The following is a 165,156-nucleotide window of genomic DNA, read 5'->3' as shown; positions in this document are numbered from 1 at the left end:
GTCCTTAAAGGCTACATTTAAGTCTTGTTTTTGCACACCTCAAAATACATGTTTTGAGTTAAAACAGGAAAGGCTAGCCGAGAAATCGACTAGCCTTTTAAACTAGCTACTTTTGAGACAGCCTCTTGAAATAATATGATTTGTCGGCTACTTAAGCCATGCAAGTTTTACCTCTTCTGGAGCTTTCATTCGATCAGCTAATCTCATATACCTTTCAGATAACTTTGCCAGATAATCCTGGGCTTTGGCAGCCACATCATTTAAGCCGGTCAGGTTTTCGATTTTCCAGAGGCTTACCAAGTGATCAATGATCCTGGCATAATCCCATCCTGTATAGATCCCCACTTTCTGGGTTACTTCAGAGAATTGGGTAAATAGCGAAGGGTTGGATCCGCCTTTCCCCATCAGCACGGCAGGCATCACGATTTGCTTTCTCATTAGCTTTTCAAAAGCAATGATGGCTCCATTTGGGTCGATTTCAAATATTGCTGACATAAAGCTTTTATATGCTTTTTCATGCCTGGCTTCATCTCCTGCTATTTGTTTGCAGATTCTTCCCAGAACGGGATCTCCAGCGATATCCGCAAGCTTACCGGTATTGACATGGGAGATTTTAGTGGCTCTTTCCTGAAAAGAAGTATAGACGATAGCCTGATACGGATCATTCCCTGAATTAGGATCGAACCCATTCATCAATAACCTATGGATGGTCTGCTCTACTGCCTTCATGTCCACTCGTCCTGTCATATAGAGATACTTATTTAACAGGTCGCCGTGGCGGTTTTCCTCGGCAGTCCAGGATTTGGACCAGCGTACCCATCCGGATTCTGACAATAAGCTTCGCTCCGAATTGATGCCGGGAATTAAATTAAAGTAAGTTTGGTAACTAGGCAGGGCTTCTTCGGTGATCATGTTCCCGACCAAAGATGTCAATACCGTATCTGGAATCCCCTCGGATCTTTTTTGAAGAGATTTGATTTCATCATGAATATCGGGATCTCCGAAATCGGGTAGGAAATCCGAAGGTTGCCAACATTTGTCTGGATCTACCAGAATATTATCCACAGCCTCTCCAACAAGATCATCTAATTGAGAAATAACCTCGATGTTCTTTTCTAGTTCGTAATCTATTTCAGCTGACTTCATCTTTGATATATTTATGCCCGGATATGCTCCTTCTCGGGATGATTTTGAGTTTGGACAAATTTACTTACAATTGGGAGAATAAATGATAGAATTATACTATCTGTCGTGGGAAGATTTTAAACTTGTCCCAAGTTAGGATGAGAAATTAACCCTTTTACTAAAAAGAGTTCTTACTTTCCTAAACGGGGAAAATGACATCTTGGATTCCTAAGCGTGCCATTTGTAAGTATAAGGCTTATTTTGGCACTTGGGTTCAATATATTTAAAAAAGCCTCTGATCGGAGGCTCTTTCGTTTTAATGGAACAAAATTGAATTAATAGTCAAGCTTGTATGCGACTACCTTGTTTTTGAAGAAAGTAGGGACAAGGACTATGTTTTCTCCGGGGATAAATCCAATATCCGCTGTGTTTGACTCCTCAGCCTTGGTGTCTAAAAGAAGAGTTTCACCTTCGGCATTGATGAAATAAACCTCTCCTGCCCAGCGGGAAGCCAGGTAATTGCCATCTCCAAGAATAACAAGCCCATCTCCTCCTGTTACATTTTTATTGAGCAGCATGGCTGTCCCGTCCAGATTGATCATTTTAAAACCTTCTCCGTCAAGACCATACACTGATCCTTTTGGATCTACAGCAATGCCGTTGATAGAAGAATGCCCCTCCGCCACAATGGATATTTTTCCGTCTTCAAGCATATGGATTTTACCGGTATTCATGTCTGTAAAATACACTTTGCTCTCATAAGTAGCCACATCGTTTAAAAAAACAGCACCTTCTACAGGGTGTTTTTTAGTGATGTCACCCGACTCCAGATCTATTTCAATAAGTTGATCGATATCCGTTACGTAGAGATTCCCATTGGCAATGCCCATCCCTTTGGGAGCGTCCAAGCCGGTAACCCACTCCTGATCGACGATATTTCCTTCCTGGTCTAAAATTGATATTGACCCCTTTCCGTCTTTACCTGACGGTTCTCCCTCAATATTGGATACGTAGATTTTTCCTGTGGACTTGTCATATAGTACGGATTCATTCGTTATTAAAGTGGTGTCTGTTTCCCATATTTTTGTTAGAGAAGGAGTTTTGACCGCTTCCACAGTCCCTTCCTCAACGGTGGATTCTTCTGTTTTTTGAGGACTACATTGTGCAAAAAGCAAGGTGGATGTGATGCCGACGAGGGCGAATTTCAATTTAGTGTTCATGAGTTCGGATTTAAATATGTCAAAGGTTGGTTTAAAATACTGAATAGGTGAGCATTGCGTATGAAGGATTTAACGCCTGGTGAAAAGTTACGATAAAAGAACTTTCATGTCAAAGAAAAGGGAAATGTCTTAGGTTTTCATCTAATTAAGGGGATGGAATTTAAGTTGAAAGGGGGTTGGGTGAATTGCATGTTTGTTTTTTTTAAGGTGTGATTTTTGGTTTTTTTGCTGATTCAAGCGCATGATTTCTTAAAGTTGGGTATTGCTGAGACGGAATTGCACTAAAAGTCAGTATTTATTCCCGTTGATGGATAATTTAAAATTCAATTGGAAAAACCAATTATCTTACGCATAAATATAAACCACCAACTTATGAGAAGATATTTTACTTTAGTGATTGCTTCCAGTTTAGTGTTTGGGTGTTCATCCAGAGAAGCTGAAGTTACGGTCGATTACACGAAGATGTCAGATGAGCAACGCCTGGAAGTTGCCAAGGAAATCGCACATGAGACCATCATGGTAGATGGACATGTCGATTTGCCTTACCGTATGAAGGTAGGCGGATTTACACTGCAGAGAGAAGTGCTGGATGTGTCGGTACGTACGCCGGATGGCAATTTCGATTTTCCTAGGGCGAAGGAGGGAGGACTAGATGCGCCATTTATGTCCATATATATACCTGCAGGCCTTCAGCAGAAGGCGGGATCATCCAAGGGACTGGCAGACTCCCTGATACTCATGACGGAGCGATTGGCAGAGACTTTTCCGGATAAATTTGCCATGGCCTATAGTCCAGCTGACGTAGAGAGGAATTTTGCCGAAGGCAAAGTGTCCCTGCCTATGGGGATGGAAAATGGATCGGCGCTGGAAGATGATATTTCCAATGTGGAATATTTTCACGGACGTGGCATTCGATACATCACGCTTACACATGGTAAGGCCAATTTGATCGGAGATAGTAGTTATGATACAGTGAGGCTTTACAATGGTCTGAGCGAATACGGTGAGCAAGTCGTGGCAGAGATGAACAGAGTGGGGATTATGGTGGATGTGTCGCACGTGTCTGATGAGACTTTTAAGGATGCTCTGGCAATTACGAAAGCACCCGCTATAGCTTCCCATTCCTCAGTAAGGGCGTTTACTCCGGGTTTTGAGCGTAATATGAATGACGAATTGATTCAGGCATTGGCTAAAAACGGAGGAGTGATGATGATCAATTTTGGAGGGACATTTATTGATTCTGCCTATGCTGCGGGAAGCACTGCTGTTAGAGAACACCTAGTGAATTGGCTTGCAGAGAATAATCTTTCAAGAAGGGATTCTGCCGCCCAGGCATACATTTCTGAATATACAGCTGCCAACAATCCATTCCCTACAGTTCAGCGAGTAGCGGATCATATCGACTATGTGAAAAATCTGGTGGGAATTGATTATGTGGGTTTAGGGTCTGATTTTGATGGGGTAGGTGATACCTTGCCTACCGGCCTGAAGGATGTGTCCATGTATCCTAATCTGATTGCGGAACTTTTAAAGAGGGGATACTCAAGGGAGGAGATTGAGAAAATATGCTATAAAAATGTGTTCAGAGTTTGGCAGGCAGTGGAGGATTATGCTGCGGGCCAAAAGTGATTTCTTTTGATTAAAATAATGAACCCTGCTTTCATCTAGAAAGCAGGGTTCTACTTTTTAAATCCGATAGCTTTTCTTTCGCCTATGGCAGGCTTTAGAAGTTCCTCAATAATCTGATAGATTTTAGCAATGTGGTGATTTTGATCAGATTCAGATTGCTGCAGTTCATGGATTTTGTCCTGCAAATCAGAATAGTTCATGGCCCAATCTCTCATTTTTACAAAAATCCTCATAATAGAAATATTCACCTGGATTGCTTGAGCACTATTCAATACGGAAGATAACATCGCTACTCCCTGTTCGGTAAAGACATATGGTGGAGTTCGTCTGCCTCCCCATCTTGAGGTCGCAAATTGCGACTTCAAGTTTCTCCATTCGTCCTCCTTTAATTGAAACATAAAATCCTCGGGGAAACGATCAGAGTTTCTTTTTACTTGTTCATTGAGTCGTTTAGTAGGTACCCCATACATCTCCGCCAGATCAGAATCTAACATTACTTTTTGATTGCGGATTTTGAGGATCAGTTCTAGGATATTTTCTTCTGTAGTAAGTGAATTCATTTTGACAAAAATCAGTAGCGGAAATGACTAGTGGGAAAAAGAATTAACTACTATATAAAAAATCAGAATATTAGACGCACGTTATGTCGGGAAATCCTAATAATCAGAATATAATTCTGTCATTTTTTCCGTGTGTCAAGCGGTTTATGTGAGTTTTCCAGTCATTTTGACCGAAAAAAGTAATTGGAGGTGGTTTTGATCATAGAGGGTGTAATGAGGACGAATAGTTGAATCCCTTCGTCCTAGTTTGTAAATTAATACGCCACTAATGACCGGCTATACTATGGACTTCAAACAATTCACTATTAAATCCCAAGAGGCAATTCAAAAGGCTTTGGAAATCGCCTCTGGGGCAGGACAGCCTGCAATTGAACCTGCCCACCTCTTGAAGGGAATACTCTCAGAAGATGAGAATGTGACGGACTTTCTTTTTAAGAGGTTCGGAACAAGTAAGCAGCTGATTACTCAAAAAGTTGATGATCAACTAGCAAAATTACCCAAAGTAAGCGGTGGCCAGCAGCCTTACCTTTCCAATTATTCCAACCAGGTGCTTTCTAAAGCGAAGGATTATCTCAAGACCTTTGGAGATGAGTATGTGGCTGTAGAACATTTGTTGTTGGGAATATTAGCTGCAGGTGATGCTACCGCAAAAATTCTAAAAGATCAGGGGATTTCCGAGAAGCCTTTGATCGAAGCTATCAAAGAACTTAGAAAAGGAAATAAAGTGACCGATCCTAACGCAGAAAGCAAGTATCAGGCATTGGAAAAATACTCCAAAAACCTGAATGAAATGGCCAAGAAGGGAAAGATTGACCCTGTGATAGGCCGCGATGAAGAGATTAGGAGAGTGCTTCAGATCTTGGCCCGTAGAACCAAAAACAACCCGATTCTATTGGGTGAACCCGGTGTGGGTAAAACCGCAATCGTAGAAGGGTTGGCACAAAGAATCGTTTCTGGAGATGTTCCTGAAAATCTTAAATCCAAGACCTTGATTTCTCTGGATATGGGCTTGCTCGTTGCCGGGGCCAAGTACAAAGGTGAGTTTGAGGAGCGGTTAAAAGCTGTAATCAAGGAAGTCACTGACGCAGAAGGTGAGATTATTCTATTCATCGATGAGATCCATACCTTGATCGGAGCTGGTGGAGGAGGAGAAGGAGCCATGGATGCGGCTAACTTGTTGAAGCCGGCTTTAGCAAGAGGGGAACTCCATGCGATAGGAGCGACCACGCTGAAGGAATACCAGAAGTACATTGAGAAAGATAAGGCACTGGAACGTAGATTCCAGGCTGTGATAGTCGATGAACCGGATGCTGCGGATGCGATTTCTATTCTTCGGGGGATTAAGGATAAATACGAATTGCACCATGGTGTGCGGATCAAGGATGATGCAGTTATAGCGGCAGTGGAACTTTCGCAGCGGTACATTTCTGATCGTTTCTTACCGGATAAGGCAATTGACTTGATGGATGAAGCTGCTGCCAAATTGAGGATGGAGATTGATTCCTTACCGCAGGAACTGGATGAGCTGAATCGTAGAATCATGCAGTTGGAGATCGAGCGAGAGGCTATCCGTAGAGAAAAGAATAAAGACAAAGAAACAGTCCTAAGTAAAGAACTGGCTGAGCTGGCTGAAAAGCGGGACAGCGTAAAAGCCAAATGGGAAAGTGAAAAAGCCGTGATCACCGGAATACAGCGTGAGAAAGAGCGGATTGATAATTATAAGCTGGAAGCTGAGCAAGCCGAAAGAGCCGGGGATTTTGGTAAAGTAGCAGAGATCCGTTATGGTAAAATAGGTGAGGCTGAGCAGCGATTGGAGTCCTTCAAATCTCAGTTGGCAGAGATGCAGGCAGGTTCACCGCTTCTTAAAGAAGAGGTGGATCAGGAAGATATAGCTGCGGTAGTGTCCAAGTGGACAGGTATCCCGATGAATAAAATGATCCAATCCGAGCGGGAAAAGTTACTGCATCTCGAGGATGAGCTTGGAAGAAGAGTAGCTGGCCAAAAAGAGGCGATTACGGCCTTGTCCGATGCTGTCCGTAGAAGTCGCGCTGGGTTGCAAGATCCGAAGCGTCCTATCGGTAGCTTTATCTTTATGGGTACTACCGGCGTAGGTAAGACTGAGCTTGCTAAAGCCTTGGCGGAATATCTCTTCAATGATGAAAACGCAATGGTGCGGATCGATATGTCTGAATACCAAGAAAGACATGCCGTCAGCCGGCTGGTGGGAGCGCCTCCGGGCTACGTGGGCTACGATGAAGGAGGGCAATTGACTGAGGCGGTTCGAAGAAAACCCTATTCAGTGATCTTGCTGGATGAGATTGAAAAAGCACATCCTGATGTGTTCAACATTCTCTTACAGGTTTTGGATGATGGCCGCTTGACCGATAATAAAGGGCGTGTAGCGAATTTTAAGAATACCATCATCATTCTGACAACCAATATTGGTTCGCACCTGATCCAGGAGCGATTTGCTGAAATGGAAGAATGGAATAAAGAAGAGGTGCTTGAGAAAACGAAAGCGGAAGTGTATGAGCTCTTGAAAAAATCGGTTCGTCCTGAATTCCTGAATAGAATAGATGAAACGATCATGTTTGAGCCGCTCAATAAGGATGTCATTCGTAAGATAGTGGACATCCAATGGAGGGAAATTCAGCATAGGCTTTCCGAATCAGGTATAGAAATCGATGCTACTAAAGACGTGTTGGATTACTTGGGTGAGATTGGCTTTGACGCAAACTTCGGAGCAAGACCGCTGAAGAGAACCATGCAGCGATTGGTACTGAATGAGTTGTCCAAACAAATATTATCCGGCTATATCAAAAATGACTCTGCCGTGTTGGTGGATCTGGATGCGGATAATCAGGTGTATTTCAAAAATGTGGAAACTGCTGAGTTGTAAGCAGTAGTCTACTCAACTATTCAAAACCCTTGAGGCCGATAAGGCTTCAAGGGTTTTTTTATATTCTATAGTTTTCTCTCTGGAGTCTTTTAATTTTGACTATATGTGTCAATAAGTGTGTTTGGAAAGTTTATAGCGCTATCTTGATAGTACATCTACAAGGATTTTTTAGAACTGAATTGTGAAAAAAATGACATGAAAAATTCATCAAAATTTACAAAAACGGAGGCCTTTAAGGCTTGTCTGTTAGGAGGTGCAATTGGAGATGCTTTGGGAGCTCCCATAGAATTTTGGTCAATCGGGCAAATCAAAAGTAGATATGGCAACACAGGAATTTCTGACTTTGTCGAATTCAAAGATGGACGGGGCCGCTTCACGGATGATACTCAAATGAGCTTATTTACTGCGGAGGGTTTACTTAGGGCAAGACATCGGGCGATGCTGCGAGGCATAGGGGGAGCCCTGCATCAGATTACATTTTACTCATATAGGAGATGGCTTCTTACTCAATCAAATTCTTTTGGGGAAGTTCATAGTAGATTGCTTAATCCAGATATGCTTTATAGTGGATGGCTGCTTACTCAAGAAGAATTGTATTCTTGTAGAGCACCTGGGAATACATGCCTTCAAGCATTGAGAAATGGAAAAATGGGAAGTATGAAAAATCCAATTAATGACAGTAAGGGATGTGGTACAATTATGAGAATGGCACCTGTGGGGTTGATGTTTAGCGATAATCCTGATAGGGCATTCAGTGAAGGTTGTCATTTGTCTGCTCTTACTCATGGACATCCTACAGGTTACCTTAGTGGCGGGTTCTTTGCGGCTTTGATTGCTTTTTTGACGAATGGGGATAACCTCAGAACTGCAATCTGGAAATGTATGGAAATTCTAACCCAGCAACCTGATCATGATGAAGTTGAAGAAGCAGTTCTTAAGATGTTTTCGGTTTTGAAAGAGGCAGACCAAAGAGATCTGGAACCTGAAGATTTACAAAAACTGGGCGGAGCTTGGATTGCAGAGGAAGATCTTGCTATTAGTTTGCTATGTGCAATTCGTTATGAAAGTGATTTTGAAAAGGGTGTGATTGCTGCCATAAATCATTCGGGTGATTCTGATAGTACAGGAGCTATTACGGGGAATATTCTTGGACTTATCAATGGTAGAGACAGTATTCCTGACAAATGGCAAAGCAATTTGCATGGAGCGGCTATAGTCCTGGAAATAGCGGAGGATTTAGCCATTGGAGTGAAGGGAAATAGCTTTGAGCAGGATGAGGAATGGTGGGAGAAATATCCAGGGAATTAAATTTTAACTTAAACCATAAAAAGAATGAGAGAAAAAATCAAGCCGTCTAAGGCACTGTTCATAAAGCTGGGAGAAAAGGGCAGTTGGGCAAAGGAATGTTTTAAAAATAACGTTCTAAAATTAAGCTACAAAGAAGCCAGACATGAAGATATATTAGCGGATTTGACGGGGGCTGTTTCGAAAGTGTATAGTGATAAAGTACCTAAAACTATAACTTCTTACACAAATCAGATCAGACATTTTTATGATTCTGACGAGAGTGTGCTTTGGATTACTTTTCATGCACAGCATTTATATTGGTGTTTCGCTGAGAAGGATGTCTATGGAATTGATAATGGTGAGAAAGAGAAAAGAGTTATTGGTCAATGGTCAAATGAATCGATTGATAGAAAGACATTGTTGGTTGATAATCTGAGCGGTAACTTGCTCAAAACTCAGGGGTTTCAAGGGACAATATGTAATGTAGACGACTTTGATTATCTCGTAAAGAAAATTAATGGAGAGGAATTGCCTGAAGTGATTTCTGTAAAGAAGGATCTAGAAGCTCTGGAAAATAGCCTTGCTTTGTGTATTCAGAAATTGATGCCGAAGGACTTCGAGGTCTTTATTGATTTGATATTTAGACAGGCCGGGTATTTGAGAACAAATAGTATTGGCGGAGTGCAGAAAGAGAAAGATATTGAATTAAAAGCTCCGGTAACTGGTGAAAGAATTTTAGTTCAAGTTAAAAGTTCAACGACCTTAAGGCAATTTCAAGAATATGAGTCTCATTTTGCAAACATCAAAGGATCAGAATCATATAATAGATTTTATTATGTCTATCACTCTCCAAATGAATTAAAGCTTAATTCTGATATGGAAGGACTTGAAGTTTGGGATTTGGAAAAAATTGCTAAACTGGCTGTCAGCTCAGGGCTTGTTCCATGGATCTTAAATAAGATCAACTAATTGAAATTAACTCTTAGAATTTCAAAACCCTTGAAGTCAAACGACCTCAAGGGTTTTCTTTTTTTTCAGATGCCTAGGCTCCAATCCAGTCCAGATAATTCCCGGAATGAATAACCTCATAGCTCGCTTCCGGATAGGCCTTTGCCCAAGCGGCCGGGACTTTGGGAGGTTTATTGGGTTGGTATTTGAATTCAAAAGCCCGAAGCAAATCTCCCTCTTCTTCCACCCAGTCGATTTCTTGCTGATCGTATGTCCTCCAGAAATAGTTAGTGCAGTGCATGTGACTATAATTCTGAAATTTCCTGCGTTCTACTGCCAAGTAATTTTCCCATAAATCACCTACATCAGCCCGAAGGTCAAGTCGGTTGAAATTCCGGATTATGGCATTTCGCACTCCATTGTCAAAGAAGTACCATCGATTGCTTTTTACGATTTCTTTGCGGAGATTTCGGCTGTATCCGCCGATCTTGAACACTACGAATACTTTGGACAGCAGATCCAAATAGCGCTCTACCGTATTTTTTGACATTCCCAGTTGCTTGCCCAGTTCTTCCAGAGAGACCTCTTTTCCCACTTGAAAAGCTATCAGCCGAAGCAATGAGTAGAGTTTATCGGAATTCTTTACCCCATCGACCATCAGAATATCTTTCAAAAGATAGTCGTTCATGATCTGGTAGAGGTATTCTTCCTTGTCCTTCCAATCGGGATAATGCGTGAGTTCCGGATAGCCTCCGAAAATCAAGCGTTCTTCACGTTTTTCAAGTGTAGTTTTGAAATCTTCTATTTTCGCAAATTCCATCTGTGCCAGTGGATAAAGAAATAGGGTGTTCTTTCTGCCTACCAAAGGCTCCCCCACCTGCTGGTGCATATCAAATGAAGAGGAACCGGTAGCGATCACTTGTATCCCATCGATACTATCCACTATTAGTTTGAGAATGAGTCCGATGTCCGGAATATGCTGCGCCTCGTCGATGACCAGCAAGTTTTTGCCGGCCAGCAATCTGCTATAATTTGCCACTGACCTCTCCTGCAAAAGTGCTGCATCCAACACATCTTCTCCATTGAGGATCAGGCTTTTTTGCGGATCGACATCCTTGGTAAATTGCCGTACAAGCGCAGTTTTCCCAGACCTTCTCGGGCCAAGGATCATCAATACCTTGTTTGGCTTGAGTTTACGATGGAAATTGGCTTGTAAAGCTCTCGGGATATTTTGCACTTTCTATCGAGTTGAAATACAGTGCAATGTATGATTTTCTACTTGATTCTAATGTACAACTGACTCAATTAATACAAATTCAGTCATCTTACTGACGTAATTAATGTAAATACCGTCAGTTTATTGACTCAATTAATGTAAATATCGTCAGTTTTTGTTTTTATTAAATCTGATCCGTCCAAGATCTTTCATGAGTCTTGGCTGTTTTGACATCAACCTCAATACTTGTAGAATCATATTATGTGATCACTAGAATGATGGTTTTTGGTAAACATAGAGAGATTCAATTCAAAGAAACCATTCATATCAGCGGCAATTCCAGTGCCCGTTCTCTTAACTAAAATCACAGCTCTCAGAATTGGTTTTTTGATTTGCTAACTGCTCGCCCTCTTCCTATTGGTTCGTTAGATAAAGAGTTGCAGAATGGAATAAAAGTTTTGGGGTAAACTGGAGATCGAAATGGCCAAAGAAAAAGCAGTCAGAGCGATCACTCCAACTGCTTTTGTAATATAGGAGCCAGTTAACTGGGGTGGTTGTAAATGCAATCTTTAGTCAGTTTCTTTTTGAAGTGTGATTTTACCCAGATCTTTTGGCAATTTGCTTGTCCTTACTACCACTTCAGTGGATTCGTAGTCAACCATAGAGATTTTTAGGGTTACATTTTCTTCTTTGAAGTATTGCAAGTCCATGGAAAAAACTCCATTTATATCTGCTACGGTTCCAGTAGTTGTATCCTTGACAGTAATTACCGCACCTGGAATTGGTTTCTTTTCTGGGCTAAGGATAAGTCCTTTTGCGGTTTTTTCAGCTATAAGGTGTTCTGCGTCAGGAGCAGCGGCGAGCTTTGAAATGGAAAATGCTATTCCTCCAATAAACAAGCAAATGGCTGTAAGAAAACCAACTCTTAGCTTTCTTTGGTAGCGTTTGTGGGAATTATTAAATGTATTTTTCATAGATCTACTAATTTTTAATAGTAAGAAAAATAAAATAGTTTACTATTCCTAATCTATTGATAATTAATTCACTGGGGTGTGCTTCATCAGATAATTTGTCAACAAAGTATACAAATGCAAGCTCGTTCCAGTCCCTTCATAAATCCCATGGGAGCGGTTGGGATAAGGCATCATCTGGAATTGCTTATTGTGTTTGATCAGCTCATTCATCAGCATTTCCGCACCTTGGTAGTGGACATTGTCATCTCCGGTGCCATGGACGATCAATAGATTGCCTTCTAGGTTTTTAGCATAGGTAATGGGCGATCCTTTGACAAAATCCTCCATGTTTTCCTGTGGCAGTCCCATGTATCGCTCTTGATAAATGTTATCGTAAATCAGCTGATTGGAAACGGCAGCTACGGACATTCCTGTGTGATATACTTCCGGGAATTTAAACATCAGGTTCAGCGTCATGGATCCGCCACCGCTCCATCCCCATACTGCGACACGGCTTTCATCCAAATAGGGAAGTTTTAACAATTCTTTGGCAGCGAGACCTTGATCTTGGGCATTGATCACTCCGATTTTTCTATAGATGCTTTTCCTCCAATCGCTCCCTTTCAGAGTAGGTGTGCCCCGATTGTCCATGTCGATGATGAAGTAGCCTTTTTGTGCCAGCATAATATTGTAGAGTCCAACTTGAGTATCCGTGGCAACAGTGCTCCAAGGCTCACCATACACATGGAATAGGACAGGATATTTTTTTGATTCATCGAAATCAACCGGGTAAATTATCCGTGCATCCATAGTAACTCCCTCGGAAGTGGTCACTGTCGTGAATTTGATGTCAGGAGTTTTGAGGGAAGCTAATTGGGCTTTGTAGACCTCGTTTTCTACCAGCGTTTTTACTGTTTCGTGTTTCGGCAGGGAAACCAGTCTTGTGGTCAATGGCTCTGTTGTGCTTTGATTATTATGTACAGCAAATTGCCCGTTTGGAGCAATGTCATAGGTGTTTACTCCTTCGAAAGCCTCCGGTGTTACTCGTCTCATCTTTCCCTTTCCAGCCAAATCAGTCGCATATAGATAGCGTTGGGTAGCATTGTCAGGAGAAGCAATAAAAAATACTTCTTTGGCAGAAAGCCCTCCAAAAGAGGCCACATCAAATTCTCCGGGCGTGATCAAGGTTTTCTTTCCTGTAGCTATCTCAATTTTGTAAATATGCCTCCAACCGTCATTTTCGGTCATTCGTAGAAAAGATTTTCCATTATCGACCAGCGGCAAGCTATTATCACTCCATCCATATCTGGACAAATCAGGATAGGCCAGATCCACCCAGGTTTCTTCCGTCTCCACGTAAATCTTTTTCAATTCCTCATTCGAAGGCTTGTAAGTCCAGATACTCAGTTGGTTTTGTTTGCGGTTCATCTGCTGGATTAAAAGCATATCTTCATTGATCCACTGCATGCCAGGCAGATAATTTTCTTTTTCACCACCTGGAACCGGTATCCACTTGGTCTTTTGGGAAGCCAAATCGATCAGTCCGATTTTGGCTCCTGCCGGCTCCTGTCCGACTTTGGGGTATTGCAATGGAATAGGTTTGGAATAGACCGAATCCGTATTGTTGATCATGTAAAATGTGCCAATCTCCGCAGCATCGATCTGCCAAAAAGCAATGTACGCGGCATCGGGACTCCAATCAAACCCATCTCTTTTCCCAAACTCTTCTTCATAAGCCCAGTCAAAGGTTCCATTTATGATTTTGTCTGTGCCATCGCTGGTCAATTGAGTGACCTTGCCTGTATTGAAGTCCTCTACATACAGATTGAACTTCTGTACATAAGCGACTTTGGAATTGTCTGCCGAAAACTTGGCGAACATAAGAGAAGAGGGTTCAAACTCTTTACCCAATTGCTTCAATGCTTTACTATTCAAATCATAGACATAATAATCACCCTTGGTATTGGATCTCCAGACCCGGCTTGAGTTGGTGAAAATCAATACTTTGGTGCCGTCATCAGAAAGGCTGAAGGATTCGATCTGAAGTGGTTTTCCATTGCTTTGCAAAGCAATGCCGGGGACAAAAGAGCTTTTCTCCAAATTTTTACTGTCCCATCTCACCAGCTCATTTTCATTTTCTACGGTGACATAAGCCGCTCCATTCTCTATCCATTGGATGGGTTGTAGTCTTTCCTGTCGGAATTCATTGGAAGCATAGATCCGTTCTAAGGTTAAAAGATCATTTTGCTGGGCAAGAACAGAGCTTCCGACTATCGAGAAAAGAAAAATTATAGAAAGAATTCGGATAGGATAACGCATGAACTATTAGGTTTAAACTGAAGTCTTCAAAAATAAGGGAATATCCCAAGACTTTTTGTTAGAGGTCAATACAAAAGAAAAACAGGTCAATTTGACCTGTTTCGGAAGCTGGCTTAAAACATTATTGTTTTAGCCTATAGCTCAAAGTGAGGATAAGCTGACGTCGCTGATATTGGGAGTCTCCCACAGTATAGAAATTCTCTCCTTCGCTTATAAATCTGTTCCTTCTTGTGTTAAAGATATCCGTAGCATTGAACACTAAAGTGCCTCTATCCTGGAACACACTTTTGCTGGCTGAAAGATCCATAAAGAAAATGCCTTTTCTTACTCCCTGCACGGTTTTCTGCCTAGCATCATAATTTGCACGAACCTGAATATCCAATCCGCTTGCGACAGTGAATCTCGAAGTCTGCCGGAAAAGCCAGGAGTATGTCTTGGTCTCGTAACCATTTTGGATATTAGTTCCATCTATGTTCGCATGAAAGAAGTTGGCGTTAAAATCCAATTTCCACCAATCATACAGCTGGTAGTCACTGCTAAGCTCCACTCCAAAAGAGTTCTCACCATTCAGATTATAAGGTAATGTAGTGGAATTGCCATCTGAATCGACTGAACGAAGCCTCTCGATTTTATCATCAGTGCTTCTATAATAAACCGTGGTGAATAATGTGCCCCGGTCAAAATACTTAATATGTCCCAGTTCAAATGCATTGGTATATTCCGGGTTCAAATCGGGGTTACCGCTGAAAAAATTTCTTGAGTCTGATAGTGTGACATAGGGACTGAGGTCATTGTAAACAGGACGTCTTATACGACGGCTGTACGAAAGCTGAAATGCGTTCTCTTGCGTAAGATTATAGGTCAGATGGGCACTTGGGAAGAAATTGGTATATTTTCTTGGATTCACTTCGTTAGTTTCTTCCAATGTGGTTTTGACATCGGTATATTCTACCCTAAGACCTCCTTGGTAGCTCCATTTATTTGTGGTGTTTCCCAAAATACTGTAAGCCGCAAGAATGTTTTCATCATACAGGAAAATATTGTCCAAGCCAGGAATAGGCTCAAAATCACCGTTTTCACCTTCCTGCTCTACCAGGTAATCATTCTTCATTTCCCGGAAACTCGTTCTGAAGCCAGTTTCAAATTTCCCCTCTTTTGCAAAGGGCTGTACGTAGTCCAACATGGCCAAATATTGGTTCTCATATTCGTCGTTTAAAGACGTTTGTAGCACTGAAGAACCTGCTATGGGTTTCCCCTCAGGAGTAAAAGAATTCTGCGTGAAAACCTGATCCGAATTTTCCCAATAGTTCAAATAAGTCAAGGTTCCCGTCAGTTCATGTCCTTTACGTTCGAAACTCTTCTTGTAATTCATGGAAATTTCAGAATTGGGTTCTGCTTCCGTTTCGTCCTGATTTCTCAAGGTGTAGCTCTGAAGATTGTTTACTGAATTCCAAGAATCTTCATAACGGATATCGGTATTTCTATGTGCGTCAGATCTCCTCCACAAATAGGATAAAGTCAGGATGCTGTTTTCGCTGAAATAATAGTCTAATCCGCCGCGTATATTGTTATTCATACTTTTGACCACCCCTTCGCTGTTTTGATTCAGGATAAAAGTAGTGTCGGTGCCATAGGTTTCCTGATAGAGCTCTCCTACATTTGGAGAATGTCTATAAGTAAGGCCGTAATTGATAAACCAATTGATGCGCTTGTGACGATAATTCAAATTGGCTGTAAATCCAAGGTTGGTAGGAGTACCCCCCACCAGTTCAAATGAGCCGTTAAATCCCTGGTTATTGTCTTTTTTCAATATGATGTTGATTACACCCGCCATTCCTTCAGCCTCATAGCGTGCAGAAGGGTTGGTGATGACTTCCACCCGCTCGATCATATTTGCTGGTAGCTGCCGGAGGCCAGCACTGCCCTTAAAACTTACTAAGCCTGAAGGTTTTCCGTCAATCAAAATCCGGACATTGGCAGATCCTCTTAGCCGTACGTTTCCTTCAGTATCTACTGCTATTGAAGGAAGGTTCATCAGTATATCACTGGCATTTCCTCCAGCATTCGCCAGATCTTTACCTACATTGAATATCCGTTTGTCAAGAGATAATTCCATAATTGTTTTTTCGCCCTGAACCACGACTTCATCAAGATTCTCAGCAGAGATTTTCATAAATACTGATCCTAAATCCCGAGAAGGAGAGTCTTTGGAAATTGTAATCAGGCTAGATTTAAAAGGCTCATAGCCCATGAATTCAATCAAAGCATAGAATTTACCATTTGGCACTATTATCTGAAAGGCACCGTCTTCGTCGCTTAACCCACCTGATATAAGACTGTCAGTTTCAGTATAGATACCAATAGAAGCAAAGGGAAGAGGTGTATTTGACCCCTCTTCGAGGATAGTGCCATAGACATTTCTTTTCTGGTTTTGCTGCGATAGTAAAGGGAGGCTTATATTCAGACTCAGAAAAATGGATAGGAAAATCTTAATGTAAAGATCTGGGAATGCAAGAGACATCAGAGTCTGGTTAGGTTTGGGATTTATATGATTTTGCCTATAGCATAAGAGGCCTAGGTTAAAGATCCCGGAAATATATTTTGATTTTTCTGAAAATTCTGTCAAAAAATGATCAAAGGTGGATTTGTGAGGATAAGTTGGAGCGAAACGATAAGGAAAAAGAAATGCTTGCCTCTTTTCTTGAGAAAACCAGATGTATTCGGTGTACTAAGCTTATAATCAATCAAATATGCGGGTATCTACTGAATTTTAAATCTCTCCATTTATCAAATAAACTGTGTACCCAACATAAGCCACCAGTAAAATAGCTGCTTCCCAGCGATCAAGTCTTTTTGATTTTCCGATAAACATAGCCAAAAACAAGAAAAGTGTCCCTGCGCCAAGCATATGAAGGTCAGTGTTAAATGCCACTGTATAATCTAATGGTCTAATCAGTGAACTAATGCCTAGGATCAGGAAGATATTGAATATGTTGGATCCTATTATATTCCCGATAGCAATGTCATTGTTCTTTTTTATTGAAGCTACTACTGAAGTTGCAAGTTCTGGGAGTGAAGTCCCTGCGGCTATGATGGTGAGTCCGATGATTTTTTCACTGACCCCTAGGGATTGTGCCATCTCTACGGCATTGTCCACGACTAGTTTTCCCCCGATAATCAATCCTGCCAAACCAGCGAGAATCAACCCCCATATCTTCAGGTTGGAATAGTTCTTCTGTGTCACCGGTTCAATGGACGGGTCAGATTTCAATTGGGTGAAGACATAATATAGAAAAGCGGCAAAAAGTGTCAAAAGTATAATCCCATCTATAGATGATAGTCTAGGGATGTCGGAGCTGAAAAAACTGTTTGCCAGGAAAAACAGCACAATTACCGCCACCAGTGAAAATGGGATTTCTTTCCATACTGAACTGGACTGCACTGTCAGCGGTGTGATCAGAGCAGCGATGCCGAGGATGATAAACAGGTTGAAATTATTGGAACCTATAACATTGCCCAAAACTATATCGGGGTAATTTCCGAAAGAGGCGACAGCGTTTACGACCAGTTCTGGAGCCGAAGTGCCAAAAGCGACTATGGTCAAGCCGATGGCGAGATCGGAAACCTGATGTTTTTTAGCCAACACTGAAGCACCATCGACCAGCCAATCGGCTCCTTTCACAAGGAGTAACAAACCTGCAATCAAAAGGGAAATCGCCAAGATCATAAGTAGAGAAGCATTAGTGATTGAGCCTGATTTAAAATAGACTATTTGAAAAACCCCTAAAGGTAAATGGAATTAGGATCAGTGATTTAGGTACTTGTAAATAAATTTTTCAAAGCAATTTTGGAGGGATAAATGATGGGAGTAATCGTTGCTTCAGTGAAAAATGCATGGAAAATCCAATACTAAAAATGAATTTTATGTCTAATGGGGCACAAATGAAAAGAGCCCGACAAACTATCGGGCTCTGTTCTTTATGATTGAGTGCTAATTACTTCACTTCGAAGCTGGCTCTTCTAGCCATTTGTCTAGCATCTGCAGAAGATTTGTCCACGCTAGTATCTTCACCATAACCTTTGTAAGAAAGTCTAGAAGCGTCAACGCCTGAAGCTACTAAGATGTCATAAACAGCTTTTGCTCTTCTTTCAGACAATTTCATGTTATAATCTTCTGGACCTATTTCGTCAGCATATCCTTTAATTTCAACGCTTACGCCTGGGTTCTTCTTAAGGAAGTTAGAAACGTAGCTAGCTGCGCTAGTGGAATATCCAAGTGGCTTGGAGCTGTCAAATGCATAGTAAACATTTACATAACCATCGTTGATTGCTTTCTTGAAGTAGTCAACTTCTTCTCTCACTTCTTCTACAGGACAACCGTTGGTAGAAGCTGGGCCAGGAAGGAATGGGCACTTATCCATGTGATCAGGAGTACCATCACCATCTGAATCCATTGTGTTACCATGTGAATCAACTCTTGCACCAGCTGGAGTATTAGGCTCTTTGTCCAAGTAATCAGGAACGCCGTCACCATCTGAATCTTTCAACATATCTTTGATACCGTTGATCTGAGTAGCAAGTTCCTCTTTAGTGGCATATTTGTCGGCAGCAATGTACCAGTCAGCATGCTCTTCATTTTTACCAAGGTAAAACTGAAGCCCAAGTGAACCAGTCCACCAAGTACTGTTGGCACCAAAGAAACCTGGGTCATTTGGTCCGATCGCAGAAGCACCATCCCATGCCACAGTTTGACGGCCATTAATAATAGTACTGATATCACCTACCAACGCTACGCTTTTACCAAGTTTTAACTGTGGGGAAAGGCCTACAATGAAATTGTAAACATCATCAGTGAAATCACTGTGGATGTTTTCTTGTGGTCTTACGTTGCCGATACCTGCACCGAAATGACCCAATAGACCTATAGATCTAGAGAATGATTCGAAATTCATGATTCTACCGAGGTTCGAAACCATTTGAAGGTTCAATCTATAGTATCTTGTGTCAAAAGATCCAGTGATCGCGTCTTCACTTCCAGATTCTTGCATTGAACCAAAGCCATAATCCAGTTTTAACCCGAATTTTTCGTTGAACATGTATCTTGCGCCAAATTCTACATGGCCAAGATTTAACGTAGGAGACAGATACCCTGGAGTTATCGGAGCCATTGGTTTGTTAAAGCCACCGCCCACTTCTAAGGAGAACTTGTCGTAGTCCTGTGCATTTGCTCCTATTGCAAGAGCGCCTGCCATAATTGTTGATAGTATTAGTTTTTTCATAACAAAAAATTTTTGTTCAAATTTTAAGTGTTGATTGATGTGAATACAAATTTATAAACTTTTAATTTACTACAAATCTAGCTGAAATATTTAAAACCCAATTCTGAGTAAAAAATAATTCTTGACTTTTTTCAAATTTGATAATGAAATATTAACATAATTTATGCCAAAATGAAATTTTTGTTCGAAATCCTTAATGAATTCAGTGTTTCAGGTGACGAGTCTAGAACGTCAGAATTCCTTTTGCAATATATACACCAACGAAAGAATTTTTGGAATGTTTTACCGGAAGTCTATTCTGGGGAAGATTTTCATGATTGTATTTTGTTGAAGTTTGGTAGTCCGAGGACCGCAGTGTTTGCCCATATAGATACTGTTGGTTTTATGTCAAGGTATAATAACCAGCTGGTTAGCGTAGGTGGCCCTGAGATAGTTGAAGGTACCAAATTAGTCGGTAGAGATTCCTTAGGTGAGATAAATTGTAAATTAAATGGTGATGAAAATGAAATTTCCCATGATTTTCCCAGGGGAATAGACCCCGGAACCCGCTTGTCTTTTGCTCAGAACATCAGAGTGGATGATGAATTTATCCAAGCGGCCTATTTAGATAATCGTTTAGGGGTCTATACCGCACTGAAACTCTGTGAGAAGATTACCGATGGTTGGGTTGTTTTTTCCACATATGAGGAACATGGGGGCGGAAGTATGCCGTTTTTACTCAGATTTATTCAGGAGACTTCGCCTGTCAAGCATGCCTTGATAGCAGATATCACTTGGATTACAGAGGGAGTACAGTTTCACAACGGTGTCGTGATCTCCATCCGGGATAAATTTATTCCGAGAAAAAAATTCGTGGATAGGATCATTGAGCTTGCAAGCGAAAGCGGGATCCCGTATCAGTTAGAAGTGGAGGAGTACGGCGGGAGTGATGGCAGAGAAGTTCAGTTTTCACCTTATGCCATCGATTGGTGTTTTATTGGGGCGGCAGAAGAAAACGTGCATACTCCGGATGAAAAAGTCTCCTTGGCAGATTTCAACGCCATGTTGAGTCTGTACCCATATTTGGTGGAAAGGCTTTAAATTGAAAACTTGCGAACATGCGTATTAAGGAAAAGGAATTTCAAGTGTATCTCTCTGCGGGTGAAATCACCCAAAGGCTGAAAGAACTTGGGCTGGAAATCACCCGGGATTTTAAGGGCAAAGACTTAATAGTTGTGGGGGTGCTGAATGGCTCCTTTATAGTTTTGGCGGATCTTTGTCGGCAAATTAATCTTCCGATGACGACCTCCTTTATTAAGATAAGTAGCTATTCCGGTACAGAATCAACCGGAAAGGTACGGGCTGTTTTAGGCTTGGAAGAAAATATTGAAGGCAAAAATATCCTTATTGTCGAGGATATAATCGATACCGGAATCAGCATGGATTATTTAATAAAGGCACTTTCCGAACACAAACCGGCCAAAATTTCCATAGCGACCCTTCTTCATAAACCTGATGCGTTTCAGTTTAATTACGCGATAGATTATGTGGGTTTTGAAATTCCCAATAAATTTGTGGTCGGTTACGGCCTTGATTACGATGGTTTAGGCAGGAACTTGCCTGATATTTATCAACTCAGTACTCCTTAAAAAATTAGACTTCCGAATGTATAACATTGTATTATTTGGCCCTCCGGGTGCAGGCAAAGGCACTCAAAGTGAAAAACTCATTGAAAAGTACAGTCTGACACATCTGTCCACGGGCGATCTTTTTAGAAAACATCTAGGTGAAGGGACGGAGCTAGGAAAACTTGCCAAAAAGTATATGAACGAAGGCAGACTGGTACCGGATGAAGTGGTGATAGGGATGGTAGAGGACAAAATCAATGAAAGCACAAATACCAATGGATTTATCTTTGATGGGTTTCCACGTACTACAGCGCAGGCAGAAGCTCTGGATAAAATGCTTTCAAAGCATAATCTTCAGATCAGTGGCATGATAGCTCTAGACGTACCTGAAGAAGTCTTGAGGTTAAGGATTAAAGAAAGAGGGAAGACATCCAACAGAGCTGATGACCAGGACGATGAGAAAATCAACACACGCATAAAGGTGTATTTGGATGAAACTCTACCAGTAGCTGATTATTATGATGCCCAAGGCAAGCTTCAGAAAATCAACGGTGTAGGTGAGATTGATAAGATATTCTCGGACATCACGGCAGTGATAGATAGCTACTGATTCCCTTTATTTTCTTAATTTTGCAAATCATACTTGGCTAGGCTTTTAAGCTTAGCCTTTTTTCTTATTCAAAAATGGCGGATTCAAATTTCATAGATTATGTAAAATTCTGCTCCAGATCAGGAGCGGGTGGACCTGGATCGACACATTTTCGAAGGGAGAAGCATGTGCCCAAAGGAGGGCCGGATGGTGGTGATGGTGGACGTGGCGGACACATTATAGTCAGGGGGACTACCCAAGTGTGGACCTTGCTCCATTTAAAATATAAAAAACATGTGATCGCTGAGGCCGGCAAAAGTGGTGAAGGGGGAAGAAGGACAGGCGCAGATGGAAAAGATGTGATCTTGGAAGTTCCGCTGGGCACTATTGCCAAGGATGCCGAAACAGGGGAGAAACGTTTTGAGATCACGGAAGATGGGCAGGAAATCATCCTAACCAAAGGCGGGCGTGGTGGCTTAGGAAATGATCACTTCAAAACATCGACTAATCAGGCCCCACACTATTCACAACCTGGTGAAGAGGGAATAGAAGAGTGGATCATATTGGAGCTGAAATTACTTGCCGATGTCGGTCTTGTAGGCTTTCCAAATGCAGGTAAATCCACCTTACTTTCTTCTATTTCCGCTGCACGTCCCGAAATCGGGGATTATCCATTTACCACCCTAGTCCCAAACTTGGGCGTGGTGGCCTATAGAGGTGATCAGTCTTTTGTGATGGCGGATATCCCGGGGATAATTGAAGGGGCAGCAGAGGGAAAAGGGTTAGGGATCCGTTTTCTTCGGCACATAGAGCGTAATTCCATTTTACTGTTTATGGTGCCCGCTGATGCTTCCGATATTGAGGAGCAATATAAGATTCTTCTGGGAGAGCTGGAAAAGTACAATCCTGAGCTTCTTGACAAGCGTAGGCTTCTGGCAATCTCCAAAGCAGATATGCTGGATGAGGAACTGATGAAAGAAATGGAAAAAGAAATCCCAGAGGGAGTTCCCCATGTTTTCATCTCTTCGGTCTCCCAATATAATCTTGACAGACTCAAAGATCTAATCTGGCAGGCAATTCATAGCAGTTAAGGTGTCAGTTTGTCAGGGAAAGTGCGGTGGCAACAATATTGTTAGCCCCTTTATGCCAACTATTGTCTATTTCAAATATGAATAATAAAGAACAAGTGGATCAAGAAATGAATTTCAAAGATGACAGTTTGAACGAGGAAACGGTTCAAAACACCTCAAGTGAGGAGGAGATCGAAGGGGATGAGTCCCAGCCTACATCTGAAGAAAATAAACTGGAATATGAAGTAGCCGATCTGAAAGATAAATACCTTCGTCTTTACTCTGACTTTGAGAACTATAGAAAAAGAACAGCGAAGGAGCGTTTGGATTTAATCAGCACTGCCTCTGAGGAAGTCATTAAGGATCTGATACCTATAGTAGATGATTTTGAACGTGCTTTTAAAGCCAGCGAAAGTGAAGATGAAGGGGCAAAAGTGAGAGAAGGCAATCTTCTTGTCTTTCAAAAGATGGCGAAAATTTTAGCTTCGAAGGGATTGAAGCCAATGGACGATTTGGTGGGGAAGCCTTTTGACCCTGAGACGCAGGAAGCAATCACCCAGATACCTGCACCCAACGAAGATCTAAAAGGGAAAGTAGTGGATGTAATAGAGAAGGGGTACCTATTAGGAGATAAAGTAGTCCGCTACGCTAAAGTGGTGACTGGAGCATAAAATATTATGGCGAAGAGAGATTATTACGAAGTATTAGGAGTAACGAAGTCTGCATCGGCTGACGAGATCAAAAAGGCGTACAGGAAACTCGCAATTCAGTTTCACCCTGACAAGAATCCGGGCAACCCGGAAGCTGAAGAGAAATTCAAGGAAGCGGCCGAGGCTTATGAAGTACTGAGTAACCCGGAGAAAAAACAGCGTTATGATCAATTCGGACATCAAGGAGTAGGAGGTGCCGGAGGATTTGGCGGCGGTGGGATGAACATGGATGACATCTTTTCACAGTTCGGTGATATTTTCGGCGGCGGTGGTGGATTTAGTTCTTTTTTTGGTGGCGGTGGCGGTGGTCGGCGAACCAAAAAAGGAACGAATCTGCGCGTGAAGATGAAGTTGACGCTTGCTGAGATTGCAAACGGTGTTGAAAAGAAGATCAAAGTAAAGCGCCATTTGATTGCGGATGGTGTGACTTTTAAGACGTGTTCCGCATGTCAGGGAACAGGGCAGATGAAAAAAGTGGTCAATACCATGCTTGGCCAGATGGTTTCAGCCAGTACCTGTAATGTTTGTGGGGGTAGCGGTCAGATAGTTGACAAAAAGCCTGCGGATGCAGACTCCAGAGGCCTTATAGTAAAGGAGGAAGTCATTTCTATTAACATTCCCGGTGGAGTGGCTGAAGGAATGCAGCTGAGTATGTCGGGTAAGGGGAATGAAATTCCCGGAGGCATTGCGGGAGATTTGCTTATCGTAATTGAGGAGATAGAGGATAAAGTGCTGCAGCGTGATGGGAATAATGTTATTTACGACCTGTATGTTAGTTTTGTGGATGCTGCCCTTGGAGCATCTATCGAAGTGCCTACCATAGAAGGAAAGGTGAAAATTAAAATCGAGCAAGGCACCCAGAGCGGGAAAATGCTCCGTCTCAAAGGGAAAGGAATTAAGGATATCAATGGCTATACCAAAGGCGACCAATTGATCATGGTGAACGTGTGGACACCCACACACTTGTCCAGAGAAGAAAAAGAAGCGTTGGAAGGCCTTAGGGACTCCGATAATTTTAAGCCAGACCCCGGTAATAGTGAAAAATCATTCTTCGATAAGATGAAGGAGTTCTTTTAATACAAAAAAAAGCCAGAAGCAATTCTGGCTTTTTTATATTTTTATATAAACCTTTTTCAAAGTCACTCCGTACCCTTATCGTATGCTTAAAAAATTGTGTCTGCTTTTTCTGATGATAATGGGATTGGTGGCTGTGAGTGAGGCACAACTGGTCAAAGAGTTCAAAGTACGGGAAAAGACAGGATTTGATTTGGTGGCTTTGGAGTTCACCACCTACAAAAGTGCCACCCAGCTTCGTCGAACCACAACTTCCGAACCAGTTTATATCCATGGCCACCTTAATCAAGCCAACATCCTCCCGGTTTTTTCCAATAAAATCGAAAATAATATTCTTGAGGCCTCACTGGTCCACAAAAATGTGGAATCTGAAAATTTAGGAAAAAGTATTACCGCAAAACTTTTTTCAGGATCATCCGAGGATTTTGACCATAGTTGGGATGTAGGGCTGAGCACAAACTTTCTTTATCATCTGGATTTTAATTTAGGGATGGGGAAGGCGGATTTTGACTTGGCGAATCTCACCGTCAGCCAGCTCAAAGTGAAAAGTGCCAGTGCCGACGTGAAGATTCATTACAGTAGTGAATCTCCAAATCAGGTTCAGATGGATACCTTGCTGGTAACCTTGAATATGGGTGCTGTGGTAATTGATGATGCTAACTTCAGTAATGCCAAAAGGATGATTTTTGAGGTGAATTACGGGAAGATTGATCTGAACTTTTCCAACGGACTACATAATGCTACCCATGTGATAGCTGCTGTGGGGGCGGGAACCCTACATTTAAAGTTGCCCCCTGACTCTCATCCGATCAAATTAAAAATGAGAACTACGGCAATGTGTAAAACCTCGCTGCCCAAATATTTGAAAACCTTGGAAAAAGGGACTTACATCACCAAAGGATATAAATCCGATGACTCTAGATTAATGGAATTGATAATTGATGTTGGAGTAGGCTCTATCACCGTGGAATAATTCTTATTTTTTGCACCATGTTGAAAATTGAAAAACTTAATAAATCCTATGGAGCCAATAAGGCGCTCACAGATGTGGATTTGAATGTGAAGGAAGGGATTGTTTTTGGCCTACTTGGGCCTAATGGGGCTGGCAAAACAACATTGATACGTATTATCAACCAGATTATAGACGCTGATAGTGGCGAGGTATTTATTGGCGGGGAGCTTTTGGCCCCCAAACATATTTCACAAATAGGATATCTCCCAGAGGAACGTGGCTTATATAAGAAAATGAAGGTCTGGGATCAAATGCTGTATTTTGCCAGGCTAAAAGGTCTTAGCCCCCAAGAAGCTAAAGCTAAGATCAAATACTGGCTGGAAAAGCTTGAAATGGAGTCATGGAAGGAGAAAAAAATCGAGGATCTTTCTAAAGGAATGGCGCAGAAGGTGCAATTTATTTCCACTATAATCCATCACCCACCCTTATTGATTCTTGACGAGCCCTTTTCAGGATTTGATCCAGTAAACGCTGATATTATAAAAAATGAGATTTTGGAACTCAAATCGAAGGGTACTACCGTGATTTTAAGTACACATAGAATGGAGTCCGTAGAGCTGCTCTGTGATCAGGTGGCCATGATCAATCGTTCTAAAAAAATCCTTGACGGCACTATTAAAAAAGTGAAATCGATCTACAGGCCAGAAGTCTATTCGATTACTTTGGATCATCTCACCAGAGAATTGCCCACGGAGTGGATCGCAAAGCATGACGAAGGCAGCTATAGTTTTACGTTACCATTGAGTGGTAAGGACCCTAATGAACTTTTAAATGAACTGATGTTTTATGGCCAAGTAACCCGGTTTCAGGAGTTGGTGCCTTCCATGGAGGAAATTTTTATTCATCAAGTAAAATCAACTGAGAATGGATAAGATCTGGTTAGTGATACAGCGGGAGTATCTGTCCCGTGTCAAAAAGAAGTCTTTTTTACTCGTTACCTTATTGACTCCGCTGATTTTTCCGGCTATCATGGGCGTATTTGTATGGATAGCTTTACAGGAAGAGAGCAGCCAGTCTTTGAGAATTATCGAAGTAGTGGATGATAATAAGTTGTTTTTCCTGGAAAGTTCAGAGCAATATGCTTTTTCCTTTTCTGATGCGAGTAGCGAAGATGCCAAAAAACTAGTGCAAAATGGAGACCGATATGGTTTTTTACATATCCCTAAGTTCGACATCAAGGATCCTGTTGGAATTACCTTTTATGGAGAAGGAAATCCCAGTATGAGCCTGATAAGCTATTTGGAAAATAACCTGCGCAAGAAAATTGAAGAGCAGCGGCTGTTTGAAAGTGGAATAGACCCCAAAATAATCAATGAAGTCCGTACAAAAGTCGCCATAAAATCTATAACATTAGATGAGCAGGGCACTGAGACTGTCAGTGATGCCACAGTAAATTATGCGATAGGGTTCGTCGCGGGAATATTGATTTACATGTTCATTTTTATTTATGGAAACCAGATTATGCAGGGCGTGATAGAAGAGAAGTCAAGCCGCATTGTTGAAATACTGGTTTCCTCTCTCAAGCCTTTTCAGCTAATGCTTGGAAAAATCATAGGGATAGCCGGGGTAGGGCTCACACAGCTTTTGATCTGGATCTTGCTCATAGGTACCCTGACTTCGATTGTGACAGGACTTTTAGGGATGCAGATGCCGCAGCAGCAAGCGATGGAGTTGGCAAATAGCGGAATGTCCCAGGATTTTTCTTCAACCACTGAAGCGGGAGAGATACTCCAAGTGCTCTCTGGAATTAACTATACACAGATTGCATTGAGTTTTGTTTTTTACTTCTTGGGAGGATACCTGCTCTATGGAGCTTTGTTTGCAGGAATAGGATCAGCGGTGGACGCGCCATCAGACGCCCAGCAGTTTATGTTGCCCGTGACCATTCCGCTGATAGTAGCTTATATGGGATTGTTTGTGTTTGTTTTGAACGATCCTAATAGCACAACCTCATTTTGGTTATCGGTAATCCCGCTTACTTCTCCGATTGCGATGATGGGAAGGGTGAGTTACGGGGTGCCGGCATGGGAACTGACTTTGTCCATGGGGCTGCTCATCGCAGGGTTTTTATTTACCACATGGGTGGCTGGCAAGATCTACAGGATAGGGATATTAATGCATGGAACTAAACCGGGCTATAAGACACTTTGGAGATGGATCAAAACTAATAATTAAGAATCTAGAAACTAGCGTCTAGAACCAAGAATCAAGATTTAAGAACCGAGGGCAGAAGTAAAGAACAAGAGTTCTTTCCACTGTTCATGGATGCCATCCGTGTGATGTGAAGGGAGGCGCTGCGGATAAAACCTTAGAGGTCAGTTTAAATGGATTCGGTTCATTTACTATAAAAACTAAGAATCCCGATCCATTCCAGATGGGGATTCTTTTAATGGATGGATCGCTTTTTTACTTGAGGTAAGCGGATAGCATCCACACTACTTTTTCTTTTGCCGTGATGTAGTCACTCATGAGCGAGACAGTTCCTTCATCAGCTGAAATCCCTGCAGCTTCCAATGTTTCCCTTTCCAGCTGTAATAGCGTATTGATATTGGATTTAACCGTCTCCACCATTTTCATAGGATCTGTAATTTCTTTGGCTTCTTTGATGGAAGCAGTCTCAATATACTCTTGATACGAGGATAGAGGTCTAGCTCCCAATGTAAGTATGCGCTCGGCCGTTTCGTCCACCGCCTCATTTGCAGCATTGTAAAGTTCTTCAAATTTTGCGTGAAGCTCGAAGAAGTTCGGACCGGTAACGTTCCAATGGAAATTCCTCAAATTCTGGTAATAAATCTGATAATTCGCCAGTAGGTTATTCAGTTTTCCCACCAGTACTTTACTTTCTTTGACTTCTAGGCCTATTTCGTTCGTTTTCATATTTATTGAATTAATTTTCTGTGCTTGAATTAAAGTATAAATTTACCCAAAAGGCCATTACCTTCCCAACTGATAAAATCTATTAGCAAGTTATACTATCTATTCAATTGGGAAGTTAGTAACGGTAGAATTCAAGTCTGATTAATGAAAAAAAGATTTCAAGATCTAACATCCTTAGATTTTTACACCAATAAAAAGCAGGTCAAATGGATTGTGGTCGCTGTGTCTCTGATCATAGGAGCGGGGTCGATTTGGTACACGAATAGCCTGGTGGAGGAACTGCGTGAGCGGGAGCGAAGACAGATAGAGTTGCTTTCCAGTGCCTTGGAGTATGCTGCTACCACTGTTGAGAATATAACATTCATCAATCAGGAGATCATCCAGCAAAACTATTCCATTCCTATCATAATGGTGGATGCCTCCGCCACTCCTATAGAGTTCAGGAATATTCCCTTTAAGAAGAATTCCAGTTCGGTGGACTCTCTGGAAGCTCTTCAAAAGGAACTGATTGAGATGCGTGCTGAATATGAGCCTATCCTGCTTCCGGAGGCTGATATTCGGGTATATTACAGAAATTCCGAGCTGTTGATCAATCTGAAATATTATCCGTACGTGCAGCTGGGGGTAATCATGATTTTCGGATTCCTGGCGTATGCACTGTTTAACCAAAGCAAAATCGCTGAGCAAAACCGCGTCTGGGCAGGGCTGACAAAGGAAACCGCACATCAATTAGGTACCCCGATTGCCTCACTGATGGCTTGGATTGATTACCTGAGAAATTCTCCCGTGTGGGAAGAGAATAAAGAGATCATCACAGAAATGGACAAGGATGTGGTGAAGCTTCGAATGGTCACGGAGCGATTTAGCAGCATTGGGAGCAAGCCGGTAATCCAGGCCGAAAACCTGTATGAAGTGATAGAGGAAACGATCAATTACCTCAGACCGAGGATTTCCACCAAAGTAGAGCTAAGAATCCATTCTGACACCAGGGATCTGGATGCGATGATGAATAAGCCGCTTTTTGAATGGGTGGTGGAAAACATCTGTAAAAATGCCGTGGACGCCATGCGTGGAAAGGGCAACATCGATATCCGGATAATCCAGGAAAGTGACAAATTCGTGATTATAGATATCACCGATACAGGGAAGGGCATGGAAAAGAGAATGTACAAACGGGTTTTTAACCCGGGCTTCTCCACTCGCCAAAGAGGCTGGGGACTGGGGTTGACTTTGGCAAAAAGAATTGTGGAAGGCTATCACGGCGGGAAAATATTTGTCAAACATTCTGAACTCGGCGTGGGTACTACGTTCCGGATTTTGCTCCACGCCAACCATGAAGGAGCATCGCAGTTTATTACTGAGGGAATCCTTGAGTATTAACTTTGGGTATATGCCAATTACGATATACGAGATCCTCGATAGAGCTAAGCGACTACTACTATTCTGAGTTTTTTGAAAAAACAAACTGGGATAAATTTGTAGGCAAAGCCCGAAGTCCCAATTGGACCCGTAAATCCAAAATCGTAATTCATAAATTCTTTCCACCTATTTTTTCCTACCTTTGCAGCCTTAATTTAATGCCTCACATGAGTTTGAAAGAAGAAATACAGAAGCGTAGAACCTTTGCCATCATTGCCCACCCAGATGCAGGAAAAACCACATTGACGGAAAAGTTACTTCTTTTTGGTGGTGCGATCCAGACTGCCGGTGCGGTGAAATCGAATAAAATCGATACGGCCACCAAATCCGATTGGATGGCGATAGAAAAGCAGAGGGGGATCTCGGTAGCGACTTCGGTGATGGGGTTTGAATATAAGGATATCAAAATCAATCTTCTGGATACACCTGGGCACCAGGATTTTGCGGAAGATACCTACCGCACATTGACAGCTGTAGATTCTGTGATTATGGTGATAGACTGTGTGAAAGGAGTGGAGATCCAGACAGAGAAGCTCATGGAAGTCTGCCGGATGAGAAATACACCGGTGATCTGCTTTATCAATAAACTCGATAGGGAAGGACGAGACCCTTATGAGCTCATCGAAGAGGTAGAACAAAAGCTGAACATCCAGTGTAGGCCCCTATCCTGGCCTATTGGAATGGGAAAAACTTTTAAAGGAGTTTATAACCTCTTTGACCATAAACTTAACCTTTTCACCCCATCCCAGCGGAAACTGAGTGATGTGCGTCAGTCATTTGAAGATGTGAATGACCCTGAACTGGAGGCATTGATTGGCCCGAACTATGCGAGCCAACTTCGGGAAGATGTAGAATTGATCGAGGGGGTTTATCCTGATTTTGATCCCACAGAGTATTTGGAAGGAAAAGTCGCTCCGGTCTTTTTTGGCTCGGCAGTGAATAACTTCGGGGTCAATGAGATGTTGGACACCTTCATCAAAATCGCCCCCGCACCTAAAAGCCGTAGGACGGAAGACCGTGAGGTGCTGCCTGATGAGAAGAAGTTCTCTGGGTTTATTTTTAAGATCCATGCCAACATGGATCCCAATCATAGAAACAGAATTGCTTTCCTGCGAATTTGTTCCGGTATTTTTGAGCGGAACAAGCCATACAATCATGTGCGGGGAACCAAGCCTTTACGCTTCTCCAATGTGACCCAATTTATGGCCCAGGATAAGGAAATGATCGATGAGGCGTTTCCCGGGGATATTGTCGGCTTGTATGACACAGGAAACCTGAAAATCGGCGATACGCTTACCGATGGGGAAAACATGCAGTTTGTAGGTATCCCGAGTTTCTCCCCTGAGATTTTCCGTGAAGTGGTGAATAAGGATGCCATGAAGACCAAGCAACTCGAAAAAGGCCTGCAGCAACTGATGGAGGAAGGGGTAGCCCAGCTCTTTACCTTTGATATGGGATCTAGAAAAGTAGTGGGCACAGTGGGACAGCTCCAGTTTGAGGTAATCCAGTTCCGATTGAAAAACGAATACAACGCTACGGTGGAGTTTCACCCGATGAACCTGTACAAAGCCTGCTGGATCACAAGTAAGGACAAGAAACAGCTGGATGAATTTGTCCGCTCCAAAAACCGTCACATCGCACATGACAAAGACGGGAAGCTGGTCTTTATGGCCGAGTCAAAAGCCTGGCTTCAGATGGTTCAGGACAATTATCCCGAGATAGAGTTTCATTTTACGTCGGAGTATTGAATTACTAAACCTGCCAGATTTTCAAAATCTGGCAGGTTTTTTACAAGTTGTTAAGTCTTGTGAAAAGAATCTCCTAGTTAAAGGGTTTCAAATTTTTAGATACCTCTATTTATTGATGTAGAAATTTCTTTTAAGAGATTGTGTCAAATGGTTGTTTTTTATTTTGAATCCTTGATTCCTTTTGGAATAAATGTGTCAAAAAAAATAAAATTTTCGTCTGCTTCAAATAAATCCTTTCTGGCTATATTAAGACCGCTTGAGGATATGAAAAGCAGTGAATTATCATAAATTTTCGAAGAAAATAAATCTTCCCCTACCTTATTAAGGTTTTCATCGAGAATAATAATTGAAAGCTCAGGAATAGTTTTGCCTGATTTCACTTCGTCAATAGTTGGTCTTATGTAGGCAATACGGTAATAATAATTACGGAATTGATCATATAATATTCCTGCAAAATCTGAATTGGATAACGCATGATTTTTTAATTTTTCGTTTTCATTGATAAAATCAATTCTTTCAAATTTATCCGGATCTGCGTCATAGAATTCTATCTGGTCGAAATGTTCTGAACCCCCATATTTCATTTCGATATTTCCATTTTCAGTGTAATACTTATAAATGAAATTATCCACAGGGTAACTAATAGTTATGGAGTTGTCATTTTTATTGAATGCAATTCCAGTATCATATTTGAATGACAGACCATAAAATGCTTGATCATAGACATTAGAGTATGTGATTGGGTATTTGATTTGTCCACTTTCTAAATCAATAGATAAGACTGAAGGATAATTCTCGTAGTCATTGGGATAATTATTAATCCCACAAGGGAAAAAAAGTTGTTTGAAATCAGATTGGATAGGGCGAACGTTTGAAGGATATGGGGCAGGAAAATTTATTGAGTCTGAATAATCAGTTATTGTATACCGATTTAAGACCTCTCCTTTTTCATTTATTAGAAATAGAGAACCAATTTGTAGGTTGTAAATGTAAATTGAATCCTGAGAAAACAGAAAATGGGAGGAATCAAACCCTAATTCGCCTATTCCATTCGGCCCCTCAATTTCAATCTTAATCTCTCTTGATACTTGAGAATCTTCGTTCTTATACAATGAAATGGTTTGGGTATTTGGATTGAGAATGGATATGTATTCTGACTCAGCATTTGTAAGGTAAGATAATGAAGTGGAATATAAGTCGAATGCATTTTTAGTTGAAATACTAAAGGAATCACTAGGGACAAGGGAGGTCGTTTTGATATATGGCTGCTTTGAGAGGATTAGATCTGTTTTTTGATTGCAGCCAAAAATCACAATAACAAATACTAAAAATGTCTTAAGCAGGGGTTGAGCTTTCATAGATTTAAGATATGAACTGCTGTCTCAAAACATGAGACAGCAGTTTGATAGGAATTGGCTATTATGGAGTTCTTTATTCTCCAATTACTTGTCCTTGTATTGTTCCAGAGCATGCTGGGCCTGAGCCGGATGGGTAACATCTATCACCATTTCCTGTTGATAATGCCCGGCAATGCCCTCGGTTTTCTGAGGGAATTGAAGATGTTATACACCAAAATTGGGATGCAATATTTGTCTCATATGTCAAAATTGACACTAAGTGTGACTAGAATTATCTTTTTCATGAATCAAAATTTATCTTAAAAAAATCCCTTTGAGTAGGCGGATTTCTTTTCCTAACCAACTGGCCAATAGATCACTAGTAATATAGTGTGGGGGGTAAAAATGCAACTAAATGTTGAAAATATTTTTAAAAATCAGGAATCAACCAAAAAACTGGCTTCTAAACTTAAATTTCTGTTTATCAAAAATCCTGGCTACAGATGATAATGAATAATTATCATAAAGTAGAATTCCTGTTTTCAAAGAATCATGAGCGCTAGTAGCACAAGGTTTATCCCTATCCTGATAATGAAGGCAAAGTTATTCTTGACTGGTTTTTCAATTTCTTCTTTGTGTTTGATACTTTCAAATAGGAAGTAAACTGATCCGATAATCGTCAGGGAAACGAGGATGGTCAAGGGAATGAATAGGAATTCCAGCGCTTCCATTCTACTTACAAACACATTTAAGATAAAAGAAATCAAAGTCACCACACTTCCAATGGACTGGGCTTTTTGGATTTTAGATAACATAGCGATTTCCAGATTTTTCATAATTGAATACTGTGTGTTTCTAATAAAAATGAGGACAGGGCTTCTTAAAACAAGTTTCACTCTTCAGTTTGGTACTTCCGTCACCCGGCACCGGGCATCGGGCTTTCTAAAAACACCTCTTCAAACTCAAACCTCTGCCCATTAAACAATCCTTTATCACTCAGCTTCAGATCAGGAATCACCAGCAATGCCATAAAGCTTAGTGTCATAAAAGGAGAATTGAGCGTGGATCCCATTTCTTTAGCCAATGCGTCGATCTTGGTGTATGCGGCGGCCACTTCATAGCCATCCGAAGCCGACATGATCCCGCCAACCGGAAGGGGAAGTATTTCTTCCTGGCCTTTGGTAACCGCAGCTACCCCTCCTTTGGCCGCTATGATCAGATTCACTGCCTTGCAGATGGATTCATTGTCTATACCTACAGCAATGACATTATGAGAGTCATGTCCGACAGAGGAAGAAATGGCTCCGGTTTTAAGTCCAAAATTCTTGATAAAGGCCACCGCCGGCGGAGCATCTTGGTAGCGGTTGACAACGGTGATTTTTAAGATGTCCTCTTCTGGATTTGATTCGGCAAAGCCATCTTTGATCAGGATCTCTCCTTTGATTTCCGGCGTGATCAATTGTCCGTCCAAGGCTTCTATGACTCTTACTTTGGGTCCGTTAGCCTTGAGTTGAAAGTCTTCGGGTTTCTTCAGTGTAGTATGGAAATTGTTGATGATGTCGTTTTTGATGGGGTGGATCAGCGTCTTCCCGCTTTCCGCTACTTTTTGTCCATCTATATAAGTGCCGATAACTTGGAAGTCTTTCAGGTCATTTACCAAAATAAAATCCGCTGGATCCCCTATTCGAAGTTGTCCCACATTCATGGAATAGTGGGTAATGGGATTAAGGCAAGCTGCCTGAAGAACCTTGAATAAGTCCTTGCCCTTAGCCACGGCTCTTGCGGCCAGTTCGTTGATATGGGAAACAGCCAGGTTGTCCGGATGCTTATCATCAGAGCAGAACATGATCATCTCTGGATAGTCATCGATGAGGTCAATCAGCGCCTCGAAGTTTTTGGCAGCAGATCCTTCACGGATGGCTATTTTCATTCCCAGTTTTAATTTCCCCATCGCTTCCTCTGCTGTGAAGCATTCATGGTCTGTGCTTGGCCCAGCACTGACATATCTCTCGGCCAATTCACCTCTTAGTCCAGGAGCATGTCCATCGATGGGTTTGCCGTATTTCTGGGAGATTCGGATTTTTTCCATCACTAGTTCATCTCGATTCACTGTACCTGGCCAGTTCATCATCTCTGCCAAGTAATGGATTTCTGGTCTGGACATCAGGTTTTCTATATCCGTTGTATTGATTTCTCCTCCCGCTGTCTCGAACGGTGTGGCCGGCACGCAGGAAGGAGCACCAAAGTAAAACTTGAAAGGAACTTGTTTTCCGTTATTGATCATGTAGTCCACTCCTTTCATACCGCAGACATTGGCGATCTCATGCGGATCAGAAACAGTTGCCACTGTACCATGAACCACAGCCAGTCTGGCAAACTCGGAAGGAACCAGCATGGAGCTCTCCACATGTACATGTGCGTCTATAAAGCCAGGCATCAAATAAGGTAAGCTGGTATCAGGTTCTGATTTTTTCAGGTTGTAAATTTTACCGTCGATGACGCTGATGGAAGCTGTATAAATGGCACGGTTGGGAATATCTACTAATTGGCCTTGGATCTGCATGAAAATGTTTTGAGGTTTAACTGGAGTGGATCTGTATAAGAGATTCCCTGCCAGGGTTTGGAGATTGGTTTAGATTAAAACTACTATATTTGCACAGGAATTAAAAAACGTACCAAGCGGGTTTTTGAATGAACAAAATCGTCATCGCAATAGATGGGTATTCTGGATGTGGGAAGAGCTCCACTGCCAAAGCAGTAGCAAAGGAGCTGGGGTACACGTATATTGATACCGGGGCGATGTACAGAGCTGCTACTTTACATTTTTTGAATAATTATCTATCTCTTGAAAATCCTCACGATATAGAGAAGGGGCTTAAGACTCTGACGATTTCATTTCACCTCAATCCAGAAAGCCAGTTGCAGGAAACTTACCTCAACGGACTACATGTGGATGATGAAATCCGGACTATGAAGGTGTCGGATAATGTCTCAGAAATTGCGGCAATCCCGGCAGTCCGTAAGGACTTGGTGGCACAGCAACAGCGATTGGCCAAGAAAAAGGGGGTAGTCATGGATGGGAGAGATGTGGGCTCGGTGGTGTTTCCTGATGCGGAACTAAAGGTCTTTATGACAGCTGACCTTGAGACCAGGGCCGTACGCAGACAGGCGGAATTATTGGAAAAAGGGGAAATGGTGTCCCTGGATGATATCAAGCGGAATCTTTCCAGCCGGGATGAAGTGGACTCATCCAGGTCTGTAGGGCCACTCATCAAAGTGGAAGATGCCATAGAGATTGACACGAGTAATATCACCTTTACTGAGCAGGTAGATGTGATCGTGCAGAAAGCAAGGGAAATCATAGATAAAGAAAATAGCTATGCAGGTAACCATTGATAAGAACTCAGGTTATTGCTTCGGGGTAGAATTTGCCATCAAAATGGCGGAGGACGAGATGGAGCAGAGTGAGAAGCTATATTGTCTAGGTGATATAGTGCATAATGATATGGAGGTGAACCGGCTAAGTGCAAAAGGCCTGGTGGTGATCGATCGTGATCAGTTGTCAGAATTGCATGATTGCAAGGTGTTGATACGTGCTCATGGAGAACCACCCGAAACCTATAAGATTGCCATAGAGAATAATATTGAACTGATCGATGCCTCATGCCCGGTGGTGCTCAAGCTTCAGCATAGAGTGAAGAGTGCATTTGACAAGATGGAACGTGAGGAAGGGCAGATTGTCATTTATGGCAAAAAAGGCCATGCTGAAGTGATAGGACTGACTGGTCAGACCCTGGAAAAAGCCATCGTGGTCATGGAAGATGCAGATCTGGAAAAGATTGACTACAGCCGACCTGTCACGCTTTTCAGCCAGACTACCAAAAGCACCAAGGGATTTTATGAAATCTCCCAAAAAATAGAAGAGCGTATCCAGTCCGTAAAACAAGAATTGAGCAGGGAAACCTTCAATGCGAATGATTCCATTTGCCGGCAGGTTTCTAACAGGGAGCCGCAATTGCACAGGTTTGCCCAGGCGAATGATGTGGTCTTGTTTGTGTCGGGCAAGAAAAGCTCCAATGGTAAGGCTTTGTATCAGGTATGTTTAGGGCAAAATAAGCGTAGTTATTTCATAGAAAACGAGACTGAAATAGATCCTGACTGGTTTCATAAAAACGAAAAGGTGGGGATTTGCGGTGCTACCTCCACCCCTATGTGGCTGATGGAACAGGTGAAGTCCTACGTGGAGTCACTGGAAGAAAGCGTTCTTCCAGCATAGTTCCTTTTAATTAAAAAAGCAGGAAGCCATTCTTCCAAAAGTTCGAACATTAAATTTCATATACCCTCAATTTAAAAAGGTTATTTATTAGATTTGAGGCGTTTTTCAAAAGCTCATAGTTCAAAAACAGATATGTCTAAAATAGTGAAGCTTAAGAAAGGTTTTGACATCAATATGGTGGGAAAGGCTAAGCAAGAGTTAGCTGATTTCGCCCCGGCGCAAACCTTCGCAATTAAGCCGACAGACTTTATCGGGCTGCAACGCCCCAAAGTCCTTGTCAATGAAGGAGATACCGTAAAGGCAGGTACTCCAATCCTGATCGACAAAGCATTGGATCAAGTAATTTACGCGGCTCCTGTTTCTGGCAAAATTGCCGAAATTAAGAGGGGGGAACGACGTAAACTGCTTGAGATCAAAATTTTGGCGGATGATTCCATCACCCATGAGCACTTTGACCAGATAGATTTAGCGTCAGTGGGAAGAGAAGAACTAGCTGCTAAACTGGCAGCCAGCGGCACTTGGCCTAATATCATCCAACGTCCATTCGGTATAGTTGCGAATCCTGCGGATACTCCTAAGAGTATTTTCATATCTGCTTTTGATACACATCCTTTGGCTCCCGACTATGCATTTGCTCTGAAAGGACAGGAGAAATATCTACAGGCAGGTATCCAGGCCTTGGTAAAGCTTACCAGTGGAAAAGTCAACTTGAATGTTGATGGCTCTAAGGCAATTCCTGCTCCTTTTTCAGATTTGAAAGGTGTACAAGTGAATAAATTTTCAGGGCCACATCCTGCGGGTAACGTAGGCATTCAGATCCACCACCTTGATCCTATCAACAAGGGAGAAATTGCATGGACTGTTACTCCATATGGAGTAGCCCAGATCGGTAAGTTCATACTAGAAGGCGTCTATGATGCTTCTAAAGTGGTCGCGGTGACAGGTTCTGAATTAACTAAGGCTGCTTATGTGAAAACCTACATGGGAGCGAATGTCTCTACATTTGTAAAAGGCAACCTTAATTCAGGTCATGTAAGAGTGGTGTCCGGGAATGTGCTTACTGGGGAAAAAATCTCATTGGATGGTTTTCTGGGATTTTATCACAACCAGATCACGGTTATTCCGGAGGGGGATTACTACGAGTTTATGGGCTGGGCTAAGCCTACCACACGACTGAGTTATCATAGAGCGTTAGGCTTGCTTTCATTCCTTACCCCGAAAAAGGAGTTCGTTTTGGATTCAAACGGCAGGGGAGAAGAAAGGGCTTTTGTACAGACTGGTGTATTTGAATCAGTTACTCCAATGGATATTCTTCCGGTTTACCTTCTGAAAGCCATCATGGCAGAGGATTTTGATGAAATTGAAGAATTGGGGATCTATGAGATCGTGGAAGAAGATTTAGCGCTGTGCGAGTTTGTGGATGTGTCCAAGCATCCAGTGCAGGAGCTAGTGAGAAAAGGAATTGAATTAATCCAATACAGTTAATCCATATGAAGTTTCTAAGAGATTTATTGGACAAGCAAAAGCCACTTTTCGAAAAAGGAGGAAAGCTTGAAAAATTATATTATGCATTTGAAGCGGGTGAGACATTTATGTTTAGCCCAAACCACACCACGGGGATCAAAGGAGCACAGGTAAAAGATGCGATTGATCTAAAACGGATGATGATCACAGTAGTAATTGCCATGATCCCTTGTTTGCTGTTTGGTATTTATAACACTGGTCACCAGCATTTACTGGCAACTGGAGGCACCACTGGTCTTTGGGAAGATTTCGGTGATAAAACCTGGATAGGTATAAAACTTGTTCTTCCCATCATCATCGTCGCTTATGCCGCAGGTGGGATAGTTGAGGCAGTTTTCGCAGTAGTACGTAAGCACCCCATAAACGAAGGTTTCTTGGTTACGGGGATGCTGATTCCGTTGGTTGTACCCGCGACAACACCATTATGGCAAGTTGCTTTGGCCACTGTATTTGCTGTGGTGATCGCCAAAGAAGTATTTGGTGGTACTGGTATGAACGTGCTGAACGTAGCCATGACGGCAAGAGCATTTTTGTATTTTGCATATCCAGCTCAGATTTCAGGTGACCAGGTTTGGACTTACCTAGGGGATAAAACTCCTGTAGATGGCTTTTCTGGAGCTACCGCTCTTTCTGTGGTTTACAATGCCGGTGTAGAAGGAACCCAATCTGCGGTTGATGCTTTAGCTAGTCATAACACTGTGCTAGGATCAGGATTATATGATTTTGCAAACCTGTTTATGGGCTGGATTCCTGGATCTATCGGTGAGACCTCTACTTTAATGGCCTTAATCGGTGCGCTGATATTAATCGGGACTGGTGTGGCGAGCTGGAAAATCATAGTTTCTGGATTTGCCGGAGCTTATCTTATGGGATTGGTGATGAACCTATTTGCGGTTAATGAGTATATGGCACTTCCTCCTCAGTATCACTGGGTGATGGGTGGATTGGCATTTGGTATTGTCTTTATGGCTACAGATCCGGTCTCTGCCTCGCAAACTGAAACGGGGAAATGGATATATGGTCTTCTTATCGGTATCCTCACAGTGATCATTAGAGTGACAAACCCCGCATACCCTGAGGGGATTATGCTTGCGGTTCTATTTATGAACGTGTTCGCTCCATTGATCGATTATTATGTAGTTAAAGCAAACAAAACAAGGAGGTTACAACGTGCAACAGTCTAATACTTACATTATTACGTTCTCCGTTATTTTGACGGTGGTCTTAGGGTTACTTCTTTCAGGAACCTCGCAGGTGCTGGGGCCTATGCAGAAAGAAGCCATAGAACTGGACACAAAGAAGCAAATATTAGGTGCGGTGATTCCAGTGGAGGAAATTGATGCGATGAAACCTGATGAGGTAAATCAATATTATAAAAGCCATATAGCCTCTATTGTAGTAGATATAAATGGAGAGGAGATCACAGAACAGGATGGAGCTCCGGTCACCGCTGAAAATGTGGATATTGCAAAGAATTATAAAAAACCAGCTGATAAAAGGCTTTATCCTGTTTTCATTTATCATGAGGAAGGAAATAAAGATAAAGTCCAGTCTTATATTTTTCCTTTATATGGAGCCGGTCTTTGGGATGCCATCTGGGGTTATATAGCTTTGGATACCGATATGAATACTGTAGGTGGAATCACCTTGGCCCATGCTGGAGAGACTCCGGGACTGGGAGCAAGAATCACAGAACCTGCCGTCCAAAGCAGATTTGAAGGCAAGTCTATTTACGATGAATCAGGAGAATTGGTAGCAGTGGAAATGCAAAAAGGAGAAGGGAAGGATTATTCCGGCAACCCTCATCAAGTAGATGGGCTTTCAGGAGCCACCATTACAGCGAAAGGAGTTAATAGTATGCTTAAAAACTATTTGGGCTATTATGAATCATACATCAAGAGTCGGAAATCGTCTTCTCAAGTAGCTGTGCTTTAATCGAAACATCAACTCAAGAATTATTTAAATATGAGTGCTGAAACTATAGAAAAAAAGCCCGCAGAGGCATTGCTGTCCAAACGTAGAAAAAAGCTGATCAGTGACCCTTTGATCGATGACAACCCTATCACCATCCAGGTATTGGGTATATGTTCTGCCTTGGCTGTTACTACGCAAATGAAGCCTACCTTGGTAATGGCAATTGCTGTTATTTTCGTAGTAGTTATGTCCAATTTACTGATATCATTGCTTAGAAATACCATACCAAGTAGGGTACGTATTATCGTGCAGCTGGCAGTAGTGGCAACCTTGGTTACCTTAGTGAATGAAGTACTGAAGGCTTTTGCTTACGATATGTACAAAGAACTTTCCGTATTTGTAGGATTGATTATTACTAATTGTATCGTGATGGGACGTCTGGAGGCTTTTGCATTGGGCAATAAACCCTATGATTCTATTCTCGATGGATTTGGATCCGCTTTAGGATACTCATGGATCATACTTACGGTGGCCTTTTTTAGAGAATTATTGGGTTCAGGGGCGGTATTTGGAGTTCCTGTTTACGAATATATCTCAAGTATATTCGGCCCTGATTTCAAACTGGCAACTAACGGCCTGATGGTATCCCCTGTGGGAGCATTTATGGTGCTTGGATTGATTATTTGGATCCAGCGAACCAAAACAGGATATGTTGAACACTAAAACAAGCTGAAGAAATGGATTTATTTAATTTAGGTATTCGGTCGATATTTATCGACAATATGGTTTTTGCTTACTTCCTTGGAATGTGTTCTTTTTTGGCTGTTTCTAAAAAGGTAAGCACCGCAATTGGCCTAGGGGCTGCTGTAATCTTTGTCTTGACTGTGACTGTTCCTGTGAACTGGCTTCTAAATGAATATGTACTTAAAGAAGGCGGTTTATCTTGGGTTAGCGCAAGTCTTGCTACCATAGATTTAACCTTCCTGAGGTTTATCATGTTTATTGCAATTATAGCGGCTATGGTGCAGTTGGTGGAAATGATCGTTGAGAAATTCGCCCCAGCTCTTTATGGGGCACTCGGGATCTTTCTTCCCTTGATAGCTGTAAACTGTGCCATTCTGGGCGGGTCACTATTTATGGCCCAAAGAGATTACACACTGGCCGAATCAGCGGTTTATGGATTTGGTTCCGGGACTGGATTCTTTTTGGCCATTGTGGCATTGGCTGCTATTCGTGAAAAACTTAAGTATTCCCATGTGCCCAATGGGTTGAAAGGTTTAGGTATTACCATGCTATTGACCGGACTCATGGGCTTAGCCTTTATGTCTTTTATGGGAATTGACCTGTAACAGCTTCTTTAATTGAAATTGTTAAGCTCTGGGATGTCATCCCAGAGCTTTTGTTTTTAGCGGTAATTAGGTTTGATAATTTGCTTGTAACTTGTGCCTGCAAACTTATTATATTATCAATTCTGAATTTTATGAAAACCCTTTTAACAATTTGCTGTTTTCTGACACTTGTATTATCTGTTTCAGCTCAGGATGGTGAGTGGATCGAGCTATTTAACGGTAAGAATCTAGATGGATGGAAAATTTCCGAAAATTCTCAATCTTTTCAGGTTGAGGATGGTGTGATCAAAGTGGCCGGCCCCCGGGGACACGCATTTTACAATGGCGATGTGTCTAATCATGATTTCAACAACTTCGAAGTGATAGCAGAAGTGAAAACAATGCCTGGGGCAAACTCAGGGATTTTTATTCATACCGAATATCAGGAAGATGGCTGGCCAAATGTAGGTTATGAGATCCAAGTAAATCAGAGCCATGGTGATTGGAGAAAGACTGGAAGTGTGTATTCCTTCCAAGACGTAAGAGATGTGTACGTTGAGGATGGTGAATGGTACACAGAGCATATCATAGTACAAGGGGATGTAGTGACGGTAAAGATCAATGGCGAAACAATAAATGTATATGACCAATCTAAGGATGAAAAGCGCAAAGGTGATCTTGGCACTAAAAAAGTTGATCATGGTACCATTGCACTTCAAGCCCACGACCCCAAATCAGTGATTTATTTTAGAAGCGTAAAGGTGAGGCTATTACCCGATTAATAATTCTTCTTAATTCACTTACTTCACATTCAAATCCTGATTAATATTGAGTATTGATCAGGATTTTGATTTTCTAGACATGGCATTCACCTACAAACGTATCATTTCTTATTTCCTTCGCGGACTACTGTTCATTACTCCGGTAGCAGTTACCCTCTATATTATTTTTCAGACCATTCTGTTTTTGGACAATCTGATCCCTGTGCCATTGCCAGGAATTGGGATTATGATGGTATTGGCCTTGATCACCTTTGTGGGCTATCTGGCAAGTTTGTTTTTTGCCAAGCCTATCTTTGATTGGTTTGAAAAGGGATTGATCCGGATTCCTCTTGTCAATCTTATTTACACGAGCATCAAGGATCTGATGGGTGCTTTTGTAGGCGATAAAAAGAAATTTTCCTCTCCAGTCAAAGTCCAGCTCAGCGATACATTGATCCGGTTAGGGTTTATTACCCAGGACAATATGGCAATTGTCGGAGAGCCTGATATGGTGGCTGTTTATTTTCCCCACAGTTATAATGTTTCAGGCAATGTTTTTCTGGTGCCACGGGAGAAAGTTACCCCACTCGTAGGTGTGAAAAGTTCCGATGTAATGAAATTTATGGTATCCGGAGGGGTTTCTCCATTGGTGTAAGTTATGGCCTGTGATATCTCACAAAAGCAATCCATTCCCCATCCGGCGACCAACTATGCACATTGATAGTGCCTTGGCCTCCGTAAAACACTTCAGTTAAGTCTCTGATTTCCTTCGTTTCCACATTGAGTAATCGCAGTTTTACGTCTTTGCCAAAAGGATGGGCACCGTTTTGATCTTCGAGATAGGATATAATTACTGCGGATTTATTATCTGGTGATGGATGGGGAAACCAATTGTCAAAGCTGTCATCTGTTAGTTGCTCTGCGCCAGTTCCATCTGGTTTCATGCGGTAGGTCTGCATTCGTCCGGTTCGATTTGAGTTGAAATAGATCCACTTCCCATCATAGGAGTATTCCGACCCATCATCAAGACCTTCTGCATCAGTCAGTTGTTTCTCATTACCTCCTGCCGAAGGGATGGCGTAAATGTCCCAAGCCCCATTGCGCTCAGCACAGTAAACCAGTGTTTTGCCATCTGGACTGATTCCATGCCAATAACTGGGATGATTAGGCGTGATCAATCTAGGCTCACCACCAGCCATAGGTACTGTATAGATTCGGGAGCCAAGTCCTTGATCATTTTTGCTGAAGACCAGTGTCCTGCCATCAAAACTTAGCCCGTGGTCATTGTTTACTCTGGAGATCTTTTCGGGATGGATTGTACCTAGTAGGTTCCCTTGTAAATCAATTTCTTCCAGAAATCCTCCTGAATTAATAATTAGGAGTTCCCCATCCCGAGACCAATTAGGAGCTTCGAAATGTCTGTTTTCTTTTACAATTGTTTTTTGCTCTCCTGAATAGACGTTGAGTATCACGAGCTCACTGGAGGTTCCTTCTGGGACTTGCTGAGCTGTCACGGTAATCGAAAGACCTACAAAGATAATTGCGAGAAGAACTTTAATCTTGGGCATGATGGGCTTATTTTGCTTGATCCACTTAAGGTAAGCAACGGAGAATAAACTTATTGCATCACTTCCATCAAATATTCATTTCTTTCCGTAAATCGACCAATTTCCCAAATGACCTGATGTTGCTGCTTCATTGCTTCTTCAAACCAAGCTTGGTTTTCAGGATCTACCGCAAGCATCAATCCCCCGCTAGTCTGAGGATCGCAGAGTTTTACTAAATCCATTCCTACCACACCTTTGGTTTTTGCGCTATATGCATTCCAGTTTCGGTATGTATTGTCTGGGAAAATAAACTGGCTAATGTATTCCTGAACCCCTGCTATCATTGGAAGCTTATGGAGTTCAATCTGGGCAGAAAGTTCTGACCCTTCGCACATTTCTATAAGATGACCCAACAAGCCAAATCCGGTCACATCTGTCATGGCATGTACTTCCTCATGGTTGCCCAGGATTTCGCCGATAGAATTTAACCTGCAGGCTGTATCAATCAAGCTTAAGTAATCTGCATCAGAAATCTTTTGTCGTTTTAATGCAGTCGCCAATACGCCAATACCGAGTGGCTTGGTGAGGTAGATAATATCTCCTTCCCTCGCAGCTTTATTGGTTTTGATTTTATGTGGATGAATAATTCCATTGACTGAAAGGCCAAAGATGGGGTCTTTAGCTGCTATGGAATGCCCTCCTGCCAGTCCAATTCCAGCAGCTGTACAGATTGCCTTGGCTCCTTCCATGACTTTAGCGGCAAGTTCCGGTGCAAGTTTTTCCACCGGCCAGCTGAGAATGGCATTGGCGAAAATCGGTTTCCCTCCCATGGCATACACATCTGAAATAGCATTGGCAGCGGCGATTCTGCCAAAGTCAAAAGGATCGTCCACAATCGGCGTGAAAAAATCCACTGTATTGATCACGGCCAATTCCGGAGAGACTTGATAGACGGCGGCATCATCCTTACTGCTATTACCGACCAAAAGATTAGAGTCTGAAAAATCGGGACTTCCACTTTTGCTTAAAATCTCATCCAGTACTGCAGGTGCGATTTTGCAGCCGCAGCCAGAGCCTTCGCTCCATTCAGTCAGCCTTTTGGGGGTGTTTTCCATGGATTTGATGTTTTATTTCCAGTAGTTTTTGGGTAGATGTATCGTAGGATAGACCAGTAAGGTCTAGTCTAAGGATTTTATCATCGGCATGTTTTTCTAAATCAAACGTGTAAGCCTTATCGTAGTATATCAACATGTTGGCAATCCAAGATTCATGATTTCCTTCTACGATGGCCTCTATAGCCTGCGAAGTACGAAGACCACCCAGCCGCTTTTTCAACCTTAAGACAGCAAGTATCAGGTCATCAGCTGGCAGAGTTGCATATTCCTCTTGAATCAATTTTATACGTTCTTCTTCTGATTTTACGATATCAATCAACGGTGCCTCCAACATCTGATGATAGAATAGGTCTGGAAGTATCACCTTGCCGATCTTTCTGCTTTCATTTTCCACCCAAATGGGGTTTTCAGGATTGAGCTTTCGTAAGTCTTCGGCCAGCTTATTTTCAAACTGTTCCACCGTGGGTTGGGCTGGTTGTCCTATCGCCCCAAAGGATGATCCTTTGTGTTTAGCGAGGTCTTCCAAGTCTATAATCTGTTCACCTGTTTTCTGTAGTTTTTTGAGCAACCGTGTTTTCCCTGTCCCGGTTTTTCCCCCTAAAACGATGAAATCCAACTGCTTTCTGACCAGTTCATAACTATAAGTCCTGTAAGTTTTGTAGCCTCCTTTTAATCTATACACTTCGAATCCAACCAAAGTCAACAGCCAGGAAAGGATTTGGCTACGCATCCCACCGCGCCAGCAATAGATGATAATTTTCTTTTCAGGGAATAGTTTTAATGCTTCCTTTAGAATCAGATGAAACCTGGGACCCACCAGTTCAAATCCTTTAATAGTAGCTTCTTCAGAACCCTGGTCTTTATACAAGGTGCCTACTTCAATCCTTTCCTGATTGTTCAGTATGGGAATATTCACTGCCCCGGGAATATGGCTTTGGGCAAACTCCCTCTCACTGCGCGCATCTATCAGCGGATATTGATCTTTTAATTCCCAAAATTGCTCTAGGGAGATGATATGCTCTTCCATAAGCTTTGAAGATAAAGAAATCCCCGGGAATTCCCCGCCCCTCAAATCAGTCTGTTTCGAACCGATTTTCCTTAAGTATCTGCAAAGAACTAATGTTTTTTGTTTTGCCCCATGGGGTATTCTTGAAAGTTTATTATAAAAGCTAATATGATTAACCGTAATGATGCCAGTACCACTATTCTCTTTGCTTTACTGGACGGAAGACCGAAGACGGGTGACCGAGGTGACCTTGACGCTAGTGTTTTCCGAATCCTATTATGCTTTTATTGTTTTACTGGAAGAAAAGCGGATATACATAAAAGCTAATATATCCTTAATCTAAAATTGACATAACTGGTTTTTTTTACACGTTTCTTTATCTCAATGAAGAGATTTGAGCACACATGGGTTTCCGTTATTTTTCTGCTTGCCGCCTTTTTTATCCATTTTGCCCAGATAGGGAATCTAAGCATATATATTCTTGATGAAGCCAAGAATGCCAGCGCTGCGATGGAAATGTGGCAGGTTTCGGAGTGGGTTTTACCGACCTTCAATGGGCTTCCGAGATATGATAAACCACCGTTGCATTACTATTTTTTTGGATTGGCATATCAGTTGTTTGGGGTTACTCCTTTCGCCGCTCGTTTTTTTCCTGCGTTGATGGGCTGGTTGACCCTATGTATGGTGTTTCTTACAGTCAAGCGGAACCTTGGAATAGAGGCAGGATTGATTTCGGGTTTCGCTCTGCTTGCCTCTGTTCATTGGGTTGTCCAGTTTCATTTGGCGGTACCTGATCCATTTCTGATTTTCTTTCTTACAGCCACCTTATTGTGTTTTATTAGGTATTGGGAAGGTGATCACCTTAATAAAACATGGTTAAGATGGATGGGGGTTGTGTTGGGACTGGCAGTACTAAGCAAGGGGCCAATCGCGATTGCTTTAGTGGGAGGCACAATTCTGCTTTTTGTTTTATTCCAGAAAGGGGGATTTTGGCGGAATTTCAAATCCGTTTTGGATCCTTTTGCAATAGTCATTTTCATGCTTGTATCACTTCCCTGGTACCTCCTTATTGCGTGGAAAACGGATGGGCTTTGGTTACAGGAATTTTTTTTCAAACATAATGTCAGTCGTTTCGCATCACCTATGGAAGGACATGGGGGAGGTTTTTACCTTACTTTAGCCTATGTGGTGGTAGGGATGATGCCCGGATCGCTTGTTCTGCTGGTCTCCTGGAGGTCACTGCTTTCTTATGCCAGTGCCCCTACATTGGTGAGAATCTCCCTCATTTTTTCTGTCCTTACAATTGTTTTTTTTATGCTATCAGGCACCAAATTGCCAAACTACACCGCCCCAGCTTATCCATTTTTAGCCATCATGATCGGGTGGGTGATTACCCGGGCAGGAGAATGGAAGAATGTGAAATGGGCAGGACTTATATCCTTATTGGTTTTATTCACATTGCCGGCTGCGATTTATTTCGGACTCAGGGAAGATGCTGCCTATTCAGACAGCGCATATATTGGGTGGTATTTTCTTGTGGGGAGTGGTATAGTAGTAGTAAGCTTATATTATTGGATTCTAGCAAGATGGAGGATGCATTGGGTTAGCCTTTGTCTTGGATTCATAGCTGTCAGTCTCACCTTTTTGCTCTGGGCATTTCCTGTGTTAGATAAGGAAAACCCATTGCTTGCTTCAGGTGTAAGCGAGCTTAAAGAATTGAACTTTTATCACTTTGGAGAGTTCAATCCCTCTTTTGTGTTTTTGGTGCAGAAACCTATTTTGGATCTACAAAAGCTCGATGAAATGCCAAATGAGGGAGTCGTAATCTTGAGAAAAGGGAATATGGAGGAGTTCTCAAAGCTGGGGTATGCATGCGAAGTGGTTTTTGAAGGCAGGGATTTGTTTGAAAGTCCTACTACCGTTTTGCTAAGGATTAAGTAGCTTGGGAATTCTGAAGAACTGCCTTTGACCCCGTCAATTCCTGTAAACTGACTTTTCGCTTAGGGTACAGACTGCGTTTATACTTCTTGGAAGAGAAATAACTGAGGGTAACCCATCTCCCCGCAAAGGCGGACCAAACTCCTAAGAGAGAACCCGCCAGCACATCCATATAGAAATGCTGCATGAGATATATCCTACTGAAACCGACTAACCCGGCCATGCCCAATAAGAAAACCTGTATCCACCCCTTTTTGGAAAATATCATAGCAAACACACAGGCAAGCATAAAAACAGTGGTAGTATGTCCAGAGGGAAAGCTGTTCCAATGATGGATATCCACCCCGGGAACTGTGTAGAAATCTATGTCTTTGAAGTATTCACCCGGCCTAGGCATACCTGGGAAAAGAATCCTTTTTCCCACGGTGACTAAAACCAAATGGATCATTGTAGCAGTGAAAAGTAAAATAGCATGGCTGTAGCGGACAAACAATAAAAGCAAAATAGGAACTGCCAGAATGACCCCGTCTCCTAGATGGGTGATGTTTTTGAAGAAAATGTCAGCTAGCCAATGATGGTAGTCGTTTATGGCCAATTCAATACTTCCTTTTTCCTCCCTTATCAAAAATGCCAATAAAATGATCAGGAACTGATAGTATAAATAGGCAAATACAGGAGCTGAGTATTTCTTCTTTTTCATCTGGTTATAATTTGATTCTTAGCGGCCACATGCCCGCCTGTCGTCGGACAGGAAATCCTGCTTCACAGATAATCATTCTTCCGTGTGACTGTTGAGTCATGCCTGCCTGTATTCTAAGGCTCGATTTCATATTGTGAACGCCTAATCAAACTTAGCCTCTCATTAAAAACACAACTTGAAGTTAGAATCAAGCTTCTTTAAAATCTGCCCAGATAGAGGGTGGTTTTGCTCATGTTTTCTGAAAATAGCCTCAAGGATTCCCTGGAAAAGTTAATTGTATCACAATCATTTCTTAACAGCTCTGGAGCCTTAGGTACTGATCTTTGTGGGTTATGAAAGGTCTGATACATATCTATGGTTTAGCTGTAATCCTATACTGTTTTTCATCAGCTACTTCTTCAGCACAAAATCCCAAAGCTATAGCTTCACGACTTGATTCTGCACGGATTATTTCCAAAAGTGCTCCGGAATCGGCTTTTATAATAGCAAGTGAGTTGCTGGAAGAAAGCAGAAGTGCCGAAATTGACTCTTTGACTGGTCAATGCCAATTGTTGCGTGGTTATATACTTTTCCAGTTTGGCATGTTTCAGGATGCGACCGAAGCACTATATGAAGCGGAACATATCTTTGAGATAAGTCGACAAAAGAAGCTGCTTGCCCAAGCAAACAATGTGCTTGGAGAAGTCTATTACAAGATAAAAAGCACTGAAAGTGCGCTTCAAAGACATGAAAAAGCGCTGAGGATTTATGGGGAAATCAGAGATGAGGAAGGTAAAGCTGAGACCAAAAGTTTTATAGGTGGGATGTTTGAGAAAAGCATGGAATATTCAAAGGCATTGGACTATCAAACTGAGTCCCTCCAGCTTTTTGAGTCTCTCGGAATGAAATCCCAAATTGCTTTTGTGCGGGAAAACATTGGCAGCATATATGAGGATTTGGCAAGATATGACTCAGCTTATGATAATTTCCATAGAGCATTTCTGATAAATTCGCAATTAGGGGATAGTCTGAAGGTCATAGGTAACCTGAATAATCTGGGTGATGTGTTCCGGAAAACTGGAGAGTATGAGAAGGGATTAGAGTATTCTGTAAAGGCTGCTGAGATGAGCCAGCGACTCGGTTTGGTTTATCAACAAAAATCAGCTGTTGTAGATATTTCAAAAGTATATGCAGCTATGGGGGAATATAAGAGTGCTTTCGATTATCTGGAGCAAAGCAGACGGCTCAGTGACCTGGTCTATTCGGTGGAATCCTCTCGACAGCTGGCCATTCAGGAAGCTCAATATAATCTTTTTACCAAGAATCAGCAGATAAAGGAGCTGCAGCAAGCCCGGGATTTTGACACCAAAATGAGGTGGTTGTTCTTGACATTGGTTTGCCTTCTCTTCATACTAGGGTGGGTGATTTTCAACCGTCAAAAACTTAAAATAAAAGGAAATAAAGAATTGTTGAAACGGCAGGAGGAACTTTTGCTGATAAAGGAGCAGCTCATCCATACCGAAAAGGAAAACCTCAGATTGCTCGAGCTGAAGATGCAAACTGAGGATCAGGCCCATTCAAAATCCCTTACCGCCCAAACCCTCCATGTCATCGATAAGAACAGGATGCTAGAGGATATACAGTCCAAGCTGAAAAGTAGTTTGGAAGAAGATCCCAAGGAGCAGAAAAAGAGGATAAGAAACCTGATCAAACAAATTGATTTTAATTTTTCGCATGATACAGATTGGGATGATTTCAAACAGACGTTTGAAAAAGTGCATCAGGATTTCTTCAAAAATATTCAGGCCCGTTCCGGCGGCCTGACTCCGGCTGAAATGAAACTTGCCAGTCTGATGCGTCTTAATCTAAGTTCCAAGGAAATAGCTTCCTCGCTTGGGATCTCTATGGATAGTCTCCGCATTTCCCGCTATCGACTACGGAAGAAATTGAACCTCCGAAAGGACGATAGTTTACAGCAATTTCTGCTTTGTATATGATTTACAATTTGTTAATCTATTTTTAATATACATTAAACAACTCATTTTCAATACATTATGTTTGTTTTTTGATATTTTGTTTAGGTTCTGTTAACGGTCACTTTTTTTGTTGTTGCCCAATTGATAACAGTCGTTTCTAGTCTCAAGCTACAGACTAAGCTAACATTGTAGCATCAAAATCATTCAAAATTTTATGACAACAAACAGACTGATTTATGGATTGACTGCAGTGGGACTACTTATAAGTTCCTGTAGCAAGCCAGTCCAGCAACAAGTAGAAACTGTAGCGGAAAGTTTGGTGAAGCCAATCTATGTGACCGATTCAGTAGTGCATGACACTGATGATCCCGCAGTATGGGTCAACTTTCGTGAACCGGCCAAAAGTCTCATCATTGGTACTGATAAGGATGCTGAAGGAGCATTGTACGTCTTTGATCTGAAAGGGAATGCCATCGACTCACTCATTGTCCGTGATATTCAGCGACCTAATAATGTGGATGTGGGGTATGGTCTGAACTTGGGAGATCGAACTGTTGACTTTGCCGTCACAGGGGAGCGTATGACGTCCAAATTGAGGTTTTTCAGCCTTCCTGATATGAAGGAGATCAATGCAGGAGGAGTGGAGGTATATGAAGGTGAGACAGGGACAGACTTCAGGGACTTGATGGGAGTGGCTGTTTATCAGGATAAGGATTCTGGGAAAAACTATGTGATCGCCGGCAGGAAAAACGGGCCTACAGACGGGACTTATTTATGGCAGTATGAAATCCTGGGGCAGGATGGTGAAATCACCCTAAACTTGGTGCGGAAATTCGGTTCTTACTCTGGCAAAAAGGAAATTGAGGCCATAGCCGTAGATGCCGAACTTGGCTATGTCTATTACTCCGATGAGGGGGTAGGAGTGAAAAAATACCACGCTGATCCTGCCAAAGGAAATGAGGAGTTGGCATTTTTTGCCAAGGAAGGCTTCTCCGATGATCATGAGGGTATTTCTATTTACAAACTGGACGATACCACGGGGTATATTTTGGTGTCAGACCAAGGGGCTGATCTTTTTCATGTTTTTCCTCGGGAAGGCAGCGATTCCAATCCTCACGAGCACCCATTAATCACCAAAATCCCCACCAGTACAGTTTCCAGCGATGGCTCAGAATCTATTAGTCAGGCGTTGGGGTCTGATTTCCCACATGGTCTTTTTGTGGCAATGTCAGATGACAAAACCTTTCAAATCTACCGATGGGAGGATATAGCTGGGGATATTTTAAAATCTAAAAAGTAATCTTTTAATCTTAACTTATGAAAAAGCAACTACTTGGTGCATTTACATTACTTCTTGTTTTTTGCCTGGGCCAACAGGTACTTGGTCAAGGTGTATTAAAGGGGAGGGTGATAGATTCTGAAAATCTATCTTTACCTGGAGCAAACGTGGTTTTGAAAAACACTTCGCTGGGGACAGTCACCAATCAAAACGGGGATTATTCCATAGTAGATCTTCGGGAAGGTTCGTATGAGGTTCAGGTTTCATATCTGGGTTATGGATCCGTGATCCATCAGGTATCCATAGAAAAAGGGAAGACATCCACCTTGAATTTTAAATTGGGAGAGACAACCATTGAAAGCTTGGAATTTGTAGTGTTAGGGGATCGCTTAAAAGGCCAGGCCAAGGCTCTCAATCAGCAGAAGAATAATGCGAATATTACAAATGTGGTGTCTTCTGATCAAATAGGTAGATTTCCCGATGCGAATATTGGAGATGCATTAAAGCGGATTCCTGGGGTCACTATGCAAAACGATCAGGGGGAAGCCAGGGACATCATCATCCGGGGAATGGCCCCACATCTGAATTCTGTGACACTGAACGGAGAAAGGATTCCATCTGCGGAAGGCGATAATAGAAACGTGCAGATGGATCTGATACCTTCAGACATGATCCAGACCATAGAGGTAAATAAGGCTGTGCTGCCAAGTATGGATGCTGATGCAATAGGTGGTTCTGTAAATCTTGTCACCCGCCAGGCTCCCAATGCCCTGAGGGTCTCGGGCACAGCCGCTTCAGGGGTCAATCTACTTTCCAATAAACCGATTTGGACAGGAGGGGTTATTATCGGCAACCGTTTTCTTAATGACAAGCTGGGTGTGATTTTTTCCGGCTCATACAGCAACCATCGTTTTGGCTCTGATAATATTGAGGCGGTGTGGAAAAATTATGACAATGGGGTGGTATTAGAAGAATTTGATATCAGGAAATATACTGTCCAGCGTGTCCGTAGATCTGCCTCCTTGGCACTTGATTATGATATCAATGACAATCATACTTTATTCCTTTCTGGGATGTACAACCACCGGGACGATTGGGAGAATAGGTTCAGAATGAGAGTTAGTCAGCTTGATCGGTCATTTGAAGGAGGGGATTTCATGGAGGTCAGTCCAAATAGATATCTGACCAAAGGCAGAGTAGAATATCAAACCAAGGGAGGCGTGGACAGTGACAGAAATAAGGCCACAAGACTGGAAGATCAAAGGGTTTACAATACCACTTTGGGAGGTAGCCATCTCTTTAATAAATTAAAGATGGATTGGTCTGCCACGTATGCAAAAGCATCAGAGGAAAGGCCCTTTGAACGCTATGTTTCCTACAGATCTTCTAACCAAGATGTGACCGTGGACGTTTCTAACCCGGATAAACCTATCGCCTATTTGACAAATCAGTCAGACAATTTGGGTATTGGATTTAATGAGCTTTCAGAGCAATATGGCTATACGTTTGACCGTGATCTAAATGGCAAACTTGACTTCAAATTGCCTTATAGCTCTAAAGGCATACTTCAGTTTGGAGCCAGGTATAGAGGCAAGACTAAAGAGCGTGACAATAACTTCTTCACTTATGAACCCTTGGATGAGGAGGCTTTTGGTGAGAATCTTGGAGACGTACCGAACACTGATTATTCCGATCCTGGTTTTCTCGCAGGGACTCAATACCAAGCCGGTACATTTATGTCACCAACCTATTTGGGCGGTTTGAATTTAAAAAACACCGGTTTGTTTGAGGAGAACGATGAGCCAGGGGAATATGTACCTGGGAATTATAGAGCCAATGAGAATATTACAGGAGGGTATGTAATGGCGGATCACCAGTTTACCGATAAGCTATCTGCTGTAGTAGGTGTGAGACTGGAACATACCTCTATAGATTATGTGGGAAATATATTTGATTTGGATAATGAAGAGTTTTCTTCTGCCGAAGGCGAGCAGAGTTACACTAACATAATGCCTGGGGTACACCTGAAATATAGCTGGAATCAAAACAGTGTATTGAGGTTTGCATGGACCAATACCATAGCCAGACCAAATTATTTTGACTTGGTTCCCTATGCGGAGTTTAGTCCTGAAGATGAGGAATTGTCACGGGGTAATCCAAATCTAAAGCCAACTACGGCCATGAATTTTGACTTGATGGGGGAGCAATATTTTCAGAATGTAGGCTTGATTTCCTTGGGTGGCTTTTATAAAAACTTGGATGACTTCGTATATACAATCACCACCCAGGGCTATACAGATCCTTTATTTGGTTCTGGACTGGAATATTCCAGACCTGAGAATGGTGGTTCAGCCAAAGTTTATGGCTTGGAAGCTTCGATTCAGCGCCAGATATGGAAAGGATTCGGAATCTATTTGAACTATACCTATACCAAATCATCCACAGACGGAGTAGAAGGCAGGGAAAATGATTCTATTGAATTGCCAGGGACAGCAGATAATATGTTCAATGCATCATTGTCCTACGAAAACAAGCGTATTGTAATGCGAGTGTCTCTGAACTACGCCTCTGATTATCTGGATGAATTGGGTGGTGAGTCATTTGAAGACCGCTATTACGACAAACAGACATTTTTGGATGTGAACGCTTCCTATTCGATTACCCCAAAATGGAGGATTTTCCTTGAAGGAAACAACCTGACCAATCAGCCGCTGAGATACTATCAAGGTATAAGGTCAAGGACTATGCAGGCGGAATATTATAATGCCAGATTTAACTTCGGACTGAAGTTTGATTTGTTTGAGTAAAAGGTTTAAACACTAAAGGGCTGCCAGAAGAATTTGGCAGCCCTTTGATTTTATTAGGTAAGGTTTTTTAACTGAGAAACAGGAAGTATGCAATGAAAGTGGTTAATAAGGAAATGCCAAAACTCAGTGAGATGATCTTTGGATAATTAGTTACCCATTGCCCTTTTTTATTGTTTTCTATAATCAACTGCCTTCTAGGTCTGATGATCTCTTGCACAAGTGCCAAACAACCTAAAAAATATACAGTTAAAATAAGGATGAAACTTGCTGCGATTTCCATGGCTTTTAGAATTGAATATCAAATTTAACAGCAAAACTTCAGTCAGCCTTCCAAGATCTGAAACTTAACGATTTGATAATGAATGGGAATGCCGATACAGAAAAACTGGGATTAATCCCGGATTATGCATCAGGTTTCGTTGTAGCCTGTCTCGATTTATCGGATTGTGTTGATTGCAAGAAAATCAGCTGTTTGCAGATTGGCAGCCGATCAGCATGGCTTACTTAAGCTAAAGAAACTGAGTGAAGATTTATGCTTTTTATACGACTGAGTAATCTATCTAAAGTTCCCTATAAGAAGCCAGATCCTTCATTCATTTAAAGATGTTGTTTTCGACCATCCTGCCATATCTGACCTTGGAATCAAGTGAGCTTCCCTGGTCCACCCTGTCTAGTTTTTTGAATCGAGCTGAAGATGGGGTTCCGGTGATCTGCTCAATGGCTTTGCGAAGCAAGATTTCATTGACATCTCCAAGAGGTTTTAGCCTTTCCTCATATTCCAATGCTTGGATGTTTGGCGCAAAGCCGTTTGAATAATCCGACTCATCTAGGCTATTGAAACTTTGAGATACAATAGGTAGCATACCAAAGCGGTTTTGGGGATTTTCCTCGTCTTCAAATGCTACAGAGCCCACATTTTTACCTGTAGTCAGTTCTCCGATAAGAAAGACTTCCATATAAGGTTTTAGTCCATTGATTATGAGTTCTGATGCAGAGGCTGTGCGGCTAGAGGTAAGAACATATACTGCATTTCCCTCAAGAGAAGCTCCAACGTTTTGTGATTTGTCTAAGAAATTTGTCTTTACATCATTTAATTCCGGAATTGCGGCAGAGATCAGGTCATTGTACTTTGTTTTTGAAAAAACGGTAGTACTAGACACACCCGGCGCAATAAGACTTGCCAAATTAATTGCAGAGCCTACATAGCCCCCACCATTATATCTAAAATCAACTATGAGGCTATTTATACTTTGAGATTTAAAGGATGCGAATATTTCGTCTAATTCCAGATCGTAACTTCCGGAGGAGTTGCCAGGGTCTGGGGCAAAAAAGTTATAAACCAAATAGCCGATTTTTTGAGAGCCTATGGTGTACACCGTGTCCAGATAAATTGGATTTTCCTGTAGTTCAATAGGGGTAAGTGAAATGTCCTCTTGAGCCTGATAAATATCCTGCCCTTCATTATAGCTCAAATAAGAAATGCTGTGTGTTTCCTGGATTTGTCCTAAAAGTCCTTGGTAATTATCCAGGGTCAGAGTGGTTCCGTTAATCGCCGTAATAACGTCGCCCCGGACAATTCCCGCAGATTCTGCTGGGCTGTTTTTCTTTACATAGGTTATTTCCGCAACCACATCGTTGCTTGATTCGGATGCCCTAAACAAGGTGAATTCATACCCGGCGTCAAGGGAAATTCCACTGAGGCTATTGATTAATTCCTGGTAATCAGGATAGATTGCGGAAAATCGATCTGTAGGCTTATTTAAAAGAGAGTTGAAATACTGGGTAGGATCAGAGGTGACAGCTATAGGAGTTCTTATATCATCAAGCCAATAATACACTTCACTCATTACTGCCAGTATCCAATTATTGGCTGCTTCATTGGAGTCAGGGGACACGCGTGGCGTAGGATCATCCTTTTTGTCGCAAGAGCCCAGTAATATAATCATGCCCAGCAATAAGGAAGCTTTGGAAATAATGGTTGTTTTCATCGTGCGAATTGTAAGAGTGATATCAACGAACTGACCTTATACTATATTTAATCTTTTGGCTAGAAACCTTTTGAATGGTAAAGACCTTCTCTTAATAAGAGGATCCATAAGAGACATCATGTGTCTGACTGTCCTTTAATTCTCCGTTTTCACATTTAAGGACTCTGTACGGATACTTACGAAGTAAATCGTAATTATGGGTTGCCATCAATATAGCGGTCCCCCTTTTATTGATATCCTGGAAGAGCTTGAAGATCCCGTCTGCTACATCTGGATCCAGATTTCCAGTGGGTTCATCAGCTAACAGTATTGAGGGTTCATTTAATAGAGCCCTGGCAATTACCACACGCTGCTGCTCACCTCCGGATAGTTGGTGGGGCATTTTACTTGAGGCATTGTGCAGCCCTACTTGCAGAAGTACCTCAGACATACGGGCATTGATTTTTGCCTTGTCCTTCCACCCAGTGGCTTTCATGACGAAGGCTAGGTTTTCGGCTATACTTCTGTCATTGAATAACTGAAAATCCTGAAATATTATCCCGATTTTCCTTCTCAAAAACGGAATGTCCTTGGTTTTGATTGATCTTAGATCAAAGCCTGCCACTTCAGCGCTTCCATTTCGTAACGCCAGATCGGCATAAAGTGTTTTTAATAAGGAGCTTTTCCCGCTGCCTGTTCTGCCGATCAGAAACACAAATTCGTGTTGCTCCACGGAGAAGTTGACATCAGTTAGGATCGGGTCGATACCTTGAAAGATGGTCGCTTGATTTACCTGCAATACAGGCTGGGTGCTGAAATCCATTCTTATAATTCTAATTTTTGCAATTTCCCAAAAGGAAGATCCAAGATTAACGCCTCCAGTTCTTTTTCCTTGCCCTCCAGACCGAATTTCTCAATTTTCTTCAGCGGCCTATCTGCTCTGAAGTAAGCTACCAAAACAAAGTTTTCGTCCCTGATCTGAATGTAATCAGGGATTTTTGCTTTGCCTTTTACTTTGATAATATACATAGGGGGAATTTGAAAAAGGCCGACAAGAGCCGGCCTTCGTTACTTATTTTCCGGCTGCTTTGGCATGATCTGCCAAAAACGTTGCCAAACCAGAATCCGTTAACGGGTGGTTCAATAGGCCAGTGATCACTTTGAGGGGGCAAGTCACCACATCTGCTCCTACTTCAGCACATTTCAACAGGTGCATGGTATGTCTTACAGAGGCTGCCAACACTTCGGTCTCGAAGCCGTAGTTGCCATATATGTGGACGATCTGGGCGATCAGATCCATTCCGTCAAAGGCGATATCATCCAGTCTTCCTATAAAAGGAGATACATAAGACGCCCCGGCTTTGGCAGCTAAAAGTGCCTGGCCAGCGGAGAAAATCAACGTGCAGTTGGTTCTGATCCCTTCACTTTGAAAGTATTTAAGTGCTTTTAGGCCGTCTTTTACCATCGGGATTTTAACCACGATTTTGTCATCGATCTTTGCCAGTTCTTTTCCTTCTTTTACCATCCCGTCGAAGTCAGTGGCGATCACTTCTGCGCTTACTTTGTCATCCACGATATCGCAGATGGCTTTGTAGTGGGCTCTTACTTTCTCATTTCCGCTGATACCTTCCTTGGCCATCAGGGAAGGGTTGGTAGTTACGCCATCTAATACCCCAAGGTCATAAGCTTCGCGAATGTCGCTTAGATTGGCTGTGTCAATAAAGAATTTCATGTTTGAATTGTTTAATAGGTATGGATTCAGCTATTCCTTGCTCTTACACACCTAGCGGATTATTGTTCTCAGGAAGGGGTAAAAGCTCGAAATAGGATAAATCCAAATGGATTTGATTGTGGGTAACAAAGTTAGAAGATTAATCAAGAATTGTAACCTGATTGGGGAGCCGTAGGAAAAAATAGGGCAAAAAAGAAGCGGCATCGCACCGCTCAACCACCTACCCTTGCTTCCTTCCGGACCTGGGGGATTCAGCAGGAGCTGGTCGTGCCGCCGGTGCAAAGGTAAGTAGAAAATCAATGTTTACAATATTCTTCTGCCCCAATTGGATATTTGCCGCTTTCAGCACTGACTATGAGGAGCATTAATTTTCAAATTGGAAATCGACATGATAAAAGTCATTATTAAATCACACATGACAATGATTGTTTTTAATCGTCAAAGATCCCATATGACCACTGAAAAACAAGCATATGAAATCACTTAGTATGTGCGTATATCCGCTTTTCTGCCAGAAACGAGATGAAAGCATTGCATTATAGGATTTGGTTGACACTAACATTTAGGCTTCTTCTGACACCCGTCTTAGGCCTTCTGACTAGGTGACCGAAGAAGTTTTGGTTACTGGCATCATTGCGGTTAACCATATTATTTAGTCTTTGCCAGATGCATCTGAAATTCCAGCACATTACAATGAATGAAATCATCTTCTGCCAGATCCTCAAAAATCTCCTCATCAAATTCCATTTCGGTTTTTTCGATTTTTCCGTCAGGATGTACAATTAGCTCTATGCCTGTAAAGGTATCAGGGTCAACTTGGACTAGAACCTGATAATCGTCAAAAATGCGCTTAAAATACTGGGGAAATGATTTTGCCATAGTTTTTACCAAAACTACTTATTTGAACTGGTTTGGTAATAATTTGAGTAAAATATCATTACGTCGGAAGGATTGTTTTGGGTTGTTTTTATCCGGTCGAATACATAAAACGCCTGGGTTAAAAACTCTTTTTCATTATAGGTTTTGACGGCGGAAATGGCGTGGTTTTCCACTTTGAAAATTGGCCCCGATGGCCCTGTTATTACGTATCCATTGGCATTTCTTTTTCTTTTTACCTTGAGGATTTCCCCATCTACAAATTCAAGCCGTGCGGACCCCCAAAAATAACTGCCTCTGCCCCGGGCAATTTCCAATTGGGTTTTAGGCTCAACTATTCTTGCCTTTTTTATTTGATTCAAATCTCGGTTATAAAATAGGTGGAACTTTCGTCCGTCAAATTCTAAATTAGCATATTTATATCCTTTGTCCACTTCCATTTTCACATCATCACCGGATTCCGATATGAACTGTACTTCATGCATGGGGGATTTCCATTCTGAAGTTTGTTGTGCGTAAGCTGTGCAAATACCCGCCAGCATAATCATAGCTAAAAGTGAGTTGATCAGTTTCATAGTGTTAGGTATTGTTTTACATATCAACGACTTAATTCAGATTTGGTTTGGGGCATTGCTCATGGATAAGCTATGGTGGCCTGGATTATGTAGTCTGAGATCATATCCCAGCAGCCATTTATCCAGAAGCGGCTTTCCTTCGGCAATAATTCTCATCGGAGAAAATAAGCTGAGATGTCCATAGGTAAGTCATGTAGGTGATACAATAAAGAAAAAGAAGATATGCCTACTTTATAAAATTCCAATAATCAAGTTTTGTATTTTTCACAGATTACCATCCATACGTAAGGGAGAAGAAAATATTTCATACTTTTTCAAAAAAAATCGTTTCCATGCTTTGTCCTTAACAATCCCTTCCTAAATTTGCCCTTATTCTTATGAAAACAATCGCAAATAAATACTGGTGGTGGCATTCTTACTCTTTCCAAAAGGAAGTTTAGAAAGCCCCTGCATGTAATTTTGCGTTACGACATAGTATAAAAGGCTTACTGGATTTCCGGTAAGCCTTTTTTCATAAAAAATCGACCACGAATGACTCAAATCAAATTTCCTATCCTTACTACTTACCGAAAACGACTCGCGGATACTATTACTCCAGTGAGTGTTTATCTACAGATAAGGGACAGGTTTGCCAATCCGATTTTGCTTGAAAGCTCTGACTATCATGGGCAGGAAAACAGTTTTTCATACATCTGCTTCAACCCACTGGCCACATTTACCTTCAATGCAGGCAAGGTAGTGGAAAGCTTGCCCTCTGGGCTAAAAGAAAGCTATGAAGTGAGTTCTGACCAGAAGCTGATGCAGTGCCTCAGGGCTTTCGGAAATAAATTTGACGTAGCTCCGGACAATTTTAAGTTTAGCACCAACGGTCTTTTTGGCTATATCCAGTACGATACGGTGGCGTACTTTGAAGATATCAGACTTCAGAATACTGAGCCTACAGAGGTTCCTATGATGCAATATTCTGTTTATCAGAATGTCATTGTAGTGGATCACTATAAGAATGAGCTTCATCTACTGGAACATCGGGTGGCAGGCGCCGAAAACAGCGAGAAGATGGAGGAGATTGAGCGCCTCTTGAACAACAAGAACATACCTAGCTATACATTTCAACGGGTGGGAGAGGAAGAATCCAACTACACAGATGAGGAATTTCTTAAAATTCTGAATCAGGGAAGGGAGCATTGCTTTCGGGGTGATGTGTTCCAGATCGTTCTTTCACGTAGGTTCAGCACGGGATTTAAAGGAGATGAATTCAATGTCTATCGTGCCCTAAGATCTGTAAATCCTTCTCCTTATCTATTCTATTTTGATTATGGCTCTTTCAAGGTCTTTGGAAGTTCTCCGGAGGCGCAGATAGTGGTCAAGGATAAAAAAGCCACCATCTATCCCATAGCCGGTACATTCAGGAGAACGGGCAATGACCAGGAAGACGCCGCTTTGGCTCGCAAACTCTACGATGACCCCAAAGAGAACTCTGAGCATGTCATGCTGGTGGATCTGGCCAGAAATGATCTGAGCAGGTCGTCTGAAAAAGTTACGGTGGAGGTGTTTAAAGAAATTCAATATTACTCCCATGTGATCCATTTGGTTTCCAAAGTCACAGGAGAATTGCCTGAAGGGACAAATCCACTCCAATTGGTGGCCGACACATTTCCTGCGGGCACGCTTTCCGGTGCTCCCAAATACCGGGCAATGGAATTAATCGATGAGTTGGAAAATGTATCCAGAACCTTCTATGGTGGCGCTATCGGATATCTGGGATTCAATGGAGATTTCAACCATGCGATTTTGATCAGATCTTTTGTCTCTGAAAACAATCAGCTTCGGTTCCAGGCTGGAGCTGGTGTGGTGGCCAAATCCACTATTCCGTCAGAGTTGCAAGAAGTGGCGAATAAACTGGAAGCGTTGAGAGTGGCGCTGAGGGCGGCGGAGAATATATGACAGAAAAATTGGAAGATTTTAAAATTGAAAAATTATGGCAAAATACGAGCGATTTGAAGATTTGCCCGTTTGGCGGCATGCTATAAAAATCGGAGTAAGGATTTATCAATTAGCTGAATCTGAAAGATTAGCTAAAGATTATTGCGCCAAAGATCAATTGATAGGATCTGCAATTTCGATTTCAAATAATATAGCTGAAGGCTTTAAATATAATCAAAACCGACAGTTTATTCGCTTTCTGGAAATTGCAAAAGGATCTGCCGGAGAACTTCGGAGTCAGCTCTTTTGCTACTCTAAGTAAAAAAAAACAGATGAGCCAATCTATCAGGAATATTATCAGGATCTGGTTGGTCTATCCAGTGAATTAAAAGGCCTAATAAAATATTTATATGAATTTGAAGAGAAGAAAAGGAAGGAGGCTTAACACTAGTGAATTTTCCAATCCGCCACGGCGGACAAGTAATTTCAATCTTTAAATTTCTCAATCAACTATAATGAAAATACTCGTCCTCGATAATTACGACTCCTTCACCTACAACCTGGTCTATATCGTCCGGCAATTAGGTTATGGGGCAAGCATGGATGTCTTTCGCAATGACAAAATAAGTCTGGAAGATGTGGAAAAGTATGATAAAATAATTCTTTCCCCTGGTCCCGGTGTCCCTAAGGATGCCGGAATTATGCCCGCACTCTTAGGAAAATATGCTCCCACAAAATCCATTCTTGGCGTTTGCCTGGGGCATCAGGCTATCGGAGAAGCTTTCGGGGGGTCGTTGATTAATCTATCAGAAGTGCTTCATGGTGTTGCCTCTGTGGTCAAGGCAGAGCCTGATTTGCTTTTCGCTGAAGTGCCCGATACGTTTAGCATTGGTAGATACCACTCATGGGTAATAAATGAAGATACCCTTTCTCCGGATCTGGAAGTTATAGCCCGCACCCCTGACAATCAGATCATGGCGATCCGGCACAAGATATATGATGTCAGGGGCGTACAGTTTCATCCGGAAAGTATCCTTACCGAAAACGGTGAGCGGATCATCAAAAACTGGATGGAAAGTTAAAAACAAGCAAGTACTAATCCAACAACACCCCTAGTAATGAAAGAAATACTAAATCACCTCATCGAGCACCGTACACTCAGCCGAGCAGATGCAAAGGAGGTTTTGAAAAATATTACGGCCGGAAATTACAATACGAGCCAGATCGCAGCATTTATGACTGTATATCTGATGCGTAGTATTACCGTAGAAGAGCTGTCTGGTTTCCGAGAGGCAATGCTTGAGCGCTGCATTCCGGTAGAGATAGCCGAATACGACGCCATGGACCTCTGTGGTACAGGCGGGGATGGCAAAGATACCTTCAATATTTCCACACTTTCATCTTTTGTGGTGGCTGGTGCAGGCCAAAATGTCGCCAAACACGGCAATAACGGGGTCTCCTCGATTTGCGGATCATCTAATTTGCTTGCCTATTTTGGCTATGAATTCACCAATGATATGGGTGAAATCCGAAGAAGTTTGGATGAAGTGGGGATTTGCTTCTTGCATGCTCCGCTATTTCACCCGGCTATGAAGCACGTGGGGCCGATCAGAAAAGATCTTGGGGTTAAGACTTTTTTCAATATGCTCGGCCCTATGGTCAATCCTAGTTTTCCCCGTAAGCAGTTGGTGGGTGTGTTTAGTCTTGAGCTGGCTCGCCTGTATGGATATTTGTACCAGGATATGGAGGGGAGGTTTTCGATTCTTCATGCCTTGGATGGTTACGATGAGATTTCTCTTACAGGGGATTTCAAAATGATTTCCAATTCCGGAGAGAAAGTGTTCAGCCCTGAAAATATAGGGTTGTCCAGGCTGACTGCGAATGCAATCAAAGGGGGAGAGACAATCCAGGATTCCGCTAAGATATTTGAGAATATATTGAAGGGCAAAGGAAGTAAAGCGCAAAATGAAGTGGTCATAGCAAATTCAGCCGCCGCACTGGTTACCGCTAGAGAGGACTTGGGTTTCCTTGAGGCAGTGGCGTTGGCAGAAGAGATTTTGCTAAGTAAGAAAGCACTGAAAGTATTCAATGGGCTGGTAAATCCTAAAACAACAGTTTCATTTAATTGATTATGAATATTTTAGATAGAATCATTGCACGAAAACATGCTGAAGTGGCTGAGAAAAGCAGCTTGGTGCCAGTGAAATTACTTGAACAAAGCATCTACTTTGACAGTAAAGTGGTGTCGATGAAGTCCTATGTGACCAATCCTGACAAGTCGGGGATTATCTCGGAATTTAAGCGTAAGTCGCCTTCTAAAGGCTGGATAAATGGGACTGCATCGGCGGAAAGTGTGAGTATTGGGTATATGCAGGCTGGAGCTTCTGCTTTATCGATTTTGACTGATACCGATTTCTTTGGCGGTGACAATGAGGATCTCAAAGCTGCCCGGAAATTCAATTATTGTCCCATCCTCAGAAAAGATTTTATCGTGGATAAATATCAGATTCTGGAGGCTAAATCTATCGGTGCGGATTGCATATTACTAATTGCGGCAGCTTTAGAACCAGCTAAATTGAGAGAGTTGGCATCTTTTGCCAAAAGTTTGGGTCTTGAAATTTTGATGGAAGTGCATGACGGGGAAGAGTTGGAAAGAAGCCTGTGCGCCGACCTGGACCTAGTAGGTGTAAACAATAGGAATCTGAAAACCTTTGATGTTTCTCTGCAAACTTCTTTGGAATTGGTGAATGAGATCCCGTCAGATTTTGTGAAGATTTCTGAATCCGGAATTTCTGACCCAGCAACCTTGATCACCTTAAAGAAAGCTGGTTTCGATGGATTCCTGATTGGGGAGAACTTCATGAAGTCGGCCCGGCCAGAGCAGGCTGCATACACCTTCATCAAAGAGTACAAAAAAATGCTTGCGAATGGAACAGCACTGAATAAGGCCTAATGCAAATCGAGCCTGACAGAGGGAGACAAGCATGTGACTGAAGACAAACATTGGGATGAATACCACTCATGCGACCTGCCTGCCGCAAGCAGGGATTCGAACTGGCCATTGAAAACTAAAAATCAGCAGATGCAAATCAAAGTATGTGGAATGCGCGATCCTGAAAATATCCGGGCACTGGAAAATGTTGTTCAACCAGACTGGATGGGACTGATCTTTTATGCCAAGTCTCCACGTTTTGTGCCTAGTATAAAAGCTGTTGAGATAGCAGATGCTTCTCTTCCAAAAGTAGGAGTGTTTGTGAATGAATCGATAGCAAATGTGCTTGACAAAATTGATCGCTTTGATCTTTCCGCAGTACAGCTTCATGGCAGCGAAAGTCCAGAGTTCGTACGCGAACTGAAACTAAGAACGAATAAGAAACTTTGGAAAGTGGTGTCGGTGGGCGATTCGATTAATTGGAATGAATTGAAAGAGTACGTGGGGTTGGTGGAATACTTTCTCTTTGATACCGCTACCAAAAGTCACGGTGGATCCGGAGAGCAGTTCAACTGGCAAATCCTGAAGAGCTACCCGTTCGAAGTCCCATTTATCCTTAGTGGAGGCATTGATGGGGATTCTGCAGAAGCTTTGATACGGTTTGCTGAGGATGCGCCTCAACTGAAAGGAATAGATTTGAATTCGAAATTCGAAGACGCCCCAGGAGTAAAGAATATTGAAAGGCTGAAGAGCTTCAAAGATAAATTGTTGAGTTAGAAAATTGTTGAGCAACCATGATCTATGGCCCATCAACTCTTAACTATAAAAATATGATCAAAGTAGATGAAAAAGGATTTTACGGCAAATTTGGTGGGGCTTATATCCCGGAGATGCTGCATCCGAATGTCGAAGAACTAAAAGAAAACTATGAGTCGATCATTGCATCGAGAGAGTTTCAGGATGAGTTCAGAGGTTTGCTGAAAGATTATGTCGGCCGTCCGACCCCTCTCTATTTTGCTTCCCGACTTTCTGAAAAGTATGGAGCCAAAATCTATCTGAAGCGCGAGGATCTCTGTCATACAGGTGCGCACAAGGTGAATAACACCATTGGTCAGATCATCTTGGCGAAGAAGCTTGGGAAAAAGCGGATTATTGCAGAGACAGGAGCAGGACAACACGGTGTGGCTACTGCGACAGTTTGCGCGCTGATGGGGATGGAATGCACGGTTTACATGGGGGAAATAGACATCGCCCGGCAGCACCCCAATGTGGAGCGGATGAAGATCTTGGGTGCGACAGTAGTCCCTGCTACATCAGGCTCCAAAACGCTGAAAGATGCTACCAACGAAGCCATGCGTGCCTGGATCAATAATCCTGTGGATACACATTATATTATTGGTTCGGTAGTCGGGCCACATCCCTATCCTGAGATGGTGGCGAGGTTTCAATCCGTGATTTCGGAGGAGATGAAGTGGCAGCTGAAGGAAAAGGAGGACAGGGAGAATCCTGATATCGTAATTGCCTGTGTGGGAGGTGGTTCCAATGCAGCAGGTGCTTTTTACCATTATTACAATACACCTGAAGTTCGCCTAGTAGCTGCGGAAGCAGGAGGATTAGGGATAAATTCCGGGAAAACTGCCGCAACTACCGCTAAAGGAACTCCGGGGATTTTGCATGGATCGAAGACGATTTTGATGCAAACCGAAGATGGACAGGTAGTGGAGCCGCATTCCATTTCTGCTGGATTGGATTATCCGGGAATAGGTCCGGTTCATGCGCATTTATTTGATGTGGGAAGGGGAGAGTTTGTAGCTGTTGAGGACAAAGATGCGATGGAAGCAGGAATTGAATTGAGCAAGTTGGAGGGGATAATTCCTGCGATAGAATCTGCCCATGCGCTTTACGCTTTGAACATGATCGAGTATTCCAAAGATGATGTGATTGTCGTGAATCTTTCGGGTAGAGGAGACAAGGATCTGGATACTTATATTAAATGGGGAAAGTATTGATTTGGGGTTTGTGATTTACAACATAAAGCTGAACCTCAATCTTATTTTATAGAGATCAAACTATTCGGGGGATTAATTTCGAATGATGAATTCCGAAAGTCGAATAATGAAGTGGGCTACATGTCCAAAGAATGAGAAAAGTATAACCCTGAAAGGGTTTAACCTTTAAATAACCATGGGTGAAACCCATGGGGGAAATCATGGGATCGCATTAGATCAACCCTGAAGGAGTTGAACAAATAAAATACATCAATAGTATCATTTTCAATCCTTCACAATCTTATCGCTTTTGCACCTCATATGTAATTTTCCAATTTTTTAATTAGTAATAATGAATGTCGAAATAGGAATGCTGAATAATGAAGTTTTCAAATCCGAATATTGACAAAAACCAGTAATCAAAATGAACCGAATACATACACTATTTAAAAACAAGGACTCAAGAGTTCTCTCCATTTATTTTACAGCGGGTTTCCCTGAGTTGGAAAGTACCATGGAGATCATGGAAGCGATCCAAGCGGGAGGAGCGGATATCATAGAAATCGGCGTGCCCTATTCTGATCCTGTAGCCGATGGGCCGACTATCCAAGATAGCAATATGATTGCGTTGGAAAATGGGATTTCACTTAAAAAGATCTTTGAACAATTGAAAGGCTTTCGTGCAAAAATCCATATTCCTGTGGTGATGATGGGTTATCTCAACCCGATCATGCAATATGGGATGGAGGCTTTTTGCCAAAAATGCAAGGAGGTAGGGGTAGATGGCCTTATCCTGCCCGATCTTCCGATGCAGCAATATTTGGATGAGTATAAGGAGCTTTTCGAGCAATATGGCTTGGTAAATACTTTTTTGATTTCACCCCAAACTTCCGAAAAGCGGATTCGGGAAATTGATGAAAACACCAATGGGTTTATCTATATGGTTTCATCCCATAGCATTACAGGAGCGAAAGCTGGAATTAGTGATGAGCAGATTTCTTACTTCAAGCGGGTTAAAGCCATGGATTTGAAAAATCCCAGACTGATTGGTTTTGGGATTTCTGATTCAGAAACCTTCGCCAAAGCATCAGAATATAGCAACGGAGCTATTATAGGTTCGGCTTTTATTAAGACCGTAAAAGATTCCAAGAATCTGAGTGAAGATATTCAGAAATACATTCAATCCGTAATCAACTAAGATTTTCCAATGATTTAGCTTTTCCAAAGTTTCGAACTTTGGAAAAGTTTATACAAAATCGACAAAACTATGATCATTCAGCTTCAACCTGATATTTCCGACAGCCAAAAGGAGAATCTTATCCAAAAAGTCAATGGCATCGGCTATAAAACCACCGAGGTAAAAACCCAACTGGGAGACTACCTGATCGGGATCGGTCAAAAAGACTTTGACATCCGAAAGATCGGACAAATGGACGGGATCATCGACATCCATATCGTCTCTGATGAGTATAAATTAGTATCCAAAAAGTGGAAAGTAAAGCCCACCTCAGTGGATTTAGGAGATAATGTCTTTATCAAAGACGGAGAGATGGCTGTGATTACAGGGCCATGTTCCATAGAGTCTGAAGAACAGATCCGCGCCATTGTGGCGCATTGCGTGGAAAATGACATTAAGATGATGCGTGGCGGCGTGTTTAAACCAAGAAGCAGTCCTTATGCATTCCGCGGATTGGGGTTGGAGGGTTTGAAACTTTGGCACGATATCGCCAGTGAAGCGGGAATCAAGATCGTCACAGAGGTGATGCAGACTTCCCAGATCGAAGAAATGTATCCTTACGTGGATGTGTATCAGGTGGGAGCTAGGAATTCCCAAAACTTCAATTTGCTTGACGAGCTGGGAAAAGTGGACAAAGCTGTGATGATCAAGCGTGGGATTTCAGGAACGCTGGAAGAGCTTTTGCAGTCTGCGGAGTATGTTTTTTCCGGAGGAAATGAAAAGCTTATTCTCTGCGAAAGAGGAATCAGAACATACGAGAGAGCGTCGAGGAATACCTTGGACTTGAATGCTATTCCGATTTTGAAAGCCAAGTCTCACCTACCGGTAATTGTGGATCCGTCGCATGGAATCGGTATCCGGGCTTATGTGCCTCAGATGGCACTTGCGGGCGTGATGTCCGGTGCGGATGGAATTATCTACGAATCGCATGAAATTCCCGAGAAAGCTTATTCCGACGGACAGCAGACGCTTGACTTTGTCCAAAGTGCAAGGCTTGCAAGCTGGATCAGAGAGAGCTTTGCGATGCGGAAGGGGTTTGAATTGTTGTAGAGGAATGATAATGCCAGTGGAGACATTGGCTTTTCTGAAAGTTTATTAACCACACTGGTGGTTCGACAAGCTCACCAACCGGGGGGCACAGAGGGATGATAGCTGCTGCGTGCCTCAACTACCTATCAGCAATTAGCCTGCTTAGAGGTTTCTTTCACCGTCCAGCCATTCCTTAAATCGGTTTACACGATCGCGGCTTACAATAATTTCCTCGGTATAGTGGAAGTTGGTATTGATCTTTAGGCGACTGTTGGAATACACCAATACATCTTTTATGGTTTCCAGATTGACCAAATAGCTTCTGTTGACACGAAAAAACACCGATGGATTGAGGATCTCCTCTAAAGTTTCCAATTTGTAATCGGTGATAAATTTACGTCCATCCTCCCTGATGATGTAAGTGTTCCTTCCCTCGGCAAAAAATAGTTTGATGCCGGAGCTGGGTACAGTGTGGATGTGCTCTCCGATTTTCACCATAAACCTCTCCTTGTAGGTTGGATTGGAGAGTGTCTTCCACATCATTTGGTTTGGTTGATTCTCGGAAGAAGCTTCTTTTAGTTGACGGAATTTGTCCAGACTAGCAGCAAAGGAAGCGTATCTGATTGGTTTGAGGAGATAGTCGATTCCATTAGCTTGAAAAGCTTCCAACGCATATTGATTGTGTGCTGTAATGAAGATCACAGGCTTAAAAAATCCTACCTTATCCAATGCCTGAAATGAAAGCCCATCAGCCAACTGTACATCCACCAAAAGAAGATCTGCTTTTGCACCGTGCGCGTTTAATAGTGGGACAGCTTCGCTAATGGATTGCGCTATGCCAATTATTTCGGCATTGGGATCGTATTGAAGGAGAAAATGAGTGATTTTTTCCAATGCAGGAAGCTCATCTTCTATCACTATTACTTTCATCTGTTTATAATTGTTTTTTAATGGTCATATGGAATCTCGCATATTTGATAATCATTCCACTGTGTGATCCCGTAGGTAAGGGATCATGCTCGATTTCCTATAGTGTCAGTTGAATAGATTGAGATTTGATCAGGTCTTGTAGTCGGAAATGGAACCTCCAAGGGGATGTAAATCGAAAAGGTAGAATTATCCGACCAGTGGAGGGATTTGTTGAGCCAGCCATATTGCTTCTTTATCATGCTTAAAGTTTCAAAAAGTAGCTCGTTAGTGGTCAAAGAGAAGGCACTGGGAAAACTTATGATCAGATCTTTGTTTCTGATTTCTAATAGGATTTCCAAGCCAAATTCAGAGGATGAAAGTTGAGAATAGGCGATGGCTTCGAGGATTTTAGTCAAGGTACGCGGCACCAAAAGGAAATTGTCCAGATCTTCAGGAATGGATATGCTGATGTTTTTGGAGATAAATTGGTTCAAAAATACCTCCTCACTTTTCATAGCGGTCAATTCATCTTCAAGGGACACTAGTTCTTCCTGCGTTCTCAGAGAATGCCTGTAGATATCCGAAAGCAGTACTATTCCCTCTTCTGCCAGTGCATTTCGATTTTCTTTAATACGGAGTACTATCGACTCCAGTCCTGCTAAGAGAAATTGTGGATTGAGCATATAATGAAAAAGATCAACACTTTTGCGCAATTCTTCTTCATGCTGTTGTTCTTTTTCCAGCTCATGTTCAAATTTATTGTGAATGAAATAAAAGCCTAAAAAATGGCTTTGATACATTAGTGTAACAAAAAGAAATATTCCATTGAATATTTTTAGTTCTGTCATGTAGATAGATACATCTGCCATGTTTTCAAACCAATAGAAATAAGCAATCAAAAGGAGGCTAATAGAAACTAGTGAAGCAATGATCGAAGCAAGAAGCAATGCGATGGTATGCTTCATGAAGAGAGCACCTCGTTGAAGTTTTTTTTCAAAAAGGACCAGAAGCATCTGATTGACTTCCAGAAGAGCATAACTTGCTAAGACACAGAACAAAAATTCACGAGTAAAGAAGTCCTCTGTGATATTGCCGACTGTATCAAATGCCAGAAGTATCCCAAGGTATACCAGAGTGCCTACAGGCAAGGGCAGTAAAAGTCTGTATATAGGTTTGATTTGTGTCAATGGGGTCATTGTTTTGCAGTGTTCTGGGTGATATAAGGCAAACAGACACAATAGAGTCCTTCCAATTGATAAATGGAGGGAGCAGAATTTCCGTGATATAGATAGCGCTCTTTCAAATTGTTCAGCCCCACACCTGTTGATTGTACGGAAAGTGGCTTTTTTGTAATACTGTTAGCTACAACCACCTGCCCTTGATCGGCAGTGATGATTATTTTGACGGGATTGTCTAGGCTCGCTACATTGTGCTTCAGTGCATTTTCTACCAGCAACTGAATACCAAGTGCGGGGATTTGTTTGGAAACGAATTCGGGTTTGATTCTTTTCTCCAAGACCACCTTTTCGCCGTATCGTACCTGCATCAAATGCATGTAATTGTCAATGATTTCTATTTCCTGCTCCAAGGTGTTGAGTGGCTGTATGCCGTTCTTGATGAGATTGGTGAAATTAAATGCCAGCTTTCGGATGAATTCCTCTGCTTTCTGAGGTTGGTGGGTTATCAGATTGGAGGCGCTGTTCAGCGAATTGAACAAAAAATGGGGAGTAAGTTGGGATCTGAGAAGCTTAAATTGGAGTTCTTGTTTATTTCTGGACACTCTCATTGCTTGAATAGTTTCCTTGGAAAACCGTGCAAAAGAAAACCAGCTATAATCAATCCAAACAATAATAAGAGATACTATAAAGGCGACTACGCTTCCTTTGAGCGTTATATCCCCACTGGCATAATCCTGGACATTTCCCATGGCTTTTTGGGCCATACCCTCAAGGAGATAGGAATAGCTTGTCAAAGTGCCCCAGATCAGCAATATGATAAAACCTGACCGCATAACATGCCCTTTGTCCCAAGGCTGAAGTCTCACGATAAAAAGGTACCCCATGGAAAGAGCCAATCCTACTGGAATGATCATAAACAACAGGATCCACTGCTTATGACTGATTGTGCCCTGCCATGTCAATAATTCTCCATTGTAAAGTAGGTAGAGAGTGAGACTGCAGGTCAGCACGATTGCCAGAAAAAAGGAAATGGTTTTTTCCATGGGGAATTGAACACGTAGAAACGCGAGGGTGAATTTGAAGGATTAAGTTACAAAACCATTCGACACTGAACACTCAATTAGCCTGCACATCTCATGACCTCACCAAAGAAATGAGTGGACTTGATTTCTGATTTTGCAGTTTCACGTATTTTTGCCTTCACTTTTTCAGATCCTTGTTTTTGACAAAGGTATTTCAGGATTTCAGCTTTAAAATGATCGCTTTGGATGTCCTTAACTCCTGAAAGGACTATCAGAGATCGATCTTCAGTCATATTTCCCTTATTTATGGCAGTCTTTAATAATTCATTCTTAAAGTGGTCCGAGTCTATAGAACCCACCAGTTCATCTATCATAAATTTCAAATCCTGGTCTGATAGATCTTCAAAGTCAATCGAACGGGCTATTTCGGTTTTGAAGTGATCACTGTCAATCATCTTGATCAGTTCAATGGATTTTTGACCTTCACCTTTAATCACATTTGCGGAGAAAATCGGTTTGAGTAGCTCTGCCTTGAAATGATCAGACTGTAAAGATTCGACAGCTCTTCTAAGCAGGTTTACATCGTTGAAATAGGAAGGACTAACTTTCTTGAAAATTTCAGTCTGGTAGTGATCGGAACTCACTTGGCTGATGGTTTTATCAATTGTAGCAGTTATTTCATTTGATTTCAGGTTTTTTTTCAGAAGCAATCCGAGGTACTGCGTTTTGACATGATCGCTGTGTAGATTTCCGATGATATCCAGTACAGACTTGATGCCACCTTTGGCATATAAGCGTTCTACGCGGTCTTCGGCACCTATTGTAGTGGTATTTAACAGTTCGGGCAGAATTTCTGCTAGCCACACCCTGCCATCAGGTTCAAACGGTTTGACAGATCTGCCTTCTTTATATTCGTAATCCAATCCACCGTTAGAGTTGCTTATAAAAATTGATCGTGTATTGCCAAAGGTGGTTTTCTCTATTTTAAGGTAACCTCCTTTGGAGATAGAGCTTATTGATTTTTCATCGCTTCCTATGGCTATCTTTCCATTCGATTCAATGTTCAATTTTTGATTGTTGTCATTGGATGTAAAACGGCTGGTATAGCCATTGCTAGAACTTGTATTGGAGCTGCTTCTCGATTGGGCATGAGCTACATTGAAAGCAAAAAGGCTGTAAAGGCAGAGGAATGTGCTAGCGAGCCTAAGTATAGATGTCCTGTTCATAGTTAGAAGTAAGGTGTTGTTGAGTTTCTTTTGGTAAATATTGTCTTATCGATGTTCTGGATAAAACGAGAAGGAGTGAACAGGGGAATCTGTGTACTGAATCGTTGGAGAAATGAGGTGAATATAGTTTGGGAACTCAACCTAATCCGCGATTTTCTCAATCCAAATCAATACTTAATTGAAAGGTGAGCCTAGTGATGATAGCTGTTGCGGTCTTCTTTTTATCTAACCCCCCCTATTTCATTGAAAACTATAAGGAGTTATCTGTCCCATTGCACCACAGAAAGCGGTCATATGATTTTCTAAATCCATTCTTGCATAATCCAGAGAGCTATCAAGGCGATGTCAGAAAATAGGCCTTGATTCAGTTTTGAGTATAGTGAAGTCGCTATATAGTTAATAATGTGCTATATCGCATTTATTTATGTGCCGTTTTTTGTTCTAGAATTCCTCCTTTATCAATATTTCCTTACCTTTGCAGTCCGTTCGGGTGAATGGGGTGTGTTTTGCTTGCTTAATGCATTGATTTACAACTAAAAACAATGGCCTCCTGACCCGAGGGCTATTGCTATTCAGGGTTTTTACTATTATGTCTAACAAAGAAGATTTTAACTGGGACAACTTCGAAACCAAAGGTTTTGGTGAAGGATATTCCAAAGAACAGCGTGAGCAGATGGCTGCTATGTACGAAGGTACATTGGGCGAGATCACTGAGAAAGAAGTAATCAAAGGCACCGTAGTAGGTGTGAATGAAAAGGACGTAATCATTAACATTGGCTTCAAATCTGATGGATTGGTTCCTCTTTCCGAATTCAGGGATCTTGAGTCTATCCAGCCTGGTGATACGGTAGAGGTATTCATCGAAGAGCAGGAAAACGCACTTGGACAGTTGATCCTTTCCCGTAAGAAAGCCAAGATCGTACGTGCATGGCAGGACATCGAAGATGCCCTTGAGCATGACAACGTGATCGAAGGTTTGGTGAAAAGAAGAACTAAGGGTGGTCTGATCGTAGATATCTACGGTGTAGAGGCATTCCTGCCAGGTTCTCAGATTGACGTCAAGCCTATCAGAGATTTCGATATCTATGTAGGTAAGAAAATGGAAGTGAAAGTGGTGAAAATCAACCACGCAAATGATAACGTAGTAGTGTCTCACAAAGTGCTCATCGAGAAAGATCTTGAGAAGCAAAAAGCTGAGATCCTAAACAACCTTGAGAAAGGTCAGGTATTGGAAGGCGTGATCAAGAACATGACCAACTTCGGTGTATTCATCGATCTAGGTGGTGTGGATGGTCTTCTTCATATTACGGATATCTCTTGGGGACGTATCAATCATCCAGAAGAAGTATTGCAACTTGACCAGAAAGTTCAGATTGTGGTTCTTGACTTTGATGATGATAAGAAGAGAATTTCTTTGGGTATGAAGCAGCTTACTGCCCATCCTTGGGATTCTTTGGCGTCTAGCCTTGAAATCGGATCTAGAGTTAAAGGTAAGATCGTAAACGTAGCAGACTACGGTGCGTTCCTTGAGCTTGCTCCAGGTGTAGAAGGTTTGATCCACGTATCTGAAATGAGCTGGTCCCAGCATTTGAGAAACCCTGCTGACTTCGTAAAAGTAGGTGACGAAATCGAGGCTGTAGTATTGACTCTTGATAAGGACGACAGAAAAATGTCTCTTGGTATCAAGCAGTTGACTGAGGATCCTTGGACTAAGAACGACATGGGTACTAAGTATGCGGTAGGTTCTAAGCACAAAGGTGTGGTAAGAAACTTGACCAACTTCGGCCTATTCCTTGAGTTGGAAGAAGGAATTGACGGTTTGGTTCACGTATCTGACCTTTCTTGGACCAAGAAAATCAAGCATCCATCTGAGTTTGTGAAAGTAGGGGACGAGCTAGAAGTAGCAGTTCTTGAGCTTGACGTGGACAACAGAAGATTGGCTCTTGGTCACAAGCAATTGGAGGAAAATCCATGGGATACGTTCGAATCTGTATTCCCTATCGGATCAGTTCACAAGTGTACTGTAGTCTCTAAAAATGACAAAGGCGCGGTTCTAGAATTGCCTTATGGTCTTGAAGGATTTGCTACTGTGAAAAACTTGGAGAAAGAAGACGGATCTCAGGTAGAGGTTGGTGAAGCTTTGGACTTCAAAGTGACTGAATTCTCTAAAGACGATAAGAGAATCGTTCTTTCTCATACTGCGATGTTCAGAGAAGATGCGAAGCCAGCTAAGAAAGAAGTGAAGAAGAAATCTGATTCAGGTTCTGCCTCTTCGTCTTCAGCTCCGGCTGAAAAGTCAACACTTGGTGACTTGGACGCTTTGACTCAACTGAAAGAGCAAATGGAAGGAAAGAAGTAAGAAGTTAGATTCTAGTAGTTAGAATCATCAAGACTTATTACTCAATATAATGGAAGACGCCGGCTGAAAAGTCGGCGTTTTTTTTTGTTTTTAACCGCGGAGTACACGGAGTTCAAACGGAGAGCACAGCTTTATTAGTCGTTCTGGCTACATTTGCTATCCTTCTTCTCCAGAAGCTGGATCCTAATTTAGATAACGTTGCTAGAATAGTGAAGACTTGTTGCCTTTGTAGCATATCCGCTCCAGCTTTCGTCTTGGCCTAACTGGTTTTATCAGTAATTTCGATCTTATGAAAAACACGGTTTTACTAATACTATCAATTTTTATTCTTTCGGCCTGCGAGAATTTCGATGATCCGATTCCAGAAGGCAGTTTTTTGGAAACGCCAATACTTTCTACCAAACTAGTGGATTCAGACAAGGTTCAACTTACATGGAATTCAAACCAGTTCTGTGCTGGATTTTGTCCCACTATTGTGCTAGCGACAAGCTATGAAATCTGGACAAAGTCACTTACGTCTAGTGCAAACTATAAATTTGCTGAAGTCCAAGCCGGAGAAATGAGATTCTTGGTGGAAGGATTGGAGCCGGGCGTGAGGCAGGAGTTCTATGTGGTGGCAAAGCGGGCTAATGTCAGTAACCAAAGCAACCGGGTGATGGTCGTACCCAATGATCTTCCCGTTGTAGAGACCATTTTCGAAAATACGGGCTTTGATTATATCACGCATCCACAAATTTCTCCCAAAGGTGACCAAATCGCCTATACCATTTCTGAATCGGCTTCTATTTTTACTTCCCAAGGGGTGTACCTCTATGATGTTCAGGGCAAAACCCAAGAGAAAATTCCCGTAAACGGAAACTATCCTTCTTGGTCAGCTGCGGGAGACAAGCTGGTTTTGGTGAAGCATGATGAAGCTCAGTCTATAATCAGGATGTATAGTCTTGCGTCAAATACGGTGGAAGAAATAGTCAGAGACTCATTCAAGCAGTATTTTCCTGCATTCGCTGTGGCCGACACGACCTTGGTTTATTTTTTGGATAGTTTGGACGAAGGCAACCAACGTATGATTGTTTACAATCTGGATGAAGAGGCTACCAACCCAAAAAATCCTGTTAGAGCGGTGTTGTATCCTGAAAATTCTGTGACTCCAATGCTCGGAATGTCTTATGAAGCCGAAGGAAATAATCTGGCTTATGGGCTTGCTACTGCGAAAGAAACGAATACTGGTTCTGCTTACGACATCGTTGGGTTTGCGGTGAATAGTCCATCTGTTTTGATAAATTGGGTGATGTCAGATTGGAATGACAGCAACCCGGCTTTTTCTCCGACTGATCCGGATTTGTTGGCTTTTATTTCGGATCGTTCCGGAGTTGCGCAATTATGGATTAGGAATTCCGCAACAGGGAGGTTGATCCAGGTGACGGACTTTCAGGAAAATGAGTGGATCACTACAGGGGTTGTAGGGCTGAGTTGGTTTGGGGAGAAATTGTATTGTAACACGCGGGATTCGCAAGGGGGTACAAAAATGGTCCTGGTCGATGTTTCTTCCTTATTGTAAAATTAAATTTTGTAGCGAATAGGCTATGAGCTTCGTCCTTTTTATACGTTCAAACTATTGATTATGAGAAGCTTTTGGATGGGAATTATCGTAATGATTTCTTTCACTTCATGTGATAAAGATCAAAACCTCCCATTAGAGCTTACTGCTGATGGACTGGTGGGAAAGTGGGAACTTTATCAATACCAGGGTAACACGGGAGCTGAGGACTATAGAACTGCCTATGAGCCTACTGGTAAAACCATCACTTTTTCCTCTAGTGGTGAGTTAAATGTTGTAGAGTTTTTTAATTGTAATATAGGAGAATACGAAGTGGCTGATCTCAGGCTCACAGTGATGTTTGATTGCGAAGAAGAGGTACCCGAACGAATTTACTTAATGAAGAAGGAAGGTTTTGACCTAGCTCTTTCTCCTCTGGCTCCGAACATGTGTATTGAGGGGTGCTCTTATATTTTCAAGAAAATTGGTTAAATGTCGAATTAACCGATTGAGTCCCAATCAATCTTTTCTGGTTTGATAGGCAAATTCCGGATTCTACTCCCGGTAGCATCAAATACCGCATTGGCGATAGCGGCAGCTACAGGGCCCATAGCCGCCTCACCAGCTCCCATAGGTTTGGTTTCTGGCCTGTCGATGATGTGGACTTCCACTTCCGGCACATCCCTCATTCTCATTATCGGATAGGATTCCCAGTCTGTACTGGTGATTCCTGTCCTGTCAAAATCCACCTCCTCCATCATTGTCCAACTGGCGGATTGGATCATTCCACCTTCGGTCTGGTTTTTAAGCCCGTCGGGATTGATTGTCAATCCAGAATCGATCACCCCTATGAGCTTTTTGAGCTTGTATCCCTTTGATGCCATATCAATTTCCACTTCTGCCAACACGGCAAAATATGAGGTTGCGTTTTTATACCTTGCGTAAGCCACACCAAATCCCTTGGTAGGGGTTTTGGCTCTTGATTTCCAGTTTGATTTTGTGGCCAGTTCTTCCAAAACAGCTTTTGCACGGGGATCATCCAGGTTTTTGACCCTGAATTCTATGGGGTCAGTGCCTGATTTGTAAGCCAACTCATCCATAAATGACTCCATGGCAAAGGTATTCCCATAAGCACCTAGTCCACGGAGGGAAGATGTGCGAAGTGGCCCGTCATAGTTGAATAGGTGAAGTTGTTTAGCGGAGAAATTGTATTCTGGAATCCCATTTCGATGTGAACCACCAGAGAACCCACCTTTCCGAAACCCAACTGGTGGATCCATATGTCTTGCGGATATGAAACTCCCTGCTCGCCCATTTGGCCGTGTGCTATGTGAGTCCGACCAGACAATACTGTCCCAAGCCAACAGTTTTCCTTCGGGATCAACACCTGCCGAAAGCCTAAATGCCATCGCAGTTCCATATGGTTCCCATTTATTTTCATCTTCCCGCATCCATTGTAACCGGATGTGTTTTCCCGGGAATTCTTTCGCAATCAGTGCCGCTTCGGCAGAGACATCATCCGCCCCGTTATGTCCATAGCATCCAGATCCCGGCACACCGATGCATCTTATTTTTTCAGCATCGATGGAAAACAGGTCTGCTAAAGTCGAGCGTACCGGATATACACCCTGAGTCGCTGTCCATACCGTAAGTTCTTCATCTTCCCAAATTGCCACTGCACAAGACGGCCCCATGGAAGCGTGCATGAGATATGGTTTGAAGTATTCTGCGTGATGGCTTATGGCAGCACTATTTATGGTTTTTTCAATACCCGGTGAAAGTTTCACTTGCTCAGCTTCTCCAGGTGTGTTTTTGATTGAGTCAAAAAGCTGATCTGGGGAGGTTTTAATGGGATCCCTATCCCAGATCGCTGAATGTTTTATTTTATCCCGAGCCTGTACCGCTTGATATTCCCGCTGTGCCACTACAGCCAGGAAGCTCCCGTTTTTGATTACTTTGATGACTCCGTCCATGGCCTCCACCTCGCTTAAGTCTATCGACCGTAGTCTGTCTTGATAAGAAGGTGGGTGAAGAATGCGGGCATGCAGCATACCACTCATGCTGAGGTCATGCACAAAATGGGATCCCCCTCTCACCATTTTGTCGATATCTTCTCTGCCTAGGGGTTTACCTACATATTGATAATTTTTTGGGGCTTTCAAGGGGGCCTCTCCGGAGATATTCTCTTCGATGTATTTTCCTTTTAGGAGTTGCCAATAGCTTATTTTGTCTCCGGCATGGGATTTAATAGTACCGTCTTCTACCAGCAACGCATCAGGGGAGAGATTCCATTTAGAGGCCGCCATTTTTAGAAGGTATTGCCTGGCTTCTGCAGCAGCCTGTCTGATTGCGCTACCACTTCCTTCCACTGAGTTGCTTCCTGCGGTAAACCCTTCATTGGGTGTCTGCCCGGTGTCGGAGTTTATTATATGACAGCGTTGTGGAGGGATATAAAGTTCTTCAGCTGCGATTTGAATCAACGCGGTTTTAATGCCTTGCCCCAATTCCTGCTTACCAGAAAGTACAGTGAGATATCCTTCCGCATCCAGCCTGATCCAAGAATCAACCAGTTTGTTGTCTATCGTTGGACGAGCAAGGATGCCCGGATAGGGAATCTGGTCATTTTGCTCCGCCTTACTATGACAAAATGAGAGAGGTAAAAGATTAAACCCTATCATCAAATGTCCCGTGGTACGGAGAAAAGAGCGTCGGCTAGGCTGGGTTACGTGTATGTCTTTCATGAGTTGGAATTTATTCTTTCAGATGCCAGCTTTACGGCTTTGATAAATCGTGAATGCGTACCACAGCGGCAGATGACAGGATCCAGTGCTGTGCGGATTTCATGCTCACTCGGATTAGGGCTGTTTTCTAATAAAGCCACCGCAGATACGATCATGCCATTGACGCAATAGCCGCATTGGGCAGCTTGGGTGTCTATGAAGGCCGTCTGAACAGGGTGAAGTGCTCCATTTTGTCCCAGTCCTTCCAATGTGGTGATTTTCAGGTTTTCAAAACTTACACATGGCCGTAAGCAGGTGGGCTCAGCCTTGGAGTCAACAATCACCATACATGCGCCGCATTGATGGATTCCACAGCCATATTTCGCTCCTTTTAGCCCCAGCTCATTGCGTAGGATATAAAGTAGCGGTTCCTCAGGATTTGCAGAAATAGACTTTGATTCACCGTTTACCTGTAAAGTTATTTTTTGTGTCATGACTATCAGTGGTTTAATTTTTAAACTAGAGAAAGTATGTCTGAATTGCAATGATGAATTGAGGGGAGAATGAGGATTGAACTATGAGTGGTGTGATGAGCTGATAAATTGCAACTAGAGCTGAAGCAGAAAAATATCCGTCGCAATGATTGTGGGGTAGGGGCGCATGTGAGCCCGACAACAGATAAAGGCAGGTTCTGGGCCAACCTCAAATGATGGGGCCTTCATCTATGGCAAAAGCCATGAGGGTCAATTGGTGATGTGGAGGGGGGAAATAAAAAAAGCATTCGCCACGGCTAATGCTTTTTAAAATGAGGTCGAGAGCGGATTCGAACCGCTGTAGAAGGTTTTGCAGACCTCTGCCTAGCCACTCGGCCACTCGACCAATCAGAATTGGAATGCAAATGTAGTTATTATCTTTGTCCTTACAATAAAGGGCTGGATTAATTTAAATTTTTTAATGAAATAGGGCTTCACCATTAATTTGAATTCAATAATTCAGGATCTTGTGTCACGGGATTTCAACGTAACCTTTAAAAGGTTGCAAAATACCTTCTATTTATAAACATTCTAAATTGATTTGTGCCTCTTTATTACTTCTTAATGACCTGTTATACAGTAGTATATAAAATTAAACGCTGTGTACCCTTAGTGTCTGCCATCCATCAAGACAAGTTTGAAAAATTGGCTTCGGGTAGTACCTTTGCAGGGGTTATAAAAAACCGATTAAACTATTTAATTAGCTATAATATGTTATCCAAACGCTCGTTAGTAGGGGTTCGATTGAATTTCCACACACTGGCAGTGCTGTTTTTCATGCTGATTGGGACGCAGTCCTTTGCTGTAGCCCAGGAGGTTGATAGTAGCGACGAAGCAGTAGCAGCAGGAAAGGCTGTATTCAATGCAAATTGCAAATCATGCCACAAGTTAGACCAGAAGTTTACCGGGCCGGCTTTGAGAGGGGCTACCCAGCGACAGCCTGTTGAAGCAGTTAAGAGATTTATAGTAAATTCTTCGGAGGTGATTGCTTCCGGTAATAGTTACTATAATTCACTCTTCAAAGAGTATGGAAATCTTCAGATGCCCGCTCACAATTTTTTGAGTGACGACGAGTTGAATAACCTGCTATCATACATAGAGTATGGGGATACTGCGGATGCAACAGCTGCTACAGCTGAAGGAGGTGCGGAAGGAGGAGCTGTATCGGCAGGAGGGGGGATCCCGAATGAATACCTTACAGTTATCCTGGGTGTATTAGTTGTCGTCCTACTTTTGATTTTGGTAGTATTGGGCCTGATTATTTCAGTTTTGACCAAATACCTATCAAAGCAAGAGCTTGATGAAGACGATAAGGAATTTGTCTCCCAAAAAACCAATCTAAGCAAAGTATTTAAAAGTGACATGTTTATAGTGATTGTCACTGCACTTGTAATCGCATTGGTCGCCAAAACTGCTTTGGATGGTTTGTATTCCGTAGGTATCCAACAGGGGTATGCTCCATCACAGCCGATAGCCTATTCTCACGCGCTTCATGCAGGTACATTGGAGATCGAATGCCAGTATTGCCACACTGGAGTAGAGATAGGTAAATCAGCAAATATTCCTTCAGCTAATATCTGTATGAACTGCCACACGCATGTACAGAATGTAGCTGGCCAAGAAGGAGTATCTCCAGAGATACAAAAAATCTACGATGCAGTAGATAATAACCAGCCAATCGAATGGGTACGAGTTCACAATTTGCCTGATTTGGCTTATTTCAACCATTCCCAACACGTATCTGTAGGTCAAATAGAGTGTCAGACCTGCCATGGCCCTATTCAGGAAATGGAAGTGGTAGGACAGCACAGTTCCCTTACCATGGGCTGGTGTATTGATTGTCACAGACAGACAGAGATTACTACTGAGGGCAATGCCTATTATGATAAGTTGGTTCAGATTCACTCAGACTCCAAAGATGCTTTGAAAGTAAAGGACATCGGAGGTTTGGAGTGTGCCAAATGCCACTATTAATTCATTATTCTTTTCGCAAATTCATTCTTATATAATAAAATGAAGGAAAATAAAAAAACGTACTGGAAAGGGCTTGAGCAGCTCAGTAACAATCCAGAGTTTGTAAAGAACGCTAACAGGGAATTTCCTGAGCTTCCTTCTACACTCAACGAAGAGGGTAGTGCATCCAGAAGAGATTTTCTGAAAGTAATGGGATTCAGCTTGGCAGCAGCTTCTTTGGCTGCTTGTGAAGCTCCTGTAAGAAAGATGATCCCTTATGTGAATAAGCCGGTTGATATCAACCCATCTATTCCTAATTACTATGCATCAAGTTATTTTTCCGGAGGAGAATATGCTTCGGTAGTAGTCAAAACCCGTGAGGGGCGACCTATCAAAGTCGATGGCAACACGCTTTCTCCAGTTACAAAAGGAGGAACGAGCGCAATAGTTGAGGCTTCAGTTCTCTCTTTATATGACAAGGCTAGACTAACGGGTCCATTTGTGTCCGGCCAACAATCCGATTGGGCTACATTGGATGCGGAAGTAGCATCTAAGTTGAAATCGGCAGGTTCTGTTAAGCTTGTTACAAACACAATTCTTTCCCCATCTACTGAAAAGGCTATCCAAGCACTTTCTGACTCTTTGGGAGGAGTAGATGTAGTGACTTATGATACTTCTTCTGCTTATGGTATCACTCGTGCAAATGAAGTTTATTATGGCAAAGCAGTATTGCCTACCTATAGATTTGACCGTGCCGAGACTATTGTCAGCTTCGGAGCTGATTTTCTAGGTACATGGATCGCGCCGATTGAGTTTTCCAAGCAGTACGGTACTGGTAGGAAAGTATCTAAGGAGAAGCCTGAGATGTCCCGTCATTATCAGTTTGAGTCTAACCTTTCTTTGTCAGGAGCTAATGCGGATTACCGTACTCCTATCAAAGCTTCCCAAAGTGGACTGGCTGTTTTAGGATTGTATAATTTATTGGCAAAGAAAGCTGGTGCAGCTGCAGTTTCAGCTCCGGCATCAGAATTTGCACACCTCGCAAAAGCGGCTGAAGATCTTTGGACTAAAAGAGGTAAATCTCTTGTAGTATCAGGTTCCAATGATCCTAACGTGCAAATTTTAATCAATGCAATCAATGAATTGCTTGGTAACGTAGGCACAACTGTAGATCTGGTAAAAACCAGTAACTATAAAAAAGGAGATGACCGGGCGATGAACCAGTTCATATCCGATCTAGCTGCAGGCAAAGTAGGAGGAGTGATTTTCTACAACTGTAATCCTGTCTATGATCATCCGCAAGGAGAAGCCCTAGGCCAGAATATCAGCAAAGCCAAAGTTTCCGTAGCGACTAATCTAACGCTAGATGAAACAGCCTCTTTGGTACAGTATGTCGCTCCGGATCATCATTACCTTGAATCCTGGAATGACTTTAACCCTCAGGTAGGTGAATACAGTTTATCGCAACCTACTATTTCCCCACTTTTTGATACAAGACAGGCACAGGATTCATTCTTGAAATGGTCTGGTTCTGGATCAAGTTATTATGAATTTATTCAGACTAACTGGCAGCCATTTTTCTCTATGCAGACTGAATCAGGAGATTTCCAAGAGTTTTGGGACAGAGCGCTTTACAATGGGTTTTATTCAACTCCGATAGCTTCAGGAGAAGTTGTTTCTGGCGTTGGAGCAGATCTTAACGCCGCCGCCACCGCAGTGACCAAGTCAGCATCAGCTGCCGGGGAAGGAGCCGAGTTGGTGATTTATCAGAAGATAGGCTTAGGCGATGGTACTTATGCCAACAACCCTTGGCTGCAGGAAATGTCAGATCCTATTTCCAAAGCTACTTGGGACAATTATTTGACAGTTTCCCAAAAATGGGCTTCTGACAACGGAGTAACGATGAATGAGGGAGAAACATCCAAAGCCTCTATCAGTGTAGATGGTAAGTCCTTGATCGTTCCTATCTTAATTCAACCAGGACAGGCGGAAGGCACTTTCGGTTTGGCAGTAGGATATGGCAGGACAAAAGCTGGCCGCGTAGGAAATGGCGTAGGAGTAAATGCTTATAGCTTACTTGACATTTCCAAAGGCTTTGTCAATGCTGACATTACCGGAGTAGAAGTTTCCGCTACAGGAGAATCATACAGAATAGCGCGTACGCAGACCCATCAGACATTTATGGGGCGTGAGAATGTGATTCAGGAAGCTACGCTTGCTGATTACAAAGCGGATCCTTCCGCTGGTCGATATCACCCGGAAATATATAAGGATGGTGAGTTTGTAAAACCATCAAAAATCTCACTTTGGTCAGGACACCAGTATTCAAATCATCACTGGGGACTTGCCATCGATATGAACTCATGTATAGGTTGTGGAGCATGTACGGTAGCCTGCCAGGTAGAGAATAACGTGGCAGTAGTAGGTAAGCAAGAGGTATTGAACAGAAGAGAAATGGCATGGATCAGAATTGACCGCTATTATTCGTCTGATGCCCCTGCTGATGATTTGAAACAAATGGAAGTGGCAGCTCAGAATCCTGAGGTGACATTCCAGCCTATGATGTGCCAGCAGTGTAACAATGCTCCATGTGAGACAGTTTGTCCTGTGGCCGCGACCACGCACTCTACTGAAGGTCTTAACCAGATGACTTACAACAGATGTATAGGTACAAGGTATTGTGCCAACAACTGTCCGTATAAAGTACGTCGATTCAACTGGTTCAAATACCATGATAATAAGGACTTTGCCGGAGTCAATGTCGCACAAAACGATGATTTGGGCAAAATGGTACTTAACCCTGACGTGACTGTACGAGCACGTGGTGTCATGGAAAAATGCTCCATGTGTGTGCAGAGAATACAGGCTGGTAAGCTGGAAGCCAAGCGTGAGAAGCGTAAAGTGAAAGATGGCGACATCAATGTAGCTTGTGCAGTGGCTTGCTCTACTGATGCCTTGGTTTTTGGTGATCTGAACGATGCGAACAGTAGAGTTTCTAAAATGTTGAAGATCGAGGAAAACACTACTTCAGCCACTAAGGAAGTGAATGAAGAAAGAGCCTACCACGTACTGGAGGAGATCAATGTGAGTCCAAATATTTGGTACTTCACAAAAATCAGAAATAAAGATAAAAACGAAGCGTAATCAAAATTTATTAAACTATGCAGGTTACTTCATCCGTACGCGAGCCGTTAGTTACCGGGGGGAAATCCTACCATGACGTGACAAATGATGTGTCGCGCCATGTAGAAGCTAAACCAAATATCAGGTGGTTTCTGGCTTTTCTTACCTCCGCCGGGGTTTTGGCCTTAGGATCCATAGCTGTTATCGCCACCGTGTGGGAAGGCATTGGTATGTGGGGGCTAAACAAAACCGTAGGTTGGGCTTGGGATATTACCAACTTTGTTTGGTGGGTAGGTATTGGTCACGCTGGTACACTTATTTCAGCAGTATTGCTACTTTTCAGACAGAAGTGGAGAACATCCATCAACCGTGCAGCAGAGGCGATGACTATCTTCGCTGTTATCTGTGCGGCTATGTTCCCGGTACTTCACATGGGACGCCCTTGGCTAGGTGCATATTGGGCACTTCCACTGCCAAACGTTTTCGGTTCTCTTTGGGTTAACTTCAATTCCCCGCTTCTTTGGGACGTGTTTGCGATTTCTACTTATTTCTCTGTATCCTTAGTATTCTGGTACATTGGTTTGATTCCTGATTTCGCTACCATCAGAGATAGGGCGACAGGGCTAAGAAGGATCATTTATGGAGCCCTTTCTTTTGGATGGGATGGCGCTGCCAAGTCTTGGAGCCGTTATGAATCAGTTTCATTAATTCTGGCAGGTTTGGCTACTCCTCTTGTACTATCTGTACACACTATTGTATCCTTTGACTTTGCTACCTCCGTGATCCCGGGTTGGCATACCACTATTTTCCCTCCATACTTTGTGGCTGGTGCGATTTTCTCGGGTTTTGCCATGGTGTTGACCCTGATGATTATTACGAGGAAGGTTTACAAACTGGAGGATTACATCACTATTGGCCACATCGAGTTGATGAATATTGTAATCATCATCACGGGTTCCATAGTGGGGATCGCCTATATTACCGAATTTTTCATCGCTTGGTATTCAGGTGTTGAGGCAGAGCAATATGCATTTATCAACCGTGCTACCGGCCCTTACTGGTGGGCATACTGGTCGATGATGACCTGTAACGTGATTTCTCCTCAGTTATTCTGGTTTAAGAAAATCCGTACATCCATTGTCGCTACCTTTGCGCTGTCTATAGTAGTGAACATAGGTATGTGGTTTGAGCGATTTGTAATTATAGTAACCTCACTACACAGGGATTATCTACCGTCTTCTTGGGCGATGTTCTACCCGTCATGGGCAGATGTGGGAGTTTATCTGTTTACTTTTGGTTTGTTCTTCACGCTGTTCTTTTTGTTTGCCAAATTCTTCCCGGTAATCAACATGGCTGAAGTGAAATCTGTATTGAAGTCATCATCTGATAAAGTGCATAAATAATCATGGAAAGAGATACACATTTTGTTACTGGGGTTTACGAAGATGAGGATGTTTTACTTCAGGCTATCAAAGAAGTAAGATCTTCAGGAATAAAAATTCATGAGGTTTATTCACCTTACCCGGTTCACGGGATAGATGATTACCTGGGTTATAAGAGAAGTAAGTTGCCTATCGCCGCTTTTCTTTTTGGGCTTTTGGGTACTACATTGGCCTTGACTATGCAGTTTTATATGATGAGGTTTGACTGGCCTATGATTATTGGGGGTAAAGACTTCGCTGCTTTTCCTGATTTCATACCTGTAACTTTCGAACTGACCGTGTTATTGGCTTCATTCGGGATGGTAGGCGTGTTCATGGTGAGCACTAATCTGAAGCCTTGGGCCCAGCCTAGAATCTTTGATTTGAGAATCACTGATGATAAGCATGTCATGGCGATTGATATAGCTAATAATTCAGCTATTGAATTGGCAAGGATTGAAGAAATATTGAAATCTTCTGGGGCATCAGAGGTTAATAAAAAAAGTTTTGAATAGTAAATCTGGAAAAATGAAGATTGCTAAGACACTAAGTATTTTGGGGATTTCAGTAGCAGGGGTTGTACTCGCTGGCTGTAGAGCCGGAGGTGAAAATCAAGGCTTGGAATTCGCCCCTCAGATGTACCACTCTGTGGCCTATGAGCCCTTGACTCAAATCATGGATTCTGAGACAAAAGGTAACCTTATCTCAAATAGAGAAGATGGTAAGGGGGAATATTTCAACAGTAATATCAATAATCCCCATAATATGAATATGCGGGAGCCTGTGGCCAATACTGTCCCTAGAAATAAGCAAGGTTATCTGCCTTACCGATATAAAGCTTTTGAAGTAGAGGAGGCTGGAGCTGCTATGAAAAACCCTATTCAGTTGAATGACGAGGTTTTGACGGAAGGAAAGAGACTATACCAGTTATACTGTACCCCATGCCATGGAACCGGCGGGCAAGGTGACGGTAAAGTAGGAGAGATAATCGGTGGTGTGGCTAACCTTACTGGTGGTGCTTATACAGGCCTCTCTGAAGGACATATCTATCATGTAATCACCAAAGGAAAAGGTAGAATGGGAGCTCATGGATCTCAGATAACTCCGGAAAACAGATGGAAAATTGTCCACTATGTGAAGCAAGAACTCCAAGGGGGACAAAATGCTGACAATGCGACAGCAGAAGTAGCAGACGAAGAAGTTACACAACAAGAAACTCCAGCGAATTAATTATGGCTCATCACGCACAACACTATAATCTGGATCAAAAATTTGATTTCACAGCAGCGATCAAGAAAAGCGTTTTTACGGTTTTGGGTATCGGTGCGGCACTACTGGTAATAGGTATTGTAATGGCAATGTTTGGTGGAGGCCATCATGAAGCTGGTGAGGCTGAAGGGCATGCATTTCACTGGTATCAGCGTCTTTACGCCAACCTTTGGATCAATAATGTGTATTTCACAGGAATAGCTATCATCGGCGTTTTCTTCTTTGCTATACAATATGCCGCTCAGGCTGGATGGTCTACAGCTATCATCCGAGTGATGCTGTCTCTTGGCAACTGGTTGCCAATTGCTGGAGTATTGATGATTGTTACGTTTTTCATAGCCAATCATGATTTGTTCCACTGGACCCATTCTTATTTATTTGATAAGAATGCTCCTGAATATGATAAGATCATCGACGGAAAAGGAGCTTTTTTCTACTGGCCGATGGCAAAAGGAACATTCCCGATTTTCTATATCATCAGAATGGTCTTGTTCTTTGGTTTTTGGGTATTCTTTTTCAAGAAGTTCCAAAGCTTTACATACAATGAAGATCTAATCGGAGGTACTGCGTCTTGGTACAAGATCAGAAGTTGGTCAGCATTTTTCCTGATTTTCTTCGCTGTATCTTCTTCTATCGCAGCGTGGGATTGGGTAATGTCTATTGATACCCATTGGTTCTCCACTTTGTTTGGATGGTATGTGTTCTCCTCATGGTTTGTAGCAGGACTTTCTGCGATTACCTTGATTACTATTTTCCTGAAGAGCCAAGGTTTATTGGAAATGGTCAATGAAAATCACGTACATGATTTGGGTAAATTCATATTTGGATTTACAATTTTCTGGACGTATTTATGGTTTTCCCAGTTCCTTTTGATTTACTATGCTAATATTCCCGAGGAGTCTGTTTACTTCATCGAGCGATTGTCAAGTGATATTTATGGCCCCTTCATTTTTGTGAATTTAGCCATGAACTTTGTACTTCCTTTCCTGTTACTAATGACGAGGGACTCAAAAAGACACGGGGTATTCTTGAAACTGGTTTGTGCATTGATCATTGCCGGTCATTGGGTGGATTTCTTCCTAATGGTTCAGCCTGGCACCTTGGGCCATAATGGGGGAGTAGGGTTTATGGAAGTTGGTATGTTCTTAGTCTATGGGGCAGCCTTTATATTTGTAGTACTTTCTGGATTGGCCAAAGGAAACCTTGTTCCTAAAAACCATCCTATGCTTGAAGAAAGCTATCATCATCACATTTAATATTTGCCGAAATAATTAAGATATGTACGGATTTCTGATTGGAGTAGGGGTTCTTTTATTGCTTTCTATCATATGGATGGTATATAGAATCCAAACATTGGTCTCTGTGGTAAAAGGATCTGACAAGAAGATCGCCTCAGGGAGCAATAAGGTTAATGCAATTTTATTTATTGTCTTTTTGGTGGGGGCCGGAGCATTGATGTTCTGGTATTCAATAAAAGAATTTGATAATTATCAATTACCCATTGCATCTGAGCATGGGGTGGTGACTGATTCTCTTTTCTGGTGGTCTATGGCAATTACCGGCATAGTGTTTTTGATCACCCATGTGTTGTTGTTCATTTTTCCCTATAAGTATCAGTATAGCGAAAAAAGAAAGGCTTCTTTCTATCCAGATAACAATAAGCTGGAGATTATTTGGACGATAGTTCCTGCTGTAGTACTTGCCGGATTGGTTATATCAGGATGGATGGCTTGGTCCGATATTACGGCTCCTGCCCCAGAAAATGCACATACTGTTGAGATTTTAGGATCTCAGTTTAACTGGGATATTAGATATCCAGGCAAAGATCAGGTGCTTGGTGATTACGACTATAGGCTTATCACAGCTTCTAATGCACAAGGGATAGATTTTACGGATAAAAATGCACTGGATGACTTTTCCTCTCCTGTGGTAGTGATCCCAAAAGGAGAACCAGTTTTATTCAAAATAAGAGCTAGGGATGTGCTTCATTCAGTTTTTGCTCCTCATATGAGGTTGAAGATGGATGCAGTACCAGGCATGCCTACTAGGTTCTGGTTTGTTCCTACCAAGACCACTGCGGAAATGAGAGAGGAAACGGGTAATCCGGAATTCAATTACGAGATAGCTTGTACCGAAATCTGTGGACGTGGTCACTTCTCCATGAGAAGAGTTATAGAAGTAGTGGAGCCTGAGGAATACCAAAAATGGTTTGCATCGCAAAAGACTTTCATTCAGAATAATCCGGCACTTGCTACGGGTTTGCCTTCTGATGCCAAAGAGCTTGCAGAAATACAATTTAGCGAAAAGTAATAAACAAAATTATAGATTATGTCAACATCATCTGTCGCAAATCATGACGCAGCACACGATCATCACGACCATGAGCACCATGATAATTTTGTAACGAAATATATTTTCTCCCAAGATCATAAGATGATCGCAAAACAATACTTGGTTACGGGCATGTTTTGGGCTCTTATAGGGGGATTTCTTTCTATTCTATTCAGATTACAATTAGGTTTTCCTGAAATGGATTTATCTTTCCTGCGTCCTATTTTAGGAGGCTGGATAGATGAAGCAGGTAAGCTTGATCCTACGTTTTACCTGGCACTGGTTACTATGCATGGTACCATTATGGTGTTCTTTGTATTGACTGCAGGATTAAGTGGAACCTTCTCCAACTTTCTGATACCGTTGCAAATCGGAGCACGAGATATGGCTTCAGGTTTCATGAATATGCTTTCTTACTGGTTATTCTTCCTATCTGGAGTGATCATGTTCACGTCTCTATTTCTTAAAACAGGTCCAGCGGCAGGTGGATGGGTGGTTTATCCTCCTCTTTCTGCACTTGAGCAGGCTATTCCTGGTTCGGGATTAGGTATGACGTTGTGGTTGATTGCGATGACTTTTTTTATTGCCTCATCCTTATTGGGAGGGATAAATTACATCACCACGGTAATTAACCTAAGAACCAAGGGGATGTCTTTCTCTAGACTTCCATTGACTATTTGGGCATTTTTCCTGACTGCAGTAATCGGTCTTCTATCTTTCCCTGTATTGTTTTCTGCGGCACTCTTGCTTGTGTTTGATAGAAGTTTTGGTACTTCATTCTACCTTTCGGATATCTACATCAATGGTGAAGCTCTTCCTAATACTGGTGGTAGTCCAGTGCTGTACCAGCATTTGTTCTGGTTCTTGGGACACCCTGAAGTATATATAGTGTTGCTTCCAGCTTTGGGTATTACCTCTGAAGTGATAGCGACCAACTCCCGTAAGCCGATTTTCGGATACAAAGCCATGATTATTTCCCTATTGGGAATTACAGTGCTTTCTTTCGTAGTATGGGCTCACCACATGTTCGTGTCTGGTATGAATCCATTCTTAGGATCTATCTTCATGTTCCTGACCTTGATCATTGCGATACCATCTGCAGTGAAAGTCTTTAATTACCTGACTACTCTTTGGAGAGGCAACTTGATCTTTACTCCTGCGATGTTGTTCTCTATAGGGCTCGTGTCTTTCTTTATATCGGGTGGGTTAACGGGAATTTTCCTGGGTAATTCCGCTATCGATATACAGCTGCACGACACGTATTTCGTAGTAGCTCACTTCCACTTAGTGATGGGATCGGCATCTTTCTTTGGAATGATAGCTGGGGTTTACCACTGGTTCCCTAAGATGTTTGGAAGAATGATGGATGCCAGATTGGGCTATGTTCACTTCTGGATTACCTTTGTAGGGGTTTATATGGTGTTCTTCCCAATGCACTACATTGGTATCGCCGGCTTTCCTAGAAGATATTATACCTGGACAAACTTTGAGTTTGCCAATATGTACACTGACCTCAATATGTTTGTATCCACTGCAGCGATCATCACCTTTGCGGCACAGTTTATCTTCCTGTTTAATTTCTTCTACTCTATGTATAGAGGAAGAAAGGCAACGCAGAATCCATGGAGGTCAAATACTCTTGAGTGGACTACTCCGGTAGAACCGGGACATGGCAACTGGCCAGGGGAAATACCAGCTGTCTATAGATGGCCTTATGATTATTCCAAACCAGGTGCTGAGGAGGATTTTATTCCTCAGACAGTTCCTCTTTCAGCCACTCCGGAATCCAACTTACCTCATGAGCAGGAATTGGTTAAACTTGAACTGGAGATAATGAAGGAGGAAGAGGAGGCATTGGTTTCAAATGGAGCAAGCCACTAATAGATCATTAAATAGCTTTCGCCGTGTCAGTGTTATCACGGTGATAGCTGTTTATTTACTGATACTTATCGGAGGAATAGTCAGAAGCACAGGCTCAGGGATGGGATGTCCTGATTGGCCTAAATGCTTTGGTAGCATGATTCCACCAACCAGTGAAGATCAATTACCTAAAGATTATCAGGAGATCTATCTCAATAAAAGATTAGCCAAAAACGAAAGGTTTGTGGCAACCCTTGAAATGCTCGGGTTCTCCGAAAAGGCAAAGGAAATCGCCAATGACAAATCAATTTTAATTGAAGAAGATTTTAATCCGGTAAAGACATGGATTGAATACCTTAATCGATTGGCAGGAGTTGTAATTGGTTTCTTGATTATGCTTACGGTGTGGAAGTCATTTCCTCTTAGGAGGTATGATCACATGATCCCTGCCTTATCTGTATTCAACCTTGTTCTAGTCATATTTATAGGGTGGATTGGTTCCATTGTAGTATCTACCAACTTATTGCACTGGATGATCACCTTACATATGTTGCTAGCGCTGCTACTGGTATCCTTACTTATCTATGTGTATCATAGGTCTGGGAGGTTACTTAAAACCAAAGGCGTTAAAATGCATGTTCCTCATAGGATTGAGTTGGTCTTAGGGGTAGGAACTGTCCTAATGCTGATCCAGATCGTGTTGGGGACACAGGTTCGTGAGCAGATTGACATGATCTCTTCTTCCCTTGGTGATATGCTTAGAGAGGAATGGGTAGGGAGGACAGGATGGGAATTTGTGGTTCATCGATCCTTTTCACTGGTGTTATTGGGGATCCATTTGCTGTACTTCTTTTGGGCGTTTAAATATACGCTTAGAAGATCCGAAGTGAATCTTTGGTCTCAGGTCTTGATAATTCTGATCATATTGGAAATAGCAACGGGAATTGGCATGGCATACTTTGGTATACCTCCCTTCCTACAGCCGATCCATCTATTATTAGGTGCAATGATTATCGGTGTTCAAGTAATATTGCTGCTTGAAATCCGGGAAAACATTCAGTTTCGATTAAATACAAATTGATCATGAGGACAGTTGAAGTAACTGACCATTTTAGTAGTTCATTAATAAACAAAATCAAAGCTTATGCTGATTTGATTAAACTTAGGCTGTCAGCTTTAGTTACATTTTCGGCGGTTTTTGGTTATATACTTGGTGACCGAGGCATAAGTTTTGGGTGGTCGGGTTTTATTGGACTAGCACTGGGAGGATTCTTGATCAGTGGAGCATCCTGTGCAGCAAATGAGATATTGGAGCGTGATCTGGACAAGCTGATGAAGCGGACCCAGAACCGTCCACTTCCCCTAAAACTCATTTCCCTTCAAGAGGCTCTTTGGTTTACCTCTCTAGTAGCCTTAATTGGTGTTGCGTTACTTTGGTTTTTTACCAATCCCCTTACCACTTGCCTGGGGATGTTGAGCATGATCCTTTATGTATTCGTTTATACTCCCTTAAAGCGTGTAGGCCCTATAGCTGTATTTGTTGGTGCTATTCCAGGAGCTCTCCCACCTCTATTAGGTTGGACAGCAGCCACTGGCGCTATCTCCCATGAGGCCCTGATTATTTTCGGGATACAGTTTATCTGGCAGTTCCCCCATTTCTGGGCTATTGCCTGGGTTGGTGACGAAGACTACAAGGCTGCTGGATTTAAATTGCTTCCAAGTGGGGGGGGGAAGGATTTGAATACTGCTATCCAAATCATGATTTATACTTTGTTTTTATTGCCGTTGGGCTTGCTTCCGACCTATTTTGGTCTTACTGGGATGACTTCAGGGATAGTAGCCACTGTATGTGGTGTATTATTTTTGGCGCAGACTTTCTCTTTAATGAAGGACTGTTCCCGAAAATCCGCAATGAGAATAATGTTTGGTTCCTTTTTGTATTTACCTATAGTACAGATTGCTTACTTATTGGATAAACTACCCTAACTATGGAAAAGGAACTTAAATATGTCGATATGGTAGAGCAGCCAATAGCTATGCATCCTAAGAAGTTTGCATTATGGCTGTTTCTGGTGACCATTGTGATGATATTTGCTGCACTTACAAGTGCTTATATCGTGCGTCAATCAGAGGGTAATTGGCTGGAATATGAATTGCCGACCATCTTCTGGTACACCTCTGGAATAGTGATTTTAAGCAGTGTCTTTCTTCAATTTGCCTACCTATCCGCGAAAAAAGATAATATGGCTGGACTTAGAATTGGATTGGGGCTGGCAGTATTGCTTGGAATAGCGTTTCTGATCGGTCAGTGGTACAGTTGGGTGGCATTGGTGGATGCGAATGTTTTTTTCGTTGGCAATCCATCCGGGTCATTTCTCTATGTGTTTACCGGATTGCATGCCGTTCACTTAATCAGCGGTGTGATATTTCTGATTATTGTATTAATTTCGACCTATAAATATAAAGTGCATTCCAAGTCTATGGACACACTTGAAATGGCTACTACATTCTGGCATTTTCTAGCCGCTCTGTGGTTATATCTGTTTATGTTTTTGCTTTTGAATCATTAAAATAAACCAAGTACAAATCAATATCTTATGTCTGCGCATTCTACTGCTATAGGAGTAAGCCCGAAAAGAGGCGTTTGGGGAGGTGGTAATGAACCTCTCAAAGCCAGTTATGGAAAACTAATGATGTGGTTCTTCCTTCTTTCGGATATCTTTACTTTTGCCGCTTTTTTGATTACCTATATTGCAATCCGTGTCAGTTATCCTGCTTATGCCGGGCCTGCCAATGATTTTGTAGGCTCCAATGAATATTGGCCTGTCCCAGAATTAGTATTTGACGCTATACCTTTTGTACATGGTGGTCATTTCCCATTGATATTTGTTGGGATTATGACTTTCATTTTGATCGCCAGCTCTGTGACTATGGTGTTAGCTGTGGAAGCGGGTCATAGAAATGATAGAGATGATGTTGTAAAATGGATGCTGTGGACACTTTTGGGAGGCATTACCTTCTTGAGCTGTCAGGCTTGGGAATGGAATCACTTCATCCATGGTTCTGATACTGGCGTTGTATTAACTTATATCAATAACCTCAGCCAGAATGTAACAGAAACTGTACACGGGGCGAATCTGCTAGTGAACGAATATGGGCCAGCTTCTTTTGCAAACCTTTTCTTCTTTATCACCGGTTTCCATGGTTTTCACGTTACTATAGGTGTGATACTTCTATTCATGGTGTTTTATCAGGCAGCAGTTGGGGTGTATGACAGACGAGGTCATTACGAGATGGTAGAAAAAGTCGGTTTGTACTGGCACTTTGTTGACCTTGTTTGGGTCTTTGTATTTACTCTTTTCTATCTTATCTAAGCTATAACTATTCTTATTATGGATATTCAAGAAAACAAATCAACACTTAACGTTGTTCCTAGAAATAACGTTAAGATCAAGAAAATCTGGAAGACAGCCCTTATTTTGCTGTTGATCACCGCAGCGGAATTTGCTATGGCGTTTACTATGCCGAGAGGGATATTGCTGTATGTGTTGTTCATGGCTTTGACTGTATGGAAAGCAAAATACATCATGATGGAGTTCATGCACCTTGGGGACGAGGTAAAACCATTGATCTATTCCATCCTGGTACCGATAGTCTTCCTATTCTGGCTGATCATAGTACTTGTAAGGGAAGGTTCGGATATTTTCGCCCTTCGGTGGTTCTAATCAGAATTTCTAAAAATGTATATAAAAGGAAGGTTGAAGTGAGTCACTTTGACCTTCTTTTTTGTTAAACCACTAGTATGAGAAGTTTGAGATTATTGCAGGGGATGGTATTGGTATGCATCCTGCTAGTCCCGATTCTGATTTTCCTGTTCTTAAAGGGCTTTGGAACAAATACCTACGATATCCCTGTCTATTACGAAAATGGAGTTGACAATCCATTCTTGGAGTGTCCAGTCGCGGATACCTCGCAACATTACATTCCTGAATTTGCGTTTACCAACCAGGATGGCAATCAGGTAGGTAGAGCTGAAATGGAAGGAAAACTCACAATCGTTGATTTTTTCTTCACGTCCTGTCCAAGTATTTGTCCGAAGATGTCTTCCGAAATGGAGAGGGTGAATGATATGTTCCGTAATGAAGAAAGAGTCCGTATTTTTTCTATCAGTATTGACCCAAGCTATGACAGCCCTGAGGTTTTGAAAGAATATGCTGACAAACATAAAGCAGAGTCAGGAAAGTGGGATTTCCTTACAGGAGGGGTTCAGGAAACCTATGAGCTGGCGCAGTGTGGTTTCTTGATCCCCGCGGAAGATGGATTGGGGATCCCTGATGATTTCGTCCATAGTGATAAGTTTATATTGATAGATGAGTTAGGACGGATCAGGGGATATTATAGTGGCACATCGAGGGAAGATGTGGATTTATTAATGTTGGAAACTAAAGTACTATTACATGCAGGTAAGTGATAATAATTTGTTGCGAAATGAGGGCAAAGTAAAGGGATGGATTATTGCCATCTCAGTTGTGATCCCTGTTGCCGTGGCAATACTACTATTTATGCCCTCCAAGCTTGATTTGGGTACCAACTGGGTGTATTTCCTTCCCCATCTGAATGCGGTAATCAATACAGCGGCTACAATAGCGTTGATTGCCGGATTGTTTTTTATCAAAAGAGGCAATATTCCCTATCACAGGGCATCCATGTCAATTGCATTTGGGCTGGGCGCAATATTCTTAGTCTCTTATGTGATTTATCATGCTGCGGCTGAGAGTACCACTTTTGGTGGAGAAGGGGCGATCCGCGGGCTTTATTACTTCCTTTTATTGACGCATATAGTTTTGGCTGCCGTGGCTCTTTTCCCTATTCTATTTGCCTATTATTATGGCTATACAGATCAGCTGGTTAAACACAGAAAAGTGGTTAGATTTGCATATCCTATCTGGCTATATGTGACAGTCACCGGTGTGATCGTTTACTTGATGATCAGTCCTTATTACATTCATTAATAACATACATTAGCTACAATCGTAGGAGATACTATGAAGAAAGTATTCAAAACAGGAATCTTTACTTTATTGGCATTCCTGATGCATTCAGCAAGTTTTGCGCAGTGTGCCATGTGCCGTGCCTCAGTAGAGAACAATGTGAGCAACGGAGAGACAAGTATTGGGGCTGGGCTGAACATGGGGATTTTGTACTTGTTTGCGATGCCCTATCTTATAGCCATGGTCCTAGGCTTTTTCTGGTACAGAAATGCAAAAAAAAGGAAGGCCAATATCGCAATGCATTGAACGAATAGAAGGGCAAAGTTTGATAAGGGACTTTGCTTTTTTTATTTTACATCTAAATGAAGCATGATTCCCGTCGTCTGATCATTTTGATCAGTGTTTTCTCTCTTCTTGCTGTTATCGTCTTGAATTTCTTTTTCTTCCAAAAAAGCGATCAGGAGGTCTATTTGCAGGCATTGGAGGATAGGGTACAGGAAGTCGATCAGGAATTTGATGAGGATTTTATACAAATTTTGATGGATGCAAAGCTCACAGATACATTGAGCTTTAGTCAGTTGAGTTCTCAGTCTCACAGACATCCATTTTTCATTTTAAGTTCGAATAAGGAACTGTTGTATTGGTCGGATTTTACACTTACACTGGATTTTTCGCAAGTAGATCTTTCCAAGGAATATCAACTCCTGGAAGACCCCTATGGCACATTGTTGCTTAAAACCCGAAATGTGAAAAGGCAAGGGGTTGAATATATCTTACTCCATGTACTCCGTCTGATTGTTCCAGGCAATATTGAAAACAACTACCTGATCACGGGTTCAAACCCTGATTTTTTTGGCAATGACCGTTTTGAAATCTTTGCCAATCCGGAAGAAGCACCTTTGATCGTTAAAAATCCAGCTGGAATCCCTCTTTTTGGAGTGAATTTTCAGTTTGGGTACAGCCCATCAGGAAGAGTTGTGAATCCTGCGGTCTTGATTTTCTTCACTTCGATATTTCTGTTGTACTTCCTTCTGAGTTCAGACTTTGTCTTGACCAAGTGGAAGTCGGGGCGGAGATGGGAGGCAATAGGCTATACTATTCTTGTATTAAGTGCTTTTAGGTTGATCATGGTTTTGCTGGATTTTCCTGCAAACTATCTCAGAACATCTCTATTTGATTCCGTGAATTATGCTTCCTCATGGTTCAATCCCAGTCTGGGAGATCTGCTTTTAAATACCTTTTGTGCAGTATTGGTTTTGGGTATGGTGATTTTTCAACTTGCCTCCAGAGCTATGCACGAGAAAATAAGGGCTCTTAATACAAAAAAAGAGTTTCAGATATTCTTTGTTATTTCATTGCTGATAAGCTCGATAGGCTTGTATTTAGTTTGGTCATTACCAAGGGATTTGATGCTCAATTCCCAATGGGCACTGGATATCAGTTCTGTACCATCTTTTGATTGGTTTAAGGGGTTGAGTTTTTTCATGCTTTTCTTATGGGGGGCAATGTACGTTTTGATCACCCTTACCTTGTTTAGCCTACTGCTGCAAGTAAATCCTGTTAAAAAAGAATATTACCAATGGTTGTTGTTTTTGGGGCTTCCCATTGGGTTGACCTTACTCTTTTTCTCAGTGTGGGCAGGAGTGGTGTGGTTTATCCACTTGTTTTTTATGGCCACAATCATCCGTCTTGAGCTTTTCAAAAATGCGTTTAAGTTAGGATTGGATACCTTTCTTACCTTTTTCTTCGCTTGTTTAATAACCGCAATTATATCTGGAATAAGTACTTTCCAAGCAGAAAAAAGCGAATTGCTACAATCCAAAGTCCGTTTTGCCAATCAAAATTTAATTGAGAGTGATGTGATGACAGAGTTCTTCTTGGGTGAGATTTTTGCACGCATCAAAAATGATCTTTTTATTCAAAACCGGATTGCAGATCCTTTATTTTCAAAAGATCCCATTGTTACCAAAATCAGAAGAATATATTTGGACAATTATTTTGACCAATTTGATGTTCAGGTGAGGATTTTTTCCTCTTCGGGACAGCAATTATTAGGACCCTCAAGTTCTGCGAATCTTCAAATCATTCAGCAAGAATATATCAAGAGTGATTATGCTACTAGTATAAAGGATCTATATTTTATCCGGGGCAAAGAGTCCAACACCGGTAACCGGTTTATCGCATTTGTGCCGGTGTATAAGGAAAACAGCTTGTTGGGCACCATTTTTTTGGAGTTACGCCAGTTAAGGATACAGCCTACCAGCGTCTATCCGAAATTGTTGTTGGATAAAAGGTACAATGATAAACTGGATCCAGTGCTATATGATTACGCAATATTTAAGGGAGAGGATTTTATCAGAAATTCAGGTACGTATAATTATCTCAGTAGAGGTTTTGAAAAAGTACTGTCCCGTAAAGGACTGTTGATAGATGGGGTACACCAGGGAGGTTATCATCATTTTGGGATAAAGAACGGTGAGGAATTAATCGTAGTGTCGTCTAGAAATATCTCTCTGGCTCATTTTTTTGGGAATATCTCTCTGCTTTTCGTGCTATTTGTGATCATGACCTTCCTTACTATTCTGGTAAATACACTGGTCACGGGAGTCAAAAAGTTTGAGTTCAACTATTCCACCAAGCTTCAACTTTACCTGAATTTCGCATTCTTTTTTCCAATCATAATAATCAGTGTTATAACCATTGGACTATTGGCAAATGGCTATCGGGATAATCTTGACCGACAATATATCCAAAGGGCTGCTCTGATCAGAGGAAATTTGGGGAGCTTTCTCAACAATCAGAATCTGCGGCAAGTAGATGGGGACCTGCTAAATGAAGAGGTCAGCGGACTAGCAAATACTACGGCAAGTGATATACATGTTTACAATGTGGATGGGAAACTTGAATCCACTAACCGTCCTAATATATTTGATAAGAAAATCCTTGCCCCGCTGATCAATCCAAAGGCTATAGCAGAGATTCAGGAAATGGGGCAAAATCACTACCTGGCTGAGGAGCAAATAGGCAGACTAAGATATAAGGCTGTTTATTTGGCAATTCCCAGTACACTTGACCAGGGGAATTTGGGCATTCTTTCGGTTCCTTTTTTTGAGTCTGAAGCAGAATTGAATGTTTTAATCGCAGATGTATTAGGGAATATCTTCAATACCTTTGTGGTCATTTTTATCCTCTTCTTATTTATATCCTATATCGTTTCCACAAATCTCACGTTTCCTTTTAAGTTGTTGACACAGAAGTTGAAGGCTACAAATCTGGAGAGCAATGAGCCAATGTACTGGGGCTCTAAAGATGAGATAGGCTTGCTTGTCAATGAATACAACAACATGTTGTTTAAGCTGGAAAACTCGAGGAAAGTCCTTGCCTCTACAGAAAAAGAATCTGCTTGGAGGGAAATGGCCAAGCAGGTGGCGCATGAAATCAAAAACCCGCTCACTCCAATGAAGCTCACGCTCCAACATCTGATACGGCTGCAAGATGCTGGTAGATTAGATGATGCGGATAAGCTTAAAAGATCACTGGAGACCTTGATCCATCAGGTGGACGCACTTAGTGGCATAGCTTCTTCTTTCTCCACATTTGCAAAAATGCCTCTTCCTAGTAATGAGCTGATGAATTTCAAATCTGTTTTGAACAAAGTTTTGGAACTCTTTAGAGGTGATCCTCAGGTGGAGCTGGTCTTTCAAGATGATTCCTTTACACAGGATATCCCTATTATGGGAGATGATAAATTGTTTGGGCGTGTGATTTCTAACTTGATCATCAACGGGATCCAGGCGGTGGAGACTGGAGTGAAGCCGGTGATAAAAATATGGCTATGGATGACTGATCAGGCGGTCTTTCTCGAAATCGCGGATAATGGAAAGGGGATCTCTGAGGATCTCAAAGAAAAAATCTTCATACCTAATTTTTCCACCAAATCTACTGGTTCAGGCCTGGGATTGGCCATCGCAAAAAGTGGGGTGGAAACAGCCGGCGGCAAAATATGGTTTGAGACCGAAATAGGAAAAGGAACCACGTTCTACCTCACCTTCCCATTGGCAGGATAAGCCATCTTTTAGTACCTTCAAATCAAGAGGCATTTCGAAGTGAGTATGCGCATTTGGCTGTTTTTCTGTGTTTTGTTTTTTGGCTTTACGGCGGTGAAAGCCCAGGAAAAATGTCGATGGGTACAATCCGAATTGCTAAGTAGTAAGATAGTTCCAGATTCTCTTTCGTTGCTTGAAGAAACCATAACGATTTCTGACCAAACAGGGAGGGAATATGGTTTTTTGTACGATCTGTCAACCAATGAACTTCAGGCAATTTTTGACAATGCTGCCAAGCCGGATTCTCTATTGTTGTGCTATAGTACATTTGCAGTCCGGTTTGATCAGCCTATCTCAAGAAGAAGGTTGATCACTGATTATGACTCTTCAGCGAGGTTTAAGGATGATAGAACGGCTGAATTACCGGCTTTTGACTTTAGGGAAGAACTTTTTCCTTCCACCAGCCTTTACAAATCGGGTAGCCTCACAAGGGGCATTTCCTTTGGGAATACACAAAATGTTTTTGTGAATTCTGCATTGAACCTACAGATGGAAGGAGATATTTCCGACAATCTTAAAATCCGGGCAAGTATTACCGACCAAAATGTCCCATTCCAACCTGAAGGAAATACCCAGCAGATTCAGGATTTTGACAATGTGCTTATCGAGTTGTACAACGATGATTTCAGTCTGGCTGCCGGAGACGTGGTTCTGCAACAAAGGGAGTCAGAGTTTCTTCGCTACTACAAGAACGTGCAAGGACTGCAGTTCACATCCAATTACAAATTGAACAAAAACTGGACAGCAAGTTCTCAAGCTTTTGCATCTATTGCAAAGGGGAAATTCGCTTCCATTCAGTTGCCAATATTGGAGGGTGTACTCGGCCCTTACCGTGTGAATGGCCCCAACAATGAGCGATATGTGATTATCATGGCAAATTCTGAGCGGGTGTTTTTGGATGGGAAGCTACTTAAAAGAGGCTTTAATGAAGATTATGTGATCGATTATAACCAAGCTGAGATCACTTTCACCCCAAAGGTGCTAATTACACAATATTCCCGTGTCCGGGTGGATTTTGAATACGCAGAAAGAAATTATTCCAGATCCATCATCGGGGCAAACCACACCCAAACCAACGGGAAAGTAGATGTGTATATGAATTACTATCAGGAAAAGGATAACCGTAACCGTCCTTTATTTACTGAATTTTCACAAGAAGATCTGGCTTTATTGGCATCGGTAGGGGATAGTGCTGAGTTGGCAAGGATTCCCAGAATAGATAGTGTGGCTTTTGACCTGAATCGGATTTTATATGAGAAAATCGAGGAAACAGACGATTTGGGTAATCCCCTTACCTACTATGCTTACTCCACTGATCCGCAGAAAGCACACTTTGATTTGAATTTTTCCCAAGTAGGTCAAGGATTAGGGGATTACCGTAGATCTTCACAGCTTACAAATGGGACTGTATATGAATATGTGCCTAGACTGAATGGTCGGCCTCAAGGTGAATATTCCATTTTATCACAATTGCCTCTGCCTGACAGTAAGCGCATGATGACTGCTGGGACTAAGATTCGCTTGAATGAGCATGAGAAAGTATATACAGAATTTGCACTTTCTTCTACTGACCAAAACCTGTTTTCCGAGCTTGATGATGAAGACAATCAGGGGTTAGGCGTGAAAGTTGGCTTGCAAAGTGAAGGAAGAGAATCCACACTTTTTAAGGGGTACACGATGAAAGGGCAGACCGAATACGAATACAATTCCGCCAACTTCAATTTTATCGACCGATTTCGCTACATAGAATTTGACCGGGATTGGGGACTGAACCCGGAAGCTTTAAACTATGCCGCTTCAGAGCAGTTTTTTAGAGCGGGGATCACTTTTGAAAAAGATGCATTTAATAACTTTGATTACCTTTTTTACCTGCGAAACCGGGCAAATGTTCTGAACGGGATGCAGCATACTCTCAATTGGAATGTGGAGATGGCGAAGAGGCTAAGGATTCGGCAGGAGCTCTTTAGGTTGAAGTCAGATCAGGATTCTTTACAATCCGATTGGATGAGATATCTAGGTGATGTGAGTTACAATTCAAATATAGTTGTGCCTGGCTATCAGTTTTCATTGGATCAAAACGCATTGCGAAATACCGAAACCGATTCTGTAATAAGCACGGCGATGAACTTTACCCAGCATTTGGTTTACCTGCGTAGCAATGATTCGTTAAGTTATTCATTTAGGGCTGATGCTGCCTGGAGGGAGGACAAAGCACCTTTTACCGGACAGCTACTGAATGATACACAGGCTTTTACCGGGAATTTCACCTTTAGGAAACAGTGGAGTCAGCATAGTCTTAGCAGTACCTTTACCTACCGGGAGTTGGAGTATGTACAGCGCGATTTGGATTCCGAACTTACCGTGATGGGCAAGCTGGATTATCAGGGTAGTTTGGGCAAAAACCTAATTCGAAACGAAATATCTTATGCAATCGGAAATGGCCGTGAATTGCAGCGGGAATTTGTTTTTTTGCCAGCGCCTAATGGAGACGGTACACATACTTGGAGAGATGACAATGGTGATGGCGTACAACAGTTGAATGAGTTTTACCTAGCGATCAATCCTGAGGAGAAGCAATACATCAAGATTTTCGTGCCAACAGACACTTATATCCAGGCTTATACAAGTATTTTAAACTATAGATTTCAGGCAAAATTTCCTGATTTGTGGAAAGAATCCGGGGGACTAAAAGCCTTTCTTCATAAATTCTCCAATACAACGAGTCTGAGTGTGGAGAAAAAAGTGACCTCAGACCAATTTAGAGATCGTGTGGTTCCTTTCGTGTCCGGAGTTAACAGGGAGGATATTCTATCTCTTCGTCAAGTAATACGTTCGAGTTTTTTCTTCAACAGGGCTTCTGCCAAGTATGGGTTTGACTTATCTTTTTTTGATTCTCAGTTTAAGCAATTACTATCTGGAGGATTTGAGGACATGATCCAAAAAGACTGGAAATTGAATACAAGGATTAATTTTGGAGGACAAACTACCCTGAGGGTTTTAGCGGGAAATGGTAAAAGATATTCGGGATCTGACTTTTTGGACAACAGAAATTATTCGATTATCCAACAACAGATCGGGCCGGAGTTTTCCTGGCAACCAACTCCTTTTTTTCGCGCTACCGGATCTTATTTTTTTACCGGAAAAGTGAATGCTAACAATGTGGAGTTTAACGAAAAAGCCAGATTACATCAAACGGGAGTAGATCTTCGATTTGCGCGAGCTGTAAAAACCACACTAACCGGAAATCTCAAGCTAATCCAAATTAATTACAACGGGGTGGCCAATTCGCCTGTAGGGTACGAGATGCTGCAGGCGCTTACCCCGGGGACTAATGTGACCTGGAATGTAAATTGGCTGCAGAAAATAGGAGAGGGATTACAACTCAATCTGGTGTATGAAGGAAGAAATTCTCAGGGATTGGACAGAATTGTTCATGTAGGGAGAATGCAAGTTTCGGCACTGTTTTGATAAAAAAATGTAACTTTGCATCAACTGGATAGTTGTCATACTAACTATTAAAACACTAACCAAATGAGTAAAAGCATCCTTGTCACTGGAGGCACTAAAGGTATAGGTAAGGCGGTCATAGAGCGATTTGCCCAAGAAGGCTTTGATGTATATACCTGTGCGAGAAACCAAGCTGATCTGGATGATCTTAAGCTTCATCTGGAAGAGCAATATCCAGACATCAAGGTAGTGGCCATACCTGCTGACCTCTCAAAAAAAACAGAAGTTTTAGGTTTTATAGAGAAGGTGAAATCATATACGGTTCCGGATGTTTTGGTGAATAATACGGGAGTGTTTTTGCCAGGAGCGATACACAATGAACCGGAAGGCAATTTTGAACTGATGATGGAGACAAATCTTTATTCAGCCTATTATGTGACAAGGGGATTTGCGCAGGAAATGATCATTAGGAAATCCGGCCATATTTTTGCCATAGGGTCAGTGGCGGGACTTACCGCATATCCTAATGGCGGGTCATACGCGGTCTCCAAATGGGCTATGCTAGGTATGACCAAGTGCCTAAGGGAGGAGTTGAAGCCTCACCATGTCAAAGTGACCTCTATTCTAGCAGGTGCCACCTACACCTCTAGCTGGGAAGGAGTTGATTTGCCTCTTGAAAGATTTATGAAAGCAGAGGATGTAGCGGAGAGTGTATATGCCGCATATAACCTTTCGCCCCAATCTGTTGTTGAAGAAATAGTAATCCGACCTCAATTAGGAGATATATAAGCCCCATGGATCCAATCATCAAATCATTAGATCAGCTATATTGTGATAGCTTGACCAGTTATTCCAGGCGTAAGACTATTCCGGTAAGAATCGGAGATGTCATTGTCGGTGGAGATAATCCTATCGTGGTGCAATCCATGACTACCGTAGATACCTTGGATACTGAGGGGTCCATAGAACAGAGTATCCGGATGATAGAGGCAGGTTGTGAGCTGGTGAGGATAACCGCACCAAGTATCAAGGAAGCAGAAAACCTTCAGCATATCAAAGATGGACTTCGCAAAAGAGGCTATTCTACTCCGCTGGTAGCTGATATCCATTTTACTCCAAACGCCGCTGAGGTAGCTGCAAGGATAGTCGAAAAGGTGCGTGTGAACCCTGGGAATTATGCCGACAAGAAGAAATTTGAAGTAATAGAATATACCGATGCTACCTACCAGGATGAACTGGACAGAATCCGTGAGCGATTTTTACCTTTGGTAAAGATCTGTAAAGAACATGGGACAGCGATGAGAATCGGGACAAATCATGGCTCTCTTTCTGACCGGATCATGAGTCGCTATGGGGACACTCCACTGGGAATGGTAGAGTCTGCTTTGGAGTTTCTGAGAATTTGTGAGGATGAAAACTATTTCGATATAGTGATCTCTATGAAGTCCTCCAATACGCAGGTGATGGTGCAGGCTTACAGACTTCTGGTAGAAAAGCTGAATGAAGGTGGTTTCAAACCTTATCCATTGCATCTGGGTGTGACCGAAGCTGGGGAAGCTGAAGACGGTAGGATCAAGTCTGCGGTGGGGATAGGTACCTTGTTGGAAGACGGATTGGGTGATACGGTGCGAGTTTCCTTGACTGAAGACCCGGAGTTTGAAGCACCCGTGGCCAAAGCGTTAATTGATCGCTATACTCATCGGCAAGATCACGCACCGATCAAATCTATCTCTAATTACCCAGTCAATCCCTATGAACATTTCAAAAGGGAAAGTGAGGAAGTATATAATTTCGGAGGACATAATGTCCCCCGGGTAATCACGGATATTTCCAAGATTGAAAAAATTACAGAAAAGGAAATAAAGGTGGTCGGCCACTTTTATTTACCGGAGCTCGACAAGTGGAAAATGAATGATCAGGGGTGCGATTTTGTGTATTCCGGCACCAACCCTATTCCTTTTATGCTTCCTAATGGGATGAAGGAAATCCAGGATGCGGCGATATGGTCAACAGTGGAGGACAAGGCGAATAAGTTTCCCCTGTTTGATTTGGTAAGTTTCTCCTTAGCCGGGCTATTTCATGAAGAAATAAATTTCCTTGAGATTTTTGATACGGAGATAGCTGAGGCAATAGCATTGATATCCCAGAGAAAAGATACAGTCCTTATTCTGAAGACCGAAAATAAACATGCTATGCCTGCTTTGCGTAGGGCTTTGGTTAGTCTTTTGGAAGCAGATTGCAGAGTACCTGTGATCTTAAAGGTGAGCTATCCAGATCAGTCTGCTGATGAGACTATGCTCTATACCGCTACGGATGTGGGAGGATTGCTGATAGATGGGCTTGGAGATGGGGTCTTTATCTCTTTGGAAAAGGAAAGAGAACATAGCCGAGAGGAAGTTTTGGCGCAGATCAAACTACACAATTCTGTTGGGTTTGGTGTGTTACAAGCAGCCCGGACACGAATGTCAAAGACCGAATATATTTCCTGCCCATCCTGTGGCCGTACACTATTTGATCTTCAGGAAACCACCGCCATGATCCGTAAGCGAACGGATCACCTCAAAGGGGTGAAGATCGGGATCATGGGCTGTATCGTGAATGGGCCAGGGGAAATGGCGGATGCAGATTACGGTTATGTGGGCTCTGGTAAAGGGAAAATAACGCTTTATAAAGGCAAAGAAGTCATGAAAAGATCAGTTCCATCTGAAAAAGCCGTGGATAAATTGATAGAAATCATCAAGGAAGATGGGATGTGGAATGAGCCGGAGGTGATCTGACTTTCTGGTAACCTTTGAGGTTTCCAAAACCTCGAAGGTTTTGATTTAAGAGTCAACCTTTCGAGGAGATCCTACGGCTTCGCTCAAGGTCACACCTTAACCGATAAAGTAAACCAATAACCATTTCATTCTGTTACCAAGAAAACTGAAGCTATGTCTGAAAACAACAAGATCAAAGAATTCTTCAAACTGGGTGATTTTGGCAACTATTTCGTGAGGGTTTTCCAAAAGCCTGATCCCAACCAGAAATCCAATTTCAATCTACGGATGATGCACGGGATTAATAAAATTTCGATTGTGGTGTTTTTGCTGGCTGTTATATTGTGGATTGTCAAGCGGTTTATATGATTTTTTTTGCCGCTGAGTTCGCAAAGTTTTTTGTGGAGCACTCGGATGTTATTTGTTCAAGTCTCCTGACTGCCGATATTTTCTAGGTAATACTAAATCCAATGGTTTTTACTCTTATTTTTTAAAAGTGAGTTGCTCCATTATGCTTTATCAATAGATCAAAAAATGGTAAAAATTGCTTTATCAATAAAGCAATATATTGAACAAACCATGTAGTCCCAGTGGTCTAAATAGGGTATGCTGAAAAACGTCAGTAAAAGATCAAAAATTATCATTTTGAATGTATTTACCCATTTATTCATTTTTCAAGCTTAACCGGCTCTGATCTTTGCGTTTCCTTTGCGGAATCTTTGCGGTTAATAAAAACAAAAAAAGGGCTCCGGACTAGTCCGGAGCCCTTTCTCAAGAATATGCTACTTTTATCTTCTATCTAGTACGCCACTTCCTCTTTGTTGCGGGCCTAGGAATTGCTCCATCCTAAGCTTTAGCTCTTGGGCTTTTTCCTGATAGCCTCTTTCTTCCAGAAGCGGAATGAAATATTTTATCATTTCAATGGATATCATCATTTCTCTGTCATAATCCCTATTTTCTTTGGTGTAGAATTCAATCATATCCAATGATTTTTTCGACACTTTGTCGATGATGTCCAGTGCCTTTTCATCTTCTCCTACTTCAAAGAATAGTGGCACAGACTGACCACTGGAGAGATCATAAGGGATCGCTTCGTTTGGCATCACTTCCAGACCGTAGTTAAGGAGTGTGGATGCTTTTTCCATATCTCCTTCATCAAGAAGCGCAATCACAACGCTGTTCAGCGCACTTCGGTGGTTGGATGCAAATCGCCTATACTCTTCATCCAGGTAAGCATCAGGATTGTCCATTCCACGGAAGGAAAACTTGGTCATAAAGTTTTCATAGGCCAGATCTGCATTTACCAATTCTTCACGCACATGGTCTGGCTTTCTCACCGGAAGCAGGCGATAGGTCAGCCCTTCCATCACCACATGCTCCTGAATATTGATGCCTATGGTAGCCAGAGAGGTGTTGTTGAAATAAATGGGTCTGTCCCAATTATTTGAAGTAATCAAGTCAATCAGCATCAAAGTGCCTTTGGTGACATAATTCCCCGAGACCTGAAGGTTCATCTGTGGTGAGAATAATGGTGCAAATTCTTCAGGTATAATATTTTTGTTTGCGACAGCTGAACTGTCCACTTCCAAAATTAAGTTTCTGGATGGAACCATGTTAGCGACTGATTTACCGCCAGTTTCCATTTTCAATAAATCAGATCCTGAATTCAGAAGTTTTAAATACTCTTTTACAGAAATAGCATTCATGCCCTCCCTTTCCATCACATACAGGACATCGTTGGTGCCTTTCTGATAACGGTTGGGATCCAGACTGAAAGGTAAAGCTTCCGATTCGTTTACTGGTCTGGTCATTTGCTGCACGTACCAGTCAGTATCAAAGTAACTCAGTACAATCACCCTGACATCTGTCCTGAAGTTCTCTACCTCTTGTACATACCAAAGTGGGAAAGTATCATTGTCACCACCAGTAAACAGGATTGCATTTGGCGCACAGGAGGCCAAGAAGTTTCTTGCGGAATCCACCGAGAAATATCGGCCTTTTCTGTTGTGGTCATTCCAGTTCTGTCCTGCCAGCAGACCTGCTACGGGCAGTGTAATCAGCGTGGCGATGATCCCCGCGGTACCCAGATTCTTGGTGGCTCTTCCTATCAGATGGGCAATAGCCATAACGCCTATGCCTGCCCAGATCGCAAATGCATAGAAGCTACCTACATAGATATAATCCCGCTCTCTCGGTTCTACCGGAGGGGAGTTAAGGTAAAGGACCAGCACTACGCCCATCATCAGGAATAGCATAAGGTTCACATAGAACGATTTTGGATCTACCTTGGCTTGAAAGAACAAACCGATAATTCCCAACAACAGTGGAAGCATCAGGTAGTTGTTATGCCCTTTGTTTTCGGTGATATAATCTGGATAATCCTTAAAGACATCCGTGATTCCTATCCATGGCGCATCGCCAAAGTCAGATTCACGTCCGGAAAAATTCCACATAAAGTAACGCCAATACATGTGGCCCAACTGATGTGAAAACATAAAGTAGAGGTTGTCGCCAAATGTGGGTTCTTGTCCTTCTCTCAGGCCAAGCTTTTGACGGTACAGTCTTTTATGGCTTTCCTGCGTAGAATAGATTCTTGGCAGAATAGTAGTTTTGGTGGGATCGTAGGTGTTCACTAATGAGTAATCTACGATTTCATATTTATCCTTGCCTTTCATATAGACAGGTGCTCCCTCTTCTTGAGCCACAAGTTTGGCCGTGAAATATTGACCGTGCAGCAAGGGTCTGTAGCCATATTGCTCTCGCTTCAGGTAAGATACATAGCTGATGATGTCTTTTGGTGCATTTTCGTTGATGATGGGATCCTGATTTGCACGCACGACGATCAGTGCATAACTGGAATATCCTATCAAGATGAAAATAAATGAAAGCAATGCCGTATTCAAGATAGCGTTCCCTTTTTTACGGGAATATCGGTAGGCATAGAATACTCCTGCGAAAAACAAAATCATAAATACCACGATACCAGAGCCAAATGGCAGCCCCATGCTGTTCACAAAGAAAATCTCCATGGAACCCGCTAGACTAGGAAGTCCAGGGATGATTAGGTTATTGATAATAATCAGAACCACTCCTCCAAGGAACATGGCAAAAATGCCGCCTTTCAGCGTGGGATTTTCGTACTTTTTGAAATAGTAGATGAGTGCCAAAGCTGGCAAGGTCACGAGGTTTAGCAAGTGGACACCGATAGAAAGCCCCACTAAGTAAGCGATGAAGATCATCCATTTATTCTCCTCTCGGGGATCTTTGATCACATCCCACTTCAGAAATGCCCATATCACAATCGCCGTAAAAAATGAAGACATGGCATAAACTTCCGCTTCAACGGCCGAGAACCAAAAACTATCAGAGAAGGTATATACCAGCGAGCCTACGATTCCGGCTCCCATCAAGGTGATGGTTTCCCCCTTGCCTTCCTTGCCTTCTTCGATTCTGAAAAGTCTTTTGCCAAACAGAGTAATTGACCAAAAAAGGAATAGAATTGTGAACCCCGAGAATACTGCACTGCCAACATTCATCCAATAAGCCACCTGTAACGGGTCTCCAAAGGCAAAGAAACTGAACATACGATAGACCAAAAGGAAGAAGGGCGCTCCTGGAGGGTGAGGCACTTGCAGCTTGTAGGCGACAGCTATAAACTCTCCCGGATCCCAGAAACTGGCGGTATGTTCGACAGTAAGAACGTAAACAAGTGTAGCTACCGCAAAAACGACCCACCCGGTCAGATTGTTGATTTGCTTGTAATTGAGCATTTAATAAAAAGGAATTTGACTGGCGAAAATAAAAAAAATAAATGCCATTTAGGGCGATTTTAGGTATTTTAAAACAGTGAAGCTTTTGATCGTTGCCGTGGTGTGACAAAAATCACTGTGTTGAACTGATCTGACTTCTATTTTTGTTATCACAACAAATGGAATAAGATGAGTGCTAAAGCCAAAACTTTTCAGGAGCTGATAGATGGGGATCAACCCGTATTGGTGGATTTTCATGCAACTTGGTGTGCCCCGTGTAAAATGATGCAGCCAATATTAGAAGATACTTCCAAGCAGCTTGGAGGCAAAGTGAAAATTGTAAAGGTAGATGTGGACAAAAACCAGTTGGCTGCCAGTAAGTTTCAGGTTCGGGGAGTTCCCACATTGATTTTGTTCCAAAAGGGGAAAATTCTCTGGAGGGAGTCTGGCGTAGTGCAGACCCATCAGCTTGTCAATGTATTGAAGTCCAAAATAGTAGAAAGTGCATAACTCCTATGTGACAAAAGTCATTTAACACTTACGCTTAAATCCCTACTTTTGAGTGGAAAATCAAGGGCAGAAGACCTGTGAAGGAGGTGCTTAAATTCTACAGTTACCAAGGATACATAAATTTGGTTTTCTACTTAGGAAAAGCAGCCCAAAATAAGAATCAATATATGAAATTGACATGATTAAATTATCATTAACACATACAGTGTAAGGGTGGTCTTAATCGCCTTAACCTGCAGGAAGGCCAGTTTGACCATTCATAAACAAAAGATAAACAGATGAAAATAGAACAGATATATACCGGATGCCTTGCCCAAGGCGCATATTATATTGAATCGGACGGAGAGGCTGCGGTAATCGACCCGCTAAGGGAGGTGCAGCCATATATAGCAAAGGCTGAGCGTAGAAATGCCAAAATAAAATACGTTTTTGAAACGCATTTCCACGCTGATTTCGTCTCAGGACATATTGATCTGGCAGAGAAAACAGGTGCCGGGATCGTTTACGGCCCTACGGAAATGAAGCTTGGCTTTGCGGCGCACATCGCCCAAGACGGGGAGGAGTTTCCGATAGGGAAAGCGAAAATCAAGCTTATCCACACCCCTGGACATACAATGGAAAGCTCATGTTACTTATTGTATAACGAAGAAGGGGTTCCTGAGGCCATCTTTACAGGAGATACATTGTTTATAGGGGATGTAGGTAGGCCAGATTTAGCGCAAAAAGTTATAGCTGATTTGACTCAGGAGAAACTGGCAGGTCATCTTTATGATTCGTTGAGAAATAAAATCATGCCGCTTCCAGATGAGTTGATCGTATATCCGGCACATGGGGCAGGTTCGGCCTGCGGCAAAAATATGAGCAAAGAAACCTCTGATACCCTTGGTAATCAAAAGAAGACCAATTATGCGCTTCAGGAGATGACCAAGGAAGAGTTCACTAAGCAGGTGATCACAGGTTTGACTCCCCCTCCTGCCTATTTTCCTCAAAATGTGATGATGAATATAGAGGGATATGACAGCATCGATGCTGTGCTGGAAAGAGGAGCCAAGCCATTGTCCCCAAAAGAATTTGAAGATGCGGCTAATGAAACAGGAGCCTTGATATTGGATACCAGGGCACCACAGGATTTCGCAAAGGGTTTTGTGCCAAATTCCATCAATATAGGAATAGACGGTAGTTTTGCGGTATGGGTAGGAGCTATGATCCCAGATCTGAAGCATCAGATCCTGATCGTGGCAGATGAAGGAAGAGAAGAGGAAGTGGTGACCAGATTGGCCCGAGTAGGTTATGATTATGCGATTGGATACTTGCAGGGCGGATTTAAGGCCTGGGCCAATACCAATAAGGAGATAGACCAGATTACATCCATCTCTGCTGCCGAACTTGCCGAGATCAAAGAAAAAAAAGGCTCTATAAATATTCTGGACGTAAGAAAAGAGTCTGAATACCTTTCAGAACATGTGCAGGAAGCGGAAAACGCACCACTGGATTACATCAATGAAAGCATGCAGAAAATAGACAAAGACAAGACTTACTACGTCCATTGTGCGGGAGGCTATCGTTCTATGGTTTTTAATTCTATACTCAGGGCGAGAGGATATGATAATCTGATCGATGTAAAGGGCGGATTTAAGGATATCAAGGAGTCAGGGAAGTTTAATGTGAGTGAGTATGTTTGTCCCACTATGTTACTTTGATTATCAATGCTTTAGAGACTTTACAATAGATCCAAGAGTCAAGAAGCTAGAGCCAAGACACTAGATTCAAGAATCTAGTTTAAAGAATTAAGATATAAGAACCCGTGGTCTGTGTCCTCACAGACCACTTGCTTTTAGATCACCAGGTAGAACGCTAGGATTGACTGATCACTAGCTTGTAGGTGCTTCGGTCGTTTGTATTCCAGCTGATCAATCATGGAAAGATGTTTATAACCTCTGCGCCAATCGCAACTAAATAAAATAACACGAATACTCAAGATATGAATGAACTTATAAACTGGATTTCCCAGCCATGGCCCTGGTATGTGGCTGGTCCGTTGATAGGGCTTACTGTTCCCGCACTTCTCATTTTGGGAAATAAAAGCTTTGGGATTTCATCTTCATTACGGCATGTGTGTGCGATATGTGTGCCAGCGAAGATTCCTTTCTTTCAATACAATTGGAGAAAAGAAACTTGGAATCTGGTGTTTGTCCTAGGGGTTTTTATCGGTGGTTTTGTGGCAACCTCCTTTTTGTCAGATCCTAATGAAATCGTGATCTCAGATGAGACGCAGAAGGAACTGGCAGCCATGGGAATTACTGATTTTTCCGGGTTGATGCCTACTGATGTTTTCTCTTGGGAAAATATATTTACGCTCAAGGGTTTAGTGTTTTTTGTCTTGGGAGGATTTTTGGTCGGTTTTGGTACAAGGTACGCAGGGGGCTGCACTTCCGGGCATTCTATTATGGGCATCAGCTCACTTCAGTGGCCATCCTTGGTCGCTACTATGTTCTTTATGTTTGGTGGCTTTTTGATGACGCAAGTGTTCTTGGCTCCATTAATGAAGTTGGTTGGATTTTAATCACTAGGAAATGAAAGAAGTACAAAGAAATATTCAAGAAGTGGTCTGTGATGCACCGAATTCTCAAGAGTCCGGCGAAAGAGGGTTTTCCCTTGTCAAATATTTGATCCTTGGGATTATGTTCGGAATCGTGTTTGTGAAAGCGGAAATTATTTCTTGGTTTAGAATCCAGGAAATGTTCCGATTGGATTCTTTTCACATGTATGGAGTAATCGGTTCTGCGATAGTGACGGGGATAATATCCGTCCAGTTGATTAAGCGTTTCAACATTAAATCGCTTGCGGGAGAAAAGATCAAAATCCCAACAAAGGAATTTCGCAAGGGGCAGGTCTATGGTGGATTTATCTTCGGGTTGGGTTGGGCGATTACAGGAGCCTGTCCTGGACCGCTTTTTGCCCAGATCGGATCTGGGTTTACAGTGGTAATTATAACTTTGCTTTCAGCTATTGCCGGGACTTGGGTATATGGGAAGTTTTCCGACAAGCTTCCGAATTGAGGTGTTGAGAAATTATAAATTGGATTATGAAGCCACTTTCTGAAAAGGGAGTGGTTTTTTCAGTCAAAAACTTTTTTGACAATAAAGCGAACGATAAATATGGCGGTAACGATTACGGCTCCTGCTATGACCAGTTCCATGAAGTTTTGGTGAGGTGAGTATGTCTAAGGTAACTAGTTTTCAGGAGCAATGTTATGAATCCAGCATGATTTTGATTGAATGTTCTGTACTTTTGTGAGCCTCTTAAATCCTAGCCATTCATGAACATACTTTCTAAAAGACGAGTTGCCCTAGGGGCTTTTTTCTTTTTTGTCGGCCTCTGCTTTGCATCATGGGCAGCCCGGATTCCGGATATCCAGGCGAAGTTTGATTTATCCGAAGGGCAATTGGGTACTTTATTGTTGTTTTTACCGTTGGGTTCTGTCATCGGATTGCCTATTGCCGGATGGGCTGTACATCAGTATGGTAGCCGTACGGTGGTGATGTTTGGCAGTTTTGCCTATGCGATGACCTTACCTTTGATTGGATTGGCTCCTACCACCTGGTTTTTGATTCCTGTACTTATCCTATATGGTATGCTGGGAAATGTGATGAATATTTCCCTAAATACACAAGGTTTGGCCTTGGAGGATGAAATGGGGAAGAGTATTCTTGCTTCTTTTCATGGCTTGTGGAGTCTGGCTGGGTTTTCAGGTGCCGGACTTGGTGCATTGATGATTTACATAGGCTTCTCTCCAGCGCAGCATTATGCCGTGGTGATGGCTATTTCGATTGTCATGATACTTTCGGCTCAAGGTTTTATTATCAAGGAAAAGAAAGTGACAGATAGTGGAGGCGGATTGGTGATGAAAAAGCCCGATGCCCTTTTGCTGAGAATCAGTCTGATTGCTTTTCTGGGAATGATGGCAGAAGGCTGCATGTTTGATTGGTCTGGGGTTTATTTCAAAAAGGTAGTACAGTCGGATCCATCCATGATAGCTTTAGGTTATGTTGCCTTTATGGGGGCGATGGCCTCTGGAAGATTTATCACAGACAAGGTTGCCGCCAGATATACCAAAGTGGAAGTAATACAGGTGAGTGGGGTTTTGATTTTTATCGGACTGGGCTTAGCGGTGCTTTTCCCGACGGTGATTATGGCAACTGTAGGATTTTTGCTTGTTGGACTTGGAGTGGCCTCTATTATCCCACTATCCTACAGTATTGCAGGGCGGTCCAAACTGTATTCACCAAGTGTTGCGCTGGCTTTGGTGTCCACCATTTCATTCTTTGGTTTTTTGTTGGGGCCACCTTTGATTGGATTTATAGCGGAATTATTTAATTTGAAATTCTCTTTTGCCCTGATTGCAGTGGCGGGATTGGGAATCACTCTGCTGTCCAGTGTACGAAAAGCTGTGTTTCTTATCCCGGTCAAAGTCACACCTAACCGATCTAAATGAGTTGTAATACTTCCTTTCAGTTTCAAAAAGATTTTGAGGTTCGATCCTATCAGGTCGATCCAGCTGGGAAGTTGAGTTTGGTGGCATTGTCCAATCTATTTCAGGAAATCGCATGGAGGCATGCAGATTCTGCTGATTTTGGGAGAAGCCTTCAAGAACAGAATTTATCCTGGATTCTGTCCCGATTGGAAATCACCTGTGAAAAGCTTCCTTCATGGGGAGACTCGATCAAGGTATATACGGCAGGAAGGGGAGTGGATAAGTTATTCGCTTTTCGCGAGTTTTTAGTCACAAGTCCTTCAGGAGATGCTCTTGCCTGTGGCATGAGTTCTTGGGTGCTGATGAATGTACGCACCAAGCGTATTTTTAGACCTGAAAATGCATTGCCGGCGGTTCTCTTCGATCCCTCGGAAAAACCTGAATGGCAGCCAGGAAAGGTTAGGCTTAAGGGGGAATTAGTAAAAAGTGAGAAAGTAAAAGTCAGGTATTCAGATTTGGATTTGAACAATCATGTGAATAATACCAGCTATTTACGCTGGGTGGAAAATATCCTACGGGAAAATGGCTGTCATACGCTTCCCTTTTCGATCAATTATCTGGCGGAGTGTGTCATGGGCGATGAACTGGATATACATCTTTATGATCATCAAGGGCGCTATATAGTACAGGGGCTTGTAGCAGGTAAACAGGTTTTTTTGGCAGAAGCAAAATAAAGTTGATCATTCTGAGTAAGAAGGGAAGTTGCGGAAAAATAAATAATTATCCAGATCGCTATTCCTGCTTCTCAACGTTGAGTGCCTGTTAAAAGGTGTTTAAGGCATTTTTTGTAACAGGGTTTTACTTTTCAACCATGTCTCTTTGTAAGAAATAATACGGTTGTAAACAGTTGGCGTTTAATTGGTATTAGGATTTGCAAAATCTTCTCCTCACCTTTGCAAGCATAAAGGCGCTGTCCAGTGACATCCTTTTTACTTGAAATAAAGTATGCGTTGATTGTCAACCTGCTTAAGTAGCAAATTCAAGAGTTTCCCCTCGCAAAGGTTTTAATTCTTCTTCTTTCTACTTTTTTAATTCATGAGATCCGGGCAAGTCCGGTCATAGAATTAAAACCTGCAGAGAAAATCCCACGGGAAACATTAGTATTTATAATTTAATCACAGTGCCATTAAGACAGTAAGGTTCTCAGAATCAGAATTATCTGAATTCTCCCAAACATTAAGAAAGCGAGTTTACGGACATTTTACGTCCACAAACAAATCGAAATACGGTAATAGAGAGATGATCATTAAGTCAATCATCTTGGTGTCACTGTATGTCGTGCCGATTTTTTTAGTGATAACGGGCATGGCTACGACCACATTTCAATTATTCGCTTGTTATTTGTTTTCGGCTTTTGGAATGGCAGGAGTAGGTATGGGGGTAATGCATGATGCAATCCATGGTTCTTATTCCAAAAATAAAAAAACAAACACCTGGATCGGTTATACCCTCGATATGGTAGGCGCGAGCTCCATGGTTTGGCACCTGCAACACAATGTGCTTCACCATAGCTTTACCAACATAGACGAACATGACGATGATATCAATGCCCCTTTCTTCTTGAGATTCTCTCCAAACGCGGATAAAAATGGGCTACACAAGTTCCAACACCTATATGCCTGGTTTTTTTATTCCCTTTCTACTCTTTCATGGGTGACTGCTAAGGACTTTATCAGGTTTACTAGGTATTACAATAAAGGTCTTGTGAAAGGTGGGGAGAAAGCATACAGAAAAGGAATAATAAAACTGGTGTTCCTTAAGCTCGCTTATTTCTCAGTGGTGCTGGGTTTACCGATTATTTTCTCCTCTTTTTCTGTAGGGATGATAATCCTTGCTTTTATAATGATGCATTTTGTGACTGGATTTGTCATTACGATGGTGTTTCAGATAGCACATATAGTAGAAGAAGTTAATTTCCCGAAAGCTGACACCAATGGAGTGGTAGAAGGAGAGAGAATACTTCACCAGTTGGCTACTACCTGTAACTTTGCTCCCAAATCTAAATTGTTGTTTTGGTTTGTCGGAGGGTTGAATTTCCAGGTAGAACACCATTTGTTTCCTGATATTTGTCATGTACACTATAAGGATATAGCACCGATCGTAAAGGCCACAGCGGAGGAATTCAATGTGCCTTATTATTCTAAACCACATTTTTTAATGGCTGTGTTGGACCATTTCAAAATGCTCTATCTATTGGGTAATGAACCCAATATGGAGTCAATTAAAGCCTAATTTAAAATGAATACACAAAGAAACAGCAATACAAGACCACAGGCAAATCAAAGGAGGAATTCCCGTCCTGCTGATAGGTCTGGTCAAAATAAGAAAAAGGAGTCTAAGCTAGATCCTAATTTGTTTGTCAAGAAGGCCCAGCCTAGTGGACAACAAGGATTTCGATCCGAGACACCGTTTTCAAGCTTGAATTTAAATGCTTTGTTGTTGAGAAATCTGGAAGCAAAGGGCTACGAAAGTATGACCAATATTCAGGAGCAGGCTATTCCAGCTTTGATGGACAAAAGGGATATACTCGGAATATCAAATACAGGTTCTGGTAAAACCGGAGCATTTTTGATACCGATCATAGAACACGCCAAACAGGATCCCCAGAATTTTTCTGCCTTGATAGTAACGCCGACCCGAGAGTTGGCTTTGCAGATAGAAGAAGAATTCAAGAGTCTCAGCAAAGGGATGAATTTGTTCTCCAATACATTCATTGGAGGAACGAACATCAATTCAGATTTCAAGGCGTTGAATAGAAAGCTTCATGTGATCGTAGGTACTCCTGGAAGATTGTTGGATTTGGCTAACCGTAAGTTGCTTCATCTCAACAAAGTAAATACGCTTGTGCTGGACGAATTCGATCGGATGTTGGACATGGGTTTTGTGCAAGATGTGAAAAAACTCGTAAATTCAATGACTAAGAGAAGCCAGACCATGCTTTTCTCAGCCACACTGGAGCCTAATCAAAAAGCTCTCATAGCGGGATTGCTTAATAATCCTGTTGAGATAAAAGTAAATACCGGTGGGACGACCAGTGAAAATGTAGATCAAGAGATTATTCGTGTGCCGGAAGGCAAGAATAAGTTTGATATTCTTGCCGATCTATTTAAAGGAGTAGATCTGGAAAAGGTGATAATTTTCACCGAAACCAAGAGGATCGCAGATAAATTAAGCAAGCAATTAAATCAGTCCGGTATCAAATCTGGGTTGATTCATGGAAATAAGTCCCAAAACTTCCGAAATAGAACCATAGATGAGTTCAAAAGCGGAATGACTCGAGTGCTGGTGGCAACTGATGTAGCTGCCAGAGGTATAGACGTAGCTGATGTATCCCATGTGATCAATTACCAGCTTCCCATGTCTATGGATAGTTATATCCACAGAATTGGCCGGACAGGCCGGGCCGGAAAAACCGGCAGGGCCATAACATTTGTCAATTAAAATCGTCGCAATGTCAAAAAACCAAAACACATTCATTAAAAAGCAAAAAGCAGAACTTAAAAAGAGAAAAAAGAGAGAAAAACAAGAAAAGATGGCAGCGCGCAAGGAGCAGCCAAAAAGTGGAGATCTGGACGATATGATTGCGTACGTGGATGAGTTTGGTAACATCTCAGACACTCCGCCAGAACCAGAACCACCGAAAAAAGAAAATCCGCAAAGGAAAGAGAACGCTCCGAGAAGAGAATATCCGAACAATGCACAACAACAAAATAATAGAAACACCAATTTAAAAAGTTAGTAATCATGAATGAAGGAACAGTAAAATTCTTTAACACAACCAAAGGTTTTGGTTTTATTACACCAGCAGACAACAGTGAAGATGTATTTGTACACCACTCAGGTCTAGTACACGAAATCCGTGAAAACGATCACGTTACTTATGACGTAGTTCAAGGTAAAAAAGGCGTTAACGCTGTGAACGTGAAAGTAGCTAAGTAATTCCTCAGGGCCTGGCCCAGTTAAGAAATACAAAGTTCAATGCCTGCAGGTCTATGGTTTGCAGGCATTTTTATATCTTTATTTTCGGTAAACATATTAGGGGGCTAAGCAGCAAAAAAACACTAGGTAGAAGTTGAGGGCGAAAACGCATACTTCCGTGCCACCAGAGGTCAAGGATACCGCGGCTAATTAATCGTAAAAAATTATATGGTTGGATTAGTTTTTCCACTTCACCTCATTTGTAAGGTCCTTTCCCTCTGCCAGTTCATCCAAATTCTTTAGGGTAGTCGCGGATATTTGGGTCAGTGCTTCATTAGTGAGAAAAGCTTGGTGGCCTGTAATCAGGACATTTGGAAATGTCATCAGTCGGGCGATGTCTTCATCCTGCAGAATTTCCTCAGATCGGTTTTGGAAAAACAGATCTTCTTCCTGCTCGTACACATCAATGCCCAGATTACCAACTTTCTTGGTTTTCAGGGCTTGGATCACTGCCTTGGATGCTATCAACGCACCCCTACTTGTATTGATCAGTACCACTCCTTCTTTCATTTGCGAAAGTCTCTGCTGATCTATCAGATGATGGGTGTCTGAATTCAGCGGGCAGTGAAGCGAGATAATATCACTCTGTGGCAACAATTCATCGAGAGGCATATAGATGACCCCCAGTTTTTTAAGCTCCTCACTCTCTTTGATGTCGAAGGCCAGCACTTTACATCCTATGCCGAGCATGATCTTGCAAAATGCCTTGCCTATTGCCCCAGTACCTATTACTCCTGTGGTTTTGCCGTTGATATTAAATCCAGTCAGGCCTTCAAGAGAGTAGTTGTTTTCCCTGACCCTATTATAAGCCTTGTGGGTTTTGCGGGCAAGAGTCATGATCAGTGCCAGTGCATGCTCTGCAACTGCCTCAGGACTATACGCTGGCACTCTGCAGATTTTGAAGCCTAATTCCGATGCCTTTTCTAAGTCGACTTGATTGTATCCGGCACATCTGAGTACAATGTTTAACACACCTATTTCAGAGAGTCTGGTGAGGGCGGCTTCGTCCAAATGGTCGTTTACAAAAGTGCATATTGCATCATGTCCTTCTGCTAGTGCCGCGGTTATACTGTCAAGTTTGGGGTCGAAGTAGGTGAACTCATGCTTGTGCTGAGGGAGTAGCTTGTCGAAGCTCTGTCTGTCATAGGATTTGGTGCTGAAAAACGCAACTTTCATACTCACTTGGTTTGAAGCTGATAGATATAAAAACGAGTGAACTCTTCCTCAATTTCAGTATTTTCCCGTTCTTGAACTAGGATTTTGTTGTCAGGAAGCGAAATAATCAAGCTTCCATCCAGGGCATCGAGCTCCGGTGATAGCTGTTTCCCGTTTTTGAAAAGTATTATCCTTTGCTCCTGTGGGTCAAATTTGCCCACATAGGGCTTTTCCTCCGTGTGTCTGCTGTCATACTCTGCTTGAGAAATCCCTGTGAAATACTGTAATAGATAAAACCCATCGCTCATGTCAAAAAGCTTCTGATTGTGGGCGGATAATCTTCCTAATTCGTCTTGATTGTTATCTGAGGGATTAGAGCCTAATGGAATAGGCGAATAGGTCTTGAATTGAGAATGTGAGATAGGGATAGACCTTTTCAGGGAAAAGTCAGGTAATTCATAGATTAATATTTCCTTTTCCAAATTATGCACCAGCACCAGTTCGTTGTTGTGGTGATCAATGAAAAATGATTTGCCCATTAAACCTGAATAGATCTTTTCTGTAGAATTGTAAATCGACGTGGGCTCATATGAAACTACGCTTTTCACTGCGCCGCTTAATAGGTTCAACTCATAAAAGTTCTGAAGAGTGTCCTTCCCTTCTTTAGTATGAATCAGATAATTAGCCGATATATAATTGCTTGGTCCGACCAGAAGCTTTGTAGTATCGTTATGCTGGAAGTAAGGAGGTCTTCCTAAGGGAGTAGATGTCCTTATAGGAAGTGGGGACAACAGTCTTTGCTGGTGGATGATTTCATAATCTTGGTCATAGCTGATTATCTGGAAAGGTAATTCCACAAACCTTTGTCCATTTGGGCCGAAACAAAGGCCGGTAGGATTTCTGTTTCCGTACAAGCCTGGACCTTCGCCTTTTTTGTGTTCACGCCGTAGGATTTCCCCTTCTTCAGAAATCTCGAGGATGTCATCTTCGGTAAGAGAATAGCCTAAGTAGATTTTTTCTTCGGGACTGTAATCCAGGATATTGACTCTGGTGAAATTATTGATCTGGAAAGAATCTACTTTTATAAGTTCATATGCTGTTTTGGAATAATCCAATGTGCTGCCTTCACTATCCTTCTTTGTGCCGCAACTCAAAGTAACTAGAATGAGGGTAGATAAAACCGGAAGGCTGGAATAAAGGTGTCTTTTCATTTTATGAAATTTCGTAGATCTACTAATATTTCGTTGAATGTAATCTGAATATTATAAAAAGCCTAGTTTCCACAAATTATAATGCGACATGAGTAGCTATTACCTGTAGATTTAGAATATTTTCTCGAATCTGCCTAGATTGGTAAAAAATCCAACAACTATGAAATCGAGCATGACTCAAGAGTCACACGAGGAGTGATTATCTGTGAAGCGAGATTCCATATGACCACTGAAAAACAAATTACAAACAGATGAAAAAACTCATTTACTTCCTTCCTTTACTCTTGGCATTATCTTGTGCGGAAAAAGAGGTTAAACAAATTGAAACAGAAATTAAAGAAGAAATCAACGAAGAACCTATGGCAGCAAAACCTGATTCAGTCCTAAGACACACTGTTTTTTTTAGTTTTAAAGAGACTTCATCTCCAGAGGATATCCAGTCCGTAATAGATGCTTTCCGAAATCTCCAAAACGAGATTGAGGGGATAGAGGAGTTTGAATGGGGGACAAATTCCAGCCCTGAAGGCTTAAATCAAGGCCTGACACATGCATTCATCCTGACATTTCATTCTGAAGCAGCACGGGATGCATACTTGCCTCATCCGGCGCATGATGCTTTTGGTAAGATCCTTGGGCCTCACTTGGATAAAGTGACTGTCGTGGACTTCTGGACCCGTCCTTGATTATTGGTCAAAGGGCAAAGCTGATCCGTCGGCTTTGCCCGATTCATTTACGGTCAAAACTTCAGTGACCACAAAATTACTGGCTCCTCGCCAAGGTAGCATTCCATTATATTCTTTGTAGCGAAGCTCCACGAACTTGCCTGAAGCTCTTTCCAATTGCGCTGCAATACTTTCATCAACTACACTGAAGCGGAACTCATTGCTTTGCAGTCCACCTGCAGTAGGGCTCTGAAAGCCTTCCTGAACGACACGTCCTTCGTAAGTCTTAAATACCACCCCTTTTTTCACAAAGTAATTTAAGCTGCCTGCCTTCACACCATCTCCAAATACAAAATAGAATTTGTACCAGAATATCCCGGCTAATACCCCAACCAAAATAACACCGGCAATCCACGCGAATTTTTTCATAACGACAACGAGTTTAAGTAAATATAGAAATCGGGTTGGTTTTTATTCAAAAAAAAGAATTAAAAATATTGGAATACTCCATAAAAAAAGCTGCTTTCGGGCAGCTTTTTATTCCTTTAGTTCACAAGCCACAAATACTTCCCATAACCTTGTGCTTCCATATCTTCCTTTGGAATGAATTTCATGGCAGCTGAATTCATGCAATACCGAAGGTTTGTAGGTTCTGGACCGTCGTAGAATACATGTCCCAAATGGCTTTTCCCAAATTTGCTACGGACTTCCACTCTTAGCATGCCTAGATCGTCGTCAGTGGGTTTTTCCAATGCTCTGGCATCGATAGGCTTGGTAAAGCTTGGCCATCCCGATCCCGACTCATACTTGTCTTTGGAGCTGAAAAGCGGTGCACCAGAAACTATATCCACATAAATCCCGTCTTTGTGATTGTCGTTGTATTCATTCTGGAAGGACATTTCAGTGGCATCTTCCTGGGTCACCTCGTATTGTAGTTTTGTCAGATTTTTCTTCAGCTCTGCCTTAGATGGAGCTGTATATTTTTTATCAGAAAGCTCGGGCCAATGGGATTTTATGAACTTGTCCCTTCCAGAACCATTTCTATAGGCATAGTAATCCTGCGGGTTTTTCTTATAATAGTCCTGGTGATAATCTTCAGCAGGATAGAAATTAGTGAATTTGATGATCGGGGTCGCTATAGGCTTTTCAAACTTCCCTGATTTATCCAACAGCTTTTTGGATTCCTCCGCTACTTTTTTTTGCCCATTGTCATGGTACCAAATAGCGGATTCATACTGAGATCCCCGGTCATAAAATGAGCCTCCTTCGTCAGTTGGGTCAAAGGTTTGCCAGAAGATGTCCACTAATTCTGAGAAACTGATGACCTCCGGATCGTAAGTGATCTGAACAGCTTCTCTATGCGAAGTTTTCCCGCTAGACACTTCTCCATAGGTGGGGTTTTTCTCTTTGCCTCCGGCATATCCTGAGATGACGGTAATTACTCCATCTATATCTTCAAAAGGCGCTTCTACGCACCAGAAACAGCCACCGGCAAAAGTGGCTAGTTCTGTCCTGCCATTGTATTCATCAAGTTTATGGGCATCAGTTGAGCCCTGTTTTTGGACGCCCGTATTTCCACAGGCAAACATCAATGTGATAAGGAAAGACACCATCGGAGGCAATAGTTTATTTGTACTAAACATGCTGTAGTTTTTCTTGTGTTTTGGGTGGGGTGTTGTTATTGATACACTAAACTCAATTTTAGGGGTTGTGTTTAGGGTTTTGTGTTAATCTGTGTTAGTGCATTGAGATACGAGATAAGATCGTCTCTGGTTTGTCCTGAGGTATGTTTATTGTGCTACGTGGTGTTTTTGCATCCTAGGCTTGAGTTATAGAAATGACGTGAAGATTTCCTTCCATAACTCATAACCTTTCTCGTTCATATGAAGGTCGTCCTCGAGGAAAATATCCGCTCTCGGCTTTCCGGTGTCATCAAGCATGATGTCCCACACATTGACAATATGCACGCCCTCATGGGTGGTGGCGTACTGTCGGATTAAATCATTCAAAGCCAAGTAAGAGTCTTTTTTGTGCCATCGGGAGGGACTCGGTTTTGCGGTGATCAGATTCACTGTTGTTTCAGGATACTCGGCATGAATCCTAGTGACAATTTCATCTAGATTAACCATAATATCTGAGATTTCCTGACCGGCATTGATGTCATTGTCACCTTCATAAATGAACACTTTAGAAGGCTCGTACCTTAGGACGGTTTCATCCAGATGCATCAAAAGCTGGTGTGCCTGAGATCCGCCAAAAGCAGTGTTTAAGAGAGCTACATCTGGAAATTGTTCTTGTAGGTTTTTCCACATCCGCACGCTGGAGCTTCCTGTAAATACTACACTTCCGGACTTCCAGCCGGCATCGTCGATCTCTTTGGCACGTCTATTCACTTCCTCTTGGAAGGGGATGCCTTGGCCATAGGTGAATTGCAGGGTGAATACCAAAAGGAAAAGCAGGGTAGGGGAGATGTGATTCTTCATGTTTTAAATATAACAAAGTGGTACTGGGAATACCATGACTGTCTTGTGTTCCTCTTGGTTTATTTTACAAATGAACAAAACCGATCAGTTGCAGTACATGCGCGTACAGTTCGGACATTTTCCATCTCTTGTGCGGAAGCAGAGCCCAATGATTTTCGACACATTTTATCTACGATATTTTGATGTATGGGTTGTTTTTGGAGATTTCCATCCCATTTTAATAGAGTGGATTCTGGGGTTGATCTTTTTTGGAGGAGTTTTAGCGTTGAATTGAGTAAGATGTTAGCTATGGTTTTGAACAAAACGCCGACCGCATATATGAAAAGTAAAAACAAAATAATTTTAGGTGTTTTATTTTTAATGGCCTGTAAATCCTCGATTTATGCTCAGCATGGTAAAAACAAACCAGTAGTTGTTGATGGAAAAAAAATAGCCTACAAAACCTTCAATATTGAAAATAGAAAAGTTGGCGAACCTATTCTTGTTTTCGAGTCAGGATTAGGAGGAGGGACTTTTGATCCCATTCTTCCATTTCTTCCAAACCATATTTCTGGTATTCAGTATGAGAGAAACGGAGTTGGACAATCCGAACTTGATTTGGAAATTACTTCCGATTCCCAAATTGCAGAACGCTTGCATAATTTGCTGAGAACATTAAATGTTAAACCGCCTTATTTATTGGTTGGACATTCAATTGGTGGGCCTTACATAAGGTTATTTGCCGCTAAATTTCCGGAGGAAGTTTGTGGGCTTGTTTTCTCAGACCCAACGGACTTTATGCTGTCTTCCGAAGAAAATGAAGAGGCGAGAATCAAATCTGAAAGTGCTACTGGATACCATGAGGTGTTTTTTCAAATTCAGAAAATGATGTCCGAAAATAAGGACTTTAGCCAAGGCGCACAGAATGATGCAACGAGGGCTTTGAAATCTAATGCATCTGGTTACTTTCAGGAATATCGACATTTACCACCGTTAAATAAGAGCATTGCTGTGACGGTAATTATTTCATACAATAAACACATTGAACATCCAGATGAAGAAATGAACAAAAATCTTAATTTGGGAATCAATTTTAAGCCTTGGTGGAAAGAATACGATAATTTAAGAATACAGCATTTTTCGGACTTGATAAAGGATAACGACAGCAGTATGATTATTCTGCTTCCAAAATACAGCCATGGTATATATTATCAAAATCCGAAATTAGTGGCGCAACTGATTATTGAAAATTATAATAGTAGTATCAAAGGAAAATGAAGAAACACAGCTGCATGGGCTATAACAAATATGGTCAAAAATGAAAGTCGTTACACTAAGTGAATCAATAGCTAGGAGGAATAGAAATCGCTTTGAAATCCCATATTAGCCGTAGGAGAGAACTCATTACCTTATTTCCATTTATATGACACATCTTACCCGTTTTTTCTTGTTTTGCAGCGGCTCTATCTTTCCATTGCTCAAGCGGTCGCCCACGGAATCGAATAAATATGTAGGAATCGGAGCGACGGTTTTTTTCACAGGAGTATTGGCAGCATTGGCTGCGGGATATGCCTTGTTTACTGTGTTTCAATCTATATGGCCGGCAATCTTTTTTGGACTGCTTTGGGGGTTGATGATTTTTAATCTGGATCGGTTTATCGTGTCCAGCATGAGGAAAAAGGATAACACATGGGGGGAGTGGAAACTGGCGATTCCCAGATTGGTATTGGCCGTATTGCTTGCTTTAGTGATCTCAAAACCCTTGGAATTGAAAATGTTCGAGCGTGAGATAAATAGAAAAATAGATGAGAAGAGGACAGAATTTATCTCAGAATCCAAACTGAAGCTAGCAAAAGGCTTTCCGGAAATTAAGGAGCTGGAATCGAAAATTGATACGTTGAAGGATGAAGTCATAGATTTTACTGCTTATCGTGATCAGCTTCAGCGAGAATATGATGCGGAGCGATTCGGTGAAAAAACCACCGGAACGAGTGGAATTGTAGGATTGGGTACAAATGCTAAAAAGAAAGAACAACAGCTCGATGCTGCCCAGGCTACATTGGATGAGTTGAGGCAGAGAAATCAGGTGAGGGTTGATACGCTGGAAGCACAAATCCGAAGTTTTGTGGCATTGCGACAGGCAGAGTTTGAGAAGCAGCAGCCCGGGATCGAAGGCTTCGACGGGCTGGCTGCCCGTATGGAAGCACTTGATGCGCTTACCAAAGAAAGCTCAGCTATGGCTATGGCCAATGTTTTTATATTGTTGCTTTTTGTCGCGATAGAGACAGCGCCGATATTCGTAAAGCTGATATCACCACGGGGGCCTTACGATGAGTATCTGGAGCTTCATGAGGATAAGGTAAGGCTGTTTAAAGATGAAAAATGGACTTTTGCCAAAGGAGAATCCGAAGCCCGGGTGGGATATTTCCAAGACACTCACTTTTATGCTACAGACCTCCATAAAGAGAAAACCAACCGAAAGAACAAGGCTCAGACTGATGCGGAAATAGCCAAGGTTGAATCAGAGTTTAAGCTTTAGCAATTGGTTTATGTTAAGATAATAGGGGATGTTTGATTTTCAGTGTCTTGTAAAAAAAAATCTTATAAAGTGGTTTTTACGTATAGAAATTAATACTTTTACGTAATAAAAGCAACAGTTATGGATGCGAAAGTTACACTATCATTTAACAAAGATGTAATCGATCGAGCGAAGTCATTTGCTGAAAAAAACAACATTAGCCTTTCTAGGCTGACAGAATATCTCTATACGCAGATTACCTCCAAAAACTACAAGTCTCTAGAGGATTTGCCGGTTTCGGACTGGGTGGATTTTGTGGCTGAAGGGCGAGTGGAATATCGCAAAACTCCTAGTAGGAAGGCCCTCAAGGATGAATTCTTCTCTTCCAAGAAATGAGGATTTTTCTTGATGCTAATGTGATCATCTCAGTGCTCAATAAAGAATACCCTCTGTTCCCCGTTTCATCGCGTGTTCTTAGTTTGGCAGATAGAAGAGATGTTCATCTTTACACCTCCCCGATTTGTCTTGCGATTGCGTTTTATTTTTCCGAAAAGAAATCTGGTGCAGCTATGGCCAAGCTGAAGATAGAAATGCTGTCAAAAAAGCTAGTGATGACCTCGCTGGATCAGGATACCGTGGATCAAGCCTTGTCCAATAGGCAAGTGCAGGATTTTGAGGATGGATTGGAGTATTACTCGGCTTTGGGGAGTGGGTGTAATATGGTCGTCACCGAAGATCCTGATGGTTTTTATTACTCACAAATCCCTGTCATGGGATGTGAGAACTTTTTGGAAGAGTATATATTTTAATATGATGATCCGCAATGATGCCAGTAGCCATATTTCCCTTGTTATATTGGTTGGAAGACCGAATATGTCTCAACGCTAGTGTTCACCAAATCCTATAATGCTTTGTCTCTTTACTGGTAGAAAAGCGGATATGCATATATTTTAATTTCAGGTTACATAAACCTAGATTGTTTGGGCTTTTTTGACTACAATATCCAGCTGGTCCATGGTGCGGACGACAGACTTCCATTCTGCAAAACCCACTAGTTTTACCATAAACAACAAAAATTTCCCAGGGCTGATCAACCTATTGGCCAGTTTGGCAATAGCCATGTCACGCTCTAAAATTGAGGCAGCTCGATCCTCGCAAGCATAGTATTCTCCTGCGTATTTCCATGCCCCATCCCGGGCCAATTGAATGGAGAAATTGAGCAGCATTTCATCCCGGCCTTTTACCAAAGGAATCAGCCAGCCGAAAATGGGGGACACGGTGGAGATGTTTGATTTTACTCCGTCCACCAATTCGGCAAGTACTGCATTTATTTTATTGAAATCGTTCTGGATACCGGCTATAGGTTCCGTGCCCATGGTGTCTGCGGCAGATATCCCGAGATCTAGATTGATATGTGCATTTATCCCAAGAAACAAATGTTGCAAGACCAGATGCTTGCTTCCTTTACTGGCTTCAAAAGCCAGGAACCAGCTTTTTGTAGGTTTTTCACCTTTTTTCCACATTTCATAAGCATCGATAAATCTACCTGCAAAAAGGATGTCTAGTTTTTCCATTCTGGGATTGTCTTCAAATTCCCCGGCAAGAATCCCATCTCGGATTCTACGGGTAACTTGGCGGTACAGAATAGCGAAGTAACCTATGCGTGACTGATCGCTTCTGCATTCTTCCACGATCTGGTCCATGCAGAGCAAAACTTCATCTATGGTTTTCATATGATTATAATTGTTTTTCAATTGCCATATGGAATCTCGCATAGTTGATAATCATATCAGTGTGTGTCGCCTTCGACATGCTCGATTTCATGTGTTTATAATTGTTTTTCTAAGGCCAGATGGCCTGTCCCGTCCGTCGCGGCGGATCGGGAGAATCTTTGAAGATTAATCTGCCAGTCGGCGGAGCCCTGTGTGTTTAATGATGATTTTAATCGTGTCGATTTCATATTATTAGGTCGTGAAAAAGTTTTCGAGTATGTCGCCGACATAGTAAGCTACGAGTGCTGCTAAAAGACCTAGTCCCACTGTTTCTCCAATACTTTTAGTGGCGGAAGTCTGATTGACTATGGATTTGAGGGCGCCAATCACCACAAATGCAAATGTTGTTAGTATGCTCGTCCAGAGGAAGATATTGCTTTCGGAAGGATAGAAATATGTCCATAGATAGACGAGTAATGGAATGAATCCAACTATCAGAAAGGATGCTAATGTGGCAAGTCCAACTTTAAAAGGACTTTTGGTTTCCATCATTAGGTTGAGTTCGTCTTTCATCATTTCGGCTACCCAGAGGTCTTTATCAGATGTGATCTGATTCACGGCTTTTTCCAACAAGTCACCCTGAAACCCTTTGGCTTTATAGATCGCCTTTATTTCATCTCGCTCTATTTCAGGGGTGTTTTCTACTTCCCAATATTCGATAGACTCATGCTTTTTATATTTTTCCTTTTCGCTTTTTGCGGATAAATAAGCTCCTACCGACATGGAGAATCCATCAGCAAGTAAGTTGGCGAATCCTAGAATAATGATAATGCCTGTATTCAGATCGGCTCCAAAGCCTCCCGCAACCACTGCAAATGTGGTCACCGCCCCATCGATCCCTCCATATACAAATTCCCGAAGGTACTCCTGGAGGTTTTGAAAGTAACTGCTTTGTTTGTGGATATGAGCTTCGTTCATAACTTAAGGTGTTGAAGGATAAATCTTTTGACATTCTCTCCCATCACTGCCTGGATCTCAGCTTCGGTAAATTCCGCTTCATCAAAAAAGGCAGTTACTCCTACAACAAGTGTTGGTTTTTTCATGGCAACTGGTTACACGATGGAAGTTAAGGAAAAATAATATTCCGAATCAAAAATCAGTCTTCAACAAAAAGAAGTGGGTTTTTAGATTCAGTATAGGTGATTAAGTTTTACGTTCCCTGAATAATCCGTGAAATGCTCTTAAAAAATATTTGTTTGTTTTTGGGCGCTTTAAAACATTTTCACTATGTTTAACAAAATATATAGATCAAAAAAACAAATACACAGCAAGGATTACAAAAGTATATTTGGTTTTAGATGATTGACAATAGACCCACTCTTGGGGGCTTTTTTTTAAAAGCCCCCTTTTTTATGCTTGTATTTTTTTAACGTAATGTTAATATGCAAAAAAGTGGTTTAAAAAATCTTTGATCTAGATCAATTTTTTGTTGATTGTCGGAAAAGTGGTTTAATTCTAAAAAAGGAATACTTCTAATGTGGAAAATATGAAAATTTGGCCTTCCTGTAATTCTCTTCTTGAAAATTCGGAAAATCCAATTTTGTTGAATTAAAATACTGGCGTTGGTTTTTGCCCAAATGTACAATAGCAGGCTTGCTTCTGAGATGAGGATAATGTTAAATGCCTCATTTGCGATCTTTAGAACAAATGGAGTTCTTCGAAGAGAAAGAAATTAGGTTGGTTTTCAGGATTTTATCAGTTGGGACAAAAGGAGGTCTCTTCTATTGTCAAAATTAAACTCGGCCACAATCCTTTCTCTACTTTTCTTCTTCCCCTCGCTTTGATCATTTTTCAAAGTAGTTAAAACAATAGATTCCAATTCGTGATAGTTCTTGGTTTTTAAAATGAGATTCTCTGAGCCGATGATTTCCGGGATAGCGCCCACAGAGGAGCCTACCGGAATGCACCCACAAGCCATGGCCTCGGCAAGAGCATTAGGGAAACCTTCGGAAGTTGATATCTGTAAATAGATCTGGTGAGAATTATAGAGAGCTAGTAACTCCTCTTTTGACTGTTTGCCCAGTACGTTTATGTTGGAATAGGGGGTGAAATAGTTTTTATCACCAACTAGGGTTATTTTAATATCCGGATGTAATGAGGCTAATTGCTCTATCAGATCATATCCTTTTACCAATGCGCGGGATTGTTTTGAGGTGCCTGTGGCGACAGATATCAATGATTTTGGTTCCCTGTTTATTTTTTGGTCTTTCCAGAAATTTGTGTCAAATCCGTTGGGAATAACTTGAATCGGAGTGGCCAAATTAGGGATAAGGTTAAGAAGTCCCTGTTTGGATGATATTCGCGGGTCGTATTTGTACTCCTGCTCCACAAGTGCCCCAGCTACCGGCAAAATCAAATCGCAATTCACAAAGCTGTAAACCGTCGCTTTTCTCAACCACTTTTTCCTGAAATTTCCATATCCAATTTCAGGCATATTCATGCAATCTGCCCCACCTGCCTGAATAATGCATTTCTTTTTGAAAACCTTTCCAAACCAAACTGGTAAGACCGAGTGATACCCACCAAAAAAGCACAGGTACTGGGTGGTTCTGGGTAGAAGCCAGAGGAGTTGGAGAAACTGTAAAATGAAATAAAATGGAAGTTTGGCTGGGTTCTGTGTGAATTCCAATGCTGTGATTTTCATCTCAGGACGGATCATTTCCAGGTCGCGATCGATAAAAGCCGTACGAATCGGGAAGGTGTAGATGATCATTGGGATGAAATTTAAACTAAAACTAACCTATAAACGAAAAAGGAGCAAAGAAATCAAAATTTGAAATTCTATGCTCCAGTACTTTCAGGATTGAAATTTAATCAAACCACCAAATTCACGATCTTACTAGGGACGATAATGATCTTCTTTGGCGCTTTGCCTTCCAGCCACCTTTGTACAGTTTCATCTGCAAGTGCTGCTTCCTGGATTTCATCTTTTGAAAGGGAAAGATCAAGGTTGAGTTTAGCACGCATTTTACCGTTGATCATCACCGGGTATTCAAAGACACTTTCTTTCAGATAGCTTTCCTCAAAAACAGGGAAAGACGCTTCGGTAATAGAACTGGTATAACCTAATAGGCTCCAAAGTTCTTCTGCGATATGTGGAGCATACGGGGAAACCAACAGGGCCAATGGCTCAAGTATTTTACGCTTATTGCATTTCAATGCTGTTAACTCATTCACACAGATCATGAAGCTGGAGACGGAAGTGTTGAAGGAGAAATTGGACATGTCTTCTTCCATTTTCTTCAATGCTTTATGAAGGGCTTTGTATTCTTCCTTGCTTGGCACGGCATCGGAGACATTGAATTCGCCTGAGGAAGTGTGATATAGATTCCAAAGCTTTCGGAGGAATTTATAAACCCCGTCGATCCCATTGGTATTCCACGGTTTAAATTGCTCCAATGGGCCTAAAAACATCTCGTATAATCGTAGGGTGTCTGCGCCATATCTCTCGATTATATCATCAGGATTGACGACGTTGTATTTTGACTTGGACATTTTTTCCACTTCAGCTCCACAGATGTACTTGCCATCTTCCAAGATGAATTCCGCATCGGCCAAATCAGGCCTCCAAGCTTTGAATTTCTCCAGGTTCAACTGATCGTTATGGACGATGTTTACGTCCACATGCATTTCAAAGGTGTCATATTGATCTTTTAGCCCTTTGCTTACAAACTGATTGGTGCCTTTGACACGGTAAACAAAATTTGACCTTCCTTGGATCATTCCTTGGTTGATCATCTTCTGGAATGGCTCATCGATGCTCACTACACCAAGGTCGAAAAGAAACTTGGTCCAGAATCTAGAATAGAGTAAGTGGCCTGTTGCATGTTCAGAGCCTCCTATGTATAAATCCACTGCGCCCCAGTAATCTGTTTTGGCCTTGTCCGCAAATGAGCTTTCGTTCTTAGGGTCTGTATATCTAAAGAAATACCAGCTGGAGCCAGCCCAACCTGGCATGGTGCTTCTTTCCAGAGGGAATTCACCTTCAGGAGTCTTGTAGTTCCAGTCTTTCGCTCGGGCAAGTGGTGGTTCTCCATCCTCGGTTGGCAAATATTTATCCACATCAGGCAAAACCAGTGGAAGATCTTTTTCTTTTACTAAATAAGGAAGTCCGTCTTTGAAATAAACTGGGAGTGGCTCACCCCAATAACGTTGGCGGGTAAAAATCGCATCCCGCATTCTATATTGGATTTTGCCTTTGCCTATGCCTTTTTCTTCCAAAAACGCTATGGCTTTATCCATGGCCTCTTTCATGTACATATTAGAAATGAAGCCTGAGTTGATGATGAAACCACCTTTTCCGGGGAAAGAACCCTCTTCCATGGATCCTTCTATCACTTGCCTGATCTCCAATCCGAAGTGCTTGGCAAAATTATAGTCCCGTTCGTCATGTGCCGGAACAGCCATAACGGCACCGGTACCATAGCCAGCCAATACGTAATCGGCTACCCATATCTGGATTTCTTCTCCGTTAAACGGGTTGATCGCATAGGATCCTGTGAATGCGCCTGAGATAGTTTTCACATCACTCATACGCTCACGTTCCGAGCGGTTTTTTGCCACTTCTATGTAAGCTTCTGTCTTTTCACGCTGATCTTCCGTGATCAGTGCCGCCGCCAGATCAGATTCGGGAGCCAAGGCCAGGTAGGTGACTCCATATATTGTATCTACACGGGTAGTAAAGACTTTTATTTTTAGTTCAGAATCCTTTACCTGGAAAACCACGTCAGCCCCGATGGATTTGCCTATCCAGTTGCGCTGCATTTCTTTTACAGGTTCAGGCCAATCTACTTTTTCCAAACCTTTCAGCAAGCGGTCAGCATAAGCGGTGATTCTCATCGACCATTGCATCATTTTCTTTCGCTCCACAGGATGTCCGCCCCGCTCCGAGAATCCGTCTTTTACTTCGTCATTGGAAAGCACGGTTCCTAGGGCAGCACACCAGTTGACGGTGGTCTCAGCTAAGAATGTCAATCTGTATCTGAGAAGCATTTCCTGCTTTTCCCTTTCGGAGAAAGCGCCCCATTCTTCTTCAGTGAATTTTGGTGTTTCGTCGTCACAGACAGCTTTCACGTTAGCATTTCCTTCTTTCTCAAATCGTTCTATTAAAGAATCAATCGAAAGTGCTTTGTCAACGTCCAGATCGTAGTAGCTGTTGAAAAGCTGCATAAAGATCCACTGGGTCCATTTGTAGTAGTCCGGGTTGGAGGTACGGACTTCTTTGCTCCAGTCGAATGCAAAGCCTATGTTCTTTAATTGTTCGGTGTATCTGGCGATATTTTGTTCGGTGGTAATAGCAGGGTGCTGTCCTGTTTGTATGGCGTATTGCTCAGCAGGTAGTCCAAAACTGTCATAGCCCATTGGATGAAGCACATTGTATCCTTTCAGTTTTTTGAACCGGGACACGATGTCTGAAGCAATATATCCAAGAGGGTGCCCCACGTGTAGTCCTGCGCCTGAGGGGTACGGAAACATGTCTAAAGAATAGAATTTAGGTTTTTGAGGATTTACCTCGGCAAGGAAAGTTTGGTTTTTATTCCAGTATGCCTGCCATTTTCTTTCTATTTCTCTGAAATTATACTCCGCCATGTTTGAATTATTCGTTATTTTCCAACTGAATGCCTGCAAAAATAGAAAAAATGACGGGCTTTAGAATTCAAATTCACAATTCATCATGATATCCTATTTTATCTGGTTTTTTCAGAGGAATTTGATGTTAGGCTTTTCAAGCTGGGAAGATTTCCAATTACACCTAGATTATTATGAATAAGGAACAAAAAATTAGGATTGTTGTACGGGAGGCCTCATGGGAAGAGCTTTTGGTCATTCATCGGCTTATTCCGGAATTTCATGAAAAGATAGGAGAAGATTTTTACAAAAAAAGGCTTGAGAACGTACATCATTTAGCCTTAGTGGCAGAAGTGAAGGGTGAATTAATTGGGTTTAAAGTAGGGTATCAACATGAACGCCTTGAAACTTTTTATTCCTGGATGGGAGGTGTGCTTCCCGGATTTCGAAAATCTGGAGTGGCTACGGCATTGGCTGATTACATGGAAAAATGGGCTAAGCAGAATGGTTTTAAGCAAATTTTCTTCAAGACCAGAAACCGCTTCCCTGCGATGATCAGCTTTGGGTTGGGCCGAGGCTTTCGGGTCATCGGAGTCCGGCAAAAGGGAGAAGTGGACGACTATCGGATTGTGATGCTTAAAGAACTATAGATTTCAATGATTTTAGGAAAGTTGGTCGCATGTCACAATTTCGCCATCCCTGAGTTTTCCAATTCAAATCCCTTACCTTTGCGGTATTATTCACCAGCGGTTCAATCGCCCGCTTTACCAAAAATTCATGAAGACAGCACAAATGGTCGCGCAAGGAACCATGCTTCCGGTTATGGAGGCGTTCTATACAATACAGGGAGAAGGTAGATTTACGGGGCACCCGGCTTATTTTATCCGGCTGGGAGGCTGTGATGTGGGATGTGTCTGGTGCGACGTTAAGGAATCTTGGGATTCGGGTAAATGGCCGGTTTTATCTATAGAAGAAATTGTGTCCGATGCCCTGGCTTATCCGGGAAGGCTGGTTGTGATCACAGGGGGAGAGCCCTTGATGTATGATTTAGGCCCATTGACTTCCTTGTTGAAAGCAAAAGGCTTCACCACGAATATAGAGACGTCAGGAGCCCATCCGTTTTCGGGGGATTTTGACTGGGTTTGTTTCTCCCCTAAAAAATTTAAGAAACCTCATCCATCTGTTTATAAAGTAGCGGATGAGCTTAAGGTGGTAGTGTTCCATCAAAGTGATTTCACATTTGCGGAAGAGCATGCTAAGTTGGTGGATCCTCGCTGCGAATTGCGTCTTCAGCCGGAATGGAGTAAAGCAGAAAAGTTTACTCCAGTGATCATAGACTTCGCAAAAAATCACCCAAAATGGAAAATTTCGCTTCAAACCCATAAATTTATGGACATTCCTTAAGTCCATGCGTACTGTTTTGCTTTTCTTATTCCTTTTGTCTAGTAGTATGGTGGCCCGTGCCCAGGGCTATTCTATTATAGATAGTAGGGCTATCAAGATGTACCAAGAAGGGGAGGAGCTTACCCTTTCAAGGCAATATGAGGAGGCAATTGAAAAATACCAAAGTGCGATAAAGCGAGAAGCTTCGTTTGTGGAAGCCTATGTGAAATTAGCCCAACTTCAGTTGACACAAGGAGACCTGGATGGAGCTGAGAAGACCTTGATTAGCGGCCAGTCAAAATTGGCAAATCCCAAAGCAACATTAAAGCATAGGGCGGACATAGGTTGGGTGCTTACCAATGTTTACCTGAAGCAAGGAAGGTATAAAGAAGCCTATTCAAAATTTTTGGAAACAGACCCTCTGTTGGAGGAAAGCTTTCGGAAACATGTGTCTTACAAAGAAATGGCTGACAGGATGGGGTTTCTCAAAGATCATCTGGAGCGGAATTGGGTGATAGAGAAAGAAAAGCTTGAGCAGCCTTTGAATGAATTTCAGCTCCAGTATTTCCCTGTGCTCACAGCGAACGGGGAGCAGATTTTGTTTACTAAGAGAGATGGGGCCGGGACCAATCATAAGGAGGATATTTATATGTCATTTATGGGCCTGGACGGAGGTTGGACCAAACCCCAAAGTATAGCCGAAACAATTAACTCACCTTATAACGAGGGAACCTGTTCTATCACTGCGGATGGAAATGTTTTGATCTACACCTCATGTGATGCCCCTGATTCTGAGGGGAGTTGCGACCTGTATATTGCGTATAAATTAAATGGGAGGTGGCAACGACCCCGGAATATGGGTAAAAATGTCAATTCCCGCTCCTGGGATTCTCAGCCGTCTCTTTCAGCTGATGGGAAGATCCTGTTTTTCTCATCCAATAGAAAAGGTGGTTTTGGGGGCAATGATATTTGGTACAGCGTATTGCAAAATGATGGCACTTGGTCAGTGGCTAAGAATCTTGGCAATGTTGTAAATACACCAAAAGATGAGATATCCCCATTTATGTTTTTCAATAATGAAATCCTGTTTTTTTCTTCCAATGGACATCCTGGATTCGGTGGCATGGACATACATCTTTCCAGGGTGGTGGACGGGGAGTTTTCGGAACCTGAAAATCTGGGTTTGCCTATCAATGACCAGCATGATCAGGTAGCATTATTTATTACAGCCCAAAAGGATTATGCTTATTTCACAGAGTTGACCTCAGTGGAGCAAGGGCAGGACAGATCTCTTTTGTATAGATTCAAGTTCCCTGAGGATATTTATTTGGGGGAGAATTTGACTGTTACAGAAGGGAAAGTGCTCAACTCAAAGACGGGAGAGCCTGTAGATGCTTCACTTTCGTTGGTTTCACTCACAAATGATAGTACGCTGTATCAGTTTGGGTCGGATGGTAAGACAGGAGAGTTTATGATGCTCTATCCAAATAAGGCGATTTCGGGACTTTATGTGGAGAAAAAAGGGTATTTGCCAAAGATATATAACGTGGAGCGGGATAATATCAAGAACGTAAAAGATCTGAAGGTGGAATTGGTGCCTGTGGCCGCCGGGGAAGAGTTTGTATTTGAAAATGTGTTTTTTGAATTCGATGAATATAGCCTCAAAAGTGAGTCCATTTCATCCCTGAAACGGCTTGTCAGATTTTTGACCGAAAATCCAAATGTGAATATTCTGATTTCAGGCCATACGGATAATGTGGGGAGTGCCAGTTATAATCAAACGTTGAGTTTACAGCGTGCCAAAAGTGTCCAGCAATTTTTAATATCAGCTGGTTTTCATGAAGGCCGTGCGTTGGTAGAGGGAAAAGGGGATAAGGAGCCAATGGTCCCGAACACTTCTCCGCAGAATCAAGCGCTGAACCGAAGGATCACCATAAAAATCTTATAACTTACTGGCAGTCAACAGTTGTCATAAGAGGCTATTCAATGTAGCACACAGCTATTTTAGTAGTTTTAAAACTGCAAGGGTAGACGGCAGGGTTTGTTTCTATGGCGGAGCAGGGGATTGTTTTTTTTACCTGCCTTTTTGAACTATTAAATGCTAGAATATGGATTATTGTAACATAAAATTTCGTTTTGGTCAGTTTCTTTATGGTTTTGTTTTTTTTTCAAGGTAATTGATTGGTTGAAGCGTAAAAGATTGTTTTTTTTAAGACAAATTAACTTTTGTTAACAATTGATTAACGAAATTTAAATCTATGTATTTGCTCAACTGTATAAGAATGGACAATAATGTTTCGTTTTTGGCCGGTTTGATGAATTTTTCTACAGATTGTTTCTTTATTATTATAATTATTTCTCTAGCTCACTTTGGGAAATTATTGTCGAAAAGGATATAATTGATTCAATTTTAAACCTTAATAGAACAAATATGAGGAAAGTTTTACTTCTAGGACTCACACTGTTTTTAGCGGGAGCAGTTGCTTTTGCCCAAAGCCGTGTGATCACTGGTACGGTTACTTCTACGGAAGATAATCTAGGAGTACCAGGAGCGACAGTTCTGGTAAAGGGAACCACTATTGGAACAGCCACAGATATTGATGGCAAGTATTCAATCAGTGTCCCTGCCGGGAGCAATGTATTGGTCTTTAGCTTTGTTGGCTTAAGCCCACAGGAGATTACCATCGGTAACCGCACGACAATAGATGTAGCGATGGAGCCTGATGTTCAATCTCTTTCGGAATTTGTGGTCACATCTTATGGTGATCAATCGAGACGGGAAATTACCGGTGCCATTTCAGCAGTTAAAGGCGAAGTATTTCAGGATTTGCCTGTTCAGTCTTTTGACCGTGCCATGCAGGGCAGGATTGCTGGGGTGCAGGTGACCTCATCTACCGGGCAGCCGGGCGGGGCGCTTACCGTACGTATTCGTGGAGTAGGTTCTATCAATGCGGGTAATGATCCGTTGTACATCGTTGATGGTGTGCAGGTACAGGGTGGAGGTCTATCAGGGCAAGGCTCTCAAAATGCTTTAGCATCTATTAATCCGAATGATATAGAATCCATTGAGGTTCTTAAAGATGCAGCAGCAGCGGCGATCTATGGCGCTCAGGCTGCAAACGGGGTGGTTTTGATCAATACCAAAAGAGGTAAAAAAGGGAAGACCAACATCAGAGTGTCAGTTCAGGAAGGGATAGTGCAGCCATTGAATCTCTATGATGTGATGGATGCATCCCAATTAGCGGCGATCAAACGAGATGCTTATATCAATGCTGGTCTTAACCCTGCTAATGCTGCTGCCACCTATGGTAATCCAGAAGATCCGAATCTTGAGAGCTATGACTGGGTTGATGCACTTTACCGTGATGGTAGGTTAAGCGTGTATGACCTATCCGTGTCGGGAGGTGATGAAAAGACCACGTTTTTCCTTTCAGGTTCTTACACCAAACAGGAAGCTCAAATTATTAAATCTGACTATGAGCGAGCAACTGGACGTTTAAACCTTACCCACAGGCCAAACCAAAAATTCACTGTTTCTGCGGCCTTGTCATTGGCTTACCAAAACACCAATGGATCTATCGATAGAGGAAACTTCGTTAATGGGCCTTTCGTTGCCGGATATTCCGCTAGACCAAATGTTCCTATTTATAACGAGGATGGTACTTTTGCACCATATCCGTCCAATCACTTATTTGGATATAATATTGTGCAAGGTGTATCAGAAGAGTTAAGAAATGCTAAAACTGTGCAGACAGTTTCGAATTTGTCTCTCACCTATCAGTTTGCCCCATGGTTGAGTTGGACTTCTTATTTTGGTCTTGATTTCTCTGATAATGCAGATGTGAACAGCAGACCTTCTACCATTCCGGCGTTTTCTTCTTACGGTGGAGCTTCAGTGTTTACCTCACGGAGAAAAACAAACTTCAACACAAATCATAACTTCAATTTCAACAAGAAATTTAACGAAGTTCATTCGGTATCAGGGATCTTAGGTTTTGAATATAAAGTGGGGAATGATGATCTGCAGTCAGCTACAGGACGTGGATTCCCTAATCCTACGTTGATTTATCTTCAAAATGCTGCTACACCTTTTGCAGTGAACAGTTTCTATACAGAATTCAAAAGGGCAGGGTTCTTTGGTCAGGCCAAGTATGACTATGATGATAGATATACTGCGGATTTGACATTGAGAAGGGATGGGAACTCCCGTTTTGGAGAAGAATATAAATGGGGTACTTTCGGGGCATTTTCTGTTGGATGGAGACTTTCTTCAGAGGCCTTCTTGCAGGATGTGACCTGGTTGGATAACCTGAGAGTGAGAGGTTCTTATGGGGTTACCGGGAATTCTGATATAGAAAATTTTGCCTCGAGAACTCTAGTAGGTTCAAGCGGGCAGTACTTAGGAAATGGTGGTCTGACAATCAGTCAACTGGGGAATGACCTGTTGACATGGGAAGAAGCAGAAACTTTCAATATTGGTGTAGATGGTACTTTGTTCAATGGTAGAATAATTGCAACAGTTGATTTCTGGAGAAAAAATTCCAAATCTCTTCTCTTTGAAACACCTCTGCCGATTGATTCAGGATTTGGCATAATAACAAGAAATACTGGTGAACTGAGAAACCAAGGGATAGACATTGATTTGCAGACTACCAATGTGGTGGTTGGAAAATTCCAATGGAGCACAGCCTTCAATATCACTTTGTTACAAAATGAGCTTTTATCACTTTATGATGGGCTTGACAGGGTTGGCAATGATTTAATTGTAGGAAGACCCATAGATTTCTTTTATACTAACAAGTACCTAGGTGTTAATCCTGCAAATGGATTGGCTATGTATGATGATGGTACCGGTACTGGAAATTATACTTATTTGACAGGAGAATCTACTTTGGATTATAGAGGCAGTGCACTTCCTAGTAGTTATGGTGGTTTGGCCAATACTTTTTCCTATGGGCCTATTAGCCTGGAAATATTCTTTCAGGGACAATTCGGAAACCTTGCAACCAATTCAGATATTTATAATTTGGGCTTCTGGGGCTCTGGCCCGGATAACCAATTTGTAAGCCAGGCGGATTACTGGAAGCAACCTGGGGATGTCACTACAGTTGGGAAGCCTTATGAAGGTGGCCAGGCTCCGGGTACATCAAATATCAATACTTTCTCTACACGACTTCTGAGTGATGGGGGGTATGTAAGATTGAAACAGGTGACACTAAGATATACTCTTGGAAATGTGGCGGCCCAAAAAATAGGGATGAGCAGTGCGACTATCTTCTTGCAAGGAATGAACTTGGCGACATTTACCAACTACAACGGTATCGATCCCGAGGTGAACTCTGTAGGAAATACTACTTATGGTTCTTATCCTAATGGAAAGCAACTTACCGCTGGTATCAATCTTAACTTCTAATCAGGACTAGGAATGAAAAATATTATAAAAACACTTGTGCTAGGCAGTGCCCTTATTTTGGGTTCATGCGATAGCTTATTAGAGACAGAACCTAGGCAAAGCCTAACGCCTGAATCTGCCTTTACGGATGTAGAAAGTTTTGAATCCTTATTGATGTCTATTTATGGGCGAGTAAGAAGCTTTAATTATTACGGACAGACTATGATGATTGCGCCTGAAATTATGGCAGACAATTTAAGGATTATAGCAAACACAGGAAGGTATATAGGCCAAGAAGTCAATGCTGACAGAGCTCATATCAACCTTTGGACAACAGGGGTTTATACCGCGATTAATGAAACCAATATTCTTCTCACAGAAATCGAAGAGGTAGAGGGAGATGAAGCACTTCGCACTAAGTTGAAAGGAGAGGCTTATTTCCTTAGAGCATTGTTCTACTTTGATCTTGCAAGAGTGTATGGCTATGAGCCAGGCCAGGAAGTGAATGGGTGGAATTCTTCAGTTATTCTGCGGACTAACCCTACTTTAGGATTCTCTGATGCGGATTTTAGGGCAAGAAGTACAAATAGAGAGGTTTACGATCAGATTGAGTCAGACCTTACCAATGCTATTTCAAGCTTAGGGGGGCAGTCCATAGGTACAGCTGACAATTATCGGGCAACCAAAGGTGCCGCAGAGACTTTGTTGGCAAGAGTTTATCTCTATGAAGGCAAAAATTCTGAAGCGGCTGCTATGGCCAGTCAGGCGATGGCATCTATGGGATTGACAGCTAATGGTGATGGTTTGGTAGCAGCCAATGCATATGAAGAAGCTTTCAATACTTTTCCAAACCCAGAATCTGTATTCGAGATTGAGATCCGTTCAGTGGATTGGAGTTCAGTAGATGGAGTGAATAATTCCATGAGTTCATTGACTGCAAATGTATTTACTGGGGCACAATTTATCGTGACTGCTACTGATGAGCTACTGGATTCTTATGATGCCGGAGATGTAAGAAGAGATATGTGGGATGAGACCACCCGTAGTGGCGCTGATGGGGTAGTTTATGCATCTAAAAAATGGCTTGGATCCAAAGGGGATTTTCTTGAAAACTTACCGATTTTGCGAGCTTCTGAGCTATACCTGATCAGAGCTGAAGCCAGACAGAAAACCGGTGATAACGCCGGGGCACTTGCTGACCTGAATGCCTTGAGGAGCAAAAGAGGTGTAAGCGCATTGACGGGAATTACTGGCAATGACTTATTTCAAGCGATTCTCAACGAAAGAAGAATTGAGTTTGCACTGGAAGGACACCGATGGTTCGATTTAAAGCGAAATGGCCTAACCATCTCTAAATCTGGGACTATTGAACCTGTGCCTTACAGTGACTATCGTATTTTGGCTCCTTTGCCTCAGAATCAAATTATCTTGAATGATCTATTAGAAGATAATCCTGGTTACAACTAAAAATCAGATAAAATGAAATTGAATAAATTATATATATTCCTTGCAGTGATATTGTCTTCTATGACAATGACTGCTTGTTTTGACGATCAGGGAGCCGACACCATTTTTGATGGTGGGTTTGTTGAGTTTGAGGATGGTCGCTTGCCAAATGGGCGCACAGCATCATTTATCAGGCTTACTGAGGCCCAGGAGGATATTGTCACTCTGCAATTGAACCGTGTGTCAACTGTGAGTACCTCTCCTATTACTGTGAGTATAGAAGTAGATCCTGCATCTACTGCTGTGTCTGGAGTTCATTATACTCTGGCAACCCAGACAGTGACTATACCTGCTGGTGAGTTTGTGGCCACATTAGATGTCAAGGTTTTGACTGGAAACATAGATCCATCGGAAGCTCCAGACTTGATGTTACTCATTTCAAGTGCAGATGGGGCTGAAATTTCTTCTAATTATGGGGATCTCACAGTAGCGATCCGAACTATTTGTCCTTCTGATCTTGCCGGCACTTATACAGTTTTCTATGAGTACCTTCAAACAGGTGATGGTGAAGGAGGACCAAACCAAACTGCTACTAACTTCGTGATTGCAGCCGCAGATGAAGTGGAGTGGGAAGAGACTTCAGGTACTGCTACTTATTTGATTGATGATATTTCTTTTGGTATGTATCCTGGGTTATATGGCGACGCTGCTCCAAGTGGAAGGATCGGAGATTCATGTAATGAGCTTACTGGGGATTCTGCTAATGTAGATCAATATGGAGACCCTTTCACTATTTCCGGAGTAGTCAATGAAGATGGTACCATATCGCTTAGTTGGTCTAATACCTATGGTGATGGCGGGGATGTTATCTTGACAAAAAAATAGCCTCAAATTTTATTGGTTTATAAAAAGAGGGCAAAACGCCCTCTTTTTTTTAAACTTTAATTAATTTCATTGGGTTAATTTAGGTGGTATAGTTTGGGATTTATGAAGAAAATTTTATTCACATTCGTCTTGCTTGGACTGACTTCCAGTCTGCTGTTGGCGCAAAGTAAAGATACGGGCACTAAGGAGCTGGAAGCGGCGAGGGCAAGAATCAGTTCTTCATTTGAACAGGATTTTCAGCATCTTGTTCTGCCCAGAGCCTTAGTCATCCAAAAGGCTAAAGCCCTTAATATTCCTATAACACTAACTCTTCAGGATGGAGCTGTGGCCGAACTCAGGTATTTTGACGAAACCGATCAGCCGGTATATTACAAGACAATGAATGTGAATGCGGCAAACACTACTGGTACTGTAGCATTGCAGCCGAATGGATCACTAGGAGTCAACTTGACAGGCAAAGGGATGGTAGTAGGAGTCTATGATCAGACTAGGCCGAAGATAGATCATGTGGAGTATAACGGTAGGTTGACTCAGGTGGATGGATCTACTGAGACGATCTCCAATCACGCTACCCACGTTACAGGTACTATTTTAGCTTCTGGAGCTAGGGACAATGCCAAGGGTATGGCTTCGGAGGCTACAGGATGGGCATTCAACTGGGAAAGTGACTTGTCTAAAATGAATAACAATGCCTATGATCCGGTCACCAAACCTGGTGGGCATCTGGTATCCAACCATTCCTATGGAGTAGTGCTGGGTTGGTACCGTAACTCCAGTAATGTATGGACATGGGCAGGTAATCCCAGTATAGATCCTGATGAGGACTATAGATTCGGGTTTTACTCTTCCAAAAGCAAAGGACTGGATGATTTGATATTTTCTAAACCTTACTACACTGTGGTTTGGGCTGCCGGTAATGACCGTAGTGATAGCGGGGACGGTAGCAGGGATCCTGATGGCCCTGATGATACGATCGGACCGGAAGGTGTCGCTAAAAATGTTATTACGGTCGGGGCAGTGAGTAACGTTCCTGATTATACTGGGTCTTCTTCTGTGAATATGAGCAATTTTTCAAGTTGGGGGCCAACTGATGATGGGCGTATCAAACCTGATCTAGTGGGTATGGGTGTAAATGTGTTTAGCTCTGCAATCGCCGATGGTGGTGTGACGGATGCCTATGCTACTTTGAGCGGCACGTCCATGGCCGCCCCCAATGTGAGCGGCTCACTTTTATTGCTTCAGCAGCTCTACAGCCAGCGAAACTCAGGTAGGTTTATGTGGGCATCTACGCTGAAAGCTTTGGCTCTCAATACCACAAAAGAAGCTGGTCAACACAACGGACCTGATTATATATATGGTTGGGGCTTGCTTGATGCGGAAGCCGCTGGCAATATTATTTTAAGTGAAAATGGTACTTCTGAGATTATTAGAGAGCTAAATCTTACTAACGGAGAAACGTATGAGTTTGATTTTGTATCTGATGGGGTCACGCCTATACGGATAACTATAGCCTGGACGGATCCTTCAGGTACTCCTGTGAGCGCATCTCTTGACCCTCAAGATCTCATGTTGGTGAACGACCTGGATATGCGGATTACGGATGAGCAAGGTGTAAGTTATTTTCCTTGGACACTTGATCCCGCTTCCGGTCCTAATGCCAGGGCTGCCCAAGACAAAGATAACTTTAGGGATAATGTAGAGCAGATTCTGATTTCTTCTCCCAAATCACAAAAATATACAGTGCGAGTTACCCATAAGAAAGAACTTGTCAACTCATCACAGGATTTTTCGCTGGTGATGAAAGCAGGTACCCTTGATGGTGCTGAAGAGACACTTTATTGGATTGGGGGAGCCACTGGAAACTGGAATTCCGGAAGCAATTGGTCACTTTCTTCAGGAGGGGCACCAGCAAACAAGATTCCAACGGAAATTACAAGAGTAGTATTTGAAGGGGCGGATGCGGCGGTCAAAACGGTGGATTTCCCGGTAAATGCCAGTGCGTTTAGTGTGAATCTTTTCGGAAACCAACTTGTGAGTTTCGATTTGAATGGTAAGCAGTTGTTCACTTCCAATGGTTTCCGTGTAAGCAATCAATTTACCACTATAAAAAACGGAACCATTTTATTTTCCAATGAAGGGGCTAACAAGCAACTAGTGGAGTTAGGAGCCGCTGTATTGGAAAATTTGTCAATGAATTTTGCCCAAGGAAACTGGGAGATTATAGATGCCGACCAGTTGGATAAAATGGCCATAGATGCAGCAAATGTGTCGGTGACTCAAAGTAAGCTTGATTTAAACTCTCTTTCCATGACAGGAGCTGGATCGATTAGCGGAAAGATTGAGGAAATCTCATTTACTGAGACATTGGCAGTGGATCCCACGGCTACTTTGAAAGAAGGCATATCCATTAGGTTTGATGGATCTTTAGGGTCACTGAAAAATGAAGCAGGAGTCAACTTTGCCAGCCTCCAGGTAAATTCAGGTTCTTTAAGACTATTAAGCGACGGGATTAATTCGCTTGCTGTTAAGAATTCAGAAGTGATCATTGCCGTACCTTTGGTGGAAGTCTCTGATTTGGAAATTGGCCCTGCCACTACCTTGAATTTGGGAGCCACCGGCCAACTCACAGTAACGGATAATATTTTGGCTACCGCTACCTCTTCGGCTCCTTCACTTCTGAATGCAACTGCCAAGGGAGTATTGATCCATGATCAATACAAGAAATATTGCTTTGAAAATATCTCTGTTTCGAATTTGGATTTGCAAGGAGATGCTATTATCAACTTGGGAGTCTCTAGTACAGTTATCAATTCTTCAGGCTGGCTGCAGCAAGATTGCGCAGACGTGCTTTTTGCGAATTTCGCAGCCTCATTTACCTGTGTAGGTGCTGCGGTAAACTTTGAGAATTTAAGTGAGGGATCCATCTCCTCTTATGCCTGGGATTTTGGAGGACTAGGAACTTCTTCGCTGGAAAACCCATTCTTTGTGTTCGATGCTCCGGGCGATTATTTGGTCACGCTGAGAGTTTCCAACGATCAGGGGTTCACAGACTTTGATAATGTGATTACAGTAGCTGGAAATGAGTTGTTGAAGCCAGTCATCGTAATCAATGGAAGTGTGCTTACTTCCCAGCAGCCAGGCTCATCCTATCAATGGTATAAAAATGGAGCTCCCATATCAGAAGCTACTTCCAGAAGTTTTGAAGCACTAGAGGATGGCCTGTATCAGGTTGCTATATTCTCCGGTAGCTGTAATAGGATTTCTGACCCAGTGGTGATTTCAGCGATCCCTGATCAAGAGGTAGAGCTTGGGCGTTTAGGGATATTTATAGGCCCCAACCCAACGGAAGGTAGATTGAATATCTCTATCAGCAATGAATATATAGGGAACCTTGAATTTAAAGTAATCGATATGGCAGGTAGAGAATATTTAGTAGAAGAACTTTCTAAAAGCGAATTGGAAATGGAGGCCACTTTAGACTTAAATGGGCCAAGAGGTGTTTACATTCTTCAAATTCAGACAAACAACTTAAAATTGTACAAGAAGTTAATTAAACTATAATGAAAAGGTTATTGATAGCAGCCATTATGCTGGTTGCCCAGTTTGCGGTGGCACAAATCTCTAATGTCAATATGAATGGTGTTCCTGCGAGAATCACTAGTTATACTGGGATAGAAGGGTCTCCTTACCTATTCCAAGATTGGGCCAAGGCAGATATTGGGACCACTAATGCCGGCCTAAAAGAGGATGTGGCATATAGATTCAATGTGCATGACAATGAACTGGAAGTTATTAATGAGGCGGGCAACACCATTTACTTAGACAAAGATTATGTGGAATATGCTGTTTTACAGCGCCCTTCTATTTTGATGGCAACTGGTCAGGAAGGGGTTTTGCCAAATTTGCTCTTTAAAAAAGGTTTTGACATGGTCAAGGGAGTGGGGTCAAATGATTTGGTGAATGTGATCGCTGAAGGCAAGAAATATACCCTAGTCCGTAAGTATTATTCAGATTTAATCACCCCACCGGTGAACAGCTATGCGCCAAGCCCAGGAAAGATGTTTGTGTTTGAAGAAAATTTTTTCTTAATAGATTCCAATGAAAATGTCCAGTCAGTCAAAAATAAAACGAAAAGTGTGCTGAAAGCTTTACGTGAGGAAGATCAGGCAAGGGCTAAGGAGTTGATTAAGGAAAATAAGCTTGATCTGAGCAGGGAGGATCACCTTATGGTTTTCTTTCAGAAACTTAACGACACCTAAAACATATTCACCGACAAGCCCGACATAGTTCGGGCCTTTTTCATATCCTTAATCCCTTGGCAACTTTCGATAAATAGTTACTTTTTGGCTAACTTTGCCCCGAATTTCAGAATGCTATGATCTACGTTTGCCGAAAAGAACACTTTAATGCAGCTCACAAACTGTGGAACCCGAACTGGTCGGATGAGAAAAATGTGGAGGTATTTGGTCCCTGTGCCAATGTGAATTGGCATGGCCACAACTTTGAGTTGATCGTCATGGTAAAGGGGCTTCCTGATCCAGAAACTGGGTTTGTGGTGGATTTGAAAAAGCTCAGTACCATCGTTCGGGAGCTGGTAATTGATAAAGTGGACCATAAAAACCTCAATATAGATGTGGATTTTATGCAAGGAAAACTGGCGAGCTGTGAAAACCTTATCATGGAGTTTTGGAAAATCCTTCAGCCAGCTGTGAACGAGATAACCACTCGTGGTGGTCTGCACAAGCTTACGCTATATGAAACGCCACGCAATTTCGTGGAATATTACGGGGACTAGTTTTATTGGTAAGTCGTGAGTTGTAAGTAGTTGATGCTGTAGTTTCTACTAAATCCATGAATATAATGGCATACGTTAATTTTTACTATGAGCTTGATGTGTATAAGTTGTCGAGACAGTTGGCAAAGGATGTGTATTTGATTTCAAAGAACTTCCCTTTGGAGGAAAAGTATTCATTAACTGATCAAATTAGAAGGTCGTCAAGATCCGTTGGCGCGCAGATTGCTGAAAGTTGGGCCAGAAGGAGATATGTTAATCATTTTATTGCTAAGCTTACAGACTCAGATGCTGAGCAATATGAAACCCAAGATTGGATTGAAGTTGCTTTTGACTGCGAATTAGCCAGTGTTCAGGAAAGAGATTTGATAGTCAAGTCATGTGAGACCATTAATCAAAAGCTTAATGCCATGATGTCTAAAGATCCTTTGTTTTGTACAATAGCAAAAAAGTAACTTTGCGTTAGATTTATCTCTTAGGTACCCTAACATACCACTTACTGTTTACCACTTACAAATTCTAAATTTGACTTTCCCTGTTAAACTCTACATCATCTCCGGTGAGCGCTCTGGTGATCTCCATGCCTCCAACTTGGTGGCAGCGTTGAAAGCCCAAAGTCCATATATGAAAATTCGTGGGATGGGAGGGAGGTATTCCGCAGAAGCCGGAGTGGATTTGGCGGTTGATTATGCCGAAGTAGCGCTGATGGGTTTTTTGGAAGTGGCATTGGGGTTTCGTAAGGTTTTGAAGTATCTGAAACTAGTCAAGAAGGACATTCTTTCTTTCAAGCCAGATGCAGTGATACTGGTGGATTATGGTGGGTTTAATATGAAAATCGCTGCCTTTGCCAAAGAGAACAATATACCTGTTCACTATTACATCCCACCAAAAGTGTGGGCCTGGAATCAGAAGAGAGCTTTAAAACTAAAAGCTATTACCAATCAGATTTATAGTATTTTACCTTTTGAACCTAAGTTTTTTGAACAATACGAGATGGAGGTTCATTATGTCGGAAATCCACTTATAGATGAGATTTCTAAATTCAAGCCTCATGAATTCTTCTTTCAGAAAAATGAATTGAGCTACCAACCCATCATTGCCTTACTGCCGGGAAGCAGAAAGCAGGAAATCAATTCCATGCTTGATAAAATGGTTGCTTTGGTGAAGGAGTTTCCAAATGCACAGTTTGTAATCGCAGGTGTAAAGGATCTTGGTGAGGAGAGCTATCGGCGAGGTGTTGATGCCGGGATTCGGGTGGTTTATGATCAGACCTATGATTTGCTTTCCCATGCTGTTGCGGCAGTGGTTACTTCAGGTACCGCTACTTTGGAAACAGCTCTCTTTAGGGTGCCGCAGGTGGTGGTGTATCGGACAAGTGCCGTTTCATATGCGATTGCGAAGAAACTAATCCGTGTCCCTTTCATCTCCTTAGTGAATCTCATCGCTGACAAGGAAGTGGTAAAGGAACTGATCCAAGATGATTTTTCTGTCCCTAATCTCAAAGCTGAACTACAACAGATGTTAAGTGATCAGGTTTACAAAGGTCAGATGCTCCAAGGGTATGATTTGATCAGAGAGGAAGTCGGGGAATGTAGTGCTTCGGATAAAGCGGCAGGACTGATTTTGGAAAGCATAGACAAAAAATAAACCCTGCCTTAAATAAAAGCAGGGTTCGGATTTATGCCACTTGAAGCCGTTTGAATTTCGACTTATCAAACTTCTCCTGGGCGTATTTTTCGTCAATTACCAGTTCTTTGATCGAGTCGTCAGATGGAATATCATACATGGCATCAGTGATGATCGCCTCACATATTGATCTTAGCCCTCTTGCCCCCAAGTTGAATTCTACTGCTTTTTCTACAATGAAGTCCAGCCCGCTGTCTTCAAAAGTGACAGTAACACCTTCGTAATTCAACAGTTTCGCATATTGTTTAACCAAAGCATTCTTAGGTTCGGTTAGGATCCTTTTTAATGCATCCGCATGCAATGGGTCTAAATGGGTCAAGACAGGAAGCCTTCCGATCAATTCTGGAATCAGTCCAAAAGCCTTCAGATCCTGTGCGGTGACATATTGGAGCAGATTTTCCCGGTCTGCTACTGCATCAGCGGCAGCTTTGCTGAATCCCATAGGCTGGGTGTTCAATCTTTTACCGATGTGTCTTGCAATACCATCAAATGCCCCTCCGCAGATAAATAGTATGTTTTCAGTATTCACTGCTATCATCTTTTGATCTGGGTGTTTTCTGCCGCCCTGAGGTGGGACATTGACTACAGTGCCTTCTAGTAGCTTCAGCATCGCCTGCTGAACGCCTTCCCCACTCACATCCCGTGTGATGGAGGGGTTGTCTGATTTTCTGGCAATTTTATCCAACTCATCAATATAGACGATTCCGCGCTCGGCAGCTTCTACATTATAGTCGGCTGCCTGAAGTAATCGGGTCAAGATACTTTCCACATCCTCCCCTACATACCCAGCTTCAGTCAATACGGTCGCATCAGCTATGCAGAAGGGAACTTCAAGTGTTTTAGCGAGTGTTTTAGCGAGATACGTTTTGCCCGTGCCTGTATCACCTACCATGATGATGTTTGATTTTTCAATCTTCACATCATCATTCTCGTCTTTTTGGAAAAGCCGCTTGTAGTGGTTGTAAACTGCAACAGTCAAGACTTTCTTGGCGTCTTCCTGACCAATCACATATTGATCCAGATACTCAGTAAGTTCTTTTGGTTTTTTTAGCTTTATTTTTGGTTTTGCACTTCCGGGTTTCTTGGCTTTGTCTTCCTCGCCGAGAATCATGTGTGCCTGTTCGATGCAGAAATTACAAATGTGTGCAGAAATGCCTGACACCATTAGATCCACATCTTTCTTGTTTCTACCACAAAATGAGCAGGTAACTTGAGCCATTATTTTGGTTTTTTAACTAATACTTCATCGATAAGACCATAAGCTTTGGCTTCTTGGGCCCTAAGCCAATAATCCCGTTCGGAATCTTTCTCTATCTCTTCCGGCGTTTTGCCAGTATGCTGCGCTAAAATCCCATACAATTCCTCCCGCATAGATAGTATAAGCTTCAAGGAGATCTCCATATCTGTAGATTTTCCCTGCATCCCGCCGGATGGCTGGTGAATCATCACTCTGGAATGCTTCAATGCGGATCTTTTGCCAGCAGCTCCGCCAGCAAGCAGTACAGCTCCCATGGAAGCCGCTATGCCAGTGCAGATGGTAGCCACATCAGGGCTAATGAACTGCATCGTGTCATAAATACCTAGTCCGGCAGTGACTGATCCGCCCGGACTATTTACATAAAGCAACACGTCTTTCTTTGAATCTACAGATTCCAAGAAAAGAAGCTGTGCCACGATAATATTTGCAATATGATCATCTACCCCTGTTCCCAGGAAAATGATCCTGTCCATGATCAATCTGGAGAATACATCAATCTCTCTGAAATTCTGAGGTCGCTCTTCGATTACAGAGCGAGTCATGTTTTCAATATGCTGGGTGTACTGGTCAAACGCAGTGCCACTTACGCCCTGATTATGTATGGCGTATTTTCTGAATTCTTCTTTGTTAATCATCTTTCGAGTTTGTTGTGGTAAGCAAAAATAAAAAAAGCCCTTTACAAAGAGCTTTTTTATGATGATTTAAGCAAATTACTTATCTAAAAGTTCCTTAAACTCATCGATAGTAATATCCTTTTCTTTTACGCTGATTTTATCCAGGGCAAAAGCAAGCACCTTTTCATTTTGAATTGAAGTGAGCATGTTCATATAGTTCTGGCCTTCTTCACCTTTTAGGTAGTTGTCCACAAACATATCCATGCTGTCTTCCATCTGAGAACCAAGGCCAGAAGCAGCAAATTGCTCACGTACCATTTGCTTGGTTTTTTCGATCACTTCTTCATGCTCTGCTTTAATTTCGTTCTTAGTGGCGATTTCGTTGGAAATCAGAGACCAAGTCAACTGTCTGGCGTAAATCGGAAATTCCTTTTCTATATCCGCTTCTGTTACTTTGCCATCGTTGGCTATCAAAAGCCACTCTTTTAAGAAAGTCTCAGGAAGGTCTATTTTAGCCGCTCCTGTCAGTACCTTCTTCAATTCTTCCTCAGTAAATACCTTGGATTCTTTGTCGTAGTTGGCTTGAAGCGTCTCGCGTACTTTTGTGATAAATTCCTCTTCTGATGAAACCTGGTCTGGCCCGAAGATCTTGTCAAAGAATTCCTGGTTCATTTCAGCGGTTTCTGTCCTGTTGATGTTTTTCACAGTAAGAGTCAGTGCGCCTTCAATGCCCTTTGACTCTTCCTCACTTAGACCGAACGCCTCTTCCCACTGGCCTTTTTTCACTTCTTTTGCCTCGAATCCTATCTCAGCATCTTTACTTACGCCGATGAACTTGCCTGCAAGCTTCTTAGTGATTTTGGTCAAGTCAAGGGAAACAGTCTTTTCAAAGTCGCCTTCAGTAGTTTTTAAGTCTCCGTAGATACGGTCACCTTCTTCACTTACTTCTGGATTGGTGCTGTTTCCATACTGGGACTTAAGATTGTCCAAAGTCTCATTGACCAGTTTGTCATCTACTTTAATAGTGTATTTTGTCGCTTTGATCTTTGAATCAAGTGTAAGGTCAACCGACTCTACAAATCCGATTTTGTAATCAAATTCAAAATCTTTCTGGGTTTTCCAGTCAATAGAATCTTTTGGATCCTGAGGAAGTGGGTCACCTAGGATTTTATATGTTTGCTCCTTTAAGTAAGTGTTCAAGGACTCACTAAGTATGGAGTTGATTTCCTCTGCAAGCACAGAAGTGCCGTACATGCTCTTCACCATAGAAATAGGAGCCTTGCCAGGTCTGAATCCTTTGATGTTAGACTTTTTAGCAAAGTCCTTCAGTTTTGCGTCAACCTTAGGTTGGTAATCTGCTTCGTTTAATTTAATTTTAATAGAAGCTTCATTTGTTGAATGCTTGTCTTGTGTGATTTCCAAAGCTCAGAATTTAAGAATGAAGATTAACTAAAAACCCCCAATCCCTTCCCTGTAGCTAAAGACAGTTGAGTGATTGAGGGTTCGGTATTTTGTGCGGATAGAGGGACTCGAACCCCCATGCCTCGCGGCGCTAGATCCTAAGTCTAGTGCGTCTACCAATTTCGCCACATCCGCAATACGTACTTTTAGAATAGGAAACTTATTCCAAATCCAATTGTGGATGCAAATGTAGGTGGTAAAAAACAAAATGCAATAGCATGTGAAAAAAAATATTCAAGATTTAATGCAAGTATGGCGCTGAGCCCCATTTTTGTAGTAAATTCCTCCAGTATGATTGAAGTGGACATAGAAGAAGAAAGAAAAGAAATTCTCAAACGCTACCGAAGGCTTTTGAGACAGGCAAAGCCTATTTTAAAGGATGGGGATGCCAAGCTCATCAAGAGAGCATTTAATGTGTCACTCGATGCGCATAAGGATATGCGCCGCAAGTCCGGGGAACCTTATATTTATCATCCCCTGGAAGTGGCATTGGTTTGTGTAGAAGAGATCGGGCTTGGCACTACATCTATTGTGGCGGCTTTGCTCCATGATGTTGTTGAGGATACAGATTGGGAGCTTGAGGATATTGAGCGGGAGTTCGGCTTTAAGGTTATGACCATTATTGATGGGTTGACCAAAATTGCCGGGGTGTTTGAATATGGGAGCTCCCAGCAAGCCGAAAACTTCCGTAAAATGCTGCTGACGCTTTCGGATGACGTAAGGGTAATCCTGATCAAGCTTGCCGATCGACTCAATAATATGAGGACGCTTGCGAGCATGCCGAGGCACAAGCAACTTAAGATCGCGTCTGAGACCATGTATCTGTATGCACCATTGGCCCATAGATTGGGCTTGTATGCCATTAAGTCGGAACTGGAAGACCTGTATTTGAAATACACTGACGCGGCTACTTATAAGGATATAGTTTTCAAAATTAATGAATCCAAATCCTATAGAAATAAATTCATTCGTAGTTTCATCTTGCCGATAGAGGAGGAACTGAAGAGGACTGGCTTGGAATTCACCATAAAAGGAAGACCCAAGTCAGTTTTCTCCATATATAATAAGATGAAGAAACAAGGAATACCATTTGAGGAAGTTTATGATCTGTTCGCTATTCGTATAATTCTCAAAAGTGACCTCGAAAATGAAAAGGCTGACTGCTGGCAGGTGTATTCCATAGTCACAGATTTTTATAGGCCTAATCCAGACCGGCTTAGGGACTGGATAAGCACACCGCGCTCAAATGGTTATGAATCACTCCACACCACAGTGATGAGCGGGACGGGACAGTGGGTGGAAGTGCAGATCCGGACTGAGCGTATGGACGAAATAGCAGAACGGGGATATGCAGCCCATTGGAAATATAAGGATAAGGAAAACGCCAAGGGAAATTCAGGATTGGATGACTGGATCACCCAAGTTCGGGGCTTGCTTGAGTCCAATGACGGAAATGCAATTGAGTTTATGGATGATTTCCGGGGGAACTTGTTCCATGATGAGGTTTTTGTCTTTACGCCCAAGGGAGATTTGAAAGTTCTGCCATTTGGTTCTACCGCCCTGGATTTTGCGTTTGAAATCCATACAGAGGTAGGGGCAAAATGCATAGGGGCCAAAGTCAATCAGAGGCTAGTTCCTATTTCTCATAAGCTGAAAAACGGGGATCAGGTAGAGATTCTCACCTCCAATAAACAAAAGCCTACTGAGGATTGGCTTAATAATGTGGTGACTTCCAGGGCAAAGGCTAAAATCAAAGATGCGCTGAGAGAGGATAAAAAATCAGCTATTCTTGATGGCAGGGAAATCGTCCAGCGGAAGATGAAGCAGATGAAAATGGAGTTTAACTCGGAGTCGGTAGAAAAACTAAGGGCGTTTTTTGAGTTGAAAACTGCAAATGAATTTTATTTCCGGGTGGGTATTGGGGCAATAGACCCAACTTCGATCAAGTCTTTCAAGGATTTTAAAGCATCACAAAAGCTTCAAAATAAATCAACCCAGGAAAAAGTCAGGGATGAATCTTCTTTTACACAGGAAATAAAAAGTCTCAAAGGCCCTGATCATGACCAGCTGCTGATTGGCGAGGATATGGATGTGGTGGATTACATTTTGGCCAAATGCTGCAACCCTATTCCAGGAGACGATGTCTTTGGTTTTGTTACAGTGAATGAAGGAATAAAAATCCACAGAACCTCCTGTCCCAATGCGCTTGAATTACTATCCAATCATGGAAACAGAGTGATTAAAGCCAGGTGGACGAGCCAGAAAGAAATCGCATTCCTGGCTGGGCTGAGAATCATCGGAACTGACCGGGTCGGATTGATCAACGATGTGACTAAGGTGATTTCCAATGAACTGAAGGTGAATATGCGATCCATCACTGTGGACTCAGATGCGGGGATTTTTGAAGGGACGATTAAGCTTTATGTCCATAGTACAGAGCATCTGGACAAGTTGATCGAAAACCTGGTTCAGGTGGATGGGATTTTGAAGGTTTCAAGGTTTGATTGATACAATGAATCTTTTCTTACATACAAAAGTTATATTTGAAAAAATACCCAGCAAATGTCTTTGAATACAACTCATTTCGAAGAGGTAAAAAAAATATTTACAGCTTATCTCGAAACCAAAAAGCTCCGTAAAACTCCGGAGCGGTACGCTATCCTTGAAGAAATCTATACCCGAACCGGTCACTTTGATGTGGAGTCACTTTACATCAGTATGAAGAATAAAAATTACCGTGTCAGTAGGGCGACTGTTTACAATACCTTGGATTTATTGGAGGAATGCGACCTGGTGACCAAGCATCAATTTGGTAAAAATCTTGCGCAATTCGAAAAATCATATGGCTATAAACAGCATGATCACTTGATCTGTACAGATTGTAATAAAGTGTTGGAGTTTTGTGATCCCCGTATTCAGAATATCCAGAACACGGTAGGTGAGATCCTTAATTTCAAAGTGCTTCACCACTCTTTGCTATTGTATGGTAGTTGTACAAAAGAGAATTGTGATAACAGAAAGGAAGAAAATGTATAAAATCACCAGGAAAGGCTGGTGTGACCATTGGAAATCAATATAAACACATGAGAAAAGTTTCTCAGAAAGAGGAATGATTATTTAGGGCATTTCATCCTGATTTTCGGGGCTGAAATGACCGCTTAAAAAAACATACACAGATGAAATTGACATATAACACCACAAAGGATGACAAGGCTCATTACCTTTATATCCAAGGAGATCTGATAGGGGATGAAGTGGGACCAAAATTGGTGGAGGTAGTCTCCGATGCACTGGAAGAAGGAGCAAAAACTTTTGTGGTTGACCTTAGTGAAGTGAGGTATATCAGTTCCAGCGGGATTGGCCTTCTGATCACCATGCTTACCAAAATGAGGAATAAAGACGGGGAAGTTTACCTGACCGCACCGTCCGAGCATGTGAAGAAGTTGCTGATCATCACTAAGTTGAACAATATTTTTACGGTTTATGATTCTATAGATGAGTTTAAAAGGAAAATATAGCTCACTTATTTTTCTGGTGATTTCTTTGCCTTCCTGTTCTGAGAAGGAGAAATCAGAAAAAGACATTTTTTTGACTGTTTCAGAGCGTAAGGAATTCCATATAGGAGAAGGAGGATTGGTTCCTGAGAGGTTTGGTTCAGTTTTTTTGGATTCTTCTCGCAGAAAAGGAGTGATTTTTAACGAGATAGTCAACTCCCTAGACAGTGTCTTCTTATCCACTGACTCTGCTTGGGTAAAAGATGGGGAGTTTTTGGAAGCAGAAGGCCCCTATGGCGTCGGTACTGTCTTTTCTTTTTTTGTAAGCGAGAAACACATTATTTATCTAAATAGCCAAGAGTTGTTCAGACAGGATATAGATACTAAGCTTGTCACAAGAAAATACATGCATGAGTTTGGCGTGTTTGGAGATTTGGATTACCCTGCTATATCAGTGCCTGGTAAGCCGGAGTTTGTGGCTTTTAATAAGCAGACTAATACCGCTTATATAGTGTATGACTATGATAATCGGATTTCAGTGCTAGCATATAGCCCCGATGGGGATTCTATGGGTTTTGTTCCAATCCCTCTCGATTCAGCTAATTATTTTGACCTAAGATTTGAAGTGAAAACTGGCGGGCTCACGCTATTAGGTAATGATACACCCCAACTCACTATCGTAGATAATCAGTTAATTGTGTCCTATCCTTCATTTAGTAATGTTTTAGTTGTTGATTTAGAATCAAATAGACATCAGGTATATGTTTTTTCATCCGAGTCCTATCCTGATAAAAGGAATCCGCCTGAGCATTTTGGCGGAGAAAGTGTCGATGTAGACTCATTCGAGCTTTTACAGAAATGGCAAGAGGAAGTTCGATACGGAACGATGACCTTTGTGGAGGATTGGGATAATTTTGTAAGGCTGGTGAAAGGAGAGGGAGGCAAAGATTCTAACTATTTCCTAGAAGTTTTTGACGTGGATTTTCAAAAAGTTCAAGAGATCAATCTGACAGAACTTAACCCCGATTTATCGCTTTCTTACTTGAACACCAAGTATGGTTTGATGTTCAGAGCCGAAGAACAACCAGATGAAGATGTCATGTATTATTACTATGTCAATCTGACTGAAGCGAAATAATTACCATCTTTCTCTTGGTTTTCTATGGGCTTATCGCAAATTTCACGCTTCAAAAAGTCAAGTGTAACAGATAAGACCGCACATCAAATGAAGATGGATGTACTTCTAGGTCTCCAGTGGGGAGATGAAGGAAAAGGAAAAATAGTAGACGTATTAGCGCCTAAGTATGAAATTGTAGCCCGTTTTCAAGGTGGTCCAAATGCTGGACATACTTTAGAATTTGATGGAATAAAGCATGTTTTGCATCAGATTCCTTCAGGAATATTTCGCTCACAAATACTCAATATAATAGGCAATGGTGTCGTGCTCGACCCCATTGTACTGAAAAGAGAAATCGATGGATTAGGAAAGTTTTCTATTGACTACATGAAAAATCTGGTGATCTCTAAGAAAGCCACGATTATCATACCCACCCATAAATTGCTTGATGCCGCTTTGGAGAAATCCAAAGGGGACAAGAAAATCGGCTCTACGTTGAAGGGGATTGGCCCGACTTATCAGGACAAGATCGGAAGATCTGCACTGAGAGTAGGAGATATACTCAGTCCTGATTTCCAGGAAAAATACGAAACACTCGTTGCTAAGCATAAAACGACTCTTTCATTCTATAGCCATCCACTGGATGAATTGCCTGCGATGGAAGAGCAATTTTTTGCAGCAGTAGAGTTTTTCAGAACTCTGAATCTAATAGACAGCGAGTACGTGGTGAATGAAGCGTTGGATTCTAATAAAAAAATTCTGGCAGAAGGGGCTCAAGGTTCCCTTTTGGACGTGGATTTTGGCAGCTATCCATTTGTCACAAGCAGCAGCACGATGACAGCCGGTGCGTGCACTGGTCTTGGAGTAGCTCCCTCCAAAATCGGAGAGGTATTCGGGATTTTCAAAGCGTATTGCACCCGGGTTGGCAGCGGTCCTTTTCCTACAGAGTTATTCGATAAGGATGGTGAGGATATGAGAAAAGAAGGCAATGAATTTGGGAGTACTACAGGCCGACCTAGAAGATGCGGTTGGTTGGATCTGCCAGCTCTGCGATATTCGATTATGATCAATGGTGTGACCCAATTATTCATGATGAAAGGTGATGTTCTGAATATTTTCAAAGAAATAAAAGTTTGTACACATTATGAATTGCCAGATGGGGAGAAAATTGACAAACTGAGCTTTGAGATTACAGAGCAGGAAGTTACCCCTATTTATAAAACCATGAAAGGCTGGAATTGCTCCTTAGAGAATATTACTACCTATGAGGATTTCCCTGTAGAGTTAAAAGCCTACGTTGAATATTTAGAAGAGGAATTGAATGTTCCGATCAAATTGGTCTCAGTAGGGCCTGATCGTACCCAGACGATTATCCGTTGATTATAAATACACTAAGTTGAAGCCCTTGATTTTAATATCATGGGCTTTTTTTTATTTGTTAGTGTATAAAGTGTATTTTGGACATCCAAAATATTCCCAGTTGAATAAGTATATACGTCTAGCTCTTTTATTCATTTTTCTTTCATGCCCATTTTTTGTAAAAGGACAGGTGGGATTTCCATATTGTGAGTCCTTTTCTGAAGGTGATACCCGATCTACTACAGTTTTTGGGGGATCCGCAAAATTAGTGGATGGCGCATTGCGATTAACAGAAGCAGTTACAGATCAAAATGGCTACGTATATATAGATGTTCCATTTTCTTCTGTTTATGGGATTAAGGCTTCTTTTGAATATTTCATGTATGGGGGGACTGGTGCAGATGGACTTTCGGTGTTTCTATTTGATGCGGACACTCAGGATTTTCGCCCAGGGGGATTTGGGGGCTCTTTGGGTTATGCGCAGAAAGACAATAATCCAGGACTGACTGGGGCTTATTTAGGGTTAGGTTTCGATGCCTTTGGCAATTTTGGCAATTCTGGTGAAAACAAGCGTGGAGGGTTTCTGGGAGGAAGTACTTCGCTTTTTCCGAATAGTATTGTATTGAGAAGGGGAGGAAACGGACTTAACGGCTATGATTTTGTAAATGGTAGAATCACATATAATCCACCTCCAGGAAATGCAAACATTGCATTGGATGTGCAGTATCAGTTCCCCTTAAGCTCAGGGGGATTTGGCACAGGGAGAGTAGAGGATATAAACCAGCCCGGTTACCGGAAAGTATTGTTGGAACTTGAGCCTCATCCAAGTGGAGTGGGATATCTAGTTAAGCTGGAAATGGTAGTCACAACAATCCAGAATGAACCCAGGACTATCACCATTATTCCTGGCACAGCTTTCACCTATGAGGCGCCAAGAAATCTGAAAATTGGTTTTGCCGCTTCTACAGGTGGGGAGACAAACATCCATGAAATAAAAAATCTGCTTCTGGAAGTCTCCAATGAGGCAGGGTTAGTAAATCCACAAGGAGTTGATTTCTCAGATATAACTTCATGTGAAGGCCAGGAGAATCAATATTTAATCATAGATGAAGAAATAACCCTGCCCAATGAAAATAGCGAGATACGCTGTTTGCAGTTCTACGCTTCTCTGGAAGATATAGATGCAGAAACAGATGATATCTGCACCCAGGGGAAATGCCAGGAGGAAAACAGGGTTTTGGAAATCCCCCAAGGTACTTTTAAAGCAGGGACGAATGGGGGGGATTATACCTTTTTTCCAAACGAAGGGTTTACTGATCAAAGTGTCACGGTTTATTATACCATTACGGACACGTACGGGAAAAGCTCTGCGGGGAATGCTATTACGCTAAAAATCCAAGAATCCCCAGAACCGGTGGAGATTTATGTAGAGGGTAGTCCAGAGATTATTGAAGAAGTGAACTTATGTGGAGGGGAATCGGTAGTCTTGGCTTCCAAAGGAGGAGAACCGTATATTCGATATGAGTGGTATAGGGATGGAATATTGATTCAAGGAGCTTCAGCAGAAAAATACTTGGCGGATGTGGAAGGTGAATATCTCGTGAAAGCGTATAACCGCCAGAATTGTCCGGCTATTTCCAATTCCATTAGAATCAGCTTTCCGGAATTCCCGGAATTTGATTATGATTCGCCGGTTATAGGATGTACAGCAGATCAAGCTGTAGATATAACGTTACATATTGCAGGATATGATCCGCTCCTATATGATTACAAGCTTTCTGGTGAAGGCTTGATTTTTTTGGATGATGAAATGAAAGAGATCTTTACCCCAGGGTTATATGAACTTCAGATCAAACATGCAGGCCTGGATTGCTATTCCTCTCCTACTCCTTTGGAAATAGTCATTCTAGAGGAGGAATTTTTGGCTGATTTTGATTTTGAAATACAGGGAACAGGAGTGAAAGGTGAAGAAGATGGAGGTTTTTTTCCGGATGATATATTTCAGTTTATAGATAGTTCATCCGAAGATGCACAAAGTTGGAGTTGGGATTTTGGCGATGGTGTTACTTCCACAGAGAAAAATCCCACTCATGTGTATGGTGAAAAAGGTGATTTTGATGTAGTACTTACTATCTCTAATGAGTGGGGCTGCATCTCCACTATGGAGAAGAAAGTTTCAATTTTAAGAAGCTATAGGTTAATGTTCCCCACCGGATTCACTCCTTTAGATGAAAATAACAAGTATTTTATTCCTAAATCCAAAGGACTCATTTCAGGGCAACTGCTGATATTTAATTTATGGGGGGATCTGATTTTCGAGACAGATGATTTAAGTTCTCCTGGTTGGGATGGTACGTTGGAAGGCAGGCTGCTTGATGCAGGTATCTATGTCTATAGGTATAATGCTGTAGCTATTGATGGAGAGAAAGTGACTAAAGCGGGGAAGTTCAAATTGATCAGATGATGAAGAGTTACCTGTTTTTAGTCGTAATTCTTTTGTGTTCCCATAGAATACTTGGACAGGACATTCAGTATTCACAGTTCTATGCAAATCCATTTTATTTAAACCCTGCACTCGCAGGAAGTACAGGGCTGACTAGAGTTGGAGTTAATTTCCGAAATCAATGGCCGGCACTGGATCAGAGTTTCATTGCATATACGGCTTATGCTGATCATTTTTCAGAAAAGTACAATTCCGGTTTTGGCCTCGTGGTGTCAGGGGCAAAAGAGTCATTCACCCAAAGTACTACTTCAGAAATAGGATTGGTTTATAGCTATAGGTTACGAGTTGGTGAAAAACGTTTTCTTCATATGGGAGCCCAGGGAAGTTTTTTGTCTAGAGATGTGCTTTTTGATCAGATTATTTTAGGAACACAGCTGGATATTGATAAAGGAGTAATAGTGGGAGAGCCGGGAGAGGGGTTCACAGGTGACAGTAGGTTGCGAACCGGGGATTTAAATGCGGGGCTGTTATATTATGAGGATAAGTTTTGGTTTGGAGTTTCTGCTTTTCATCTCTTGGAGCCACAGATTAGTTATTTGGAGATAAATTCTAATCGACTTCCGATCAAATATTCGGTTCAGGGAGGCGTGAGATTCAACCTCGCTCCAGGGAATATCAATGATTATTTTAATAATACGGATCAAGAGCGTTCGCTTGCGCTTGCATTTAATTATAAAAAGCAGGGAGTATTTGACCAGCTAGACCTGGGAGCAGAGTTTTATTTCGAGCCGCTCATACTTGGCTTGTGGTATAGAGGACTCCCGACCAAGTATAATTTACCTAACAATGAATCTTTAATTGGATTAGTTGGAGTGGAATTGGATACTGGGTTGGAGTTTGGATACAGCTATGATTTCACTATTTCCAAATTAGGAGTTGGAGTATCTGGAGGAGCACATGAGATTTCCGTTAGGTACGTTTTTTCATCGCATGACCCACGTAAAAAGTATTATCCTCCGCTACCTACTTTCAGATATTGAGGTATGGTGTGATGATTTTGGAATATTATTTTCAAAATCATCACATCTTCAAAATTAGATGTTTGAAGATGTATTTTATTTGGGGTTAGGAAGGCTATTTCTTCTTTCTGAATTTTTCTCTTTTGTATTCAGATAGTTACAGGCTAGTGTCATTTTTTTTGAATATTACCCTTGCCAATAAATAAAAAAGGTGGATATTTGCACTCCCAAACGACGCAAACGGGGTCGTGGAAAAGGAGGGGAGCCTCCAGAGGGATATTGAAAAAAATTAATTTTGCCGCGGGGTTTGGAAGTCAGGGATGGCCGCTTACCTTTGCGCACCCATCGGAAGAGAAGGGGACAAAAGACGGGGAGGTTAGCCTCCCGGGAATTTTTAAAATTAATTTCGCGAGGGGTGTTGCGGATAAAGAAATAACGCTTACCTTTGCACTCCCTTCGGCAAGGAAGGGAAAAAAACGGAGCGGAGATCGGAAGATCGAGTTATCTGGCCAGCGTCACAAATGCGTGACACTAAGTTCTTTGAAGTGATGTAAGACGAAAAAAACAATAACCTGGGAACAGACAGGGAGACGTTTATGGGATTTGCCTCGTGCGGTCCCATGGACAGTGTATAATAATGATAATTTACAATGGAGAGTT

The 165,156-nt window shown here is 42.0% G+C and carries 140 protein-coding genes, 2 tRNA genes and 1 other RNA gene; 96 read left to right on the top strand and 47 right to left on the bottom strand.

The features are described from left to right. Nucleotides 1-147: 147 nt before the first annotated feature. Entirely contained in the window at nt 148-1,146 is a 999-nt protein-coding gene (locus tag LZF95_RS13825) for an acyl-ACP desaturase (protein ID WP_233755675.1), read from the bottom strand. A gap of 314 nt (nt 1,147-1,460) precedes the next feature. After that, complete coding sequence (locus LZF95_RS13820) at nt 1,461-2,345, bottom strand: SMP-30/gluconolactonase/LRE family protein (protein ID WP_233755674.1); 885 nt, start codon at nt 2,343-2,345, stop codon at nt 1,461-1,463. Nucleotides 2,346-2,717: 372 nt separating this feature from the next. On the opposite strand from LZF95_RS13820, the gene LZF95_RS13815 reads away from it, so the two are divergent. Further along, the gene (locus LZF95_RS13815; RefSeq protein WP_233755673.1) at nt 2,718-3,974 is read left to right on the top strand and encodes a dipeptidase; all 1,257 of its coding nucleotides are present in this window, start codon (nt 2,718-2,720) and stop codon (nt 3,972-3,974) included. A gap of 50 nt (nt 3,975-4,024) precedes the next feature. Here LZF95_RS13815 and LZF95_RS13810 read toward each other — a convergent pair whose 3' ends face one another. Next, nucleotides 4,025-4,534 (bottom strand): ORF6N domain-containing protein, encoded by a 510-nt coding sequence (locus LZF95_RS13810; protein WP_233755672.1) that lies wholly within the window; start codon nt 4,532-4,534, stop codon nt 4,025-4,027. 283 nt (nt 4,535-4,817) lie between these two features. Between LZF95_RS13810 and clpB the strand changes: the two genes are divergently transcribed. The 3 genes from clpB to LZF95_RS13795 all read left to right on the top strand — a co-directional run bounded on the left by clpB (nt 4,818) and on the right by LZF95_RS13795 (nt 9,689). Beyond that, nucleotides 4,818-7,433: an ATP-dependent chaperone ClpB gene (gene clpB / locus LZF95_RS13805; protein WP_233755671.1), complete on the top strand. Its 2,616-nt coding sequence runs from the start codon at nt 4,818-4,820 to the stop codon at nt 7,431-7,433. Nucleotides 7,434-7,628: 195 nt separating this feature from the next. Beyond that, nucleotides 7,629-8,741 (top strand): ADP-ribosylglycohydrolase family protein, encoded by a 1,113-nt coding sequence (locus LZF95_RS13800; RefSeq protein ID WP_233755670.1) that lies wholly within the window; start codon nt 7,629-7,631, stop codon nt 8,739-8,741. Between the two features lie 24 nt (nt 8,742-8,765). Then, nucleotides 8,766-9,689, top strand: a complete 924-nt coding sequence (locus LZF95_RS13795; protein WP_233755669.1) for a restriction endonuclease — start codon at nt 8,766-8,768, stop codon at nt 9,687-9,689. A gap of 73 nt (nt 9,690-9,762) precedes the next feature. On the opposite strand, the gene LZF95_RS13790 is transcribed toward LZF95_RS13795, so the two are convergent. The 6 genes from LZF95_RS13790 to LZF95_RS13765 all read right to left on the bottom strand — a co-directional run bounded on the left by LZF95_RS13790 (nt 9,763) and on the right by LZF95_RS13765 (nt 19,435). Next, nucleotides 9,763-10,905, bottom strand: coding sequence for an ATP-binding protein (locus LZF95_RS13790; RefSeq protein ID WP_233755668.1), 1,143 nt, complete (start codon nt 10,903-10,905; stop codon nt 9,763-9,765). A 548-nt stretch (nt 10,906-11,453) separates the two neighbouring features. Further along, nucleotides 11,454-11,858, bottom strand: coding sequence for a carboxypeptidase-like regulatory domain-containing protein (locus LZF95_RS13785; RefSeq protein ID WP_233755667.1), 405 nt, complete (start codon nt 11,856-11,858; stop codon nt 11,454-11,456). 63 nt (nt 11,859-11,921) lie between these two features. After that, entirely contained in the window at nt 11,922-14,156 is a 2,235-nt protein-coding gene (locus LZF95_RS13780) for a DPP IV N-terminal domain-containing protein (protein WP_233755666.1), read from the bottom strand. A 121-nt stretch (nt 14,157-14,277) separates the two neighbouring features. After that, the gene (locus LZF95_RS13775) at nt 14,278-16,677 is read right to left on the bottom strand and encodes an outer membrane beta-barrel family protein (protein ID WP_233755665.1); all 2,400 of its coding nucleotides are present in this window, start codon (nt 16,675-16,677) and stop codon (nt 14,278-14,280) included. A gap of 249 nt (nt 16,678-16,926) precedes the next feature. Continuing rightward, entirely contained in the window at nt 16,927-17,883 is a 957-nt protein-coding gene (locus LZF95_RS13770) for a calcium/sodium antiporter (RefSeq protein WP_233755664.1), read from the bottom strand. 268 nt (nt 17,884-18,151) lie between these two features. Then, entirely contained in the window at nt 18,152-19,435 is a 1,284-nt protein-coding gene (locus LZF95_RS13765; protein ID WP_233755663.1) for an OmpA family protein, read from the bottom strand. Nucleotides 19,436-19,606: 171 nt separating this feature from the next. Between LZF95_RS13765 and LZF95_RS13760 the strand changes: the two genes are divergently transcribed. The 9 genes from LZF95_RS13760 (at nt 19,607) to LZF95_RS13720 (ending at nt 27,672) form a co-directional block, all read left to right on the top strand. Continuing rightward, on the top strand, nt 19,607-20,515 hold the full coding sequence (locus LZF95_RS13760; RefSeq protein ID WP_233755661.1) for an aminopeptidase: 909 nt from the start codon (nt 19,607-19,609) through the stop codon (nt 20,513-20,515). A gap of 17 nt (nt 20,516-20,532) precedes the next feature. Further along, nucleotides 20,533-21,063, top strand: a complete 531-nt coding sequence (gene hpt / locus LZF95_RS13755; protein WP_233755659.1) for a hypoxanthine phosphoribosyltransferase — start codon at nt 20,533-20,535, stop codon at nt 21,061-21,063. 16 nt (nt 21,064-21,079) lie between these two features. Continuing rightward, nucleotides 21,080-21,652 carry an adenylate kinase gene (locus LZF95_RS13750; RefSeq protein WP_233755658.1) on the top strand — a complete coding sequence of 191 codons (573 nt, stop codon included), beginning with the start codon at nt 21,080-21,082 and terminating at the stop codon, nt 21,650-21,652. 74 nt (nt 21,653-21,726) lie between these two features. Next, on the top strand, nt 21,727-22,722 hold the full coding sequence (gene obgE / locus LZF95_RS13745; RefSeq protein ID WP_233755657.1) for a GTPase ObgE: 996 nt from the start codon (nt 21,727-21,729) through the stop codon (nt 22,720-22,722). A 77-nt stretch (nt 22,723-22,799) separates the two neighbouring features. Continuing rightward, on the top strand, nt 22,800-23,372 hold the full coding sequence (locus tag LZF95_RS13740) for a nucleotide exchange factor GrpE (protein ID WP_233755656.1): 573 nt from the start codon (nt 22,800-22,802) through the stop codon (nt 23,370-23,372). A 6-nt stretch (nt 23,373-23,378) separates the two neighbouring features. Beyond that, complete coding sequence (gene dnaJ, locus LZF95_RS13735) at nt 23,379-24,488, top strand: molecular chaperone DnaJ (protein ID WP_233755655.1); 1,110 nt, start codon at nt 23,379-23,381, stop codon at nt 24,486-24,488. Nucleotides 24,489-24,570: 82 nt separating this feature from the next. Continuing rightward, nucleotides 24,571-25,458, top strand: a complete 888-nt coding sequence (locus LZF95_RS13730; RefSeq protein WP_233755653.1) for a hypothetical protein — start codon at nt 24,571-24,573, stop codon at nt 25,456-25,458. A gap of 17 nt (nt 25,459-25,475) precedes the next feature. Next, nucleotides 25,476-26,369 carry an ABC transporter ATP-binding protein gene (locus LZF95_RS13725; RefSeq protein WP_233755652.1) on the top strand — a complete coding sequence of 298 codons (894 nt, stop codon included), beginning with the start codon at nt 25,476-25,478 and terminating at the stop codon, nt 26,367-26,369. After that, nucleotides 26,362-27,672, top strand: coding sequence for an ABC transporter permease (locus tag LZF95_RS13720; RefSeq protein ID WP_233755651.1), 1,311 nt, complete (start codon nt 26,362-26,364; stop codon nt 27,670-27,672). The genes LZF95_RS13725 and LZF95_RS13720 overlap by 8 nt, the downstream gene beginning before the upstream one ends. 231 nt (nt 27,673-27,903) lie before the next feature. Here the strand turns inward: LZF95_RS13720 and LZF95_RS13715 are convergent, their stop codons facing one another. Then, nucleotides 27,904-28,374: a Dps family protein gene (locus LZF95_RS13715; protein ID WP_233755650.1), complete on the bottom strand. Its 471-nt coding sequence runs from the start codon at nt 28,372-28,374 to the stop codon at nt 27,904-27,906. A gap of 144 nt (nt 28,375-28,518) precedes the next feature. Here LZF95_RS13715 and LZF95_RS13710 point away from each other — a divergent pair, with 144 nt between their 5' ends. After that, nucleotides 28,519-29,754, top strand: a complete 1,236-nt coding sequence (locus LZF95_RS13710) for a HAMP domain-containing sensor histidine kinase (RefSeq protein WP_233755649.1) — start codon at nt 28,519-28,521, stop codon at nt 29,752-29,754. A gap of 206 nt (nt 29,755-29,960) precedes the next feature. Continuing rightward, complete coding sequence (locus LZF95_RS13705; protein WP_233755647.1) at nt 29,961-31,541, top strand: peptide chain release factor 3; 1,581 nt, start codon at nt 29,961-29,963, stop codon at nt 31,539-31,541. Between the two features lie 158 nt (nt 31,542-31,699). Here LZF95_RS13705 and LZF95_RS13700 read toward each other — a convergent pair whose 3' ends face one another. The 3 genes from LZF95_RS13700 to ade all read right to left on the bottom strand — a co-directional run bounded on the left by LZF95_RS13700 (nt 31,700) and on the right by ade (nt 35,441). Further along, entirely contained in the window at nt 31,700-32,899 is a 1,200-nt protein-coding gene (locus LZF95_RS13700; RefSeq protein ID WP_233755645.1) for a DUF4221 family protein, read from the bottom strand. A 521-nt stretch (nt 32,900-33,420) separates the two neighbouring features. Further along, nucleotides 33,421-33,714, bottom strand: a complete 294-nt coding sequence (locus LZF95_RS13695) for a hypothetical protein (RefSeq protein WP_233755643.1) — start codon at nt 33,712-33,714, stop codon at nt 33,421-33,423. Between the two features lie 80 nt (nt 33,715-33,794). Continuing rightward, nucleotides 33,795-35,441 carry an adenine deaminase gene (gene ade, locus LZF95_RS13690; RefSeq protein ID WP_233755642.1) on the bottom strand — a complete coding sequence of 549 codons (1,647 nt, stop codon included), beginning with the start codon at nt 35,439-35,441 and terminating at the stop codon, nt 33,795-33,797. 128 nt (nt 35,442-35,569) lie between these two features. On the opposite strand from ade, the gene cmk reads away from it, so the two are divergent. The 9 genes from cmk (at nt 35,570) to LZF95_RS13645 (ending at nt 43,336) form a co-directional block, all read left to right on the top strand. Further along, nucleotides 35,570-36,274 (top strand): (d)CMP kinase, encoded by a 705-nt coding sequence (gene cmk, locus LZF95_RS13685; RefSeq protein ID WP_233755641.1) that lies wholly within the window; start codon nt 35,570-35,572, stop codon nt 36,272-36,274. Then, complete coding sequence (locus LZF95_RS13680) at nt 36,258-37,154, top strand: 4-hydroxy-3-methylbut-2-enyl diphosphate reductase (RefSeq protein WP_233755640.1); 897 nt, start codon at nt 36,258-36,260, stop codon at nt 37,152-37,154. Before cmk ends, LZF95_RS13680 begins: the two co-directional genes overlap by 17 nt. A 132-nt stretch (nt 37,155-37,286) precedes the next feature. Next, nucleotides 37,287-38,639, top strand: a complete 1,353-nt coding sequence (locus tag LZF95_RS13675; protein WP_233755639.1) for a Na(+)-translocating NADH-quinone reductase subunit A — start codon at nt 37,287-37,289, stop codon at nt 38,637-38,639. A 5-nt stretch (nt 38,640-38,644) separates the two neighbouring features. Further along, on the top strand, nt 38,645-39,862 hold the full coding sequence (locus tag LZF95_RS13670; protein WP_233755638.1) for an NADH:ubiquinone reductase (Na(+)-transporting) subunit B: 1,218 nt from the start codon (nt 38,645-38,647) through the stop codon (nt 39,860-39,862). Then, nucleotides 39,849-40,613, top strand: coding sequence for an NADH:ubiquinone reductase (Na(+)-transporting) subunit C (nqrC, locus tag LZF95_RS13665; protein ID WP_233755637.1), 765 nt, complete (start codon nt 39,849-39,851; stop codon nt 40,611-40,613). The genes LZF95_RS13670 and nqrC overlap by 14 nt, the downstream gene beginning before the upstream one ends. Before the next feature lie 30 nt (nt 40,614-40,643). Then, complete coding sequence (locus LZF95_RS13660) at nt 40,644-41,315, top strand: NADH:ubiquinone reductase (Na(+)-transporting) subunit D (protein WP_233755636.1); 672 nt, start codon at nt 40,644-40,646, stop codon at nt 41,313-41,315. Nucleotides 41,316-41,329: 14 nt separating this feature from the next. Continuing rightward, nucleotides 41,330-41,941 carry an NADH:ubiquinone reductase (Na(+)-transporting) subunit E gene (gene nqrE, locus LZF95_RS13655; protein WP_233755635.1) on the top strand — a complete coding sequence of 204 codons (612 nt, stop codon included), beginning with the start codon at nt 41,330-41,332 and terminating at the stop codon, nt 41,939-41,941. 131 nt (nt 41,942-42,072) lie between these two features. Beyond that, nucleotides 42,073-42,702, top strand: a complete 630-nt coding sequence (locus tag LZF95_RS13650) for a DUF1080 domain-containing protein (protein WP_233755634.1) — start codon at nt 42,073-42,075, stop codon at nt 42,700-42,702. A 79-nt stretch (nt 42,703-42,781) separates the two neighbouring features. Further along, on the top strand, nt 42,782-43,336 hold the full coding sequence (locus LZF95_RS13645) for a DUF502 domain-containing protein (protein WP_233755633.1): 555 nt from the start codon (nt 42,782-42,784) through the stop codon (nt 43,334-43,336). A 1-nt stretch (nt 43,337) separates the two neighbouring features. Here the strand turns inward: LZF95_RS13645 and LZF95_RS13640 are convergent, their stop codons facing one another. The 3 genes from LZF95_RS13640 to mnmH are packed head-to-tail and all read right to left on the bottom strand — an operon-like array spanning nt 43,338 to nt 46,370. After that, complete coding sequence (locus tag LZF95_RS13640) at nt 43,338-44,249, bottom strand: DUF5050 domain-containing protein (protein WP_233755632.1); 912 nt, start codon at nt 44,247-44,249, stop codon at nt 43,338-43,340. A gap of 50 nt (nt 44,250-44,299) precedes the next feature. Next, nucleotides 44,300-45,343, bottom strand: coding sequence for a selenide, water dikinase SelD (gene selD, locus LZF95_RS13635; protein ID WP_233755631.1), 1,044 nt, complete (start codon nt 45,341-45,343; stop codon nt 44,300-44,302). Beyond that, on the bottom strand, nt 45,315-46,370 hold the full coding sequence (gene mnmH, locus LZF95_RS13630; protein WP_233755630.1) for a tRNA 2-selenouridine(34) synthase MnmH: 1,056 nt from the start codon (nt 46,368-46,370) through the stop codon (nt 45,315-45,317). The genes selD and mnmH overlap by 29 nt, the downstream gene beginning before the upstream one ends. Before the next feature lie 160 nt (nt 46,371-46,530). Between mnmH and LZF95_RS13625 the strand changes: the two genes are divergently transcribed. Further along, on the top strand, nt 46,531-46,692 hold the full coding sequence (locus tag LZF95_RS13625) for a hypothetical protein (RefSeq protein WP_233755629.1): 162 nt from the start codon (nt 46,531-46,533) through the stop codon (nt 46,690-46,692). A gap of 41 nt (nt 46,693-46,733) precedes the next feature. Further along, nucleotides 46,734-48,290, top strand: a complete 1,557-nt coding sequence (locus LZF95_RS13620; RefSeq protein WP_233755628.1) for a glycosyltransferase family 39 protein — start codon at nt 46,734-46,736, stop codon at nt 48,288-48,290. Here LZF95_RS13620 and LZF95_RS13615 read toward each other — a convergent pair. Further along, nucleotides 48,283-48,987, bottom strand: coding sequence for a phosphatase PAP2 family protein (locus LZF95_RS13615; RefSeq protein WP_233755627.1), 705 nt, complete (start codon nt 48,985-48,987; stop codon nt 48,283-48,285). The genes LZF95_RS13620 and LZF95_RS13615 overlap by 8 nt on opposite strands. 332 nt (nt 48,988-49,319) lie before the next feature. On the opposite strand from LZF95_RS13615, the gene LZF95_RS13610 reads away from it, so the two are divergent. The 3 genes from LZF95_RS13610 (at nt 49,320) to LZF95_RS13600 (ending at nt 55,028) form a co-directional block, all read left to right on the top strand. Continuing rightward, entirely contained in the window at nt 49,320-50,963 is a 1,644-nt protein-coding gene (locus LZF95_RS13610; protein WP_233755626.1) for a tetratricopeptide repeat protein, read from the top strand. 193 nt (nt 50,964-51,156) lie between these two features. Next, the gene (locus LZF95_RS13605; RefSeq protein WP_233755625.1) at nt 51,157-52,242 is read left to right on the top strand and encodes a phytase; all 1,086 of its coding nucleotides are present in this window, start codon (nt 51,157-51,159) and stop codon (nt 52,240-52,242) included. A 17-nt stretch (nt 52,243-52,259) separates the two neighbouring features. Next, a complete protein-coding gene (locus tag LZF95_RS13600) occupies nt 52,260-55,028 on the top strand; it encodes a TonB-dependent receptor (RefSeq protein WP_233755624.1) in 2,769 nt (922 codons plus the stop codon). Between the two features lie 67 nt (nt 55,029-55,095). Here LZF95_RS13600 and LZF95_RS13595 read toward each other — a convergent pair whose 3' ends face one another. From LZF95_RS13595 to LZF95_RS13560, 8 genes are all read right to left on the bottom strand, one after another. Further along, on the bottom strand, nt 55,096-55,308 hold the full coding sequence (locus LZF95_RS13595) for a hypothetical protein (protein WP_233755623.1): 213 nt from the start codon (nt 55,306-55,308) through the stop codon (nt 55,096-55,098). A gap of 313 nt (nt 55,309-55,621) precedes the next feature. Next, the gene (locus tag LZF95_RS13590; protein WP_233755622.1) at nt 55,622-57,016 is read right to left on the bottom strand and encodes a S41 family peptidase; all 1,395 of its coding nucleotides are present in this window, start codon (nt 57,014-57,016) and stop codon (nt 55,622-55,624) included. Nucleotides 57,017-57,107: 91 nt separating this feature from the next. Next, complete coding sequence (locus LZF95_RS13585; protein WP_233755621.1) at nt 57,108-57,818, bottom strand: cell division ATP-binding protein FtsE; 711 nt, start codon at nt 57,816-57,818, stop codon at nt 57,108-57,110. Nucleotides 57,819-57,820: 2 nt separating this feature from the next. After that, on the bottom strand, nt 57,821-58,024 hold the full coding sequence (locus tag LZF95_RS13580) for a hypothetical protein (RefSeq protein WP_057939972.1): 204 nt from the start codon (nt 58,022-58,024) through the stop codon (nt 57,821-57,823). A gap of 43 nt (nt 58,025-58,067) precedes the next feature. Next, nucleotides 58,068-58,727 (bottom strand): fructose-6-phosphate aldolase, encoded by a 660-nt coding sequence (fsa, locus tag LZF95_RS13575; protein WP_233755620.1) that lies wholly within the window; start codon nt 58,725-58,727, stop codon nt 58,068-58,070. A gap of 188 nt (nt 58,728-58,915) precedes the next feature. After that, nucleotides 58,916-59,006, bottom strand: an RNA gene (gene ffs, locus LZF95_RS13570) — signal recognition particle sRNA small type. A gap of 369 nt (nt 59,007-59,375) precedes the next feature. Beyond that, nucleotides 59,376-59,606, bottom strand: a complete 231-nt coding sequence (locus LZF95_RS13565) for a hypothetical protein (RefSeq protein ID WP_233755619.1) — start codon at nt 59,604-59,606, stop codon at nt 59,376-59,378. A 14-nt stretch (nt 59,607-59,620) separates the two neighbouring features. After that, nucleotides 59,621-60,178 carry a hypothetical protein gene (locus LZF95_RS13560; protein ID WP_233755618.1) on the bottom strand — a complete coding sequence of 186 codons (558 nt, stop codon included), beginning with the start codon at nt 60,176-60,178 and terminating at the stop codon, nt 59,621-59,623. Nucleotides 60,179-60,709: 531 nt separating this feature from the next. On the opposite strand from LZF95_RS13560, the gene LZF95_RS13555 reads away from it, so the two are divergent. From LZF95_RS13555 to aroF, 9 genes are all read left to right on the top strand, one after another. Then, nucleotides 60,710-62,122, top strand: a complete 1,413-nt coding sequence (locus LZF95_RS13555) for an anthranilate synthase component I family protein (protein WP_233755617.1) — start codon at nt 60,710-60,712, stop codon at nt 62,120-62,122. Nucleotides 62,123-62,156: 34 nt separating this feature from the next. Continuing rightward, nucleotides 62,157-62,423, top strand: a complete 267-nt coding sequence (locus LZF95_RS13550) for a four helix bundle protein (RefSeq protein ID WP_233755616.1) — start codon at nt 62,157-62,159, stop codon at nt 62,421-62,423. Between the two features lie 193 nt (nt 62,424-62,616). Beyond that, nucleotides 62,617-63,183 carry an aminodeoxychorismate/anthranilate synthase component II gene (locus LZF95_RS13545; protein ID WP_233755615.1) on the top strand — a complete coding sequence of 189 codons (567 nt, stop codon included), beginning with the start codon at nt 62,617-62,619 and terminating at the stop codon, nt 63,181-63,183. 36 nt (nt 63,184-63,219) lie between these two features. Then, on the top strand, nt 63,220-64,230 hold the full coding sequence (trpD, locus tag LZF95_RS13540; RefSeq protein WP_233755614.1) for an anthranilate phosphoribosyltransferase: 1,011 nt from the start codon (nt 63,220-63,222) through the stop codon (nt 64,228-64,230). 2 nt (nt 64,231-64,232) lie between these two features. Further along, complete coding sequence (gene trpC, locus LZF95_RS13535) at nt 64,233-65,054, top strand: indole-3-glycerol phosphate synthase TrpC (RefSeq protein ID WP_233755613.1); 822 nt, start codon at nt 64,233-64,235, stop codon at nt 65,052-65,054. A gap of 33 nt (nt 65,055-65,087) precedes the next feature. After that, nucleotides 65,088-65,810 (top strand): phosphoribosylanthranilate isomerase, encoded by a 723-nt coding sequence (locus LZF95_RS13530; RefSeq protein WP_233755612.1) that lies wholly within the window; start codon nt 65,088-65,090, stop codon nt 65,808-65,810. A 53-nt stretch (nt 65,811-65,863) separates the two neighbouring features. Next, nucleotides 65,864-67,042 (top strand): tryptophan synthase subunit beta, encoded by a 1,179-nt coding sequence (gene trpB, locus LZF95_RS13525; protein WP_233755611.1) that lies wholly within the window; start codon nt 65,864-65,866, stop codon nt 67,040-67,042. Between the two features lie 403 nt (nt 67,043-67,445). Next, nucleotides 67,446-68,219, top strand: a complete 774-nt coding sequence (trpA, locus tag LZF95_RS13520) for a tryptophan synthase subunit alpha (protein WP_233755610.1) — start codon at nt 67,446-67,448, stop codon at nt 68,217-68,219. Nucleotides 68,220-68,288: 69 nt separating this feature from the next. Further along, on the top strand, nt 68,289-69,308 hold the full coding sequence (gene aroF / locus LZF95_RS13515; RefSeq protein ID WP_233755609.1) for a 3-deoxy-7-phosphoheptulonate synthase: 1,020 nt from the start codon (nt 68,289-68,291) through the stop codon (nt 69,306-69,308). Between the two features lie 141 nt (nt 69,309-69,449). On the opposite strand, the gene LZF95_RS13510 is transcribed toward aroF, so the two are convergent. From LZF95_RS13510 to LZF95_RS13495, 4 genes are all read right to left on the bottom strand, one after another. Beyond that, nucleotides 69,450-70,217: a LytTR family DNA-binding domain-containing protein gene (locus LZF95_RS13510; protein ID WP_233755608.1), complete on the bottom strand. Its 768-nt coding sequence runs from the start codon at nt 70,215-70,217 to the stop codon at nt 69,450-69,452. 83 nt (nt 70,218-70,300) lie between these two features. Further along, nucleotides 70,301-71,392, bottom strand: a complete 1,092-nt coding sequence (locus tag LZF95_RS13505) for a sensor histidine kinase (RefSeq protein ID WP_233755607.1) — start codon at nt 71,390-71,392, stop codon at nt 70,301-70,303. Beyond that, a complete protein-coding gene (locus LZF95_RS13500; protein ID WP_233755606.1) occupies nt 71,389-72,417 on the bottom strand; it encodes a sensor histidine kinase in 1,029 nt (342 codons plus the stop codon). The genes LZF95_RS13505 and LZF95_RS13500 overlap by 4 nt, the downstream gene beginning before the upstream one ends. 77 nt (nt 72,418-72,494) lie before the next feature. Next, nucleotides 72,495-73,622: a hypothetical protein gene (locus LZF95_RS13495; protein WP_233755605.1), complete on the bottom strand. Its 1,128-nt coding sequence runs from the start codon at nt 73,620-73,622 to the stop codon at nt 72,495-72,497. Nucleotides 73,623-74,211: 589 nt separating this feature from the next. On the opposite strand from LZF95_RS13495, the gene rpsA reads away from it, so the two are divergent. The 3 genes from rpsA (at nt 74,212) to LZF95_RS13480 (ending at nt 78,010) form a co-directional block, all read left to right on the top strand. Beyond that, entirely contained in the window at nt 74,212-75,981 is a 1,770-nt protein-coding gene (gene rpsA / locus LZF95_RS13490) for a 30S ribosomal protein S1 (RefSeq protein WP_233755604.1), read from the top strand. 289 nt (nt 75,982-76,270) lie between these two features. Then, entirely contained in the window at nt 76,271-77,539 is a 1,269-nt protein-coding gene (locus LZF95_RS13485) for a hypothetical protein (RefSeq protein ID WP_233755603.1), read from the top strand. Nucleotides 77,540-77,602: 63 nt separating this feature from the next. After that, nucleotides 77,603-78,010, top strand: a complete 408-nt coding sequence (locus tag LZF95_RS13480; RefSeq protein WP_233755602.1) for a hypothetical protein — start codon at nt 77,603-77,605, stop codon at nt 78,008-78,010. An 8-nt stretch (nt 78,011-78,018) separates the two neighbouring features. Here the strand turns inward: LZF95_RS13480 and LZF95_RS13475 are convergent, their stop codons facing one another. The 3 genes from LZF95_RS13475 to LZF95_RS13465 form a co-directional block, all read right to left on the bottom strand. Further along, nucleotides 78,019-80,259: a molybdopterin cofactor-binding domain-containing protein gene (locus LZF95_RS13475; protein ID WP_233755601.1), complete on the bottom strand. Its 2,241-nt coding sequence runs from the start codon at nt 80,257-80,259 to the stop codon at nt 78,019-78,021. Further along, on the bottom strand, nt 80,256-80,732 hold the full coding sequence (locus LZF95_RS13470) for a (2Fe-2S)-binding protein (protein ID WP_233755600.1): 477 nt from the start codon (nt 80,730-80,732) through the stop codon (nt 80,256-80,258). The genes LZF95_RS13475 and LZF95_RS13470 overlap by 4 nt, the downstream gene beginning before the upstream one ends. Before the next feature lie 314 nt (nt 80,733-81,046). Beyond that, nucleotides 81,047-81,117 (bottom strand) — tRNA-Cys (locus tag LZF95_RS13465). Between the two features lie 365 nt (nt 81,118-81,482). Here LZF95_RS13465 and LZF95_RS13460 point away from each other — a divergent pair. The 21 genes from LZF95_RS13460 to LZF95_RS13360 all read left to right on the top strand — a co-directional run bounded on the left by LZF95_RS13460 (nt 81,483) and on the right by LZF95_RS13360 (nt 108,397). Further along, nucleotides 81,483-82,745 (top strand): c-type cytochrome, encoded by a 1,263-nt coding sequence (locus LZF95_RS13460; RefSeq protein ID WP_233755599.1) that lies wholly within the window; start codon nt 81,483-81,485, stop codon nt 82,743-82,745. Between the two features lie 39 nt (nt 82,746-82,784). Next, complete coding sequence (locus LZF95_RS13455; RefSeq protein ID WP_233755598.1) at nt 82,785-85,868, top strand: TAT-variant-translocated molybdopterin oxidoreductase; 3,084 nt, start codon at nt 82,785-82,787, stop codon at nt 85,866-85,868. Between the two features lie 17 nt (nt 85,869-85,885). After that, on the top strand, nt 85,886-87,250 hold the full coding sequence (nrfD, locus tag LZF95_RS13450; RefSeq protein WP_233755597.1) for an NrfD/PsrC family molybdoenzyme membrane anchor subunit: 1,365 nt from the start codon (nt 85,886-85,888) through the stop codon (nt 87,248-87,250). A 2-nt stretch (nt 87,251-87,252) separates the two neighbouring features. Continuing rightward, on the top strand, nt 87,253-87,783 hold the full coding sequence (locus LZF95_RS13445; RefSeq protein ID WP_233755596.1) for a DUF3341 domain-containing protein: 531 nt from the start codon (nt 87,253-87,255) through the stop codon (nt 87,781-87,783). A 13-nt stretch (nt 87,784-87,796) separates the two neighbouring features. Beyond that, nucleotides 87,797-88,498 carry a cytochrome c gene (locus tag LZF95_RS13440; RefSeq protein WP_233755595.1) on the top strand — a complete coding sequence of 234 codons (702 nt, stop codon included), beginning with the start codon at nt 87,797-87,799 and terminating at the stop codon, nt 88,496-88,498. 2 nt (nt 88,499-88,500) lie between these two features. Next, nucleotides 88,501-89,793 (top strand): quinol:cytochrome C oxidoreductase, encoded by a 1,293-nt coding sequence (locus tag LZF95_RS13435; RefSeq protein ID WP_233755594.1) that lies wholly within the window; start codon nt 88,501-88,503, stop codon nt 89,791-89,793. 22 nt (nt 89,794-89,815) lie between these two features. Continuing rightward, nucleotides 89,816-90,847, top strand: a complete 1,032-nt coding sequence (locus LZF95_RS13430; protein ID WP_233755593.1) for a cytochrome c oxidase subunit II — start codon at nt 89,816-89,818, stop codon at nt 90,845-90,847. Nucleotides 90,848-90,865: 18 nt separating this feature from the next. Further along, the gene (locus LZF95_RS13425; RefSeq protein ID WP_233755592.1) at nt 90,866-92,749 is read left to right on the top strand and encodes a cbb3-type cytochrome c oxidase subunit I; all 1,884 of its coding nucleotides are present in this window, start codon (nt 90,866-90,868) and stop codon (nt 92,747-92,749) included. Then, on the top strand, nt 92,733-93,809 hold the full coding sequence (locus LZF95_RS13420; protein ID WP_233755591.1) for a heme A synthase: 1,077 nt from the start codon (nt 92,733-92,735) through the stop codon (nt 93,807-93,809). The genes LZF95_RS13425 and LZF95_RS13420 overlap by 17 nt, the downstream gene beginning before the upstream one ends. A 2-nt stretch (nt 93,810-93,811) precedes the next feature. Further along, entirely contained in the window at nt 93,812-94,714 is a 903-nt protein-coding gene (gene cyoE, locus LZF95_RS13415; protein WP_233755590.1) for a heme o synthase, read from the top strand. Between the two features lie 2 nt (nt 94,715-94,716). Then, complete coding sequence (locus LZF95_RS13410; RefSeq protein ID WP_233755589.1) at nt 94,717-95,298, top strand: cytochrome c oxidase subunit 3; 582 nt, start codon at nt 94,717-94,719, stop codon at nt 95,296-95,298. 27 nt (nt 95,299-95,325) lie between these two features. After that, nucleotides 95,326-96,102 (top strand): cytochrome c oxidase subunit 3, encoded by a 777-nt coding sequence (locus LZF95_RS13405; RefSeq protein ID WP_233755588.1) that lies wholly within the window; start codon nt 95,326-95,328, stop codon nt 96,100-96,102. 18 nt (nt 96,103-96,120) lie between these two features. Next, the gene (locus tag LZF95_RS13400) at nt 96,121-96,453 is read left to right on the top strand and encodes a cytochrome C oxidase subunit IV family protein (RefSeq protein ID WP_233755587.1); all 333 of its coding nucleotides are present in this window, start codon (nt 96,121-96,123) and stop codon (nt 96,451-96,453) included. A gap of 77 nt (nt 96,454-96,530) precedes the next feature. Beyond that, on the top strand, nt 96,531-97,199 hold the full coding sequence (locus LZF95_RS13395; protein WP_233755586.1) for an SCO family protein: 669 nt from the start codon (nt 96,531-96,533) through the stop codon (nt 97,197-97,199). Next, nucleotides 97,186-97,740, top strand: a complete 555-nt coding sequence (locus LZF95_RS13390) for a DUF420 domain-containing protein (protein WP_233755585.1) — start codon at nt 97,186-97,188, stop codon at nt 97,738-97,740. The genes LZF95_RS13395 and LZF95_RS13390 overlap by 14 nt, the downstream gene beginning before the upstream one ends. Nucleotides 97,741-97,773: 33 nt before the next feature. Then, nucleotides 97,774-98,025 carry a hypothetical protein gene (locus LZF95_RS13385; RefSeq protein ID WP_233755584.1) on the top strand — a complete coding sequence of 84 codons (252 nt, stop codon included), beginning with the start codon at nt 97,774-97,776 and terminating at the stop codon, nt 98,023-98,025. A 56-nt stretch (nt 98,026-98,081) separates the two neighbouring features. After that, the gene (locus tag LZF95_RS13380; protein ID WP_233755583.1) at nt 98,082-101,786 is read left to right on the top strand and encodes a HAMP domain-containing sensor histidine kinase; all 3,705 of its coding nucleotides are present in this window, start codon (nt 98,082-98,084) and stop codon (nt 101,784-101,786) included. A 45-nt stretch (nt 101,787-101,831) separates the two neighbouring features. Continuing rightward, nucleotides 101,832-105,293: a hypothetical protein gene (locus tag LZF95_RS13375; RefSeq protein WP_233755680.1), complete on the top strand. Its 3,462-nt coding sequence runs from the start codon at nt 101,832-101,834 to the stop codon at nt 105,291-105,293. 63 nt (nt 105,294-105,356) lie between these two features. Then, nucleotides 105,357-106,061, top strand: coding sequence for an SDR family oxidoreductase (locus LZF95_RS13370; protein ID WP_233755582.1), 705 nt, complete (start codon nt 105,357-105,359; stop codon nt 106,059-106,061). 5 nt (nt 106,062-106,066) lie between these two features. Beyond that, a complete protein-coding gene (gene ispG / locus LZF95_RS13365) occupies nt 106,067-108,049 on the top strand; it encodes a (E)-4-hydroxy-3-methylbut-2-enyl-diphosphate synthase (RefSeq protein ID WP_233755581.1) in 1,983 nt (660 codons plus the stop codon). A gap of 153 nt (nt 108,050-108,202) precedes the next feature. Continuing rightward, nucleotides 108,203-108,397: a DUF6728 family protein gene (locus LZF95_RS13360; RefSeq protein ID WP_233755580.1), complete on the top strand. Its 195-nt coding sequence runs from the start codon at nt 108,203-108,205 to the stop codon at nt 108,395-108,397. 419 nt (nt 108,398-108,816) lie between these two features. Here LZF95_RS13360 and LZF95_RS13355 read toward each other — a convergent pair whose 3' ends face one another. Beyond that, nucleotides 108,817-111,798 carry a DUF2723 domain-containing protein gene (locus LZF95_RS13355; RefSeq protein WP_233755579.1) on the bottom strand — a complete coding sequence of 994 codons (2,982 nt, stop codon included), beginning with the start codon at nt 111,796-111,798 and terminating at the stop codon, nt 108,817-108,819. 168 nt (nt 111,799-111,966) lie between these two features. Between LZF95_RS13355 and trxA the strand changes: the two genes are divergently transcribed. From trxA to LZF95_RS13305, 11 genes are all read left to right on the top strand, one after another. Then, on the top strand, nt 111,967-112,287 hold the full coding sequence (trxA, locus tag LZF95_RS13350) for a thioredoxin (RefSeq protein WP_233755578.1): 321 nt from the start codon (nt 111,967-111,969) through the stop codon (nt 112,285-112,287). Nucleotides 112,288-112,565: 278 nt separating this feature from the next. Next, nucleotides 112,566-113,987, top strand: a complete 1,422-nt coding sequence (locus LZF95_RS13345; RefSeq protein ID WP_233755577.1) for a rhodanese-like domain-containing protein — start codon at nt 112,566-112,568, stop codon at nt 113,985-113,987. A gap of 281 nt (nt 113,988-114,268) precedes the next feature. Then, nucleotides 114,269-114,850, top strand: a complete 582-nt coding sequence (locus LZF95_RS13340; protein WP_233755576.1) for a YeeE/YedE family protein — start codon at nt 114,269-114,271, stop codon at nt 114,848-114,850. A gap of 10 nt (nt 114,851-114,860) precedes the next feature. Then, nucleotides 114,861-115,346 (top strand): DUF6691 family protein, encoded by a 486-nt coding sequence (locus tag LZF95_RS13335; protein ID WP_233755575.1) that lies wholly within the window; start codon nt 114,861-114,863, stop codon nt 115,344-115,346. Between the two features lie 26 nt (nt 115,347-115,372). After that, nucleotides 115,373-115,504, top strand: a complete 132-nt coding sequence (locus tag LZF95_RS27580) for a hypothetical protein (protein ID WP_262912248.1) — start codon at nt 115,373-115,375, stop codon at nt 115,502-115,504. Nucleotides 115,505-115,606: 102 nt separating this feature from the next. Then, complete coding sequence (locus tag LZF95_RS13330) at nt 115,607-116,782, top strand: MFS transporter (RefSeq protein WP_233755574.1); 1,176 nt, start codon at nt 115,607-115,609, stop codon at nt 116,780-116,782. Further along, a complete protein-coding gene (locus LZF95_RS13325) occupies nt 116,779-117,495 on the top strand; it encodes an acyl-[acyl-carrier-protein] thioesterase (protein ID WP_233755573.1) in 717 nt (238 codons plus the stop codon). The genes LZF95_RS13330 and LZF95_RS13325 overlap by 4 nt, the downstream gene beginning before the upstream one ends. A gap of 631 nt (nt 117,496-118,126) precedes the next feature. Further along, nucleotides 118,127-119,053: an acyl-CoA desaturase gene (locus tag LZF95_RS13320; protein ID WP_233755572.1), complete on the top strand. Its 927-nt coding sequence runs from the start codon at nt 118,127-118,129 to the stop codon at nt 119,051-119,053. A 6-nt stretch (nt 119,054-119,059) separates the two neighbouring features. After that, entirely contained in the window at nt 119,060-120,262 is a 1,203-nt protein-coding gene (locus LZF95_RS13315; RefSeq protein WP_233755571.1) for a DEAD/DEAH box helicase, read from the top strand. Between the two features lie 10 nt (nt 120,263-120,272). Then, complete coding sequence (locus LZF95_RS13310) at nt 120,273-120,560, top strand: cold-shock protein (RefSeq protein ID WP_233755570.1); 288 nt, start codon at nt 120,273-120,275, stop codon at nt 120,558-120,560. Nucleotides 120,561-120,565: 5 nt separating this feature from the next. Beyond that, the gene (locus LZF95_RS13305) at nt 120,566-120,760 is read left to right on the top strand and encodes a cold-shock protein (protein ID WP_086501652.1); all 195 of its coding nucleotides are present in this window, start codon (nt 120,566-120,568) and stop codon (nt 120,758-120,760) included. A 216-nt stretch (nt 120,761-120,976) separates the two neighbouring features. On the opposite strand, the gene LZF95_RS13300 is transcribed toward LZF95_RS13305, so the two are convergent. Together LZF95_RS13300 and LZF95_RS13295 are read right to left on the bottom strand one after the other, a co-directional pair. Next, nucleotides 120,977-121,975, bottom strand: coding sequence for a 2-hydroxyacid dehydrogenase (locus LZF95_RS13300; protein WP_233755569.1), 999 nt, complete (start codon nt 121,973-121,975; stop codon nt 120,977-120,979). Nucleotides 121,976-121,977: 2 nt separating this feature from the next. Beyond that, the gene (locus LZF95_RS13295; protein WP_233755568.1) at nt 121,978-123,165 is read right to left on the bottom strand and encodes a hypothetical protein; all 1,188 of its coding nucleotides are present in this window, start codon (nt 123,163-123,165) and stop codon (nt 121,978-121,980) included. Nucleotides 123,166-123,416: 251 nt separating this feature from the next. On the opposite strand from LZF95_RS13295, the gene LZF95_RS13290 reads away from it, so the two are divergent. After that, a complete protein-coding gene (locus tag LZF95_RS13290; RefSeq protein WP_233755567.1) occupies nt 123,417-123,848 on the top strand; it encodes a Dabb family protein in 432 nt (143 codons plus the stop codon). Here LZF95_RS13290 and LZF95_RS13285 read toward each other — a convergent pair whose 3' ends face one another. From LZF95_RS13285 to LZF95_RS13275, 3 genes are all read right to left on the bottom strand, one after another. Then, on the bottom strand, nt 123,849-124,256 hold the full coding sequence (locus tag LZF95_RS13285; protein WP_233755566.1) for a hypothetical protein: 408 nt from the start codon (nt 124,254-124,256) through the stop codon (nt 123,849-123,851). 116 nt (nt 124,257-124,372) lie between these two features. Then, nucleotides 124,373-125,470, bottom strand: coding sequence for a peptide-methionine (S)-S-oxide reductase MsrA (gene msrA, locus LZF95_RS13280; protein WP_233755565.1), 1,098 nt, complete (start codon nt 125,468-125,470; stop codon nt 124,373-124,375). A 186-nt stretch (nt 125,471-125,656) separates the two neighbouring features. Further along, nucleotides 125,657-126,310: a GDSL-type esterase/lipase family protein gene (locus LZF95_RS13275; RefSeq protein WP_233755564.1), complete on the bottom strand. Its 654-nt coding sequence runs from the start codon at nt 126,308-126,310 to the stop codon at nt 125,657-125,659. A 318-nt stretch (nt 126,311-126,628) separates the two neighbouring features. On the opposite strand from LZF95_RS13275, the gene LZF95_RS13270 reads away from it, so the two are divergent. The 4 genes from LZF95_RS13270 (at nt 126,629) to LZF95_RS13255 (ending at nt 129,616) form a co-directional block, all read left to right on the top strand. After that, nucleotides 126,629-127,567 carry an alpha/beta fold hydrolase gene (locus LZF95_RS13270; RefSeq protein ID WP_233755563.1) on the top strand — a complete coding sequence of 313 codons (939 nt, stop codon included), beginning with the start codon at nt 126,629-126,631 and terminating at the stop codon, nt 127,565-127,567. A gap of 145 nt (nt 127,568-127,712) precedes the next feature. After that, a complete protein-coding gene (locus tag LZF95_RS13265; protein ID WP_233755562.1) occupies nt 127,713-128,828 on the top strand; it encodes a DUF4407 domain-containing protein in 1,116 nt (371 codons plus the stop codon). 120 nt (nt 128,829-128,948) lie between these two features. After that, the gene (locus LZF95_RS13260) at nt 128,949-129,203 is read left to right on the top strand and encodes a DUF6364 family protein (protein ID WP_233755561.1); all 255 of its coding nucleotides are present in this window, start codon (nt 128,949-128,951) and stop codon (nt 129,201-129,203) included. Next, nucleotides 129,200-129,616, top strand: coding sequence for a PIN domain-containing protein (locus tag LZF95_RS13255; RefSeq protein ID WP_233755560.1), 417 nt, complete (start codon nt 129,200-129,202; stop codon nt 129,614-129,616). The genes LZF95_RS13260 and LZF95_RS13255 overlap by 4 nt, the downstream gene beginning before the upstream one ends. A gap of 162 nt (nt 129,617-129,778) precedes the next feature. On the opposite strand, the gene LZF95_RS13250 is transcribed toward LZF95_RS13255, so the two are convergent. From LZF95_RS13250 to leuS, 5 genes are all read right to left on the bottom strand, one after another. Continuing rightward, the gene (locus LZF95_RS13250) at nt 129,779-130,582 is read right to left on the bottom strand and encodes a DUF5995 family protein (protein WP_233755559.1); all 804 of its coding nucleotides are present in this window, start codon (nt 130,580-130,582) and stop codon (nt 129,779-129,781) included. 189 nt (nt 130,583-130,771) lie between these two features. Continuing rightward, entirely contained in the window at nt 130,772-131,497 is a 726-nt protein-coding gene (locus LZF95_RS13245) for a VIT1/CCC1 transporter family protein (protein ID WP_233755558.1), read from the bottom strand. Beyond that, nucleotides 131,494-131,622, bottom strand: a complete 129-nt coding sequence (locus LZF95_RS27575) for a hypothetical protein (protein WP_262912247.1) — start codon at nt 131,620-131,622, stop codon at nt 131,494-131,496. The genes LZF95_RS13245 and LZF95_RS27575 overlap by 4 nt, the downstream gene beginning before the upstream one ends. Nucleotides 131,623-132,263: 641 nt before the next feature. Continuing rightward, nucleotides 132,264-133,292: a glycosyltransferase family 4 protein gene (locus tag LZF95_RS13240; protein ID WP_233755557.1), complete on the bottom strand. Its 1,029-nt coding sequence runs from the start codon at nt 133,290-133,292 to the stop codon at nt 132,264-132,266. 101 nt (nt 133,293-133,393) lie between these two features. After that, complete coding sequence (gene leuS, locus LZF95_RS13235) at nt 133,394-136,168, bottom strand: leucine--tRNA ligase (RefSeq protein WP_233755556.1); 2,775 nt, start codon at nt 136,166-136,168, stop codon at nt 133,394-133,396. Between the two features lie 173 nt (nt 136,169-136,341). Here leuS and LZF95_RS13230 point away from each other — a divergent pair, with 173 nt between their 5' ends. The 11 genes from LZF95_RS13230 to lpxB all read left to right on the top strand — a co-directional run bounded on the left by LZF95_RS13230 (nt 136,342) and on the right by lpxB (nt 151,692). Continuing rightward, complete coding sequence (locus LZF95_RS13230; protein ID WP_233755555.1) at nt 136,342-136,797, top strand: GNAT family N-acetyltransferase; 456 nt, start codon at nt 136,342-136,344, stop codon at nt 136,795-136,797. A 127-nt stretch (nt 136,798-136,924) separates the two neighbouring features. Further along, nucleotides 136,925-137,551 (top strand): 7-carboxy-7-deazaguanine synthase QueE, encoded by a 627-nt coding sequence (locus LZF95_RS13225; protein WP_233755554.1) that lies wholly within the window; start codon nt 136,925-136,927, stop codon nt 137,549-137,551. Between the two features lie 4 nt (nt 137,552-137,555). After that, complete coding sequence (locus LZF95_RS13220; RefSeq protein ID WP_233755553.1) at nt 137,556-139,478, top strand: OmpA family protein; 1,923 nt, start codon at nt 137,556-137,558, stop codon at nt 139,476-139,478. Nucleotides 139,479-139,961: 483 nt separating this feature from the next. Then, a complete protein-coding gene (locus LZF95_RS13215) occupies nt 139,962-142,943 on the top strand; it encodes a SusC/RagA family TonB-linked outer membrane protein (protein ID WP_233755552.1) in 2,982 nt (993 codons plus the stop codon). Between the two features lie 12 nt (nt 142,944-142,955). Beyond that, nucleotides 142,956-144,389, top strand: coding sequence for a RagB/SusD family nutrient uptake outer membrane protein (locus LZF95_RS13210; RefSeq protein WP_233755551.1), 1,434 nt, complete (start codon nt 142,956-142,958; stop codon nt 144,387-144,389). 12 nt (nt 144,390-144,401) lie between these two features. After that, nucleotides 144,402-145,253, top strand: a complete 852-nt coding sequence (locus LZF95_RS13205; protein WP_233755550.1) for a DUF4843 domain-containing protein — start codon at nt 144,402-144,404, stop codon at nt 145,251-145,253. 102 nt (nt 145,254-145,355) lie between these two features. Further along, a complete protein-coding gene (locus LZF95_RS13200; RefSeq protein ID WP_233755549.1) occupies nt 145,356-148,814 on the top strand; it encodes a S8 family serine peptidase in 3,459 nt (1,152 codons plus the stop codon). Next, complete coding sequence (locus tag LZF95_RS13195) at nt 148,814-149,512, top strand: hypothetical protein (protein ID WP_233755548.1); 699 nt, start codon at nt 148,814-148,816, stop codon at nt 149,510-149,512. Before LZF95_RS13200 ends, LZF95_RS13195 begins: the two co-directional genes overlap by 1 nt. A gap of 116 nt (nt 149,513-149,628) precedes the next feature. After that, nucleotides 149,629-150,048 (top strand): 6-carboxytetrahydropterin synthase, encoded by a 420-nt coding sequence (locus LZF95_RS13190; protein WP_233755547.1) that lies wholly within the window; start codon nt 149,629-149,631, stop codon nt 150,046-150,048. Between the two features lie 65 nt (nt 150,049-150,113). Then, nucleotides 150,114-150,500: a four helix bundle protein gene (locus tag LZF95_RS13185; protein ID WP_233755546.1), complete on the top strand. Its 387-nt coding sequence runs from the start codon at nt 150,114-150,116 to the stop codon at nt 150,498-150,500. 70 nt (nt 150,501-150,570) lie between these two features. Next, nucleotides 150,571-151,692, top strand: a complete 1,122-nt coding sequence (gene lpxB, locus LZF95_RS13180) for a lipid-A-disaccharide synthase (RefSeq protein ID WP_233755545.1) — start codon at nt 150,571-150,573, stop codon at nt 151,690-151,692. Nucleotides 151,693-151,723: 31 nt separating this feature from the next. Here lpxB and clpX read toward each other — a convergent pair whose 3' ends face one another. The 4 genes from clpX to LZF95_RS13160 form a co-directional block, all read right to left on the bottom strand. Further along, a complete protein-coding gene (gene clpX / locus LZF95_RS13175; protein WP_233755544.1) occupies nt 151,724-152,950 on the bottom strand; it encodes an ATP-dependent Clp protease ATP-binding subunit ClpX in 1,227 nt (408 codons plus the stop codon). Then, nucleotides 152,950-153,624: a ClpP family protease gene (locus tag LZF95_RS13170; protein WP_306422337.1), complete on the bottom strand. Its 675-nt coding sequence runs from the start codon at nt 153,622-153,624 to the stop codon at nt 152,950-152,952. The genes clpX and LZF95_RS13170 overlap by 1 nt, the downstream gene beginning before the upstream one ends. 75 nt (nt 153,625-153,699) lie before the next feature. Continuing rightward, nucleotides 153,700-155,025: a trigger factor gene (tig, locus tag LZF95_RS13165; protein WP_233755543.1), complete on the bottom strand. Its 1,326-nt coding sequence runs from the start codon at nt 155,023-155,025 to the stop codon at nt 153,700-153,702. Between the two features lie 92 nt (nt 155,026-155,117). Next, nucleotides 155,118-155,199 (bottom strand) — tRNA-Leu (locus tag LZF95_RS13160). 156 nt (nt 155,200-155,355) lie between these two features. Between LZF95_RS13160 and LZF95_RS13155 the strand changes: the two genes are divergently transcribed. From LZF95_RS13155 to LZF95_RS13125, 7 genes are all read left to right on the top strand, one after another. Next, a complete protein-coding gene (locus LZF95_RS13155; RefSeq protein WP_233755542.1) occupies nt 155,356-157,572 on the top strand; it encodes a bifunctional (p)ppGpp synthetase/guanosine-3',5'-bis(diphosphate) 3'-pyrophosphohydrolase in 2,217 nt (738 codons plus the stop codon). 54 nt (nt 157,573-157,626) lie between these two features. After that, complete coding sequence (locus LZF95_RS13150) at nt 157,627-158,100, top strand: Fur family transcriptional regulator (protein WP_233755541.1); 474 nt, start codon at nt 157,627-157,629, stop codon at nt 158,098-158,100. A gap of 140 nt (nt 158,101-158,240) precedes the next feature. Continuing rightward, entirely contained in the window at nt 158,241-158,582 is a 342-nt protein-coding gene (locus LZF95_RS13145; protein ID WP_233755540.1) for an STAS domain-containing protein, read from the top strand. Continuing rightward, nucleotides 158,560-159,696 carry a DUF4221 domain-containing protein gene (locus LZF95_RS13140; RefSeq protein WP_233755539.1) on the top strand — a complete coding sequence of 379 codons (1,137 nt, stop codon included), beginning with the start codon at nt 158,560-158,562 and terminating at the stop codon, nt 159,694-159,696. The genes LZF95_RS13145 and LZF95_RS13140 overlap by 23 nt, the downstream gene beginning before the upstream one ends. An 87-nt stretch (nt 159,697-159,783) precedes the next feature. Next, entirely contained in the window at nt 159,784-161,055 is a 1,272-nt protein-coding gene (locus LZF95_RS13135; RefSeq protein WP_233755538.1) for an adenylosuccinate synthase, read from the top strand. A gap of 100 nt (nt 161,056-161,155) precedes the next feature. Then, nucleotides 161,156-163,498, top strand: a complete 2,343-nt coding sequence (locus LZF95_RS13130; protein WP_233755537.1) for a PKD domain-containing protein — start codon at nt 161,156-161,158, stop codon at nt 163,496-163,498. Continuing rightward, nucleotides 163,495-164,517 carry a type IX secretion system membrane protein PorP/SprF gene (locus LZF95_RS13125; RefSeq protein WP_306422335.1) on the top strand — a complete coding sequence of 341 codons (1,023 nt, stop codon included), beginning with the start codon at nt 163,495-163,497 and terminating at the stop codon, nt 164,515-164,517. The genes LZF95_RS13130 and LZF95_RS13125 overlap by 4 nt, the downstream gene beginning before the upstream one ends. Nucleotides 164,518-165,156 lie beyond the last annotated feature (639 nt).

It is taken from the genome of Algoriphagus sp. AGSA1 (genome assembly GCF_021390545.1).
Lineage (GTDB): Bacteria > Bacteroidota > Bacteroidia > Cytophagales > Cyclobacteriaceae > Algoriphagus.
Note: the sequence above shows the minus strand (reverse complement) of the source record. Positions and strands in the feature narration are given on the sequence as shown.

Coding starts and splice junctions, on each gene's coding strand:
- mnmH (WP_233755630.1), bottom strand. CDS start 46,370: ATGGAAGAGCATATCATCTCCCTAGAGCAATTTTGGGAATTAAAAGAT.
- LZF95_RS13810 (WP_233755672.1), bottom strand. CDS start 4,534: ATGAATTCACTTACTACAGAAGAAAATATCCTAGAACTGATCCTCAAA.
- LZF95_RS13200 (WP_233755549.1), top strand. CDS start 145,356: ATGAAGAAAATTTTATTCACATTCGTCTTGCTTGGACTGACTTCCAGT.
- LZF95_RS13325 (WP_233755573.1), top strand. CDS start 116,779: ATGAGTTGTAATACTTCCTTTCAGTTTCAAAAAGATTTTGAGGTTCGA.
- LZF95_RS13140 (WP_233755539.1), top strand. CDS start 158,560: ATGAGTTTAAAAGGAAAATATAGCTCACTTATTTTTCTGGTGATTTCT.
- LZF95_RS13510 (WP_233755608.1), bottom strand. CDS start 70,217: ATGAAAGTAATAGTGATAGAAGATGAGCTTCCTGCATTGGAAAAAATC.
- LZF95_RS13670 (WP_233755638.1), top strand. CDS start 38,645: ATGAAGTTTCTAAGAGATTTATTGGACAAGCAAAAGCCACTTTTCGAA.
- LZF95_RS13800 (WP_233755670.1), top strand. CDS start 7,629: ATGAAAAATTCATCAAAATTTACAAAAACGGAGGCCTTTAAGGCTTGT.
- LZF95_RS13590 (WP_233755622.1), bottom strand. CDS start 57,016: ATGAAAACAACCATTATTTCCAAAGCTTCCTTATTGCTGGGCATGATT.
- LZF95_RS13730 (WP_233755653.1), top strand. CDS start 24,571: ATGCTTAAAAAATTGTGTCTGCTTTTTCTGATGATAATGGGATTGGTG.
- LZF95_RS13255 (WP_233755560.1), top strand. CDS start 129,200: ATGAGGATTTTTCTTGATGCTAATGTGATCATCTCAGTGCTCAATAAA.
- LZF95_RS13650 (WP_233755634.1), top strand. CDS start 42,073: ATGAAAACCCTTTTAACAATTTGCTGTTTTCTGACACTTGTATTATCT.
- cmk (WP_233755641.1), top strand. CDS start 35,570: ATGAACAAAATCGTCATCGCAATAGATGGGTATTCTGGATGTGGGAAG.
- LZF95_RS13240 (WP_233755557.1), bottom strand. CDS start 133,292: ATGATCATCTACACCTTCCCGATTCGTACGGCTTTTATCGATCGCGAC.
- LZF95_RS13150 (WP_233755541.1), top strand. CDS start 157,627: ATGTCTTTGAATACAACTCATTTCGAAGAGGTAAAAAAAATATTTACA.
- LZF95_RS13425 (WP_233755592.1), top strand. CDS start 90,866: ATGTCAACATCATCTGTCGCAAATCATGACGCAGCACACGATCATCAC.
- LZF95_RS13220 (WP_233755553.1), top strand. CDS start 137,556: ATGCGTACTGTTTTGCTTTTCTTATTCCTTTTGTCTAGTAGTATGGTG.
- LZF95_RS13610 (WP_233755626.1), top strand. CDS start 49,320: ATGAAAGGTCTGATACATATCTATGGTTTAGCTGTAATCCTATACTGT.
- trpB (WP_233755611.1), top strand. CDS start 65,864: ATGATCAAAGTAGATGAAAAAGGATTTTACGGCAAATTTGGTGGGGCT.
- LZF95_RS13600 (WP_233755624.1), top strand. CDS start 52,260: ATGAAAAAGCAACTACTTGGTGCATTTACATTACTTCTTGTTTTTTGC.
- LZF95_RS13245 (WP_233755558.1), bottom strand. CDS start 131,497: ATGAACGAAGCTCATATCCACAAACAAAGCAGTTACTTTCAAAACCTC.
- LZF95_RS13275 (WP_233755564.1), bottom strand. CDS start 126,310: ATGAAGAATCACATCTCCCCTACCCTGCTTTTCCTTTTGGTATTCACC.
- LZF95_RS13770 (WP_233755664.1), bottom strand. CDS start 17,883: ATGATCTTGGCGATTTCCCTTTTGATTGCAGGTTTGTTACTCCTTGTG.
- LZF95_RS13455 (WP_233755598.1), top strand. CDS start 82,785: ATGAAGGAAAATAAAAAAACGTACTGGAAAGGGCTTGAGCAGCTCAGT.
- LZF95_RS13500 (WP_233755606.1), bottom strand. CDS start 72,417: ATGGAAAAAACCATTTCCTTTTTTCTGGCAATCGTGCTGACCTGCAGT.
- LZF95_RS13750 (WP_233755658.1), top strand. CDS start 21,080: ATGTATAACATTGTATTATTTGGCCCTCCGGGTGCAGGCAAAGGCACT.
- LZF95_RS13760 (WP_233755661.1), top strand. CDS start 19,607: ATGAAATTTTTGTTCGAAATCCTTAATGAATTCAGTGTTTCAGGTGAC.
- LZF95_RS13185 (WP_233755546.1), top strand. CDS start 150,114: ATGGCATACGTTAATTTTTACTATGAGCTTGATGTGTATAAGTTGTCG.
- leuS (WP_233755556.1), bottom strand. CDS start 136,168: ATGGCGGAGTATAATTTCAGAGAAATAGAAAGAAAATGGCAGGCATAC.
- LZF95_RS13370 (WP_233755582.1), top strand. CDS start 105,357: ATGAGTAAAAGCATCCTTGTCACTGGAGGCACTAAAGGTATAGGTAAG.
- LZF95_RS13210 (WP_233755551.1), top strand. CDS start 142,956: ATGAAAAATATTATAAAAACACTTGTGCTAGGCAGTGCCCTTATTTTG.
- LZF95_RS13485 (WP_233755603.1), top strand. CDS start 76,271: ATGAAAAACACGGTTTTACTAATACTATCAATTTTTATTCTTTCGGCC.
- LZF95_RS13605 (WP_233755625.1), top strand. CDS start 51,157: ATGACAACAAACAGACTGATTTATGGATTGACTGCAGTGGGACTACTT.
- LZF95_RS13405 (WP_233755588.1), top strand. CDS start 95,326: ATGTCTGCGCATTCTACTGCTATAGGAGTAAGCCCGAAAAGAGGCGTT.
- LZF95_RS13400 (WP_233755587.1), top strand. CDS start 96,121: ATGGATATTCAAGAAAACAAATCAACACTTAACGTTGTTCCTAGAAAT.
- LZF95_RS13675 (WP_233755639.1), top strand. CDS start 37,287: ATGTCTAAAATAGTGAAGCTTAAGAAAGGTTTTGACATCAATATGGTG.
- LZF95_RS13135 (WP_233755538.1), top strand. CDS start 159,784: ATGAAGATGGATGTACTTCTAGGTCTCCAGTGGGGAGATGAAGGAAAA.
- LZF95_RS13825 (WP_233755675.1), bottom strand. CDS start 1,146: ATGAAGTCAGCTGAAATAGATTACGAACTAGAAAAGAACATCGAGGTT.
- LZF95_RS13620 (WP_233755628.1), top strand. CDS start 46,734: ATGAAGAGATTTGAGCACACATGGGTTTCCGTTATTTTTCTGCTTGCC.
- LZF95_RS13310 (WP_233755570.1), top strand. CDS start 120,273: ATGTCAAAAAACCAAAACACATTCATTAAAAAGCAAAAAGCAGAACTT.
- clpX (WP_233755544.1), bottom strand. CDS start 152,950: ATGGCTCAAGTTACCTGCTCATTTTGTGGTAGAAACAAGAAAGATGTG.
- obgE (WP_233755657.1), top strand. CDS start 21,727: ATGGCGGATTCAAATTTCATAGATTATGTAAAATTCTGCTCCAGATCA.
- LZF95_RS13145 (WP_233755540.1), top strand. CDS start 158,241: ATGAAATTGACATATAACACCACAAAGGATGACAAGGCTCATTACCTT.
- LZF95_RS13775 (WP_233755665.1), bottom strand. CDS start 16,677: ATGTCTCTTGCATTCCCAGATCTTTACATTAAGATTTTCCTATCCATT.
- LZF95_RS13555 (WP_233755617.1), top strand. CDS start 60,710: ATGACTCAAATCAAATTTCCTATCCTTACTACTTACCGAAAACGACTC.
- LZF95_RS13360 (WP_233755580.1), top strand. CDS start 108,203: ATGTCTGAAAACAACAAGATCAAAGAATTCTTCAAACTGGGTGATTTT.
- LZF95_RS13335 (WP_233755575.1), top strand. CDS start 114,861: ATGAAAGAAGTACAAAGAAATATTCAAGAAGTGGTCTGTGATGCACCG.
- LZF95_RS13430 (WP_233755593.1), top strand. CDS start 89,816: ATGTACGGATTTCTGATTGGAGTAGGGGTTCTTTTATTGCTTTCTATC.
- LZF95_RS13385 (WP_233755584.1), top strand. CDS start 97,774: ATGAAGAAAGTATTCAAAACAGGAATCTTTACTTTATTGGCATTCCTG.
- LZF95_RS13660 (WP_233755636.1), top strand. CDS start 40,644: ATGAGTGCTGAAACTATAGAAAAAAAGCCCGCAGAGGCATTGCTGTCC.
- LZF95_RS13595 (WP_233755623.1), bottom strand. CDS start 55,308: ATGGAAATCGCAGCAAGTTTCATCCTTATTTTAACTGTATATTTTTTA.
- LZF95_RS13225 (WP_233755554.1), top strand. CDS start 136,925: ATGAAGACAGCACAAATGGTCGCGCAAGGAACCATGCTTCCGGTTATG.
- LZF95_RS13440 (WP_233755595.1), top strand. CDS start 87,797: ATGAAGATTGCTAAGACACTAAGTATTTTGGGGATTTCAGTAGCAGGG.
- LZF95_RS13505 (WP_233755607.1), bottom strand. CDS start 71,392: ATGACCCCATTGACACAAATCAAACCTATATACAGACTTTTACTGCCC.
- LZF95_RS13695 (WP_233755643.1), bottom strand. CDS start 33,714: ATGAAAAATCTGGAAATCGCTATGTTATCTAAAATCCAAAAAGCCCAG.
- clpB (WP_233755671.1), top strand. CDS start 4,818: ATGGACTTCAAACAATTCACTATTAAATCCCAAGAGGCAATTCAAAAG.
- LZF95_RS13820 (WP_233755674.1), bottom strand. CDS start 2,345: ATGAACACTAAATTGAAATTCGCCCTCGTCGGCATCACATCCACCTTG.
- LZF95_RS13390 (WP_233755585.1), top strand. CDS start 97,186: ATGCAGGTAAGTGATAATAATTTGTTGCGAAATGAGGGCAAAGTAAAG.
- LZF95_RS13585 (WP_233755621.1), bottom strand. CDS start 57,818: ATGGATTTCAGCACCCAGCCTGTATTGCAGGTAAATCAAGCGACCATC.
- LZF95_RS13435 (WP_233755594.1), top strand. CDS start 88,501: ATGGCTCATCACGCACAACACTATAATCTGGATCAAAAATTTGATTTC.
- LZF95_RS13475 (WP_233755601.1), bottom strand. CDS start 80,259: ATGAAAGACATACACGTAACCCAGCCTAGCCGACGCTCTTTTCTCCGT.
- trpA (WP_233755610.1), top strand. CDS start 67,446: ATGAACCGAATACATACACTATTTAAAAACAAGGACTCAAGAGTTCTC.
- LZF95_RS13460 (WP_233755599.1), top strand. CDS start 81,483: ATGTTATCCAAACGCTCGTTAGTAGGGGTTCGATTGAATTTCCACACA.
- LZF95_RS13470 (WP_233755600.1), bottom strand. CDS start 80,732: ATGACACAAAAAATAACTTTACAGGTAAACGGTGAATCAAAGTCTATT.
- LZF95_RS13445 (WP_233755596.1), top strand. CDS start 87,253: ATGGAAAGAGATACACATTTTGTTACTGGGGTTTACGAAGATGAGGAT.
- LZF95_RS13285 (WP_233755566.1), bottom strand. CDS start 124,256: ATGAAAAAATTCGCGTGGATTGCCGGTGTTATTTTGGTTGGGGTATTA.
- LZF95_RS13710 (WP_233755649.1), top strand. CDS start 28,519: ATGAAAAAAAGATTTCAAGATCTAACATCCTTAGATTTTTACACCAAT.
- LZF95_RS13190 (WP_233755547.1), top strand. CDS start 149,629: ATGATCTACGTTTGCCGAAAAGAACACTTTAATGCAGCTCACAAACTG.
- LZF95_RS13250 (WP_233755559.1), bottom strand. CDS start 130,582: ATGCGAGATTCCATATGGCAATTGAAAAACAATTATAATCATATGAAA.
- LZF95_RS13715 (WP_233755650.1), bottom strand. CDS start 28,374: ATGAAAACGAACGAAATAGGCCTAGAAGTCAAAGAAAGTAAAGTACTG.
- LZF95_RS13420 (WP_233755591.1), top strand. CDS start 92,733: ATGGAGCAAGCCACTAATAGATCATTAAATAGCTTTCGCCGTGTCAGT.
- LZF95_RS13125 (WP_306422335.1), top strand. CDS start 163,495: ATGATGAAGAGTTACCTGTTTTTAGTCGTAATTCTTTTGTGTTCCCAT.
- msrA (WP_233755565.1), bottom strand. CDS start 125,470: ATGTTTAGTACAAATAAACTATTGCCTCCGATGGTGTCTTTCCTTATC.
- selD (WP_233755631.1), bottom strand. CDS start 45,343: ATGGAAAACACCCCCAAAAGGCTGACTGAATGGAGCGAAGGCTCTGGC.
- LZF95_RS13625 (WP_233755629.1), top strand. CDS start 46,531: ATGATGCCAGTACCACTATTCTCTTTGCTTTACTGGACGGAAGACCGA.
- nqrE (WP_233755635.1), top strand. CDS start 41,330: ATGGATTTATTTAATTTAGGTATTCGGTCGATATTTATCGACAATATG.
- LZF95_RS13700 (WP_233755645.1), bottom strand. CDS start 32,899: ATGAAAGCTCAACCCCTGCTTAAGACATTTTTAGTATTTGTTATTGTG.
- LZF95_RS13265 (WP_233755562.1), top strand. CDS start 127,713: ATGACACATCTTACCCGTTTTTTCTTGTTTTGCAGCGGCTCTATCTTT.
- ade (WP_233755642.1), bottom strand. CDS start 35,441: ATGCAGATCCAAGGCCAATTAGTAGATATTCCCAACCGTGCCATTTAT.
- LZF95_RS13345 (WP_233755577.1), top strand. CDS start 112,566: ATGAAAATAGAACAGATATATACCGGATGCCTTGCCCAAGGCGCATAT.
- LZF95_RS13295 (WP_233755568.1), bottom strand. CDS start 123,165: ATGAAAAGACACCTTTATTCCAGCCTTCCGGTTTTATCTACCCTCATT.
- ispG (WP_233755581.1), top strand. CDS start 106,067: ATGGATCCAATCATCAAATCATTAGATCAGCTATATTGTGATAGCTTG.
- LZF95_RS13545 (WP_233755615.1), top strand. CDS start 62,617: ATGAAAATACTCGTCCTCGATAATTACGACTCCTTCACCTACAACCTG.
- LZF95_RS27580 (WP_262912248.1), top strand. CDS start 115,373: ATGAAGCCACTTTCTGAAAAGGGAGTGGTTTTTTCAGTCAAAAACTTT.
- LZF95_RS13195 (WP_233755548.1), top strand. CDS start 148,814: ATGAAAAGGTTATTGATAGCAGCCATTATGCTGGTTGCCCAGTTTGCG.
- trpC (WP_233755613.1), top strand. CDS start 64,233: ATGAATATTTTAGATAGAATCATTGCACGAAAACATGCTGAAGTGGCT.
- LZF95_RS13765 (WP_233755663.1), bottom strand. CDS start 19,435: ATGAAAAAACTAATACTATCAACAATTATGGCAGGCGCTCTTGCAATA.
- LZF95_RS13380 (WP_233755583.1), top strand. CDS start 98,082: ATGAAGCATGATTCCCGTCGTCTGATCATTTTGATCAGTGTTTTCTCT.
- LZF95_RS13340 (WP_233755576.1), top strand. CDS start 114,269: ATGAATGAACTTATAAACTGGATTTCCCAGCCATGGCCCTGGTATGTG.
- trpD (WP_233755614.1), top strand. CDS start 63,220: ATGAAAGAAATACTAAATCACCTCATCGAGCACCGTACACTCAGCCGA.
- LZF95_RS13410 (WP_233755589.1), top strand. CDS start 94,717: ATGGAAAAGGAACTTAAATATGTCGATATGGTAGAGCAGCCAATAGCT.
- LZF95_RS13640 (WP_233755632.1), bottom strand. CDS start 44,249: ATGCCCAAGATTAAAGTTCTTCTCGCAATTATCTTTGTAGGTCTTTCG.
- LZF95_RS13155 (WP_233755542.1), top strand. CDS start 155,356: ATGATTGAAGTGGACATAGAAGAAGAAAGAAAAGAAATTCTCAAACGC.
- LZF95_RS13355 (WP_233755579.1), bottom strand. CDS start 111,798: ATGCTCAATTACAAGCAAATCAACAATCTGACCGGGTGGGTCGTTTTT.
- LZF95_RS13495 (WP_233755605.1), bottom strand. CDS start 73,622: ATGAACAGGACATCTATACTTAGGCTCGCTAGCACATTCCTCTGCCTT.
- LZF95_RS13315 (WP_233755571.1), top strand. CDS start 119,060: ATGAATACACAAAGAAACAGCAATACAAGACCACAGGCAAATCAAAGG.
- rpsA (WP_233755604.1), top strand. CDS start 74,212: ATGTCTAACAAAGAAGATTTTAACTGGGACAACTTCGAAACCAAAGGT.
- cyoE (WP_233755590.1), top strand. CDS start 93,812: ATGAGGACAGTTGAAGTAACTGACCATTTTAGTAGTTCATTAATAAAC.
- LZF95_RS13290 (WP_233755567.1), top strand. CDS start 123,417: ATGAAAAAACTCATTTACTTCCTTCCTTTACTCTTGGCATTATCTTGT.
- LZF95_RS13740 (WP_233755656.1), top strand. CDS start 22,800: ATGAATAATAAAGAACAAGTGGATCAAGAAATGAATTTCAAAGATGAC.
- LZF95_RS13215 (WP_233755552.1), top strand. CDS start 139,962: ATGAGGAAAGTTTTACTTCTAGGACTCACACTGTTTTTAGCGGGAGCA.
- LZF95_RS13300 (WP_233755569.1), bottom strand. CDS start 121,975: ATGAAAGTTGCGTTTTTCAGCACCAAATCCTATGACAGACAGAGCTTC.
- LZF95_RS13565 (WP_233755619.1), bottom strand. CDS start 59,606: ATGGCAAAATCATTTCCCCAGTATTTTAAGCGCATTTTTGACGATTAT.
- LZF95_RS13815 (WP_233755673.1), top strand. CDS start 2,718: ATGAGAAGATATTTTACTTTAGTGATTGCTTCCAGTTTAGTGTTTGGG.
- LZF95_RS13795 (WP_233755669.1), top strand. CDS start 8,766: ATGAGAGAAAAAATCAAGCCGTCTAAGGCACTGTTCATAAAGCTGGGA.
- LZF95_RS13720 (WP_233755651.1), top strand. CDS start 26,362: ATGGATAAGATCTGGTTAGTGATACAGCGGGAGTATCTGTCCCGTGTC.
- LZF95_RS13725 (WP_233755652.1), top strand. CDS start 25,476: ATGTTGAAAATTGAAAAACTTAATAAATCCTATGGAGCCAATAAGGCG.
- aroF (WP_233755609.1), top strand. CDS start 68,289: ATGATCATTCAGCTTCAACCTGATATTTCCGACAGCCAAAAGGAGAAT.
- LZF95_RS13330 (WP_233755574.1), top strand. CDS start 115,607: ATGAACATACTTTCTAAAAGACGAGTTGCCCTAGGGGCTTTTTTCTTT.
- LZF95_RS13170 (WP_306422337.1), bottom strand. CDS start 153,624: ATGATTAACAAAGAAGAATTCAGAAAATACGCCATACATAATCAGGGC.
- LZF95_RS13305 (WP_086501652.1), top strand. CDS start 120,566: ATGAATGAAGGAACAGTAAAATTCTTTAACACAACCAAAGGTTTTGGT.
- LZF95_RS13480 (WP_233755602.1), top strand. CDS start 77,603: ATGAGAAGCTTTTGGATGGGAATTATCGTAATGATTTCTTTCACTTCA.
- LZF95_RS13550 (WP_233755616.1), top strand. CDS start 62,157: ATGGCAAAATACGAGCGATTTGAAGATTTGCCCGTTTGGCGGCATGCT.
- LZF95_RS13785 (WP_233755667.1), bottom strand. CDS start 11,858: ATGAAAAATACATTTAATAATTCCCACAAACGCTACCAAAGAAAGCTA.
- LZF95_RS13780 (WP_233755666.1), bottom strand. CDS start 14,156: ATGCGTTATCCTATCCGAATTCTTTCTATAATTTTTCTTTTCTCGATA.
- trxA (WP_233755578.1), top strand. CDS start 111,967: ATGAGTGCTAAAGCCAAAACTTTTCAGGAGCTGATAGATGGGGATCAA.
- LZF95_RS13205 (WP_233755550.1), top strand. CDS start 144,402: ATGAAATTGAATAAATTATATATATTCCTTGCAGTGATATTGTCTTCT.
- LZF95_RS13560 (WP_233755618.1), bottom strand. CDS start 60,178: ATGAAACTGATCAACTCACTTTTAGCTATGATTATGCTGGCGGGTATT.
- LZF95_RS27575 (WP_262912247.1), bottom strand. CDS start 131,622: ATGAAAAAACCAACACTTGTTGTAGGAGTAACTGCCTTTTTTGATGAA.
- LZF95_RS13645 (WP_233755633.1), top strand. CDS start 42,782: ATGGCATTCACCTACAAACGTATCATTTCTTATTTCCTTCGCGGACTA.
- LZF95_RS13705 (WP_233755647.1), top strand. CDS start 29,961: ATGAGTTTGAAAGAAGAAATACAGAAGCGTAGAACCTTTGCCATCATT.
- LZF95_RS13230 (WP_233755555.1), top strand. CDS start 136,342: ATGAATAAGGAACAAAAAATTAGGATTGTTGTACGGGAGGCCTCATGG.
- nrfD (WP_233755597.1), top strand. CDS start 85,886: ATGCAGGTTACTTCATCCGTACGCGAGCCGTTAGTTACCGGGGGGAAA.
- LZF95_RS13270 (WP_233755563.1), top strand. CDS start 126,629: ATGAAAAGTAAAAACAAAATAATTTTAGGTGTTTTATTTTTAATGGCC.
- fsa (WP_233755620.1), bottom strand. CDS start 58,727: ATGAAATTCTTTATTGACACAGCCAATCTAAGCGACATTCGCGAAGCT.
- LZF95_RS13615 (WP_233755627.1), bottom strand. CDS start 48,987: ATGAAAAAGAAGAAATACTCAGCTCCTGTATTTGCCTATTTATACTAT.
- LZF95_RS13395 (WP_233755586.1), top strand. CDS start 96,531: ATGAGAAGTTTGAGATTATTGCAGGGGATGGTATTGGTATGCATCCTG.
- LZF95_RS13580 (WP_057939972.1), bottom strand. CDS start 58,024: ATGTATATTATCAAAGTAAAAGGCAAAGCAAAAATCCCTGATTACATT.
- hpt (WP_233755659.1), top strand. CDS start 20,533: ATGCGTATTAAGGAAAAGGAATTTCAAGTGTATCTCTCTGCGGGTGAA.
- dnaJ (WP_233755655.1), top strand. CDS start 23,379: ATGGCGAAGAGAGATTATTACGAAGTATTAGGAGTAACGAAGTCTGCA.
- LZF95_RS13260 (WP_233755561.1), top strand. CDS start 128,949: ATGGATGCGAAAGTTACACTATCATTTAACAAAGATGTAATCGATCGA.
- LZF95_RS13320 (WP_233755572.1), top strand. CDS start 118,127: ATGGCTACGACCACATTTCAATTATTCGCTTGTTATTTGTTTTCGGCT.
- LZF95_RS13375 (WP_233755680.1), top strand. CDS start 101,832: ATGCGCATTTGGCTGTTTTTCTGTGTTTTGTTTTTTGGCTTTACGGCG.
- LZF95_RS13680 (WP_233755640.1), top strand. CDS start 36,258: ATGCAGGTAACCATTGATAAGAACTCAGGTTATTGCTTCGGGGTAGAA.